The following is a 179055-nucleotide window of genomic DNA, read 5'->3' on the forward strand; positions in this document are numbered from 1 at the left end:
TGTCGAGGGTGCCGGCGTTCACGCGGGGCTGGTTGGCGACGATGCCGACCGAGCGGCCGTCGAGGCGGCCGAAGCCGACGACGATGTTCTTCGCGAAGTCCTCCTGGACGCCGAAGAACGAGCCCTCGTCGAGGACGCCGTCGAGCACGTCGTGGATGTCGTAGGGCTTGCGGGGTTGGTCGGGGACGACCTCGGCGAGGTCGTCGTCGACGCGTTCGGGGTCGTCCCACGGCTCGACGCGCGGGGGGTCTTCGACGTTGTTCTGCGGGAGGTACGAAAGCAGGTGGCGGATGTCGTCGAGCGCCTGTTCTTCGGTGTCGGTGGCGAAGTGGGCGACCCCGCTTGTCGAGGTGTGCGTCGTCGCGCCGCCGAGTTCGTCGAAGGTGACCTCCTCGCCCGTGACCGTCTTGATGACGTCCGGGCCGGTGATGAACATGTGGCTCGTGTCGCGGACCATGAACGTGAAGTCCGTCAGCGCGGGGGAGTACACCGCGCCGCCGGCGCAGGGGCCCATGATGGCCGAAATCTGCGGGATGACGCCGGACGCCTCGGTGTTGCGGCGGAAGATTTCGCCGAAGCCGCCGAGCGACTGGACGCCCTCCTGAATCCGCGCGCCGGCGGAGTCGTTGAGACCGACGACGGGTGCGCCGACCTCCATCGCCTTGTCCATCACCTTGCAGACCTTCTCGGCGAACACCTCGCCGAGCGAGCCGCCGAAGACGGTGAAGTCGTGGGCGAAGACGAAGACGGTCCGGCCGTCGACCTCGCCGTAGCCGGTGATGACGCCGTCGCCGGGCAGTTTCGTCTCCTCCATCCCGAACTTGTGGTTGCGGTGGGTCCGGAACTGGTCGAACTCGCGGAAGGTACCGTCGTCGAGGAAGTAGTCGATGCGCTCGCGGGCGGTCATCTTGCCCTTGTCGTGCTGGGAGGCGATTCGGTCCTCGCCGCCGCCCTTCAGGGCTTCCTCGCGCTTCTCGCGGAGTTCGTCGATCCGGTCTTCCATCGTCATGCCAGACCACCTTCGCTCATTGGAGCAACGGTCCGCAGTCCTCGGTCAAAGGAGTTCCGCAATCCGGCAACCCTTACTTCGACAGTTGTCGAAGAATAGGTGGAACAATCATCATAGTTAGCGACGCGAAGCACTCCCCACGTTCGCGTCGGTCGAAAACGGAGCAAAGGGAGCAGTCGGAGTCGAGTCAGCGCCCCGAACGCGGCCGGGAGAGCCCCACTCAGACGACCGAGTTGGGCTGTCGCAGGCCCAAGAAAGCGGCGGCGGACGCGACGACGGCGACGCCGACGGTCGGCCAGAAGCCGATGGTCGTGTCCACGCCGAAGTGCGTGAGGAGCGTGAAGACGAGGAACAGCGGGAGGACGACGCCGACGGCGAAGAGCCACGGCGTGCCGAGAGACTTCGAGAACTCGCCCGCGCCGGCGGCGAACTCCTCGAGCGCCTCGCGGCCCATGACCCAGCCGACGAACAGGAGGAACGCGGCGAGGCCGGCGGTCAGGAGGACGTTCACGAGCGGGCCGGCGACGAAGCCGAAGATGCCCGGGTTGAACGCGCAGACGGTTCCGGTGACGGCGACGAGCGCGGTCATCCCGGTGACGGCGCGTTTGCGAGAGACGCCGTACTCGTCGACGAGGAACGCGACGGGGATTTCGAGCATGCTGATGGAACTCGACAGCGCCGCGAGCGTCACGACGGCGAAGAACGCGGTGGCGATGAGCGTCCCCGCGGGGAGCTGCGAGAACGCCCCCGCGAGGCCGACGAACAGCGCGCCCGGTCCGGTCCCGGTCTCGGTCGGGTTGACGCCCTGCGAGAACAGGAGCGGGAAGACGACGAGACCCGTGATGACGCCGACGCTCGTGTTGAGGACGGCGATGGCGCTGCCGTCGAAGGGAAGCGAACGGTCCTCGTCGAGGTACGAGGAGTACGTTATCATCGTGCCCGCGCCGAGCGAGAGCGTAAACAGCGCCTGTCCGGCGGCGGGACCGAGGATAGCGAAGAAGTTCTCGGTGATGACCGAGGGGTCGAAGCGGAGGAAGAAGGCGTAACCGGCGGCCGCGTTAGGCTGGGTCGCGGCCCAGGCGGCGAGGCCGGCGAGCAGGACGAGCACGGCGGGCATCATGATTTTCGTGCCGAGTTCGATGCCCTTGCGGACGCCCGCGAAGACGATGAGCGCCGTCAGTCCGAGAAACAGGAGGTGGTAGAGCGCGGCGTCGACGCCGGCGGAGACGCCGCCGAAGTACTGGCCCGGATTCGTGAAGTACGCGGGGCTGCCGCCGACGACCGCGGCCCCGCTTTCGAGGAGATACCGGATGATCCACCCGCCGACGACGCTGTAGAACGAGAGCAGCGAGATGCCGGTGACGACCGAGAACGCGCCGACGACGCCCCACGTTTTCGACCCCGAGAGGTCCCGGAGCGCGCCGACCGGCGACTTCTTCGCCCGGCGACCGATGACGAACTCGCCGAGCAGACCGGGGACGCCGACGAGGAGGACGATACCGAGATACACGACGAGGAACGCGCTGCCGCCGTTTTCGGCGGTCTGCCACGGGAATCGCCAGATGTTCCCGAGGCCGACCGCGCTGCCGACGGCCGCGAGGATGAACCCGAGCCGTGTTGCCCATGTTTCTCGTGTCATTGACACCCATTGCCAGTCCACCGGTAAAAGGGCTTTCGAACCAACGATACGTCATCGGAGAAATTTAACGGTTTTGAGTGGTCTACGCGTGAAAATCACCGTCGAATAGCCGAGAAAAACGCACCGCTACCGACGATTCCTAGGCGCGATGAAAGCGGGACCGGTCGCCGCCTCAGAGGGGCGGAACGATGGCCGGGCTCTCGCCGAGGAACAGCGTCTGAAGCCCGAGGGCGAGCGTCGCCACGACGGCGACGATAACGAGCGTGCGGACCAGCCAGAGCCACGTCAGGCCGACGCCGTCACCGAGTCCGCTGCCCTTCATCAGCTCGTCGATGGCGGGCGCGCCGTAGACCCACGCCGCGAAGACGAGGATGCCGAGGACCGAAAGCGGGAGCAGCAGTTTGTAGGCGAGCGTGTCGAACCAGCCGAGCCACGCGGTGTCGATTGCCGACGGGACGCCGAGCAGGAAGATGACGCCGCCGAGACCGACGGCCATCTGCGGGCGGGAGACGTCGTAGTTGTCGATGGACCACGAGACGACGACTTCGAGGAGGCTGATCGCAGACGAGAGCGCCGCGATGAGCACGACCACGAAGAAGACGAGGCCGATTATCTGGCCGCCGGGGATGTCGGCGAACGCGCCGGCGACGCTGATGAACACCGCGCCCGCGCCGCTCGTGTTGGGGTCGATTCCCTGGGCGAACAGGAGCGGGAGGACGACGAGACCGGCGAGGATGCCGACGAAACTGTTCAGGAAGACGATGGTGATACCGTCGCCGAACAGGCTCTGGTCGCCGTCGATGTAGGAGGCGTAGGTTATCATCGCGCCCATGCCGAGCGACAGCGAGAAGAACGCCTGCCCGACCGCGAAGGGGACGATGTCGGCGAAGTTCTCCGTGAGCGCGTTGAAGTCGGGCGAGAGGAAGTACGCGTAGCCCGCGGACGCGCCGGGGAGCGTGAAGGCGAAGGCCGCGAGCACGCCGAGGATGACGACGATGCTCGGAACCATCAGTTTCGTCGCCTTCTCGATGCCGTCTTCGATGCCGGCGGCGACGATGCCGACGACGAGCGCCATGAACACGGCGTGGAGCGCGAGCGCGTCCATCCCGGCGGACACCTGACCGAAGTACTCTGCCGGGGCGGCGAAGTACGCGCCGGTCAGGCTGCCGCCGATGTACCGGAGGACCCAGCCGCCGACGACGCTGTAGTACGACAGAATCCAGAAGCCGGTGAACAGGCCGATAGCGCCGACGACGCGCCATTCCTTGTAGCCGAGCTTTTCGAAGGCGTTGATGGTGTTCAGGTTGGTCTTGCGTCCGATGACGAACTCGGCGAGGATGGCCGGGAGGCCGATGCCGAGCGCCGCGATGATGTAGACGATCAGGAAGGAGGCACCGCCGAACTGAGCGGTCTTGAACGGGAACTGCCAGATGTTCCCGAGGCCGACCGCGCTGCCGACGGCCGCGAGGATGAACCCTGCCCTGGTTGCCCACGTTTCACGTTCGGTCATGTCTATCACCCTGTTGCCGATGTGGGTGTGATAAATGACGCGGTATGCCGTCGCATATCGGAGCGAAAATCGACATAATTCTCCAACCAACTATAGGATGTGGCACGTTCGTCCGAATTCAGGCCTCGATTAGCCTCATTTTTCTAACGAGTGTCGTGTTCGTGAATCCCTTGCGTACCGCGTAAAAATTCGCGCGCACCACAACGAATGTCATACCCTATCGTGGCGAATGTTGCCACGAAACAGGGGCGTCAGGCCTCGCCGTACACCGGGACGGCCGCGCCGCTCGTCACGGGGGTCGCGTCCGAACAGAGCGCGAGGACGGTCCGGGCGATTTCCTCGGGTTTCACCCACTTCTCGAAGTCGGCGTCGGCCATCATCTCGCGGTTCATCGGCGTGTCGATGACGCTCGGCATGACCGCGTTCGCGCGCACGACGCCGCGGTTCTCCTCGGCGATGGTCTCCGTGAGCAGGCGGACGCCCGCCTTCGACGCCCGGTAGATTCCGTCGCCTTCGCCACCCTCCAGCGACGAGCGGGCCGAGACGCTCACGACGGATCCCTCGGTCTCCCGGAGGTGCGGAATCGCGTGTTTCGACGCGAGGAACATCGTCTTGAGGTTCACGTCGAACAGGAAGTCGAACGTGTCCGCCTCCGTCTCGTCGACGGGCGTCCCGCCGCGCCACGTCCCGGCGATGTTGGCGAGGTGGTCGAGGCGGCCGAAGTCGGAGGCGACCTCGCCGACGACGCGCGCCACGTCGTCCTCGTCGGTGAAATCACCCTCGTAGAATCTGACACCCTCGGACTCGAAAAAGCCGTCCTCGTCGTCGGGTTCGACCACGTCCGCGGCCGCGACCGACGCGCCCGCCTCGTGGAACGCGCGAGCGATTGCGCCGCCGAGCGCGCCGCTCGCGCCGGTCACGAGAGCCACGGTTCCGTCGAAATCGAATGTCACGTCCATGCGCGTGCAATTAGTGCGCACGGGACATAATTCGGTCGCGGCTGTGTGCCCGTCGGCGACCGGCCGCGTCGTCACCCTTCCGCGTCGGTGACCGCCTGCCCGGATTGCCGCGGGCACGACGAGGCGGTCCGGTCAGGGCGTGATGACCAGTTTTCCGAGGAAGCTGTCTTCCATGACCGCGCGGTGGGCCTCGGCGGCCTCGTCGAGGTCGTAGGTCCGCGCCACGTCGATTTCGAACTCGCCCGCGCCCATCTGGCCGGCGAGCTCGCGCAGGGGAGCCGACAGGTCGGGCGTGTTGAACATGCTCATCATCGTGAGCGAGAGGTCCTTACCGCGGGCCGACGACGACAGGTCGAAGCCGACTTCCGGGTCGTTCTCGCCGATGCCGACGACGCGACCGCCGTGGGCGGCCACGTCGGCGTCGAACTGGAGGTAGTCGTCGAGTCGGTGGTCGAGCGTCAGGTCTACTCCGTCGCCCGTCGCGGCGTCCACGACGGCGTCGGCGAGGTCGTCGCGGGCGTAGTCGAGAACCACGTCCGCGCCGAGTTCGGCCACGCGGTCGTGGTAGTCGGGCGCGGCGGTGGCGACGACGCGAGCGCCGGACGCGGCGGCGAGCTGGACTGCGGCGTGACCGACGCCGCCGGAGCCGCCGTGAATCAGGACGGTGTCGCCGAGTTGCATCCCGCCGTGGTCGACGAGGGCGCGCCACGCCGTGACGCCGGCGACGCCCGCGCCGCCGGCCGCGACGAGGTCCACGTCGTCCGAGAGGACCGCGAGCCGGTCGGTCGGGACGGCCGCGAACTCGGCGTAGCCGCCGTAGTGGTCCTTGCCGATGCCGGTGCCGACGACGTGGTCGCCCTCCGCGAAACCGGAGACACTGGACCCGACCGCCGCGACCGTTCCGGCCACGTCGACGCCGGGAATCATCGGCATCGCGAAGGGCTGGTACGAGCCCTCGCGGAAGTACGTGTCGACGGGGTTGACGCCCGCGGCCGCGACTTCGACGAGGACCTCGCCCGCCGCCGGGTCGGGCGTGTCGATGTCGTCTACCTGAAGCACGTCGCGTCCGCCGTGGTCGTGGAATCTGACAGCGCGCATGCCGAACGATGGGGTCGGACGGGTGATAAATTCGGACGACTCGGGGCGAATCGCGGCGACACCGACGGCGGCTTGCTCGGCGCGTTCGACCTCCGAGATTCGTACGTGCAGGCGTACGTCTGCGTATCCTGTAGACTTATCCGATTTTATTCCGGATAAATTATGAATTCCGAGGTTAATTCGGTCATGAGTGAGCCTCTCCGGCGATTTTCACCTGTCGGCTCTGAACGGAGATGAATGGGATTTAAGCGCGTGCCTTTCCCTCCCACGCATGGTAATGAAGCTTCACGAATACCAGGCGAAGGATATCTTCGCAGAGGCTGGGATTCCGGTGCCAGAGTCCCGTCTCGCGTCGTCGGTAGAGGAGGTCATGGAGGCGGTCGAGGAGATCGGATACCCCGCCGCCATCAAGGCGCAGGTACACGTCGGTGGGCGTGGCAAGGCCGGTGGCATCAAAATCGCCATGGACGAGGACGAAGCTCGACAGGCCGCGGAGGACATCCTCGGGATGGACCTCAAGGGCTACACGGTCGACCGGGTGCTCGTCGAGGCCGGCGTCGACTTCGAAAACGAACTGTACGTCGGTATCACGATGGACCGCAGCGAGGGCAAGCCCGTCGCGATGGTCTCGACGGAGGGCGGCGTCAACATCGAGGAAGTCGCGGAGGAGACCCCCGAAGCCATCGCCCGCGAGCACATCGACCCCGCGTTCGGCCTGCACCCCTACCAGGCCCGCAAGGTCGTCTTCGAGGCGGGCATCCCCCGCGACGTGGCCTTCGACGTGGCCTCGTTCCTCACGACGCTGTACGACCTCTACGAGTCGAACGACGCCTCGGACATCGAAATCAACCCCGTCATGATTACGTCCGACCGCGACATCGTCGCCGCGGACGCCGTCATGAACATCGACGACGACGCCCTGTTCCGTCACGACGACCTCGCGGCGATGGAAGAGGACGCCTACGAGAACGACCTCGAGGCCAAGGCCGGCGAGTACGGCTTCGACTACGTCCGTCTCTCGGGTAACGTCGGCATCATCGGCAACGGCGCCGGTCTCGTCATGACGACGCTCGACCTCGTGGACTACTTCGGCGGCGAGCCCGCCAACTTCCTCGACATCGGCGGCGGCGCGAAGGCCGAGCGCGTGGCGAACGCGCTGGACATGGTCTTCTCCGACGAGAACGTCGACTCCGTCGTGTTCAACATCTTCGGCGGCATCACCCGCGGCGACGAGGTCGCCAAGGGTATCAACGAGGCGCTGGAGAGCTTCGACGAGATTCCCAAGCCGGTCGTCGTCCGCCTCGCGGGCACGAACGCCGAGGAGGGCATGGAGATTCTGAACACGGACCTCGTACAGGTCGAGGGGACGCTGGAGGACGCCGTCCAGCGTGCCGTCAAGAACGCACAGGAGGTGTCCCAATGAGCATTTTCGTCGACGACGACACGCGAGTGGTTGTACAGGGTATCACGGGTGGCGAAGGCAAGTTCCACACCCGCCAGATGATTGAGTACGGCACGAACGTCGTCGCCGGGACCTCCCCCGGGAAGGGCGGTCAGGACGTCGACGGCATCCCCGTCTACGACACCGTCGAAGAGGCCGTCGACGAGGAAGACGCCAACGCCTCCGTCGTGTTCGTCCCGCCGGCGTTCGCCGGCGACGCCATCTTCGAGGCGCTCGACACGGACCTCGACCTCGTCGTCGCCATCACCGAGGGCGTCCCGACGCAGGACATGGCCAAGGTCAACAAGCGTCTGTCGGAGACCGACACGCGCCTCATCGGCCCCAACTGCCCGGGCATCATCACGCCCGGCGAGGCCAAACTCGGCATCCTCCCCGGCAACATCTTCGAGGAGGGTAACGTCGGTCTCGTCTCCCGCTCCGGTACGCTCACGTACCAGGTCGTCTCGAACCTGACCGAGCGCGGCATCGGCCAGACCACCGCCATCGGCATCGGCGGCGACCCCATCATCGGCACGTCGTTCGTCGACGCCCTCGAGGCGTTCGAGAACGACCCCGACACCCACGCCGTCGTCATGTGCGGCGAAATCGGCGGCGAGGACGAAGAGCAGGCCGCGAAGTACATCGCGGAGAACATGGACACGCCGGTCGCCGGCTTCATCGCGGGCCGCACGGCACCGCCGGGCAAGCGTATGGGTCACGCCGGCGCTATCGTCTCCGGTTCGGGCACGGGCACCGCGGAGTCCAAGATTTCCGCCCTCAACGACGCGGGCGTCCCCGTCGGCGACACGCCCAACGAGGTCGCCGACCACATCGAAGACTTCCTCTAAGCCCGCTCGAACGCGGTTTTCGACTCGCTTCGATTCTTTTTCCCACCTATCGCAACGTCGCGCCGCACAGCCCACAGCGTCCGCCGTCGGCCGCGTTCGGCACGCCGCACTCCCGGCAGACCGCCGTTCGCCGGCGCGATTTCTCCCGTGCGGACCGCAGGAACGTCGTCGGGTCGACCGCCGTCCCGGTCGGCCCGCCGCCCTCGTCGACTCTGTCGAGGACGCGCTCGACGAGGTCGTCCTCGCGCATGGCGTCGAGCAGTCTGACGAACCCGACGAACAGGAGCGACGGCGCGACGATACAGAAGCCCGCCACGAGCAGGCGGAACTCGGTTTCCATGTGGCTTGCTAGCGTTCGACAGACGTATGGTTGACGCTCGTGTCGCCCGCGGGAACTCGCGCGCGCGTCGGCGGTTCGTAGGCCGTCGCCGCCGACTATATTATCTAGATTGATACTCAGGTGCGCGGATTTATGCACCGCATTCCGGTCGGTACGGTAATGGCCGAGAATCTCGTTTTGGAGGCCGAATCACGGCTTCCTGATGCGATTACGGAGAGCTACACGCGGCGGCTGGTCGCCGCGATGCTGCTCGTTTCAGTCCTCGTCGCCGGCGTCGGAGTCGTCCAGTATCAACAGACGGCATCCACGATAGACGAGGACGCCCGCGCCGACCTCCTCACCGAGGCCGAACGCGAGGCCCTGCAGGTGAACACGTGGTTCGACGAGCGGACCCGCCTCGCGACCATCGTCGCCGACGACCCCTCCGCCGGGAGCACCCTCGACGGGCGGTCCTCGGCGACCCTGACGGCCGCCAAAGAGGACATGCCCGCCGACGTGGCCGCGCTCCACTTCGTCGACACCGAGACGACGACCGTCCTCGGCTCGTCCGAGGAGGGCGCGGTCGGGACGACGCTGTTCGAAAGCGGGTCGCTTCCGCTCCCCGCGAGCGCCGACCTCTCGGACGACGGCGTCGAGCGGACCACCGTCTACGTCGAAGACGGCGTCGCCTACATGGGCTTCGTCGCGCCGCTTCCGTCCATCGAGCCCCGCGCAATCGTCCTCGTCGCCGAGGCGTCCTCGCTCGGGGCCGCGCTCGACGGCAACCACATCGACGGCGGCTTCACCCAACTCGTCACGACCGACGGACGCGTCCTCTACGACGGCGGCGGCGGCCAGTCGAACGTCGCCTACCCCGCCGCCGAGGCGTCCGAACTCGACGCCGCCTTCGCCGGCGCGACGGGCGTCTCCCGCCTCGCACCCGTCGAGGGCTTCGTCTCCTCGCCGCACGTCGTCGCGCACGTCCCCGTCTCCGGCGGCGTGCTCCTCCTGCACGCGCCGGCCAGCAGCGTCTTCGCGCTCTCCCGGAGCGTCGGCCTCCAGATTGCGACGCTCCTCGCGCTTTCGATGCTCGGCTTCGTCGCCTTCGCGCTCATCGTCCGCGGGAACACCGCGCTCCCGCTCGTGGACCTCGCGTCGACCGTCTCCGCGCTCCGCGACGGCGACCTCGACGTGGAACTCGAAACCGACCGGCGAGACGAGTTCGGGCAGGTCGTCCGCGGCGTCGACAACCTCCGCGACGACCTCCGCGACCAGCGGGCCGACGCCCGCGCCTACAGCGAGGCGATGACCCGCGCGGCCGACGGCGACCTCCGCGTCCGCCTCCCGACCGACTCCGAGAGCCGCGATATGGCGACGGTCGCCGCCGCGTACAACGAGATGATGGACGACATCGAACAGACCGTCGGCACGGTCAAGACCTTCGGCGAGGACGTGGCGACGCTCGCCGACCGCGTGGCCGACCGCGCCGACGACGTGTCCGCCGCGAGCGAGGAGGTGTCCGCGTCGGTCCAGCAGATTTCCGAGGGAGCGAGCGAGCAGACCGACAGCCTCGTCGCCGCCGCCGACGAGATAAACGACCTCTCCGCGTCCATCCAGCAGATAGCGTCGTCGGCCGACGAACTCGTCCGGCTCACCGAGGAGGCCGAGGCGCGCTCGCTCGACGGCCAGACCGCCGCCACCGACGCCCTCGACGACATCGACGCCGTGCGCGCCGAGACGGAGGCGACCGTCGACGAGGTCCGCGAACTCGACGACCGCCTCGCCCGAATCGAGGACATCGTCGAGGTCATCACCGACATCGCGGAACAGACCGACATCCTCGCGCTCAACGCGAACATCGAGGCCGCCCGCGCGGGCGAGGCCGGCGAGGGCTTCGCCGTCGTCTCCAACGAGGTCAAACAGCTCGCACAGGAGACCAAGTCCTCGGCGGGCGACATCGAGTCGCTCGTCGCCGAAATCGAGACCCAGCGCGACGCCGTCGTCTCCCGCATCGAACGCATGCGGGCGCAGGTCGAAGAGAGCGCGACCTCGGTCGACGAGGCGCTTTCGTCTTTCGACGGTATCGTCGAGCGCGTCGAGGAGACGACCGCGAGCGTCCACGAGATTTCGGACGCGACGGGCAGTCAGGCCGACTCCTCCCAGGAGGTGCTGTCGATGACCGACGAAATCGCGGGCATCTCCGAGGAGACCGCCGCCGAGGCCGAGAACGTCTCCGCGACCGCGGAAGAACAGAGCGCCGCGCTCGTCGACGTCAACGGGGACGTGCGCGAGCTCTCGTCGCACGTGAGCCACCTCGACGACCTCCTCGACGCCTTCGAGGTCGACGACGGGGGCGAGGTCTCGGCGACCATCGACGACGTGCTCGGCGACGCGGCCGCCGGGTCCGGCGCGAGCACCGACCCGACCCAGTCGCGCGCTGAATCCACCCCCCAACCCGAGCGAGAACCCTCGCCCGCGGACGACTGACATGCGCGTCGACGACATCATGACCGAGGAGGTGGCGACCGTCGGACTGGGGTCGAGCGTCGCCGACTGCGCGCGAACCATGCTCCGCGAGGGCGCGGGAAGCGTCGTCGTGATGGCCGACGGCGGCCCCGCGGGCATCGTCACCGAGTCGGACGCGCTCCGCGCCGGCGTGGCGAGCGGCAAGCCCCTCGCCGCGGTCCCGGCCCGCGCGGTCATGTCGAACCCAATCAAGTGGGTTCGACCGGACTCGACCACGCGCGTGGCCGCCGAGAAGATGCGCGACCAACGGGTGAAGAAACTCGTCGTCGTCGACGGCGCGGAGATGGTCGGCATCGTGACCGCGACGGACATCGCCTTCCACCTCTCGGACGTGGCCCGCGGCGTCGGCCAGATGATAGAACTCAAGGACAAGTGGGAGTCGGACCGCCGGTTCCGCTGACCGCCGCCTCGACGCATCGACACGTCGACTGCTACCAGTTGACTGATTCTCGGCGAAGCGTTGATAACGACGTCTCGCTTCTAGTCTCGACGAGTGTACGACCGTCTCGCGTCGATTCGTCCCCGCGTCCGGTCCGGCCTCGAACGAGCGTTCGCGGCGGACCACACCCCTCACGAGGTCGCCGCCAGCTTCGCGTTCGGCGTCTTCTTCGTGGCCATGCCGACCGCAGGGACCGCCCTCGCGCTGTTCGCCCTCATCGCCTACTTCGTCGAGCGGGCGAGCCGACTCGCGCTCGTCGCCACGCTCGTCGTCTTCAACCCGCCCGTCAAGTGGGCGGTCTACGGCGCGAGCTTCTGGCTCGGTTCGCACCTGCTCGGCCCGGTTCCGGGGGCGTCCGTCGCCGACGTGTCGCTCAGCGCCGGTCTCGACATCCTCCTCCGACAGCTCCTCGGCAACACGATTCTCGCCGTCGCTCTCGCCGTCGTCGGCTACGCGGTGACGCTCCAACTGGCGCGCCTGCACCACCGACGACAGCGGTCGGAGACGCCGACGCGCGGCGCGGACGCCCGGAACGACGACGCCCGGTCCGACGTGTCGTCGTGACGCTACCGCTGTGACCGTTCTTCTCTGCCTTCTTCGAACGCCCGGAGCGACTGGATGAGTTTGTAGCCGAGGTAGACGACCGCAAGCGGGATGAGGAGCAACAGCGCCAAGATGACGAGTTCGGGACCGCCGGGGATTTGCAGGAGGGTCATGGGCGGGATTCGCGGGCGGAAGACATAGTGGTTGGGTGGTGCGGGAGACTGTCTGTTCGGTTGGGTGGAGCGAGAGACTGTATCAGGAGACACGCTCGCTTCGCTCGCGTGAACCTCACTCGCAACGCTTCGCGACTCACGGCTTCGCCGTTCGTCTTACTGCGACACTACGTGTCGCACGTTGCTCGCTGGTTCAAATCTGCCCGCGACACGATTGCACGCGACTCGCGGCACCGAGCACACGCTACGCGGTGCTCGGGAGGCAATTCGTCGCGAGAAAGTAGTGGGTTGGGGCAGATTTGAACTGCCGGCCTCCTCCATGTCAAGGAGGTGTCATAACCAGACTAGACCACCAACCCGGTTGTTGCGAACATCGCCGAACGCCGAAACGCGGGAAGAGGAGTGGGTTGGGGCAGATTTGAACTGCCGGCCTCCTCCATGTCAAGGAGGTGTCATAACCAGACTAGACCACCAACCCGGTTACGGTGCTTCCCGCGCCCGTTCGGACGCATCTCTCCGTTGTCCGGGGTTACAATTTAAGCTTTCGAATCGGACTACGTGCGGCGATTCGGGTCACAGCGCGTTCCCACCGTTCGAGGCGGGCGATTCGCTCCGAGCGCCGTCCGTCGGAGCCGGCGATTTTCGCCAGCCCGACACGCTTAAGCCGATGTACTGATTTGTACATCATAACCCGAAGAAGTACATCGGTGATTACCAATGCAGGATTATATCGAACGTGTGACCGGCGGTGCGGACCTGACTGTCGAGGAGGCGCGCGACGCCGCGCGGGCGGTCTTCGAGGACGCGACCGAGGCGCAAATCGGCGCGCTCCTCGCCGCGCTCCGGGCGAAAGGCGAGACCGAGGCCGAAATCGCGGGCTTCGCGCAGGGGATGCGCGACGCCGCGTTGACCATCGAGCCCGACCGCGGCCCGCTCGTCGACACCTGCGGCACCGGCGGCGACGACTACAACACCATCAACGTCTCGACCACGAGCGCGCTCGTCGCGGCCGGCGCGGGCGCGGCGGTGGCCAAGCACGGCAACTACTCCGTCTCTTCGTCTTCTGGGAGCGCCGACGTGCTGGAGGTCGCCGGCGTGAACGTCGAGGCCGAACCCGAGTCCGTCGAGGCGTGCATCGAGGACAACGGCGTCGGCTTCATGCTCGCGCCCGTGTTCCACCCCGCGATGAAGGCCGTCATCGGCCCGCGGAAGGAACTCGGCATGCGGACCATCTTCAACGTCCTCGGCCCGCTGACGAACCCCGCCGGGGCCGACGCGCAGGTCCTCGGCGTCTACGACTCCGACCTCGTCCCCGTCATCGCCGAGTCGCTGTCGCACATGCCCGTCGAGCGCGCCCTCGTCGTCCACGGCTCCGGCATGGACGAAATCGCCCTCCACGACGCGACGACGGTCGCCGAAATCGACGGCGATGAGATTACGGAGTACACGCTCACGCCCGCCGACCTCGGCCTCGAACAGGCCCCCATCGAGGCGGTCGCCGGCGGCACTCCGCAGGAGAACGCCGCCGACCTCGAAGGCATCCTCACCGGCGACGTGACCGGTCCCAAGCGCGACCTCATCCTCGCCAACGCCGGCGCGGCCGTCTACGTCGCCGACCTCGCGGACTCCCTGGAGGAGGGCGTCGAGGTCGCCCGCGACGCCATCGAGTCCGGCGCCGCGAAGGCCAAGCTCGACGCGCTCCGGGAGGCGTGAGATGACCCGCGTCAAAGTGTGCGGCGTCACCGACGAAGCCGACCTCGGAGCGGTCGACGCGGCCGGTGCCGACGCGGTCGGTGCCATCTGCGACGTGCCCGTGGACACGCCCCGCGAGATTCCCCGCGAGCGCGCCCGCGAGCTGTTCGCCGCCACGCCGCCGTTCCTCACGACCGTCCTCGTGACGATGCCCGACTCTATCGACCACGCCCGCGACCTCGCCCGCGAGGTCCAACCCGATGTACTCCAACTCCACGGCGACTTCGCGGCCGACGACCTCGACTCGCTCCGCGCGACGGGCGTCGGCGTCGTCCCCGTCGTCGACGCGACCGACCTCGACCGCGCACGCGCTCTCGCGCCCGTCGTTGACGCTATCCTCGTCGACACGCCCTCCGCGTCCGGCGCGGGCGGCACCGGCGAGACCCACGACTGGGACGCCTCGCGCGAACTCGTCGAGGCGGTCGACGTGCCCGTGGTTCTCGCGGGCGGCCTGACCCCCGACAACGTCGCCGAGGCGGTTCGGACGGTCGAGCCCTACGGCGTCGACGTCGCGAGCGGCGTCGAGGCCTCCGGCGGCGTCAAGGACCACGACGCGGTCCGCGCGTTCGTCGCCGCGGCGAAGGCGGCCCGCGGAGCGTCCGAAGGTCACGAGGAGGTCGTCGCGTGACGACTCCTGACACCGACCGCGACGAGTTCGTCGAGCTCGTCGGCGACGCGGACGAACCGGTCGTGACGCACCTCGTCGCCGACCTCGACGTGTCTGTGGACCCGCTGGCCGCGTACACGACGCTCGCCGACCGCAGCGACTACGGCTTCCTCCTGGAGAGCGCCGAGAAGGTCTCCTCCAGCAACCCGCAGGGCGCGTTCTCCGCGCCCGCGACGGTCGCCGATTCCCACGCGCGCTTCTCGTTCGTCGGCTACGACCCCGAGGCGGTCGTGACGGTCGGCCCCGACGGCGTCGACGTGACCGACCTCGGCGGTCCCGCCGCCGAGTTCGTCGGCGCGGGCGACGGCGACGTACTCGACTCCCTGCGCGGCGCGCTCCCCGACCTCCCGCGCGTCAACTTCCCCGAGACGGACCGCCAGACGCTCACCGGCGGTTTGGTCGGCTTCCTCGCCTACGAGGCCGTCTACGACCTCTGGCTCGACGAGGTCGGCCGCGAGCGCCCCGATACCGACGACCCGGACGCCGAGTTCGTCCTCACCACCCGGACGCTCTCGTTCGACCACCGCGAGGACGCCGTCCGCCTCGTCTGTACCCCCGTCGTCTCGCCCGACGACGACCCCGGCGACGTCTACGACGGCGTCGTCGCCGAGGCCGAACGCGTCGCCGAGAAGCTCCGGGCGGCTGACGACCCCTCACCCGGCGGCTTCGAGCGGACCGGCGAGGAGGCCGGTTCGCGCGAGGACTACGAGGCCGCGGTCAGGAAGACGAAAGAACACGTCCGCGACGGCGACATCTATCAGGGCGTCATCTCGCGCACCCGGAAGCTCCACGGACAGGTCGACCCGGTCGGCCTGTACGCCTCGCTGCGCGAGGTGAACCCCTCGCCGTACATGTACCTGCTCCGGCACGGCGACCGGCGCGTCGTCGGCGCGAGCCCCGAGACGCTCGTCTCGGTCAGGGGCGACCGCGTCGTCGTCAACCCCATCGCGGGGACGTGCCAGCGCGGCTCCGGGCCGGTCGAGGACCGCCGCCTCGCCGGCGAACTCCTCGCGGACGGAAAGGAGCGCGCAGAGCACACGATGCTCGTCGACCTCGGCCGCAACGACGTGCGCCGGGTCTCGACGCCCGGCAGCGTCCGCGTCGAGGACTTCATGAGCATCATCAAGTACAGCCACGTCCAGCACATCGAATCGACCGTCTCGGGGACGCTCGACCCCGACTCGGACGCCTTCGATGCCACGCGCGCGACGTTCCCGGCGGGAACGCTCACCGGCGCGCCGAAGGTCCGGGCGATGGAGATTATCGACGACCTCGAAGACGAGCCCCGCGGCGTCTACGGCGGCGGCGTCGGCTACTACTCGTGGACCGGCGACGCCGACATGGCTATCGTCATCCGGACCGCGACGGTCGAGTCCGACGGCTCGGAAGACACCATCACCGTCCGCGCGGGAGCCGGTATCGTCGCCGACTCCGACCCGACCGCGGAGTACGAGGAGACCGAACAGAAGATGGGCGGGGTGCTCGACGCCGTCCGCCGCATCGAGTACGGGACCGAGGAGGTGTCGCAATGATTCGACTCGTCGTCGTCGACAACTTCGATTCGTTCACGTACAACCTCGTGGAGTACTTCTCCGAGCAGACCGTCGAGGGCGAACCGCTCGACATCGAGGTACGCAAGAACACCGCGTCGCTCGACGAGATTCGCGACCTGAACCCCGACGCCATCGTCATCTCGCCGGGGCCGGGTCATCCGAAGAACGACCGCGACGTGGGCGTGACGAACGACGTGCTCACGGAGCTTTCGACCGAGATTCCGACCCTCGGCGTCTGTCTCGGCCTCGAAGCCGCGGTGTACGCCTACGGCGGGACCATCGGCCACGCGCCGGAGCCGATTCACGGCAAGGCGTTCCCGGTCGACCACGACGGCGAGGGCGTCTTCGCCGGCCTCGAAGACGGTTTCCCGGCCGGCCGCTACCACTCGCTCGTCGCCACCGAGGTTCCCGACTGCTTCGACGTCTCGGCGACGACCGACCACGACGGCGAGGCGCTCGTGATGGGCGTCCGCCACCGCGAGTTCCCCATCGAGTGCGTCCAGTTCCACCCGGAAAGCGTGCTCACGGGGTCGGGACACGGCGTCGTCAGAAACTTCCTCACGGCGGTCGCCGGCTTCGACGTGGCCTGAATCGGATCAGACACGCCGAGGCGCGGTCGCGGTTTTTGCCGTTCTCTTCGCCCGATGGCCGTGCAGCCACCTCAGAGGACGTTGATGCCGAAGAACGAGAGCAGCAGCAGCGCCCCGACGACGATGGCGGCGATGGTGACCAGTCGCCACGCGACTTTGAGGAACAGTCGCCCGACGAGGATGACGACGGCGACGGCCACGAGCACCACGAGCATCTGACCGAGCGGCCCGGAGAGCAGGCCGCCGAGCTGTAACGGTGTGAGCGCGAGGGGAGTCAGTACCATACCCCGATATGACACCCGTAGAGCGGATAAGCTTGTGGGCGGTCTCGTCTCGCGGTTCCGGTGCGATTCCGCCGTCGAAACGACCGATTTCGGCACCCCTGAGCGGTTGGGTGATTTGAACATACGAATTCTGATATTTATCTGAATGTCGACTGTCCGGCCTCCCTTTATATCCTCTCCGGTGATGCGGCACTGTTCACCATGTGACCGATTCAGACGGCTCGTCTCCCCCCTCACGTTCTACTGGATATCACCGTTACGTCTGTCGATTTTCTCCGCCGAGATTTCACTTCCGCTCCGCTCTAACTACGGTTATGTGGCTTCCGTCCGTTCTATGAATCCGTGCACTTCGGACCCGGTCGTCGGCCGCCGACGTAATTGCACTAATTATGATACGTTCGGCGGTCGAACCTCCGAGTTCGAAGCCCTTAACCAACCACGCAACACACACCAATATCGTCACCAATGAGCGGAATTTCCGGACACTATCGACGCGACCTCGCCCGAACGCGGCTCGGGCGGGAGGAACAGTAAGATGAGCGACGCGAACCTCTCGACGGACGAAATCGTGCTTCCGGTCAAGCGGACCGAAGGCGAGACCCTCGAAGAACGGATGACGGGCAACGCCTACAACAATATTCTCCCCGCCCGTTACCTCCGCAAGGACGCCGACGGCGACCTCGTCGAGACGCAGGAGGACCTGTTCCCCCGCGTCGCGAAGAACATCGCGCTCGCCGAGGCCGTCTTCGAGGCCGAACAGCGCGACATCGAAATCACGGTCACTCCCGACCTCATCAAGCCGGACCACCCGCGCCGCGACGAACTCGCCGAGGAGGTCTTCGGCAAGGGCGTCACGGCCGACGACGACGAGGCCGAGACGACGCTTTCGGTCTACAACGTCAACAAGTTCGCCTACGAAACCCTCGTCCCCGAACTTCCGGAGGGCGTCCGCGAGGTCGTCGTCGAGAAGCGCGAGACGTTCGAAGAGATGATGGGACAGCTCTCGTTCATGCCGAACTCGCCGACGCTGATGAACGCCGGCGACGAGCTTCAGCAGCTTTCGGCCTGTTTCGTCGACTCGCCCGGCGACGACATCACGGACATCCACCAGACGGCCAAGGAGGCCGCCGAGGTGTTCCAGTCCGGCGGCGGCATGGGCTACGCCTTCTGGAAGCTCCGCCCCTACGGCGACGCGGTCGGTTCGACCGGCGGCATCGCCTCCGGCCCCATCACGTTCATGCGGACGTTCGACCAGATGTGCGAGACCATCGCGCAGGGCGGCGCGCGCCGCGGCGCGCAGATGGGCGTCATGCGCGTCAGCCACCCCGACGTCATCCAGTTCCTCCACGCGAAGAACAAGGACGTCTCGCTCGCGCACACGCTCCGCCTGAACGACCCCGACGACTTCACCCACACCAAGTTCGTCGACGCGCTCGACGAGGCGCGCGAACTCATCGACGAGGACGGTCGCGTCCCCAAGCACCTCCGTAACGCCGTCGAAGGCCACCTCTCGAACTTCAATATCTCGGTCGGTATCACCGACGGCTTCATGGAGGCGCTGTACAACGACGAGGAGTTCGTCTTCACGAACCCCCGCACCGAAGAGCCGCACGTCGCCACGCCCCAGACGAAGGAAATCTACGACATGTTCGGTCTCGGCGAGCACGTCGAGGTCGGCGAGGTCCTCTCGGTCCCCGCGAAGAAACTCTGGAACCAGATTATCGAGGGCGCGTGGGAGAACGGCGAACCCGGTGTCGTCTACCTCGAGCGCGCAAACAAGCAGCACTCCTTCGACGTCGAGAAACATCCCGACCACCGCATCCTCGCGACCAACCCCTGCGGCGAACAGCCGCTCGAGGAGTACGAGGCGTGTAACCTCGGCCACATCAACCTCTCGACGCTCGTCGCGGAGGACTCGCCCGACTGGCGCGTCTGGTACGACGCCCACGGCGACGAGTACGACTCGCTTGAGGCCGCGACGGACGCCTTCCTGGAAGACGCCGTCGACTGGGAGGAGTTCGACCACCGCATCGACAACGGCACGCGCTTCCTCGAAAACGTCGTCACGATGTCGGACTTCCCGGTCGAGAAGATCGAGGAGAAGGTCCGCGAACTCCGTAAAATCGGGCTCGGCATCATGGGACTCGCCCAGATGTACATCCAGCTCGGCGTCCGCTACGGCTCCGACGAGGGCAACGAAATCGCCCAACAGCTCATGACCCACATCAACCACGGGTCCAAGCGGGCGTCCCACGAACTCGCCGAAGAACGCGGCCCGTTCGAGGCGTGGGAGGACTCGAAGTACGCGAACCCGACCGAGTACCGCGAGTGGTTCGAACACCACACCGGCGAGTCCGCCGACGACTGGGAAGACGGCTACCCCATCCGCAACCACAACACGACGACCATCGCCCCGACGGGTACCACGTCGATGGTGTCGAACACCACCGGCGGCTGTGAGCCCATCTACAACGTCGCCTACTACAAGAACGTCTCCGACGACGTGCAGGGCGACGAGATGCTCGTCGAGTTCGACGACTACTTCCTCCGCGTGCTGGAGGCCAACGACATCGACGTCGAGGCCGTCAAGCGCGAGGCCCAAGAGCAGATGGCCAACAACGAGTTCGACGGCGTCTCCTCGCTGTCGACCGTCCCGGACGCCATCTCCGAGCTGTTCGTCGTGACCTCCGACCTCGCGGGTATCGAGCACGCGGGCGTCCAGTGCGCCCTCCAGAGCGGCGTCGACTCCGCCATCTCGAAGACCTGTAACTTCCCGAACAGCGCGTCGAAGGAGGACATGGACGAGGTCTACCGCTACATCTACGACCACGGCGGCAAGGGCGTCACCGTCTACCGCGACGGCACCCGCTCGAAGCAGGTGCTCACCACGCGCGCGAAGAACACCGAGTTCTCCGACGACGAGGAGGCCGCAGAGGCCATCGTCTCGCAGATTCGCGACGTGTTCGGCGACGTGGAGGCGTTCCTCGAATCCGAGGAGGTCTCGGACCTCATCGGCAGCGAACTCGAACTCGCCTTCGCCGATTCGCCGAGCGACGTCGGCAAGAAGCGCCCCCGTCCGGACGTGCTGTACGGCGTCACCCAGCGCATCGACACCGGCTACGGGAAGCTCTACGTCAACATCAACGAGGACGAACACGGCGAGCCGTTCGAGCTGTTCGCCAACATCGGTAACTCCGGCGGCTTCACCGCGTCCTTCACCGAGGCGCTCGCCAAGACCGTCTCCACGTCGCTCCGCTCGGGCGTCGACCCCGAGGAGATCGCGAACGAACTGAAGGGTATCCGGAGCCCGAAGGTCGCCTGGGACAAAGGCGAGCAGATTAACTCCATCCCGGACGCCATCGGCACCGCGATGCGCCGGTATCTCGACGGCGACATCGACAAGGGTTACCCGCAACAGCAGAACCTGACCGAGGTCGAAGCCGAGGCCGCCGCGGCCGAGGACGCGGACACCGACGGCGGCGTCGCCGTCGACGACGGCCCCGGTGGCAGTTCCGACGCCGTTGCGGACCTGCTCGCGGCGGGCGAGAGCCCCGAGTGTCCCGAGTGCGGCGAGATGGACCTCTACTACTCCGAAGGCTGTAAGACCTGCCAGAACTGCGGCTGGTCCGAGTGCTGAACGCGAGACGGTAACTCCCGCCGTCGCCGTCTCGTCCGTCACTCGATTTCCGCTCTTTTCTTTTGCGCTCCTCGACCCCACGAGTCTGCACTGTCCAGTCTCGTTGGCGTGTTCGACGCGAAGGTGTCGTCGAGGCCGGCGGGAGAGACACGCCAATCGTGGACTCTATCGCTCGCACAGTACCCTCATCTCTCGGGGACAGCCATCGCTCCCTCCGGATGGACCGCCCGTCGACGGCGGGAGAGATGTGGTGAGATAGAGTGAGATAGAGTGCGACTGTGGAGCCCGCGCTCGTATCGCTCCGGTGACCCGACGCTGTTCGAGACGAGATGTATCGACCGACGAGACGAGAGACGCAGTCACTCGACCGTTCCCTCGACTGCGTAGTACGGCACGTCGTGAACTGCGAGCGCGTCGGCCCACGTAGTCGGTCACGACTGCCATCGGTCTCGGCTCACTCACGGCGGTCGACCGGCCGCCACCCGGTGCAATTCGTTCTCCGCACGTCGCCGACGGAACGCGAAGACTGGCCTTCGACGAACCCACAAACCACGCACAGCGACTGGGAAGGACAAGAACCACCTCGGTACGACCGTGCGTCTCGGTTCTGTACGTCGTCTGGTCGTCAAGCGGAGTCGTCGCCACTAGCTTTAGCTTTCTACCTTCGAGGGCTGCACGTCGCGACGTTACTCGCCGTTTGAGTGCGTGACGACTGTCGACGCGAGTGCTGCGGCTGTCGGGTCAGCGTCGAAAGAAAGGAAAAACGCCGGGAAGGGTCCCGGTGGTTAGCTATCGTTAGTTGTCGCGGCGGACCGCGAGGAGCGCAGCGGCGACGAGCGCGACGAGGGCGACAACGACACCGAAGCCGGGCGTCTGGGACGACGTGGTGGTCGTCTCGTCAGCCGTCGTGGTGGCGGCGGTGGTCGTCGTAGCCGCAGTCGTGGTCGTCGTGTCTGCGGTCGTCGTGGTGTCAGCCGTCGTCGTGGTGTCCTCAGCCGTCGTGGTGGAGGTTTCCACGGACTCGACGACGTTGCCGTCGACTTCCTCGTCGGACGCGACGCCACCGTCAGCCGTCACGGTGAACGTGTCGCCGACGCTCTGCTCGGAGAAGTCGAAGCTACCGGAGAACGAGCCGTCTGCCTGGACGTAGACCGTAGCGGTCTTCAGGAAGCGCGGCTGCGTGTCACCGTCGGACTCAACGCGGAGCGTGAGTTCCGTACCGGGCGCGACGTTCGAGGAGCCAGAGATCATCTGGTCCGCAGCGTTCGTCACGTTGACCGGGTCAGCGTCGAACGTGTGTTCGGCTTCGACGTGCTCGTAGGAGTCAGTCTGCGACGAGTTGTCGTCAACGAGCGCAAGGTTGGAGGAAGAGACCTCGTCTTCCTCGATCATCTTGAACTGGACGTTGAACGAGTCGTCGTCGTCGACGTCGACAGCGTTACCGGAGGTCTTCTCAGAGGACTGGAGAACACCGTCGTCGTTCTCGTCGCGGTACGCGTCAATTTCGTCCGAGTCGAACACGACGAAGTACGTGTCGTTGTCGCCGTCTGCGACAACAGAGGCGTTAGCGACGTCGAGGATCTTCGGGTCGCGGTTCGGGTCGGGGTTCGTCTGGTTGATCGTCAGACGGTAGGAGTCGTCGTAACCGTTGCCGGTCGCGAAGAAGTTAGGCGTCTCGTCGTCCTGGGCACCCGTCGTGCCCTCGAGACCGGAGGCCTCGATCTGGACGACAACCTGGTCTTCGAACGCGATCTGGCTGTCTTCAGTGATGTTGCCGTTCTCGAGCGCCTCGGAGACCTCGTCGAGGTCCGTCAGCGACTCGCCGGCCGGAGCGGTCCACGTGCGGACCGCGGAGACGCCGCCTTCCTCGAGGACGAGGGTCGCGACGTTCTCGCTGTCAGAGACTGCGCTGCCCGTGCGGACTTCGAGGTCGTAGTCGCCAGCGTCGATGAGGTTGCTGGTCGCGAGGCCGACTTCGGCCACGCCGTCGTTACCAGACAGGACGTCATCGTCGCCGTCTTCGACGTCGAAGACGCTGCTCGGGTTGTTGTTACCGGTGGCGGTGGACTTCGAGGAGTCCCAGAGGAGGATGACTTCGCCGTCGTCGTTACCGTCTTCGACGGTGACGTTAGCGGCGTAGCCCTGCTCCCAGCTACCGATGGAGACCGTTGCGGTGTCAGTGTTTTCGACGGTCACCGGGATGGAGACAACGTCGCCGCGCTGCTCGGTGATGACGGACTCGCCGAAGTCGGCGGAGCCCTCACCGGCGTCTTCCACGGTGATGGTGTCGGATTCGACGGAGACACCGGAGGCCGTGTCGGTCACTTCGACCGTGTAGTCGCCGGTGTCGAGGTCGAGTTCGCTCGCGTTGAACTCGAAGTCGTATTCACCCTGACCGTTGAGGTTGACAGTCATGCTCCCGTCGTCGACTTCGTCGCCGTCGTCGTCGAGGAGAGCGATCTTGACGTTCTCGCGGTCGGAGTTCGCGTTGACCGTACCTTCGATGAGGTCCTCGTCGGTGACGTTCAGGTCGTCGATGGAGACCTCGAGACCGAGGTCACGGACCTGAATCTTCTCGTCGAGGCCGGTACCGATGGTGATGTTGTAGCGCTGGAGTTCGCGGTTGGACGTGTCGAACGTGTAGACCGCGGAGGTCGAGCCGGTCGAACCGGAGCGGAAGAAGCTCTCGACGTCGTCCTGACTGTCGTCAGATTCGACTTCGACAGCCGTGCCGAGGTTACCGCTCGTCGCTGCAACGGTCTCGCCCTTGTAGGCGTCGGTGACGGAGACAGCGCCGTCGTCCGTGACCGTGACCGTCGCGACGGTGACCGTCGAGTTGTAGTCGTCGTCGAGACCCTCTTCGAGCTCGTTGCCCTCGGTGTCTTCGACACCTTCGAGGTTCACGACGATGTCACCGGTGTAGAGGTCGTTCGTCTGGATGACGAGCTGACCGGGGTTGTTCTGGGTCGGACCAGAGGAGACAACCGCGGAGGTGACCTCTTCGCCGTCCTGGTACACTTCGATGTTGCCAGCGTAGTTGTCAACTTCCTCGTTGAACGAGAGTTCGAGGAGGTCGTTGCTGCCGTCGTTGTAGTGGACGGCGGAGATGAGCTCAGGCTCGTCGTTGTTCGTGACTGTGACCGTGGAGCTCACGTCTTCGGACGTCGTGCCCGTGACGGGAGCGCCGGCGGTCTCAGCCGCGGCCAGCTCGTACTGACCGGGCGTCAGGTCAGAGACGTCGAGGCCACTGACGAGAACGTCCATGGCCGAGCCCGCGGTATAGGAGTCGTTAGTTGCGACCGGTTCGCCAGAGTCGAGTGTACCGTCGTCGTCAAGGTCGATCCAGACGGTGGTGTTGTTGTCACCAGCCGTGGCGTCAACCGTGACGTCGACAGTTGCGCTGCTTCCACTCACCGTCGTGGTGTTGATGGAAGTAGCGGCAGCAGCAGCACTACCCGTAAACGCGATGGACCCGGCGAAAACCGAGAAGACCATCAGCGCAGCGAGGAGTACCGCGCGGATTTGCTTATTTCGTGTCATTGTTGATGGTGTTGCAGTCGGGGACATCGTTTTCGTCGGCCCTCGGACGGAACCAAGCCGGGCAGAACCCGGGCCGAGGCGAGGTACTCACAGATGCCTCCGTGGGCAGGGGTACAGTTTGCTCTGTTGACCGTTCGCGGTAAATACTTTGTGTGATTGAATGGTTTCTGAAACGTTACCAATCGTGTCACACAGGCCTCGAAACCCGATTCTACCCCACAAAGCATATGTACGTCTGTTGAAAATATATCTAGCGCGTGCGCACGCCACCTTGGGTAGGAACGGCGTCCCCGGTTCGCCGGGGGCGTACTCGTTCTCGATAACTATTCGTCGAGCCTTGGCTGTCGAAGCCACTCGACGTCGGCACTTCTCACAGATTTGGATTGTCGACCGCGTCTGCGGACGTACGTCCCTCGCGTGTACTATGGGACTCCACGCGTACGTGCGAAAGACACATTTTTTGGTACGTTTATCGTCACCAGCCGACAGCCATACCGAGTAGTGGAGAAGAACGACCGGGAACGTGTCAGACATTCTTTAAACTGATTCGACGACGGAGTACCATCACCCTCTTAAACGACATATAAACACTATATTAATGCCCGAATTGTTTCGAGAAACCATCCATTAATCTGGCACGTACATTTAAGTTACCCCGGGGATACGAGTCGGTTGGACACACCGCGACGGGTGCCGGGCAGGGATGACGGTTGCGCAGCGATGAACGCGTGCGCACCGGCGTCTTCGGCGAGCGATACCGTCCCGGGTGTCGGACACAACGCATGCAACTCAAACATCTCTTCACGGAAGACCGTGCAGTCAGTCCCGTCATCGGGGTTATCCTGATGGTGGCAATTACAGTCATCCTCGCGGCCGTTATTGGTACCTTCGTCCTCGGTCTCGGCGACCAAGTGAGCGAGACGTCCCCGCAGGCGAGTTTTAGTTTCGATTACGACGGGTCTAGTGCGCTGACGATTACCCACGAGAGCGGTGAGCAGATTCCGGCGAATCAAGTCACTGTGACGGGTGACTTTGACAGCCCTGGTAATGCCTGGACTTCTTACGCAGGTTCTGATCCAATTACTGCTGGTGGCTCAGCAGTTGTAAACAAGAGTGGTGGTTTCAGCGACGGTGATACTGTCCGCGTCGTGTGGACCTCCGAGAGTGGGAGTACGTCGTCCACCCTTCAGAAATGGACCTACAACGGATAGATGAACTTCAAACAACTCCTCGCTGAGGACGACGCGGTATCACCGGTTATCGGTGTTATCCTCATGGTCGCGATTACCGTTATCCTCGCGGCCGTCATCGGCACGTTCGTCCTCGGTCTCGGCGACCAAGTCGGCGACACCGCCCCACAGGCGAGTTTCAGCTTCGACTATCAGGATGGGTCGTCGCTAGATAACCTCACCGTCACCCACGACAGCGGGACGGCAATTGACGCTGAAAACGTCAACCTGACCGCCGATACATCGTTCCAAACGGTTGCATCAGACGGGAGCCTCAGCACGGCCAACACTAGCAAGTCCTTCGCAGACATGGGCGTCTCTGACGACGTGACTGCGGGAACGTCCGTCCAAGTCGGAAACAGCACCTTCGACAGCGCAACGTTCCGCATCGTCTGGACCTCCGAGAGTGGCAGTAACTCCGCCACGCTCCAGAAGTGGTCCGGCCCCGACGCCTAAACGCGACACAACCTTCGCGGCAACGTTTTCTTCGGACCGCCTGACTGCGTAGCGTTGCGGCTGGCACGACCACGGAACGCGTCGCTACCACGGCTGCGGCGAACGAAACGTGCTCTCACGAGAAAAGACGGTTTTAGTCGGTACGACGGGCGAGTGCCGGACTCAGACCGGACGGCCGCCCTCGGACGTGCCGACCAGCCACGTCCCGAGCGTGAGCGCGCCGGCACCGACGGCGAGCGCGTAGGACATCACCTGTGCGGCGTTCGGCAGCATTCCCGGCAGCATCGCGAGCGTCCCGACGATCATCAGCGCCATCCCGATGACGGCTTGCTTCGAACTGAGCAGTCCCATGTCCGTCTCTCCGGAAGCGTCCGATATGGAACTTGCGCTTTTGCTTCGCCGGTTACTCGTAGTCTCGCTCCCCGGCGGGGACGACTACGTCGAGCCAGTTCTCCTCGGGGGGAAGCGGACACTCGAAGGTGTCGGTGAACGCGCAAAACGGGTTGTACGCGAGGTTGAAGTCCACGACGACTTCGTCCAACTCGTCGAGGGGCGCGTCGGGCGTGAGTTCCATGTAGCGACCGCCGTTGTAGGTCTGCTGACCCGTCGTCTTGTCGCGGAAGGGGACGAACAGCGTCGGCGAGTCGTCGTGTTCCTGACGATACGCGCCGAGGGTCAGTTCGGCGTCGCGGAGTTCGAAGTGGAACGTGGCGACGCGGAGATACCGGACCTCGCCGTCGGTCGAGGTGTCCATCGTCACCGGCTCGGGGTCGTCGTGCGTCTCGACCGACGCGGTCACCCGGTAGTCGGGGTCGGGGTCGAAGTAGTCGAGGCCGTCGAAGTCGTCCCGTTCTTCCGGCGGAATCGGCGACTGAGGATGCGACCCGAAGAAGTCGTCTTTCTCCTCGCGTTTCGCCCGGAGTTCGGAGACGTAGGCGTCGGCGTCGAACGCGTCGTCGGTCATACGCGACGGTACCCACCGGCGACACCTACACCTGACGGTTCGAAGGCGCGTTCGAACTCGTTACGCGGACAGGTGGCGCTTGGCGGTCGAGATGCGTTTGAACTGCTCGTTCGTGAGCTCGATGTCCGCGGCCACGACGTTCTCGCCGAGCTGGTCGACGGTTCGTGCCCCGATAATCGGCGCGGTGACCTGCGGGTGGTGCATGAGCCACGCGAGGCTGACCTGTGCGGGCGACGCGCCGACCGCCTCGGCGACCCCCTCGATAACCTCGAGCGCGTCGAAGTTCGACGGCGTGAGGTAGGAGTCGGCGAACCGCTGGTCGTTCGCCGCGCGAGAGTCCGCAGGCGGGCGCTCGTCGCGGGCGTACTTGCCCGTGAGAAAGCCGCCAGCCAGCGGCGACCACGGCACGACGCCGATGTCGTAGTCGGCGCACATGTCGAGGTAGTTCCCCTCTATCTCGCGGTTGACGGCGTTGTACCGCGGTTGGGCGATTTTAAACGGCTCGTAGCCGCGCTTGTCGGCGAGTTCGTTCGCCTTGACGACCTTCCAGGCGTTGGGTTCGAGCGTCGAGGTGCCGAGGTAGTTCACCTTCCCGTCGCGGACGAACCCGTCGAGCGTCCGCATGAACTCCTCGACCGGCGTCTCGTCGTCCCACCGGTGGATGTACAGCAGGTCGACGTAGTCGGTGCCGAGCCGGTCGAGGATGCGGTCCATCTGGCGGCGGAGGTGTTTCCGGTTGAGCCCGCGGCCGTTGGCGTCTTCCCGCGTGGGCCAGAAAACCTTGGACGCGACGACGAAGTCCTCGCGGTCGCGCGCTTCGAGCCACTCGCCGATGTACGTCTCGCTCGCGCCGTCGCCGTACATGTCGGCGGTGTCGATGAAGTTCCCGCCGGCGGCGGCGTAAGCGTCGAGCAACTCGTGGGCGCGGTCGCGGCCGACCTCGACCTCGCCGTCGTCGGCCTGTCGACCGAACCGCCACGTCCCGAACGCGAGTTCGGAGACCGTCGTTCCGGTCCGTCCTAGTGGAACCATCGCGAGCGACATACCGAATCCGAAGACCGGACCGCGGTAAAGCCACTCGATTCACGATGGTCGAAGATGAGAAACCTGAGGCCGTGGCAGGTCGGCGCATCGAGCGTCTGAGGAGCGGGCGAGAACCTCGATGGAGGCGCGTGGCGAGCGCTCGCGAGGTCGAGAAACGGAGAGCGGGAGGTGGAAAGCGAGAGGTGGAAAGCGAGAGGTGGAAAGTGAGAGGTGGAAAGCGGGAAGTGGAGGGAGAACACCGCGTCTGTTTGATTCGCCGTGTCAGGCAACGCACGCACGATTACGGACAGGCGTGTCGGCGCGACCGGGCGACTACGACCGGGCGTAGTTGTGCCCGAGCACGAGCGCGAGCGCGTTGAGCGCGAGAAGCGCTCCGAAGACGGTGAATTCGCTCGCTTCGAGGCCGCCGAAGAGCAGGGGCACATACAGGAACGGGAGGGCGACCGCGGCCCAGAAGCCGACGAACCGAAGCGGTGCGGCGACGAGTTCGAAGCCGAGGCGGAGCGGTTGTTCTTCCGTTACGACCTCACGGAGTTGGGAGAGGCGTTCGCGGGGGACCGTGGATGGGGAGTTCGACATTGGTTGGGGGGCACCTACGAGCACAACATGGAGTGGAGGGGTCATAATTACGTGCGAGAATTCCGTTCGTTTCATACTCGTTTACTTGAGACTATTCGGTAAACGTGAAATTTCACGGACCAACGAGCGGCGTTCTAATACTTCACAAACGCCGCTAACTCTTTTATTCACACAACAGTCAAGCGTTCTTGAACAGTCGTCGAATCCTGAATTTCCACGGTTCGACCGAGCGGACTCGGTCCTCGGTGCGCTCGGTGGCCCCCGTGTGGACCGTCGGGCGGGCGACGCTTCGACCGGCATCGTCCCGCAGGGAGCAGGGATTTAGCCCGCCGGCGCGACTGTCGATGCGATGCCAGACCTCAATCGCGTCGCAAAGCGCATGTACAACATCCACCCGAACGCCATGCACCTCACCGTCGGCGAGGAGATAGACGGCACGTTCACGCTGGAGAGCGCGGAGTTCTTCCAGACGGAGTTTCAGGCCGAGGGCCGACGCGACGGCGACGACGCGGTCTACCGGTTCGCGACGACCGAGGACAACGACGCTGTCGTCGTCGGTCAACAGCGACCCGGTGAAAACGGGTGGAGGATGGTCGGCGAAGTGGACTCGGTCGAGCGGGCGGACGCGTAGCCGCGCTTTTCAGTCGGTCGCGCGGACGCCGTCGCCGAACCGATAGCGGAGTTCGCGCCGAATCGCCCCGCGCTTCAGGAGGAGGAACCCGAGGAAGATGAGCGCGAACCCGCCGACCGTCGACGGGGTCGGAACTTCGCTCAGGAACGCCCACCCCGAAAGCGCCGCGAAGACGGGCGCGACGTACGAGACGAGGTTGATTTCGATGGGGCCGAGGCGGTCGAGCAGGTCGAAGTAGATGAGGAAGCCGAGCGCGCTCGCCGCGAGCGAGAGGTACCCGAGCGCGGCGACGGACTGGACGTTGAAGACGACCGAGCCGAGACGCTCGCCGAGTGCGACGGACGCGACGTGCATCAGTCCCGCCCCGAGGAGCATCGACCACGCCTCCATCGTCTCGATGGACAGCTCGGAGTCGACCCGGCGGGTCAGCACCGACCCGAGGGCGAAGGCGGCGGCCGCGCCGAAGATGAGGAGCTTCGCGACCGTGCCGCCGGCGAGGAGGTTGCTCGGGTCGAGCCCCGAGAGCACCGCGACGCCGACGAGGCCGAGGAGGAGGCCGACGACGCCGAGCGCGGTGAGCCGCTCGCTCGGGAGCAAGAGCCGCGCGAATCCAGTGGTGAGCACCGGGCTGAGACTCACGATGACCGCGGCGGCGGCGCTCGTCACGCCCGGGTCGGTCTCGCCGATGAACAAGAGCGCGTGGTAGGCGGCGATGAGGAAGACCGCGCCGATGGCGACTTCCGTCCACTCGGCCCTGCCGCGCGGAAGCGGCGAGTCGGTGGCGTACAGCGCGTAGGCGAGCATCACCACCCCCGCCACGTCGTACCGGAGAGCGGCGAAAAGCACCGGCGGAAAGAACTCGAGTCCGGCTTTGATAGCCATGAACGCGGACCCCCAGACGGCGGCGAGGACGACGAACAGACCGAGGTTTCGGTACCGTGTCACAGCGATGGTGCGCCCGGTGGGGGCCTGAACGTTTCGTTACGGGGTGGTTTCGCCGGTGCCGCGGGGCGAGAACCGCCCACCGGCCACCGCCAACACACCGGTCGTCCGTCGTCGCTCAGTCGTCGGCCTCGGCGGCCGCGCCGGCGTTCGTCTCGATGACGGTCACCTCGTCGGAGCCCTCGTAGAGGTGACACGCCGCGGGGTGCGGCGCCTCGCCGACGGCGGGGCGACGCGTCTCACAGGGGCTCTCGAAGCGTTCCCGAAGCGTCTCGCCGGCGCGGTCGGCCTCGCCCTCGGCGAGGTGGCCGAGCGCCGTGTCGACGACGCCCGCGACCTCGCCGCGGAGTTCGGCGTCGACGTGTCGCGCGCGGGCCTCCTCGATGAACGCTTCCGTGTCCGCTCGGTCGGGGTCGGCGGCGTCCCAGATGTGGTCCGGGTTGACGTCGCCGACCGCCAGGGCGTCGCGGAGGTCCATCACGGAGCGGTAGGTCCCCTGTTCGATGTCGAGGTCGTCAGGGGGGATGACCTGCGGGCACCGCGTCCGGAAGCGACAGCCCGACGGCGGGTTTCGCGGCGACGGCACGTCGCCCGACAGCGCCTCGACCCGCCGGCCGTGTTCGGCCGTGGAGGGTCGGGGAACGCTCTCCAACAGCGCCTTCGTGTAGGGGTGTTTCGGCGACTCGAACAGCTCGTCTGTCGGGCCGAGTTCGACCACGTTGCCGAGGTACATCACGGCGACGCGGTCGCAGATGTGGCGGACGACAGAAAGGTCGTGGGCGATAAAGAGGTACGTCAGCCCGAACTCCGATTGGAGGTCGTCGAGCAGGTTCAGCACCTGCGCCTGCACGGACACGTCGAGCGCCGACACCGGCTCGTCGAGCACGATGAAGTCCGGTTCGAGCGCGAGCGCGCGGGCGATACCGATACGCTGGCGCTGGCCGCCGGAGAACTCGTGGGGGTAGCGGTCGAGGTGGTTCGCCGAGAGGCCGACCCGCTCCAACAGGTCGGCGACCTTGTCGCGCCGCCACTCGCGTTTCGACTCGCCGTCGGCGGACTCGGGAATCCCGTGAATCTTCAGCGGTTCGGCGACGATGTCGCCGACGGTCATTCGCGGGTCGAGACTGGAAAACGGGTCTTGGAAGACGATTTGGGCGTCCCTGCGGAACGCCTTGAGTTCGTCGTCGTCCATCTCGAAGACGTTCGCCCCGTCGAAGGTGACCGCGCCGCCGGTCGCCTCGCGCAGTCGGAGCAGCGTCTCGCCGGTCGTGGACTTCCCGCACCCGGACTCGCCGACGAGGCCGAGCGTCTCGCCGCGTTCGACCTCGAAGGAGATGCCGTCGACGGCCTTCACGCTCGTCGGGTCGCGCCCGAGGAGGCTGTCGACGAACGAGTCCTGCTCGAAGTAGTACTTCTGGAGGTCCCGAACCGCGAGGAGCGGCTCAGTCATCGGCGTTCACCTCTCGGTCGACCGCATCGGCCGCGTCGGCCGAATCGACGGCGTCCGCGGGGTCGTACTCCTGTTCGGCGAGGACGCACCTGACGCTGTGTCGGCCGTCCAGTTCGTACTCGGGGATGCGGGTCAGACAGTCGGTCATGGCTTTGGGACACCGGTCGGCGAAGTAACACGCGTCGGGCATCTCCGAGTCGAGCAGGCTCGGCACGTTGCCCGAGATGGGTTCGAGGCGACCCGAGGGGTCGTCAACGTCCGGAATCGACCCCAACAGTCCCTGCGTGTACGGGTGGACGGGGTTGTCGAAGATGTCGGCGAGCGGGCCGCGCTCGACGACTTCCCCGGCGTACATGACGCCGACGCGGTCGCACATCCGGGCGATGACGCCCAAGTCGTGGGTAATCATCAGGATGCTCATCCCCTCCTGTTCCTGCAGGTCGCGAAGCAGGTTGAGAATCTGGGCTTGGATGGTCACGTCGAGCGCGGTGGTCGGCTCGTCGGCGATGAGGATGTCCGGTTCGCCGGCGAGCGCCTGGGCAATCATCGCCCGCTGGAGCATCCCGCCGGAGAACTGGTGAGGGTACTCCTCGGCGCGGTCCTCGGGGTCGGGGATGCCGACCTGGTCGAGCAGTTCGACCGCGCGGTCCATGCTCTCGTCGTCGACGTAGCTCTTCGAGGGGAGAAGCGAGTCCACGAGGAGCGAACCGAGACCGTAACCCTGCGTCCGCGAGCGCGTGCTTCGCGGGTTCGACCGGGCGCGGCGCTGGACCTCGACCGCCTCGGCTATCTGCTCGCCGACGGTTATCGAGGGGTTGAAACTGCTCATCGGGTCCTGAAACACCATGCTGAACGACGGGCCGCGGAGCGACCGCCGGACGCCCTTCGGGAGCCGCCGGATGTCCACGAGGTCGCCGTCGACGGCCTCGGGCTTCGACCCGCGGAACTCCTCGGCGAGGTCGGCGTTGCGGTACCATATCTCGCCTTGGGTCACGCGGCCGGGCGATTCGATGAGGTCGATGACCGAGAGCGCGGTCACGGACTTACCGGACCCGGACTCGCCGACGATGCCGAATATCTCGCCGTCTTCGACGTCGAACGAGACGCTCTCGACCGCGTTGACCTGCCCCTCCTCGGTGAAAAACCGAGTGGAGAGGTCGCGGACGCTGAGAATCGTGTCGGCCATCTCAGACGCCCCCCTCCCCTTCGATGCCGGGGTCGAGCGCGTCTCTGAGCCAGTCGCCGACGAGGTTCAGCCCGATGACCGTCACCACGATGGCGAGGCCGGGCATCGTCGAAATCCACCACGCGGTGGACTGGTACTGCCGGCCGAGGGCGATGTCGAAGCCCCACGACACGTCGGCGCCGGAGAAGCCGAGGAACGACAGCGCCGATTCGAGCAGGATGATGGCGGCCACCTGAATCGTCGCCAACACGAGGATGGGCGTGATGGCGTTGGGAAGGACGTGTCTGAGCATCGTCCGCCCGTCGCTCGCGCCGAGGGCCTTCGCGGCCTTCACGTACTCCTCCTCGCGGATGGAGAGCGCTTCGCCGCGGGCGACGCGGGCGAACCACACCCAGTTGACGAGCGCGACGACGACGATGACCGTCCCCGGGAGGACGACCGTCTCGGGCATTCCCGTCGGTAACCCGACCGCCGAGCGGAACGCCGGGGCGAGTCCGGTGGCGACGAAGGGGTCGGGGATGGGCGCTTGGGCCTGCCCCCAGACGCCGACGAGGGCGATCGCGAGCACGAGCGAGGGGAACGCGAGCATGATGTCCGCGCTCCGCATCAGGAGGTCGTCCACGCGACCGCGGTAGAACCCCGCTGACAGCCCGACGAGGACGCCGATGAGCGCCGCGAGCGACGTGCCGAACAACCCGACGAGGATGGACGTTCTCGCGCCGTAGATGATGCGCGAGAGGATGTCCCGCCCATTGCCGTCGGTGCCGAGCGGATGGGCGGCCGTCGCGTTCGTGTAGACGGTCTGCGTCTCGGTGACGACCTGACCGTCCTCGATGACGACGCTCCCGTCTTCCATCTTCGTCACCTCTTTCGTCTCTTTGGTGCTGAAGCCGAGCGGCGGCTGTCGGGAGTTATCGAGACTCTGTTGAGACGGGCTATACGGGGAGATAAACGGGGCGAAGACGGCCATCGCCACCATGAGGATGACGACGACGATGCCGAGCTTCGCGAGGAGACTCCGTCTGAGTTCCCGACGAAGGTTTCTGCGTGTGCGTTCCGATATCATAGAGCGTTAATCGTAGGCCACCTGCGGGTTGACGTAGGCGTACAGGGCGTCGACGAGGATGTTCACGAGGACGAACCCGACCGCGACGACGATGAGCGAGCCCTGTAAGACCGGCCAGTCGCGGGCGTTGATGCTGTTGATGATGAGCGTCCCGAGCCCCGGCCACGCGAAGACGGCCTCCGTGATGACGGCCCCGCCGATGAGCGTGCCGAGCTGGAGGCCGATGACGGTGATGACCGGAATGAGCGTGTTCCGAAGCGCGTGTTTGTAGCGGACCAGGGTCTCCGGAAGCCCCTTCGCCCGCGACGCGCGGACGTACGTCTGCCCGAGCTGGTCGAGCATCCCGCTGCGGGTGAGTCGCGTGATGAGCGCGGTGAAGTAGGTCCCGAGCGTGATTGCTGGCAGTGTGATGTGCCACAGCCACGTCACGAAGCCACGTATCGCCGCGCCCGCCTCACCGCCGACGAGAAGCATCGCGATGCCGTCGAGGCCGATGGGGCGCTGGCTCGTCGGGAACAGGTTCAACTGGACCGCGAGCACGAGGATGAGCATCACCCCGAGCCAGAAGTTGGGCGTGCTGATGCCGACCAGTGAGAACACGGTCGCGCCGTAGTCCGCGGGCTGGTGACGCCGCGTGGCCGACAGGACGCCGAGCGGAATCGCGATGACGACGGCGACGACGGTCGCCGCGATGGCGAGTTCCAGCGTCGCCGGGAGCTTCGCGACGACGCGCGCCGCGACCGGCGTTCGGGTCACGAGCGACAGGCCGAGGTCGCCGAACGGGATGCCCGAGACGAACTGCCAGTACTGCACGTACAGGGGCTCGTTCAGCCCGAGTTCGGCGATGACCTGCGCCCTTACCTCCGGGTCGACATCGGGCGGTAACAGCACGTTCGCCGGGTCCCCCGGCGAGATGAACCGGAGGCCGAAGACGACCGTAATGACCCCCCAGATGACGAACAGCCCCTGGAGCGAGCGTTTGATGAGGAACCTCGACAGCGACATCGACTACTGCTGGCTCATCGCGTACGCGTCGATGCGCTCGTCGGAGCGGGCCTCCCAGGCGATGGCGTCGTTGACGCCGTAGACGCTGTACTGCTGGTTCAGGAATATCCACGGGCACTGCTCGTGGGCCATCGCGTTCGCCTCCTGGAGGGTCGCCTCGCGCTCCTCGCCGGACTGGTTGCCGGCCTGTTCGAGCAGCGCGTCGAACTCCTCGTTTTGCCACGTCGTGAGCGTCCCGTCGGAGGCGAGAAGCGCCTCCATGACGAGGCCGCCGTCGAACGTCGCCTCGCCCCAGCCGATGAGGAACCACGGCGGGCGGGCCTCGATGCTGCCCGCGAGCAGTTCGTCCACGAGCGACCCGAAGTCGCGCTGGCGAACCGTCGCCGTGACGTTCGGTAGCTCGTCGATGTAGCCCGCGACCGCCTGCGCGATTTCGAGGTCCTTCAGGTAGCGGCCGACCGGCGTGTTGAGTTCGATCTCCGCGCCGGCGTAGCCGGACTCTTCGACCAACTGCTCCGCCTGGTCCGGGTCGTACGGGTACGGGTCGAGGTCGGGGTTGTGGCCGACGAACTCGGGGAGCGTCGGCTGGCCCGTCTGCGCGCCGAAGCCGCCGAGGACGTTCTGGACGATGCTCTCGAGGTCGATGGCGTAGTTCATCGCCTGCCGGAACTCGACCGAGTCGAACGGTTCGACGTCGTAGCGCATCCCGTTGTAGATGATGCGGGTCGACGGGGCCGCGGCGACGCGCGCGTTGTCGGAGTTGGTGACGCGCTGGACCTCCTGGGGCGGGACGTTGACGATGAGGTCGGTCTCGCCCTGCAGGAGTTGGTTGACGCGAGTGCTGGCCTCGGACGCCGCGCGGAAGGTGAGGGTGTCGACCGCCGCGGGCTCCTGCCAGTAGTCCTCGTACGCCGTGAGGACGACCTCCTCGTCTTCGGTGTACGAATCGAGTTGGAACGGTCCGGTACCGTTCATGTTCTGACCGATGTACGCCTTGTCGTTCTCCTCGACCCACGACTGCTGCATCACGTCGAGGTAGGTCGCGAACTCGGAGAACACGATGGGGTTGAGCGAGGAGTTGTTGACCTTGACGGCGTTCTCGCCCTCGATGACTTCCGCGCCGGCGACGCCGGCGAGTTGGTCGCTCTGCGGACTGGCGAAGCTCACCTCCTCGTCGACGACGCGGTTGATGCTGTACGCGACGTCCTCGGGGGTGAGTTCGTCGCCGTTGTGGAACGTGACGTCCTCGCGGAGGTCGAACCGGACCGCGTTCTCCCCGTCGATGCGCTCGTAGTTCGTCCCCAGTGCGGTCTGAATCGACCCCGCCGCGTCGCGGGTCAGGACGCCCTCGTACGCGTGGAGGACGACGATGTCGGTCGTCGTCTCGCGGTGGTCGTGCGGGTCGAGGCCGGAGGGCATCTGGCCCTGCGTGATGGTCACGTCGAACGAGCCGCTGTCCTCGGTCGTCGTCGTTTCGGTGGTCTCGGTCTCCTCGCCGCCGGTCGTCGTCGTTTCGGTGGTCTCGGTCTCCTCGCCGCCGCCGCCGGAACAGCCCGCGAGCGCCGCCGACGCCGCCGCGCCGCCTGCCAACTTAATGTACGACCGTCGACTAATGTGTGAATTGGTATCAGCCATCGAAGGTAGATTGCGTCGGTCGTTCTTATATCCATTGCCTGTGATTCGGCTCCCGCATAGCGTTCTGCCCATATATTGTGCGCAGTTATGCTCCCGAGTCATCACCCCCCGAACACGGGGTACGTTTATTAGGGACTATCGCCGAACGATTCGTATGGCCGTGACCGGCCGTCCCACACTTCGGGACTTGTTCGACGAGTCGCCGACGCCTCACATCGCACACCCGCCGCGCACGCACCAACGACACTTCTACGTCGCGACGGACGGGTCGTACCGCCCGAACGGCGGCGGACTCGGTGCGGTGATAGAGACCCGCGACGGCGAGCGAGTCGCCCGTATCGCGCTCCCAGACGTGCCGCCGAACAACAACGTCTCGGAGTATCGCGCGCTCCACCTCGGACTGGACGTGCTCGCCAATCGCGCGCCGCCGGGCGCTCGCGTCGGCGTCCTCGTCGACCACGACGACCTCGCCGCGAACGTCAACAACGCGGTGCTCGCCGGCGACCATCCCGACTGGAAGTCGCCGAAGCGCATCGTCGTTCCCGCCGGCAGCGAACACCACTGGCGGGGGATTCAGGCCCGCATCGCCGGGTTCAAAGAGCTTCGCGCCGCGCGAATCGACAGCCGCGAGAACCCCGCGCACCCGCTGGCGAACGCGCCGGGGGAGTACGAACACGTCAACCGGCGGCCCGACCGCTGCGTGCTCCCCGACCCACCGGAGTTCGACACGGACTCCGGCACGGACGTGAGCTATCTCCCGCCCTCGCGGTTCGAGGGACGCGCGAGCGACTGAGCGCGAGGCGTCGACGGCGACCGCGTTCGCCCCCGCCTCCGTCGGGTGGGCCGCCGAGCGCGAGCCGTCTCATCGGGCCGTCGCCTCGTCGACGGCCGGTCACTACTTCGTCAAAAAGTTGACAACGCGGAGCGACGACGCTATCGCATGGACTCCGCGGAGACCGTCGACACGTTCGACCCGCGGCGACGCGGACTCTCGCCGCTCGGCGCGGCCGCGAGACGCCACGCACGCCGACTCGTCGCCACCGGCCTCTCGACGGCCGGTTTCGTCTTCGCCGCCGTCCGCGACCCCGGAATCCTGTCACCGGCCGCCGGCGTCTCACCGACCGCCGGTGTTTCGACGGATGTCGTTACCGCCGGCGGCCCGGCCTTGCTCGTTCGCCTCGAACTGGGCGTGCTCGCCGGCCTCCTCGCCGCCGGCGCTTCGCTCGTGTTTCTCGCCCAGCGCGACCCCGCAGTCGATATCCGCGCCGCGTGGGGCTGGTTCGCGCTCGCCGCCGCGGGGTTCCTCGTCGGAACCGCCGCCGCGCGTCAGGTCGCGCCCGCGCTCTTCGACCTCCTGGTCGAGTGGGGCCGCGTTACGGCCGACTCCCGCCAGTCGGCGCTCGAACTCGAACTGTTCTTCCCGGCCGCGGTCGGCGGCGGCGCGGCCGTCGCTCCGCTCTTGCTCGGATTACGCCGCGCCGGCGCGCTCTCTCGTCGACTCGCCGGCGGGACGAGAGGGCTGTCGCTCCTCTGTCTCGTCGCCTTCGCCGCGTGTTTCTCGCCGCCGGACTCGACGACGTTCGCGCTCTACGCGGCCCCGCCCGCGGTCGGACTGGGCGTCGCCGTCGCGTGGGTCGAGTTCGGGTGAGCGACTCGCCGAAAAATCCGAAGACCGACTGCGCGTTACGTTACTCTTCTTCCTGCGCGTCCACGACCGCCGTCGCCGCCAGCTCGAACGACCAGCTTTTTTCGGTTCGGGTTCGCTCCGCTCACCCTCCCCGGAAAAAGCTGGACCAAAAAATCCCTCGCTTCGCTCGGGTCCGTTACTCTTCCTGCGCGTCCACGACCGCCGTCGCCGCCAGATTGACGATGTCTTTGACTTCGTCGCCGCGCTGGAGGACGTGGACCGGCTTGTCCATGCCGACGAGCATCGGACCGATGGCCTCCGCGCCGCCGAGGCGCTGGAGGAGCTTGTAACCGATGTTACCCGCTTCGAGGTTCGGGAAGACGAGCAGGTTCGCGGGGTCGTCGAGCTCCGCGAAGTCGTAGGTGCCTTCGAGGATGTCCTCGACGAGGGCGGTGTCGGCCTGCATCTCGCCGTCGACCGGGAAGTCAACGGCGGGGTCGTCCTGCAGGAGCGCCGCGGCGTCGCGGGGCTTGCGCGTCCCCTCGTTCGTGACGCTCCCGAAGTTGGAGTACGAGAGCAGCGCCGCGCGGGGTTCGACGTTGAACTGGCGGGCCAGCTCCGCCGTGTGCTTCGTAATCTCCGCGAGAATCTCCTCGTCGGGGTCGAGGTTGACCGTCGTGTCGGCGCAGAAGACGACGCGGTTCTTGAACGTCATCATGTAGACGCCGGCCGCGTAGTTGGCGTCGTCGGCCGTGCCGATAATCTGCAGCGGCGGGCGGAGCGCCGAGGGGTAGTGGTGAGTCAGCCCCGTCAGCATCGCGTCCGCGTCGCCGACCTCGACCATGACGCTGGCGAAGTAGTTCGAGTCGCGGCGGACGAGTTCCTCCGCTTCGGACTTCGTGATTCCCTTGCGCTGGCGAAGCTCGTAGAGGCGGTCGACGTAGTGGTCCCACTCGCCGTCGCGGGGATTGGCGATGGTCGGGTCGAAGTCGAGGCCCAACTCCTCCGCCTTGCGCAGAATCGTCGTCGTCTTCCCGACGAGGATGGGCTCGGCGATTCCCTCCTCCTGCATCTGGTAGGCGGCGCGAATCATCTTCTCGTTGGAGCCCTCGGCGAGGGCGACCCGCTTGGGGTTCGACTTCGCCTTGTTGAGGACGACGCGCATCATCTCGCGGGACTTCCCGAGCCGGGCTTCGAGGCGCTCGCGGTACGCGTTCATGTCGAGGCGCTTGCGAGCCGCGCCGGAGGTCATCGCCGCCTGCGCGACCGCGGGTGCGACTTCGAACAGCACGCGGGGGTCGAGCGGCTTGGGAATGACGTAGTCGGCACCGAACTGGAGCGGGTGGTCGCCGTAGGCCTTCACGACCGCGTCTGGCACGTCCTGTCGGGCGAGTTCGGCGAGCGCCTCGGCGGCCGCGCGCTTCATCGCCTCGTTAATCTCGGTCGCGCGCACGTCGAGCGCGCCGCGGAAGATGAAGGGGAACCCGAGGACGTTGTTGACTTGGTTCGGGTAGTCGGAGCGCCCGGTCGCCATGATGACGGTGTCCTCGCGGGCCTCTTTCGCGTCCTCGTAGGTGATTTCGGGGTCCGGGTTGGCCATCGCGAAGATGACGGGGTTGTCGGCCATCGACCGCACCATCTCCTGGCTGACGACGCCGCCGACCGAGAGCCCCGCGAGAACGTCCGCACCCTCCATGGCGTCGGAGAGCGAGCCCTCGTCGACCGGCTTGGCGAACTCGGCTTTGTACTTGTTGACGTCGCCCGCTTCGACGCGCGACTCGGTGATGATTCCCGAGGAGTCGCACATCGTGATGTTCTCCTTTTTCGCGCCGAGGGAGACGTAGAACCGCGCCGTCGCGAGCGCGGACGCGCCCGCGCCGGAGAAGACGATGTCGAGGTCGTCGAGGTCCTTGTCCACGATGTCGGCGGCGTTCAGAAGCGCCGCGCCGGAGATGATGGCCGTGCCGTGCTGGTCGTCGTGGAACACGGGGATGTCCATCTGTTCACGGAGCTGTCGTTCGATTTCGAAGCACTCCGGGGCCTTGATGTCCTCCAGATTGATGCCGCCGAACGTCGGCTCCATGGCCTTCGTCGCCGCCACGAAGTCGTCCACGTCGGCGATGTCGAGTTCGACGTCGAACACGTCGATGTCGGCGAAGCGCTTGAACAGCACGCCCTTGCCCTCCATCACCGGCTTCGACGCCTGCGCCCCGATGTCCCCCAGCCCGAGGACGGCGGAGCCGTTCGAGACGACGCCGACGAGGTTGCCCTTCGCCGTGTACTCGTAGGCGGCGTCTTCGTCCTCCGCGATGTCGAGACACGGCGCGGCCACGCCCGGCGAGTACGCCAGGCTCAGGTCGCGCTGCGTATTCGTCGGCTTCGTCGTCGCAATCTCGATTTTTCCGGGCGGGTCTTGTCTGTGATATTCCCGTGAGTCGTCGTCCAGTCCCATGACCCACACGTCCTCACGCAGGGGGCAAAAAGCTATTCAACAACGTCGAATTTTGACTTCGACAATAGTCGAATCCTCACCGGACGGCGGCGAGGTCGGGACGGCGAATCGACGCCGCTCCGCTCGAAAAATTACTCCGTTTCGATGTGAAGAATTTCCGGGCGTTCGAGTTCGACGGTCCCCTCGGCGTCGGTCACGGTCCGGGTCGGCCAGCGACCGGTCGCGGTCAGCACTTCGACGCCCTCGTCGGTGACGAGCGCCGTGTCCTCGCTTTTCGCCCCCTGAATGGTCGGGTTGTAGGCGTAACCCATCGGCGCGCGGACCTCGTCGTCGGCGTCGGGCGTGGCGAACCACTCGCGGCCGGCGAACCCGGCCGCGCCGCCCTGGTGGTGGTTCAGCCACTCCTCGGACTCGCCGACCGAGTCGTAGGCGTCGCGAATGGCGTCGAACACGTCGCCGGCGGTGCCGCCTTCCACGGCGGCCTTTCGGGTCGCGGCCAGCGCCTCCGTCTCGACCCGCATCGCCCCCTCGTGCCGGGTTTCGAGCCACTCGGGCGCGTCGAACGCGACGGTGCGCGTGCAACTCGCGTAGAGGCCGCCGCGCTGGGCCGTCACGGAGACGAGCGCGTAGTCGCCGAGTTCCTCCTGTTTGGGCGTGTAGTGGCGGTACTTCTGGACCCGCCGCCCGCTGCCGACGAGCACGACCGGCGCTTCGATACCCATCGCGCTGAGCGTGACTTTCAGACCGGAGGCGACCTCGTGTTCCGTGTCGCCCGGTTCGAGTTCGCGACAGACCCGCTCGACGGCGCTCGCCGCGTCGCGGCCGAGTTCGCGGTAGGCCTCGATGTCGGCGTCGGAAAGCGGCTGGCGGACGGCCGCGGCGTCCACGTCCTCGAAGCCGGGCACGTCGAAGTCGGCGGCGGCGGGGGTCGGCGAGACCGCCTCGACGCCGGACGCCAGCGAGCCCTCGTACCACTGGAAGCGGTGGACGCGAACGTCCTCGTGGGGCACTTCCTCGTGGAGCAGCCGGGTCGCTTCGATGTTGTCCGTCACGACGTGGAACTCGTCGCCGTCGTAGCCGGCGGCGGCGACGCCCAAAGGCGAGTCGCGGTCGACGACGTTGTCGCCGCCGAGGAGCCACGCGAAGGAGTTCGGTCGGGCGAACCAGACCGCTTCGAGGCCGTTGTCGTCGAGGTAGCCATCGAGTCGGTCCGCTCGGGATTCGAGTCGCTCGTCCATGTTCGCGCGTCCAACCGAACCGACTTGAATGGGACGGCTCGGACAAGTGGGACGAAGCCCGTCGGGGCGTCCGGAGCCGACCGGTTCCGACCGGTGCCAGCCACGGGGCGGCGCTCCGGAGCGACGCCTTCGAGGACCATACCGACGAGATATAAGTTCGCGCGGTCCCGACCCACGCGTATGACACCTCGGCTTCGCCGCCTCCTCGCGGGGGCCGCCGCGATGACCGGCGTCCTGATGGTCCTCGGCGTGTACACCGCCGCCTCGGGGGCCGGCCTCACCTGCGCCGGGCGCTGGCCGTTCTGCGACGGCTTCCTCGGCCTGTTCCCGGCCAACTGGGGCAGCTTCATCGAGTGGTTCCATCGCCTCGTCGCCATGCTCACCGGCTTCCTCATCCTCGGGACGACCGTGCAGGCGTGGCGCGAGGGCGTCGCGAAAGGCGTCCGCTACGCGCTCGTCGTCGCCACGGTCATCCTCCCGTTCCAAATCGTCCTCGGGGCGCTCACCGTCACCGAGTACGAGTGGGTCATCCTCACCGCCCACTACGTGGTCGCGACCTCCATCTTCACCGCCGTCGTCGCCGCCGCGGCGTGGGGGCTCGTCGACCGCGGCATCCCCCGCATCGCCGACGCGGTGAGACTGGCGCTCGTCGGCGCGCCCGTCATGCTCGTCCTCGCGCCCCACGCGTTCGTCTCCTTCGGCCCGACGACGCAAGCGGTCTACTACGTCGTCGGCCTCGCCACCTACGCCGCGCTCCTCGCGGTCACTCTCTGGGCGAACGCCGCCCACGGCCCGCGGGCGGACGCCTACGGCCGGCTCAGATTCGTCACCGCGCCCGCGAGCGTCGTGGTCGTCGCGCTCCTCATCGCCGGCCGGCAGGTGTACGGCCCGGCGCTCGAACTCGCCCACCTCGGCGGGACGGTCCTCGCGCTCGTCCTCGTCGTCGGCGCGGCGGTGCTCGTCCGCGGCGGGCTTCCGGTACCGCAGGCCGGCGCGACGAACGACGCGGACTGACGAGCGGACCGCAACCAGATTTGTCGTGCGCTCGCCCGGGTGTCGGAGATGCCTTCAATACTCGTACTAATCGAGGCAATATTTACAACAGTATTGCCAGAAGTTGTACGACAATCCGAGACCAACGAAGGGGTGACGACGTTTCGCGGTTGGAGATATATCCCACCCATCTACACAATTCCCGGATATTTTTCGTCAATATCGGAACGAATTGACGAACGGACCGAAGAAGTGTTATACGGGGCTGTGCTACCTGAGGGCTGTTATGGAACGTCGCACCTTTCTGAAGGGCTCCGCCGGGGCCGCGGCCGCGTTCACGCTGGCCGGCTGTCTCGGCGGCGGCGGCAGCGGTAGCGAGACGATTACCATCGGCTCGGACATCCCGTACCGGCCGTTCGAGTACGAGACGACCGAGGGCGAACTCGTCGGCTTCGACGTCGACATCGCGCAGGCCGTCTTCACCGACGAACTCGGCTACGAACACGAGTTCCAGAAGACGAGCTTCGACAGCATCATTCCCTCGCTCAACAACGGGAACTTCCGCGTCATCATGTCCGCGATGACCATCACCGAGGACCGCGCCGAGCAGATCGACTTCTCGGACCCGTACTTCACGGCGTACCAGACGGTCATCGTCCTCAACCAGAGCGACATCTCCTCGAAGGAGGACCTCCGGGGCGTCACCGTCGGCGTCCAGAAGGGGACGACCGGCGAGAGCGCCGCGACCAGCCTCAAAGAGGAGTTCGGCGGCGACCTGACGATTCAGAGCTACGACCAGGTGACCGGCGCGTTCGACGCGCTCCGGAACAACCAGGTCAGCGCGGTCGTCAACGACAACACCGTCAACGCCGCGTTCGTCGAGCAGAGCGACAACGTCCGGTTCCTCGAGGGAGCCGGTGCCGCCGAAGAACAGGGCAAGGAGAACGCCCCGCCGTACCTCACCCTCACCGTCGAGGAGTACGGCATCGGCTTCCGGCAGGACGACGACGACCTCCGCGAGGAGGTCAACGGCGCGCTCCAGACCATCCGCGACAACGGGACGTACGACGAGATTTACTCGGAGTACTTCTCCGGGTAACCCGAACCAGGACGCGTTTTTTATCCCACTACCGTGAGAAACACTACCAATGGCTGAATCTTACTCCGAGGGGCGAACCGGCGACGGTGAGTACCAAGAGCAGTTTTTGAACGACAAAACGCTCAGACGACTGGGCGCGGCCATCGCGGGGCTATTCACGCTCGGAGTCGGCGGATTCATCGCGGCGATTATCTTCACCCAGGTCGATTTCGAACTCTTCGTGGAGATCATCCACCCGCAGTTCGTCAACGCGTTCCTGCGAGTGCTCGCCATCATCCTCGTCGGGAGTCTGTTGTCCGTTACCGCGGGCATCTTCGTCGGACTCGGTCGGGTGTCGAACACGGGGTTCACGAACGCCGTCGCGACCGCCTACGTCGAGTTCTTCCGCGGGACGCCGCTTCTGTTCCAGTTGCTCGTCATCTACGTCGGGATTCCGGCGTTCTGGCCGCCGGGGCAGTTCCCTATCTCCAACTGGCAGTACCCTACAGCCATCATTGGGCTGACGCTCAACCACGCCGCCTACGTCGGCGAGGCCGTCCGCGGCGGCATCGACGCCGTCCCGGAGGGACAGATGGAGGCCGCCCGCTCGCTCGGGATGTCCTACGTGCAGGGCATGCGCGAGGTCGTCCTGCCGCAGGCGTGGCGCAACGCGCTCGCCGCCATCGGCAACGACCAGGTCATCCTCGTGAAGGACACCTCGCTCCTGACGGTCATCGCCGTTCCGGAACTCATCAGCGCGTTTCGCAACGTCAACTCGACCACGTTCGACCCGTGGACGCCGATTATCCTCGTCGCCATCGCCTATCTCATGATTACGGTTCCGCTCGGCAAAATCGTCAGCTACCTCGAAGCCCGCTCGGACTGGGGGGGTGACCGCCGATGAGTCTCCTCGAATTCGACGAGGTTGACAAGTACTTCGGCGAGACGCACGTCCTGAAAGACGTCGACCTCGACGTCGAAGAGGGCGAAGTGTGCGTCATCATCGGCCCCTCGGGGTCCGGGAAATCGACGCTCCTCCGCTGTGCGAACCGCCTCGAAGAGATTCAGGACGGCGAGATTCGACTTGAAGGCCAGTCCATCTCCGCGGAGGACGCGGACATCAACCGCCTGCGCCAGCGCATCGGCATGGTGTTCCAGAGCTTCAACCTCTTTCCGCACAAGACGGCGCGGGAGAACGTGACGCTCGCCCCGACGAAGGTCAAGGGTCTCAAGAAAGGCGACGCCGAGCGTCGCGCCGACGAACTGCTCGACCGCGTCGGCCTCCGCGCGCAGTCGAACTCCTACCCGAACCAGCTCTCGGGCGGCCAGCAACAGCGCGTCGCCATCGCCCGCGCGCTCGCGATGGACCCGCACGTGATGCTGTTCGACGAGGTCACGAGCGCGCTCGACCCCGAACTCGTCGGGGAGGTGCTCGACGTGATGCACGACCTCGCCGAGGAGGGCATGACGATGCTCGTCGTCACCCACGAGATGGGCTTCGCCCGCGAGGTCGGCGACCGCATCGTCCTCATGGCCGACGGCAAAGTCGTCGAGGACTCGCCGCCCGAGGTGTTCTTCGAGAACCCGAAGACCGACCGCGGCAAGCAGTTCCTCTCGAAACTGCTCTGAGCCGGGGTAGCCGGGCACACACCCGGATTCTTCCAACAAGCTTATCCCCCGAAACGCCGCTTGCTGCGGCATGAACTACGCTCCCCGCGAATTCAGTCACGAACCGCCCGATTGCGAACACACCAAGGCCGTTCTCTTCTGTCAGACCTGCGGTCGCGCCGCCGGTATCGACGAGTGGCCCGAACAGACGCACGACGGCCGGACGGTCCGACTCGACTGCCCGGACTGCGGCGAGGTCGTCTGGCGCGGACTGGACGACGAGGCGACCGAAGAACGTCGAGCGCCGACGCCGACGCCCTGAGCCGGCACCGAGCGTCCGAACCGACGACAGCCCTGTTTTACGGAACCATCACTTCGACGCCGACGGTGTCGTAGTCGGTCATCGCGGCCAGCCGCTCGGGAACCTCGTCGAGCGAGACGGTCTTCGTCACGAGCGACCCGGGGTCGACCGCGTCCGACGCGAGCAGCGAGAGCAGGTCGTCCGCACTCGTCGGCGGCATCCCGCGCGCGCCGAGGAACGACACCTCGTGTCTCGTCATCCAGTCGGTCGGCAGCGACACGTTCCCCTTTTCGGCCTCGGTCGTCAGGCCGACCTGCACGTGCGAGCCCCGCGGCCGGACCGACCGGACCGAGTTCCGACAGGTCTCCGCGACGCCGAGCGCGTCGAGCGAGACGTGCGCCCCGCCGTCGGTCAGCCCCCGGATGGCCTCGACCGGGTCCTCCGTGGAGCCGTTGACGACGGCGTCCGCACCGAGGTCGGCGGCCGCATCCAGCGCGGAGTCGCGCACGTCGACGGCGACGACGCGCGCGCCGAGGACGTTCGCCACCTGAATCGCAGAGAGGCCGACGCCGCCACAACCGTGGACGGCGACCCACTGCCCCGCGCGGAGACCGGCGCGGGCGTCGAGGGCGTTGTAGGCGGTCATGAACCGGCAGCCGAGCGCGGCCACGTCGGTCGGCGAGACGCCCTCGGGGAGCCGAATCGCGTTGTAATCGGCGGAGGGGAGATGCACCAAGTCGGCGAACGCGCCCTGCGCGGAGAGTTCGAAGCCGAGGGCGTTGGGGTGGTCGCCCGTGCAGACGTTGCCGTGGCCGGTCCGACAGTAGCCGCACGAACCGCACGCGAGGTTGAACGGCAAGGCGACGCGGTCGCCCTCCGCAATTGTCTCGACGCGCTCGCCGACTTCGACGACGCGGCCCGCGGGCTCGTGACCGAGAATCTGTCCGGACGGAACCGCGTCGTTTGCCCACTCGCCGTGGCCCATCCACGAGTGCCAGTCGCTCCGGCAGATGCCGCAGGCCTCGACCTCGACGACGACGCCGTCGGGGTCGCACGTCGGGTCGGGGACTTCGGTCACGTCGAGCGGTTCACCGTGTTCGCGGAGGACTGCGGCTCTCATACGCGCGGTTCGTCGGGCGGCCCCAAAAAGCTCCGCGTGGCGTCAATCTCGGGCGGCGGGAAGCGGTGGAAACGCGGCGGAATCGCGCGGGGACGCAGCGAACAGTCCCTCAGAAGAAGTCGTCGAGGCCGGACTGCCCGTCGTCGGTCGAGGCGTCGGACTCGTCGCTCTCGGTCGACTCGTCGGCGTCGGCGTCCCGGTCGAGCACGTCGTCGGAGCCGCCACCATCGCCGTCGGCGGCCGCGGCGTCGCCCTCGATGGCCACATCCTCCATCCCGGCGAACGCGCCGCCGGCGTGTGCCTCGACCAGTTCCTCGCGGAGTTCGCCGGCGTCCTCGACGATGGACTGGACCTTGTTCGTCGTCTCGCCGCTCCCGGTGACGAAAGAGACGTGGGACTCGTCGAACTCGTAGTAGGCGGCCATGGCGACGGTCAGCTCGCGGGGCTTGCAGTGGTGGGTGATAGCCGAGAGGTACGGGAGGACCTCGCGGCGGGCGGTCGCCATGCTGAAGCCGCCCTGTTCCGCGATTTTTCGGACGACCGTGTCGCGGGTCTTGTCGCGGGTCGAGCGGTAGGGCGCGCCGCCGTAACGCGTCCACCCGCCGCGGGTCCGGTCGCGGGAGGCCGCGACGCCGGCGGCGAGGTTGTCGGTCGCGTAGCGCCAGTAGGAGTAGTTCTGCGTGGCGCGCACGCGGCCGAGCCAGCGGTCGGCGTTGGCGAGGAAGTCGTAGGCGCGGGCGAGTTCGTCGGGTTCGTAGACGAGCGAGACCTTGTCCTCGACCCACTTCGTGAGGTCGTCGGGCGTCTCGTCCACGTCGTAGGCGGTGTAGAGCGCCTCCTGTGCGGACTTTTCTTTGAGGACGGCGTCGAGGAACTCGAACAGGCCGACGGAGCGGTCGCGGTCGCCCATGACCACGTCCTCCTCGGTGATTTCCTCGCGGCCCTCGGCGATGGCCTGCAGGTCGTTGACGGCCGACCGCAGGTCGCCGCTGTTCATCTCGGCGATGCGGTCGAGGGCGTCGGACTCGAACGCCAGCCCCTCCTTGCGGCAGATGTCGCGGAGGACGGGGACGATAGAGCGGGCGGACACGTCGCGGAACTCGATTTCCTGACAGGCGTTCCGAAGCCCGCGGCTCATGTCGTAGAACTCGTTTGCGATGAGGACGATGGGCTGGCTCGACGACTTGACGAGCCGGGTGACGGCGCTGGCCCCGCCGCGGTCGTAGTTGCCGTGGATGTTGTCGGCCTCGTCGAGGATGACCAACTGCCGGGTGGACGTGCCCGCGGAGGAACCGGCGAGCGTCGCGTTCTTGGCGGCGCGGCCGGCGAAGCGTTCGATGACGTCGCCGGTCCGCTGGTCCGACGCGTTCAGCTCGACCGTCTCCCAGCCCATGTCGGCGGCGAGCGCGTGGGCCGCGGAGGTCTTTCCGATGCCCGGGCTCCCGTGGACGACGACGGCCTCCCGGTGGTCGTCCCACGTCTTGGCCCACTCCGCGAGGGCGTCGCGGGCCTTGTTGTTGCCGCGGACCTCGGAGAGCGTCGATGGGCGGTACTTCTCCGTCCAGTCTACCATTACCGGAAGGAGGACCGAGGCGCGTTTAGTGGTTGCGGAGCGCCGCGCACTGGGCGGACGCGGACTCACCACGCCGCCCGCCGCGCCCGGTTCCGGGCGTCGACGAGCGACCACCCGAGCGCCGCGAGCGTGGTGAGACAGACGACGAACAGCGCCACGACGACGCCGACTCGTCCGACACCGGCGTAGTAGCCGGCGCTGTCGATGACGCCGGCGAACAGCAGACCGAAGGCGACGAGGCTGAGCGGCCGCGCCCACAGCTGGCTCCGAACGAGTCCGACGCCCGTCGCCAGAAGCGACACGCCGGTCAGGCCGCCCAACACGAGCGACGCGAACAGCGCGAACGGGTCGGTCCGCGGCTCCATGACGGGTCCGCGCTCGACGGTCAACACCCAGATAGCGAGCGTCACGGCTCCCATGACGAGCGCGTAGCCGCCGACCGTTCGCTCCCAGTCCATAGCGACTCCCTTCTGTCAGACGCGCTCCGGCCACAAATACGCATCTCCGCGTTCTCGCGCGGGAGAACGTGTGTGCGACCGGAACGTGTTCGAATCCGACTGCTCTGTCGGCCGCGGCCGCTCGCCGGACACTGTCCCGTGCCGACACGTGTCAATGTTCAGAAAACTTATTAGCGCCCTCCGAGTGGACTCCGTTCCATGTTTCCCGACGAAATCGTGACCCCGCGGCTCAGGCTCCGCGCCCTGTCGCGGGAGGTCGTCGACCCGTTGGACGCGTACGAACACTTCGCCGCCTCGCGGTCGGACACCATCGAAGAGGAGACCGAGTTCGTCACGTGGGGCCCCCACGAGACGCCCAAGGAGACGCTGGACTTCCTCGAACAGGCCGGAGAGGGCCACGAGTCCGCCGAAAACGCTATCTACGCCGTCTTCCCGCGCGACGGCGAGGACGGCGCGGGCGAGTTCGCGGGCACCGCCGGCTTCAACCCCGAGTGGGACAAGCGCCGGGCCGTCTTCGGCATGTGGCTCCGAAAGGAGTTCTGGGGCCGCGGCTACTCGGGCGAGCGCGCGGCCGCGTTCTTCGCCGCCGTCTTCGACGTGCTCGACCTCGAGGTCGCGCTCGCGTACGCCATGCCCGAAAACGAGGCGTCGTGTCGAGCCATCGAGAGGTACACCGACCGTTTCGGCGGGCAGGAAGACGGGCTGTTCCCCAACGAAACCGTCGACGCCGACGGGACGCCGCGCGACGTTCGCGGCTGGTCCGTGACCCGCGAACAGTGGGAAGACGCGACGGGCGGCGACTACGACGCCGAGTTCCGCTGGGAGGGTCGCGAGTGAGCGAGCTCTTTCCCGAAGTCGTCGAGACGCCGCGGCTCCGACTGGTCGCCCGCCGCCCGAAGCACGTCGGCGTCCACGAGGCCTACGACCTGTGTTCGGCCCCCGAGATGGACGACGTGACCCGGTACATGCCGTGGTCGCGCCACGAGACGCCGAAGGTGACGAAGGACTTTCTCGACCGCGGGGAGTCGAGTTGGACCGACGCGGAGAGCGCCGACTACGCGATTATCCCGCGCGAGGGCGAGGAAGGTGCGGGCGAGATTGCGGGGTTCGGCGGCCTCCACACCGAGTGGGACCGCCGCGTGGGCGAACTCGGCCTGTGGCTCCGGCCGCGTCACTGGGGCCGCGGTTACTCGGGCGAGCGCGCCGCGGCGCTGGCGGCGCTCGCGTTCGACGCCTTCGACCTCGACGTCGTCTCGGTGTCGCACGTCGCGGACAACGAAAAGTCCCAGCGCGCCATCGAGAAGTACACGGCGGCGCTCGGCGGCGGCCTCGACGGCCGCGAGCGAAACAGCATCGTCATCGACGGCGACCCGGCCGACGAACTCCGCTACAGCGTCTCCCGCGAGGACTGGCTCGACGCGACGGGCGGCGACTACGACGCCGAGTTCCGCTGGGACGTCGACCCCGACGACGTTCGCTGACCCCGACTTATTCTCCGCCGGCGACCGCGCCGGCGACGACGCGGCCGCCCTTCAGGACCGCCGCCGGATCGTTCAGCACCGTCAGGTCCGACAGCGGGTCGTCGTCGAAGACGAGCAGGTCGGCGTACGCGCCGGGTTCGACGACGCCGCAGTCGTCCAGCCCGACCGCGTCGGCGGCCGTCTCGGTCATCGCCCGGATGGCGTCCAGCGGCTCCATCGCGTGTTGCGCCATGAACTGGACCTCGGAGGCGTTGCCGCCGTGGAAGTTGAACGGCGTGCCCGCGTCGGTGCCGCCCGCGATGCGGACGCCGGCCTCGGCGGCCAGTTTGAACGACTCGATGTGACGCTCGTAGACGGTCTCAGTCTTCGCCACGTCCTCCTTCGTCGCCGCCTCGGTGTTGCGGACGATGTGGTACGGCGCGGAGAGCGTCGGCACGAGCGTCGCGTCGCGCTCCAAGAACAGGTCGATGGCCTCGTCGTCGAGGAACGTCCCGTGTTCGACCGTGTCGACGCCGGCCCGGATGGCCGCTTTCACGCCCTCCCCGCCGTGGGCGTGGGTCGCGGTGTGGACACCCCGCCGGTGGGCCTCGTCCACGAGCGCGTGGAGCTCCTCCTCGGTGAACGCCACCGCGCCGGGGTCGCTGCCGGGCGTCGTCACCCCGCCAGTCGTCATGAACTTGATGAAGTCGGCACCCAGTTTCACCTGCTCTCTGACGGCCTTTCGCGCCTCAGTCGCCCCGTCTATCTCGCGGCCCATGTGGTGGCCGTGGCCGCCGGTAATCGTTATCGACCGGCAGTTGGCGACCGTCCGCGGACCGGGCACGTCCCCGGCGTCGATGGCGCGTTTCAGCGCCACGTCGATGTCTCGCGCGCCCATCACGCGAGCGCCCGTGACGCCCGCTTCGAGCGTCTTCCGAGCGTTTCGCGCCTCGACCAGCGTGAGTTCGGCGTCGGACATGCCGACCACGTCCTCGACGCTCCGCTCGCCCGACAAGGAGAAGTGGACGTGCGCGTCCACCAGTCCGGGGGTGACCGTCTTCCCGGCGAGGTCGACGACTCGCTCGTCCCCGCGGGGGTCGAGGTCGCCGACGGCCTCGATTCGCCCCGTCTCGGCGTCGGTTCGAACGTCCGCCTCGTCGATGACGCGGTCGCCGCGAATCACCCGTGGGCCCCGAAGTAACATGCCCGTCGCTATCGCACGGCGAGACTTGAACGTGACCCTCCGGTATTCGATGGCCGTCGGGCGGTCGCTGGACGCGTCGCCGCCATCACGTATCGGCATCGCGTACCGCGAGAGGCCCTCTCACGGCGGCCACGAGACATTTACGGGAGAACGACAATCGCTTCCGACACGATGTCAACGACACCTGAATCGACCCGCGGTTCCACACCATCGACGCTTCGGTCGGTCGGCAGCGGCGGCGTCGCCGGTCTCGGGGCGGCCCTCTTCGGCTACCTCGTGACCTACCTCCTCACCTCCTCGACCATCGAGAACTCGACGGCCAGCCAGGTGCTCGAAGCCCTCGGCTCCGACATCTCGACGTGGAAGGTCGTCGGCTGGGTGTTCATGAGCGCCCACGGCGTGACCACGACGTTCCCCGGGCTGTTCGGGACGACCTCCTCCGCGAACCTCATCGAGAGCGTCGAGGCGTTCTCGCCGGTGCTCTACGTCGCGCCCGTGGTCGCGCTCCTCGCGGCGGGCGCGCTCGCGGCCGTCGTCAGCGGCGCGTCCTCGACGCGGGCGGGCGCGCTGGCCGGCGCGGGAACCACCGTCGGCTACCTCGTCTTCGCGCTCGCGGGCATCGCGCTTTTCACCGTCACCGTCGGCGACGCGGCCGTCAGCCCCGACCCGGTCACGTCCGCGCTCCTCGCGGGCGTCGCGTACCCCGCGGTTCTCGGCACCGTCGGCGGCCTCGCGGCCACGGCGCTCCGGTAGTCGCGCCTGTCCGAGCGCTCGAATCTCCGTTCTCCGCTCCTCGCGTTCTTCGACTCAGAGGTCGCGAGCGACGAGTTCGCCCCAGTGGTCGAAGCCGTAGCGGTCGTAGAACGCCCGCGCCCGGTCGTTCGCCTCGTCCACGTCGAGGACGATTCGGTCCAACGGGAGGTCCTGCGAGCGCGCGTGGTCCAGTACGGCCTCCATGAGTTCGTCGGCGACGCCCGTGCCGCGGTAGTCGGCGTCGAGGAACAGCTCGTTGAGGACGGCGGCGTCCCAGATGAACGTCATCTCCTCGGGGAGCGCGAAGGCGTAGCCCACGAGAGTCGCGTCGTCGCCGCGGTCGTCGTCGCCGTCATCGCCGTCGCTCTCGACGCCGCCATCACCGTCCCCACCACCCGACACCGCCTCCGCGACGACGACGCACCCGGGGTCGTCGCTCGCGCAGCGCTCGACCCACGAGAGGTAGCGCTCGCGGTAGTCGTCGGTGAGCTTCGCCTCGTAGGTGGTGAGCTTGTCGTCGCCGCCGGTTCCCTCGCCGATGCCGAGTTCGAACCCGCGTTTCAGTTCCCAGAACGCGGCCGCGTCGCCCGGTTCGTAGGGTCGCACCTCGACGCCGTCGGGTGTCTCGCTCATGGACGCGGATGCGTCGCCATCGGTTATGAACGCTCGGAGTCGCGAGCCGCGGCCGCTCCCCCGTCCCGTTCCGACGACTCACTCCGTCCGCCCGCGCAGGCGCTCCGAGAGGAGCCGACCGCCGACCACGCCCGCACCGAGGACGATGAGCATCAACTCCGTCCCCGACGAGGCCAGCGGAGCGACCCGCTCGACGTTCTCGGGTTCCGCGCCCGGCGAGGGGTCGACGACGGTGCTGTAGTGGAGCGTCTCCGTCGTCGGCGGTGGCGACGCCGACGCCGGCCGTAGCTCGACGAACGTCTGGACGAACCCGCGCGTGCTCGACCACTCGGCGCGCCCGCTAATCGAGTAGAACGCGTCGTGCAGCGGGTAGAAGGCGTTGACGCCGTTTGTGAACAGGTCGGGGAAGATACCCCCACAGAGGAGCGCGGCGATGCCGACCCACGAGACCACGACGCCGCGAGCGCCCCACCGACCGCGAATCGCGGAGCGCTCGGGGTCACGAACCCGCGTGTCGTAGGCCACGACGGCGGCGAGGGCGAGCGGAAACAAGAGCGTGTGAAACAGCGCGCGGTGGCTGCCGGGCAGGAGCGTGCTGGTGAACGAGTCGAGGTCGGGGACCGCGGCGGCGGCGAGCGCGACGCCGACCGAGCGGGCGTCGAACCAGCGACCGAGGAGGGCGGCACCGACGAGTCCGCCGACCGCGACGTGGACGAGGGTCGATGGCATACCGCGTAGTGGTCGGGCGACGACCTTCAGGGTTCCCACGGGGTTCGTCAGGCGACGACTACCACTTTCGACACCCTTTTGCGGGACACTCACGCACGTTGTCCCATGACTCACTCCTCGGTCGGACCGAGGTGTTCGCGATGACCGCGGCACCGCGCGACGACCTCGCCCGCCGCATCGCGGGCGAGATTACCCTCTCGGACGACCCCGGCGCGACGCTCCGGAAGTGGCGGACCGACTTCGACATCTCCCAGACGGCGCTCGCCGAGCAGTTGGACGTGTCGTCGTCGGTCGTCTCCGACTACGAGAGCGGTCGCCGCGAGAGCCCCGGCATCGGCGTCATCCGCCGGATGGTCGAGGCGCTTCTCGACATCGACGAGGCCCGCGGCGGCAGTCGCATCCGGCAGTACGCCCGCGTCCTCTCGGCCGGCTTCGAGAGCGACATCGTCCAGGACCTCCGGGAGTACCCCACGTCGATTCCGCTGGACAGCTTCTACGACGCCATCGGCGCGACGCCCATCGTCGACGGCGACCAAGACCGCATCAGCGGCCACACCGTCATCAACAGCATCCAGGCCATCACGCGGCTCTCCTCGGAGGAGTTCTACCGGCTCTACGGCCAGTCGACGAGTCGGGCGCTCGTCTTCACCGGCGTCACCCGCGGCGAGTCGCCGCTCGTCGCCATGCGCGTCGTCACGCCGACGCCGAACGCCGTCGTCCTCCACGGCCTCTCGGAGGACGAACTCTGGGAGCACGCACCCGCGCTCGCCACTATCGACGGCTTCGCGCTCGCCGTGACCGACCGCGACCTAGACGAGATGCTCGAAGACCTGCGGAAGCTTCCCTGAGTCCGCCGTCGCAACTCGATTTTCCCGTTCTCTCCGATTCGATTCGAATTTCCAGAGTGTCCGTCCGAGGGCGAAAAAAGCCGAAGGGCGGCCGCGACGATGTCACTCCATGGATATTCGCGACCTCCAATCGCACCTCGAAACGGCGTTCGAATACCCCGTTGCGACCGACCGCGTACTCGAACGCGTCGGCGACATCGAAGTGACTGCGCCGAACGTCGACGACGCGGAGACCGTCGAGGCCATCCTCGACCCCCTCGGAGCCGAGACCTACGAATCGGCCGCCGACCTGTACAACACGATACTCGGAAGCGTGAGCGACGACTACATCGGCAGAAAGTTCTACGACGACCGGGGCGCGGACCCCGCTGACTCGTGGTCGATACTCCCCGAACAGGCGCGGTCGTTCTAACGGCCGGCGCTTCGTCTCCGCTACTCCACGTATTCGTAGCGGCGCTCGTTCATCCGACCCCAGCCCGTGAAGACGAACTCGGCTTCGGGTTGGGTGAACTCCTCGACCTCGATCTCCTTTTCGTGGTTGTGCACGTCGTGGATGAGCTCGTAGTCGTCGAAGGAGATCTCGGTTCGGGCCGCGAGCTGGTCGTCCACGTCCACGGCCTCGATTTCGTCGAGCCACGTCTCTTGGACCGTCTCGGCGTGAATCTCGGCCTGCGCGCCGGAGCCGTACGACCCGACGAGAAGCTGCTTGCCGGTCATGTCTTTCCCCTCGTCGGCGGCGGCGATGAGCGCCGACAGTCGGGCGATGTGGACCGAGCCGGTGTACCAGTTGCCGACGCGGCTGGAGATGTCGAGCGTCGGCTCGATGACGCGGCCGTACCAGTCGCGGTACTGTTCGGTCGTCTTCAGTTCGTCCATGTAGCCGCGGATGGCCTCCTCGTAGTCGTCCCACGTCTCGAAGTCCTCCTCGCGGGGCTGGCGGCCGATTTCGGCTTCGAGGTCGTCTTCGATGTCGGTGTCGCGGGTCATGTGACGGAACCCGAGGAGGGCCGCCTTCCGAACCATGCCGGGGAACGGCGTGTGGAACGGGATGTACTCGAAGAGGTCCGGGTGCGTGCGGCCCGCGACGCTCTCGTAGTCTTCGAGCGCCTCGCGCATGCGGGCGAGGTACACCTGCATGGAGCGCTTGCCGTCCACCGAGGGGAACTGCTGATTCGGCTTGAGGAAGTCGGTCTCGTCCATGCTGCCGTAGCCCTGCTCGGTCGAGAGTTCGACGAGGTCCGGGTCCTCGTCGATGAGCATCGCCACCGCGCCCGCGCCCTGCGTCGCCTCGCCGGGGTCGCCGCGCTCGTAGAGGGCGGTGTCGGTGGCGATGACGAGCGCCGCGCGCCCGCGGTTGCGTCCCGCCTTAATCCAGTTGTAGGCGTCGTCGAGGCTCTGGGTGCCGGCGATACAGGCGAACTTGCGCTCGCCCTTGTTCGCGTGGCGGAAGTCGCCGTCGTACACCTGTTCGAGACAGCCGGCGATGTACGTCGACACCGGCTTGGAGTTGTCGAACGCCGACTCGGTCGCCACGTCGATGCGGCCGATATCCGCGGGCGTGAGCCCCTTTCGGTCCATCAGTTGCTTGGCGGCGTTCGCACCCATCGTGACGATGTCCTCGTACACGTCCGGGAACGACGACGTGTGGAGACCGAGGCCCTTCGTGTACTTCTCCGGGTCTTCGCCCTTCACCGGCGCGAAGGTGTTGGGGAGGTCTAACACGAGTTTGCCCGTCCAAATCTCCATGGCGTCGATGCCGACGGAAGTCATGGTCGATGCTACAGAACCGAGGGATAAGGTTTTGTCGATGGTGAGTTACGTCGGTTGTCGAAGAATAGGCGACGAGCGGTCAGGCGTTCTTGTCGCCCGCGATATCCGAGAGGACGTATCGGTCGACCACGATACCGTCGTCGTCCACGACGCGGACCTCGATGTCGTAGGTGTTCCCGGTCCCGTAGGTTTCGGTGTATTCGAGGTTGTTCTCGCTCGTCGCGGCACTTCGGACGACTCCGCTGGCCTGCGGTTGCTGGCGGTTGCGGAAGTACACCTCAACTTCGGCGAACTCGCTCGTCCCGATAACGTCGTAGTCGACCCGGTAGCGAACTCGATTCCGGTTAGTCTGCGACTGATCCGACACAGACACCGAGTCGAGCGCGGGGCTTCCCGCGCGGGAGAGGCCGTCGTTTCCGGACGGGTCGGTCCAGTCCGCGTCGTCGGTCACGATGCGCTCGTCGACGACGACGCCGTCGGCGTCGAGCAACTGAAGCCGGATATGGTAGGTCATTCCAAAAGTCCCGCCGTTGTCCTCGGCGGCGAAGTCGTCGATGGTGTGCCGCGGGTCCGCGCTCTCGTAGATTCCCTCGGCGTACGACGCGTCCACGTTCGAAACCCACAGCCTGACGCCGCCGAACTCCGCCCGGTCGGTGACGTTGTACGAGGCCTCGTAGTCGGCCTGCGTCATGCTCAGGTCGTCGATGATGGTCCCCGCGAACGACGGGCTGGACGCCCGCGTCAGGTCGTCGTTGCCGGCGGGGTCGACGCCGTCGGCCACGTCCGAGATGACCCGGCGGTCGACGAGTACGCCGTCCTCGTCGAAGACGCGGATGACTGCCTCGTAGTCGTCGCCTTCGGTCCCGTCGTACGCCGAGTAGCCCGCGATGGTCCCGCGGGATGCGGTCCCGCTGAGTTCCGCGGTCGCCGAGGGCGCGTCGAGGTTGTCGAACTCGACGCGAATCTCCGAGAGGTTCGAGGCGTTCGTGACGTTGTAGTTCAGTTCGTACGCCGCACCCTCCTGCGTCAGGTCGATGAGCGCGGCACCGCGAATCTTCGGGTCGTTCGACTCGGGGAGTCCCGTGTTCGCGTCGGGGTTGTCGCCGTCGGCAACGTCCGAGATGGTCCGCGAGTCGAGCACGTTGCCGCCCGCGTCCAGCGCCGCCACCGTGATTCGGTAGCGGTCGCCGACGCCCGCGCCGATATCGTAGGTCGCGAAGCCGCGGGCGTTCGTCTCGGTGACCGTCTGGGTCGCCCACGACGAATCGAGGTTCTCGAAGGTCACGCGGACGCGGTCGAAGTCCGGACCCGCGGCCACGTCGTAGTCCACGCGGTAGCCGGCACCGCCGGAGTCGGTCGTCCGGTCTTCCACGTGCACCCCGTTGATAGCGGTCGATTCCGGGGGTGTCGAAGTGGTCGTGGCCGTGGTCGTCGTTGCGGTCGTCGAAGTTGTCGTCGCCGTGGACGTGGTGGTCGCTGGCGGACTCGTCGTCGTCGTCGGTCGCGGCGTCGGCGCGGGACCCGGGGTCTCCGTGACCGCGCCGAGCGTCCGCTCCGCGCGGTGGATGACGGTGTTACTCGGTTCGTGGACGACCAACACGAGGTACGGGTCGCTCCCGTCGAACCCGACAGGGGCGGCCGGCCGCCAGCTGTCTCCGGGGCCGAACAGCGACTCCGTCGTCGCCGCTCGCCCGTTGATGTCACCGTCAGTCCCGAGCGAGTACCGGGTCGTCGTGTCCTCGCTTCGGGTGATGACGGCCACGTCGCCGGCACGGAGGGTGTCGCCGGCGCGGTGCGCGAGCGTCAGGTTCGACTCGTCGACGGTCACGTCGAGTTCCACTAACGGAGCGTCGTCTCGGTAATCGTCGACAGCGGCGAGCGCGGCGACGCCCCCGACCGTGACGACCACCACGACGAGTCCTAACAGGAGGACCACCCCGACCGTCTCGCTCTGTGCGCGCGAAGCGACCTGCACGACTGAACGCAGGCGGGTGCGACATAAAAACGTACGCGGCAACAGACCTTTATCAGTCCGACCAGTTGACCACCCCAATGGAACTCCTCGACAGCGAACGGGGGCAGGCGGTTCAGGTCGGCGCTATTCTCCTGTTCGGCTTCCTCGTCATCGGCCTGTCGCTCTACCAGGCGACGGTCGTTCCCCAGCAGACGAAAGCGACGGAGTTCGGGGCCTATCTGGACGCCTCGGACGACCTCGTGTCGCTCCACAACGACGTGCTCGCGACCGCGACGAGGGGAGTGCAGTCGGGGGTCACGGTTCAAACGGGCGTCCAGTACCGCCCGCGCGTCGTCTTCATCAACCCCGGCCCGCCGACGGGGAGCCTCGCGCTCACGGACTCGCGGGACGTCACTATCGCCGGTGTCGACGCCGTCGACGGCGAGCCCGAGGCCGTCCGGACGCTCTGGGACGGCGGGGCCCGCACCTACGAGAGCAAGGTCCTACGCTACTCACCGAGCTACAACGAGTTCGATGGCACGCCAATTACCGTCTCCGGCGCGTCGGTCCAGCGCGAGGCCGGTGCGAACGTGGTCCCGCTCGGCGGACAGACGCTCGTCTCGGGGAACCGAATCACCGTCGTCTCCGTCGACGGACGAATCGGCCAGACGGCGGCCCGAACCCCGCTGACCGTCGCGCCCATCTCGTCGGCCGCGCGGACGGTGACCGTGACGAACGAGTCCGACGAGGACATCAGTCTAACTGTCCCGGTGGGGTCGAACGCGACGGCGTGGAGTCGGTCTCCGACCGCCGACCGGTTGCTGGAGAACGTCCGGGTGAAAGCCGTCTCCGACCTCGGCGACGGCGCGGACCCGACGAACAGCCTCGTCCGCGTCACCCTGAACGGCTCGTACACCTACGAACTCCGGCTCGCAAAGGTCGAGCTGTCGTCCTCGTCGGCCGCGTCGACGGTCGCCAGTCCCGACGGACAGTACCTCGTCCCGGTCACGACGGGAGCCTCCGCCGCGCCCGGCGAGTCGACCGGAGTCGTCGTCGAGGCTCGCGACGGCTACAACAACCCTGTCGAGGGCGAGCGTATCGACTTCACCGTTACCGAAGGCGACGCGTCACCGACGAGTCGGACCATCACAACGACCGACGATGGCCGCGCTGGGTTCGCGTTCGCGCCCGCCGGCGACGCGGATGGACCGATAACCGTCCGGGCGTCGGGCGACCTCGACGGCGACGGGACGGTCGAGGCGATCGAGCAGACGACCTACACCGTCCCGCTGGTCAACGGGAGCGGCGGTGGCGGCGGCACGGGCGCGGGAGACGACGGGTCGACGAGCGAAATTAACCCGCCGCAGGAGGACCAAGACGTCATCCTAACGGGGACGACCGCCACGAACGGAAACGACGCCGCTCGCATCTCCCTCAACAACACCGGAACGGAGCGCGTCGTGACGAGCTTCCGCGTCTCGTTTTACTACCCCGACCAGGGCGGTAACGGCGCCGAGACCGCGTCGTTCAACGGTTCGCCAGCTCAGAACGTGGGAGCTGATCAGTACACGCTTGGCCCGGACCGGGTCACACTCCCGTCGGACGCAACGACGGACATCACCATCGACTTCGCGGCGAACAAGAACCTCGACACACGTGGCGACTTCTTCATCCTCACCGTCCAGTTCGACGACGGCGAGTTCGCGACGTACTTCGTCGCGGTCCCGTAGCCGGGGCTCGCCGTCGGAAAACGGTCGGAGCGGGTCCGGGAGATTCCGGCGCTCTCAGCGGACGAAAAGCGAGACGAAAAGCAGCGCGAGAGAGGCCGAGTTCAGTCTTCTTCTTCGACGACCTCGGGCTCCGAGAGGCCGCTCTGGAGGCTGTCGAGGCCGTTGACCCACTCGGTGACGAGTCCGAATTCGAGTTCGTCGAGAACCTCGATGTCGAGGTCGTCGCCGTCGATGACGCGGGTGCCGACCTGGACGATGTAGCCGAGCGCGCTGTCGAGGTCGTCGGCGGCCTCGGCGTCCGCGGCGGCGCGGATGTAGGCGTCCATGTCGTCTTCGAGTTCCGCGGGGCCGGCGACGATGAACTCCTCGGCGGCGAAGAAGGCACACGAGAGGCTCGTCTGGACGCTCCCGATGAGGATTTCGGCCTCCTCGTTCTCCGACTCGAACTCGGGTTCGGCCATGACGATGTCGTGGACGGTCGAGAGCTCGTCGAGCGCCTCTTCTTCGCCCAGCGTGTCGTCGTCGTAGGCGGTCAGAATCTTGGCGATGGCGATGGCCGCGTCGTTCTGGATGTTCATCAGAAGACGGCCGGTCTCCTCGCTTTCGAGGTCCAGGTCCTCTTCTTCGACGCGCGTCAACCAGTTCTGCCAGCGTTCCGGCGAGTAGTATCGTTCCTCGGCCTCGGTCATACCTACAACCTCCCGTGCCGGACTCAAATGCCTTTCTTATCCTGCTTGTGACCGTGCGAGGGCTCGACGTGGGAGAAGACGGCGCAATTCGACTCGTGCGCCGGTCTCGGCGACCGTTCCGCGCTCCGCCCGACAGTCCCTATCGGTCGAGCGTCGCTTCGGTGTCGACGCCGTAGACCAGCGCGGGCGTCTCGACGTGAGCGTTCCTGACGGCGTCCTCGCGCCCCTCGTCGAGAAGCCAACCGACGCGCCGGGGGACGGTCTTCGGCCCCATCACCGCGCCGGGGCGGTCGGGGTCGTCGATGAAGTCGGTCTCCATGAGGAACGGGTCGCCCCGCTCGGCGGCGTCTTCGAGGCGGTCCTTGTCGCTCATGACGCTCGGCGTGCCGCCGGTCAGGTGGCCCTGCGCGTAGTGTTTGACCACGCGCTCTCCGGGGACGCCGCGCTCGTCGGCCCACTCGGCTACGTCCGAGAGGTCGGTCGTCGACTCCGTGTGGAGTTGGAGCGCGCAGTCGCAGTCCGCGGCGAGGTCGAGGCCGTGTCTGAGGACGGCGTTCGAGGCCTCCCAGACGGCGTCGGTGACCTCGTAGTGCGGGCGGCCGGACTTGAGCGCGAGCGCGTCGCCCTCGCGGACGAACTCGGCGGCGGTGTCGAGGCCGGCGCACATCAGGTCGCGGGCGGCCTCGGGGTCGTAGCCGCGGTCGTCGACGAGCTTCGAGACGAGACCGGGGTGGACGCCGAGGACGGGCCACGCGCGTCCGGGAAGTAGCTCGGAGGCCTCGCGGACGACTTCGACCGTCGTCTCGAAGACCGGGCGGAAGTCCTCGCCCGTCTCGACCTCGTGGCCGAGGAGCCACGAGGGCTTGTTGACGACGAGGAGGTGCGTGCCGCCGCTCCGGGCGAAATCCTTCACCGCCTCCAGCCCGCGACCGTGGTCCGGGTCGAGGTGGAGGTGGTTGTCCACGACCGGCGTGTCGAACTCCTGCATGGACGACTGGTCGGTCGGGGGAGGAAAAAGCGAACCGTTCGCGGTCGGTCGTGTCGAATTGAGTCAGGCGCAGTCGGATCGTATCGGGGTCGACCGGGTCGTCGCCCGACTCAGTCGCCGTCCTCTGCGAGTTCGTCGAGCGTCATCGCGTGGGTCGCCGCGTTCTGGAGCGCGTCCGAGCGGCCGTAGCTCCCGGGCGCGATGGCGACCGTCCGCAGGCCGTAGGCGTTGGCCGTCTCCAAGGCGGGCTTGAAGTCGGTGTCCCGCGAGGCGACCGCGATGACGTCGGCGCGGTCCTCGACGGCGTACCGGGTGAGGTCGACCGCGAGCTTCACGTCCACGTCGCCGCTCGTGACGACGACCTCGAAGCCGCGCGCCTCGGCCGCCTGAATCAGCCCCGGCGTGGCGTGTTCGTCGAGGTAGAGCCGCGCCGCGCTCACCTGTCCGCCGAGGGAGCGAGCCGCCGCCCGGATGTCGTCTAAGTCCACGTCGAACTCGTCGCGGAGGACGTTCGGCCCGTCCACGAAGAGCGCCACTCGGCCCGACGGGAGCCCGTCGGGACCGACCAACCGCCGCAGGAGGTCCATACACCACCTCGCCCGGTTTCGGGTTTATAAATTTCGAGGGAGGGTCGACCGAAGCAGGAACGACGATTCGGGAATCTGTCGAGGATTTATTTTGGTTTACGGATTCGTTCCGAATCCCCTTTGAAGAACAGGCTGAAATTGAAATTTCAGTCAAGCTAACAAATATTGCCACGGTCTCCCGAGTCATGTGTGCCCATGGCAGGCACACCGAACTTCGACAGACGAACCTTCCTGAAGCTCGCCGCGGCCGCCGGGTTGACCGGCGCGGCAGGCGTGACCACCGCGACGCCCGGTCGGTCCCCCGGGCCGAAGAAAGAAGAGATTCTCGTCGGCGTCTCGAAGACGGCCGACAGTCCGCGCAAGGCCGTGGAAAAGCACGTCCCCGGCAACGCGACGGTCGTCCACGAGAACAAGACCCTCAGTTACGTGGCGGTCAAGTTCCCGTCGGTCGCCGCCGACCGCGCCCGCGAGAACTTCATCTCGGCGGTCACGAAGCGCGACGAGGTGAAGTACGCGGAGAAGAACGTCACCCACCAGGCGCTCTACACGACGAACGACCCGCAGTACGGCAGTCAGTACGCGCCCCAGCAGGTGAACGCCGACACCGCGTGGGACACCACGCTCGGCAGCGCCGACGTGACCGTCGCCGTGGTCGACCAGGGAGTCAAGTACGACCACCCCGACCTCTCGGCGCAGTTCGGCTCCGACAAGGGCCAGGACTTCGTCGACGCCGACGGCGACCCGTATCCGGACGTGCTCGCCGACGAGTACCACGGAACCCACGTCGCCGGCATCGCCGCCGGCACCACCGACAACAGCGAGGGCATCGGCGGTATCAGCGACTCCTCGCTCCTCTCGGGGCGGGCGCTCTCCGAGTCCGGCAGCGGCTCGACGAGCGACATCGCCGACGCCATCGAGTGGGCCGCGGACCAGGGCGCGGACGTCATCAACCTCTCGCTCGGCGGGGGCGGTTACACGTCCACGATGAAGAACGCCGTGTCGTACGCGACCCAGCAGGGGAGCCTCGTCGTCGCCGCCGCCGGCAACGACGGGAGCGGGAGCGTGTCGTACCCCGCCGCCTACAGCGAGTGCGTCGCCGTCTCCGCGCTCGACCCCGACGAGACGCTGGCGTCGTACTCGAACTACGGCACCGACATCGACCTCGCCGCGCCGGGGACGAACGTCCTCTCGTGTTGGACGACCGACACCGAGTACAAGGAGATCTCCGGCACGTCGATGGCGACGCCGGTGGTCTCGGGGGTCGCCGGGCTCACGCTCGCCGTCTACGACCTCTCGCCGGCCGACCTGCGGAGCCAGCTCAAGAACACCGCGGTCGACGTCGGCCTCTCCGAGAACGAACAGGGAGCGGGCCGCGTCGACGCCGCGAACGCCGTCACGACCGAGCCGGGAAGCGGCGGCGGCGGTGGCGGCGGTGGCGGCGACTCGACCACCTCGACCATCGACGACTCGCTGTCGTCGTCGGCCGACTCCGACTGCTGGAGCTACGCGTGGGAGTACGGCTCGCCGTCGCAGGTCGTCGTCGACCTCAGCGGGCCGTCGAGCGCCGACTTCGACCTCTACGTCAACGAGGGCTCGGGGACGTGCCCCACGACCGGGTCGTACGACTACCGCTCGTGGACCACGGACAGCGAAGAGCAGATCGTCATCGACGACCCCGACACGTCGGCCGACCTCTCGGTGCTGGTCGACAGCTACTCCGGCGGCGGCAGCTACACCGTGACCGTCACGGAAAAGGAGTAACCGCGACCGCCGACTCGGTGGCGGGACCGAACCGATAGCCGACTTCATGAGCAGGTGACCGCCGCGCCCGCGACGCGTCGCGCGGCGTCACATTCCGGTTCTGCGGAACCTCGCGATGCGCTGATGCGACCGGAACGCGTAGTCTCACCTATGGGTGGGGACGAACCGACGGTCACCGTGGGGATTCTGGGATTCCACGACAGCAGGGAGACGAAAGCCATCAGCAACGCGGTCAGGGCGCTCGGCCACGAGGCCGTCTGGTTGCACGAGGAGGCGGTCGGCATCGACGTGTCGCCGTCGGGCGTCGCGCTCGACCCCGACGTCGACGTGGTGGTCAACCGGCTCCTGCTGTCGAAGTCGACGAGCCCGCTCGAAGACCTCTCTATCGCCAGTTGCTACGCCGCCGTTCGACCCGTGCTCAACGACCCGCGGAGCGTCCTCTTCGCCGTCCACAAACACGCGACGGGGAGCAGGCTGGCCGCCGCGGGCGTCCCGGTGCCGCACACGTACATGGCCACCGCGGACGCCAGGCTGAACGCCGCGCGAGAGGGGTTCGGGACGCCGGTCGTCTACAAGACTGCCGTCGGGACCAACGGCGGGGGGACGTGGCTGGTCGACCACGACCGGGCCGTCTCGGCGACCGTCGACGGCCGGCGAGCGTTCATTCAGGAGTACGTCGACGCGAGCGAACGCCACCGCGACCTCCGAATCTATATCGTCGACGACGAGGTCGTCGGCGCGATGTACCGCTACGCCCCGGCGGGCGACTGGCGCACGAACGTCGCGCTCGGCGGCGACGTCGAGGACGCGACGGAGGAACTCCCGCCGGAGGCCGCGGGAACGGCGCTCCGGGCGGCGAGGGCGCTCGGTCTCGACTACGCCGGCGTCGACCTCATCGAGAGCGACGACGGCTGGGTCGTCCTCGAAGTCAACCCGACGGCGGGGTTCCGCGGGCTCTTCCGCGCCACCGGTCGGTCGCCCGCGGCGGCCATCGCCCGCCTCGCAATCGAGCGCGCCGGCGGGCGCGTCGACCCGGCGCTCGTCGAACGGGTCGAGCGCTCTCTCGACGGGACGCGACCGGCAGACGCCCCTTCGGGAATCCGCGACGAGCGGGTCCCCGTCGTCGGCCACGCGGAGCGCGTGACCGTCACCGGCGTCAGCGGGTCGAAAGCGGTACTCGCGCGCATCGACACCGCCGCGTCGACGACGCGAATCGACCCCCGGTTGGCGGCCGACCTCGGTACCGAGCCGCCGGACGTGGTTGACGACGGCGCGCCCCCGCGGGTGGATATCGTGGTCGAACTCGCGGGGGAACGGCGGACCGTGACCGCGGTGCTCGACGAGGACGTGGGTCCGGAGACGCCGCTTCGAATCGGCCGGGACCTGCTCCGCGACTACTACGTCGACGTGCGCCGGGGCGTCCGCGGCGACGCGGGTGACTAATCAAACCGGATATATCAAGCCATTCCGTTAATTGGCTCCACTTCCTATGACGACTGCGCCCCGTCCCCGATTCGAGAAGCCGTACTCACGCGACACGATTCGTTTCGACGACCCACCCGCGCTCGATAGCGTGGCCGTGTCGCGTCACGTCCCACGCCGGTCGCAACCCAACAGCCGGCGCACGGCGCGTCGAATCGACCACCGGACGCGGGCCATTCTCCGAAAACCGACCGACGGCGAGCGAACGGTTTCCCGTGGGAAACAATCACGATGTAGTTTATAATGATTTACTAAACGCGTCGCCGGGTTTTATGTATCTCATTAACATATAATGGAGTATGTCCGAGACAGCGTCCAGAAATAATTCGAATACGTTCACAATCGTAAACGAGGTAAACGACCACGGTGCGGCGACCCTCCGCGGCGACAACGGCTCGACGTACCACGTCACCTCCTACGAGAACAGCACCTTCCGCGACTACCTCGCGAACCACCACGCCGGCGACCGCGTGCGGATGGACATCGAGCGGGCCGGCGTTCGCGCGAACGTCTGGCAGGTGTCGGCGCTCTACCCCGGCGCTAACGAGTGACGCCGCGGGCCGCGGACGCTCACACGCGGTTTGTGACCAATCGGTCGGCCGACCTCCGCGCAGACGGCCCGACCGCTGTCGCGGCGGTGGGACGAAAAACGGTGGTCGAAACCGGGCGCTACTCGTAGACTTCGAGGACTTTGCCGGCCGCGATGGTCTGTCCCATGTCGCGGATGGCGAAGCTCCCGAGTTCGGCGATTTCTGACGACGGTTCGATGCTGAGCGGCTTCTGGGGACGCAGCGTGACGACGGCGGCGTCGCCGGCCTTGATGAAGTCCGGCTCTTCCTCTGCGACCTCGCCCGACGCGGGGTCGAGCTTCTGGTCGAGCGACTCGAACGTACAGGCGACCTGCGCCGTGTGCGCGTGGATGACCGGCGTGTAGCCCGCGGTGATGACCGACGGGTGTTGCATGACCACGATTTGCGCCTTGAACGTCTTGGCGACCGACGGCGGGTCGTCGGCCGGGCCGCAGACGTCGCCGCGGCGGATGTCGTCCTTGCCGACGCCGCGGACGTTGAAGCCGACGTTGTCGCCGGGGCCCGCCTCCGGGACCTCCTCGTGGTGCATCTCGATGGTCTTCACCTCGCCACCCGCGTCAGAGGGCATGAACCGGACGTTGTCGCCGGTCTTGAGAATCCCCGTCTCGACGCGGCCGACCGGGACTGTCCCGATGCCGGAGATGGTGTACACGTCCTGAATCGGGACGCGAAGCGGCGCGTCCGTCGGCGGCGACGGCTCTGGGAGGTTGTTGAGTGACTCCAGTACGGTCGGCCCGTCGAACCACGGCATGTTCTCCGAGGGCTCGGAGATGTTGTCGCCCTCGAACGCCGAGATGGGGATGAAACCGGCGTCGTCGGAGTTGAACCGTACCTGGTTCAGGAGCTGTTGGACCTCCTCTTTGACCTGCTTGTAGGAGTCCTCGCTGTAGTCGACGACGTCCATCTTGTTGACCGCGATGATGAGTTCCTCGATGCCGAGCGTTCGAGCGAGGAAGACGTGCTCGCGGGTCTGCGGCGCGACGCCGTCGTCGGCGGCGACGACGAGAATCGCGTGGTCGGCCTGCGACGCGCCCGTAATCATGTTCTTCACGAAGTCGCGGTGGCCGGGCGTGTCCACGATGGTGAAGTAGTACTTGTCCGTGTCGAAGCGCTGGTGGGCGATGTCGATGGTGACGCCGCGTTCGCGCTCCTCGGCGAGGTTGTCCATCACGTAGGCGAACTCGAAGCCCGACTTCCCCTTGGACGCCGCCTCCTCGCGGTGCTGTTCGATGATGTGTTCCGGGACGCTGCCTGTCTCGAACAGGAGCCGGCCGACGAGCGTGGATTTCCCGTGGTCGACGTGTCCGATGATGGCTAGGTTCTGGTGTGGTTTGTCTGCCATGGGTATCAGGGCGGTGTCGCCCAGTTTGGTAGAATATGACACCCAAAGGTAAATCCGTTTTCCCGGCTCGAAGCGCGTCTCGCGCCGGTTCGGACGAGTCGAGGAAACGGGTTATCAGGGGACGCGAAAACTCAGGAAATCAGTCATGTCGCGGCGCAGTCGGGCGAACCGAGAGGAGAACCGAACCCCGACGAACCACTCAGAACCCGCGCATCGCGGCGGCCATGTCGGCGAAGGTGGCCGTGCGGCGAACGGACTGCTCGTGAGCGTCGGACACGTCGGTGTTATCTTTTACAACAATCATAGTAACTAATTGTATCGGATGGGTAATAAATCTACCCCCGGAGACGACGGACGTCGGGTACCGCGCGGACCACCGTCCGAACAATATCAAAGGATAAAGTGCTCTCCACCCCGAGGTAGTGGCATGGCTGGCGAGGATATCGACGACGTGGACAAGGCGATTCTGTACGCGCTCCAAGAGGACGCGCGAAACATGTCGTCCGGCGACATCGCGAAGCGAACGGGAACCTCGGACAGCACCGTCCGCAAGCGCATCCAGCGGCTCGAATCCGACGGCGTCGTCAAGGGCTACAGCGCGAGCGTCGACTATGGGAAGTCGGGCTATCCCCTCCGAATGCTGCTCTACTGCACCGCCTCGATTCCCAAGCGGGGCGAACTCGTCCCCGAGATTCTGGAGATGGACGGGGTCGTGGCCGTCCAAGAGCTGGTCACCGGCGAACAGAACCTCCTCGTCACCGCCGTCGGCGAGACGGACGGCGACATCACGTCTATCGCGCAGGAACTCCTCGATATGGGACTCACCGTCGCCGACGAGGTGCTCGTCCGCACGCACGAGACGACGCCGTTCGGGAAGTTCGACGCCGAGAGACACGCCGAAAACGACTCCTGAGCGGGCGCGCGCACGATATCCTCGCGACGAACGAGTCGTTCACGAATCGAACGGAGCGTTCACGAATCGGTCACCGAGCCCGACGAGCGACCGCAGTCGCGGGTCGTCGCGGAACGTCGCCCCTGTAAATCGTCGCCGACACTCGGTCGTCGAACGGGCGGATAGTACGATACGAGGGTCCAAAAGAGCGTTCTAAGCCGATTTTGCCTCTCCAGGGCCGGCTGTTCGAGTCGTCCCGTACTCGCAAAACCATAATGTTCTATAATGGCTAATTTGCGAACGATTTGTGAATGTAGGTAGATTTAATAGACAATCTGTTCTCGGATGGGTGTAAGGACGACCAGTATCGGACGCCGAACGCGTTCCGGTGACCGTTCTGGTCAACGACGAATCGAACGATGTCAGGACACAGCTCGAAACCGACGGTCGGAGCACTCCCGGACGCGGTGGCGGACTCGCCACTCGCGCCCGTCGCACTAACGAAGCTCGTGTGGGCACTGTTCGCCGCGAGCGTCGCCGTGCTCTTCGCCCGAGTCCGACTCGGCGGCGCGTGGGAGGTTCCCGGCGTCGTCGCCGTCGACGGCCTGACCGTGCTGCTGTGGGTGGTCGTGACGTTCTTCAGCGGCATCGTCCACAGCTACTCGCGCCGCTACATGGCCGGCAGTCGCCACGAGACGAGCTTCTTCGCCACCGTGTTCGGCTTCACGGTCGCCGTGATGGGACTCGTCGCGGCCGACCACGTCGCGCTGTTCTGGCTGCTCTGGTTGACGATGGGACTGGCAATGGCGAAACTCATCGGCATCATCGACGGCTGGAATCAAGCGCAGGCCGCCGCGAGCGTCGCTCGCAGGTACTTCCTCGCCAGTAGCGCGTTCCTCGGCGTCGCGCTCGCGGCCCTCTGGTGGGCGACCGGCGCGACGACGGTCTCCGGCATCGCCGCGAGCGCCGACGGGCTCGGCGGGCCGGTGTGGCTTCTCGCCTGTGTCGCGCTCGTCCTCGCGGCGATGATTCAGTCCGCGCTCGTCCCGTTCCACGGCTGGCTCCTCTCGTCGATGACCGCCCCGACGCCCGCCTCCGCGCTGATGCACGCCGGGTTCGTCAACGCGGGCGGCATCCTGCTGCTTCGGTTCGCCCCGGTCGTGACTCTCGACGCCACGCTCATGCTCGGCATCGTGGCCGTCGGCGCGACGAGCGCCCTCCTCGGAAAGCTGCTCAAGAACGTCCAGTCGGACGTCAAGAGCGAACTCGGCTGTTCGACCATCGGACAGATGGGCTTCATGATTATGCAGGCCGGCCTCGGCTTCTTCGGAGCCGCCATCACCCACCTCATCCTGCACGGCTTCTACAAGGCGTACCACTTCCTCAGCGCGGGCGCGGCGGTCGAACACACCGCCCCGACGGACCACGGCGCCCACGAGACCGGTGTCGCGGGCGCGGTCGTCGTCCTGGCGACCGGGCTGGCCGGCGGCGCGCTGTTCGCGGCGCTCACCGGGAAGGGAACGCACCTCGACAGCGGGCTCCTGCTCGTGACGTTCGTCGTGCTCACCACGCTGCACGCGGCCCGCAACGTCGTCGCGCACGCCTCGCTTCCGACGACAGTCCGCTACGGCGCGGTCCCGCTCGTCTTCTTGCCGGCAATCACCGTCTACGCGCTCGCCTACGAGGCGGTTTCGAGCCTCCTGTCCGGCCTGCCGGTCGTCGAGGCACCGGCCGAACTGACCGCGCTCCACGCGCTCGTCGCCGGCGTCTTCCTCGTCGTCTACGCCGCGATAGAACTCGGCGTCCACGAGCGCAGCCACCGCCTCTACGTCGCGCTGTTGAACGCGAGCCAACCCGCCTCCAGCACCGTGCTGACCGCCACGGAGGACTACAATGAGTACTGAACACACCATCGAAGACAGCATCGACAAAGCGGCGACGACCGTCGGTTCGGTCTGGCCGATTCACTCGTTCGTGACGGCCAACCCGCTTTCGGGGTTCGAAGACATGCCGTTCCACGAGGCCGTCACCCAGGCCGCTGACCTCGTCGGCGGTCGCGGCTACCCGACCCCCGAGACGTTCCGGGCGGCCCTCGACGACGGGCAAATCGACCCCGACGCGCTCGCCTCGGAACTGGCCGAGCGCGGCTACGACGACGACCCCGAAACGCTGCTGGAGCGCATGGACGCCGGCGTCGAGTCGGAGCCCTCGGACGCCGAGACTGACGCCGACACCGCGCGGGTCGACCGCGTGCTGACGAAGTGGCTGTCGGCGTTCCTCGACGAGGGACAGGCCCACTGGCCGATGCCGAACCGCGAAGACGGGTTCTACAGCGCCTTCCGGTCGATGGCCGCGTACGACGGGCAGATTCCCGACGACGGAATCGTCGCCGACCTACCCGAGTCGCCGGTCGAAACCGTCGAGGCCGCGCTGGAGTCGTATCCCCAGAGCCAGTGGGTCCCGATATTCGAGGAGCAACTCGCCGCGCTCCCCGGCTGGACCGGCTTCATCAAGCAACGCGCCGCCGACGGCGGCGAGTGGCAGTCCACGCACCCGATTACGCTCGAAGGCTACCTCGCGGCACGTCTCGCGCTCCTCGACGCGTTCGGCGTCGATGTCGAGCCGTCGACCGGTCCCGAACGCGGCGAGGCCGATGCGACCGACGAACTCGCCGACGCGTTCCTGAGCGCGTGGGAGGCGAGTTACCGCGGCGAGGTCGTCGACCGCGTCGCCGCCGAGAGCGAGGCCCTCGACGACAGCGGCTCCGCCGGTCGCCCGGACGCGCAGTTGGTCTTCTGTATCGACACGCGCTCCGAGGTCATCCGCCGCCACATCGAGGACACGGGCGACTACGAGACCCACGGCTACGCCGGCTTCTTCGGCATCCCGATGGAGTACCAGGGCTACGACGCCGAGGTGGCGGTCGACGCCTGTCCCCCGATTCTCGACCCGCAGCACCACGTCTCCGAGGTCCCGACCGACACGGAGACGAAGGCGAGCCACGACCGCTGGTCGCGCTTCCGCGAGACCGCGGGCGAAGTCATCGAGTCGCTGAAGACCAACCCCGCTACCGCCTTCGGCTTCGTCGAGAGCGCCGGAAGCGGGTACGGACTGGCCCTCGCGGCCCGCACGCTCGTCCCCGGGCGCGTCTCCGACCTGCTGGGAACCGCCGACGACGCGGTCCCCGACAACCACGAGTTCTGCGACCAGGCCGTCCACCGGCAGCACTCCTACGTCGGCGACCTCCCGGTGGGGCTGACCGACGAGGAGAAAGTCGAGTACGCCGCGAACGCCTTCGGACTGATGGGCTGGGAGGAGTTCGGTCGCCTCGTCGTGTTCACCGGCCACGCCAGCGAGACGGCGAACAACCCGTTCGATTCGAGTCTGGACTGCGGTGCCTGCGCCGGCAACCCCGGCGGACCGAACGCCCGCGTCCTCGCGGCAATCTGCAACGACGAGACCGTCAAAGCCGAACTCCGCGACCGCGGGTTCGACATCCCCGAGGACACGGTGTTCGTCGCCGGCGAACACAACACGACGACCGACGAAATCGACCTGTTCGACGGCGACGTGCCCGAGAGCCACGCCGACGGCCTCGACCAGCTGCGCGCGGACCTCGCGGTCGCCCGGGAGAACGCGACCGCCGAGCGCGCCGAGTCGATGGGAGCCGACGGCTCCGCGGGCGTCAGGGAGACCGAGCGCCGCGCCGCCGACTGGGCCGAGACGCGTCCCGAGTGGGGACTGGCCGGCAACGCCGGCTTCGTCATCGGCCCCCGCGAACTGACGAGCGACCTCGACCTCGACGGCCGCGCGTTCCTCCACTCGTACAACCACTCGACGGACCCCGACGGCGACGCGCTCGAAGCGATTCTGACGGGCCCGATGGTCGTCACGCAGTGGATTAACGCCCAGTACTACTTCTCGACGGTCGACAACGCCGTCTACGGGAGCGGGTCGAAGGTGACCCAGAACCCCGTCGGCAACGTCGGCGTCTACCAGGGCAACGGCGGCGACCTGATGACCGGACTCCCGCTCCAGTCGCTGATGGCCGCTGACGACAGGCCGTACCACCAGCCGCTCCGCCTCTCGACGATTATCCACGCGCCGGTCGACCGCGTCTCTGACGTGCTGGCCGACCACGCGGAACTGACCGAACTGCTCGACAACGACTGGCTCTCGCTGACGGTCGTCGACCCGACGCAGGACCACCGCGCCTTCCACTACGAGGAGGAACTGACGTGGACGCCGGCGTCCGAACAGGTCGAAGCGCGCCCGGAACCAGAGACGCCGACCACGGCCGCCGTCGCGGACGACTGACCGTCCTCGCGGACAGGCGGCAGCGACCCCGGTGGCCTCCGCTTTTCTGACTCTCTGTCACCGCCCAGTACGACGCGGATAGCGACCTCGCGGCGCGTCGCAACTCCGTTTCGGAGTTCTGTATCGTAGTAGTCGGTTTATCGCTCCGAGCGCCGTCCAGGCCGCGACCGCTCCCGGACGGCAGATTTCGCCACCTGGTTGCGGGTTCGTGGTGTTTACCCCCGCAACTCGACCCCGATTAATGCAAGATAATGAACAGACCGAGCGAACAGATACCAAAGCATTACTTATCGCAGTTCGCAGGGGCCTGTATGGGCCTTCGCAAGCCGCCGTTGTACGACGTCCACGCGGACGCCGGGGCGACGTTTACCGAGTTCGGCGGATGGGACATGCCTGTGGAGTACGACTCCATCAAGGCCGAACACGTGGCCGTCCGAGAATCGGTCGGCATCTTCGACGTTTCGCACATGAGCGAACTCGAGGTGTCCGGCCCGGACGCGACCGCGCTGATGCAGCGCCTGACGACGAACGACGTGACGGCCCTCGAACCGGGTGATTCGCAGTACTCGGCCATCGTGAACGACGAGGGCGTCATCATCGACGACACCGTCGTCTACCGACTCCCCGACCGCGACGAGCGGGTCTACCTCTTCATCCCGAACGCCGGCCACGACGAGGAGATGTACGACCGCTGGACCTCGTTCCGCGACGACTGGGACCTCGACGCCACCGTCGAAGACGTGACCGAGGACTGGGCGATGTTCGCGGTACAGGGCCCGGACGCTCTCGATTCGGCCACCGACGCCGCGCCCGACGCCGCCCTCGGCGACCTCTCGAAGTTCCAAGCGACGTTCGCCGACGTGGCGGGCGTCGAGTGCTGGGTTGCCCGGACGGGCTACACCGGCGAAGACGGCTTCGAGGTCCTCTGTCCGTGGGACGACGCCGAGACCGTCTGGTCGGCGCTCGACGCGACCCCCTGCGGGCTCGGCTCCCGCGACACGCTCCGACTGGAGATGGGCTACCTGCTCTCGGGACAGGACTTCGACCCCGAGACTGAGCCCCGGACCCCCTACGAGGCCGGCATCGGCTTCGTCGTCAAGCTCGACACCGAGTTCGTGGGCCGCGACGCCCTCGAACAGCAGTCCGAGGCCGGCGTCGACGAGACGTTCGTCGGCTTCGCCCTCCTCGACCGCGGCGTTCCCCGACACGGCTACGACATCGCCGACGCGGACGGCGAGGTCATCGGCGTCGTGACGAGCGGGACGATGAGCCCGACGCTGTCGGAGCCCATCGGCCTCGGCTACGTCCCCGTCGAGTACGCCGACGACGAGACCGAGATTTCGGTGCTCGTCCGCGGCCGCGAGAAGCGCGCAGTAATCGTGACACCTCCCTTCATCAACTGACAATGTTCGAAATCCCTGACGACCGGAAGTACCTGGAATCGCACGAATGGACCACCACCGAGGGCGACGCCGTCAAAATCGGCATCTCCGACTTCGCGCAGGACGAACTGGGCGACGTCGTCTTCGTCGAACTCCCCGCCGAGGGCGACGAACTCGCCGCCGGCGAGGAGTTCGGCGTGGTCGAGAGCATCAAGGCCGTCTCGGACCTCTACGCCCCCATCTCGGGCACGGTCACGGCCGTCAACGAGGAGCTGTTCGACGCCCCGGAACTCCTCAACGACGACCCCTACGGCGACGGCTGGATGCTCGAAGTCGAACCGGCCGACGCGAGCGAGTTCGACGACCTCCTCTCTCCCGAGGAGTACCGCGAGCAGACGGAGTGAGATGACGGCTGGAAACGGACGGCGGGTCGGAAGCCCGTACGCCCCACACACCGACGCCGACGAGGAAGCGATGCTGAACGCCGTCGGCGTCGACAGCGCGGAAGCCCTCTTCGACATTCCCGATGAGGTCCGCTTCGACGGCGAGTTCGGCGTCCCCGGCACCGACGAACAGGAACTCAGGAACGCCATGGCCGACCTGTTCTCGCGCAACGAGGAGCTGACGGAGTTCCTCGGCCGCGGCCACCACGCTCACTACGTGCCGGCGCTGGTCGACGACCTCTCGCGGCGCTCCGAGTTCCTCACCTCGTACACGCAGTACCAGCCCGAAATCGCGCAGGGCTTCCTGCAGGTGCTGTTCGAGTACCAGTCGATGCTGGTCGAACTGACCGGGCTCCCGGTCGCCAACTGCTCGATGTACGACGCCGCGACGGCGCTCGCCGAGGCCGCGCTCCTCGCGAACCGCCTCCGCCGCGGCGCGAGCGGCCACCGCGTGCTCGTCCCCGAACACCTCCACGAGGGCCGTCTCGGCGTCTTGGAGAACTACCTCGACGGCGCGGAGATGGAAATCGGCGAGTACCCGATGGACGACGGCGCGGTCGACGTCGAGGCCCTCGCGGACCTCGTCGACGACGAGACCGTGATGGTCTACGCCGAGACCCCGACGGTCCGCGGCGTCATCGAGGAGCGACTCGCCGACATCGGCGACCTCGCCCACGACAACGACGCGCTGTTCTGTCTCGGAAGCGACCTCGTTGCGCTCGCCCTGCTCGAAGAGCCCGCGAGCGTCGGTGCCGACGTGGTCGTCGGCGAGGCCGGCGCGCTCGGCCTCGGAACGTCCTACGGCATGGGCCTCGGTATCTTCGCCACCCGCGAGGAGTACCTCCGGCAGGTCCCCGGCCGGCTCGTCGGCGTCTCCGAGGACAGCGCGGATATGCGGGCGTTCACGCTGACGCTCCAGACCCGCGAACAGCACATCCGCAAGGAGCGTGCGACCTCGAACATCTGTACGAATCAGGCGTGGGTCGCGCTCCGCACCGCCATGCACATGGCGTGGCTCGGCCCCGACCGCCTCGTCGACCTCGCCGAGCGGGCCGTCACCGACGCCCGCGACCTCGCGGCCCGGTTGGACGAGCTTTCGGGCGTCAAGGCCCCGCTCTACGACCGCCACCACTTCCGCGAGTTCGTCGTCCGGACGGACCAGCCCGCGCCCGCCATCACGAACGACCTCGCGGGCCGCGGCTTCGCGGTCCACGCCCTCGACGACCACCGCCTGCAGGTCTGTATCACCGACGCGAACGCCGACGCCGCGGACGGACTGGTCGCGGCCTTCGAGGAGGTCATCTGATGAACTTCGACCAAGCCCGATTCAGCCGCGACGACGAGTACGAACCGCTCCTGTCCGAGAAGGACAGCACGACCGTCGAGGTCGATTCCGAGGGCGTCCTCCCCGACGACCTGACCCGCGACGAACTGACGCTGCCGGCGCTGTCTGAGCCGCAACTGGCGCGCCACTACACGCGCCTGTCGCAGATGAACTACAGCGTCGAACTCGGACCGTACCCGCTGGGGTCGTGTACGATGAAGTACAACCCCTCGTTCACGGAGGACGTGGCCGCGGACCCCAACGCCGGGGTGCACCCCGACCGCTCCGACCGGACGATTCAGGGGACGCTCGGCCTCCTGCACGGCCTGCAGGAGTACCTCGCTGACATCGGCGGCATGGACGCCGTGACGCTCCAGCCCCCGGCGGGCGCAGCGGGCGAGTTCACGGGCATCCTCGTCGCCAAGGCCTACCACGAGTCGCGCGACGACGACCGCTCGGAGATTATCATCCCCTCGTCGGCCCACGGGACGAACTTCGCGTCGGCCGCGATGGCCGGCTACGACGTGGTCGAACTCCCGTCCGACGACGACGGCCGCGTCGACATGGAGGCGCTCGACGCCGCCATCTCCGAGGAGACGGCCGCGCTCATGCTCACGAACCCCAACACGCTCGGGCTGTTCGAGCGCGACATCGTCGACATCGCCGAGATGGTCCACGACGCGGGCGGCCTGCTGTACTACGACGGCGCGAACCTCAACGCGCTGCTCGGCCGCGCCCGCCCCGGCGACATGGGCTTCGACATCATGCACTACAACGTCCACAAGACGTTCGCCACGCCCCACGGCGGCGGCGGCCCCGGTGCGGGCCCGGTCGGCGTGGTCGAAGAGCTCGCGGAGTTCCTCCCGAGTCCGATGGTCCGCGAGACGGCCGCCGGCTACGAGCAGTACGAACCCGAGTCGTCTATCGGCAAGGTCCACGGCTTCGCCGGCAACTGGCTCGTCCTCGTGAAGGCGTACGCCTACATCGCCCGCCTCGGCGACGCCGGCCTCGCGGACGCCAGCGCCAAGGCCGTCCTCAACGCGAACTACCTCGCCTCGCAGATAGACCTCGAAGTCCCGTACGGGCCGTTCCACCACGAGTTCGCGGCGACCTCGGGCGACCGCGACGCCGCCGACGTGGCGAAGCGCATGCTCGACTACGGCGTCCACCCGCCGACGACGAAGTGGCCCGAACTCGTCTCGCAGGCGATGCTCACGGAGCCGACGGAAGTCGAGGACAAGGCGTCGCTCGACGACCTCGCACACGCCTTCAACGCGGCGTACGCCGACTCCGACGAGGCGCTCGAAACCGCGCCCACGAAGACCAGCGCCCGCCGCATCGACCAGGTGTCCGCCGCGCGGAACCCGCGACTCTCGTGGCAGGCGCTCGGCGACGACGAATAACGAGAAAACCTCTTTTTCGCGGCTTACGCTTCCGCTTTCGCGTACGTCTCGATGTCGTCCGTGATGTGGATGTAGCCGTAGTCGCACTCCGTGCAGTGCCACTTCGTCTTCGTGCCGAGGTGAATCTCCATGCTGGCGGCGAGGTAGAACGTGTCGTTGCCGCAAGCCGGGCATTCGCGCTGGATTTCGAGGTCGCTCATGGGGTCGAATCCGTGGTAGTCGTTGTTGAAGATATTGGTTCGCGGGCGGGAGCGAACCACGATAAACCAATTACGACGATATGAAATCCGTCTCGGCGGCCGAATGCCCGCAATGGCGAGCGCCGGCTCCAGCCTCCGCTGAAACCGTCCCGCCGACGGTAACTATCTGATATGATAATTTGGTACACAGAGCTTTACCCGGTCAGTCGCAGGTCGAGTACAGATGAGTCGGACAATTCTGTGCGTCGATAACGCCGACCGAGTCTCCTCGGTCGCCGCCGCAATCGATGCCGAAGAGACGTTCGAGGCAGTCGAAGCGACGACCGTCGAAGCCGCCCGCACGGCGCTCGACGAGCGCGCTGTCGTCTGCGTCGTGACCGGATACGAACTCGACGACGGGAGCGGGCTCGAAATCGCCCGCGCAATCCGTGAAACCGCGCCGCAAACGCCCTGCGTGTTGTTCACCGACGTGTCGCCCGGAGCGATAGACACCGCCTCCTTCGAGGAGGTGCTCTTGGAGTACATCAACCGCGACCTGCCGGACGCGCGCGACCGACTGACGTACGTCGTCGACGACGTTATCAATCACAGCGCACAGGTGGGCTTCCTCAAGCCCGACGACGAAGAAGAGCGCCTCGACGCGCTCGCGTCCTACGACATCGACGAACTGCCCATCCAAGAGAGCTTCGACAGACTCACCGACCTGATAGCGAGCCACTTCGGGACGGCCATCGCGTTCATCGGCCTCGTCGAGGCGGAGGCGGAGGACATCGTCGCGTGCCACGGCGGCGACTGGGACCGACTGACCCGCGAAGACACCATCTGTACCCACAGCATGCTCCAGGAGGACGTGATGGTCGTCGAAGACATCCGCGAGGACAAGCGGTTCAGCGAGAATCCCCATCTCTCGAACCTCGGTATCCGCTCGTACGCCGGCGCGAACATGACCACGCCGGACGGGCACGTCATCGGCCAAGTGTGTCTCATCGACGACGTCGTCCGGACCTACGACGCCGAGGAGCGCCGCGAACTCCAGCAGTTCGCCGAGACCGCGATGGAAGTTCTCGAACTGCGGCAGTCCGTTCTCGAATCCCGCGCCGCGCCGGCGGAGGTCGGCCAGTGAGCCTCTCGACCGCGGAGCCGTTCAGCGCCGGCGACATCGCACCGGACGGAATCGACAGCGGGACGAGCATCCTCCTCGTCGGGGACGACTCGGACGCGCTCGAATCGGTGTTCTATCGACTGGTCGCCGCGGAAGAAGACGAGCGAAGCGTCGTCTTGGCGACCGACGACGGCGGGCGTTCGGTTCGCCGCGCGCTCGACCGACAAGTGCGGGGTGCCCGTTCGCGCTCGTCTGTTCTCGCCGCCACCGGAGCGACCGGCGAGGGCGTCGAACCGATAAGTGACCTCGCCGACCTCACGAAACTCGGGATGAGCTACTCGATGCTCCTCTCGGAGTCCCAACAGGAGACCGCCCGGTTCCGGTCGGGAATCTTCCTCTGTTCGTCCATCTGCGAGGCCGTCGACGACGTGCGCTCGGTCTACCGGCTGTTGAACTCGAACTTCCTGTCCGAACTCCGCCGCGGCGAGGGCATCGGCGTCTGCGCGCTCGATACGAGCAGCGACATCGGCGCGAGCGTCCAGAGCGTCGTCGCCGGGATGAAGACCTCGTTCGGCGTCTGCATCGAGGTCGAAGCGACCGGCCGACGGGAGGCGACGCTCACCGTCTCGGGACTCGCCGGCGTCGACGAGACGCTCACCGTCTCGATATAGGCGGCCGACGAGCGAGTGCGACGGGGACCCTGTCGGCCTCGCGCACCTATCCGTGAAGTGTTATTTCCTTCCGGACACAAGCGACCGACGTGTCCATCACCGCTATCGAGCGACCCCGCGTACTGCTGTTTTCCCTCCTCGCCGTCGTCTTAGGCGGCCTGACCGTTCGGGCCACCGTCGGCGGTCACGACCCCGTGCAAGCGCTGCTCCTCGCCTCGCTGACGGGGTACGCGGTGACGGGGCTGTTGTTCCACCGGGTTCCGAACGTCGAGCGCCTCGCCGCGGTCCCGCTCGGCGTCATCGGCGTCGCCGCCTACGCGGTCGGCGCGCCGACGGACCTCCCGGTGCTGTTGGTTCTTCTCGGCGTCGGGGGAGCGGTCGACCTCCTGTGGGACCCGACCGGGAACGTCCAGGGGAGCCAGTCGGACTGAGCGCGGGCGAGGAGACAGGTTGAATATCGTGACACTCGGTGAACATGATGTGCCGCTAGCAATCGAGACCGAGTCGCTCCGGAAGGAGTACGGCGACACCGTCGCAGTCACAGGGCTGTCTCTCCGAGTGGAGTCGGGGAGCGTCTACGGATTCCTCGGTCCGAACGGTGCGGGGAAGACGACGACGATGCGCATGCTCACGACGCTGACGGCGCCGACGAGCGGTCGCGCGCGCGTCGCCGGGGCGTCCATCGAGGACAGGGCGTCGGTGACGAGTCGAATCGGGTTTCTGCCGGACGTTCCGCCGCTGTACGACGAACTCACCGCGCGCGAGCAGTTGCGGTACGCGGGCGGCATCCGCGACCTGCCCGCCGAGACGATTCGCGAACGGGTTTCGGCGCTTCTCGACCGATTCGACCTGTCCGACGACGCCGACCGCCGCCTCGGAGAGTACTCCCGCGGGATGCGAAAGCGCGTCGGACTCATTCAGATACTCTTGCACGACCCCGACGTCGTGTTTCTCGACGAGCCGACGTCCGGACTGGACCCGCGGTCGGCGCGGACGATGCGCCGCGTCATCGAAGACCTGGCCGACGACGAGACCACCGTGTTCCTCTCGTCGCACCTGCTCACCGTCGTCGAGGCGCTCGCGGACCGAGTCGGCGTCATTCAGGACGGACGACTCGTCACCGAGGGACCGCTGGACGCGGTGAAACGCGAAGCGCAGCGCGACGGGGAATCGGAAGGGCTCGAAGCCGCCTTCTTGGAGATGACCGAGGGCCGGAGCGAGTGACCGATGGAGACGATGGTTCGGCAGGTCGGACACGTCGTTCGCGTCCGCGCCCTCCGCGGGGTCCGACGAGCGCGCGACCGCCCGATGGTGTCTGTGCTCTATCTCGCCGCCGTCTCGTTCGCACTCCTCGCGGTCGTCGGTCGACTCCCGGTCTCCGGCTACGAGGCGGTCTGGAGCGACTCGGGTGCGTACGCCGCCGGCGTCGCCGTTGCGGATGGGAGGGGTGTCGGCGCGCTCGGCACCGCGCGCGGGCTGTCGGGACTGTTAGCAGTCGCGACCTGCTACGGTGTGCTCGTGAGAACGGCCCAACGAGAGGACGACGAACGGACTGACCACCGGCGTCTCGCGCTCTCCCCGACGGCGTTTTTCACCGCGGAGCTCCTCGACCAGCTCGCGTTCGCCGGCCGGCTCGTCGGCGTCGTGGGCGTCGCCGGTGGCGTCGCGTTCGCCGCCGGGGCGGCGTCACCGACGACGGCCGTGACTACGCTCGTAGCCGTCGCGGCGCTGGTCGCGACGGCCGTCGCGGTGACGTTCCCGGTCGCGCTGGGAGTCCGATTGGCGTTCCGTCACTATCCGCGAGTGCGACGGCACCGGCTCCTCCTCGGCGCGCTCTTGGTCTCGGTCGTGGGCTTCGCGTTCGTTCGAACCCGGTCGTCCTTCGCGCTCCTGAGCGGGCTCCCGGTCGGTTGGTACGCCGACCTCGCGCTCGTCGGCGCGGGCGTCGGTGCCTCGGGCGGCCGCGCCGTCGCCGCCCTCGTCGGGACGCCGGTCGCGTGGTGGCTCGGAATCGCCACGGCGCGCCGGATAACTGACTATCAACGGGCGGACGCTGGAAAGGCAGGGGAAACGCGGGGAGACCCGGCAATCGTAACCCGGCTTCGGGTCGCCGGCGGCCGCCTCGTCTCCCGCGTCGCCTCGCGGCCGACGGCCGCCGTCGCCCGCGTCGTGTGGCTCCGACTGTGGCGCGAACCGCGCGCACTACTGTTCAGCGGACTCGTCGTCGGTGCCACCGCGGGGGTGGGTCTCGTGGTCGTCGAGACGCTCCCGACCGCACTTCCGGCCGTCGTCGCGACGTACGTCGCGGTCGCGACGGGCGCGGGAGTGACGCTCGACCCGCTCGGCACCGAAGGCACCGCGCTCCCGCTCACGCTCACGGCACCCCACGGGCGCGAACGAGTCGTGACGGGCTACGCGCTGTCGGCGGCCGTTCCGGGGACCGCGCTGTCGGCGGCGGCCGGACTCGGAACCGCGCTCGCGATTGGCGCTTCCCCGGCGGCCTGCGTCGGCGCGGCGCTCGTCGGCTCGATACTGGGTGCGATGGCGCCCGTCGTGTCGCTCGCGGCCGGTCTTCGGCTTTCGCCGACGGACGCGGCGACCGGCTCGCGGGGCGTCGGACTCCCCCCGCTCGGCGCGCTCTCGGCGTTCTCCGCGGTCGTCGCGCTCATCGGGATGCCGGCTATCGCCGCGACCGCCGCCATCGAGAGCGGTTCGATGTCTCTCTCGACGGCCATGACGGTCGCCGTCGCCGCGACGGCGCTTCTCGGACTCGGCGCGGGCTGGTACGCGTTCCGAGACGCGGTCGGGCGACTCGACCGGTACGAACCATGAGCAGCCTCGAAACCGCCGAGCCGACGGACGGAGCGAAAAACGCGAGCGACGTTACAGGTCGGAGGACTCGATACTCCCCAGTTCGGGCGTCGCGTCCTCTCCGGCGCGCGCCTGCAACTTACCGACGGCGACGGAGACGACGTAGATGCCGACCGCGAAGAGGACGATGACGCCCCCTGCGGTGGCCTCGCCGTAGTAGGACGCGCCGATGCCGAGGAGCACGGCGAGTTCGGCGAGAACGACGGAGACCAGAAGCGACTCGGAGAAGCTACGGGAGACCTGCGCCGCGCCCGCGACGGGGACGACGAGCATGGCGGCGACGAGGATGACGCCCATAATCTGCATCGCGCCGACGACGACCAGCGCGGTCAGCATGACCATCACGCGGTTGTACCACGTCACCGAGATGCCCGAGACGGCGGCGGCCGTCTCGTCGAACGTCACGTAGAGCAGTTGGTTGCGCGTGAGCGCGACGGTGCCGACGATGACGGCGAACAGCACGAGCAGGATGGCGGCGTTCTCCGCCGAGACGGTCGAGAGGTTGCCGAAGAGGTACTGGTTGATGCCGACCGCGAGGCCGCCCGCGTTGAGGCTGATGAGGACCGTGCCCAGCGCGAACCCGGTCGAGAGCACGATCGCCATCGACACGTCGTTGTAGGCGTCGGTCGCCTCGGAGATGAGTTCGATGAGGAGCGCCGCGATGACGGCGACGACGACGGCGGTCAGGTACGGCGAGACGCCGAGGCTGAACACGCCGTTGAGAAAGAGCCCGATGGCGACCCCGGCGAAGGCGGTGTGGGCGAGCGCGTCGCCGATGAGCGCGAGTTGGCGGTGGACGAGGAACGTCCCGATGAGCGGAGCCATCACGCCGATACAGAGGCCGACGAGGATGGCGCGGTGCATGAACGCGTAGTCGAGGAAGCTGAGGCCGGTCGCGTCGCCGACGGCGAAAAGCAGGTCGGACCACAGCGCGAGGACCCAGTAGAGTGGCGCGAGGACGGCGTCCAACGGCCCCGCCTGCAACGCGGCGAACAGTTCGACGGGTATCACGCGCGACCACCGCCCGAACCGCCCGCGAACGAGGCCGCCGTCCCGAACGCCCGCGCGAGCGCGTCGCTCTCGACGAACTCGTCGGTCGGACCGTCGAAGTAGACCTCGCGGTTGAGACAGACGACGCGCCGGGCGTGGTCGGTGACCGCGCCGAGGTCGTGTTCGATGAGGAGAATCGTGATGCCCTCCTCGTTGAGCGCTTCGAGCAGGTCGTAGAAGGCGTCGACCGACTCGGCGTCGACGCCGACGGTCGGTTCGTCCAAGACGAGCAGGTCCGCCTCGCCGGCGAGCGCGCGGGCGATGAAGGCGCGCTGGCGCTGGCCGCCGGAGAGCTTCGTCACCCGACGGTTCGCGAAGTCGGACATCCCGACCGTGGCGAGCGCCTCGTCGACGATGCGGTGGTCCTCCGCGGAGAGTCGACCGAAGCCGACGTGGGGGAACCGCCCCATCTTCACGACCTCGCGGACCGTGATGGGCATCTCCTTGGAGGCGCTGGCGTGCTGGGCGACGTAGCCGATTCGCGCGCCGTCGTCGAAGGCGTGCGAGGGCTCACCGAACAGCCGCGCGGTCCCCTCGTCGGGCCGGAGCAGGCCCAGGATGAGCTTCATCAGCGTCGATTTCCCGGAGCCGTTCGGCCCGACGATGGCGACGTACTCGCCGGGGTCGATGCGGAGCGAGATGTCCTCCACGACGGGCGTCGCGGTGTACCCGAACTCGACGTCCGCGAGTTCGACGAGCGGGCCGGACGAGCCGCGGCCGTCGTCGGTGGCGTCGTCGGCGACGCCGGTGTCGGCGGACTCAGCGGTTTCCGCGGACTCGCCGTTCCGGAGGGCGCTCATTCGAAGTTCCTCCACGCGTCGGCCCAGCCGTCGGGGCCGACCTCTTCGGGCGACTTGTTGCCGAGGACGACCTCGAACGTGGGCATGTTGATGTTGTACGCGATTTCCTCGTATCCCCAGTCGTTTTCGACCCAGTCCTCGCGGACGCCCGCGTAGGGGGTGACGGGGAAGTACGCCTCGACGGGCGTCTCGGCGATGAGCTGTTTCGCGGGGCGGCGCGTCTCGAAGACGCCCGCGCCGATGTACTTGATGTCGTTTTCCTCGATGACGCGCTTCGCCTCGGTGATGTCCGAGGGCTTCACGTCGCCGCTGGCGGCGAGGTTGACGACGAGCGGGCGCATCTCGACGCCGTAGCGGACGCCGATGTACTGGAAGGCGTTGTGGGCCGCCAACTGGACGACCTTGCGCGACGCCCGGTCGAAGATGTCCTGGTAGTCGCGGTCGATGCGGTCGAGCACGTCGGCCTTGTACGCGTCGGCGTTGTCGCGGAAGGTCTCTTCGTACTCGGGGGCGAGTTCGACCAGCCCCTCGGTGATGTTGTCGACGGCGGTCTTGGCGCGCCGCGGGTCGAGCCAGAAGTGGGGGTCCTTCCCGCGGCCCTCGCCGACGCCCTCCTCGTCGCGGTCGAGGCTCGCGGCGAGTTCCACGAGTTCGACGCCCTCGCGGACGTTGATGAGCTGAGTGTCCACGTCGTCGTCCTTCAGCGTCTGGATGGCGCGGTCGGCCCACGGCTGGAAGTCTTCCCCGACGTGGACGAACGCGTCGGCCTCGATGATGTCGCGCGTGACGCTCGCGTCCGGCTCCCAGCCGTGACCGTGGAGGCCGGTCGGAATGAGGTTCTTGAGCGTCACCGGCGTGTCGGCCGCGACCTTGCGCGCGAAGTCGTAGAAACTGAAGAACGACGCGACGACGACGAATTCGTCTTCCGACTCGGACCCGCCGGAGGCGTCGTTCGAGCCGGTGTTCGAGCCATCGCTTCCGCTTCCCGCTCCGCCACCGCCGAGACAGCCGGCGAGGCCGGCCGTCAGCAGACCGGAACCGGCCGCGACGACCGACCGCCGAGAGAGTTTGGGGTCGGCCGAATCTGCGTTAGTGTTCATCACTATGTGAGATAGATACAGGCCACCATATAGATTTGTTGCTCTAAGGTTGAATTTTGACGTGTCTAATTCATCGCGTGGCGAACCGCAACGGCTCGCGGGACACCGACGACGCGACGGCCGAGACGCGGCGGTCGGGCCCATCGGCGTGCAAATCTCTTTGAGTCGGCGCGCCCAACGGCGGGGCATGGGAATTGAACTCTACGCGCTCGACGGCTGTCCGTACTGCGAGAAGGTCCACGACGCGCTGTCCGAGGCGGGCGTCGACTACGAGACGCAGTGGGTCGACGCGCTCCACTCGGACCGAAACGAGGTCAAGCGCGTGAGCGGCCAGCGCGGCGTCCCCGTTCTCGTTGACGGCGACCGCGGCGTGACGATGTCCGAGAGCGAGAACATCCTCCGGTTCGTCGACCAGACGCTGGCATGAAGATATACACCGGCCGCGGCGACGAGGGGATGACCGACCTGCGGGACATGACCCGCGTGTCGAAGACGAGCCACCGCATCGAGGCCTACGGGACGGTCGACGAGGTGAACGCCCTCGTCGGGACCGTCCGCCCGACCGGCCACGACGACGTGGACGACGTGTTAGAGGCCGTGCAGAACCACCTCCACATCGTGCAGGCCGACCTCGCGAACCCCGACCCCGACGAGGACGACCCGCAGATAGCCGCCGACCACGTCGACGAACTCGAAGCGTGGATAGACGAGGCCGACGAGGAACTCGACCCGCTCACGTCGTTTATCCTCCCCGGCGGGAGCGAGACGGGAGCCAAGCTTCACCACGCCCGCGCGGTGTCGCGGCGGGCCGAGCGCCGCGTCGTCTCGCTCGCGGCCGAAGAACCGGTCAACGAGGAAGTCGTCGCGTACCTCAACCGCCTCTCCGACGCGCTGTTCGTCTTCGCGCGACTGGTCAACAAGCGCGACGGCGTGCCCGAGGAGTCGCCGACGTACTGAGTCCGAGCGCCCGCTTCACCCGCCGGAGTCGGCGCGGTCGCTCACGAGGATAATGGGACCAGGACGGACGAATCGTGCCCACGGTATCGCCGTCCCGGAAAGGGGCCAGACGCTAACTGGAACCGACCACGAAGCGTGGCCTGCGTTCCCAGTTTTAGGTATGCCTAAGAATCACTAAAGTGTATCGCTCTTTCCCAGACAAATGACTCTCGGTAACACGTGACATAATCGTTTTCTCGTCGCCGTGGCTATCCAGAGGTATGAACCGACACTTCACCGACGCGCGGTACTACTTCCGACGGGGATTCGAGCACCTGTACGCCGGTCTGGACGAGGAGACGGCACCGCTCCGTCGCCGCCTCATGGCGGCGCTCGGGCGCGAGGTTGAGGACGAGGAGGAGTCCGAGCCGCAGACGCGACGGGAGCGCGTCGAGTACGGCGCGCGCCGGGCGGCGACGCGGAGTCGACGGGCCGCCGGGCGGGTTCGCCGTCGCGTGCAGCGACCCGAGTAGGCTCGTTCGTGCCCCGAATCGGGGCACAACGTAAGTCTTAATTGGCGGCGCGGAAAATCGAAATCGTAGTCGGGTTGGTGGTCTAGCCAGGTTATGACGGCTCCTTCACACGGAGCAGGCCGGCGGTTCGAATCCGCCCCAACCCATTTTCTGATTCCTCGCAACGACGAGCGACAGCGAGGAGTCCGTGGAATCGAAAATTGTCACGGCGGATTCGAAGCAGGGAGCGAACGAAGTGAGCGACCGAGGTTCGAATCCGCTCCAATCCATACCACACAACAACGAGCGACAGCGAGGGGTCCGCGGTGCTAAATCGGACACTAGCAGTCAAACACCGAAAACAGAAACGCCGCCCGCCGAGCGCCTACGCGATGTCGTCGAGCGAGACGGCGCTTCCGCGGTCGACCGTTATCCACGAGGTCGTCAGCTCATCCGACTTCGGGGAAAAAACCGTCAGTTCGGTCGGGTTCTCCGGGTCGTCGTAGATGCATTCGAGGTCGAACACCGGCGCGTCAGCCAACTCGTCGGAACTGTGTGGTGCGGCCGTGCTCATCAGATGGATACGTCCGTCTTGCAACTCGCACACAGCGCGTCGGCGACCGCCTCCTTCGGGACGGACGTCCCGCATCGAGGGCACCGCGAACGGGTGCGCGAGTACTCCGTGTACGGTGCAATCCGCGAATTCTCGTTGGATTCGCTCATACACGACCAAATAGGACACGAGTACAAGAAGTTTTGGATATTACGAGTATAATTACCCAAATTCGAACTCGTATGTAACGACAATTCTGATTGTATTGCCCACTCCTCAACGTCGAGAGGAAAATCGGTACCCGGGTGGGAAGTCGGGTGTGGCTACTCGAACGACACGCGGAACAGCCAGCGATTCGACACCGTTCCGTTTTCGAAACGCTCAGCCGACCCCGTCTCTCAAACTGTCAAGAACTTCGAATAAACGAGAAGCTACCACGTTAGCTTCGGCGACCGACTCGCTTTTCTGACAGTTAAATCGTAGCGTCTCGCGTGAAACATCGTGTTTCGCGAACTGTTGCAGAAAAACTAGTCAACAAGCCCCCAGTATCGAAATCAGAGACAGACTAACCGCCTATACCATCAGGTAAGTTGACAGCCGTCACGCGAAACTATTGAAACTATCTCGTCAGCTTTTGCCCGCGGCGTCGGTAGATTGTCATCGCAGACACATGAGCACACGAACACGTATCGCCGGCGTTCTCGTCGTCGTCGCCCTCGTCGCGGCGGCGGCGACGGGGACCGGTTTGGCGGCGTCCGACGGCGTACAGTCGGTCGCCCAGCCGAACGCGCCGGCGGTCGACACACGGCAGGCACAGGTACAGCAACAGACACAGACGCAGATGCAGGCGGAGTACTGCACGTATCCGAACAACGCGACCTACGACTCGTTCGCGGTGAGCAACCTCTCCGCGCCGTCCGGCGTCGAAGCCGGTGAGCCGGTGACGGTGTCGGCGGACATCACCAACCCGAACGACGTGCCGATGATTCAGTGCGTCGAGTTCCGGCTCGAGGGCGACGTGGTCGTCCGAACCGGCTGGGCGCTGAACCCGAACGAGACGGAGACCATCGCGTTCGAGGTCAACACGACGGGCCTCGAAGACGGGACGTACATCCACGGCATCGAGACGCGCGACTTCGGCGAACTGACGACGCTCACCGTGGGCGAACAACCTGAGCCCGAACCCGAGGAGCCGACCGCGTCGCTCCAGTTCGACGACCAGGAGTCCGACGGGAGTAGCGTGACCGTCGCGAGCGCGAACCTCTCTGACGGCGGCTACATCGCTATCCTCGACGAGAACGGCTCGGTCGTCGGTGCGACCGACTACCTCGAACCCGGCGAGCAGGAGAACGTCTCCGTGCCGCTCCTCGAATCGCTCAACGAGAGTGCCACGCTGACTGCACAGGCGCACCTCGATACCAACGACAACCAGACGCTCGACTTCCTCACGTCCAACGGGACCGAGGACGGCCCGTACACGGTCAACGGGACGCCCGTCACCGACGACGCTGACGTGACCGTCGGCGAGGAGCCGACCACCGAAGAACCGACGACCGAAGAGCCAACGACTGAGGAACCGACCACCGAAGAGCCAACTACGGAAGAGCCAACGACTGAGGAACCGACCACCGACGAACCGACCGAAGAACCGACAGCGACCGTCGAGTTCGAAGACCAGAACTCCGACGGGGCCACCGTGACCGTCGCGAGCGCGACCCTCTCTGAGGGCGGCTTCGTCGTGATTCACAACGAGAGCGGCGACGTCGTCGGGATATCGAACTACATCGAAGAGAGCGACAGTAACATCCGAATCTTCCTCACCGAGTCGCTGAGCGAGAGCGCCACCCTGACCGCCATGGCGCATCTGGATACGAACAACAACCAACAGCTCGATTTCCTCTCGTCCGACGGCGCTGAGGACGGCCCGTACACGATGGACGGGTCGCCCATCACCGACGACGCGGAGATAACCGTCGGTGGCGAGCCGACGACTGAGGAACCAACGACCGAGGAGCCAACTACGGAAGAACCGACGACTGAGGAACCAACGACCGAAGAACCAACGACTGAAGAACCAACGACTGAGGAACCGACGACAGAGGAGCCAACGACTGAAGAACCGACCAACGAGACGGAGACTCCGCCGCCGACCGAGACGCCCATCGACAACGGAACGGAGAACTGAGACGACGACCGCCGGCCGACCCGGTCCCACCGCCGAGTCGGCTCGAACTATTTTTCACGACGACCGCCGACCGACCGGCCGCAGTCACCGACCGAGCGCCGCGAGCAGACCGTCGGGAACGGTGAGGAAGCCGAACCAGACCAACAGGACCACGAGCGCAGTGTAACCGATAGAGATGGCGAAGTCCTTGGCGAATCGTCGGGTCGTGTACGGATGCGATTCGGCGGACACCGCGTCGACAGCGCCCTTGTGGAGCAGGACGAAGCCGACCACGTTCGTCAGCCAGTAGCCGGCGACGACGCCCGGGAGGAACCAGCTTCTGGAGACGAGGCTCACCGCGACGCCGAACGCGTAGGCCAGCGGGAGGTTGACCACGAGGTCGTTCCACCACGAAAGCGGGGACAGAACGAACCCGATAGCCGCCAAGATTCCGCCTTTCACGCGCCGGCGTTCCATCCAACTAGATGAACGGCCAGCGACAATAGTATTGTGAGCATCCGGCGCGCAGTTCCCGCGAGCGGGTGCGAGCCGCGGGGTCAGTCCGCCGTCCCGCTTTCGTCGCCGACGAGCGTGTCGACGAGCGCCGTGAGGTCGGAGACAGAGAGGTCGGGCTCCGGTCCGAACGGTTCCCACGGCGAGTCCTTCCGGTCGACCCAGACGCCCTGCATCCCGGCGTGTTGGGCCCCCATCACGTCGAACCAGCCGGCGGTCGCGTGGGCGATTTCGTCGATTGGCGTCCCGGTGCGGGCGGCCGCGTGGCGGTAGAGTTCCGCGTCGGGTTTGAACACCCCGACCTCGTCGGCGCTGACGACCCCGTCGAGGAGGTCGCGGATGTCGGCGTGGTCGACCATCGAGTCGAGCATCTCCGGGTTCCCGTTCGAGACGACGTAGCAGTCGTAGCCGGCGTCGCGGAGGCGGCCGACCGCGTCGCGCACGTCGTCGAACACGTCGAGTTCGTGGTAGACCGAGAGAATCTCGTCGCGCTCGGTCGCCGAGACCGACGCGCCGTGGGCCTCCAGCGCGTACTGGAGCGCCGCGCGGTTGACCTCGTAGAAGGGCTCGTACTCGTCGATGTGGTTGCCGACGAAGGTGTATTCGAGCGACCGCGACCGCCAGAGCTTCGAGACGGGTTCGGGGTCGTCGACGCGCTCGGCGAGCGCCTTCTCGGCGGCGTCGACGTCCACGAGGGTGCTGTACGAGTCGAACGTGACCGTCGAGACGCGGTCCGGGTCGAACGACATGCGCGACCCTACGTCGACGCGGGTGTTAACGATGCGGCGGTCGTGCGAACCCGGCGGGAAAAAAGACCGAAGAATGGGGTTGGCGCTCCTGACGAGCGCGGCGGGAGGGAAGCGGCCTACTCAGTCGTCCTCCCAGAGGGTCACGAGGACGACCACGTCCTGCATGTCGAAGGCGTTGCTCCGCGTGTTCGTCGTGCCGAGTTCGAACAGGAAGATGGCCTGGTTGCTGTCGAGCGCCATCGTCTCCCCGTCGTCGCTGATGTAGGGGGCGACGAACTCGGCGGCGTCGTCCTGTCCGTTGTAGCCCTTTATCTCCGGGACCGGGTCGCCGTCGCGGAGGACCGCGACCTGTCGGTGGTCGACAGACGAGTCGGCCGTGACGTAGCCGTCGGCGGCGGCGACGATGGAGAGGGCGTCGCCGGCGTCGCCCGCCACGCTGAACGAGTGCGACACGCCGTCGTTCACGTTGTCCCAGTCGGCCGGGTTGTGCGACGCGCCGTCGACGACGAAGGTGACGGAGACGGGCACGTCGTACCACCCGTTCTTGATGGCGCTGCCGAGCAGTTCGAACTCGCCAGTGAAGTCGTCGGAGGGGACGACCTCGCCGTCGTCGATGGTGAAGTCATCCTCGGGCTCCGGCGTCGGGGTCGGCGTGGGTGTTGGCGTTGGTGACGGCGTCGGCGTTGGAGTTGGCGTCGGGGTCGGGGTCGGCGTCGAGGTGACGACGTTTCTGACCTCGTAGGTCTCGCCCATCCCGCGGACTTCCAGCGGGAAGGTGACGGTCGCGCCGGGGCCGGACGCCCCGTCGAGGGTGACGGTGACCGTGTCGTGTTCGATTTCGGTCACGCCGTCGGGCGCGGTGTACGTGAAGCTCGCGCGGCCCGACTCGTCGGTGACGGCGGTCGCCCCGTCGGTGGGGGCGACGGTGCCGCCGAGCGAGGTCGGCGATGCGACGGTCAGCGTCGCGCCCGCGGCGGGCGCGCCGTACCGGTCGAACGCGCGGACGACGAGCGTCTCGCGGCCGCCGGAGGGGACCGCGGCGTCCTCGCCTTCGACCGCGATGGCGTAGGCGGCGGGGTCGGGTTCGACGGCCTCGCCGACGCCGAGGCGAGCGACGCGGAAGTCGTAGCGGACGCCCGCGTCGAGTTCGATAGTGACGACCGCGTGGTCGCCGCTGGAGACGTAGGAGACGACCCGCGCGTGGGGCTCCTCGGCCATGAGGTCGACCCACGCGTCCTCGGAGAGGTAGGTCGGCACCGAGATGTGAACCGGGTCGGTGGCGCTGTAGACCGGCAGCGACTCGGTTCGGACGGAGACGGGCGCGAGCGCCACGGTGTCGCCCGCGGTCGTGTGGCCGTCGAGGTCGCCTTCGAAGAAGACGAGCGTGACGGTCGTGCCGCGGACGAGCGACTGGCGGTGGACGACGGGGGTGCCGTCGGTTTCGAGGTACGAGACGCCGCTTTCGAGCACCATCCGGGCCTCGTCGCGCTCGGCGTAGTCGGGTTCGTAGACGATGGCCCCGGTCGCGTAGGTGTGCGTCGAGCCGTTCCAGAAGACCCGCTCGGGGCCGACCGCGGAGACGCCCGTGACGGTCACGGCGTCCGCGCCGGCGACCCGGAACGTCCCGACGCTGTCGGGCGGTGAGACCACGAGGTAGCGCTCGGGGTACGACACGTCGGAGTCGACCGCGACGCGGCTGCCGGCGTCGACGCCGGAGGCGCGGAACACCTGCGAGTCGAGCGACGCGAGGTCGGTCGAGACGCTGGCGCTGTGGTCGGCTTCGTCGCCGGCGGTCCAGACGGGCGTGCCCGCGAGTTGGACCATGGCGATGACCGACACGACGAGGCCGAACGCGAAGACGAGCCCGAGGATTTCGGACACGCCGCGGGAGTCGAGAGAGAGGCGAGACACGGCTCAGACCTCCACGTCGGGCGCGTTCAGTTCGGGCGAGTCCTCGTCCTCGATGGCGGAGTCGGGCAGGTAGATGCGGGTCGCCGCGGTGATGACCACGTCGTCTTCGGCGGAGATGGCGGCCTCGCGGCCGCTGACCATGCCGCTGTCGGAGGTTATCTCCACGTCCGTCTTCGCCGAGGCGATGTTCGCGCCGACGACGAAGATGTTGCCCTCGGCGTCGACGAGGATGTCGCCGTCGCCGAGCATGACCACGCCGTTGAGGTTGACGCCGCCGCGGGCGGAGTCGATTTCGAGGTCGGCGTTGTCCTTGACGCCCGAGAGGCCGGCCCCGGCGAGGTCGACGCCGTCCGCGCCGTCGATGCGGACGTCGCCCTTGCCGCTGATGTCGGCGCTCCGGGCGCTGACGAAGCCGTTCGTCGAGGTGACCGAGAGGAGGTTGCGGTCCTGCGTGAGCGTCACCCCGGCGTTGTCGAGGTCGATGTCGCCGCCGGCCTCGATGGTGAGGTCGGCGTTGCTGCCCTGCGTGACCGACGCGCCGGAGAGGTCGATTTCGTCTCCCGCGGTCACGTCGATGTTCTTGCCCGAGACCGAGGTGACGCTCACGCCGACCGCGGCCAGAGAGCCGCTTCCGGCGTCGATGTCGATTCGGCTGTTCGAGCCGGTCGCGACGACGTCGACGTGGAGCGAGACCCCGTCGCCCGCGAGGGTGATGTCCTCGTCGGAGACGATGGTTCGGACGCTCGGCGGGACGACGAGCCGGTCGGAGCCGGCGTCGTAGACGATGTCGCCGCCCGTGCCGGTGTTGTTGACGCGGTAGTCCGCGCCGTCGAACTCGCCGTTGCCGTCCACGTCAGCGTAGACGAAGCCGGGGTCGCCGATGGCGGCCACGAGCCCGCGGAGCGGGTCGGTGACGCCGCCCTCGCGGAGCTGCACGTCGAAGGTCACGCGGTCGACGTTCGCGCCCGCGGAGTCCTCGACGACCACGTCGAACTCGTCGGAGACGACGCCGTCGACGCTGCTCGTCGCGGTGTAGACGAACGTCGCGCGGCCGTCGCCGTCGGTGACGGTCGAGATGGTGCCGGTGTCGCGCGCGACGATGCGCCCGCTCTCGGCGGTCAGGCCGGGGCTGGCCTTGACGACCGCGTTGGGGACGGGGTTGTTCTGCGCGTCGCGGACCTCGACGACGGCCCGGTGGGTCGCACCGGGCGGGACGACGGCGTTGTCGCCCGCGACGTCGACGATGTAGGCGGGTTCTTGGAGCGCGCCGGGGGTGTCGATGCCGACCCGCGAGAGCCGCAGGTCGTACGTCTTGCCGGGCGCGAGTTCGACCGTCAGGGTGTTGTAGTCGGCTCCGGTCGCGTAGGCGATAGAGCGGACGTTGGGTTCGTCGGCCAGCAGGTCGCGCCACGCGTCTTCGGAGAGCCGAGTGGGGACCGAGATGGTGATGGGCGTGCCCGCGTCGGTGACCGTGATGTAGTCGGTGCCGGCGCTCAGGGGGACGACGCTGAAGGTCGCCGCCTCGCCCGTCGCGGTGTCGATGTCGCCTTCGAGGAAGACGAGAGACACCTTGGTCCCGTCGACGAGCGACTGGGTCGCGCCGACCTCGCCGCCGCCGTAGGCGGTGTACTGCGCGGTCCCCTCGTGGACGAGCGAGGGTTCGCTCTGGAGGTACCGGTAGTCGGGTCGGTAGACGAACTGCTGGGTGTCGAACGCGTGTTCGGAGCCGTCCCAGTAGGTGCCGGTCTCGCCGGTCGCGACCGCGCCGGAGATGCGGGCCGTCGCGGGGTCGGTCGTCCGGAGGCTGCCGGAGCCGGCGGCGGGCGAGACGAACAGCGCGCGGGTCGGGTAGTCGACGCCGGCGTCGAGGGTCGCGCGGGTCTGCCGGCCGTCGACGGCCTTGGCGACGCTCTCGTCGAACGCGGCGAAGTCGGTCTCGGCCGCGGTGAGGTGTTCGAATTCGGTCTGTTGGTTCCACGCGGGGACCGCCGAAACCTGCACCATCGCGACGAGCGAGACGACGAGCGCGAACGCGAGCATCGTGCCGAGGATGGCCGAGGCTCCGCGGCGGTCACCGCGGAGGTGCGAGCCGCGGCGGGCCTCGCCCGCGACGAACCCGCGCAGTACGTGCCTGAGGGGCGATTGCGTGTGTTGGTTGGGAGTGTTGTGAGTCATGGCCTTACACCAGTGCGAAGGCGACGAGCGCCAGCGCGGACAGTCCGAGGGCGTACTTCAGCCCGCTGAGGGCGCTGTTGTCTGCCAGTTTTCCGGCGAGGAGTCCGCTTCCGACCGCCTGAATCAGCGCGGAGTGGAAGAACACCACGTGGAAGTTCGCCAGCGGCACCGACGAGATGCCGATGGGGAGCGACTGTCCGTCCATCGACGCGGACGCCGACGGCCCGGTCATCTCGGCGAGGGGGCCGAGGTAGCTCGCACCGAGCATCAGGATGACGAACAGGTAGACGAAGTACCCGATGACGACGATGGCGATGTAGGAACCCATCGCGCGACGGCGGGACTTTTCGAGCTTGTACCGGTTGCGGGTGTCCTCCGCGGCGACGCTGAGGACGCGCGAGAGGTCGCCGCTGGTGCGGCCGCCGCTGGCGATGAGCCGGATGACCCGCGAGAGCTGCGGGACGTTGAGCCGGCTGGCGAACGCCATGAGCGCCGAGTGGGCGTCGTGGTTCCAGCGGATGTCGTTGCGGAGCGCGCGGAGTTCGTCCGCGAGCGCGCCGTTCGACCACCGGGAGACGAGCGCGAGCGCCTCGACCAGCGAGATACCCATCTGGTTGGCGCTCGACAGCAGGTTCAGCGTGTCGGGGAAGCGCCGTTCGAGCGTGCGCTCGCGGCGGGTCCGAAGCTCGTGGAAGACCGTCAGGGGGACCGCGACGATGGCGAACGGGAGGACGACGAACCAGACCGTCGTGTTGTACGGGTTCGCGAGCATGGCGTCGAGCGTCGGCGTCGCGAGGCCGAGCACGAAGACGCCGACGACCGACAGGACCGCGAGGGGCACCGTGACGACCGCCGAGAGGTACGGCTGGCGGCGCATGATGTCGAGCGGGTCGCCGACGAGCGTCCGAAGCTCGTACACCGCGTTTTCCCGGCGGTAGTCGTCGAGTCGTTCGTCGACGAAGCCGCCGTCGGAGGCGACCTTGCCGCCGCCCCAGCGGGCCTCGCGGGCGCGCTGGACTTCGCGGCGCATCGCGCCGAGGAAGTTGGCCACGACCGTCCGAATCTCTTCGAGGACGGTCACGTCGTGTTTCGTCCGGACCGTGTCCTGCGTGTACGGCGAGGAGAGCACGTCCACGAGGAGCAGGAACAACGCCATCCCCAGCGGGAAGATGAGGTAGTTCAGGGCGTACAGCTGGACGAGCGTGTCGCCGCCGAGGAAGCTGATGACCATCAGGGTGACGATGAGCAGCAGCGGCGCGGCGACGAACGCGGCGACGAACACCTCGGAGAGCATCGACAGCGTCTCGATGAAGTCCTCCTGCTCGTCGCGGGCCTCTTCGAGGTACGTCGCGGACTCGCGGTCGAGGAAGGCGGTCACATCGCCGCCGGAGTCGAGGACCGAAAGGAGGTCGTCGAGGAACTGCTCGAAGTTAATCGAGGGCGTCAGGTTCCGGGAGTTGCGGAGCGCCGTGAACAGGTCGTTGCCGAACAGGTCCATGTCGCGGGCGATCATCTCGAACTCGCGGGACACCTCGCCGTAGTCGGGCGCGTCGGCGACGGAGCGGATGACTTCGAGGAAGCTCATCCCGCCGTGGCTGAGCGCGTACATGTAGACGATGGCGTGCGGGAGCAGGATGTCGATGCTCCGGCCGCGCATCTCGGCGCGGCTCTTGGGGAGGTAGTACCGGGCGTAGTAGGTCCCGGCGGCCGCCAATCCGCCGACGAGGCCGACGAGGGCCGCGCCGAGGATGGGCACCTTGTAGGGGAGCAGGGGAACGACGTACTGCGCCGCGATGCCGAAGCTCACGGGGCTCGACGCGTTCGCCAGCACGCCCGCGCGGGCGAGGACGAAGGTGAGCGCGAGCCCGACGAGCGAGCCGAACACCGCGGTGACGAACGCCAGTTTGAGCGACTGCGTGAGGTACAGGTCGTAGGTCGTACCCACGCGGGTCTGGTTCAGCCAGCGCTGGAGGTCGCGGTGGCCCGCCGGGTTACGCTTGAAGTACGTGCGGACGTACCCGTAGCGCTGGCGGAGCCGCTTGACCTCCTCGGGCGACTCGTCGAAGTGTTCGCGCGGGAAGTACTGCTCGACCTCGTAGTCGGGCAGGGGAACCGAGGACGACGAGTCAGCGGGCATCGTCGGCCTCCCGGTCGTCGTCGTCGCTCACGGCTTCGTCCGCGTCCGAGGCGTCATCGGCCGGCGCGGGGCCAGCCTCCGCGATATCGTCGAACTCGGTGGCGTCGTCGCTGTCGACGACTTCGGAGTCGTCAGCGTCCGAGGCGTCGTCAGCGACGGCATCGGCATCGTCATCGCCGACGACTTCCCAGCCATCGGCGGCAGCGTCAGCGTCAGCGTCAGCGTCGCCGTCGCCGTCCGCGCCGTCGTCCAACTCGATGTCGAACAGGTCAGCGAGCAGGCGCTCGGTCTCGGGCGAGACCTCGATTTCGTCGTCGTCGAGGTCGTCCCCCGCGGCGTCGTCCTCGTCACCCTCGTCGACGGAGACCAGCGAGGTCTCGGCGTAGACGTGCGCGAGGAGGCCTTCGCGGTCGCGCTCGAAGCGGCGAATCATCGCGGAGACCGTCAGGTAGTCGTCGACGCCCGAGGCGGCGATGTACCGGAGCACGTCGGCGCGAACGTCGAGTTCGTACTGCAGGTCTGCCTTGGTCCAGCCGCGCTCGGCGGCGATTTCGTCGAGGACGACCGAGTCGCCGACGCGCTCGTGGGCGTCGTTCTCGGGGTTGCGCTTGAACACGTCGCGGAGTTCGACCTCGCCGTCGTCGTCGACGCCGGCGATTTCGGTGACGGCGATGTTCCGGCGGGTCCGGTCGCCGTCGAGGTGAATCTGCTTTTGCACCGAGATGATGTCGAGGTCCGAGAGCATCTGGGCGGGCACGCCGAGGGGCTCGTTGCGCATGCGGTGGACCACGCCCTCCGAGGAGTCGGCGTGGAACGTCGTGTACGCGGTGTGGCCCGTGGCGATGGAGTGGAAGAACGTCAGTGCGACGCGTTCTTCCGTGCGAATCTCACCGACCAGCAGGTACTCGGGGCGCTGTCGGAGCGCGGCCTGCAGGAGCGCGTACATCGACACCTCGCCGCGGCCGTCGGCCGTGAACGTGTCGCGGGTGACGGACTGAATCCAGTTGTCGTGCGGGAGGGTGATTTCGCGCGTGTCCTCGATGGAGACGACCTTCGCGTGGCCGGGGACGAAGAAGGACACCGCGTTCATCGAGGTGGTCTTCCCGGAGCCCGTGCCGCCCGCGAAGATGAGCGAGCGGTTGTTCTCGATGGCGAGCCAGAAGTACGCCATCTGCTCGACGCTGAAGGTGTTCCAGCGCACGAGGTCGACCGGCGACAGCGGCACGTCCGAGAACTTCCGGATGGTGAAGTTCGACCCGCGGGTGGCGACGTCGGAGCCGAGAGTCAACTGGACGCGGGAGCCGTCCGGGAGGCTCGCGTCGACGAGCGGGTCGGAGACGGTCACCTGCTTGCCCGCGCGTTGCGCGAGGCGGATGGTGAACGACGAGAGGTCGCCGTCGTCGAAGACGACGTTCGTCGGCACGTCCCGGTAGACGCTGTGGAAGACGTAGACCGGCACGTCGTCGCCGTCACAGGAGATGTCTTCGATACCCGGGTCCCGCATCACGGGGTCGATGCGGCCGAAGTGGATGAAGTCGCGGAGCAGGAAGTAAAACAGCTTCCAGAGCGACCCCTCTTCGACCGTCGCCGCGTGTTCGGTGATTATCTCGCGGGCCTCGTCGTCGAACACGTCCTCGCGGTCGCCGTCGGCGTCGAGGTCGCGGTACAGGAGGCTGTTGCGCAGAATCTTCGTCAGGTCGTCGCGCACGAAGTCCTCGAAGTCGTCGAGGCGCGGTTCGCTCACGTGGTACCGGTGTTCGCGCTTCTCGTGGTCGTACAGGATGGAGACGAACGCGAAGGGCTTGTTCACCCAGTAGTGTTCGACGGCCTCGACGCCCTCGAGGAACGAGAAGTCGAAGAACTGGTCTTCGATGAACGCCTCCGAGGGCGTCGGCGCGAACGCCGTCTCGTCGTCGATTTCGGCGAAGAACGCCTTCACCTCGCGGAGGACGGCCTCCCGGAGCGTTTCCGGGCGGTCTTCGTCCGCCGCTTCGTCGTCGGTGGGGTCTTCGACGGGGCCGTATTCGATGCGGTCCGACGCGGGGACCGGTAGTTCACTCGCGCGGGCGGCCATCGCCTCCGGACCGGTCGTGGGGACCAGTTCGGCGGTGCCGGCACCGTCTGCTCGGAACGATTCTTCGCCATCGAGGCGGTCAGTCTGGGAGTTCTTGTCAGGAGACGCCATTCTCTGGAAATACTGAACGGTAGGAACGGCTGTAAGTATGGTGCGACTAGATGAGCGAATTCGGCCGGTTAGGCCCGAACTACCGGCGTATTCCGGAATTCATCTGGTCCGTTCTCGACGGGGAATCGAGGTGGGGTGGTCACCAACCCCGCCCGCGAGAGAGTGGCAATTGAGTTACAGTATTCGGCCGCGCGCACCGTTCACGGCCGACGCGTCGGCGAGAAACGACGATATTCAGCGTAAGAACAGTGTTACCAATAGGCACAGGCCGTCTGTCGTCGGAATTCCATCCTTCAGCCCCGTCGTGGCCTTGCGATTTCGGTCCTTCCTAGCGGGTGGAAACGGGACGAACCTTCAAGAGAAGCGGCGTTGTATGTAAGGATGTATTATGGATATTGCTGATATCGCCACTCCTGATTTCATCGAGGTCGACGTTGACGAGCGATTAGGCAAAGTCCGCTCCATCTTCGAGCGGGAAAACCCTAAGGGCATCATCGTCCAGGACGACGGCGAGTACGCGGGCGTCATCGGTGAGAAGCAGCTCATCAACTCGCACGTCGAAGACAACACCAAAGCGGCCGCGCTGACGAAGGCCGTCCCCAAGATAGACCGTCACGAGAACGTGCGCGAGGTCGCGCGCATGCTCGTCGAGGGCAACACGAAGGTCGCGCCGGTCTACGAGGGCGAAAAACAGTACGGCATCATCACGCAGGACGCCATCCTCGAGGCCGTCCTCGACAACCTCGACGCGCTGACCGTCGAGCAGATTTACACCGACGACGTGGTCACCATCGGCGAGCGCGACCACCTCGGACAGGCCATCAACCGCCTCCGCGAACACGGCGTCTCGCGGCTGCCGGTCGTCGACCGGGACGGCCGCCTCGCGGGCATCCTGACCACGTACGACCTCGTCGAGTTCATGGTGCGCGACGAGGGTCGGCAGGGCAAACAGGACCGCCGCGGCGACACCGACCGCATGCTCGACCTCCCGGTCTACGACCTGATGAGCAGCCCGGCGCGCACGGCGACGCCCGAAGAGAGCGTCCGCGACGCGGTCGCGCGCATGCTGGAACACGACATCGCCGGGCTCGTCGTCACGCCCGCCGACGACGACGGCGAGGTCCTCGGTGTGGTGACCAAGACCGACGTGCTCCGCGCGCTCACCTACACCGAAGAAGAGCAGATGGACGTGCAGGTCACGAACATCGGCCTCCTCGAGACGCTGAGCCGCGCCGACATCAACTCGGCCATCACCGAGGTCGCGGACAAGTACCAGCGGATGAGCGTGCTCCACGCCCACGTCCGCTTCCACGAGCACAAGGAGAAGCTCCGCGGCACGCCGCTCATCCAGTGCCAGATTCGGCTCCGCACGAGCCACGGCCAACTGGCCGGCAGCGGCGAGGGCTACGGCGCGGAACACGCGTTCCACGTCGCGCTCGACAAGCTCGAACGCAACGTGCTCGAAGTCAAGGGCTTCGAGGCCGACGAGCGCTACCGCGGTCAGCTCCTCCGGAAGCTGAACGAGCTGTAACGCCGACGCACCGGTCACACCGGTACGCCCGAAATCGAAACGCGAACGGAACACAGGAGCAGGATCGGGCCGGGTCGTCCGCCCGGTCGCGTCGACCTTTTTCTACACGTCAGTCGCCGAGAGCCCGCGGTCCGTTATCTTGAACGTCGCCGTCTCCCCGGCGGGTTTCGCGCGGTGCTTTTCGAGCGTCGCCCGGCGGTTGCCGCCGCGGAAGCGGTCGAGGCGGACGACGGTGCCGGTCCAGTGTTCGAGGGTGTGGCCGCCGAGCGCCCGCGTCCGGTCGGTGTCGGGGTCGGAGTACACCTGATTCGTCAGGACGACCGCGAGGTCGTGTTTGCGCGCGAGCGACAGCAGGTGCGTGACCTGCCGGGCGACCCGACGGAGCGCCTCGCCGCCGTCGCCCTCGGCGGTCCGTTCGAGCCGGTAGAAGCCGGTCGCGGAGTCGAGGACGATGAGGTCGGCGTTGGGGGCGAACTCCTCGGCGTCGCGGACGGCCTGTTCCTGGTCCTCGAAGTCGTACGCCTCGCTTATCATCAGCCGCGAGGTCACAGACTCCACGTCCTCGGGGGCGACCGCCTCCGCGAGCTGTTGGAAACGGTCGACCGACAGTCCCTCGGTGTCGATGTAGACGACGGTGCCGCCCGCCGCGGCGACCCGGACCGCCGCCGAGAGCGCGACGTTGGTCTTGCCGGCCGCGGAGGGGCCGTACACCTGCGTGACGGTGCCGCGTTCGAACCCGCCGTCGAGGAGGTCGTCGAGCGCCGTGCACCCGGTGGAGACTGACTCTGTCACGTCAGGTGGTGGGTGCCACCGGCCGAAAAAGACCCCGGTCGCCCGCCGCGGTACGGGCCGCCGCTTCGGCGCCAGTCCGCGACCGTCGAGGGCGACCCGCGCACGACGGTTTATTCGTCGCCGTCGCCAAGGGAGGGACGTGATAGTCGTCGCCACCGCGGACTTCGACCTCTACCACGAGGCCGTGTCCGAACTCCGGAGCCGAGGAGTCGCCTTTACCACCGTCGAGCCGGGCGACCCGCTTCCCGAGCGGGCGCGGGTCCTCCTTACCGGCCCGGACGACGACCTCGACGGCGTCGATACCGGCGGCGACGTGACCCGCGTGACCGCGACCGGCGACGACGCGCGCCGCGCCGTCGACGAGGCGCTCGCGAGCCTCCGCGGCGGCGACGGACGGACCGTCGTCGGGGTGGACCCCGGAACCAGACCCGGCGTCGCCGTCCTCTCGGGCGAGACGGTCGTCGCCGCGTTCCACGTCCCGCTTTCGGACGCCGTCGAGGTCATCCGCCGCGAGACCGAGGACGCGGTCGACCCCGTGGTCCGCATCGGCGACGGCGCGCGCCTGCAGGGCGCGAAGCTCATCAACGACCTCGACGACGTCGCGGTCGAACTCGTCGACGAGACCGGAACGACGCCGTACCTCGGGACCGGCGCGCGCGGCATGGGCGACGTGCTCGCCGCGGTGAACATCGCCCGCCGGGACGGCGAGCGCATCGAATCCCGCGAGATAGAACCGACCGAGGGCGAACTCACGCGCATCAAGGCGCGCTCGCGCGAGGCGTCCGAGGACAACCGCACCATCGACGACGCGCTCGCGCGCCGCGTCGCCGGCGGGGAACTGAGCATCGACGAAGCGCTGGACGAACACCGCTCGCGCGAGGAGTGAGCGTCGCGGCGGCGGTTTCGACGCCGTTAACGGCCGCCTAACGGTGCTCTACGCGACCGGTCGAGTGGGCCGTGATTCGAGCGGTCGACGGGGAAAGAACGCTATTAACGTGACTCTCGGTTTATGAGACGCACCCTCCCCGATTCATACCTACGTTCTCCCGACGCGTATCTCGTGTCGCATGAGCACATCACGCACCCCCGAAGTCGGGCGACGGACGTACCTGAAGGCACTCGGCGTCGGCGCGCTCTCGCTCGGCGCGTTCGCCTCGCCCGCGGCGGCGCACCGCGGGGCGCTCCAGCGCGAACTCGCGTCGGTTCGGGCGGCCACGTCGAAGTACGCCGACGTTCGGAAGGCCATCGCGGACGGCTACGTCCTCGGCAGTCCGTTCGTGCCGGGCATGGGCTACCACTACGTGAACCACCACTACATCATCGAGAACTACGACGACGAGGTCGATATCACGAAGCCCGCCGCGCTCGTCTACGGGAAAAACGAGGGCAACGGCAAGGAGGAACTCGTGCTCGGCGCGGCCGAGTACCTGTTCGACGAAGTGCAAGAATACGAGGGGCCGTTCCCGGACCCGTTCCACGGCGACAGCGACGACGGCATGTGGGGCTTCGCCGGTGGCCACTGGGGCCTCCACGCGTGGGTCCACGTGAACAACCCCGCGGGGACGTTCGCGCCGTTCAACTCCCGGCCGCAGTTCAACGAGAAGTGACCTGACGGGTCGGCCGCGGCCGCTTTTTTCGGCGAATCGTTCCGGACGGTGAGCCTCGCGAATCGCTTATTCGCCGTCGTTAGACGCCACCGCGTCCACGGCGCAGCGCATGACCTCGCGGACGGGAAGTCCCGTCTCGGTCGCCACGGCGAGCGCGTCGTCGTACTCTGCGCTTCGGTCGTAGACGACGCCGTCGGCGTCGCTTCCGACCTTGACGCTCACCTCGTACTCGTCGCCGTCGACAGCGAGCGTCGCCGTCTCGAACTCGCGGCGGGCGGTCCAGCGGTGCCCCGCCCCGTGTTCGCGGATTCCGAGCGTGCCGGTCTCGACCGCGAGGCGATAGGCGACGCGCTCGGCGTCCTCGGGCTTGACGACGACCTTGACGAGGTGGCCGGGGCGGGACTTCTTCATCGTCGTCGGAATGATGGTCACGTCGCGCGCGCCGGCGTCCTTCAGGGTCTCCTGTAGCCCGCCGAGGACTTCGGGCGTCGCGTCGTCGAGGTTCGTCTCGAGGACGGAAATCTCGTCGCGGACGAGCCGGGAGCCGCCGTCGCCGACGACCGCGCGGAGGACGTTCGGCCGGTCCGGGAAGTCCCAGCCGCCGGCCCCGTAGCCGGACGACTCGACCGACATCGACGGGAGCGTCTCGACGCCCTCGGCGAGGTGCGCGAGGATGGCCGCGCCCGTGGGGGTGAGCAGTTCGGCCTCGACGGGGCCGCCGCGGACCGACCAGTCGGCCGCCGCGGTGATGTTGAGCACGGCGGGCGCGGGGACCGGGTAGGACCCGTGGCTCATCTCGGCCTCGCCGCCGCCGACGGCGACCGGGCCGGTGACGACGCGGTCGACGCCGAGGTCGTCGAGGAGGAGACAGACCCCGACCACGTCGGCGATGGCGTCGTCCGCGCCGACCTCGTGGAAGTGGGTCTCGTCGAGGTCCGTGCCGTGGACCTCGGCTTCTGCCTCGCCGAGCACGCGGAAGATGGCCGTCGCGTCCTCGACCACGCCCGCCGGGAGGCCCATCGACTCGACGAGTTCGACGACCTCGGGGTAGGTCCGGTGCGGGCCGTGACCTTCGGCGTGGGTGTGGCCGTCGTGAGAGTGCGAGTGACCGTGGTCGTGCGAATGCTCGTGGTCGTCGTGGGAGTGCGAGTGACCGTGGTCGTGCGAGTGCTCGTGGCCGTCGTCGTGGTGGTGAGTGTGCTCCTCGTCGTGAGCGTGGTCGTGGTGGCGGTACTGATGTTGGTGGCTGTGCTCGTCTTCGCCGTCGCCGTCGGCGTCGTTGTCGGAGTCGCCCCCGTCGTCGCCGTCGGCGCGCAGGCGTCGGTGGTCGTCGCCGTGGCCCTCGCCGCGGGGGTCGCCGCCGTCGGTCTCCGCGAGGAGCACGTCCACCTTGGTCGCGAGGATGCCGTTTTTGTCGACCTCGTGGACGCGGTAGGTCACGTCGAGGGCGTCTTCGACGGGCGAGAGGACGGACGGGTCGGCACCGGCGGCGACGAGCGCGCCGAGGAGCATGTCGCCGCTGGCACCCATCCGGCCGTCGAACGCGAGGAGTCGCATGCGTGAACCGTCGTGTTCGAGAGTAAAAACGCCAGCCATCGACGCGCCGAGGCCTGTCCAGTCGGTAGGGATTAGTAGCCGCCCGCCCTACGGTGTGCTAGGCTGTAACCACGGGAGGACGGTGCCTCGGGCCGACCGGGGAAGGACTTATCCGATGGCCTCTCACAGGTATCAGCATCCCCGCGAGGTAATCATGAACGAAGTCCAACTCGAAGTGGCGAAAGCGTACCCGAACGACTCGGGGCGCGGTATCGCCCGTCTTGATCCGGACACCTTGCTCCATCTCAAGCTCTCGCCGGGAGACATCATCGAGATAGAGGGAGGAAAAACGACCGCCGCGAAGGTGTGGCGGGCAGACCGGCAGGACTGGAACACGGATACGGTCCGCATCGACGGGTTCACTCGGCAGAACGCCGACGTGGGCATCGGAGAGCGGGTCACCATCCGCAAGGCAGAGGCAACGAAGGCCGACAAACTCGTGTTGGCGCCGCCCGAAGAGGCGAGCGTCCAGTTCGGGTCCGACGCGGCCGGCATGGTCAAACGGCAGATTCTCAAGCGGCCCGTGGTCGAACGCGACATCGTCCCGGTGATGTCGAGTACGAACCACCCGTTCATGCGGTCGCCCGGACAGGCGATTCCGCTCATCGCCGTCGAGACGAAGCCCGACGGCGTCGTCCTCGTCACCGAGGACACCGACGTCGAACTCCGCGAGGAGCCCATCTCGGGCTTCGAGAAGGCCGGCGGCGGCATCACCTACGAAGACATCGGCGGGCTGACCAACGAGATTCAGCGCGTCCGCGAGATGGTCGAACTGCCGATGAAGCACCCCCAGATATTCAAGAAGCTGGGCATCGAGCCCCCGCAGGGGGTGTTGCTCCACGGCCCGCCGGGCACCGGGAAGACGCTTCTCGCCCGCGCGGTCGCCAACGAGACTTCGGCGAGTTTCTTCTCTATCGCAGGGCCGGAGATCATCTCGAAGTACTACGGCGAGTCAGAACAGCAGCTCCGCGAGATATTCGAGGACGCCAAAGAGGAGTCGCCGAGCATCATCTTCATCGACGAGCTCGACTCCATCGCGCCCAAGCGCGAGGACGTGACCGGCGAGGTCGAACGCCGGGTCGTCGCCCAGCTGCTGACGATGATGGACGGGCTCGAAGCCCGCGGACAGGTCATCGTCATCGCGGCGACGAACCGCGTCGACTCGGTCGACCCCGCGCTCCGCCGCCCCGGTCGCTTCGACCGCGAAATCGAAATCGGCGTGCCGGACGAGGAGGGCCGCAAGGAAATCCTCCAGATTCACACCCGCGGCATGCCGCTTTCGGACGACGTCGACCTCGACGACCTCGCCGACGACACCCACGGCTTCGTCGGTGCCGACATCGAGGCGCTGACGAAGGAAGCCGCGATGAAGGCGCTTCGGCGCTACCTCCCCGAAATCGACCTCGACAGGGAGGACATCCCGCCGAGCCTCATCGACCGCATGGTCGTCAAGAACGACGACTTCGGCGGCGCGCTCGGCGAGGTCGAGCCCTCGGCGATGCGCGAGGTGCTCGTCGAGATTCCGAAGGTGACGTGGGAGGACGTCGGCGGTCTCGAAGGGCCCAAACAGAAGGTCCAAGAGAGCGTCGAGTGGCCGCTGACGACGCCCGAGAAGTTCGAGCGGATGGGCATCGAGGCCCCGAAGGGCGTGCTCCTCTACGGGCCGCCCGGCACGGGGAAGACCCTGATAGCGAAGGCCGTCGCCAACGAGACGAACGCGAACTTCATCTCGGTGCGCGGTCCGCAGCTGCTCTCGAAGTGGGTCGGCGAGTCGGAGAAGGCGATTCGGCAGACGTTCCGCAAGGCGCGGCAGGTCTCGCCGACCATCATCTTCTTCGACGAGCTGGACGCGCTCGCCCCCGCCCGCGGCAACGACATGGGCAACAACGTCTCCGAGCGCGTCGTCAACCAGCTCCTGACGGAGTTAGACGGCCTCGAAGACGCGGGTAACGTCATGGTCATCGCGGCGACGAACCGCCCGGACATGATCGACCCCGCGCTCATCCGCTCGGGTCGGTTCGACCGCCTCGTGCTCATCGGCCAGCCCGCAGAGGAGGGCCGCGAGCAGATTCTCGACATCCACACGCAGCGGAGCCCGCTCGCGCCCGACGTGAGCCTCCGCGAAATCGCGGAGATAACCGACGGCTACGTCGGCTCCGACCTCGAATCCATCTGCCGCGAGGCGGCCATCGAGGCGCTCCGCGAGGACTCCGACGCCGAGGAAATCGAGATGCGCCACTTCCGGAAGGCGATGGAGTCGGTCCGGCCGACCATCACCGAGGAACTGATGCGCTACTACGAGGACATCCAAGACCAGTTCAAGGGCGGTTCCCGCGAGGGCCTGTCGCCCGACACCCGCGACGGCGGCCGTATCGGCTTCCAGTAAGCCGGACGGTCGGCGGTCGCTTGTCTGGTTTTTCTTCTTATCTCCCGAAAAAGAAGCGACGCGTCGGTGTGTGGCGCGCGCTCAGAACAGCAGCGAGTCGTCGTTGTCTATCATGTAGAGCGTCCGCGCCGCCACGTTGACGGCGTGGTCGCCGATGCGTTCGAGGTCGCGCACCGTAAGCAGGAGGCGGCGCACGTCGACGAGGGCGGTCTCGGGTTCGAGGTCGCCGTCGCCCTCGAAGTCGTCGCCGCTCATGAGGTCGCGGACGATGCTCTGCGACGCGTTGTCACACATCGTGTCGAGGCTGTCGTCGCGCTCCGCCACGGACCGACAGAGGTCGGTGTCTTCGGTCTCGTAGGCGTCCATCGCCTGGTCGACCATGTCGAGCGCGGCGTCGCCGATGCGGCGGATGTCGACTTCCGTGTACACGTCGTTTTCGGCGTCGATGGCGTACTGCGCGAGGTTGGTCGCGAGGTCGCCGATGCGTTCGAGGTCGGTGATGATCTTGAACGACGCCGCGATGAATCGCAGGTCGCCCGCGACGGGCTGTTGGAGCGCGAGCAGGTCGATGCAGTCCTGCTCCAAGTCGAGGTAGATGCGGTTGATCTCGTGGTCGCCCTCGATGACCTCCTGGGCCTTCCGCTCGTCTTTGTCTTCGAGCGCGTCGAGGGCGTACCGAACTCGCTCCGAGACGAGTTCGCTGAGATACAACACGTCCTCTTCGAGCTGATTGAGGCGAGATTGGTACGTGTTTCTGGCCATACGTGACGTTCCGGCAGGCGAAGTGAAATTCCTTGTGATGGTTTCGGTGACTGAGCCGCCGATACGTCCCGAACGACCGTGTCCGATACGCGACGCCGAAACGCGGGCGTCCGGTCGGCGATGCGGACCGAGCGTGGCACAAAACGAGCCGCGAACCGCGCGAGCGAGAGCGGGTTATCCGAACTTGCCGGTGATGTAGTCTTCGACGCGCTGGCTCTCGGGGTTCTCGAAGATCTTCTGGGTGTCGTTGAACTCGACGAGTTCGCCGCCGGTGAGGAAGACGGCGGTCTTGTCGGAGATACGCGCCGCCTGTTGCATGTTGTGGGTGACGATGACGACGGTGTAGTCCTCGGCGAGTTCCTCGACGAGGTCTTCGATTTGCGAGGTCGCCACGGGGTCGAGCGCCGAGGCGGGCTCGTCCATGAGCAGCACCTCGGGGTCGGTGGCGATGGCGCGGGCGATACAGAGGCGCTGTTGTTGACCGCCAGAGAGGTCGAGACCGGACTCGTGGAGGCGGTCTTTCACCTCGTCCCAGAGGGCGGCGCGCTTGAGCGACTCCTCGACGACCTCGTCGTAGTCGGCGTCGATGCCCTGAATCTTCAGGCCGTAGACGACGTTCTCGTAGATGCTCTTCGGGAACGGGTTCGGCTTCTGGAACACCATACCGACGCGGCGGCGGAGCGCGACGGGGTCGACGTCGTCGTCGTAGACGTTCTTGCCGCGGAGCGTGAGTCCCCCCTCGACGCGGGCGACGTCGATGAGGTCGTTCATGCGGTTGATACAGCGGAGGAACGTGGACTTCCCGCAGCCGGAGGGACCGATCATGGCGGTCACGCTGTTTTCGGGGATGTCCATCGAGATGTCGGTGAGCGCGTGGTCGTCGCCGTACCAGACGTTGATGTTATCCGAGCTGATGACGGTCTCGGCGTCCCGCCCCACCGAACTCTCCGACGCAGAGAGCCCGTCGCTCACGTCGGTTTCGACGAGCATCTCGTCGTTCGTCGGGTCCTCTGTTCCGTTCATGGCTTGCTGTTCTCCCTCGGGTGCTTTGTCTCTTTGGCTCATTGGTGGTGTTCAGTTTTCACTTTCGAACTTGTTGCGCAGGACGATGGCGATGGAGTTCATGGCGAGGAGGACCGCCAGGAGGACGACGACGCCCGCCGGGACGGCCTTCGTGTAGAAGTCCTCGCTGGCGAACAGGCTGGACCACGCGTACACCTGCAGGGGCATGGCGCTCACCTTCGAAGTGAGCTCCGTCGGCAGGCTGAAAAGCACGTTCGGCGCGCCGATCATGATGAGCGGCGCGGTCTCGCCGATAGCCCGGCCGAGCGCGAGGATGGTCCCGGTCAGGATGCCGGGGAACGCCTCCGGGAGGACGACGTTCTTCACCGTCTGCCAGCGCGTCGCGCCCATGCCGTAGGACGCCTGCCGCATGTCGCTGGGAACCGCCCGAATCGCCTCGCGCGAGGAGATGATGACGATGGGCAGGATGAGGAGCGCGAGCGTCGCGCCGCCGATGAGGACCGTCCCCGTCGGCTGGCCGAGGTAGGTGACGAACACGCCGAGTCCGAGCAGGCCGTAGACGACCGAGGGGACGCCGGCGAGGTTCGAGATGTTCACGTCGATGAATCGGGTGAAGGCGTTGTCCGGGGCGTACTCCTCGAGGTACACCGCCGCGCCGACGCCGAGCGGGAACGAGAGGGCGGCGACCGTCGCCATCAGCAGGATGGAGCCGCCGATGGCCGGGTAGAGGCCGGCGTTCTCCGCGGTCCCGCTGTGGGCGCTCGTGAGGAACTGCCAGTCGACCCACGACTGCGGGCCGGCGAAGCCGAGCGCGTCGACCGCGACCGCGCCGACGAGCGACCCGCCGATGACGACCGCGGCCAACAGGAGGCCGATTCGCTCCTGTTCGCGGGTGACCGCCGCGCCGCCGGCGTAGGCCAGCGTCGGGACGAACGCGACCGACGTGACGACGGCGGCGGCGTTGGCGTCGACGCCGAGCGTCGGACCGACGACGGCCGCGAGACCGGTCAGGACGAGCGCGGACGCGCCCGCGGCGAGGCCCGCGGTGGTGTCCTCACGGATGCGGGCGACGTACTGACCGACGACGACCGCGGCCACGCCGCCAAGGACGAGCGTCAGAATCATCCAGTCGGCGGGGACCACGGGGAGTTGACGGACGATTTCGGGGATGCTGTGGAAGTACCCCGGCACGCCGACGAGCGAGAGAATAAACGCGGCACCGGTCGCGGCGACGCGGAGGGTAAAGGGAATCTGCTGTTCGTACTTGGTCAGGACGACCGTGAGCGCCGCCGGAACGAGGAGGCCGACGACGTACGACAGGCCGGTCAGCGGCGGGACGATGTCGACGAAGACGATGGCGACGCCGCCACTGAACAGCAGGAACACCCCGAGCATCCCGATGACCATCCCTCCGAGCTTGAGCGCCGGGACGTTCCGGCGGGCGAGATAGCCGCCGACGACCGCCGTGGGGACGACGAGCGTCAGGAAGAAGGTGAGATGCCAGCCGAGGTCGGCGGTGAGCGGGCGAATCGCGTCGTTGGCGACGTAGACGAGGAGGACGGCGAGCGTGACGATGCCGAACATCGTCGCGCCCAAAAGCAGGTACCGGAAGACGGTTCCGGCGGTCCGACTGACCTGTCCGAACCCGTCTGCGTAACTCGATTCGGTGTCGGTCGACATCTCAGTACGCCTCCCGGTAGCGTCGCGAGACGTAGTCGCTGATGACGTTCATGATGAGTGTGATGACGAAGAGCACGAGGCCGATGGCGAACAGGCTGCGGTAGGCCAGGCCACCGCCGGTGATGTCACCGGTGAGAAGCTGGACCATCGCGGCGGTCATGGGCAGCGCGCCTTCGAGGTACGACGCGGGGTTGAGCGGGTTGAGGAACTTCGCCTGCGCGCCCGCGGCGACGGTGACGGCCATCGTCTCGCCGATGGCGCGCGAGAGCGCGAGGATGAACGAAGAGAAGATACCGGAGAGCGCGGCGGGGACGACGATGCCGGTCGAGACGTCGAACTTCGTCGCGCCCATGCCGTAGCCCGCCTGTCGGAGTTCGTCGGGGACGGCGGACATCGCGTCCTCGCTGATGGAGGCGACCATCGGGATGATCATGATGCCGACGACGATGCTCGCAGAGAGCATGTTGAACGTCCCGATGCCGGGGAAGACGACTTCCAGCGCCGGCGTGATGTAGATAAGCGCGAAGAAGCCGTAGACGACGGTCGGGACGCCGGCGAGGATCTCCAGCGCGGGTTTGAGAATCGAGCGCGCCTGTGCGCTCGCGTACTCGCTGAGGTAGATGGCGGTGGCGACGCCGAGCGGGAGCGCGATGACGGCCGACCCGATGGTGACCATCAGGGTCGCCGACACGAGCGCCAGCACGCCGAACTCTTGGCTGTGTATCTGCCAGGTGGTTCCGGTGAGGAAGTCGACGATAGACGCCGTCTCTCCCGCTACTCCCATCAGCGGGGCTGTCAGCGTGAAGAACTTGGACGCCTCCGTGATGAGGAGCCCGACGATACTGAGGGTCGTCACGACGGACAACGCCGCGCACAGGAAGAAGAACGACCGCGTCAGTAGCTCACGCGGAGAATTCTCCGTGTTCCGCGTGAGGTCGGTTTCGAGGTCATCTGTGCTCATTGGTTGGATTGAATCGTGGTATATGAAAAAGCGCTTCGTTAGCTGATTCTGTCGGGGAAGCGGCTAGTTGGCTTCCTCGATGGCCGCGTTGAGCGTGTCGAGCATCTCCTGTTGCTCGTCGTCGCCGAGCGGGACGTAGCCGACCTCGTCGGCGACGATTTCGCGGCTGGTGGAGTTCTCCATCCAGTAGCGGGCGAACTCCGCGACGTGTTCCTCCGCGAGCGACTCGCGGGCGGGGTAGGTGAACAGCGGGCGGGAAAGCGGGTTGTACTCGCCGGACAGCGCCGTGTCGAGCGACGGCTCGACGAACTCGCCGGCGTCGTTCTCGATGGGGACGGCCTGCACGGCGTCGGTGCTCTCGCTGTAGTACGCGAAGCCCATGTAGCCGATGGCGTACTCGGAGCCCTGGACGCCCTGGATGATGGTGCGGTCCTGTTCGGTTGCCGAGTAGTCCTGGCGGTGCCCCGGCCCTTCCTCGCCGATGATGGCCTCGATGAAGTAGTCGTACGTGCCGGAGGCGTCGGTGGGGCCGTAGATCTGAATCTCCTCGTCGGGCCACTCGGAGTTGACGTCCGACCACGTCGTCGGAGTCGACTCGGCCGAGAAGATGGTCTGGAGTTGCTCGACGGTGAGGCCCTCGCCGATGAAGTCGTTGTCGTTGTTGACGATGACCGTCAGCGCGTCGGTGGCGACTTTGAGTTCGACGGGGGTCACGTCGTTGTCCTCACACTGCGTCTCTTCTTCGCCCTTGATGGGGCGCGAGGCGTTGTTGAAGTCGGTCTGACCCGTACAGAAGTAGTTCGCGAAGCCGCCACCGGAGCCGGTGGACTGGAGGTTGATATTGACCTCGGAGTGCTCGGTCTGGAAGCGCTCGCCCATCGCGGTCGCGAGCGGGAACACCGTCGAGGAGCCGGCGATGTCGATGGTTCCCGAGAGCTCGTTGCTCCCGTCGCCTGACGAGTCCCCACCCTCGGAGTCGCCGCCGGAGCCGCCCTCACCGTCGGTGTTGTTCTCCGTACACCCGGCGAGTCCAGCGAGACCGGCCGCGCCCGAGGCAATCAGGAACTTACGCCGCGAAAGACCACTGTCCGAGTTACGCGTCATCGATTTTGACGAGCCGATTTTGGCGTAAATACCCTGCTATGACAACTATATAGAGATATGTTCCGGTATATCCACAACGGTTGATAACGTGTGACAAGAACGGGGCGAAATCGGCGAAAGCAGCCGATTGTTCCATTCGCGACCGTCTCGTGCGCGAACTTTCGCCGACGTGTCAGAAAACGCGGGGGCACGGGCCGACAGGCGCGGCGCAAAACAACTACTGAGTGGGCAGTGTTTCGAGCCCGAATCGGCACGAATCACGTTCGGTAGCGCTCATCACATAAAATACGACTTCGATATATAGAGATAGACAGTTTTATTGTGTATTGAGAACCACCCACGGACATGGTCGAAACCCGAAAGGTGCAGGTGACGGGCGGTTCCACCTACACCGTCTCGATTCCCAAAGATTGGGCGACGGACAACGGCGTCTCGGCGGGGAGCGAAGTCGAGTTCTACCCGGAGGGGGACTCGCTGTTCTTGACTCCTCGCTCGGAGGAAGAACGCACCGAGGGCACCCTCGACATCGCGACCCTCGAAGGGGACGAACTCACCCGCGCCGTCATGACGATGTACGTGAGCGGGTTCGACATCATCGCGCTGGAGAGTTCGCGCATCACGACCGACCAGCGCCGGACCATCCGCGAGGCGACCCAGAGCCTCGTCGGCCTCGAAGTGCTCGAAGAGACGCGCGACCGGGTCGTCATCCGCGACCTGCTCGACTCCTCCGAGCTCTCCATCCACAACGCGGTCACCCGGATGCGGCTCATCTCGCTTTCGATGCTCGAAGACGCCATCGCGGCCATCGCCGAGCAGGACGACGACATGGCCCGCGACGTCATCCAGCGCGACGACGACGTCGACCGCCTCTGGATGGTCGTCTCCCGAATCTTCCGGGCGACGCTCCGGACTCCGAAGGCCGCGGAAGAACTCGGCCTGCCCCGCGAAATCTGCTTCGACTACCAGTCCGCCGCCCGGCAACTGGAGCGCATCGGCGACCACGCGACCAAAATCGCCCACCTCTCTTTGAACTTCGAAGAGCCCGTCGACGGCGAAATCGTCGAGGCGATTCAGGAGCTGTTCGAGGAGGCGAAGGCCGTCGTCAACGGCGGTATGGACGCGCTGTTCGCCGAGGAGAGTGACGAGGCGAGCCGCCTCGCCAACGAGTCCCGCGAGGCCGTCCAGGCCATCGACGCGAGCGCCCGCGGCATCGACGAACACCTCCGCGGCCTCGACCCGGCCCGGGCGCAACTGCTCGGTCTCATCGTCGACTCCGTCTCCCGGAGCGCCGACTACGGCGGCAACATCGCCGAGACGGCGCTCCAGAAGGCCGCGCCGACGCCCTGACCGACCACGAGCGACCAGCCGCGACGCCGCTTTTGTCGCTCACTTCTTGTTCCGGATTCGACTTCGACCGAACCACGCCCGCGAGCGACGGCCGGGGGGCTCACGGGGTAAAACAGTCGAGCCGCGCCGAAACGACGACGCGGGGAGAGAGACTTACTCTTCGTCGACGACGACGGCGTTGACCTGCCCGTCCTGACCGGGGCGGGAGGTGACGCGGGCGCGGCCGGCGCTCGTGTCGATGATGGAGCCCTTCGTGATGATGTTCCGGCGGGCGTAGTTGACGTTCGACGGGTTGTCGATGACGCCTTCGATGTCTGCCTGCGTCACGTCGGAGCCGTCGGCGACCTGCGCGACGTTCGTCGAGAGGGCGCGGACCTTCTCGTTGTTACCGCGGGAGTCGATGATCTGGAACCGGGGCTCGCCGACCGTCGTGGCGGCGGGTTCGCGGCCCAGCTGGTAGCGCTTCTTGTTTCGGGACGGCTTGCGCCGACCGCCGGTCCGCTTCCGCTTGGAGCGTCCTTGGTCCTTCATACGGGGTAAAAACCTCGGTGACTACTTGAATCGCTCGAATCGGTGCTCGGCGGAGACGGGTGACACCACGTCTCTCGGGCGCGATGGCAACGCAAACCGTTTAGTTCGCCCGCGCCCGCCGTCGAACCGATGAGTCTCGACGTCACCGTCGCCGTCCCCTTCCGGCAACACGGCTCGACCCGCCTCGGCGAGGGCGAGTTCGTCGTCGCCCTGTCGCTCGACCGCGACTGGTTCTCCCCGGACCAGGCGAAGCGCCTCATCGACCTCGCCGCGGGCCGCGGCCTCGTCGAGCGCGACGACGGCGAGGTCGTCGCGACGTTCGACCCCGCCGAGGTACGGATACCCGAGGAGTTCGAACCCGACGCCTCCGTCCTCCGCGAGCAGTCGGCGTTCGAGCAGATTCTCGACGCCTGCGTCGCCGCCGGCATCGAAAAACAGGCCGCCGTCGCCGGCATCAACGAGCGACAGTCCCGCCTCGGCGTCACCGCCGAGGCCGCCGCGGTCCTCTTCGCACGCGCGAACGAGGTGAACGTGGACGACGCGGCCGAGAAAGCAAAGCGGTCGCTGGCCGAGTAGGCCGTTCGCACGCCGGCTCGCGCCCGCCAGCGAAGCGACACCCCGAAACCGTCCGGGCGCGAACGCCCGGCATGGTCGTCGATTCGCTCTCCGACGGGACACGCATCGCTCAACTGCTCGCCTCGGAGGTAACGGGCCACGAAGACGCCTTTTCCGTTCTCTCCGTCGTCGACGCCGACCCCGACGTGGAACCGACCGACGACGGCGCGCTCGCCTACGCGGTCGCCGCCGGCGACGAGCGCGTCGCCGAGGTGTACGTCCAGCCCGACCGCGCCCGCGTCGAGTTCCTCGCCCACCCCGACGTGACCGCCGAGGCCGCCTCCGAGGAGGGGCTTCGCGTCCGCCCGAAGGCGGTCCGACCGCCGCGGACGCTCGTGTTCGTCGAGGACGGCGCGCAGGTGAAGTGGACGCTCCCGGCGTTCCGCGCGCTGGTCGCGGCGCTCGAAGCCGAGGACCGAGACGAGTAAAACCCGCCCGCCGCGCGACCGACTCAGAGGTCCGCGACGAGTTCCGGAAGCGCCGTCGGCAGGTCGTCGTGGTGGATGTGCGCGACCGCCCGCGGGTCGGGGTCGTCACAGCCTTCGCCGAGCACCTGCACCGGGAGCAGTCCGGCGTCGTGCGCGCCGGCGATGTCGTGGTGGACGCTGTCGCCGACGTAGACGGTCTCTTCGGGCTCGGTTCCGAGCTCGTCGAGCAGGGCATCGAACGCCCGCCGGTCCGGCTTTCCGGCGGGGAGCGCGCCCGTCACGAGCGCCGTGTCGAAGTGGTCGCGCCAGCCGAGTTTATCGATTTTCGCCTCTTGGGCCACGACCGGCCCGTTGGTGAGGAGGCCGACGCGGTAGGTCGTCCGCAGGCCGGCGAGCATCGCCTCGACGCCCTCGACGGGGACGACCGCGTCGGTGATTCGTTCTCTGTACGCCGTCGCGACGTGCTCCGGGTCGACGGTGGAGTCGTGCTCGTCGAGGAGGGTCTCGAAGATGGGCGCGCGGGTCTCGCGCGTGAGGTTCTCTTGATGTGCCCGGAGATACGCCTCTCGGGTCAGCGGGGGCGCGCCCGCCGCCGCCGCCGCCTCCGAGAGAATCGTCTCGCGGTCCCGCGTCGGGACCGCGAGTGTGTAGTCGAGGTCGAACCCGACCGCGCTGACAGACATTCTCGGCGAAGCGTTGGCAACGGAGCGATATGAGCGTGCCGGGACCTGTCGAGGGGGCGACCCGTCGCGCGGCGGCTCGCGGCGGGCCAGTCCGAACGACCCCTCACCGGCGACGACAACCACTATACCCGTCGGCGACGACGCCGAGATATGACCCTCGACCCCGTCCACGTGGACGACATCGCGTCCATGGCGAGTTCCATCGCCGACTCGGTCGACGACGCCGACTACGACGACCTCGCGCGGACGGTCTGGGAATCGTGGCTCGACCCCCTCGAATCGCCCGACGGGGGACTTCCCATCGTCGAACCGCTCGGGGAACAGCGCCTCCACGCCGCCGCCATCGACGACGTGGCGCTCACCGAGTCGCCGTTTCCGACCGTCCACGGCCTCGACTCGGGGACCATCAACCCGACGACGTTCAAAAACGGGCTCGTCCTCGACGTGGCCCACGCCGCGATGGCCGCCGAGCCGTCGGACCTCGACCTCCACCGACACCGCTCTATCGTCATGGCGGCCCACACCCACGACCCGGTCCAGTTTTTCGACACCGACGAGTGGCTCCGGTCCGACGAGGGCTACGGCCGCCGGCGCGTCCTGAGCGTCCCGCGGGTCAACCGCTACGCCGAGGGCGTCGTCCACGCGCTCGCGCTCTACCTCGCCGAGAGCGCCCACGCGCTCGAACACGCCGACGCCGTCTCCGACCTGCTCATCCTCGACGGGCCGGTGTACCCGAAGGAACTCCTGAACTGGCGCGACCGCGACGCCGAGCTGAAGGACCTCGCGCGCGACGCGAAGCCGAAGGCGGTCGTCGAGAACTACATCCGACTCGTCGAGCGCTTCGTCGAGCGGGACGTGCCGCTCGCCGGCTTCGTGAAGAACCCCGGCGCGAAACACGTCGTCCGCACGGTCAGAAAACAGCTCGACGGGAACGACGCCGGCAGGCGACCGTGGGTCGACGACGCCGCCTTCTTCGTCAACCTGCTCGAACGCCGGGAGGGCCCCGACGGCGACGAGCGCCGCACCGAGGAGCTCACGTTCACGAGCTGGTTCGTCTCGCGCGGCGGGTCGGACCGACAACTGAGCGCCGAGGGCGAGGCGTTCGGCATCGAGCGGAAGCTCGACCCCGAGGCGTACACGGTGACGTTCTTCGTGCTGTACGACCCCCGAACCGACGTGTGCTACCGGGTCGAAGCGCCCTACGCGTTCACGAAGGACTCCGAGCGCCGCGCCGACCTGATGCACCACGTCGTCCGCGACGTGGCCGCCACGCGCGGGCCGCCGCTGGCGGTCGAGAAGGCCGACGAACTCGCGCGGGTGAGCGTCGGCGAGAAGGCCGCGCTCAGACGAAAGCTCTCGGAGAAACTCGACTCGGACCAGATGAAGAGCTACGACAACATCCGCTGGGTCGACGCCGACGAGTGAGAGTGGCGCGCCCGAAGCGCGCGCCCCGGCGACCGACCGCCCTCAGAGCGACGCGTCGCCCTCGGGAGAGCCTTCGTCGGCGGAGCGGTCCGCCGCGTCCGGCTGTTCGTCCTCCGGGGTTCCCTCCTCTTCGGGCCGGACGACCTCCACTCGCACGTCGGCGGCGGAGACGCCGACCCGCGCGAACTGCGTCCTGACGTGTTCTTTCGCCGCCGACAGCGCCTGCTCGCGGGTGTCGAAGCCGCGGGGAAGCGGCGTGTCGAAGGCGACCCGAATCGTCCGGCCGTCGATTTCGGTCTCCGACCCGCCGCTTTCGACCTCGTAGAACTCGTCGCAGACCCAGACGTAGGGCGCGTCCTCGTCCGGCGCGCCGCGGTAGGTCGGCGCTTGCTCCCCCCGTTCGAATATCGTACCGGTGAGTGCCGTGCCGCCGCCGTGACCGCGGACCAATAACATAGCCGGGCTAGGTGCGCGACACGGAAAAGTCGTACGCGACGCCCCGAGAGCGCGTCATTCGGGACCGTTCGACAGGGGAACCGCGCGCCGTCGCCGACGCGTGGCTTTTTACTCGCCGCCCGCAAGCGTTGGAACATGACCGATTTGGGGGATTTCAGCGACTTCGCCGGCGACGACCCCGACGACTCGTCCGACGCGGACCGAGACGGGCCGGCCGCTGACGCCGCCGGAAACGGGCGCTCGGAGCGTTCCGAGGCCGCCGCGGGAGCCGAAACTGCGGCCGCCGCGAGCGCCGCCGACGGCGATGGCGTCGAAACCGACTCCGGCGAGCGCGACGACGCCGGTTCGACTGACACGGGCGGCGTGACCGACGAGGCGGACGACCTGCAGTTCGACGACTACGACGCCGACCCCGTCGGCGACGAGCGTGGCGTCGGCGCGATTGCGGTCTCGCAGGGCCTGCGCGTGTCGGAGGACCCCGAGCGGACGGCGCTCCGGGCGTTCGTGACCGCGGGCAACCGCGAGCGCGTTCGCCTCGGAAAGTACCTCGTCGTCCCCTATCCCGACGACGAACTGCTGTTCTGTCGCATCGTCGGCTTGGAGTACGCCCAGGAGTTCCAGGCCGACGACGCGACCGAGATTCACGCCCGCCGGGCGATGCGCCGCCCCGCCGACGAGTTCGAGGAGCGCGATTTCAAGTTCATGGCGGAACTCGAACCCATCGCCGTCCTCTTTTCCGACCGCGGCGACCTCAAACGGCGGATGGTCGACCGCGTGCCGAAACCGCAGGCGACGGTCGGTGAGGCCACCGACGCGACGCAGATCAAGACCGGCCTGAAGATTCCCGAGGAGGGCGTCTTCCTCGGCCACCTCTCGGTCGGCGGCGAGAAGGTCCGAACCGCGGCCCGACCGCCGACCATCGACTACCGCCTGAACGACGACTACACCGACGGCGACCCGCTCGTGTTCCGCCACACGCTCGTCGCCGGCGGCACCGGGTCGGGGAAGACCCACGCCTCGAAGAACATCCTGCGGCAGTACCTCTCGGCGGAACGGAGCTACGAGATGGACGACGGCCGCGAGGTCCAGACCGCGGTCGTCCAGTTCGACCCGCAGGACGAGTACGCCCAGATGCACGACGACAACCCCGACATGGACGACGAGACGGCCCGGCGCTACGAGCGCGAGGGCGTCGCCCACGGCGGCCACGACGACACCGTCGCGCTCGTCCCCAAGATGGCCGGGTCGTCGTACCCCGGCGCGAACCACCGCGCCGAGCAGTTGGAGTTCACCATCCCCTTCTCGATGGCGCGGGACCTCCCGTGGCTCGTCGCCGGCAGCAGCCTCAACGACAACCAGTACCCGGCGCTCACCGAACTCCTGAACCGCTTCTTCCGGAACTACGGCGATTCGGGGACGTATCAGGAGTTCCTGACGTTCCTCGACGACCCGGCGCTGAAAGAGGAACTCCACGAGTCGGGCCGGGTCCACGAGGCGACCTTCGACGCGGTGAAGCGCCGAGTTCGCGGCGTGCCGAGCGGCGTCTTCGACCAAGATGCCCGGCCGATAACCGAACTCGACCACCAGCTCGTCCGGCCCGGCGGGCTGACGGTCGTGCCGACCTACCACCTCTCGTCGAGTCGGGCGAAGGAGCTGTTCGTCCTCGCGGTCTCGGCGCTGCTCATCGACGACAAGCTCTCGAACGACCCGTCGAGCGACCGCATCAAGGAGACGCCGGTCGTCCTCGGGATGGACGAGGCGCACAACTTCCTCACCGACGCCGACACCGTACAGGCGCGGAAGGTCATCCAGAAGTTCACCGAGGCGGCCAAGCAGGGCCGAAAGGAGCGACTCGGCCTGTTCCTCATCACGCAGGACCCGCAGGACATCGCCGACCCGGTGTTCAAGCAGGTGAACACGAAGGTCGTGCTCAACCTCGGCGACGAAGACGCCATCAAGAGCGTCAACATCCCGCCGAACCTCGAAGACAAGGTGCCGTACATGGAGAAAGGGCAGATGGTCGTCTACTCGCCCGACAACTCCGAGCCCGTCGAGCTGACGGGGCTTTCGACCTGCGTGACGCGACACGGCGACTGAGCACCCGGAACGCGCCGCCCGTCGCAGGCGACCGGGTCGCGGCTGTCCCGGCCCGCGCCCGCCGGGCGGATTTTTAGCCCGCGACCGAGTAGGCCGCGACATGGCCGAACACGTGCTCGTTCCGACCGACGGGTCGCCGCAGTCAGTCGCCGCGGTCCGCTTCGCCGCCACGGAGTGGCCCGACGCGGAACTCACGCTTTTGAACGTCATCAACCCCGCCGACGCCGACTATCGAGAGCGGGCGCTCAGCGGCTCCGAAGAGTGGTTTCAAGCGGAGAAACGAAAGTCGAGAGAGACGTTCGCCGAGGTGAAAGCCGAGGTGGGGCTCGTCGACACCGACAGGTCGGTCACCGACCGCATCGAGGTCGGCAGCCCGCAGAAAGTCATCGTCGAGGTGCTGGACGGCGACGGTGACGACGACGCCGGCTACGACCACGTCGTGATGGGGAGCCACGGCCGAACCGGCGTCTCGCGCATCCTGCTCGGAAGCGTCGCCGAGGAGGTCCTCCGGCGGTCGCCGGTGCCGGTGACGATCGTCAGGTGAGTCGCGGCGAGCGGACGCCGCCACAGAACCGTGTCTCCGACCTCGCGGTGACACGGTCGTCACCCAGTAGCGTGATGATACGAGTACTGCGAGCACACCGGAATCGGCCGGTTCGACCGGATTGCAACGCCCTATTTCGGTGCCGCCCTTGGCGGGCATCAATGGAATTCACAGAGGTCGTAACGACTCGCCGCTCGGTTCACGACTACGCCGACGAGTCGCTCGACGACGAGACCCTCCGAACGATATTCGAGAACGCGGTGCAGGCACCGTCGAGCTACAACCTCCAGCCGTGGGAGTTCGTCGTGCTGCGCGAAGACGAGACACAGCAGGCGCTCCGCGAGGCGGCGTACGACCAAGAACACGTCACCGGTGCCGCCGCGTCGGTCATCGTGCTCGGTAACAAGGACCCCGAGGCCCACGCCGAGACCGTCACCGACGACATGCTGGAGAAGGGCTACCTGCCGAGCGAGGAGGTCCGCGAGGGCATCCTCGAAAACATCGCCGGCATGGCGGACCTCCCCGAACAGGAGCGCCGCGTCTGGACCGTCCGCTCGACGTCGCTGGTCGCCATGTCGCTCATGTACGCCGCGTGGGACGAGGGCGTGGCCTCCTGCCCCATCGGCGGATTCGACGCCGACGCCGTCCTCGACGCGTTCGACATCGACGGCGAGCGGTACGAGCCCGTGATGCTCCTGACGATGGGCATCCCCGCCGACGACGCCGACGAGTTGCAGGCGGAGCGCAAGTACCGCCGCCCCGTCGACGAGGTCGTCCACTTCGAGGAGTTCGCGCCGGAGCGAGAGGTCGCCGCGACGCCCGCCGACGACTGACTCGAACGCTCCACCACACCCCCGAAATCCCCCGATTTTCCCGCCGTTCACGCCCCGACGAGGCGTCCCTCACGAGCGCCGATTCTCGGTCCGTGAGGAACGACAACCTCGGCTATTTCGGTTCCCCTCGTACCTGTCTCTGGTGACTTGGTGATGAGAACCCGCATTCGACGCTGGCAGGTCGTCGCGACGAGTGGCGTCGGCGTCCTGTCGGTCGTCGCGTCCCTCCTCGGACTGTTCCGGCCCGGACACTATCTCGACGCCCCGGCGTTCCGCCCACAGCTGTTCGCACAGGACGTGACGATGCTCGTGGTCGGTGTCCCCGCCTTGGCAATCGGCCTCTGGTTTACCGTTCAGGGGTCGCACCGCGGCCGGTTCGTCTGGCTCGGTGCGCTCGCCTACATGACCTACATGTGGGCGTCGATAGGCCTGCAAGTCGCGTTCAACCAGTTCTTCCTCGGGTACGTCGCCCTGTTTTGTCTCTCGGTTTTCACTTTCGTCGGCGGCGTCGTGACGACGGACGCCGACGAGGTGGCCGAAACGCTCGTCGGCGACCTCCCGAAACGACTCTACGCCGGGTTCTTGCTGTTCGTCGCAGCGGGACTGGCGTTCCTGTGGCTCTCCGAACTCGTCCCGGCGACCCTCGCGGGGACGACGCCGCGTCTCGTCGAGGAGGTCGGCCCACAGGCCATGGCGTCTCACTTCATCGACCTCAGCATCGTCGTTCCCGCCCTCGGACTGTCCAGCCTCTGGCTCTGGCAGGGTCGTCCGTGGGGGTACGTCCTCGCCGGCGTCGGCGTCGTGTTCGGTGCGGTCCTCGCACCGACGCTCACGCTCGGGACGTTCCTCCTCGCCACCGGCGGTGCTGTCACCGTTTCGTTCGTCTCTCTCGCGTTCACCGTGGTTCCCGCGCTCGTCGCCGCGGCGCTCGCTGTCACGTACGTGACCGCGCTCCCCAGTAACTCGGGGAGCGAGGGCGTCGGAGAGGTCGGAGGAAGAGCCTGAATGCGTTCCCCGCGAGCAGGCTCGCGGAAAGCCAGTTGGTGAGCGGGGACACGGCTCGAAACGAGGCTCGCTGGGCGACCTCAACGAGGCGGGTTCTAGAAAATATTCGCCTGCTGGTAGACGCTGATACCCTCGTTCGTGAGTTCGTAGGGCTTGGTCTCGCGGGAGTGGTTGGCGTCGCGTATCTTCTGAATTTCGATTGCGAGCCGCGTCTCGCGGAAGTCGTCGTTTCGGACGTACTGGAGAACGAACACGGCGTCAGAGAGGTACTCGACGATACCGTGTCTGGAGACGTAGGGGTTGGACTGGTCCGCCTCGGAGGTGAGCATCGTCGTCACGCCCGCGTCCTTCAGCGACCGCGTGAAGTTGAACACCTCGCTGCGGCGCTTCGAGGGGTGGTCGTACATCATCTCCAAAAGCGAGACGGAGTCGAGGACGAGCCGGTCGGCACCGAACTCCTCGACCAGCCGCGGGAGGTCGTTTCGGATGCTCGACAGGCTGTTCGCCATCTCCACGGGGTCGAGGTCCACGACGGCCAGTCGACCCTCGGACTCGTGTTTCGAAAAGTCCCACCCCTTCTCGTCGGCGGTGTCGAGGATGCGCTCGCGGCTCTCTTCGAGCGTGATGTAGACGCCGCTGTCGCCGTCTTCGAGCGCCTTCCGGAGGAACTGTAGGCCGAACGTCGTCTTGCCGGTCCCGGCGCTCCCGATTGTGACCATGAGCGACCGCTCCGGGACGCCGCCGAGAATCATGTCGTCGAGGCCCTCGATGCCGATGTCGATGCGGTCGATGTCGGAATCGAGCTCCTCGTCGTCGAACGACGGCGGCTCCGACTCCCCCGGACCGGGGCCGAATCCGAACTCGTCGCCGGACTGCTCGCCGCCGAGGCCGCCGCCCGCGTCGGGCATCGGCGCGTTCTCGAACGCCGTGGCGAAGTCGGTCGAAAACGGGTCGTCGTCACCGTCGAAGGGGGCGTCATCGCCGTCAAGTGGGTCGCCGTCCTCGAACGACAGAGGCTCTCCGACGCCGCCGGTCCCGTTCTCGGGGGTGTCTTCCGACGGCTCGTCCGCGGGGTTCGCGACCGCATCGCTCCCGGGAGACCCGTCGGTCTCGCCGTCGTCGCGCTGCTCGCTTTCGTCCGGGTCCGCGTCGTCTGCGTCGGTCTCGCCGTCGTCGCGCTCGCGGAGTGCCCGCTCGAACCAGTCGTCGTCACTCACGGGAGCCACCACCGAACGACAGCGCGGCCGGCGTCCGTGCCTGCCATCACCTCAAGGTAGGCAGGCGTCGTGATGAACGTTTCCCGTGCGCGGAGCTACCGCGCGGCGTCGAGCAGGAGACGGGGGCGGGCGACGTGACGGTGGGCTTTTGCCCGGGGACGCCAAACCGCGGGGCATGAAGGTCGGCATCGTCGCACAGAAGGGCAACAGCCGGGCCGCGTACCTCGCCGCGGACGCGAGCGAGGCGCTCGCCGAGGTCGACGCCGAGGCGGTCGTCGACGCGGCGACCGCCGAGGAGTTGGGCGTCGAGGGCGTCCCCGTCGAGTCGCTCGACGACTGCGACCTCGTGGTGAGCATCGGCGGCGACGGAACGTTTCTCTACGCCGCCCGCGGTGCCGACGGCGTCCCCATCCTCGGCGTCAACCTCGGCGAGGTCGGCTTCCTGAACGCGGTCTCGCCCGACGACGCCATCGACGAGGTGTTGGCCGAGGTCGCCGCGTTCCGCGAGGGGAGCCAGTCGATTCGGGAGGTCCCCCGCATCGTCGCCAGCGGCGACGGCTGGGAGATGGACCCGTCGATGAACGAGGTCGTCGTCCACGGGCCGCGCCGGGGTCACGGCGGCGGCGCGGACTTGGAAGTCCGCGTGAACGGCTCCGTGTACTCCGGCGGCCACGCCGACGGCGTGCTCGTCACGACGCCCGCGGGGAGCTCCGCCTACAACCTCAGCGAGGGCGGCCCGCTCGTCCACCCCGGCGTCGAGGGACTCGTCGTCACCGAGATGGCCGCCGCCGAGGGGATGCCGCCGCTCGTCGTCCCGCTCGATGCGGCCGTGACCGTCAGCGTCACCGACGCGGCGTCGGCGGTCGTCGTCGGCGACGGGCGGACCCGGCGGACGGTGTCGCCGCCGACGGAGATACGTATCGAGCGGTCCGACTCGCCGGTTCGACTCGCCGGTCCGACCTCAGACTTCTTCGAAGCGCTCGGAAAACTCGACTGAGCGCGCCGCCGCGGTCGGCTACTCCGCGAGTTCTCGTTCGCCCTCGTCGCCCGACGCCTCGGCGCGGGGGAGCGGCGTCCAGTCGATGTCGACCACGTTGTCCGGCCGGCCGCGGAGTCCGGGTCGGGAGACGACCTCGAACGTCCGGTTTTCGGTCTCGCGGGTGAAAAGCGAGTGCGCGAGGACGTTCGCCACGTCAGCGCGCGGGACGCTCCCGCAGACCGAGTCGCCGCCCTCGCCGACGACCACGTCGGCGGTCGCGGGGGCGTCGGTGAGCGCGCCGGGCCTGATAATCGTGTGGTCGAGCGGCGCGTCTCGAAGCCGCGTCTCGCTTCGTTCCTTCGCCGAGAGGACGCCCGACGCGGTGAGAATCGCGCGGAGCGACAGCGGGAGTCCGCCCTTCGAGTCGCCGACGCCGATAGAAGACATGAGAACGAACCGCTGCGCGCCGGAGGCGGTCGCGGCGTCCACGAGGTTCTCGACGCCCGCGCCGTCGACGAGGTCGCCGCGGATTGCGTCGAATCCCGCCGAGACGCCGACCGCGGAGACGACGGCGTCGGCGTCGAGGACCGCCCGCCGGGCGTCGTCGGGGTCGAGGAGGTCGCCGACGGCGACCTCGTCCGCACCGCGCGCTCGGAGGTCGGATTCGGCGTCGGCGTCGCGGGTCAGCGCCCTGACGACGAGAGGCGTGTCCGCCAACGCGTCGAGGACGTGTCGGCCCGTCCGACCCGTCGCACCGGCGAGGAGGACGCGACCGCGATTGCGTGCCATACCCGCGCATGGGTGCGGGGCTCAATAACCTTCGGGAACGCGTCAAAAGTCCGGGGCGGCGGCGGTCGCCGGCCGGGAGAACAGACGAGGCGAGTCGGTGAGAAATCGAGGAATCGAGTCGGGGGTTCGCGTGCGTTATCGGCTCGTTACTGACCCCAGTTGGCGACGACGCGCGGGCGCTCGCCGACCGGGAGCACGTCGATGTCCTCGTCGGCCGCGCCGCGCGCTTCGAGGGCCGCCTTCGCGGAGGCGTACGTCGAGAAGTAGCTGACCTCCTCTTCGACGCAGTCGATGAGCGTCTCGCGGTCGCGGGAGACGACGAAGTCGAAGTTGTCCTCGCGGAGCATCGTGAGGAAGTCGTCGACGTCCTCGGGCGTGAGCACCTCGTAGTACTCGCCGAAGGCGTCGAGCAGTTCCTGTCCGGCCTCGCTGTCGGCGTCGGGGAACTCGGGGTCCGCGAGGTCCACGTAGATGGTGCCGTCGGCCGGAATCGGGTCGTTAGCGGCCGACTGGGCCTTCTCGTAGGCCTTCCCGAACGAGGTCGCGGTTCCCATGACCTCGCCCGTGGACTTCATCTCCGGGCCGAGACGCGGGTCCGAACCCGGCAGGCGGTCGAACGGGAGGACGACCTCCTTGACCGACACCTGCTCGGGAATCTGCTCGCTCACGTCGAGGTCGGCAAGCGAGTTGCCGGCCATGACCTTCGCCGCGAGCTTGGCGATCGGGACGCCCGTCGCCTTCGAGACGAACGGGACGGTGCGCGAGGAACGCGGGTTGGCTTCGAGGACGTACACGTCGTTCGCACCCTCGTCGTTCTGCTTGACCGCGAGCTGGACGTTCATCAGGCCGACCGTGTCGAGGGCGCTGGCGATGTCCTCCGTGACCTCGCGGACGCGGGCCATCGTCTCGTCGTCGAGCGAGCGCGGCGGAATCATACAGGCGGAGTCGCCGGAGTGGACGCCGGCGGCCTCGACGTGTTCCATCACGCCGCCGATGAGGACGTTCTCGCCGTCGGAGACGGCGTCGACGTCGAGTTCGACGCCGTCGGCGAGGAACTCGTCGATGAGGATGGGCTTGTCGGGGGAGACGCGAACTGCCTCCTCGATGTACTCCTTGAGCTCCGCGTCGGAGTGGACGATTTCCATCGCGCGGCCGCCGAGGACGTACGACGGGCGGACCAACACGGGGTAACCGAGGTCGTTGGCGAGGTCGAGCGCCTCTGTTTCGCTGGTCGCGGAGCCGCCTTCGGGCTGGAGGATACCGAGGTCGTCCATCAGCCGGTTGAAGCGGTCGCGGTCCTCGGCGAGGTCCATCGCGTCGATGGTCGTGCCGAGAATCTCGCAGTCGACGCCGCGGCGGTCGAGTTCGGATTCGAGCGGGTGGCCGATGTTGACCGAGGTCTGCCCGCCGAACTGGAGCATGACGCCGTCGGCGTCGATGGCCTCGATGACGTCGGCGACCTCTTCTGCCGTGATGGGCTCGAAGAAGAGGCCGTCGGAGGTGTCGTAGTCCGTCGACACCGTCTCGGGGTTGTTGTTGACGACGTGCGCGTCGATGCCCATGTCGCGGAGCGCCTGCACCGCGTGGACCGAGCAGTAGTCGAACTCGACTCCCTGCCCGATGCGGATGGGACCGCCGCCGACGACGACGACGCTCTCCATGTCGCGGTCGACGCGGAGTTCGTTACCGGCCGAGTCGCCCTCGAAGGGGCCGCGGAAGAACTCCGGTTTGCGCGCGGAGTAGTAGTACGGCGTCTGCGCGGCGAACTCGCCGGCGCAGGTGTCTACCTGCTTGTAGGTGCGGCCGGGGACGTTCTGTTCGACCTCGCCGACGCTCGTGCCGGTCGCCGCGGCGATGCTGGCGTTGGTGTGGCCGGCGGAGGCGGCGGCGGCGAAGTCGCCCTCGGAGGCGGCCTCGACCGCCTCGACGACGCGGCCGAAGCGCTCGACGTACCACTCGTGGATGTCGGTCAGTTCGACCACGTCCTCCGTGGTGTAGCCGCGTTCGAACGCCTCGAAGATGGCGTACGGGCGGTCGGGGGTCGGCGTTTCGAGGTACTCGGCTTCGAGTTCCTCGTCGGACACCTCGTCCCAGTCGGCGGCGGGGTCGTACTCGGACGAGCGGAGCGCCTTCAGAAGCGACTCCTCGAAGGTGCGCCCGATGGACATCGCCTCGCCGGTGGACTTCATGGCCGTCGAGAGCTCGAAGTCCACGTCGGTGAACTTGTCCTTGGGCCACCGCGGGACCTTCGTGACCACGTAGTCGATTGCGGGCTCGAAGGCGGCGGTGGTCTCGCCGGTGATTTCGTTGGTAATCTCGTGGAGGCGCTTGCCGAGGGCGACCTTCGCCGTGACGCGGGCGATGGGGTAGCCGGTCGCCTTCGAGGCGAGCGCGGAGGAGCGCGAGACGCGCGGGTTCACCTCGACGACGCGGTACTCGCCGCCGGGGGTGCCGTCGTCGTGCCACGCGAACTGGATGTTACAGCCGCCCTGGATACCGAGTTCGCGGATGACGCCGAGCGCGGCGTCGCGCATCTCCTGGTGACCCTCGTCGGGGATGACCTGCGAGGGCGTGACGACCGTGGACTCGCCGGTGTGAATCCCCATCGGGTCGATGTTCTCCATGTTGCAGATGATGATACACGAGTCGTCGGCGTCGCGCATCACCTCGTATTCGAGTTCGACCCACCCGGAGATGGACTCCGTGATGAGCACCTCGCTGTTGCGCGAGAGGCGAAGTCCCTTGCGGACGCGGGAGACGAGTTCGTCCATCTCGTGGACGACGCCGGAGCCGGAGCCGCCGAGCGTGTAGGTCGTCCGCGAGATGACCGGCAGGCCGCCGACGGCGTCGACGGAGGCTTCCACGCGCTCTTCGAGGGCCTCCTCGGTGATGTTCTCGACCGCCTCGTCTTCCTCCAGCGAGATGGTCGTCGACTTCGGGACGGGCTGACCGATTTTCTCCATGCGCTGGCGGAAGAGGTCGCGGTCCTCCGTCGCGTAGATGGTGTCGAGCGGCGTGCCCATGATGTCCACGTCGAACTCCTCTAAGACGCCTTCCTCTGCGAGTTCGGCCGTGACGTTGAGTCCGGTCTGACCGCCCAGTCCGGCGATGACGCCGTCGGGGCGCTCGCGTTCGATAATCTCGGAGATGGCCTCGGTCGTGATGGGTTCGATGTAGACCTTGTCGGCCATCTCGGGGTCGGTCATGATGGTCGCGGGGTTCGAGTTGACGAGGACAACTCGCGCGCCTTCCTCTCGGAGCGCGCGGCAGGCCTGCGCGCCGGAGTAGTCGAATTCCGCCGCCTGTCCAATCTGGATTGGGCCGCTTCCGATGAGCAAAATCGTCCGGTCCTCTGTACCTTGCTGAGGTCCGGTCGAGGTGTCCTCGTCAGTCATCGTCGGAATCCAATCCGCACATCGTAATAAGTCCGGCGAAAAATTACGAGGTCCGAAACTCGATTGCGAATTTCGAAAATGTTGCCGAACGCCGCTGTCGCGGCCGGGGAAGGCTTTTGACGGGTATCCGAGTACCGGCTACGCATGCCCGCGGTATTCACGACGCCGCCGCCGCTCGACTCCGGGAGCCGGGTCGCGGTCGTCGCGCCGTCGCGCCCCATCGACGAACCGCACTTGGACCGCGCGTGCGCGCGTCTCCGCGACGTGTTCTCGCTCGACCCCGTCGTCTTCGAGTCCGCCCGCCGCGACTGGGAGTGGCTCCGGGACAACCCGGCGGCGCGCGCGGAGGACGTGATGGAGGCCTTCGAGGACCCGTCGATACGCGGCGTCATCGCCGTCACCGGCGGCGACGACCAGCTTCGAATCCTCCCGCACCTCGACCCTGCGCGGCTGACCGCGTCGCCGACGCGCTTCTTCGGCTTCAGCGACAACGACAACCTCCGGCTGTTCCTCTGGACCCACGGCGTCGTGAGCTACGGCGCGACGCTCCACCCGACGCTCACCGTCGACCCCGAGCTACACCCGTACGTCGAGAGATACCTCCGCCGGGCGTTCTTCGAGCGCTCCATCGGCGTCGTCGAACCCGCCCCGGAGTGGACCGACGACTGGTTCGACTTCGACACCGAAGAACCGAGAGAGTGGCACGACAATCCGGGTCGGACGTGGCGTGGCGACGAACGCGTGACCGGGCGACTCTGGGGCGGCAGCTTCAGCATCTTGAAGTGGCACCTCCAGACCGACCGCTACCTCCCAGACCCCGAGGAACTCGACGGGGCGGTGCTCGCGCTCGAAACCTCGGAGGACGTGCCGCTCCCACGGGAGGTCCGGTACACCCTGCGGTCGATGGGCGAACGCGGGCTGTTAGCGCGGTTCGACGGGCTCGTGGTGGGTCGCCCGCGGACGTACTCGCCCGGACTGGAGTGGGAGCCGCCGGCAGACTACGGCGCGCAGCTCCGCGCGGAGGTGCTGTCGGTCCTCGACGCGTACAACCCCGACGCGACGGCGGTGTTCGACGTGGAGTTCGGCCACGCCGACCCGACGGTTCCGCTTCCGCTCGGCGCGAAGGCGACCCTCGACCCGACGGTGGAGCGGCTTCGAATCGATTGAAAAGCGGGCGCTCGGCCCGCGCGCTACATGTACGGTTCGGGGTCGAGGTCGCGCTGGGCGCGGTACTGGTCGACGAACTCGCTCACGTCGAACTGGAGCATCTTCGACTCGAACTCCGAGACGACCTCGTCGTCGTCGGCGTGGCTGACGGCGTGTTCCATCAGTTCCACGACGAGTTCGACGATTATCTCGTGGAGTCTTCGAGAGTCGAAGTCGGTCACCCAGACGATGCCCGCGCCGAGTTCGCCGTCCTCGGAGACGTCCTCGGAGACGACGGCCTCGGGGAACTCCTCGAGGACGATGCCCATGAGGTGGGCCGTCCCGAACTCGGGCATGTCGTCGCTCGTGGTCTCGATGGTCTCCTGGAGGATTTCGACGAGGAACTCCGGGAGAAATCGGTCGGGCGGGTGGACGTCCATGACGACGGCGTGGCTGTCCCCGCACGGACAGTCGAACTCCCGTTTGCCCAAGTCGAGTTCCCGGACGCGCTTCGTCTCGCCGCAGGGGAGGTCCAAGACGGCCCCGCGGCCGCCGGGAACGCTCGGTTCAGACATACCCGTGGGTTGCGGTTCTCTCCGTTTAAACGTCGCGTTCTTCGGAATCGTCGCGAGAGAAAAACGAGACGCCGACCGTCGGTTGCGGTCGGTCAGTCCGTCGTACTGTCGCAAAAAGCGGCGGTGACCCGGGCCGAAACGCCCGGCGGCGTCCCCTCAGCGGCGGCCCGAGACGTAGACGATGGGGCCGACAATGAGGAGCGCAATCCCGAGGAACAGGTAGTGAGCCTTGCCCAGCGACACCGGGGTCAGAAGGAAGATGAGCCCGAACACCGTGGTGTTGATACCGAGGACGTGCCGGGACTTCAGCGGCAGCGTTCCAACCGTCGACAGGATGAACACGAGCAACAGCGCCTGCCCGATGTTGTAGTCGAGCAGGAAGGTGTCTACGAGCTGAAGGGGAAGCATTCTTGTTTTCTCGGTCGGTTCGAATCGACTATCAAAGTTCCGTTATTCTCGTTGGAAACCGGCGGTCGGTCCCCCCGATATTGGGGCGACCGGGCTGTCGGGGCGGTTCCCCCTGGGTCTGCACCGCTGTCGGCGCGGAGCGGCGTCCGGTGGTCGGCGCGCGCTACTGGGACGGGCCGGTGATGTCGAGCGGCCGAATCCACCCGTACCAGACGACGAAGACCATGCCCGCGTAGCCGAGGACGAACACGACCATTCCGAGGTCGGTGTAGCCAGCCTCGCCGAGGAAGCGGCGTGCCACGCCCGGGATGACGATGCCGAGCGTCACGACGGCCGCGAGGAGGAGGTTCCCCCGCGATACCAACGACTGCTTCGTCTCGCTCATGTGCAGGGCTCGGGACCGAGACGACGTGAATCGCACGGTTCGAAGAGCGGCCCGCGAAGGGCGTTCTCGTCGCGCCGTCGGCCTCCGCCGTCGGTCTCGTCGCGTCGTAATCGCCCGCCTGCGAGCCCGCGGCACCGAAAACATATACCGTCCCCCGACGCACCGCGGGTATGCACCTGCGTTCCCTCCCCGAGGAGCACCGCGAGACCTACCGCGAGTTCCTCAACTACGCCTTCCGCCCCGAGAACGGCCCCGATTGGTCGGACGAGCGACTGCCGGACCCGGAGAGCTACCGTCCGCGAGGGTTCTACGACGCCCCGCCCGACGCGCCCGTCGAGGACCTCGACGCGGCCGACCTGCGGACGGTGTGTGCCTTCTACGACTTCACGGCTCGCGTCCGCGGCGAGTGGCACCCGCTGCCCGGTATCTCGGCGGTCGCGTCGCCGCCGGAGGCGCGCCGACGGGGCCACGTCGGCGCGATGCTCGACGACCTCCTCGCGGAGTTCCGCGACACCGGCCGGTATCTCTCGGCGCTCTGGCCGTTCGAGTACGACTTCTACCGCCGGTTCGGCTGGGCGACGGCGAACAACTACGCGAAGACGACGGTGCCGCCCGACGAACTCGGGGCGGTCGCCGCAGACCCGGCCGGGGAGTTCGTCCGCCTCGACGCCGACGACTGGGCCCGGGTCAAGGACGTGTACGCGACCGCGGCGACGGAAGACCTCGCGGTGGACCGAAGCGAGGGCTGGATTCGCCACCGGCTGTTCCGCGGCTGGGACGGCGACCCGTTCGTCTACGGCTGGGAACGGGACGGCGACCTCCGCGGCTACGTCGTCTACGACGTGAGCGGCGACTGGGAGTCGCGGACGCTGTCCGTGAACGAACTCGTCGCCGTCGACGCCGAGGCTCGCGCACAGCTGTTTCGGTTCCTGCGGGACCACGACTCGCAGGTCGACGAGGTCGTTCTCTCGTCGGAACGCGAATCGACCCGGCTCATCGACGGCCTGACCGACCCGCGGGCGGCGACGGTCGAAATCAAGCCCGGGCCGATGGTCCGCATCGTGGACGTGCCGGCCGCCCTCGAAGCCGTCTCGTTCCCCGGCGACGCCGCCTGCGACCTCGTCCTCGCGGTCGCCGACGACCGATGTGACTGGAACGACGAGTCGTTCCGGGTCGTCGTCGGTGACGGCGAGGCGCGCGTCGAACCGGACGGTGACGACGCCGACCCGGACGCGACCGTCGAAATCGGGGCGCTCTCGCAACTCCTCGTCGGCGCGCGCTCCGTCGAGTCGCTCGCCCGCACCGACCGCCTCTCGGTCGCCCGGGAGGAGGCGGCCGACGCCCTCGCGTCGGTGTTCTCCGCGCGGGACCCGTACCTGCGCGAGGGGTTCTGAGCGGACGGGTCGGGCCGAAATCGGCCGACGCGGCCAGTCGGGTCGGTTTTTTCCCACCGGCCGCCGAAGTGCGGGCGTGGCATCAGTTCCGGTTCTCGTCGCGTTCACGGCCGCCGGCGCGATTCTCGCGTGGAAGGGCGGCGACATGCTCGTGCAGGCCTCCGACCGCTTGGGCGCGTACTACGGGCTCCCCGCCATCGTGCAGGGAGCCATCATCGCCGCCGTGGGGTCGAGTTTTCCCGAGCTATCGAGCATCGTCATCGCCACGGTCCGGTACCAGTCGTTCGACATCGGCGTCGGCGCGGTCGTCGGGTCGGCCGTCTACAACATCCTCATCATCCCGTCCGTGTCGGCGATGGTCGGCGAGGGCGGACGGCTCGCCTCGAACCGCGACCTCGTCTACAAGGAGGCGCAGTTCTACCTGCTTTCTATCGCCGTCCTCGTGCTCACCTTCTCGCTCGCGGTCATCTACCGACCCGCCACCGACACCGCGAGCCTCGACGGGTTCGTGAGCCCCGCGCTCGCGCTCATCCCGCTGGCGCTGTACGGCCTGTACCTGTTCATGCAGTACCACGACACGCTGGAGCACCGCGCCGGACTCACCGCCGTCGTCAACGACGTGGACCCGAGACGCGAATGGGTGGCGCTGGTGGCGTCGCTCGCGGTCATCCTCGTCGGAGCCGAACTGCTCGTCCGCGCGGCGGTCGGCCTCGGCGACGCCTTCGGCACGTCGCCGTTCCTCTGGGGGCTGACGGTCGTCGCCGCCGGCACGAGCCTCCCCGACACGTTCGTCAGCGTCGCGGCCGCCCGGCAGGGCAACGCGCCGATGAGCCTCGCCAACGTCTTCGGGAGCAACGTGTTCGCGCTCCTCGTCGCCCTCCCGGTCGGCATCCTCGTCGCCGGGGGCGCGGTCATCGCCTTCGAGGAAGTCGTCCCGATGATGAGCTTCCTCACGGGCGCGTCGGTCGTCTTCTTCGCCGTCCTCCGGACCGAGATGGCGCTGACGCGTGCCGAGTCGTACCTCCTCCTCGGGACCTACGCGCTGTTCATCGCGTGGCTGGTCGCAGAAAGCCTCGGCGTGACGAGGTTCCTCGCCTGAGAGGTCGCCCGGCCGCGAGCGGGGTCGCCGCGGCCGCCTCGCTCAGTCCGGCGGTTCGACCCAGACCGGGCCCACCCACGCGGTCCCGGGGAACTCGCAGTCCCGCGGGACCTGGGTGACCCGGAGGTAGTACGCGTCGGCCGCCGAGCGCCGGTCGTCGTCCCAGACCGTCCCCTCGACCGGGTCGCCGTCGGTCCACGAGACAGACGTCGTGTACGCCGAAAGCGGCGCGTCGGGGTCCGAGGTAATCGCCTGCGACCGCCACGTCTCGCCGTTTTTGACGATTTCGACGCGTTCGAGCGGGGCGGTCCCCGCGACCTCGACGTCGACCTCGCGGGGTTCGTCGCGGGCGTCGAGGCGGAGCAAACTGTCGTTCTCGCCGGGTTCGACGCCGCCGACTGAGAGGGACGCGAGGATGCGGTGCGGCTGGGTCGTCCCGTAGACGCGGCGGCTCCGGAGGCTCTCGAACACCGCCTCGCGGGTGAGTTCGGGCGCTCGGAACGCCGAGAGACCGCCGGGATAGCTCCGCTCGTTCCAGACGCGCCAGATGCTCGACCAGCCGACGCCGTCTTCGACCCACTCGCGAACGGAGGGGAGGTGCGGGTCGGCGTGGATGAGCGAGTGGCCGGGGTGCGGGCCGTGGTAGTCCGCGCCCGCGACGAGGCCGACCCGGTGGCCCATCGACAGCGCGTCGCGGACGAAGTGACCCGGTTCGTCGGTCTCGCCGCGACCCATCGCCAGTGGAAACGGGTTCCCCTCGTCGCCCGGCAGTTCGCCGGACCCCCACTGCGAGTACACCTCGACGAGCGGCGCGAGCTCGTCGTCGTACTCGACAGCCGAGAAGTCGAAGGGGTACATGCGCTCTGTCGGGTGGTGCGGAATCGTCACGACCCGCGAGTCGCGGGTCGACTCGAACTCGCGGAGGCGGCTCCAGAGCTTCTCGTAGGTGTCCGTCGTCCCGCCGCGGGAGTCGAGAAGGACGGCGTCGTCGGCGTCCTCGAAGTAGACGTTGACGTGGCCGCCGCAGTTGGGTTGTTTCGTCCACTCGTAGCCGACGAGCGTCACGAACTCGTCGGGGTCGTAGAACCGGTCGGCGACGCGGCGCGACCGCTCGAAGTACCATCCGTGCATGAGGGCGCGCTGGAGCGACGGCGGGATGAAAAACCCCATCGTGTCGTGGTCGGTGTAGGCGACGACGTCGAGGGCCATCGCGTCGCGGCCGAACCGATACCCCTTCTGCAGGCTCCCCGTCCCGTCCGAGAGCCGCGAGTGCAGGTGGATATCGCCCCAGTAGACGCGCTCGTCGGGGGCGTCGGCGGAGACGGAAACGGGGTTCGAGACGTACCGCTCGTCGAACCCGGGGCGCGAGAAGGTCAGGTAGTGGACGCCGGGCGTCTCGAAGGAGACGGCGTCGGCGAGCCTGACGTACCCCTCGTCGTCGCCGGCGAGGGAGACGCGGTCCGGATACGTCGCAGCATCGTCGGTCGCAGACACCCGCAGGTCGCCGTCGTACGCGCCGTGAAGCCGTTCGTACTCGTCCCACACCTGTACCGTGAGGTCGAGGGACTCGCCGACCGCGACGGTCGACGGCAGGACCGCGTGGACGCGGTCGAGCGACCCGGTTCGACTGCGCAACAGGTCGCGGACTGACGGCCGCCGCTCGGCGAAGACGCGCATCGTCTCCGCGAACTTCCCGAGGGTTCCGGTGGGTTCGGCGTCGAACACGCGAGGGGCTACGGACGCGTCGCTAAAGAAGGACGAGGCCGACCGGGCGCGACGGCGAACCCGCTCGCGGGTACTGTCGCTCAGAAAACGGAAAACGGACTCGCCGCAAACAGGGCAAGTTGCGGCGAGCGGGGTTGATGATGACCGCACGCGCGGTCAGGGGTCGAGGGTGGTCCGAATCCTGTCAGTCGCCGGGCGTGTTACCGCGCTGGTAGCGTCCGACCATCTTCCACATCGCCGCGTCGAGGTCCTCGCCGTCGGCGGCGGACTCAATCTGGCGGTACAGGTGTTCGGAGACGTCGATGGTTGGCATCACCAACACGTATGGCGTGTACGGGTTTAATACTACTGGGATACAGAACTGAGTAAATTTGTTCGGATGGGTCGGCCGTCGAACCGCGAAATCGAGAGACGGCGAAGCCCCTCGAACGAACGAGACGGTGATAGTCGAGAGAAACTCGGATTCGAAGACCTGACGGAAGTTCGAGTAGTTTGCTACTGCCGCGCCTGGCGGAGCGACGCGCCGTCGAAGCGCTTCAACGCGAGTTCGCCCGCCTCCAGCGGGTCGACGGGCGTGTCGTGTTCGTCGTCCATGTGTTCCATCACGAGAACGCCGACGCCCTCGCGGGAGTCGGCCGTGGAGGTGTGGCCGCACCCGTACAGACAGGTGAGTTCGTATTCCATGTTATTCGGTACCACAATCTATTGCGTGATATAGCTTTCTCCGAATTCGTCCGTTCGTCCGGCTATGTGGTGATAGATGCGGACAAATCTGTGTGAATTGGTGCAGTTTTGTGAGATATAATCGAGTATTTGGGTCAGACATTAGTAGTTCTCTGTGTCGGGACAGTCGTGTTCGGTCGGGGCGGTCGAGTGTTCGCCGCTGATTCGTCCCGACGACACGAACGATAGACCGAGCGTTCTCTCGGTCGGTAGTATCCGCAGAAGTTGGGTGGCCGGGGAGTTTGAGCCCCTAACTCGCATCGGCAACAAATCGTTGCCAACGGGAGTGGGCCAACGCGGATTTGAACCGCGGGCCTCCCGGTTATCAGCCGAGCGCTCAACCTGACTGAGCTATTGGCCCAGGTAAGCGCATTCACTCGTTGTGCGCTGTTGATTTTAAGACTTTCTTTTCGGAGGCGCGTTGGTGCGTGTTAGTGAATGTCGGCGTCGTCGGCCGATTACGCCGCTTCAGACGCCGGGCGTGAAGTCAATATCGGACGGATTCGCGCGGCTACGCGCCGGAAAACCGAACAAGAGAGACGACGCGGGACCGGAGAGACGCGCTACTTGGAGTCGTTGCCGTCGCCGTCGAACCGGTAGGAGTCGGGGTCGGCGTCGTAGACGCCGTCACCGCCGCTACTGTTGCCGCTTCCGCCGGAGTTGCTCCCGCCGCTCGGACCGGGCGACCCGCCGGGACCGCCGGGTCCGAAGTCGCCCTGCGGGAAGCCGGTGGTCCAGACGTTGCCGGTGACGAAGCCGTCGGCGCGCTTGTCGAGGTAGGGCTTGACGACGAAGCGCTTGAGCACCTCGCGGATGGGGTACCGGGTCACCGGGATGGCGAGCAGGAAGCCGATGGTGTCGGTGACGAGCCCCGGCGTGAGGAGGAACGCGCCCGCGGCGATGAGGAGGCCGCCGTCCATGACTTCGTTCGTCGGGAGGTCGCCCCCGGCGAACTTCGACTGGAGGCTTCTGAGGGTGTGTCTCCCCTCGGCGCGGACGATGAGCATCCCGACGAGTCCGGTCAGGACGACGAGCGCGACGGTCGGCACGAGGTCGATGTACTGCGCGACGACCACGAGTAGCAACGCGTCGGAGAGGGGGATGAGGAGCAAGAGCGCCATCAGCGTGCGCGTTCGCATGGGCGACACTACCGGGTCGCGGCCCATAGCCCTTTTGTCCCGCCCGCGGCGCGCCGGTCTCCCGAACCCGTCCGCAGCGACCGTCGAGGATGCGCGCGACCCGCCGGCTGCGACCGGCCGTGCCACGAGGGCTCGAAGCGCTTACCCGCGTCCACCGCGGATGGGTGGACATGACCGACGAGACGCGCGTCGAATGGCGAGAGTGGGGCCCCGACGCGTTCGCCGAGGCGCGAGCGGCGGACAAGCCCGTCCTGCTTTCGCTGTCGGCGACGTGGTGCGAGGACTGTCACGAGATGGACGCCGAGACGTACGCGGAGCCGCGCATCGCCGCGAACCTCAACGACGGCTTCGTCCCGATTCGGGTGAACGTGGACCGCCAGCCGCGCATCCGCGAGCGGTACAACATGGGCGGCTTCCCCTCGACCGTCTTCCTCGCGCCCGACGGCCACCCCATCACGGGCGCGACGTTCATCGGCCCAGACGGCATGCGGCAGGTCGTCGACCGCGTGCGCGAAGTGTGGGAGAAGAAGGGCGCGGACGCCGGACGGCTCCCGCGGGCGCTCAGAGGCGACCTCCCGCCCGCGGGCGAGGTCTCGCCCCGAATCGAGTCGCACCTCGCCGGCCAGTTGGAAGTCGCCTTCGACGAGGCCCACGGCGGGTGGGGCGACGCCGCGAAGTTCCCGCTCCCGCGGACCGTCGAGTTCGCGCTGAAGCGCGACCGAAGCCGGGCGCTCCGGTCGCTCGACGCGATTCGCGACGGCCTGTTCGACCCCGTCGAAGGCGGCTTCTTCCGCTACGCCGACGACGCCGCGTGGTCGAAGCCGAACCGCGAGAAGACGCTCGAATCGAACGCCGCGCTCCTGCGGGCGTTCGCCAACGGCTACCGCTACACCGGCGAGGACGCCTACCTCGACCCGGCCGCGGGGACCGCCGAGTTCCTCGTCGACTCGCTGTGGACGGGAACCGGCTTCGCGGGGAGCATGGGCCCCGCCGCGGGGACGGACTACTACCTCCTCGGAAAGGAGGGCCGCGACAACGCGCCCGGCCCGCGGACCGACCTCACCGTCTACGCCGGCGGCAACGCCCTCGCCGCGGACGCGCTGTTGGTGCTTGCGGGCCTCACCGACGACGAGCGGGCCCGCGAGTACGGCTCCCGCGCGCTCGACCGAATCGCCGAAGACCTCGTCGACGACGGCGTCGTGACCCACTTCCGGTCCGGCGGCGACGCGGGCGAGAAGCTCCTGCTCGAAGACCAGGCGCGCGTGGTCGCCGCGGCCTGCCGCGCCCGACAGGTGCTCGGCGACGAGTCGGTCGCGGGCGACCCGCTCCTCGCGTTCGCCGCCGATGCCGCCGACGCCGCCATCGACGAACTGTTCGACGAGGGCTCGTTCCTCGACGGTCCCGCGAGCGGCGAGGCGCTCCTGTCGTCGCCGCTGCGCCCGCTCGACGGGAACGTGGAGATGGCGAACGCGCTGCTCGACCTCGCGGCGCTCACGGGCGACGAGCGCTACCGCGAGGTGGCACAGGAGACCATCGGCTCGTTCGCGGGCGCGTGGGACCGCATCGGCGTGCAAATCGCCGCCTACGGGACCGCGGCGGCGCGTCTGCTCCGCGACCCGCTCGTCGTGGAACTCAACGACGGCGTCGGCTCCGACCTCCACCGGGCGGCGCTCCGCGTCGCGGACCACGAGGCGCTCGTCGTTCCCGAGGCCGACGCCGACGACCTCGCGGACGGAACCGCGCGCGTCAGCGCCGGCGAGACGACGGTGGAGGCAACCACTCCCGAGGAGTTGATGCAGGCGGTGTCCTCAGTCACGCCCGACGCCTGACCGCGACCGGCGGCAACCGAACACGGGTGTAAACATCCGGTTTGTTTATCAGGGAGAAACGAGACGGACGGTGCATGACCAGTCTGCGAGACCTCGGGTTGTCCGAGTACGAGGCCCGAGCCTACCGCGCGCTCCTGCGGACGGGCGCGACGACGGCCAAGGAGTTATCGCGCGCCAGCGACGTCCCCATGGGCCGCGTCTACGACGTGCTGAACAGCCTCGAACAGTACCACCTCATCCGGAGTCAGGCGGCCAGCCGGCCGAAGAAGTACGTCGCCGTCGAGCCCGACACGGCGCTCGACCGCCTGCTCGAATCGAAGCGCCAGGAGCTGGCCGAGAAGGCCGAGCAGTACGAGAACGTCGTCGCCGAGCTGACCGACGAACTCGACGCCGCGGAGCCCGTCCACGACCAGTTCTGGACGGCCGCGGTCGGCGCGGACGAGACCATCGACCTGCTCGTCGAGCGACTCGCGGCGGCCGACGACTCGCTCGTGATGGTCGCCGGGACGCCCTCGCCGCAGTTCGACCTCGACGCCGTCGGCGACCTCGTCGTCGACGAACTGGAGGCCGCGCTCGACCGCGGCGTGGAGGTCTCGATGCTCATGTCGCCGGACCTCGTCGACAGCCTGCCCGAGAGCGTCGGACAGAGCTACATGAACCGGCTGTCGAGCGCGCAGAACTTCCACGTGCGAACTGCCGAGAACGTCACGGGCGTGTTCAATCTCATCGACGACGTGGAGGTCTGCATCGAGGTCCCGAACCCCCTCGACCCCGGACAGGCGTTCGCCATGATTGACCTGAAAGACCCCGAGTTCGCCGCCGACCTCCGGGAGACGTTCGACCCGCGCTGGGAGGAAGCGGCACCGCTCCCGCTGTAGGGATTCGGAGAGAGAAAACGGTAAACGGTCGTCTCCGGGTGTGGAGACCGTTCAGGCGTCGAGTTCGTCGCGGAGCTGTCCCAGTGTCACCTCGCGCTCGGCGTGCGCGTTGTGCTGGTGAATCGACTCGTCGTTCGACTGTTTCATGTGGACCACCGCGTCGTCGCCGAGGTGGTCGAGTGCGTCGATGGACATCTCGGCCATCGAGCGGACGCAGTCCTCGACGAACTTCGCGTTCGCGTGGGCGTGGTAGGTCATGTGGTCCTCGTCGGGGCGCTTGGCGAGGTTGTAGATGCGCGCCGACATCGAGTCGCGGGCGATGTCGATGAGGTCCATGAGGTCGACCTCGGGCGAGCCCTGCGTCTCGACGGTGAGCGTGGCGTGGCCGCGCTGGGAGTGGCCCGGCTGGGGGACCTTGTCGAGGAACTCCTCGATGGTGTCGTCGTCGACCGAGAGGTCCTGCAACACGTCGCGGGCGCGGGAGGCGGACATGCCCTGCGAGCAGGGACAGACGGTCATGCCGACCACTTCCGCGCCGATTTCCTCGCGGGTTCCCTCGTCGGTCGCGGTGGCGCTGGCGATGATCTGTGCGGTGCTCTGGGTGGAGAGTCCGCTGGCGGGGGTGTCCTCGCGGACGACGAGTTCGGCGGTCATGCTGACCTCGGCGGTCGTCGTGTACTCGTGCTTCGCGAGGAGGCGCTCGGCGGCGTCGCCGCACATGTCCTCGACGCGGTAGGCCGGCTCGGAGACGGCGGCTTCGAGGACCTCGTCGATGACCTGCATATTTCGGCTCATGTCGATGCCCTTGCGGCCGCCGGGGAGGTCGACGAAGACCTCGAACTCAGCCATCAAGACGAGGGGTCGCTTCCCGTCGCGGGCGATCTTGACGAGCTTCTCGACGCCTGTGACGCCGACCTGGCTCAGCCCGACGGTCACGTCCGGCTGGGAGGCCTGTACGTCAGGCAACTGGTGACTCATCGAAGAATAAAAAGTGCCGTTGCTGATTAGTGCTTTCGATAGGGGAACAGAATCGCGGGCGAACGCCCCGCTGTGCTCCGACTACGGCCAGTCGTCGCGCCCCTCGTCCTCGAAGGGGTCCGCGGGGGCGTCGTCGTCGCCGGCGAGCACCCACTCGGCGGCCTCGGCGGCGTCCTCGACGGGGAGGTACTCCCAGCCGGTCTCCTCGGCCACCGCGCGGTCCTCGTCGGACGTGCCGACGAAGACGTGCCGGTCGGTGTCGAACTGGCGCATCACGTTTTCGAGGCTCTCTTTGACGCCGCGCGGTCCGGAGAAGAAGTCCTGCCGGATGCGCTCTTTCCGGGTGAAGTTCGTCACGACGTACGTCGGCTTCTCGCTCACCACGCCGATGTACTTCGTCCACGTCCGGGCGTCCGAAAACGCCGCGTTCGGGTCGCCGAGCTGCTTGAGCGCGGAGAGTTCGAACGCGAGCGTCATCGTTCCTTGGCCGCCACCTGTTGCCATACCCGGCGATAGGCGGCGACGCGTGGAAAACGACTTCGGTCCCGGTCGTCCGCGAGCGGGAGGCCGTCGGCTCGGGGGCGACCGGGTCGGGCGGAGAACGCGAGCGACGGGACGGGCGCAGCGAGATTACTGAACGCGGACGTAGTCGGTGAACACCACGATGTCGCCCCGCGAGAGCCGCGAGGTGGTCGTGTCGATGTCGAGCCGGCCGGCGGGACTGGCGGTCGCGAGCGCGTGCTGGGTCCGCTCGCTCAACTCGTCGAAGTGGTGGACCCGAGCGCCCGGCGGCACGTCGGTAACGGGTGCGACGGTCGGCGGCGCGGTGACTGCTGGGGAAGACGGCGACTGTCCGTCTTTTGATGACATGTGGTAACACACACCATGAATGGAGATAAATGTTTGGCCGGCGGGACGACTGGCGAGCGCGTAACGACGGGCGAAAGAGAGCCAAGAACGAGGGGTCGAACCGCGAACGCGGGCGAGCGCTCGGCGAGCCGAGGCCGGGCCGGGCGGCCGCGCGCAGACGCGGCTGGCCGGGTGAAAACAGCGGGAGCGGGTCCCGAGTTACTGTTCGGCCGCCGCGCCTTCGAGGTCGTCGAGCTGGAAGTCCTGCTTCACGAGGATTTCCTTCTGCCCGCTGACGTCGACCTGCTCGCGCATGAGCTTCTTGTACTTCGTCTGCGGCGAGAGGTCGCCGATGAGGACGCCGCCGACGATTTTGCCGTCCTTGATGGCGAGACGCCGCCACTCGGTGTCGGAGTACTTGGCCTCGACGTGGTCGTCGCCGAGCGTCGGGTGGCCGAACGAGAGGAACGGGAAGTCGAAGTGGGTGATGGAGTACGACGAGACCCAGCGGAACTCCTCGGAGCCGTAGTCGACCATGTTCTTGGCCGCGATGGTGCCCTGCTCTTTGGCGGAGCCCCACGCGCCGTTCTGGGCGCGGTCGCCGAGGATGAGGTCGTGGAACTCGGTGATGTCACCGGCCGCGAAGATGTCGTCGTGGTTCGTCCGCATGAACTCGTCCGTGTAGATGCCGTTGTCGTACTCGATGTCGGTGCCACCGAGAATCTCCGTGTTGAAGTTCAGGCCGATGGCGATGCCGACGAAGTCGGCGTCGTAGCGGTCGCCGTTGGGGTCGACGGCGGTCGTGACGCGGTCGTCGTCGTCGACCTCGAAATGGTCGACGCCGGAGTCGAAGACGGGTTCGACGTTGCGCTCGCGGAGCGCCTCGTGGATGATCTCCGCGCCTTCCTCGGAGAGCGCGTAGCGCCACCACGCCTTGCCGCGCATGAGGTACTTGCCCTCGACCTCCTGGGCGGCCGTGATGGCCGCGAGGTCGATGCCGAGCAGGCCCGCGCCGATGACGACGGAGTTGTCCGCGCCCTCGATGTGCTCTTTGATGTCGCGGGCGTCCTGGAACGTCCAGAAGTGGTGGATGCCCTCGGCGTCGGAGTTCTCGACGGGGAGCTGGGTCGGCGTGCCGCCGATGGCCAGAAGCAGTTTGTCGTAGTCGTACTCGGTGCCGTCGTGGGCGGTGATGGTGTGACCCTCGGGGTCGATGTCCGTGACGAGCGTGTTGAGTTCGAGGTCCACGTCGCGGTCGTCGTACCACGACTCGTCGTGGATTGAGATGGGTGCCTCGGGCAGTTTGCCCTTGGCGAATTCCTTGATGAGAATGCGGTTGTACAGCGGTTCGCCCTCGTCCGTGATGATGGTGATGTCGGCGTCGGGTTCCTCTTCGCGGAGTGTCTCAGCCGCTGAGGCCCCGGCGATACCGTCGCCGACGATCACGTACGATTGGCTCATGACCCGACGTTTGTATTCGGGGTTAATGTGGATTGCTATCTCCCTCATGATTGTTTTGCAGCCGGAAATCGGGGCGAGATAAGGAGACGGGAGCCGAATCGCGGCTGTTACTGCGTCTCACCGAACCGCTCGGCGAAGCCGCCGTCGGAGGCGACCGGGCACTCCGAGGGTGCCGACTCCGCGTCGTCGTCGCCGCGAGCGAACGCGGCGTGGGCAAAGCCGCGGACGCGACCGGGAACGCTACTGGTGGCGGCGATGCGGACGGCTCCGCGAACGCCGGCCACGCCGGCGGCGAAACCGAGCGGCCAGCCCAAGAACAGCGCCACGAGACCGAGACCGGGCGCGAGCGGGGCGACGAGCGTCGCGACCGCGGTGGCCGCGACGACGCCGAGGACCGCCGCGACCGCGACGAGCGCCGTCTCTGAGAGCGTTCTGAACCGGCTCGGGACCGTCTCTCGTACGTCGCCGCGGCCGAAGTGGATATCGTCGAACATGGTCGTTCTCCTCGTTTGGAGAGACGACCGCCGACACCAAAAGGGTAATCTGAATTACATTTCTGTAAGCGGGCTTACCGTAGCGCGCTTATGCAACCTTCTCGACAGCTTCGACCGCGGAGTCGACGACCGAGAGTTCGTCGTCGAGGTCGACGACGAGCGCCTCGTCTCCGTGTTCGATGCGGACGCGGACACGCCACGGGTCCTCCGAGACGACGGTGAGCGCGTCGTCGTCGACGACCCACGGGAAGCGCCAGAAGGGAGTTCCGCACACGTCCTGTCCCCGCGAGGAGAGGAAGCCGAGGACGGTCGACTCGTCGAGCAGGACCAGTCCAACGGGCGAGACGGCCTCGTAGCCGCACTGGGCGCAGCGGTGGGTCACGACCACGTCGAGGTCGAACGGGTCGGCGTCGCGGGACAGCGAGGTGCTCGTCGTCCCGCCGCACTCGGGGCAGACGCCGTCGGCGGCGAGGCAGTGGAGGTGTCGCACGCGCTGGTCGAACGCGGACAGGAGCGCCTCCGTGGTGCGCCCTTCGAGGCCGCCGGGCGGGAACTCCTCGTGGGCGTGGGTCCGCGCGCAGTCGGCGCAGGAGATTGTGAGTTTCTCGTCGCCGTAATCGGCTTCGAGGGAGCCGCCGCAGGCGACACAGGAGCCGGGTGCCGAAAAGGCGGGGAGGACGGGGTCCTCGTTGAACGTCCCCGCGAGCACGGCGCGGACGACCTTCTCGCCGGCGTGGCGGAAGTCGTAGCCGTCGTCGGTCTTGCGGACGAACTGGCCGCGGAGCTTTCCGAGGTGGTAGTTGAATCGCGCGCTGTCGTCGACGCCGACCCGTCGGCGGAGTTCGGAGAAGGGAACGGGTCGGTCGGGTGACTCCCAGAGCGCTTCGAGGATGGTGAGTCGGGTCTCGTCGGCGACGATGCCGAACGCTTCGGCCGGCGAGATGCAGTCGTCGCACTCGAGGACCGAGTCCTCGCGGACGGATGCGGAGTCGCTCATACCCCTCACATGCGGGCGAACCGCATTAAATCACCTCGTAAAATTTCGTTCGGGAACTCGCGGGTCGCGTCGCCCGCGTGAATCAGGCGGGGTTGCGTCCGTCTCGTGCGGGACGCCCGCGAAGCGCCCCCGGAGACGTGGTCTTTACGTGTATCCGACCCGAAGCGGACGACGGAATGAAGATTCGCCAGAACATCCGCCACTTCGCGACGAAGAAGGCCCTCACCATGCCGGTCATCGGCGACATCGCCACCGAGAAGATGGTCGACCTCCACGTCCGTATCTTCGGCGAGCGCGCGGACTCCGACCGCAGAGCGGAGCGAGAGGCCCACATGGCGGCGTTCTTCGAGTGCACCTTCGACACCTATCTCGCGGCGCTCGACGCCGGCTTCCCCGAGGCCGAGGCCCGCGAGATAACCCACGTCCAGGCCAACTTCGACTTCTACAACCACGGCTGGACGGAGATGATGGAGATTCCGGTCGACGAAATCGAGGCCCACTACGAGCGGTACGAGGGGTTCTTCGAGCGCCACGGCATCGACATCGCGAACCCCCTCGGCGACTTCCGCACCATCGACATCCCGGACGCGCCCGCGACGCTCGACAAGCTCGACGACCCGGACCACCCCCACGCGGAGGGCGGCTTCGCCGACGACGTGTACGTCGAGGACGACTCGGGCGAGGTCGAAGCCGGCGGAGCCGACGAGCCCGAGGACGTGGACGTGTCGGCCGCGCCGGGGATGCAGGACGTCGACGGCACCGACGAGAAGACCGCGTAAGAGAAGTCGCGCGAAGTCGGGCCGGTTCTAATCGTCGGACGGCACGCGGGGGCCGACGTCGACGACGCTGTTTTTCCACGTCCCGCGGGTGAACCACGCGAACGCGAGCAGCGCCACCCCGACGTTCGAGAAGGCGATGCCGTACCAGATGCCGGTCGGACCCATGGAGAAGAACTCCACGAGCACGAACGACGCCGGGATGCGCAGCACCCACAGCGAGATGAGCGAGAACACCATCGCCGTCCGGGTGGACCCGCTCCCGCGGAACCCGCCGTTGACGACGTTGAACGCCCCGAGGAACAGGAACGTCGGACCGATGATGCGCAGGTAGTCCACGCCGATGGCGATGACTTCCTCCTCGCCGGGGATGAACACCGCGACGATGGGTTCGGCGAACAGGTAGGCGATGGCGGAGACGAACACCAGCGCGGTGACGATGATGCCGACGCCCCAGAACACCGCGCGCTCGGCGCGCTCGGCCTGGTCAGCGCCGAGGTTCTGGCCGACGACCGTCGAGGTCCCCTGCGCGAGGCCGATGGCCGGCAGGAAGACGAGCGAGTTGAGGCGGTTGCCGATACCGAACGCGGCGACCGCGGTCTCGGTGCTGGCCCCGCCGGCGTTGACGGCGGCGTAGGCGACGAGCGCCGTGAGGGCGGTCACGCCGAGCGCGCGGGTCGACTGCTCGATGCTCGACGGCGCGCCGATGCGGACGATGCGCTCGACCATCTCGCGCTCCGGAATCAGGTCGCGCGGCGAGAGGCTGATGCCGACCCGGCCCGAAAGCAGGAGCCAGAAGCCGACGAGCGCGCCGACGCCGCGGGAGAACACCGTGGCGATGGCCGCGCCCTGCACGCCGAAGCCGGTGAAGCCGGTCGCGGCGAACAGCGACTGTCCGAGGCCTTCGAGACCGACGAGGCCGAATATCGGGTTCGCGTTGAACCCGAGGATGAGGAACGGGTCGAGGAAGACGTTGATGACGACGCCGAGACCCATCAGGTACATCGGCGTCTTGGTGTCGCCCCACCCGCGGAGCAGCGCCTGGAAGATGAAGAAGCCGAACATGAACGCGACGCCGAGGAAGATGGTGCGCGTGTAGTCGACCGCCAACTGGTGGACCTCGGTGCCGGGCGTCGTCCCGATGAGCGGGAGCAGTATCGGCGTCAGCAGATAGCCGATGAGCGCGAACCCGGCCGAAAGCAGGATGACGAACCCGAGGGTCTGGCCGGCGGCGTGGTCGACTTCGTCGTGGTTACCCGCGCCCTTGTTCTGGGCGACGAGGACCGTCCCGGCGACGGTGAACCCGCCGCCGAACGAAATCATGAGGAAGACGAGCGGCCACGAAAAGGACAGCGCCGAGACGGCCTCGGAGCCGACGCGGCCGACCCAGAAGGTGTCGGCGAGGTTGTACGCCACCTGCATGATCTGCGAGAAGACGAGCGGCAGCGACAGCACCAACATCGGCTTGACGAGGTCGCCGTCGACGAGGTTGACGTCCTTCGCCTTCGCGCTCATTCGTCGCCCTCCTCGCGCACGAGGTTCTCGACGACGAACTCGTCGAGCGCGGCGCGGACCTCGGTGGGCGCGTCGAAGGCGGACTGGCTCGCCGTCTCGGTTCCCGAGGGGTCGGTCACGGCGACGCGTTGGAGGCGCGCGCCGTCGAGCGCCGCGAAGAGGAGCGACGCGGTTCGGTCCGCGTCGACCTCGCGGAAGTGACCTTCCTCGACGCCCTCGCGGATGATGTCGGCGAGGCGGCGGCGGATAATCGCCTCGTTCCGGGCGACCTGCTCGCGGTAGGCCTCGACGTAGGGGGCCTGCGTCCGCAGTTCGTTGAGGGCGAGCCCGAAGCGGTCGTAGTCGCCGTCGTCGTCGCCGTCGGGGACCATCTTGTCGAGGAGAACCCGGAGGCGGGTCTCGGGGGCGTCGCCCTCGGTCGCGGCGACCCGCTCCTCGAACCGGTCGAACAGGTAGCCGAGGAACGCGACGAGCAGCTCCTGTTTCGTCCCGTAGTGGTAGTGGAGGAGGGACTTGCTCTTTCCGGCCTCGTCGGCGATTCGTTGCATCGTCAGGTCCGCGTAGCCGTGGGCGCACAGCGCCCGGTAGGTCGCGGCCATCAGTTCTTCGTGGACCTCGTCGGGGACCGACTGGTCCGGCGTTTCGTCTGCACTCACTAACTGACTAGTCAGTCAGCTACTTAAAAAGAAGTTGCGAACGAGAAACAAGTTGCCGGTAAGTGTGCGACGGCGCGCCACGAGAGAAATCGGCACGCTGTGGGACGGCCTCCCGCGAGAAGGTCGGAACAGTCCGAGAGCGTCGGCGTTACGGTCGCGCTACAGGCTGCGGTCGATGCGGTCGGCGACCTCGTAGCCGGCGACGATGCCACCGTTGAGCGACCGTTCGGGGTACTGCGCTTCCGACGCCATCCCCGCGTAGTAGACCCCCTCGGCCACGTCGTCCCCGAGGTCGTACGGCACCACGAGGTCGAGGTAGCCCCGCTCGTACACCGGTCCCGCCCGCGGGTTGCGAGCGATTTCGAACTCCTCGACCGCCGACCGGTCGAACTCGGGGAACATGTCCGCTATCTCGTCGAACCACGCGTCTTCGACCTCCTCGTCGCTCATCTGCCAGAGGTCCTCGTGCGGCCCCTGCACGTAGCTCGCGACGTACAAGAGGTGGTCGCCGCCGTAGCGTTCCTTCGGCACGAAGTTCGTGTGCTCGATGAGCGACCCGAACGGCGCGTCGTGGGCGATGTTGAGCCAGTAGGTGTCCATCAGCGACTCCGACATGGTCGCCAGCCCGCAGACCGCCCCCTGGAAGTCGATGTCGCAGGGGAACCCCGTGAGGTCTTCGAGCACGTTCGGCATCGTCGCCACGACGACCGACTCAACCTCGTGGGTCTCGGTCCCGTCGTCGGTGTCGACGGTCAGCGTCGAGACCGCCTCGCCGTCGGTGTCGAGTTCCGTCACGCGCGCGCCGGTCTCGATGTGCTCGCGGCCGACCGCCTCGACGAGCGCGTCGATGAAGGGCGCGAAGCCGCCGTCGAAGTAGCCGAGTTTCTCCCCGCGCAGCAGGTCGCGCTCGCCGCGGAAGCGGACGCGCCCGAGGAACCACGACGCCGACACGTCGTGCTTGCGCTCGCCGAACTTCCCGTCGAGGAGCGGGTCGACGAAGTTGTCGTAGACGCCGCGGGTGGTGTGCTCGACGACGAACTCCTCGATGGGCGTGTGTTCGTACTCGGCGAGTTCCTCGTAGGCGTCGAAGTCGGGGACGCCACCGCGGACGTCGACGCCGAGGGTGAGCATGCCGAGGCGGAACTTGTCGTAGAGGCTCATGTGGGGGTAGGCGGCGATTTGCCAGGCGGTGTCCAGCGGGTGGACGACGCCGTCGACGTAGTAGGCGTTCTTGCCGATTCGCCACTCCAAATCGTCTTCGAGGCCGAGTTCGGCGGCGAGTTCGACGATAGTCTCTTCGGACTTCGAGAGGTGGTGGTAGAACTTCTCGATGTCGTCGCCTTTCGTGTCGTAGGTTGCGGCGAGGCCGCCGAGAGAGTCGGCCGCCTCGAAGACTCGAACGTCGTGACCCCGGTTCTGGAGTCGGTACGCCGCGGCGAGGCCCGCGATGCCGCCGCCGACGATGCCTATCATGCCCCGACGTTCGGCGTCGGGTGGAAAGTCCTTTCTGATTGGCCGGTTCCGCCGCCGACGGTGGGAGTTTTAACCCCTGTCGACAGAAAGCGGGGCATGCACGGCGCTCCGTACTGGCAGGCGACGCCGTACACGATTCCAATCGGAGTCGGTGCGGTCCTCTTCGTCGTTCTCGCCGTCTACCTCTTTCGCCACCGGACGGCGCGCCGCCTCGTTCCCGGTTCGACCCTCGGCGCGCTCCTGTTGTTCGCGTCCGGGTTCTGGATGGGGGCGTACGCGCTCGAACTGGCCGTGACGGACTTCTCGACGAAGGTGCTCTTGAACCAACTCGGCTACTTCGGCATCGCGCCGCTCCCGCTCCTGTGGTTCGCCTACGTGATTCGCCACGCGGGCGTGAAACTGGAGTCGCGAGTCGCGTGGGCGGCGCTCGGGTCCGTGCCGGTCGCCGTCGTCGCGCTCGTGCTGACGAACCCGTGGCACGGTCTCATCTGGACCGACCTCTGGCTCAACGCCGACCACGGCTTCGTCATCCTCGTGAACGAACACGGGGCCGCGTTCGCCGGCTTCATCGTCTACGCCTACGTGCTCATCCTGCTCGGCTGTGGTGCGCTCGTCCAGACGAGCGTTCGGTCCGACGGCGTATACCGGAAACAGACGCTCGGCCTCCTCGGCGGCGGCCTGATCCCCGCGGCCGGTGGCCTGGTGTACGTCACCGGGTTGAGTCCGACCCCGGGACTCAACATCCCCGTGCTGGCCTTCTCGGTCGCCTCGGGGGCGGTCGCCTGGAGCGTCTTCCGACACCGGCTGTTCACGCTCGTCCCCGTCGCGTGGGAGTCGGCCGTCGAGTCGATGCACGACGCCGCGCTCGTCCTCGACGGCGACGGGCGCGTCATCGACGTCAACCCCGCGGGCGAGCAGTTCCTCTCGCTTCCCCTCTCGGACGCCTACGGACAGTCCGTCGTGCGCGTTCTCCCCGCGGAACTCGTCAACGCGCTCGACGGCGTTCCGAAGTCCGACGCGGAGGTGGAGACGACGGTCCCGACGGACGACGGCGAGCGCGCCCTCCTCGTGGAGACGACGCCGCTGGGCGACGAGGCGAACATGACGGGGACGCTCGTCCTCGTCCGCGACGTGACCGAACGGGTCGAACGCGAGCGACGGCTCGAACGCCAAAACGAGCGGCTCGACGAGTTCGCGTCGGTCGTCTCCCACGACCTGCGGAATCCGCTCACCGTCGCCCGCGGCTACCTCGAACTCGCGGCCGAGACCGGCGACGAGGAGTACTTCGAGCGAATCGAGGACGCCCACGACCGGATGGAGAACATCATCGAGGACCTGCTCACGCTGGCCCGGGAGGGCGAGACGCTCACCGACGTGACGCCGGTCGCGCTGCGAACGGTCGCACAGGAGGCGTGGGACGGCACGGTCGTCGGCGACGCGACCCTCGACGTTCGGGCCGACCGGACTATCGCCGCCGACCGAGGTCGGCTCCGACAGCTGTTCGAGAACCTGTTTCGGAACGCCGTCGAGCATGGCTCGACGGGCAACCAGACTACGTCTGGTGACGCTGTGGAACACGGTTCCACAGGCAACCGGACTGNGTTTCGGAACGCCGTCGAGCATGGCTCGACGGGCAACCAGACTACGTCTGGTGACGCTGTGGAACACGGTTCCACAGGCAACCGGACTGTGTCCGACGACGCCGTCGAGCACGGGAGCGAAGACGACGACGCGCTCACCGTCGCCGTCGGCGCGCTCGACGGCGGCTTCTACGTCGAAGACGACGGGCCGGGCATTCCGGAGTCCGAGCGAGCGGACGTGTTCGAGCGGGGGTACACGACCCACGAGAACGGGACCGGATTCGGCCTGCCCATCGTCAAGACGATTGCGGACGCCCACGGTTGGTCCGTCAGCCTCGGCGAGTCGGACGCTGGCGGGGCGCGGTTCGAGTTCACCGGCGTCGAGACCGACCCCGAGCCCGCGAACGCGGAGCAGTCGACGAGCGACTGAGCGCGCGACGAGGAGTCGGTTGCGACGTTCGCCACATTTTTATCTGCGATAAGGCAACAGCGGGGCATGGTTACGGTCCGCGCACCCGCCACGAGCGCCAACCTCGGAAGTGGGTTCGATGTCTTCGGCGTGGCTCTCGACCGCCCCGCCGACATCGTTCACGTCGAACGGGCGGACCGGACGACAATCGAAGTGACCGGCGTCGGCAGCCAGTACATCCCGACCGACCCCGACCGGAACGTCGTCGGGGCGGTCGCGGAGGCGCTCGACGCCCCCGCGCACATCCGCATCGACAAGGGCGTCCGCCCGTCGTCCGGACTCGGCTCGTCGGCGGCGAGCTCGGCCGCCGCCGCGGTCGCGCTGAACGAGCTGTACGACCGCGGGCTCTCCCGCGAGGAACTCGTCCCCGTCGCCGCCGAGGGCGAGGCGGTCGTCTCCGGCGAGGCCCACGCCGACAACGTCGCGCCCGCGCTCCTCGGCGGTTTCACCGTCGCGACCGACGAGGGCGTCACGACCGTCGACGCCGACATCCCGCTCGTCGCCTGCCTCCCCGAAATCGCCGTCTCGACCCGCGACGCCCGACGAGTCGTCCCGAGCGACGCCAGCATCGAGGACATGGTCCACACGGTCGGCCGGGCGGCGACCCTCGCGGTCGGGATGTGCCGCCGCGACCCCGACCTCGTCGGCGCGGGGATGCACGACCGCGTCGTCACGCCCGCGCGGGCTGAACTCATCAACGGCTACCACGCGGTCCGCGAGGCCGCCCTCGACGCGGGCGCGTCCGGCGTCACCGTCTCCGGTGCCGGTCCCTCGGTCCTCGGCGTCTGCCAAGCGGCCGACCGCACCCGCGTCGCCGGGGCGATGCTCGAAGCCTTCGACGAAGCGGACGTGGCCGCCCGCGCCTACAAGACGCGAGTCGGCCGCGGCGCTGAAGTATTCGAACTCTGAGTGGTACAGAGAGAACCACTCGCACGCTCGATTTTCGTATTTTCTCGCGTCTGAGCTACTGCAACGCGTTGACGCGGTCGTTGGTAACACGATTCCGAGAAGACTTTTCTCACTATCACGATATATTCGAATCATGGAACGAGCACTCGTCGTCGTCTCCCCCGAAGAACGGTCGCACCGAATCCTCCGCGAGGCCGGCGAACTGGCCGCCGGCAGCGGCGCGGAGCTCATCGTCCTCACGGTTCTCCCGGACGAGGAGTTCGAACGGACCCGCTCGGCGCTCGCCAGCGTCGGCTCCTCGGACGTCGTCTACGGCATCGACCAGGCCATCGAGTCGGCCACCCGTCGCGCCAAGCGCGTCGCCCGCGAGGCGTTCGAGGGACTGGACCTCGATTACCGCATCGTCGCCGACATCGGCCCCGAGGCCGACACCATCCTCGAAACGGCCCGCTGGGAGGGCTGCGACCACCTCTTCATCTCCGGTCGCCGCCGCTCGCCCGCCGGCAAGCTCATCTCCCGGGACCTGACGCAGTCGGTCATGCTCAACTTCGACGGCCCGGTCACCGTCCTCCTCGGCGAGGAGTCGTCGGACGACGCGAAGGGGAAGGGGAAGGGGAAGTCGGGACTCCTCGCCTGAAGCGGGCGGCGCGCCGAGTCGGAAGAAAAATCGAATCGAAAACCGAGACGGCCGGTCGGCGGCGAGCGTCGCCGCGTTAGACGCCGCGGTCCTGCAGCTTGTCCTCGTCGGCCATGCCGACGTTCGCCTCGCCTTTCATGCCCTTGCCGATGCCGGAGGCGATGTCGGCGAGCGTGTCGGGGTCGTCCCAGTTGTTGACGGCCTCGACGATGGCCTCGCCCATCTGTTCCGGGTCCTCCGCGCCGAAGATGCCGGAGCCGACGAAGATGCCGTCGCACTCGTGGTACATCATGAGCGCGGCGTCCGCGGGCGTGGCGATGCCGCCGGCCGCGAAGTTGACGACGGGCAGGCGACCCATCTCGGCCGTCTCGTGGACGAGTTCGGCGGGCGCTTCGTGCTCGCGGGCCCACTTCTCGCGCTCGTCGAAGTTGAGGCCGGTCAGCGACCGAATCTGGTGTTTGATGGTGCGCTGGTGCGTGACCGCCTGGTTCACGTCGCCGGTGCCGGCCTCGCCCTTGGTTCGAATCATCGCCGCGCCCTCGTTGATGCGGCGGAGCGCCTCGGGGAGGTTGCGCGCGCCGCAGACGAACGGCGAGGTGAACTCGCGCTTGTCGATGTGGTAGTCGTTGTCCGCCGGGGTGAGTACCTCGCTCTCGTCTATCATGTCGACGCCGATGGACTCGAGAATCTGCGCCTCGGTGTAGTGGCCGATGCGGGCCTTGCCCATCACCGGGATGGAGACGGCGTCGATGATCTCCGTGACCGTCTCGGGGTCGGCCATCCGGGAGACCCCGCCGCGCTTGCGGATGTCCGCCGGGACGGCTTCGAGCGCCATGACGGCGACCGCGCCGGCCTCTTCCGCGATTTTCGCTTGCTCTGCGTTTACGACGTCCATGATGACGCCGCCCTTCTGCATCTGGGCGAACCCGCGCTTGACGAGTTCGGTCCCGCGCCGAAGCTCCTCCAGGTCGGTCTCCTCTGGCATATCCGTCGCTTGCGACTGGGTTTACTTAAGCGGTCGCTTCCATCCGTCAACCGTTCGCATTCCGCACAGGTCGTGTTTCGCGCTCGGGTCGAGTTGTGGTGATTCTGTTGAACTGCTCGGTTTTTTGACATATGTCGCGTGCAACACTCAGAGGGTGAGTTCAGCACGAGCCAACTCAATGTCTCTCAAGATTTCCCAAAAAGTCGATAAGGATACAGTCACCCTTAGTGATATGGTTCCGCCCTCCACAACACCCGACTTCATACTCGCCGGAATCGCGCTTACCGGTTCGTCATTTTGGCTGTTGTGGACTCGGAAGAACTCACTGAACAAGACGCTCCAGACCCTCGTTACTGTGTTCGCATTAGCCGGCGTAGTCGCGTTGTTGTTCATGACGCTTCATCGATTTGGCTACTTTGATGCAGTCTTGTATCCGAGGTCTGGTTTCTCTGAACCAACTCCACTGTGGCGCGTTCTCCCGGCTATCGGGGCAGAAATAGCGAGTATTCTCGCTCTTTTGTTCGTCATCACCCGGCGCAAGTTAGGTCAGAATTACAGGAATGCAACATCAAACTGAGCCTTCTGTCTCGTGCAACATACGCGCGCTGTATTCAGCACGCCCTCAGTAAACTATCGGCGGCTGAGGACTTCAACAGCGCCGCCAGCGTGATCTCCCAACCGCCGACACCGGCCGCAGTCACCGAGACCGGCATCACTTTTGCATCCCCCCGCTTCGGCGTGGGTATGGACGCGGCGACCCGACTGCGCCGACTGCTCGACGACGACGACCTGCCGGCGGGGACCGACCTCCCGCGGTGGCTCGCACCCCTGCCGGAGTGGCTGGAGAACTTCGGTCTCAACATCGCGTGGCTCGTGGTCGTCATCAACCTCGTCGGGACCGCCTTCGGCTTCTGGTACTACGGCTACCAGTTCAGCATCGAACCGGTCGTGATGTGGCCGCTCGTCCCCGACAGCCCCGTCGCCACGCTGTTCATCGCGCTGTCGCTCGCGCTCTGGAAACTCGGGCGGTCCAACGAGTACGTCAACGCCCTCGCCTTCTTCGGCTGTCTCAAACTCGGGCTGTGGACGCCGTACGTCCTCCTCGTGTTCAAAAGCGACTTCTCGTACCTCCACTGGGCGATGTACAACTTCCTCTTTTGGAGCCACCTCGCCATGGTCGTCGAGGCCTTCCTCATCCAGCGGTACGCCGAGTTCCCGTCGCTCGCCGTCCTCGTCGCGGTCGGCTGGTACGGCCTCAACGACCTCGTGGACTACTTCGTTCCCATCGTGGGCACGCCCCACCACACGCTCATCCCGGCCGAGCCAATCGTCGACGGCGTCGTTCAGCACGTCTCGCCCGCCCACGAGTACGCCGCGGCGGGCGCGGTCCTCCTGACGGTCGCGGCGACGTTCCTCGCGCTCGCGACGCGGGTCGCGAAGCTCGAACGGGGCGGCATCGACTGACCGAGAACCGACGACGCGTCGGCCGACTCGGACGTAGCCTTTTGTCCCGCCGACCCTAACCGACGGGCCATGCGCCTCTTCGACCGCGTGGCCGACCTGCCGCTGACCGTCGAGTCCGTCTCCCGCGACCGCTTCGAGAGCGACACGTCGAGCGGCTTCCTACGCAAGACGACGGTGTTCTCGCTCGCCGGCGACGGCGCGGTCGGCCGCGGCGAGGACGTGACCTACGACACGGAGGACCACGACGCCCTCGCGGACGCCCCCGAGGACGCCTTCGACCTCGCCGGCAGCTACGACTCGTTCGCCGACTTCTCCGCGGCGCTCGACGGGGTCGACCTGTTTCCGACGAAGGTGCCCGAGCGCGAGACGGCCGAACACTACCGGCGCTGGGCGCTCGAATCCGCCGGGCTCGACCTCGCGCTCCGACAGGCCGGCACGGACCTCGCGTCCGCCGTCGACCGCGAGCGTGACCCGCTTCGGTTCGTCGTGAGCACCCGCCTCGGCGACCCGCCGTCGGCCGACCGCGTCGAGATGCTCCTCGACCGCGACCCCGACTGCGAGTTCAAACTCGACCCGACAACTGACTGGCACGATGAGCTTGTGTCGTCGCTCGCCGCCCACGACCGCGTCCGCATCCTCGACCTCAAGGGTCAGTACGAGGGGACCGACGTGGACCAAGCACCCGACCCGGAACTCTACGAGCGCATCCTGTCGGGCTTCCCCGACGCCGTCGTCGAGGACCCGGCGTTCACCGACGAGACGCGCCCGCTGTTCGACGGACACGAGGGCCGCGTCTCGTGGGACGCCCCGATTACCGGCGTCGAATCCGTCGAGAGCCTGCCGTTCGAGCCGTCGTGGCTGAATATCAAGCCCTCGCGGTTCGGCACGGTCGAGTCGCTGTTCGACACCATCGAGTACGCCGACGAACGCGGGATGTCGCTGTACGGCGGCGGCCAGTTCGAACTCGACGTGGGCCGGGACCACATCCAACTGCTCGCGTCGGTGTTCTACCCCGACGGTCCGAACGACGTGGCTCCCGGCGAGTACAACCTTCCCGAGCCGCCGGCGGGACTGCCGACGAGCCCGCTCGAACCGGGCGACGACCCGTCGGGGCTGGAGTTCTAAGAACCGAAACCCGGCCGCTCCAAAGAGACGCGTCGAGGGGTGCGCTGGCCGCGTTACTCGCCTTGCTGTACTTCGAATATCTCGTCGGCGACGAGGCCGTGGGCCTCTTCGTGGACTTTCGCCCCGGCCTCCTTGTTCGGTGCCTCGAAGAGACAGAAGACCGCGCCGTCCTTCTCGTCGACCCAGTAGTGCTTGTAGTTCACTCCGTACTTGCCCTGCGTCTCGAGGTCGGCGCGGTGGGCCTCCGCGACGTCTTTCGCACTTCCCTCTACGTTCCGGTGTACGTCCATGTATAGCGGCATGGTTGCTAGTGTATAGCACGCCAGCGCGGATAATCGTTCTTTATTATTTACCAGAACATCCTGATACAAGTGTCAGACGCCAGCTTAGTCGAGTATTCCCCGGCTCGAACCACACGAGATATATTCAGATGGTCGCCAGATTCGCGACATCGTGACGAACGCCGCATCCGTGCGGTCCGGGGTGAATCGGTTCTCTCCCGTAGCCCGCTTCACCGACGGCTCACTCGTCGCTGTCGGCGTGGGCGCGGACCCACAGCTGGCCGATTCGGGAGAGGCGCGTCCGGTAGGACTTCCCGCGTTCTTCCTGTTCGATGTAGCCCTTGCCGCCGGGGCCGAGGCGGTCGACGTTGTAGATGACCTTCGACCGGAAGGAGTCGGTGTACTCCTCGTTCATCTCGCGGGCGAGCGCCTCCGCGAGTTCGGAGACCGAGCCGAACTCGCCGTGCTCGCCGAGTTTGAACAGGATGACCTCCTCGAACGGTTTGACGTTGGAGAAGGAGGCCACCGGGAGTTCGACGATGTGGCGGCCGTCAATCTGCTTCGCGCCGATGGTCGTCCCGCGCTCGTCGAACTCCGACAGCAGGTCGGAGGTGGCGTCGAGGCGCTCGCGGATGCGGTCGGCGTCGATTTCGCCCGATTCGAGGAGGTCCGAAAGGAGCGCGCGCTCGGTCCGCAACTCCTCGGCGAGTTCGGTTTCGAGGTACTTCTCGGGGGCCGTGTAGTAGGTGTGGATGCGCTCGCGGTCGGCCTGTCGCTCGACCATGATGGAGTGGGCGGCGGTCGCGAACGCGAAGGAGACCGGGCGGGGCATCGCGCTCACGTTGACCCACACCTCGCCGGGTTCGTCGTCGTCGCCGCGGAGTTCGTCGTCGGCGTCGAGTTCGGCGTTGATGAGGTCGTACGCCTGCTCGAACGCCGCGTCGTAGTCGTACACGTCGTCGACGATGACGCGTTCGGTCTCCGCGCCGAGGAGGTTCTCGAAGTCCTTGCCGAGCTTGCCCGAGAGGTTCCGCGAGTACTCGACGTTCGCCTCGCTCCCGACGGCCCCTTCGAGGAGGATGACGCGGTCCACGTCCAACTGATCGCGGATGAGCGGCGCGATGAGTCGGTCGTAGTCGAAGCCGACGGGAACGATGTGCGTCTGCATACGCTATACTCCGTGGGGACGTTTATTAATCTCTTCAAGTGATGTATGTCCACTCGCGCGCCCTGATGATGCCATGCTTCAAATAAGCAGTACTGAGGGAATTTATCATCTGTCGTGAATTTCTATACGATAATGGTCGAGAATATCTTCGTATCAATGTCGATTGTTTTTCTGATAGTCATTGAGTTGAGTGGAATGGCAAAGAGTACAGATATACAGGCCATAGCCAACAATAATCAAGAACAGCTATTATCAGTCATCCCGAATCTTGGGAGATTCACCATAATACATTGTTTGAATGTGTTGTTTTTGGTGATGGGTTATTTACTCGTCTTCCCCGAGTTTTTATCTACAGACTCGCAAGCACTCTCTCTGCTATTAATTCTCACAATTGCACTCCTTCTCGTGCTTCCAATCTTAGAAATCGAGGATTATGACAGGTTCTTCCGTGAACCACAGGTTGCCGATTCACTCGCCATCCACGCCATAATGTCTGTGTCATTAACAATTCTCATTCCAATTTTGCTAGTATTTACCGTAGGATTGACCGAGATTGGAATAGTCTCTATGGGATCCAATATAATATCAATTCTTTTTCAGCTACTATTGGTTGCAACTGTTGTCTTCGGGACTCTCAAATTTTTAAGCGATCTACGATCAGAGTTGAGAGAATCAGAGAAACAGGATCAACCACAGATTGCCTCGTAATGTAGTCAGAAACCACCAGTATCACTCATATCTATTTGTCCGTTCCCACGCCAGCCACGCCACCACGCCGCCGACGAACGCGACGCCGAGATTCACCGCGACGCCGACGAGGCCGATAGCGACCACGAGGGGGTAGCCGTCCGCGCGGGTCAGGCTGGTCAGGCTCGTCCGCGCCAGTTGCAGGCCGATAATCGCCAGGATGACGCCGAGCATGGCGACCGGGTAGGCGGCGACCACGTCCACGGCGAACAGGGCGACGAGGACGTAGCCGACGCCGAGAATCACGTTCGCGCCGGCGGTCCGCGCGCCGAAGGCGTACTTGCCGGCGACGCCGCCGCTGCCGTGGCACATCGGAAAGCCGCCGAGGGGGACCGCGAGGAGGTTCATCGCGCCCATGCTGGTGGCGAGTTCGTCGGCGGAGACGTCGCGGTCGAAGTAGTCCGCGAGCAGGACCGACGTGGCGAGCGCGGCGTTGCCGACGGTCATCGCCAACTGGGCGACTGCGGCCTCCGCGACGGAGAACGAGAGGTTGTCGAGCGAGAGCAGTCGGGCGTCGCCGACCGACGGGACCGCGAGCGACAGGTGTCCAACGTCGGCGACGGCGACCGCGCCGCCGACCGCGAGGACGGCGAGGGCGCTCAGGTTCGAGCGCTTGGTGAGCAGGGCGACGGCGGCGACAGCGACCGCGAGGCCGGCGAGCGGGAGGTCGCCCGCGCCGAGTTCGAGGCCGGTCGAGAGGAGGACGAGCGCGACGCCGAACTGGACGCCGCGGACGACCGGCGCGCCGATGTAGCGGCTCACGCGGTCGAGCGAGCGCGTTCGGCCGATAGCGAGGAGGACGACGCCGAGGCCGAACCCGGCGAGGAGCGCCTCGCCGGTCGTGACCGTCTCGGCGAGGACGAGCGCCGCCAGCGCCTTCATCGGTTCGACCGACAGCGGGACCGCGTAGTACAGCCCCCAGACGACCTGAAACACGCCGAACCAGACGAGCACGACGGCCAGCGAGAGGTCGGTCAGGCGGGCGACGGCGACGACGATGGGGAGGACCGTAACCGAATCTCCCACCGCGCCGGTGAACTCGTGCCACGAGAAGTCCACCGCGAGTTCGTCGCCGTACGGGAACGAGACACCCATCGGATGGTGGTTCCGCCCCGACGGGGAAATGTATTTGCGTAATCGAGAGACGCGACAGTCGGCGACGAGAGAAACCGAAATCAATTACGCAGTCGCCTGCGGGCGTCGAAGCCGCCGTCACTCGAACGTCGAGAGGTCGAAGTGGACGCCGCCGCGGAGGTAATCGATGCCCATGAACAGCATCAGGGGGGCGAGCAGGAGCGCGGACAGCCCGCCGAAGTAGGGGTCGCCGCGGGCGTCGAGGACGGACGAGAGGCCGTTGGCGAGCACGGCCAACCCGAAGCAGACGTAGCCCGCGCCTGCGACGACGTGCCACCGGAGCGTCGTCGACCCGAGAGCGACCGATTCGCGGATGCCGGCGACGACCAACAGCACGCCGGCGGCGGTGAACAGCGCGAACCGGGCGAACGAAAGCGGGTGAGCGGGCGCGCCGAGAAGCACGAGGCCGACGGCGATGAGCAGGTCGAACACCCCGACGACGGCGAGGAATCGGCGGTCCATGTGCGCCCGTCTCGGCGGGGATATGAAAATCTGACTACAGCTTCGTGGACGGCCGGCGGCGAACGCGACGACCGCTCACTGCGTCGCCGACAGGTCGGCCGAGTCGACGACGGTTGCGAACTCCCGGTTCAGGTGCGCCAGCGCGGTGCGGTGCATCTCGTCGGCCGAGAAGCGCTCGCCGTCGTGACCCTCGCGGTCGAACGTCGCGGCCGCGTCCGCGGGGAGGTACACGTCGAAGCCGAGGTTCTCGGCCATCCGCGCCGTCGTCGAGACGCAGTGGTCGGTCGTGAGGCCGCAGACGACGAGCGTCGAGTAGTCGCGCTCGCGGAGCCACGCTTCGAGGTCGGTGCCGATGAAGCCGCTGTTGACGCGCTTCGTGAACACCGGTTCGCCGTCGACGGGTTCGGCCTCGGGTTTCCACGCGAAGCCCTCGCCGTCGCGCCGGAGCGGCGAGTCGGGTTCGGTGGAGTCGTGGCGGACGTGGACGACCGGGCGGTCGGTCGCGCGCCACGCCGCGAGCAGGTCGGCGACGCGCGCTTCCATCTCGGGGTTGTTGCGGTCGCCCCACGCCGGGTCGTCGAAGCCGACCTGCATGTCGACGCAGACGAGGACGGCGTCGGCCGGGAGGTCGGCGGCGGTCATCGGCCGGCCCTCGAATTGGCGGCCGTCATCAGTCGTCCGCCGGGGCCATCGGCACCTTCGGGTGCTCGCGCGTGATGCGAATCGGGCACTCGTCGGGCGCTTGCGACTCGTCCGACGAGAACATGTACTGCGGCCACTCGCGGTCGCCCTCGACGCCCCAGTCGCCGAGGTCGGCGTGGGGGCAGACCCCGTCGTACTCCTCGATGCGGCCCTGAATGACCTCGCGGGCCTTCTGGCCGGCCTCGGTGTCGGCGGTGATGCCGTCGAACAGCGCGCGCGGCTGGAACGTGATTTCGAGGCCCCACGGGCAGTAGCGGCTGACACGCTCGTCGTAGAACGGCGCGCGGGTCGTCGGGAACATCGGTTCGCCGCCGAAGGAGAACTCCCACGTCGGGTCGTCGGGGTCGGTCGGGATGTCCGCCGGCCACGGCTCGGGGTCGTTGACGTGGAGGAACTGGAGGACGTGCCAGAGGTGTTCGTGGTAGTCGGCCTCGGTGAGGTCTTCCGCCGGCGGCTTGAAGAACGCGACGAGCGAGCACGCCTCGGAGTAGTCCGGGTACACGTCGAGGTATTCGAGGAGGGTGTCGCGGAGCGCCAACAGCGCGTCTTTGTCGGTCATCGAATCCACGAAGGTGTAGAGGGCGTCGCCGTTGCGCTCGGACTCGATGCCGAAGTAACACGGGAACGGCGCGCCGTCGCGGTCGCCGAGCATCGTCTCGCGGAACGTCTCGTAGTGCTGTCTCGCCCAGTCGGGGAGGTCGCCGTCGTCGAGGCGGCGGCGGAGCACGTCCTGCTCCATGAGCACTTGGTGGCCCGACTCGTTCATGCGCGTCAATTGGATTCAGCGGCTTTGAGGGTTCGGGTTCGGGGGGCGAACACGACCCTCGAAACGACGGGTGACGGCCCTCGTCGCCATCCGCGAAGCCGCCGTCGTCCCCGGCCTCAGAGCGGGCGGTCGAGTTTCAGGTACCGCGTCTCGTACCCCATCGACTCGTAACACGACCGGGCGGCGTCGTTGTCGGCGTGGACGCTCAGCGCGGCCCGCTCGCACCCGCGGTCGCGGCCCCACTCGTGGGCCCGTTCGAGGAGTTCCGTGCCGACGCCCTCGCCCCGCGCTTCGGGTGCGACGTAGAGCTCTTTCACCTTGGCGACCGACCCGCGGGCGAACACCGGCGGGGAGTCGGCGTCGGCGACCGTGACGTAGCCCCGGAGCGACCGCTCGGCGGAGTCCGATTCCGCGCCCGCGGCCGCGACGGCGACGAACATTCGAGTGTTCTCGGCTTCCGCCTGCTCAGTCCGGTAGTCGAGCGCCTCGGCCCGCACGTCCGCGTCCTCGGCCAGCGCGTCGTGGTCGTCGATGTCACCCATCTCCTCGGCGAACGGGAGCCACAGGTCGTCAACCAGCGCGTCCACCTCGTCGGCCCGGAGCGGTCGAATCTGCATGAGTCACCGACGACTCGTGGGAATGTCAAAAGAGTAACTGTGTTGGGCGTTCGGGGCGATTCGCCGCGCCGGCCACGCTCGAATCGGGGCACGACCGGCGCGTCCGTCTCACTCGATTTCGAGGCCGCCGGCGTCGGCTCCGTCGTCCGCGCCCTCGTCCCACTCCAGTTCGAACTCGATGCTCAGTTCGTAGGGGCCGCCCGCGGGGCCCTCGCGCTCGGCTTTCACCTCGAACGTCGGCGACGCGGGCGGCTCCATCGTGACGGTCTGGTCGCCGGACTTCAGCGTAATCGGCTCGCCCGCGTCGAGCTTGTCGGCGACGGTTCGGAGATACGACGCGATTTCCGCTCGCGCCTGTCGGTTCTCGGATTTGAAGAGCACTTCTTCGGGCATGGACCGTAGGTTACACCCGCAGGGGGTTAAGCTTCGTTGCGGTGACGAAACCGACGGGAGAGACAGCGCCGACGGGTCAGTCGGCCCGGAGGCCGTCGGTGAAGCGGGACTGGTTCTCCTCGGGCGCGGCGGCGGTCATCGCGGAGACGCCGACGGTCAGGACCGCGGACAGCGCCATCCCCCAGAGGGCGTAGTCCCACGTGAGGTAGGTCGCGCCGAACAGCGTCATCGACCCGACCTCTATCGCGGGGACGAACACGTGGGCGAGGTAGAACGCCTGCGAGCCGAGGACGCCGGCGAACATGCCCGTTCGGGTCGTCCTCGCCCAGTAGAGCGCGACGATGACCGGCAGGGCCATCTGGGCGAACCCGCCGAAGGCGGTGTCGCCGACCGAGACGAGCGTGCCGGGCCGGAACAGGCTGGCGACGAAGGTGAGCGTGGCGAACAGGGCGACGCCGATGCGGGCGAGCCACGCCTCGCGGGCCTCGCTCGCGTCGGGGTTGACGAAGGGGCGGTAGAGGTCGCGGGTGAAGTACGACGACCCGGAGAGGAGCATCGAGTCGGACGACGACATCATCGCGGCCATCGCGCCGGCGATGACGAGCGCGGCGAACCACACCGGCGTGTACTCGTTGAGGAGCACGGGGAGGACGTTCGCGCCCTCGGGCACGGAGATGCCGAGGCCGGCGGCCCACGTGCCGAGGATGAACGCGGGCACGAACAGCAGAACGACGAGGACGGGCCACAGGGCGAACGAGCGCTTGAGGACGGCGCTCGACTTGGCGACGAAGAAGCGCTGGTTTATCTGCGGGAACATCGCCACGCCGAAGGCGATGGTGACGGCCGACGAGATGATGAACTGCGGCGAGTAGACGCCGCCGCCGAGCGAGAGGAACTCGGGGTTGTTCGTCGCGAGGGCGTTCGAGAGCGCCGTGGGGCCGCCGGCCGCGGTGGCGACCCAGCCGACCGCGAGCCAGACGACGCCGAGCATGAACAGCCCCTGGAGGGTGTCGGTCCACGCGACGCCGCGGAGCCCCGCGATGACGACGTAGGCGATCATGAACACCGTGATACCGGCCGCGCCGGCCCAGTACGGGACCATCCCGTTCGTCAGGCCGACGATGGCCTCGCCCGCGCCCATCTGCTGGAGCATCACGTACGGGAACAGCCAAAACAGGCTGATACCGGCGACGACGGCGCGCAGGCGGGTCGAGCCGAAGCGGTCGCCGAGCATCTCGCCGAGGGTGACGTAGCCGTGGGCGCGGCCGACGAGCCACTGTTTGTAGCCGACGACGTACCAGAGGATGGCGAACAGCACGCCGTCCATGACGCCCATCACGAGAATCCACTCGGGGCCGGCGCGGTAGGCGAGGTCGGGGCCGCCGAAGAACGTAAACGCCGACAGGAGCGTCGCGAACGTCGTAAACAGGAGGACGACGGTCCCGATGGAGCGACCGGCGAGGTAGTAGTCCTCGGCGTCGCGGCTGGTCAGGCGGTAGGCGAGTAAACCGACCGCGAGCGCGACCACGAGGTACGCGCCCACGACGCCGAGTTGGATACCGAGCGCCGAGACCATCAGCGACCCTCCCCGACGATGCCGCGGTCCCACGCCGTCCGGGCGAACAGGTGGAAGACGACTGCGGTCAGCCCCATCCAGCCGATGTGCCACCAGAGCCACAGCGGCAGGCCGGCGAAGACCCTGCTGTCGCCCCAGAGGAACCACGGAACGGCGAACGTCACGAGGATTGCGAAGACGGCAACCCAGCGGTAGTCGATGCGCACTCGCGTCATTCGTAGGAACGATAATCGACAACGAGGCGTAAATCTTACTCTATCGACCTACGTTGCCCCTCATTGAAGAACTATTTTCTTCAACAGAGGCGGTCGAACGACGGGAACCACCCACGGACGCGCACGCGACAGAGGCGACGCGGAGGGCGGGGTCGTCCGCGGGCGAATCGGCCGCCGGAACAGTTTCCAGCGGCGCGTGCGACCGGAGACACATGGACTTCGGTATTCAGCTGTACTCGCTTCGCGAGCTCGACGAACCGACGTCGGCGCTCGTCCGACGCGCCGCGGACGCCGGCTTCGACGGCGTGGAGTTCGCGGGCGTCGACGACGCGGCGGCGGTCCGCGCGGCCCTCGACGGGACCGGACTGGGCGTCCCCGCGGCCCACGTCCCCATCGAGGACCTCGAAGCCGACCTCGACGCGGTCTGCGAGCGGTACGGCGCGCTCGGCGTCGAGACGCTCGTGGTTCCGTATCTCCCGCCGGAGGCGTTCGCCGACGCCGACGCGGTGGACGAGACCGCACACCGGCTGGACGACCTGACCGCGAAGTGCGACGAGCGGGGCGTCAGACTGCTCTACCACAACCACGACCACGAACTCGCCGCGGTCGAGGGCGAACCCGCGCTCGACCGATTGGCCGAGGAGTCCGGCGTCGGTTTCGAACTCGACCTCGCGTGGATTCTCGCCGCCGGCTACGACCCCGTCGCGTACCTCGACCGCTACGCCGACCGGACCCCGGTCGTCCACCTGAAGGACGTCGTCCGCGAGGCCGACGCGGAGCGCGGCGGCCGACCCGTCTCGCTCGGCGAGGGAGAACTCGACATCGACCGCTGTCTCGCGGCCGCGCGCGAGGGGTTCGTCGAGTGGGCCGTCGCCGAACACGACTTCCCCGAGGACCCGTCGGCGTTCTGCCGGGACGCGGGCGAGTTCGTCGCGGCGCACCGAACCGACGAGGAAGCGTGACAAATTACGTGGTCGGGCGAAACGGCGGGAGAGCGACGATTCGCCGGCGTTTCGCGGGGCACGGAGTCGGAGTCGAACGGCCCGCGAGCGTTCGAATCGTCGGCCACGATAGATATTTCCCTCGGGCGCAACTTATATAATGACGTTCGTGGGTCCGGCCCATGACATCATCACAATCATCACATCACCACCCCCAACGGGGTGACTTCACCAATGGACGACACTGCAAAATATCTCATTCACGCTTCCATCTCCGCCGACGGAGTCGTCGAACGGAGCGACGTCGTCGGGGCCGTCTTCGGCCAGACCGAGGGCCTCCTCGGCGACGAACTCGACCTCCGCGACCTCCAACAGTCCTCCAAGGTCGGTCGGATAGACGTACAGATAGACTCGGAAAACGGCCACTCGTTCGGCCAGATGACCATCGCCAGCAGCCTCGACAAGGTCGAGACGGCCATCCTCGCGGCCTCGCTGGAGACGCTGACCCGCGTCGGTCCCTGTCAGGCCGTCATCGAGGTCACGAACATCGAGGACGTGCGCGAGGCCAAGCGACGGATGGTCGTCGAGCGCGCCAAGGAGCTCCTCTCGGAGTCGTTCGACGACACCGTGATGAGCTCGACCGAAATCCTCGAAGCGGTCAAAGAGAGCGTCCGCGTCGAGGACATCACCGAGTACAAGGGCCTCCCGGCCGGCCCCCGCGTCGCCGACTCGGACGCCATCATCGTCGTCGAGGGTCGCGCCGACGTGCTCACGCTCCTCCGCTACGGCATCAAAAACGCCGTCGCCGTCGAGGGGACGAACGTCCCCGACGCGGTCGCGGGACTGACCCAAGAGCGGACCGTCACGGCGTTCCTCGACGGCGACCGCGGCGGCGAACTCATCCTGCGCGAACTCTCGCAGGTCGGCGACGTGGACTACGTCGCCTTCGCGCCCGACGGCCGGTCGGTCGAGGACCTCGACCGCGCGTCGGTCGTCCGCGCGCTCAGGAACAAGGTCCCGCTCTCGTCGCTTCCGGAGGACGGCGACGGTGACTTCCGGGCCGCCGTCGCCGCCGCCAACGGGTCGGGAGACGTTCCGACGGACCCTCGCACGGAGTCGCCGACGACTGACGCGTCGTCGACTCCACCCGCGGACGGCCACGCGAACGGACCCGCCGACGCGGTCAGCGAGGCACCCGCCGAGGCCGGCACCGGCGGTACCGTCACGGTCGGAAAGCCCACCGAAACCGCGAGCACCGACGCCGACGCCGACGCAAACGGCGGAGTGCTCACCGAGTCCGAGGTCGAAGCCGTCGCCGAGGCGGTCGAATCGACCGACCAGCGGCCCTCGCTCGCCGACCACGTGCGCGAGGTCATCGCCGACGAGAGCGGCATGGCCCGGCTCCTGGACGACGACCTCGGCATCGACGACGAGGTCGCGGTCGAGAAGGTGTACGACGCCGTCGAGTACGCCGACCCCGCCCCGGCGCTCGTCGTCGTCGACGGCGAGGCGAGCCAGAAACTCGTCGACATCGCGGCCCAGCGCGGCGTCGGACACGTCGTGGCGCGCTCGGCCGGCGAGTACGTCAAAAAGCCCGTCAGCGTCCGCGTCAGAACCGCGGACCAGCTCCTCGACTGAGGACGGAACGCGGCCCGATACCGGCCGAGACGCCGGCCGAGACGCCGACGGTCAATCGAGGACGAGCCGTAGCCCGTCGTCGCCGTCGAACGCGTCCGGAACGCGGGCGTCCCGGCGGAATCCGAGCGCCTCGTAACAGGCACGCGCGCCGTCGTTCTCCGGATGGACCAGCAACGTGAGCGGCGCGTCTGACGCCGGACGGGAGTCTTGGTACGCTTCGACGAGCGCGGTGGCGCGCCTCTCCCGGCGGTGGTCGGGAGAAACCGCGAGTTCGGCCAGGTGCGCGCCGACGGCGAGCAGGTAGCCGACCGGCCGGTCGTCGGCGTCGACGGCGACGAGAAGCGTCCCGACGGCGGGCCACGCGTCCAAGAGGTCGGGCGAGGGGTGCGAGACGAGTCGTTGGAGCGATTCGACGGCCGGCACGTCGGTGTCTCGGGCGGGGCGAACGCCCGTCACGACCGCGTCACCCCCGTCACAGCGGAATCCAGACGAGGACCGCGCCCAGCGCGCCGGCGAACGTGGCGAGGAAGTTGACCGCCTGGTTTCCGAGGCCGGCTCCCTCGACCGTCGCACCGAGCAGACTGTCGACCGTCATTCCGACGAGCCCGCCGGCGAGAACGGCGATGGCGGCCGTCTGCGCCGGCAGGGGAAGCACCAGCACGCTCACGCCGGCCACGAAGGCCGCGCCCAGCGCGCCGGCGACTTCGCCTTGCCACGTGACCGCGCCGTCGGTCCCGGCGGGAACGGGCTTGAGCGAGGTGATGAGCCGCGGCTGGTCGAACAGCCCGCCGATTTCGCTGGAGAGCGTGTCGCTCATCGCGGCGGCGGCCGACCCGGCGAACGCGAGGACGAGCAGGTCGCTGACGAACGGGTAGCCGAGCGTTTGCGCCGCGGCGTAGCCGACGACGGCGACGAGCGAGACGCCCGAGTTGCCGAGGACGTTGCCGGTGCCGCGAGCGCCGTCGTTGTCCTCGGCGACGCCGCGTTCGGCCTTGCTGTCGTACCGGAACTTAGTGGCGAGCGCACCGACGCCGAAGAAGGAGACGAGCACGAGCGCCCAGCCGAAACCGCCGAAGACGACCGCGAAGAGGAGCAGGAGGACGCCGGTAATCATGCCAGCGACGGAGGCCGTCCCGAGGGCGTAGGCCGCGTAGCCGAGCGCGACCGTGAGGGCGAGCGCCACGCCGGTCTGCGTCGGCGACACCGGCCCCGCGAGCACCTCGACGCCCCAGAGGACGAGGCCGATAGAGAGCATGACGAGCGGGTCGTCGCGCTCGTAGAGGGCCGTCCGGAGCACCGCGCCGACGAGGCCGCCGACGGCCGCGAGCAGGGTGAATCGGGCGAGCAGCATCGCATCGCCGGTCAGCGACGCGATTGCCGCCTGTCCCGCGGTGCCGGCGAGGACCGCGGCCGCGACGAAGCCCGCCGCGCGAAGCGACTCGTCGGACGTTCTCGAATCCACCAGTCGCGCGCCGAGGTTGCCGTAGGCGAGTGTCAACACCGCGGCGGCGAACACCGAAAGCGGCATCGTGACGCGCGGGACCGTCGCCAAGAGGGCGAGGCCGGTCGCGGCCAGTGCGAACCCGGCGAGCCCGTTGAGCCGGCCGTCCTGCCGGTCGCCGGGCCGCGCGAACAGCTCGAAGAGGGGGCCGTCGTCGACGACGAAGGCCGCCAGGAGCGCGACTGCGGCGAAGGGCGCGAACGCGGCCGCGCCGAGACTCGGGGCCGCGAGGGCCAACGTCCCGACGACCGCGAATCCGCCCGCTCGCCGTACCGTGGAAGTCACACCATTCGGTATCCCCGACGCGCACTTAACCCTCCCGACATCACCGACGACCGCACCACCGCGAGTCCGCGGTCGATGCCAACCTCCCGGGGCGAGCGGACCGACGCCGAACCCGAAGGGTTAGGAGAATCGCCGCGAGAACGACTCCCGTGGGACTGTACGACTCCTACCTCGCCCTCCGATTCCGCCTCGACGACGCCGACGCCCCCGAGCACGTGGCGCTCGTCATCACCGAGCGCGACCTGCTGGAACAGGGCGCGTACGAGACGCTCGAAGCGTTCGTCGGCTGGGCGTTCGAGTTCGGAAGCGACCGCGTCACCATCTCCGTGAGCGTCCTCGACGAGGCGGTCGTCCCGACGCTCGCCCGCGAGCTCCGCGACCTCGACGTTCCCCAGCGAGTGGAGGTCCGCGAACCCGGCGACACCGAGCGCGCCGACGCCCCCGTGCAGGTCAGCATCGGCCTCGGCGGGAAACGAGAGTTCGCATCGGTGGTCCAGTCGCTGGCCGAGGAGGTCGACGAGGGCGCGCTCGACCCCGACGACATCGACGCCGCGGACATCGAACAGCGCCTCGTGTTCCCCGACGAGCCGGACTTCGTGGTCAAGACGGGCGCTGAGCGCCTGTCGGACTTCATGATTTGGCAGTCCGTGTACGCGGAACTCTACTTCACCGACGTGAACTGGCGGGACTTCAGGAAGCGCGATTACCTGCGGGCGTTGCGGGACTACCAGGACCGTCAGCGGAGATTCGGCCGGTAGGGCGAATCCCGTGGCGGCGTTGCCGACACGGTGGTTTGGCCGATGAGCGTCAACGAATCGGCCAAACGCTGTCGTGCTCGAAGAGTGCGACAGAAGTTCGGCCGGTAGGGCGAATCCCGCCGGTCCGCTTTCTCGGAGAGCGAACGCCGTTAGTCCCACGACCGGCGCCCGGTAGTTCGTTCCCGAGAGATTCGCTGTGCGCCTCGAATCAACAGCGCGACGCCGAACCAGAACCCGAGCGTGTAGGCGACGACCGTACCGACGTACAGCGTGAGTTCGGTCGTGAACCGGAGGTTGACGATTTCCGCGCCAGTGATGAGGAAGACGCCCCCGAATAGTATCGGCGTCGGGGACCGCTCTTTCGTGCTCCAGAACTTGGTCGACATGCCGATGACGGTCACGATGACCGTGACGACCGTCCAGTAGAGGCGAACCGACTCGCCAACGCCGAGTTCGATGGGACCCCATACGACCGCCGCGACGAGGGCCCACCCGGAAAGTACGACCAGGAAGAACGCGAGGAGTCCACCGAAGAGCTTCCGTCTGAACGACCCGCCAGACGGGGCTGAACGCCGCAGAACCAGGTCGACGAGCTTCTTGTATATACTAATCGCCGCCAGCCCCTCAAGGAAGCCCGTCAGCAGGACGACGACGACGGCAATCGGAGCGAAGACAGAGATCGAACGCGTTCCCCAAACCGTGACGCCGACACCGATACCTAACAGTATCACACCGAGGACGTCCTGTCCGGTTTCGACGCTCAACTCGTCGTCGGCGTCGACGAACGGGAGACCCCACGTCACGAACGTCGAACCGACAGCCAGCAGCGCTATCGACAGCCACTCGGGGACGTACTCGAAGAGGAACGATATCTGCATCATGTCTTCCCCAGATACCGGTCGGCGAACGCGACCGTGAAGAGGTAGAACGCGAGGCCCATGAACAAAAGCGGGAACGCCACCGTCGACTCCCGCAACGAGTAGCCGAACGCGAAGTCGCTCGTCACGTCGATTCGGTCGACGTACCAGACGAGGACGCCGGGATAGACCAGCGTAGTGAACATCCACAGGCCGAGAAAGTCGTCCACGTCGTCGCTCAGAATGAGAAACATTCCCGTATAGCTGAAGAAGGTTCCGAGCAGGACGAGTGGCGGGTACACATCGAGCGTCTTCGCGACCCCGTCGGGGAGTGAGGGTGCGGCGACGAGGAGCAAATCCATCGCTTGCCACCAAGAAGACTACCGATAGTAAAGTTTGATACCTCAACATGTTTTGATACCCGTGAGAACTGCCGCTCTCGCGGCGTTACTACGGTCCACAAGCGCAGTCGAGGAGCACGTTCCCGACTCTCAGTTGCCGAACAGATGCCCTCCAACTCACCCAACAGAACAGACCTCCTCCCGCCGCCACCGCCGGCCAGCGAGTGGCTCGAAGACGGGCACGTCCTCCTCGCGCTCTCGCTGTTACTCGTTCTCTGGCTCAATCAGCCCGCCCCGCCGGACTGGCCGTGGGCGCTCGTCGGCGTCGCCGTCGTCCCGCCGTGGCTGTTCCTCGAATCGCGCTACGAGGGCTGGCGCTCGTGGGTTCCGACCGTCGCCTACGGCGGGGCAGTGCTGCTGTTAGGGCCTCGGTACGAAGCCGAGTTCGTCGCCGTCGTGCTCGGACAGAGCGCCGCGTTTCTGGGATGGTTCTGCTGGCGGACGTACCGGCGGCGGGTTCGCCCGGCGAGGTGACGCACCCTCGTCTCTCAAGCCGCCGTTTGTGCTTACAGAAGACATATTGTTAGACCGCTGAACGTTCCGACATGAACCGCCGCGAGATGCTGGCGTTGTCGGGGGCGCTCGCCGCCGCGACGATTGCCGGCTGTACGGGCGACGGTCAGTCGTCCGCGGAGACCGAGACCGCAAGCGAGACGACGGACACCGCGACCGCGACGACAGACACGCCGACGGAGGGGCCGAGCGACGAACCGCCGACCGGCGAACCGAGCGTGGACGACGAGCGGCTCGCCGCGCTCGCGGCCGGCAACGCCGAGTTCGCCCTCGACCTGCACAGACAGGTCGCGTCCGAACAGGGCGGCAACCAGTTCCTCTCGCCGTACAGCATCTCCGTCGCGCTGGCGATGACCTACGCGGGCGCTCGCGGGGCGACCCGCGAACAGATGGAAGCGACGCTCCACTACACGCTCGGGGAGGACGTTCACCCGGCGTTCGCGGACCTACGGGCGGCGCTCGAAGAGCGGGAGACGACTCGGAACCCGGTCGACGGCGGCGAAGCCGACGCCTTCCGACTGGCCGTGGCGAACGCGCTGTGGGGCCGCGAGGGGTACGCGTTCTCGGCGGACTACCTCGACCGACTCGACTCGAACTACGGGGCCGGACTCCGACGGGCCGACTTCGCCGGCGACCCGGACGGCGAGCGGGAGCGAATCAACGAGTGGGTCGCCGACCGGACGGAGGGCCGAATCGAGAACCTGCTTCCCGCAGGCTCCGTCACGTCCGACACGGCGCTCGTCCTCACCAACGCTATCTACTTCATGGCGCAGTGGGCGCGCACGTTCGACCCCGAGGACACCGAAGACGGGACGTTCACCGCGCTGGACGGGGGCGAATCGACCGTGCCGCTCATGCGGCAGGAACTCAAGGCGAACTACGCCGACCTCCCGAGCGCGCAGGCCGTCGAACTCCCGTACCTCGGTCGGGAGGTGTCGATGGTGCTACTGCTTCCCGACGAAGGCGAATTCGAGTCGTACGAGCGGAATCTGAACGCGAGTCGACTGTTCGGCGTCTTCGAGGAGATGCGAGAGCGAATCGGTGACGTCGTGCTCCCGCGGTTCGAGTTCGAGACGGAGGTCCAACTCTCCGAGGCGCTGTCGAATCTCGGGATGCCCGCTGCGTTCGGCTCGGATGCCGACTTCGGTGGAATGGCCGAGGGCGACGGGGCGACCCTCGCCATCGACGAGGTGTTCCACAAATCGTTCGTCTCCGTGGACGAGGAGGGGACGGAGGCCGCGGCGGCGACGGGCGTGGTTGTCGAAAGTTCATTGCCGCCGAGCTGGGGCGAACTCCGGTTCGACCGGCCGTTCCTGTTCTGCATCCGCGACCGGCCGACGGACGCGATTCTGTTCTACGGTCGCGTCGTCGACGCCGGGGCTGCGCAGGGCGGCGAATAACCGCAAAACAGCAGGAGTCGTCCTCAGTCGGCCGTCTCGTCGGTCCGCTTCGCCAACTCGGCGGACACCTCGTCGGCCCCCGACGAGGGGAGTTGCTCGCGGAGGCGACCGGCGACGGTGCGGGCGTCCTCTAACTCCACTTCCGCGACCGCCCGGACGAGCGTGACGGCGCGCTCGGTCCGGGTGCGCTGCCACGACTGCTCTCTGGACTCGTAGGTTCGGATGCCGCGCAGGAAGTCGACTTTCGAGAACTCAGGCCAGTAGGGCGCACAGAAGTAGACGGCGGCCTCGTTGCCGTTCGCGTGCCACGGCAGGAAGTTCGAGGTGCGCTCGTCGCCGCCGGGACGGATGATGAGGTCCACGTCGCGGACGGGCTTTCTGGACAGGCGGCGGTCGACCGCCGGCACGTCCACCTCGTCGGGCGAGAGGTCGCCGCGGTCGACCGCGCGACAGACGTCGCGGGCGGCCCCGAGGAGTTCGGCTCGGCCGCCGTACGCGAGGGCGATGTTGAGCGTGAACCCGTCGTAGTCGGCGGTCCGAGTCTCCGCGTACTCGACGGCGTCGCGGACGCGACCGGGGAGCATCTCGACCTCGCCGATGGCGCGCACGGCGACCTCGCGCTCGTGGACGCGGTCGGCGTCGGCGAACTCGTAGAGCTTGTCCTCGATGAGGTCGAAGAGCGGCTGGCGCTCGTGTTCCGGGCGGTCGAAGTTCTCGGTCGAGAACGTGTAGAGCGTCAGTTCCTCGATTCCGAGTTCCTCGCACCACGTCAGCACGTCCTCGGTCGTCTGCGCGCCCGCTCTGTGGCCGTCGGGGGCGTCGTCGCCGTTCTTCCGGGCGTACCGGCGGTTGCCGTCCTGGATGATGGCGACGTGGGTCGGCCCGTCGTCTATCTCCCGGTCGAGCACCCGCTCGTAGGCGCGCCGAAAGCCGCGTTGGACCCACCCGAACATGTACCGTCGGTTGCATTCCGAGGCTATGTGTCTTGTGGGTTACACCGTCGCACGGTGTCCCGAGGTCGGGAGGTCGCCACAGAATGACGGGTCGTCACGACGGGCGACGAATCGCCATCCGTTTGTACCTCCCCGAGAAGACTCGGATATGAGCGAGACCATCGACGAGGACCTCTACCAGCGGACCCTCGCGCTGCTCGAACCCGGCGATATCGAACTCGTCGGGGCCATCGTCCACACCGACCTCACCAGCCGCGAGGACCTGGAGATGCAGGAGCTGACCGTCGAAATCAACGAGATAATCGCCGAGCACGCGGGGAAGGGCGACGCGTGGATTTACGCCGGCAACGACGACACCGACTTCTCGTCCAACCAGTTCCAGGGGCTCTCCGTCGAGGACGACGAGTTCGTCTGGGAGTGCCAACAGCTCGTCCGCGACGGGACGTTCGACCTCGTGTTCTACTACGAGGCCATCGCCGACCACGACGCCATCGTCGAGGGCCTCGAAGCGCTCGACGACGTCGACCGCGTCACGCCGGTCCCCTGAGCGCGGCGGCGACCCGACGACGAGACGCCTCTTTTACTTCGTGAGCGAGGGCGCTCGCTCCGCCCGCGTCGGCCGTTCACCGGCGGCTCGCCGGGCGTTCGCTTCGGTTCATCGCAGTGAGAACAAGCGAGGCGTTTATCCGCCTCGCATCCCGAGTGACGCGCATGATACAGGCGGACGCGGACCTCTCTCGTCTCGACCGCGCCATCGTCAACGCCTTCCAAGGCGGCTTCCCCGTCGTCGAACGTCCCTTCGAGCCCGCGGCGGCCGCGCTGCGCGAGCGCGGCGTGGACGTGACGGCGACCGACCTCTGCGAGCGGGTGCGGACGCTCGACGAGGAAGGCGTCCTCTCGCGGTTCGGCGCGCTCGTCAACGCCGAGGAAATCGGCGGCACGGCGACGCTCGTCGCCATGCACGCGCCGCCGGAGCGGTTCGACGAGGTGGCCGAGCAGGTGAACGCCCACCGCGAGGTCGCGCACAACTACGAGCGCGAGCACCCCCACCTCAACATGTGGTTCGTCGTCTCGGTCGCCGAGGCGTCGCGGGTGGACGAGGTGCTCGGCGACATCGAGGACGAGACGGGCCAAGCGACGTACAACATGCCCAAGCGCCACGAGTTCCACGTGGGCGCGAAGTTCCTCCTCGACGGCCCCGTCTCAGACGGCGACCTCGACCTCTCGCACCTCGGTCCCGACGTGGAGCCGACGGACGCGCGCACCCTGACGCCCGACGAGCGCGACCTCGTCATGGAGATTCAGGGCGGCCTGCCGATTACCGAGACGCCCTACGCCGACGTGGCCGAGGCCGTCGGGCAGGAGCCGTCGTGGGTGGTCGAGACGATCAAGCGGTTCAATCTCGAGGGGAAGGTCCGCCGCGTCGGCGTCATCCCGAACCACTACGCGCTCGGCTACTCGGAAAACGGGATGACCGTCTGGAACGTCCCCGACGACCTCGTGGCGGAGGTCGGCCCCGAAATCGCCTCGCTGGACTTCGTCACCCACTGTTACCGCCGGCCGCGACACGAGGGCGTCTGGCCGTACAACTTCTTCGCGATGACCCACGGCCGCTCCGAGGCGGAGAGCGAGGCCCGCATCGAACAGGTGCGCGAGGTCATGAGCGACTACTGGGACGTGGGCGACGACGACTGGGACACCCTGTTCTCGACGCGCATCCTGAAGAAGACGGGAATCAGGCTGGACGAACGAGCCGAGGCGAACACGGAGTGAGATGATTCCGCTTGTCCACGACCTCTCCGACGAGACGGTCGTCGTCTTCGGCGGGGGACCCGTCGGCGCGCGGAAGGCCCGTCGGTTCGCCCGCGAGGCGCGGACCGTCGTCGTCAGTCCCGAGTTCGCCGACCGCGACTTCGGCGACGCGGAGCGCGTTCGGGCGGCCCCCGCGCCCGACGAGGTTCCCGACTGGGTCGAGCGGTTCGCCCCGGCGCTCGTCGTCGCGGCGACCAACGACGACGCGGTGAACGACGCCGTCGTCGCGGCGGCCCGAGACGCCGGCGCACTGGTCAATCGAGCCGACCGGAGCGGCGAGCGCGACGCGGGGAGCGTGGTCGTCCCGGCGACCGTCGAGGACGGCGACGTGTCGGTCGCCATCACGACCGGCGGCGCGAGCCCCGCCCTCTCGAAGCACCTCCGAGAGCGCGTCGAAGCCGAGTTGGAGGGAGCGGGCGAGATGGCCGCGCTGACCGCGGAACTCCGCGCGGAACTCAAGGCGTCCGACCGGTCGCCGGCCGAGCGCCGTGATGCGATTCGAGCGGTCGTGCGAGACCCGTCGGTTTGGAAGGCTTTACGTACCGGCGATGCAAACCCCCGCCAAGAGGCAGCGCGCGTGATACGAGACACACAGCGAGGTGATTCATGAGAGATTCGGGCGTCATCTCCGGTGTGAGCGTCGCCCACGACCGGGCCAGCGTTCGCGAGATAGAAGCCGCTTCGAGCGACGACGTTCAGACGGTCGTCGAGCGACTCCTCGCCCGCGACGGCGTCTCAGAGGCCTTTTCGCTTCAGACGTGTAACCGCGCCGAGGCGTACGTCGTCACGGACGACGCGACCGACGGCCGCCGCGCGCTCGACGACTTCGCTCCCGACGTCCGAGACGGGAGCGTCCGCTACATGGACCACGAAGAGACCCTGCGCCACCTCATGCGGGTGGCGTCGGGGCTCGAATCCCTCGTCCTCGGCGAGGACCAGATTCTCGGACAGGTCAAAGCCGGTATCGAGGCCGCCCGCGAGCAGGACGCCATCGGCCCGATGCTGGAAGACGCGCTCATGAAGGCCGTCCACGTCGGCGAACGCGCCCGCGAGGAGACGGCCATCAACGAGGGTGCCGTCTCGCTCGGGAGCGCCGCCGTCAGGCTCGCCCGGGCCGAACTCGACGCCCCCATCGGCGAGGTCGACGCCCTCGTCGTCGGGGCCGGCGAGATGGGGACGCTCGCGACGAAGGCGCTCGCGTCGGTCGACGTGGGCGACCTCGTCGTCGCGAACCGGACGGTCGCGAACGCCCGCCACCTCGCCCGCGAGGTCCCGGGCGTCTCGAAGGCCGCCGGACTGGGCGACCTCCGCGGTCGCCTCCGCGACGCCGACCTCGTCATCACGGCCACGAGCAGCCCCGAGTACGTCGTCACGCCGGCGGAGCTGGCGGACGGCTCCGAGACGATGCTCATCGACATCGCCCAGCCGCGGGACGTCGACCCCGCCGCCGCCGACCTCGACGGCGTTCGCGTCCGCGACATCGACGATTTGGAGACGGTGACCGACCGGACCGCGGAGCGCCGCGAGCGCGCCGCCCGCGAGGTCGAGGCGATGATAGACGACGAGTTCGACCGCCTGCTCGCCGCCTACAAGCGGAAACGCGCCGACGAGGCCATCAGTTCGATGTACGAGGCCGCAGAGCACGTCAAGCGCCGCGAGGTGTCGACGGCGCTGTCGAAGCTCGAAGCGCAGGGCGACCTCACCGACGAGCAGCGCGAGACGGTCGAGTCGCTCGCGGACGCGCTCATCGGCCAAATCCTCGCCGCGCCGACCAAGAGCCTCCGCGACGCCGCCGGCGACGACGACTGGACGACCATCCAGACGGCCATGCGGCTGTTCGACCCCGGCTTCGACGACCTCGGAGGGTCAGACCCCTCCGAGCCGTCCGGGCCGTCCATCGAGTTCTCCGGCGAGCCGCCGGAGGACCTCGACCGCGAGGCGCTCGAAGGCGAGGTGCCCCGGCGCGTCCTCGAACAGCTCTCGGACGACTGACGGGCCGCCGACGCGGCCGACCGGCGAACTTTCTTATCCGAACGCGGAGCCACTCCGCGACGATGTCACCGCCCAGACCGTCAGCGACGGGCTTCGTGCGCCGTTCCCGTACCGACGCCGCCACCCGAGAAGCCGCCGGCCGCGCGCCCACGGCGCTCGGCCACCGCCTCGTGAACCGCCTCCGAGCGCGAGCGCGTCGCCGCCTCGTCGATGCGACCCCGAAACGGCGGATTCGCGACCTCGACGGTGTCGCTCGGGCGACCGTCGTCGGGACAGTCGCGGGAATCGCGGGCGACGGGCCGGCCGTGGAGCGGTGGGTTGACCGCGAGAACACAGACGGCGACCGGCGAGGCGGGGGCGGGCGCACGGTCGTCGGCCGCGCGACGCGCCCGTTCGTCCTCCGGGACGCCACCGGCGAGATTCGGGTCCGCGTCCCGCCGGACGGGCACGTGGTGTTCGGCGGCGACGGCGAGTGCGGCGTCGTCGCCCGCGGCGACGAGGTCGCGGTCACGGGGCGCGTCGCTCGCGACCGCGGCGGGCGGCGGCTCCTGACCGGGCCGCGGTTCGTCGTCCGCGCGGACGCGACCTGACAATCCGGCAGAATCCTTATCGGGATGCCACCCGACGGGTTCGGCATGGCAGAGCTGCTCTCGGACGACGAAATCGACGCACAGCTCGGGTCGGACTGGGAACGCGACGGCGACGAAATCGTCCGCGTCTACGAGTTCGACGACTACCTCGACGGCGTGGCGTTCGCCGCCAGCGTGGGCGAGGTCGCAGAAGAGGAGTTCCACCACCCCGAGATAATGATTCGGTACCAAGAGGTCGAAGTCCGCCTCACGAGCCACGAGGAGGGCGGCATCACCGACAAGGACCTCCGGCTCGCCGACCTGTTCGACGACGAGCTGTGAGCGACGAGGGGACCGCGACGCTCACCTACGTCTTCCGGGTCCGCTTCCGCCTCGATTCGGCCGGGGGCGTCGAGACCGACCCGCGGGAGTTCGAGACCACGGTCCGCGTCACGCCCCCGCCGCCCGGCGAGGAGGGCTGGCTGCTGTTCCGCGACGCGCTCTGGCGGGGAGCGGTGAACGACGAGCGCCACGCCCGCGACCTCGCGTCGTCGTGGCTCGACGTGCCCGTCGTCTCGTGTTCGTTCTCCGAATTCCGGGCCGACGAGGCGTCGCTGGACGCGTTCCGCGAGGCCGTCGCCGCGGACCTCGGCGCGTTCAACGCCGAGTCGGTCCGCGAGGTGCTCCACAAGTACTTCGGGAGCGCGATTCGCGTCGAATCCGACGATTCGTGACGCGGGGCAAGACATTTATCCACGCCTGACGTACTCTGTTGTCCGAATGGTCGCCGATGACTACGATTTCTGGCTGTTCGACCTCGATGGGACCTGTCTCTTATACACATCTC

The 179055-nt window shown here is 67.3% G+C and carries 173 protein-coding genes and 4 tRNA genes (1 of these 177 only partly in view); 84 read left to right on the forward strand and 93 right to left on the reverse strand.

Features of this window, described 5'->3' with window-relative positions; translation table 11 throughout:
* The 5 genes from C454_RS09935 to C454_RS09955 form a co-directional block, all read right to left on the reverse strand.
* On the reverse strand, positions 1–1003 hold the 5' portion of the coding sequence (locus C454_RS09935) for an acyl-CoA carboxylase subunit beta (RefSeq protein ID WP_004975110.1). It extends 542 nt beyond the left edge of the window; only the first 1003 of its 1545 coding nucleotides appear in the window; it begins with the start codon at positions 1001–1003; the stop codon falls past the left edge of the window.
* A gap of 226 nt (positions 1004–1229) precedes the next feature.
* Positions 1230–2648: a sodium-dependent transporter gene (locus C454_RS09940; protein WP_004975112.1), complete on the reverse strand. Its 1419-nt coding sequence runs from the start codon at positions 2646–2648 to the stop codon at positions 1230–1232.
* 172 nt (positions 2649–2820) lie between these two features.
* On the reverse strand, positions 2821–4158 hold the full coding sequence (locus tag C454_RS09945; RefSeq protein ID WP_004975113.1) for a sodium-dependent transporter: 1338 nt from the start codon (positions 4156–4158) through the stop codon (positions 2821–2823).
* 251 nt (positions 4159–4409) lie between these two features.
* On the reverse strand, positions 4410–5117 hold the full coding sequence (locus tag C454_RS09950) for an SDR family oxidoreductase (RefSeq protein WP_004975115.1): 708 nt from the start codon (positions 5115–5117) through the stop codon (positions 4410–4412).
* Positions 5118–5249: 132 nt separating this feature from the next.
* On the reverse strand, positions 5250–6215 hold the full coding sequence (locus C454_RS09955; RefSeq protein WP_004975117.1) for an NADPH:quinone reductase: 966 nt from the start codon (positions 6213–6215) through the stop codon (positions 5250–5252).
* Between the two features lie 277 nt (positions 6216–6492).
* Here C454_RS09955 and sucC point away from each other — a divergent pair, with 277 nt between their 5' ends.
* Together sucC and sucD are read left to right on the forward strand one after the other, a co-directional pair.
* Positions 6493–7638, forward strand: a complete 1146-nt coding sequence (gene sucC / locus C454_RS09960) for an ADP-forming succinate--CoA ligase subunit beta (protein WP_004975119.1) — start codon at positions 6493–6495, stop codon at positions 7636–7638.
* Positions 7635–8504 (forward strand): succinate--CoA ligase subunit alpha, encoded by an 870-nt coding sequence (sucD, locus tag C454_RS09965; protein ID WP_004975121.1) that lies wholly within the window; start codon positions 7635–7637, stop codon positions 8502–8504. Before sucC ends, sucD begins: the two co-directional genes overlap by 4 nt.
* A gap of 46 nt (positions 8505–8550) precedes the next feature.
* On the opposite strand, the gene C454_RS09970 is transcribed toward sucD, so the two are convergent.
* The gene (locus C454_RS09970) at positions 8551–8844 is read right to left on the reverse strand and encodes a hypothetical protein (protein ID WP_004975123.1); all 294 of its coding nucleotides are present in this window, start codon (positions 8842–8844) and stop codon (positions 8551–8553) included.
* A gap of 159 nt (positions 8845–9003) precedes the next feature.
* On the opposite strand from C454_RS09970, the gene C454_RS09975 reads away from it, so the two are divergent.
* The 3 genes from C454_RS09975 (at position 9004) to C454_RS09985 (ending at position 12352) form a co-directional block, all read left to right on the forward strand.
* The gene (locus tag C454_RS09975) at positions 9004–11310 is read left to right on the forward strand and encodes a methyl-accepting chemotaxis protein (protein ID WP_049905077.1); all 2307 of its coding nucleotides are present in this window, start codon (positions 9004–9006) and stop codon (positions 11308–11310) included.
* Between the two features lies 1 nt (position 11311).
* On the forward strand, positions 11312–11749 hold the full coding sequence (locus tag C454_RS09980; RefSeq protein ID WP_004975127.1) for a CBS domain-containing protein: 438 nt from the start codon (positions 11312–11314) through the stop codon (positions 11747–11749).
* A 93-nt stretch (positions 11750–11842) separates the two neighbouring features.
* A complete protein-coding gene (locus C454_RS09985; protein ID WP_004975128.1) occupies positions 11843–12352 on the forward strand; it encodes a DUF2062 domain-containing protein in 510 nt (169 codons plus the stop codon).
* Positions 12353–12354: 2 nt separating this feature from the next.
* Here C454_RS09985 and C454_RS20730 read toward each other — a convergent pair whose 3' ends face one another.
* The 3 genes from C454_RS20730 to C454_RS09995 all read right to left on the reverse strand — a co-directional run bounded on the left by C454_RS20730 (position 12355) and on the right by C454_RS09995 (position 12982).
* A complete protein-coding gene (locus tag C454_RS20730) occupies positions 12355–12504 on the reverse strand; it encodes a hypothetical protein (protein ID WP_004975129.1) in 150 nt (49 codons plus the stop codon).
* Between the two features lie 284 nt (positions 12505–12788).
* A tRNA-Val gene (locus C454_RS09990) sits at positions 12789–12863 on the reverse strand.
* A 44-nt stretch (positions 12864–12907) separates the two neighbouring features.
* Positions 12908–12982, reverse strand: a tRNA-Val gene (locus C454_RS09995).
* 239 nt (positions 12983–13221) lie between these two features.
* On the opposite strand from C454_RS09995, the gene trpD reads away from it, so the two are divergent.
* The 4 genes from trpD to trpG are packed head-to-tail and all read left to right on the forward strand — an operon-like array spanning position 13222 to position 17066.
* Complete coding sequence (gene trpD / locus C454_RS10000) at positions 13222–14217, forward strand: anthranilate phosphoribosyltransferase (protein WP_049905078.1); 996 nt, start codon at positions 13222–13224, stop codon at positions 14215–14217.
* Position 14218: 1 nt separating this feature from the next.
* The gene (gene trpF / locus C454_RS10005) at positions 14219–14884 is read left to right on the forward strand and encodes a phosphoribosylanthranilate isomerase (protein ID WP_004975132.1); all 666 of its coding nucleotides are present in this window, start codon (positions 14219–14221) and stop codon (positions 14882–14884) included.
* Positions 14881–16455: an anthranilate synthase component I gene (trpE, locus tag C454_RS10010; protein WP_004975137.1), complete on the forward strand. Its 1575-nt coding sequence runs from the start codon at positions 14881–14883 to the stop codon at positions 16453–16455. The genes trpF and trpE overlap by 4 nt, the downstream gene beginning before the upstream one ends.
* Positions 16452–17066 (forward strand): anthranilate synthase component II, encoded by a 615-nt coding sequence (trpG, locus tag C454_RS10015; protein ID WP_004975138.1) that lies wholly within the window; start codon positions 16452–16454, stop codon positions 17064–17066. Before trpE ends, trpG begins: the two co-directional genes overlap by 4 nt.
* A 71-nt stretch (positions 17067–17137) precedes the next feature.
* Here the strand turns inward: trpG and C454_RS10020 are convergent, their stop codons facing one another.
* On the reverse strand, positions 17138–17350 hold the full coding sequence (locus C454_RS10020) for a hypothetical protein (RefSeq protein ID WP_004975139.1): 213 nt from the start codon (positions 17348–17350) through the stop codon (positions 17138–17140).
* A 535-nt stretch (positions 17351–17885) separates the two neighbouring features.
* Here C454_RS10020 and C454_RS10025 point away from each other — a divergent pair.
* Positions 17886–20987, forward strand: a complete 3102-nt coding sequence (locus C454_RS10025) for an adenosylcobalamin-dependent ribonucleoside-diphosphate reductase (RefSeq protein ID WP_004975147.1) — start codon at positions 17886–17888, stop codon at positions 20985–20987.
* A 795-nt stretch (positions 20988–21782) separates the two neighbouring features.
* Here C454_RS10025 and C454_RS10030 read toward each other — a convergent pair.
* Positions 21783–24527 (reverse strand): BGTF surface domain-containing protein, encoded by a 2745-nt coding sequence (locus C454_RS10030; protein WP_049905079.1) that lies wholly within the window; start codon positions 24525–24527, stop codon positions 21783–21785.
* Between the two features lie 782 nt (positions 24528–25309).
* Between C454_RS10030 and C454_RS10035 the strand changes: the two genes are divergently transcribed.
* Together C454_RS10035 and C454_RS10040 are read left to right on the forward strand one after the other, a co-directional pair.
* Complete coding sequence (locus C454_RS10035) at positions 25310–25738, forward strand: type IV pilin (RefSeq protein WP_004975154.1); 429 nt, start codon at positions 25310–25312, stop codon at positions 25736–25738.
* Positions 25739–26212, forward strand: coding sequence for a type IV pilin (locus C454_RS10040; protein ID WP_004975157.1), 474 nt, complete (start codon positions 25739–25741; stop codon positions 26210–26212). It begins immediately after the preceding gene.
* A 162-nt stretch (positions 26213–26374) separates the two neighbouring features.
* On the opposite strand, the gene C454_RS10045 is transcribed toward C454_RS10040, so the two are convergent.
* The 4 genes from C454_RS10045 to C454_RS10060 all read right to left on the reverse strand — a co-directional run bounded on the left by C454_RS10045 (position 26375) and on the right by C454_RS10060 (position 28799).
* Positions 26375–26563 (reverse strand): hypothetical protein, encoded by a 189-nt coding sequence (locus tag C454_RS10045; protein WP_004975161.1) that lies wholly within the window; start codon positions 26561–26563, stop codon positions 26375–26377.
* 52 nt (positions 26564–26615) lie between these two features.
* Positions 26616–27176, reverse strand: a complete 561-nt coding sequence (locus C454_RS10050) for a DUF1684 domain-containing protein (protein WP_004975163.1) — start codon at positions 27174–27176, stop codon at positions 26616–26618.
* 60 nt (positions 27177–27236) lie between these two features.
* Positions 27237–28220: an aldo/keto reductase gene (locus tag C454_RS10055; protein WP_004975166.1), complete on the reverse strand. Its 984-nt coding sequence runs from the start codon at positions 28218–28220 to the stop codon at positions 27237–27239.
* Between the two features lie 312 nt (positions 28221–28532).
* A complete protein-coding gene (locus tag C454_RS10060) occupies positions 28533–28799 on the reverse strand; it encodes a hypothetical protein (RefSeq protein ID WP_004975169.1) in 267 nt (88 codons plus the stop codon).
* 349 nt (positions 28800–29148) lie between these two features.
* Here C454_RS10060 and C454_RS10065 point away from each other — a divergent pair, with 349 nt between their 5' ends.
* Positions 29149–29430 carry a hypothetical protein gene (locus tag C454_RS10065; RefSeq protein ID WP_004975172.1) on the forward strand — a complete coding sequence of 94 codons (282 nt, stop codon included), beginning with the start codon at positions 29149–29151 and terminating at the stop codon, positions 29428–29430.
* Positions 29431–29439: 9 nt separating this feature from the next.
* Here the strand turns inward: C454_RS10065 and C454_RS10070 are convergent, their stop codons facing one another.
* The 6 genes from C454_RS10070 to C454_RS10095 all read right to left on the reverse strand — a co-directional run bounded on the left by C454_RS10070 (position 29440) and on the right by C454_RS10095 (position 36669).
* Positions 29440–30375, reverse strand: coding sequence for a DMT family transporter (locus tag C454_RS10070; RefSeq protein WP_004975175.1), 936 nt, complete (start codon positions 30373–30375; stop codon positions 29440–29442).
* Between the two features lie 115 nt (positions 30376–30490).
* Entirely contained in the window at positions 30491–31822 is a 1332-nt protein-coding gene (locus tag C454_RS10075; RefSeq protein WP_004975177.1) for an ABC transporter ATP-binding protein, read from the reverse strand.
* Entirely contained in the window at positions 31815–33008 is a 1194-nt protein-coding gene (locus tag C454_RS10080; RefSeq protein WP_004975181.1) for an ABC transporter ATP-binding protein, read from the reverse strand. Before C454_RS10080 ends, C454_RS10075 begins: the two co-directional genes overlap by 8 nt.
* A gap of 1 nt (position 33009) precedes the next feature.
* A complete protein-coding gene (locus C454_RS10085) occupies positions 33010–34074 on the reverse strand; it encodes an ABC transporter permease (RefSeq protein ID WP_004975183.1) in 1065 nt (354 codons plus the stop codon).
* Between the two features lie 6 nt (positions 34075–34080).
* Positions 34081–35079: an ABC transporter permease gene (locus C454_RS10090; RefSeq protein WP_004975185.1), complete on the reverse strand. Its 999-nt coding sequence runs from the start codon at positions 35077–35079 to the stop codon at positions 34081–34083.
* Positions 35080–35082: 3 nt separating this feature from the next.
* Positions 35083–36669 (reverse strand): ABC transporter substrate-binding protein, encoded by a 1587-nt coding sequence (locus C454_RS10095; protein WP_004975189.1) that lies wholly within the window; start codon positions 36667–36669, stop codon positions 35083–35085.
* Positions 36670–36868: 199 nt separating this feature from the next.
* On the opposite strand from C454_RS10095, the gene C454_RS10100 reads away from it, so the two are divergent.
* On the forward strand, positions 36869–37507 hold the full coding sequence (locus C454_RS10100) for a ribonuclease H family protein (RefSeq protein WP_004975191.1): 639 nt from the start codon (positions 36869–36871) through the stop codon (positions 37505–37507).
* A 147-nt stretch (positions 37508–37654) separates the two neighbouring features.
* Positions 37655–38362 (forward strand): twin-arginine translocase subunit TatC, encoded by a 708-nt coding sequence (locus C454_RS10105; protein ID WP_004975195.1) that lies wholly within the window; start codon positions 37655–37657, stop codon positions 38360–38362.
* A gap of 175 nt (positions 38363–38537) precedes the next feature.
* Here the strand turns inward: C454_RS10105 and C454_RS10110 are convergent, their stop codons facing one another.
* Together C454_RS10110 and C454_RS10115 are read right to left on the reverse strand one after the other, a co-directional pair.
* Positions 38538–40793 carry an NADP-dependent malic enzyme gene (locus C454_RS10110; protein ID WP_004975197.1) on the reverse strand — a complete coding sequence of 752 codons (2256 nt, stop codon included), beginning with the start codon at positions 40791–40793 and terminating at the stop codon, positions 38538–38540.
* A 131-nt stretch (positions 40794–40924) separates the two neighbouring features.
* Positions 40925–42031 (reverse strand): M24 family metallopeptidase, encoded by a 1107-nt coding sequence (locus tag C454_RS10115; RefSeq protein ID WP_004975200.1) that lies wholly within the window; start codon positions 42029–42031, stop codon positions 40925–40927.
* Positions 42032–42253: 222 nt separating this feature from the next.
* Between C454_RS10115 and C454_RS10120 the strand changes: the two genes are divergently transcribed.
* The 5 genes from C454_RS10120 to C454_RS10140 all read left to right on the forward strand — a co-directional run bounded on the left by C454_RS10120 (position 42254) and on the right by C454_RS10140 (position 46032).
* Positions 42254–43045, forward strand: coding sequence for a COX15/CtaA family protein (locus tag C454_RS10120; protein ID WP_193363460.1), 792 nt, complete (start codon positions 42254–42256; stop codon positions 43043–43045).
* Between the two features lie 265 nt (positions 43046–43310).
* Positions 43311–44123: a basic amino acid ABC transporter substrate-binding protein gene (locus C454_RS10125; protein ID WP_004975205.1), complete on the forward strand. Its 813-nt coding sequence runs from the start codon at positions 43311–43313 to the stop codon at positions 44121–44123.
* A 49-nt stretch (positions 44124–44172) separates the two neighbouring features.
* Complete coding sequence (locus tag C454_RS10130; protein WP_004975207.1) at positions 44173–45006, forward strand: amino acid ABC transporter permease; 834 nt, start codon at positions 44173–44175, stop codon at positions 45004–45006.
* Complete coding sequence (locus tag C454_RS10135; protein ID WP_004975208.1) at positions 45003–45731, forward strand: amino acid ABC transporter ATP-binding protein; 729 nt, start codon at positions 45003–45005, stop codon at positions 45729–45731. The genes C454_RS10130 and C454_RS10135 overlap by 4 nt, the downstream gene beginning before the upstream one ends.
* A gap of 70 nt (positions 45732–45801) precedes the next feature.
* Positions 45802–46032 (forward strand): hypothetical protein, encoded by a 231-nt coding sequence (locus tag C454_RS10140; RefSeq protein WP_004975210.1) that lies wholly within the window; start codon positions 45802–45804, stop codon positions 46030–46032.
* A 37-nt stretch (positions 46033–46069) separates the two neighbouring features.
* On the opposite strand, the gene C454_RS10145 is transcribed toward C454_RS10140, so the two are convergent.
* From C454_RS10145 to C454_RS10155, 3 genes are all read right to left on the reverse strand, one after another.
* On the reverse strand, positions 46070–47131 hold the full coding sequence (locus C454_RS10145) for a zinc-binding dehydrogenase (RefSeq protein WP_004975212.1): 1062 nt from the start codon (positions 47129–47131) through the stop codon (positions 46070–46072).
* A 109-nt stretch (positions 47132–47240) separates the two neighbouring features.
* A complete protein-coding gene (locus tag C454_RS10150) occupies positions 47241–48704 on the reverse strand; it encodes a replication factor C large subunit (RefSeq protein WP_004975215.1) in 1464 nt (487 codons plus the stop codon).
* A gap of 65 nt (positions 48705–48769) precedes the next feature.
* On the reverse strand, positions 48770–49162 hold the full coding sequence (locus tag C454_RS10155; protein WP_004975218.1) for a hypothetical protein: 393 nt from the start codon (positions 49160–49162) through the stop codon (positions 48770–48772).
* 198 nt (positions 49163–49360) lie between these two features.
* Here C454_RS10155 and C454_RS10160 point away from each other — a divergent pair, with 198 nt between their 5' ends.
* Together C454_RS10160 and C454_RS10165 are read left to right on the forward strand one after the other, a co-directional pair.
* Positions 49361–49999: a GNAT family N-acetyltransferase gene (locus C454_RS10160; RefSeq protein WP_004975219.1), complete on the forward strand. Its 639-nt coding sequence runs from the start codon at positions 49361–49363 to the stop codon at positions 49997–49999.
* Positions 49996–50643, forward strand: coding sequence for a GNAT family N-acetyltransferase (locus C454_RS10165; RefSeq protein WP_004975221.1), 648 nt, complete (start codon positions 49996–49998; stop codon positions 50641–50643). Before C454_RS10160 ends, C454_RS10165 begins: the two co-directional genes overlap by 4 nt.
* Before the next feature lie 7 nt (positions 50644–50650).
* On the opposite strand, the gene C454_RS10170 is transcribed toward C454_RS10165, so the two are convergent.
* Positions 50651–51826 carry a metal-dependent hydrolase family protein gene (locus C454_RS10170; protein WP_049905081.1) on the reverse strand — a complete coding sequence of 392 codons (1176 nt, stop codon included), beginning with the start codon at positions 51824–51826 and terminating at the stop codon, positions 50651–50653.
* Between the two features lie 171 nt (positions 51827–51997).
* On the opposite strand from C454_RS10170, the gene C454_RS10175 reads away from it, so the two are divergent.
* A complete protein-coding gene (locus C454_RS10175; protein ID WP_004975225.1) occupies positions 51998–52579 on the forward strand; it encodes a hypothetical protein in 582 nt (193 codons plus the stop codon).
* A 54-nt stretch (positions 52580–52633) separates the two neighbouring features.
* Here C454_RS10175 and C454_RS10180 read toward each other — a convergent pair whose 3' ends face one another.
* Positions 52634–53212, reverse strand: a complete 579-nt coding sequence (locus C454_RS10180; RefSeq protein ID WP_004975227.1) for a GNAT family N-acetyltransferase — start codon at positions 53210–53212, stop codon at positions 52634–52636.
* A gap of 78 nt (positions 53213–53290) precedes the next feature.
* A complete protein-coding gene (locus tag C454_RS10185) occupies positions 53291–53941 on the reverse strand; it encodes a metal-dependent hydrolase (RefSeq protein WP_004975228.1) in 651 nt (216 codons plus the stop codon).
* A gap of 140 nt (positions 53942–54081) precedes the next feature.
* On the opposite strand from C454_RS10185, the gene C454_RS10190 reads away from it, so the two are divergent.
* Both C454_RS10190 and C454_RS10195 read left to right on the forward strand, forming a co-directional pair.
* A complete protein-coding gene (locus tag C454_RS10190) occupies positions 54082–54789 on the forward strand; it encodes a helix-turn-helix domain-containing protein (RefSeq protein ID WP_004975230.1) in 708 nt (235 codons plus the stop codon).
* Positions 54790–54898: 109 nt separating this feature from the next.
* Positions 54899–55201: a DUF5789 family protein gene (locus tag C454_RS10195; RefSeq protein ID WP_004975234.1), complete on the forward strand. Its 303-nt coding sequence runs from the start codon at positions 54899–54901 to the stop codon at positions 55199–55201.
* A 20-nt stretch (positions 55202–55221) separates the two neighbouring features.
* On the opposite strand, the gene hmgB is transcribed toward C454_RS10195, so the two are convergent.
* Positions 55222–56559 (reverse strand): hydroxymethylglutaryl-CoA synthase, encoded by a 1338-nt coding sequence (hmgB, locus tag C454_RS10200; protein ID WP_004975237.1) that lies wholly within the window; start codon positions 56557–56559, stop codon positions 55222–55224.
* A 79-nt stretch (positions 56560–56638) separates the two neighbouring features.
* On the reverse strand, positions 56639–58534 hold the full coding sequence (locus tag C454_RS10205; RefSeq protein ID WP_004975240.1) for a type IV pilin: 1896 nt from the start codon (positions 58532–58534) through the stop codon (positions 56639–56641).
* A gap of 77 nt (positions 58535–58611) precedes the next feature.
* Here C454_RS10205 and C454_RS10210 point away from each other — a divergent pair, with 77 nt between their 5' ends.
* Complete coding sequence (locus tag C454_RS10210) at positions 58612–60243, forward strand: hypothetical protein (protein WP_004975251.1); 1632 nt, start codon at positions 58612–58614, stop codon at positions 60241–60243.
* Positions 60244–60344: 101 nt separating this feature from the next.
* On the opposite strand, the gene C454_RS10215 is transcribed toward C454_RS10210, so the two are convergent.
* The 3 genes from C454_RS10215 to C454_RS10225 all read right to left on the reverse strand — a co-directional run bounded on the left by C454_RS10215 (position 60345) and on the right by C454_RS10225 (position 62507).
* A complete protein-coding gene (locus tag C454_RS10215; RefSeq protein ID WP_004975254.1) occupies positions 60345–60932 on the reverse strand; it encodes a DUF2150 family protein in 588 nt (195 codons plus the stop codon).
* Between the two features lie 139 nt (positions 60933–61071).
* A complete protein-coding gene (locus C454_RS10220) occupies positions 61072–61920 on the reverse strand; it encodes a TatD family hydrolase (protein WP_004975256.1) in 849 nt (282 codons plus the stop codon).
* 110 nt (positions 61921–62030) lie between these two features.
* Positions 62031–62507 (reverse strand): NYN domain-containing protein, encoded by a 477-nt coding sequence (locus C454_RS10225; RefSeq protein ID WP_004975259.1) that lies wholly within the window; start codon positions 62505–62507, stop codon positions 62031–62033.
* 195 nt (positions 62508–62702) lie between these two features.
* Here C454_RS10225 and C454_RS10230 point away from each other — a divergent pair, with 195 nt between their 5' ends.
* From C454_RS10230 to C454_RS10240, 3 genes are all read left to right on the forward strand, one after another.
* Positions 62703–64268, forward strand: a complete 1566-nt coding sequence (locus C454_RS10230) for a S8 family peptidase (protein WP_004975265.1) — start codon at positions 62703–62705, stop codon at positions 64266–64268.
* 150 nt (positions 64269–64418) lie between these two features.
* Positions 64419–65711, forward strand: a complete 1293-nt coding sequence (locus tag C454_RS10235; protein WP_004975267.1) for an ATP-grasp domain-containing protein — start codon at positions 64419–64421, stop codon at positions 65709–65711.
* A gap of 338 nt (positions 65712–66049) precedes the next feature.
* Complete coding sequence (locus tag C454_RS10240; protein ID WP_004975269.1) at positions 66050–66301, forward strand: hypothetical protein; 252 nt, start codon at positions 66050–66052, stop codon at positions 66299–66301.
* A 118-nt stretch (positions 66302–66419) separates the two neighbouring features.
* Here the strand turns inward: C454_RS10240 and tuf are convergent, their stop codons facing one another.
* Positions 66420–67682 (reverse strand): translation elongation factor EF-1 subunit alpha, encoded by a 1263-nt coding sequence (tuf, locus tag C454_RS10245; RefSeq protein ID WP_004975270.1) that lies wholly within the window; start codon positions 67680–67682, stop codon positions 66420–66422.
* Positions 67683–68109: 427 nt separating this feature from the next.
* Here tuf and C454_RS10250 point away from each other — a divergent pair, with 427 nt between their 5' ends.
* The 7 genes from C454_RS10250 (at position 68110) to gcvPB (ending at position 77443) form a co-directional block, all read left to right on the forward strand.
* Complete coding sequence (locus tag C454_RS10250; protein WP_004975272.1) at positions 68110–68595, forward strand: Lrp/AsnC family transcriptional regulator; 486 nt, start codon at positions 68110–68112, stop codon at positions 68593–68595.
* A 398-nt stretch (positions 68596–68993) separates the two neighbouring features.
* Positions 68994–70478: a proton-conducting transporter transmembrane domain-containing protein gene (locus C454_RS10255; protein ID WP_004975273.1), complete on the forward strand. Its 1485-nt coding sequence runs from the start codon at positions 68994–68996 to the stop codon at positions 70476–70478.
* Entirely contained in the window at positions 70468–72891 is a 2424-nt protein-coding gene (locus C454_RS10260; RefSeq protein ID WP_004975274.1) for a DUF2309 domain-containing protein, read from the forward strand. Before C454_RS10255 ends, C454_RS10260 begins: the two co-directional genes overlap by 11 nt.
* A gap of 311 nt (positions 72892–73202) precedes the next feature.
* Positions 73203–74294 (forward strand): glycine cleavage system aminomethyltransferase GcvT, encoded by a 1092-nt coding sequence (gcvT, locus tag C454_RS10265; RefSeq protein ID WP_004975276.1) that lies wholly within the window; start codon positions 73203–73205, stop codon positions 74292–74294.
* Positions 74295–74296: 2 nt separating this feature from the next.
* Entirely contained in the window at positions 74297–74677 is a 381-nt protein-coding gene (gene gcvH / locus C454_RS10270; protein WP_004975279.1) for a glycine cleavage system protein GcvH, read from the forward strand.
* A gap of 1 nt (position 74678) precedes the next feature.
* Positions 74679–76022 carry an aminomethyl-transferring glycine dehydrogenase subunit GcvPA gene (gene gcvPA / locus C454_RS10275; RefSeq protein WP_049905084.1) on the forward strand — a complete coding sequence of 448 codons (1344 nt, stop codon included), beginning with the start codon at positions 74679–74681 and terminating at the stop codon, positions 76020–76022.
* Positions 76022–77443 (forward strand): aminomethyl-transferring glycine dehydrogenase subunit GcvPB, encoded by a 1422-nt coding sequence (gene gcvPB, locus C454_RS10280; RefSeq protein WP_004975284.1) that lies wholly within the window; start codon positions 76022–76024, stop codon positions 77441–77443. Before gcvPA ends, gcvPB begins: the two co-directional genes overlap by 1 nt.
* Positions 77444–77466: 23 nt before the next feature.
* Here the strand turns inward: gcvPB and C454_RS20735 are convergent, their stop codons facing one another.
* Positions 77467–77643 (reverse strand): DUF7838 family putative zinc beta-ribbon protein, encoded by a 177-nt coding sequence (locus C454_RS20735; protein ID WP_004969725.1) that lies wholly within the window; start codon positions 77641–77643, stop codon positions 77467–77469.
* A gap of 223 nt (positions 77644–77866) precedes the next feature.
* Between C454_RS20735 and C454_RS10290 the strand changes: the two genes are divergently transcribed.
* From C454_RS10290 to C454_RS10310, 5 genes are all read left to right on the forward strand, one after another.
* On the forward strand, positions 77867–78766 hold the full coding sequence (locus C454_RS10290; RefSeq protein ID WP_004975290.1) for a GAF domain-containing protein: 900 nt from the start codon (positions 77867–77869) through the stop codon (positions 78764–78766).
* Positions 78763–79416: a DUF7504 family protein gene (locus tag C454_RS10295; protein WP_004975293.1), complete on the forward strand. Its 654-nt coding sequence runs from the start codon at positions 78763–78765 to the stop codon at positions 79414–79416. Before C454_RS10290 ends, C454_RS10295 begins: the two co-directional genes overlap by 4 nt.
* A gap of 89 nt (positions 79417–79505) precedes the next feature.
* Positions 79506–79847 carry a hypothetical protein gene (locus tag C454_RS10300; RefSeq protein WP_004975295.1) on the forward strand — a complete coding sequence of 114 codons (342 nt, stop codon included), beginning with the start codon at positions 79506–79508 and terminating at the stop codon, positions 79845–79847.
* Between the two features lie 49 nt (positions 79848–79896).
* Positions 79897–80640: an ABC transporter ATP-binding protein gene (locus C454_RS10305; RefSeq protein WP_004975297.1), complete on the forward strand. Its 744-nt coding sequence runs from the start codon at positions 79897–79899 to the stop codon at positions 80638–80640.
* A 3-nt stretch (positions 80641–80643) separates the two neighbouring features.
* On the forward strand, positions 80644–82248 hold the full coding sequence (locus C454_RS10310; protein ID WP_004975300.1) for a hypothetical protein: 1605 nt from the start codon (positions 80644–80646) through the stop codon (positions 82246–82248).
* Between the two features lie 51 nt (positions 82249–82299).
* Here the strand turns inward: C454_RS10310 and C454_RS10315 are convergent, their stop codons facing one another.
* Genes C454_RS10315 through C454_RS10325 form a run of 3 tightly spaced genes read right to left on the reverse strand, consistent with a single transcriptional unit; the run spans position 82300 to position 85237 of the window.
* Positions 82300–83298 carry a metal ABC transporter permease gene (locus C454_RS10315; RefSeq protein ID WP_004975302.1) on the reverse strand — a complete coding sequence of 333 codons (999 nt, stop codon included), beginning with the start codon at positions 83296–83298 and terminating at the stop codon, positions 82300–82302.
* Complete coding sequence (locus C454_RS10320) at positions 83295–84137, reverse strand: metal ABC transporter ATP-binding protein (protein ID WP_004975303.1); 843 nt, start codon at positions 84135–84137, stop codon at positions 83295–83297. The genes C454_RS10315 and C454_RS10320 overlap by 4 nt, the downstream gene beginning before the upstream one ends.
* Complete coding sequence (locus tag C454_RS10325; RefSeq protein ID WP_004975306.1) at positions 84134–85237, reverse strand: metal ABC transporter substrate-binding protein; 1104 nt, start codon at positions 85235–85237, stop codon at positions 84134–84136. The genes C454_RS10320 and C454_RS10325 overlap by 4 nt, the downstream gene beginning before the upstream one ends.
* A gap of 187 nt (positions 85238–85424) precedes the next feature.
* On the opposite strand from C454_RS10325, the gene C454_RS10330 reads away from it, so the two are divergent.
* The 4 genes from C454_RS10330 to C454_RS10345 all read left to right on the forward strand — a co-directional run bounded on the left by C454_RS10330 (position 85425) and on the right by C454_RS10345 (position 86852).
* Positions 85425–85664, forward strand: coding sequence for a glutaredoxin family protein (locus C454_RS10330; RefSeq protein WP_004975309.1), 240 nt, complete (start codon positions 85425–85427; stop codon positions 85662–85664).
* On the forward strand, positions 85661–86194 hold the full coding sequence (locus C454_RS10335) for a cob(I)yrinic acid a,c-diamide adenosyltransferase (protein WP_004969720.1): 534 nt from the start codon (positions 85661–85663) through the stop codon (positions 86192–86194). The genes C454_RS10330 and C454_RS10335 overlap by 4 nt, the downstream gene beginning before the upstream one ends.
* A 260-nt stretch (positions 86195–86454) precedes the next feature.
* Entirely contained in the window at positions 86455–86706 is a 252-nt protein-coding gene (locus C454_RS10340; RefSeq protein WP_004975312.1) for a hypothetical protein, read from the forward strand.
* A gap of 71 nt (positions 86707–86777) precedes the next feature.
* Positions 86778–86852 (forward strand) — tRNA-Val (locus tag C454_RS10345).
* A 218-nt stretch (positions 86853–87070) separates the two neighbouring features.
* Here the strand turns inward: C454_RS10345 and C454_RS10350 are convergent.
* Both C454_RS10350 and C454_RS20920 read right to left on the reverse strand, forming a co-directional pair.
* Positions 87071–87259, reverse strand: coding sequence for a DUF7511 domain-containing protein (locus tag C454_RS10350; RefSeq protein WP_004975315.1), 189 nt, complete (start codon positions 87257–87259; stop codon positions 87071–87073).
* On the reverse strand, positions 87259–87408 hold the full coding sequence (locus C454_RS20920; protein ID WP_172795796.1) for a hypothetical protein: 150 nt from the start codon (positions 87406–87408) through the stop codon (positions 87259–87261). The genes C454_RS10350 and C454_RS20920 overlap by 1 nt, the downstream gene beginning before the upstream one ends.
* A gap of 500 nt (positions 87409–87908) precedes the next feature.
* Here C454_RS20920 and C454_RS21360 point away from each other — a divergent pair, with 500 nt between their 5' ends.
* A complete protein-coding gene (locus C454_RS21360; RefSeq protein ID WP_004975318.1) occupies positions 87909–89423 on the forward strand; it encodes a DUF7282 domain-containing protein in 1515 nt (504 codons plus the stop codon).
* Positions 89424–89507: 84 nt separating this feature from the next.
* Here C454_RS21360 and C454_RS10365 read toward each other — a convergent pair whose 3' ends face one another.
* The 6 genes from C454_RS10365 to C454_RS10390 all read right to left on the reverse strand — a co-directional run bounded on the left by C454_RS10365 (position 89508) and on the right by C454_RS10390 (position 99072).
* Positions 89508–89879, reverse strand: coding sequence for a hypothetical protein (locus C454_RS10365; protein ID WP_004975320.1), 372 nt, complete (start codon positions 89877–89879; stop codon positions 89508–89510).
* Positions 89880–89959: 80 nt separating this feature from the next.
* Entirely contained in the window at positions 89960–90664 is a 705-nt protein-coding gene (locus C454_RS10370; RefSeq protein WP_004975322.1) for a haloacid dehalogenase type II, read from the reverse strand.
* Between the two features lie 120 nt (positions 90665–90784).
* Positions 90785–92575, reverse strand: a complete 1791-nt coding sequence (locus C454_RS10375) for an Ig-like domain-containing protein (protein WP_004975324.1) — start codon at positions 92573–92575, stop codon at positions 90785–90787.
* A gap of 3 nt (positions 92576–92578) precedes the next feature.
* Complete coding sequence (locus tag C454_RS10380; RefSeq protein WP_004975330.1) at positions 92579–94750, reverse strand: hypothetical protein; 2172 nt, start codon at positions 94748–94750, stop codon at positions 92579–92581.
* Positions 94751–94754: 4 nt separating this feature from the next.
* Complete coding sequence (locus tag C454_RS10385) at positions 94755–96887, reverse strand: type II secretion system F family protein (RefSeq protein ID WP_004975331.1); 2133 nt, start codon at positions 96885–96887, stop codon at positions 94755–94757.
* Positions 96877–99072, reverse strand: a complete 2196-nt coding sequence (locus C454_RS10390; RefSeq protein WP_004975338.1) for a type II/IV secretion system ATPase subunit — start codon at positions 99070–99072, stop codon at positions 96877–96879. Before C454_RS10390 ends, C454_RS10385 begins: the two co-directional genes overlap by 11 nt.
* A 388-nt stretch (positions 99073–99460) precedes the next feature.
* Between C454_RS10390 and C454_RS10395 the strand changes: the two genes are divergently transcribed.
* Entirely contained in the window at positions 99461–100603 is a 1143-nt protein-coding gene (locus C454_RS10395; RefSeq protein ID WP_004975340.1) for a CBS domain-containing protein, read from the forward strand.
* A gap of 102 nt (positions 100604–100705) precedes the next feature.
* Here the strand turns inward: C454_RS10395 and radB are convergent, their stop codons facing one another.
* Positions 100706–101395 (reverse strand): DNA repair and recombination protein RadB, encoded by a 690-nt coding sequence (radB, locus tag C454_RS10400; RefSeq protein WP_004975343.1) that lies wholly within the window; start codon positions 101393–101395, stop codon positions 100706–100708.
* Positions 101396–101534: 139 nt separating this feature from the next.
* Here radB and C454_RS10405 point away from each other — a divergent pair, with 139 nt between their 5' ends.
* Together C454_RS10405 and C454_RS10410 are read left to right on the forward strand one after the other, a co-directional pair.
* Complete coding sequence (locus C454_RS10405) at positions 101535–102281, forward strand: RuvC family protein (protein ID WP_004975344.1); 747 nt, start codon at positions 101535–101537, stop codon at positions 102279–102281.
* A 181-nt stretch (positions 102282–102462) separates the two neighbouring features.
* Positions 102463–103002, forward strand: a complete 540-nt coding sequence (locus tag C454_RS10410; protein WP_004975347.1) for a hypothetical protein — start codon at positions 102463–102465, stop codon at positions 103000–103002.
* A gap of 66 nt (positions 103003–103068) precedes the next feature.
* On the opposite strand, the gene larC is transcribed toward C454_RS10410, so the two are convergent.
* Positions 103069–104559, reverse strand: coding sequence for a nickel pincer cofactor biosynthesis protein LarC (larC, locus tag C454_RS10415; protein ID WP_004975351.1), 1491 nt, complete (start codon positions 104557–104559; stop codon positions 103069–103071).
* Positions 104560–104752: 193 nt separating this feature from the next.
* Here larC and C454_RS10420 point away from each other — a divergent pair, with 193 nt between their 5' ends.
* Positions 104753–106984, forward strand: coding sequence for a CDC48 family AAA ATPase (locus tag C454_RS10420; RefSeq protein ID WP_004975353.1), 2232 nt, complete (start codon positions 104753–104755; stop codon positions 106982–106984).
* A gap of 81 nt (positions 106985–107065) precedes the next feature.
* Here C454_RS10420 and phoU read toward each other — a convergent pair whose 3' ends face one another.
* The 5 genes from phoU to C454_RS10445 form a co-directional block, all read right to left on the reverse strand.
* Positions 107066–107746, reverse strand: coding sequence for a phosphate signaling complex protein PhoU (gene phoU, locus C454_RS10425; protein WP_004975354.1), 681 nt, complete (start codon positions 107744–107746; stop codon positions 107066–107068).
* A 174-nt stretch (positions 107747–107920) separates the two neighbouring features.
* Positions 107921–108769, reverse strand: a complete 849-nt coding sequence (gene pstB / locus C454_RS10430) for a phosphate ABC transporter ATP-binding protein PstB (protein ID WP_004975356.1) — start codon at positions 108767–108769, stop codon at positions 107921–107923.
* 51 nt (positions 108770–108820) lie between these two features.
* The gene (gene pstA / locus C454_RS10435) at positions 108821–110449 is read right to left on the reverse strand and encodes a phosphate ABC transporter permease PstA (protein WP_004975359.1); all 1629 of its coding nucleotides are present in this window, start codon (positions 110447–110449) and stop codon (positions 108821–108823) included.
* A 1-nt stretch (position 110450) separates the two neighbouring features.
* A complete protein-coding gene (gene pstC / locus C454_RS10440; RefSeq protein WP_004975360.1) occupies positions 110451–111410 on the reverse strand; it encodes a phosphate ABC transporter permease subunit PstC in 960 nt (319 codons plus the stop codon).
* A 63-nt stretch (positions 111411–111473) separates the two neighbouring features.
* Positions 111474–112514: a PstS family phosphate ABC transporter substrate-binding protein gene (locus tag C454_RS10445; RefSeq protein ID WP_004975361.1), complete on the reverse strand. Its 1041-nt coding sequence runs from the start codon at positions 112512–112514 to the stop codon at positions 111474–111476.
* A gap of 345 nt (positions 112515–112859) precedes the next feature.
* Here C454_RS10445 and C454_RS10450 point away from each other — a divergent pair, with 345 nt between their 5' ends.
* Positions 112860–113861, forward strand: a complete 1002-nt coding sequence (locus tag C454_RS10450; protein ID WP_004975363.1) for a phosphate uptake regulator PhoU — start codon at positions 112860–112862, stop codon at positions 113859–113861.
* A 153-nt stretch (positions 113862–114014) separates the two neighbouring features.
* On the opposite strand, the gene C454_RS10455 is transcribed toward C454_RS10450, so the two are convergent.
* Complete coding sequence (locus tag C454_RS10455) at positions 114015–114392, reverse strand: 30S ribosomal protein S8e (protein ID WP_004975364.1); 378 nt, start codon at positions 114390–114392, stop codon at positions 114015–114017.
* Positions 114393–114521: 129 nt separating this feature from the next.
* Here C454_RS10455 and C454_RS10460 point away from each other — a divergent pair, with 129 nt between their 5' ends.
* Entirely contained in the window at positions 114522–114968 is a 447-nt protein-coding gene (locus C454_RS10460) for a DUF2240 family protein (protein ID WP_004975365.1), read from the forward strand.
* Positions 114969–115039: 71 nt separating this feature from the next.
* Complete coding sequence (locus C454_RS10465; RefSeq protein WP_004975366.1) at positions 115040–115435, forward strand: hypothetical protein; 396 nt, start codon at positions 115040–115042, stop codon at positions 115433–115435.
* A 23-nt stretch (positions 115436–115458) separates the two neighbouring features.
* Here C454_RS10465 and C454_RS10470 read toward each other — a convergent pair whose 3' ends face one another.
* On the reverse strand, positions 115459–116118 hold the full coding sequence (locus C454_RS10470) for an HAD family hydrolase (protein ID WP_004975368.1): 660 nt from the start codon (positions 116116–116118) through the stop codon (positions 115459–115461).
* Positions 116119–116268: 150 nt separating this feature from the next.
* Here C454_RS10470 and C454_RS10475 point away from each other — a divergent pair, with 150 nt between their 5' ends.
* Positions 116269–117543 (forward strand): DNA double-strand break repair nuclease NurA, encoded by a 1275-nt coding sequence (locus C454_RS10475; protein WP_004975370.1) that lies wholly within the window; start codon positions 116269–116271, stop codon positions 117541–117543.
* A gap of 42 nt (positions 117544–117585) precedes the next feature.
* Here C454_RS10475 and C454_RS10480 read toward each other — a convergent pair whose 3' ends face one another.
* A complete protein-coding gene (locus C454_RS10480) occupies positions 117586–117999 on the reverse strand; it encodes a DUF7113 family protein (protein WP_049905088.1) in 414 nt (137 codons plus the stop codon).
* A 135-nt stretch (positions 118000–118134) separates the two neighbouring features.
* On the opposite strand from C454_RS10480, the gene C454_RS10485 reads away from it, so the two are divergent.
* The 4 genes from C454_RS10485 to C454_RS10500 all read left to right on the forward strand — a co-directional run bounded on the left by C454_RS10485 (position 118135) and on the right by C454_RS10500 (position 122478).
* A complete protein-coding gene (locus C454_RS10485; RefSeq protein WP_004975374.1) occupies positions 118135–120096 on the forward strand; it encodes an ATP-binding protein in 1962 nt (653 codons plus the stop codon).
* Between the two features lie 100 nt (positions 120097–120196).
* Positions 120197–120640, forward strand: coding sequence for a universal stress protein (locus C454_RS10490; protein WP_004975376.1), 444 nt, complete (start codon positions 120197–120199; stop codon positions 120638–120640).
* Between the two features lie 161 nt (positions 120641–120801).
* The gene (locus C454_RS10495) at positions 120802–121473 is read left to right on the forward strand and encodes a nitroreductase family protein (protein WP_004975377.1); all 672 of its coding nucleotides are present in this window, start codon (positions 120802–120804) and stop codon (positions 121471–121473) included.
* A 153-nt stretch (positions 121474–121626) separates the two neighbouring features.
* Positions 121627–122478, forward strand: coding sequence for a hypothetical protein (locus C454_RS10500; RefSeq protein ID WP_004975379.1), 852 nt, complete (start codon positions 121627–121629; stop codon positions 122476–122478).
* Between the two features lie 95 nt (positions 122479–122573).
* Here the strand turns inward: C454_RS10500 and C454_RS10505 are convergent, their stop codons facing one another.
* Positions 122574–123695 carry a KaiC domain-containing protein gene (locus C454_RS10505; RefSeq protein ID WP_004975380.1) on the reverse strand — a complete coding sequence of 374 codons (1122 nt, stop codon included), beginning with the start codon at positions 123693–123695 and terminating at the stop codon, positions 122574–122576.
* A gap of 175 nt (positions 123696–123870) precedes the next feature.
* Between C454_RS10505 and C454_RS10510 the strand changes: the two genes are divergently transcribed.
* Positions 123871–124692, forward strand: a complete 822-nt coding sequence (locus tag C454_RS10510) for an NAD(+)/NADH kinase (RefSeq protein ID WP_004975382.1) — start codon at positions 123871–123873, stop codon at positions 124690–124692.
* Positions 124693–124710: 18 nt separating this feature from the next.
* Here the strand turns inward: C454_RS10510 and C454_RS10515 are convergent, their stop codons facing one another.
* Both C454_RS10515 and carB read right to left on the reverse strand, forming a co-directional pair.
* Positions 124711–125463, reverse strand: coding sequence for an SDR family oxidoreductase (locus C454_RS10515; protein WP_004975384.1), 753 nt, complete (start codon positions 125461–125463; stop codon positions 124711–124713).
* A gap of 146 nt (positions 125464–125609) precedes the next feature.
* Positions 125610–128858 (reverse strand): carbamoyl-phosphate synthase large subunit, encoded by a 3249-nt coding sequence (gene carB / locus C454_RS10520; RefSeq protein ID WP_004975385.1) that lies wholly within the window; start codon positions 128856–128858, stop codon positions 125610–125612.
* A 144-nt stretch (positions 128859–129002) separates the two neighbouring features.
* Between carB and C454_RS10525 the strand changes: the two genes are divergently transcribed.
* A complete protein-coding gene (locus C454_RS10525; RefSeq protein WP_004975386.1) occupies positions 129003–130025 on the forward strand; it encodes a S66 family peptidase in 1023 nt (340 codons plus the stop codon).
* Between the two features lie 23 nt (positions 130026–130048).
* Here C454_RS10525 and C454_RS10530 read toward each other — a convergent pair whose 3' ends face one another.
* The 3 genes from C454_RS10530 to C454_RS10540 form a co-directional block, all read right to left on the reverse strand.
* On the reverse strand, positions 130049–130579 hold the full coding sequence (locus tag C454_RS10530) for a DUF5815 family protein (protein WP_008095664.1): 531 nt from the start codon (positions 130577–130579) through the stop codon (positions 130049–130051).
* A gap of 156 nt (positions 130580–130735) precedes the next feature.
* The gene (locus tag C454_RS10535) at positions 130736–130987 is read right to left on the reverse strand and encodes a hypothetical protein (protein ID WP_004975390.1); all 252 of its coding nucleotides are present in this window, start codon (positions 130985–130987) and stop codon (positions 130736–130738) included.
* Between the two features lie 163 nt (positions 130988–131150).
* Complete coding sequence (locus C454_RS10540) at positions 131151–131372, reverse strand: hypothetical protein (RefSeq protein WP_004975392.1); 222 nt, start codon at positions 131370–131372, stop codon at positions 131151–131153.
* 170 nt (positions 131373–131542) lie between these two features.
* Between C454_RS10540 and C454_RS10545 the strand changes: the two genes are divergently transcribed.
* On the forward strand, positions 131543–132766 hold the full coding sequence (locus C454_RS10545; protein ID WP_004975395.1) for a GNAT family N-acetyltransferase: 1224 nt from the start codon (positions 131543–131545) through the stop codon (positions 132764–132766).
* A gap of 76 nt (positions 132767–132842) precedes the next feature.
* A complete protein-coding gene (locus C454_RS10550; RefSeq protein ID WP_004975397.1) occupies positions 132843–133865 on the forward strand; it encodes a sodium:calcium antiporter in 1023 nt (340 codons plus the stop codon).
* A gap of 42 nt (positions 133866–133907) precedes the next feature.
* Here the strand turns inward: C454_RS10550 and C454_RS10555 are convergent, their stop codons facing one another.
* From C454_RS10555 to C454_RS10570, 5 genes are all read right to left on the reverse strand, one after another.
* On the reverse strand, positions 133908–135590 hold the full coding sequence (locus C454_RS10555; protein ID WP_004975399.1) for a DUF3604 domain-containing protein: 1683 nt from the start codon (positions 135588–135590) through the stop codon (positions 133908–133910).
* A 184-nt stretch (positions 135591–135774) separates the two neighbouring features.
* Entirely contained in the window at positions 135775–135903 is a 129-nt protein-coding gene (locus C454_RS21115; RefSeq protein WP_004042243.1) for a hypothetical protein, read from the reverse strand.
* A gap of 182 nt (positions 135904–136085) precedes the next feature.
* The gene (locus tag C454_RS10560; RefSeq protein WP_004975400.1) at positions 136086–136274 is read right to left on the reverse strand and encodes a hypothetical protein; all 189 of its coding nucleotides are present in this window, start codon (positions 136272–136274) and stop codon (positions 136086–136088) included.
* Between the two features lie 326 nt (positions 136275–136600).
* A tRNA-Ile gene (locus C454_RS10565) sits at positions 136601–136674 on the reverse strand.
* Positions 136675–136876: 202 nt separating this feature from the next.
* Entirely contained in the window at positions 136877–137452 is a 576-nt protein-coding gene (locus tag C454_RS10570; RefSeq protein WP_004975403.1) for an FxsA family protein, read from the reverse strand.
* 170 nt (positions 137453–137622) lie between these two features.
* On the opposite strand from C454_RS10570, the gene C454_RS10575 reads away from it, so the two are divergent.
* Positions 137623–139281 carry a DUF255 domain-containing protein gene (locus tag C454_RS10575; RefSeq protein WP_004975404.1) on the forward strand — a complete coding sequence of 553 codons (1659 nt, stop codon included), beginning with the start codon at positions 137623–137625 and terminating at the stop codon, positions 139279–139281.
* A 74-nt stretch (positions 139282–139355) separates the two neighbouring features.
* Positions 139356–140159: a TrmB family transcriptional regulator gene (locus tag C454_RS10580; RefSeq protein WP_004975406.1), complete on the forward strand. Its 804-nt coding sequence runs from the start codon at positions 139356–139358 to the stop codon at positions 140157–140159.
* 51 nt (positions 140160–140210) lie between these two features.
* Here C454_RS10580 and mptA read toward each other — a convergent pair whose 3' ends face one another.
* From mptA to C454_RS10605, 6 genes are all read right to left on the reverse strand, one after another.
* Positions 140211–141137 carry a GTP cyclohydrolase MptA gene (gene mptA, locus C454_RS10585; RefSeq protein WP_004975407.1) on the reverse strand — a complete coding sequence of 309 codons (927 nt, stop codon included), beginning with the start codon at positions 141135–141137 and terminating at the stop codon, positions 140211–140213.
* An 81-nt stretch (positions 141138–141218) separates the two neighbouring features.
* Positions 141219–141614 (reverse strand): DUF7124 domain-containing protein, encoded by a 396-nt coding sequence (locus C454_RS10590; RefSeq protein WP_004975410.1) that lies wholly within the window; start codon positions 141612–141614, stop codon positions 141219–141221.
* Between the two features lie 153 nt (positions 141615–141767).
* Complete coding sequence (locus tag C454_RS20320; protein WP_115820776.1) at positions 141768–142007, reverse strand: hypothetical protein; 240 nt, start codon at positions 142005–142007, stop codon at positions 141768–141770.
* Positions 142008–142205: 198 nt separating this feature from the next.
* On the reverse strand, positions 142206–143447 hold the full coding sequence (locus C454_RS10595) for an NAD(P)/FAD-dependent oxidoreductase (RefSeq protein ID WP_004975414.1): 1242 nt from the start codon (positions 143445–143447) through the stop codon (positions 142206–142208).
* Positions 143448–143554: 107 nt separating this feature from the next.
* On the reverse strand, positions 143555–143941 hold the full coding sequence (locus C454_RS10600) for a hypothetical protein (protein ID WP_004975415.1): 387 nt from the start codon (positions 143939–143941) through the stop codon (positions 143555–143557).
* An 88-nt stretch (positions 143942–144029) separates the two neighbouring features.
* The gene (locus tag C454_RS10605; RefSeq protein ID WP_004975417.1) at positions 144030–144938 is read right to left on the reverse strand and encodes a winged helix-turn-helix domain-containing protein; all 909 of its coding nucleotides are present in this window, start codon (positions 144936–144938) and stop codon (positions 144030–144032) included.
* A 137-nt stretch (positions 144939–145075) separates the two neighbouring features.
* On the opposite strand from C454_RS10605, the gene C454_RS10610 reads away from it, so the two are divergent.
* The gene (locus C454_RS10610) at positions 145076–145717 is read left to right on the forward strand and encodes a DUF6149 family protein (RefSeq protein WP_004975419.1); all 642 of its coding nucleotides are present in this window, start codon (positions 145076–145078) and stop codon (positions 145715–145717) included.
* Positions 145718–145744: 27 nt separating this feature from the next.
* Here the strand turns inward: C454_RS10610 and C454_RS10615 are convergent, their stop codons facing one another.
* The 3 genes from C454_RS10615 to C454_RS10625 form a co-directional block, all read right to left on the reverse strand.
* Complete coding sequence (locus C454_RS10615; RefSeq protein ID WP_004975421.1) at positions 145745–147229, reverse strand: MATE family efflux transporter; 1485 nt, start codon at positions 147227–147229, stop codon at positions 145745–145747.
* Complete coding sequence (locus tag C454_RS10620; protein ID WP_004975423.1) at positions 147226–147885, reverse strand: TetR/AcrR family transcriptional regulator; 660 nt, start codon at positions 147883–147885, stop codon at positions 147226–147228. Before C454_RS10620 ends, C454_RS10615 begins: the two co-directional genes overlap by 4 nt.
* Before the next feature lie 159 nt (positions 147886–148044).
* Entirely contained in the window at positions 148045–149358 is a 1314-nt protein-coding gene (locus C454_RS10625; RefSeq protein ID WP_004975424.1) for an NAD(P)/FAD-dependent oxidoreductase, read from the reverse strand.
* Between the two features lie 96 nt (positions 149359–149454).
* Here C454_RS10625 and C454_RS10630 point away from each other — a divergent pair, with 96 nt between their 5' ends.
* From C454_RS10630 to C454_RS10640, 3 genes are all read left to right on the forward strand, one after another.
* The gene (locus C454_RS10630) at positions 149455–151368 is read left to right on the forward strand and encodes a histidine kinase N-terminal 7TM domain-containing protein (protein WP_004975425.1); all 1914 of its coding nucleotides are present in this window, start codon (positions 149455–149457) and stop codon (positions 151366–151368) included.
* Positions 151369–151434: 66 nt separating this feature from the next.
* Positions 151435–152316 (forward strand): homoserine kinase, encoded by an 882-nt coding sequence (locus C454_RS10635; RefSeq protein WP_004975427.1) that lies wholly within the window; start codon positions 151435–151437, stop codon positions 152314–152316.
* 133 nt (positions 152317–152449) lie between these two features.
* Positions 152450–152953, forward strand: coding sequence for a universal stress protein (locus C454_RS10640; protein WP_004975429.1), 504 nt, complete (start codon positions 152450–152452; stop codon positions 152951–152953).
* Between the two features lie 76 nt (positions 152954–153029).
* Here the strand turns inward: C454_RS10640 and pdxS are convergent, their stop codons facing one another.
* Positions 153030–153938 carry a pyridoxal 5'-phosphate synthase lyase subunit PdxS gene (gene pdxS, locus C454_RS10645; RefSeq protein ID WP_004975431.1) on the reverse strand — a complete coding sequence of 303 codons (909 nt, stop codon included), beginning with the start codon at positions 153936–153938 and terminating at the stop codon, positions 153030–153032.
* 178 nt (positions 153939–154116) lie between these two features.
* On the opposite strand from pdxS, the gene C454_RS19815 reads away from it, so the two are divergent.
* The 3 genes from C454_RS19815 (at position 154117) to C454_RS10655 (ending at position 156527) form a co-directional block, all read left to right on the forward strand.
* The gene (locus tag C454_RS19815) at positions 154117–154515 is read left to right on the forward strand and encodes a hypothetical protein (protein ID WP_081605208.1); all 399 of its coding nucleotides are present in this window, start codon (positions 154117–154119) and stop codon (positions 154513–154515) included.
* A gap of 167 nt (positions 154516–154682) precedes the next feature.
* Positions 154683–155402 carry a DUF1405 domain-containing protein gene (locus C454_RS10650; protein WP_004975433.1) on the forward strand — a complete coding sequence of 240 codons (720 nt, stop codon included), beginning with the start codon at positions 154683–154685 and terminating at the stop codon, positions 155400–155402.
* Between the two features lie 69 nt (positions 155403–155471).
* A complete protein-coding gene (locus C454_RS10655; RefSeq protein WP_004975435.1) occupies positions 155472–156527 on the forward strand; it encodes a hypothetical protein in 1056 nt (351 codons plus the stop codon).
* Positions 156528–156580: 53 nt separating this feature from the next.
* Here the strand turns inward: C454_RS10655 and C454_RS10660 are convergent, their stop codons facing one another.
* Positions 156581–156829, reverse strand: a complete 249-nt coding sequence (locus C454_RS10660) for a DUF4242 domain-containing protein (RefSeq protein WP_147299488.1) — start codon at positions 156827–156829, stop codon at positions 156581–156583.
* 220 nt (positions 156830–157049) lie between these two features.
* Positions 157050–157976: an HFX_2341 family transcriptional regulator gene (locus tag C454_RS10665; RefSeq protein ID WP_004975440.1), complete on the reverse strand. Its 927-nt coding sequence runs from the start codon at positions 157974–157976 to the stop codon at positions 157050–157052.
* Between the two features lie 132 nt (positions 157977–158108).
* On the opposite strand from C454_RS10665, the gene C454_RS10670 reads away from it, so the two are divergent.
* Positions 158109–158684 (forward strand): hypothetical protein, encoded by a 576-nt coding sequence (locus C454_RS10670; protein ID WP_004975442.1) that lies wholly within the window; start codon positions 158109–158111, stop codon positions 158682–158684.
* A 21-nt stretch (positions 158685–158705) separates the two neighbouring features.
* Here C454_RS10670 and C454_RS10675 read toward each other — a convergent pair whose 3' ends face one another.
* From C454_RS10675 to C454_RS10710, 8 genes are all read right to left on the reverse strand, one after another.
* A complete protein-coding gene (locus C454_RS10675; RefSeq protein ID WP_004975443.1) occupies positions 158706–159818 on the reverse strand; it encodes a putative sulfate/molybdate transporter in 1113 nt (370 codons plus the stop codon).
* 117 nt (positions 159819–159935) lie between these two features.
* On the reverse strand, positions 159936–160319 hold the full coding sequence (locus C454_RS10680; RefSeq protein WP_004975446.1) for a hypothetical protein: 384 nt from the start codon (positions 160317–160319) through the stop codon (positions 159936–159938).
* Positions 160320–160394: 75 nt separating this feature from the next.
* A complete protein-coding gene (locus C454_RS10685) occupies positions 160395–160961 on the reverse strand; it encodes a cysteine hydrolase family protein (protein ID WP_004975448.1) in 567 nt (188 codons plus the stop codon).
* Between the two features lie 28 nt (positions 160962–160989).
* On the reverse strand, positions 160990–161787 hold the full coding sequence (locus C454_RS10690) for a YqcI/YcgG family protein (protein ID WP_004975452.1): 798 nt from the start codon (positions 161785–161787) through the stop codon (positions 160990–160992).
* 116 nt (positions 161788–161903) lie between these two features.
* Positions 161904–162404, reverse strand: coding sequence for a GNAT family N-acetyltransferase (locus C454_RS10695; protein WP_004975454.1), 501 nt, complete (start codon positions 162402–162404; stop codon positions 161904–161906).
* A gap of 108 nt (positions 162405–162512) precedes the next feature.
* Positions 162513–162797, reverse strand: coding sequence for an amphi-Trp domain-containing protein (locus C454_RS10700; protein WP_004975456.1), 285 nt, complete (start codon positions 162795–162797; stop codon positions 162513–162515).
* A 76-nt stretch (positions 162798–162873) separates the two neighbouring features.
* Positions 162874–164373: a sodium:solute symporter family protein gene (locus C454_RS10705; RefSeq protein ID WP_004975458.1), complete on the reverse strand. Its 1500-nt coding sequence runs from the start codon at positions 164371–164373 to the stop codon at positions 162874–162876.
* Positions 164373–164588: a DUF3311 domain-containing protein gene (locus tag C454_RS10710; RefSeq protein ID WP_004975459.1), complete on the reverse strand. Its 216-nt coding sequence runs from the start codon at positions 164586–164588 to the stop codon at positions 164373–164375. Before C454_RS10710 ends, C454_RS10705 begins: the two co-directional genes overlap by 1 nt.
* A 212-nt stretch (positions 164589–164800) precedes the next feature.
* Here C454_RS10710 and C454_RS10715 point away from each other — a divergent pair, with 212 nt between their 5' ends.
* Both C454_RS10715 and dnaG read left to right on the forward strand, forming a co-directional pair.
* Positions 164801–165550 (forward strand): sugar phosphate isomerase/epimerase family protein, encoded by a 750-nt coding sequence (locus C454_RS10715; RefSeq protein ID WP_004975462.1) that lies wholly within the window; start codon positions 164801–164803, stop codon positions 165548–165550.
* A 213-nt stretch (positions 165551–165763) separates the two neighbouring features.
* Positions 165764–167167: a DNA primase DnaG gene (gene dnaG / locus C454_RS10720; protein WP_004975464.1), complete on the forward strand. Its 1404-nt coding sequence runs from the start codon at positions 165764–165766 to the stop codon at positions 167165–167167.
* A 51-nt stretch (positions 167168–167218) separates the two neighbouring features.
* Here the strand turns inward: dnaG and C454_RS10725 are convergent, their stop codons facing one another.
* Together C454_RS10725 and C454_RS10730 are read right to left on the reverse strand one after the other, a co-directional pair.
* Positions 167219–167623, reverse strand: coding sequence for a GNAT family N-acetyltransferase (locus C454_RS10725; protein WP_004975465.1), 405 nt, complete (start codon positions 167621–167623; stop codon positions 167219–167221).
* A 16-nt stretch (positions 167624–167639) separates the two neighbouring features.
* Complete coding sequence (locus tag C454_RS10730) at positions 167640–168953, reverse strand: DUF92 domain-containing protein (RefSeq protein ID WP_049905092.1); 1314 nt, start codon at positions 168951–168953, stop codon at positions 167640–167642.
* Between the two features lie 149 nt (positions 168954–169102).
* On the opposite strand from C454_RS10730, the gene C454_RS10735 reads away from it, so the two are divergent.
* Complete coding sequence (locus C454_RS10735) at positions 169103–169711, forward strand: undecaprenyl diphosphate synthase family protein (protein WP_004975468.1); 609 nt, start codon at positions 169103–169105, stop codon at positions 169709–169711.
* A gap of 149 nt (positions 169712–169860) precedes the next feature.
* Here C454_RS10735 and C454_RS10740 read toward each other — a convergent pair whose 3' ends face one another.
* Together C454_RS10740 and C454_RS10745 are read right to left on the reverse strand one after the other, a co-directional pair.
* Positions 169861–170592: a hypothetical protein gene (locus C454_RS10740; RefSeq protein WP_231608285.1), complete on the reverse strand. Its 732-nt coding sequence runs from the start codon at positions 170590–170592 to the stop codon at positions 169861–169863.
* On the reverse strand, positions 170589–170930 hold the full coding sequence (locus C454_RS10745) for a hypothetical protein (protein WP_004975472.1): 342 nt from the start codon (positions 170928–170930) through the stop codon (positions 170589–170591). Before C454_RS10745 ends, C454_RS10740 begins: the two co-directional genes overlap by 4 nt.
* Before the next feature lie 144 nt (positions 170931–171074).
* Between C454_RS10745 and C454_RS10750 the strand changes: the two genes are divergently transcribed.
* Positions 171075–171443, forward strand: a complete 369-nt coding sequence (locus C454_RS10750) for a hypothetical protein (RefSeq protein WP_004975474.1) — start codon at positions 171075–171077, stop codon at positions 171441–171443.
* Between the two features lie 71 nt (positions 171444–171514).
* Complete coding sequence (locus C454_RS10755) at positions 171515–172882, forward strand: serpin family protein (RefSeq protein WP_004975476.1); 1368 nt, start codon at positions 171515–171517, stop codon at positions 172880–172882.
* Between the two features lie 23 nt (positions 172883–172905).
* On the opposite strand, the gene uppS is transcribed toward C454_RS10755, so the two are convergent.
* Positions 172906–173835, reverse strand: coding sequence for a polyprenyl diphosphate synthase (uppS, locus tag C454_RS10760; RefSeq protein ID WP_004975477.1), 930 nt, complete (start codon positions 173833–173835; stop codon positions 172906–172908).
* Between the two features lie 148 nt (positions 173836–173983).
* Here uppS and C454_RS10765 point away from each other — a divergent pair, with 148 nt between their 5' ends.
* The 7 genes from C454_RS10765 to lwrS all read left to right on the forward strand — a co-directional run bounded on the left by C454_RS10765 (position 173984) and on the right by lwrS (position 178942).
* Positions 173984–174382, forward strand: a complete 399-nt coding sequence (locus C454_RS10765; RefSeq protein WP_004975483.1) for a DUF5778 family protein — start codon at positions 173984–173986, stop codon at positions 174380–174382.
* Positions 174383–174546: 164 nt separating this feature from the next.
* The gene (gene ahbB / locus C454_RS10770; protein ID WP_004975485.1) at positions 174547–175608 is read left to right on the forward strand and encodes a siroheme decarboxylase subunit beta; all 1062 of its coding nucleotides are present in this window, start codon (positions 174547–174549) and stop codon (positions 175606–175608) included.
* A 1-nt stretch (position 175609) separates the two neighbouring features.
* On the forward strand, positions 175610–176257 hold the full coding sequence (locus C454_RS10775; RefSeq protein ID WP_004975488.1) for a precorrin-2 dehydrogenase/sirohydrochlorin ferrochelatase family protein: 648 nt from the start codon (positions 175610–175612) through the stop codon (positions 176255–176257).
* A complete protein-coding gene (gene hemA, locus C454_RS10780) occupies positions 176254–177639 on the forward strand; it encodes a glutamyl-tRNA reductase (protein WP_004975490.1) in 1386 nt (461 codons plus the stop codon). Before C454_RS10775 ends, hemA begins: the two co-directional genes overlap by 4 nt.
* Positions 177640–177701: 62 nt before the next feature.
* The gene (locus C454_RS10785; RefSeq protein ID WP_231608284.1) at positions 177702–178229 is read left to right on the forward strand and encodes an OB-fold nucleic acid binding domain-containing protein; all 528 of its coding nucleotides are present in this window, start codon (positions 177702–177704) and stop codon (positions 178227–178229) included.
* A 45-nt stretch (positions 178230–178274) separates the two neighbouring features.
* Positions 178275–178550: a 4a-hydroxytetrahydrobiopterin dehydratase gene (locus C454_RS10790; RefSeq protein WP_004975495.1), complete on the forward strand. Its 276-nt coding sequence runs from the start codon at positions 178275–178277 to the stop codon at positions 178548–178550.
* Positions 178547–178942, forward strand: coding sequence for an LWR-salt protein (lwrS, locus tag C454_RS10795; protein WP_004975497.1), 396 nt, complete (start codon positions 178547–178549; stop codon positions 178940–178942). The genes C454_RS10790 and lwrS overlap by 4 nt, the downstream gene beginning before the upstream one ends.
* Positions 178943–179055: the final 113 nt, after the last annotated feature.

Source organism: Haloferax gibbonsii ATCC 33959, from assembly GCF_000336775.1.
In the GTDB taxonomy this organism is placed as follows: domain Archaea; phylum Halobacteriota; class Halobacteria; order Halobacteriales; family Haloferacaceae; genus Haloferax; species Haloferax gibbonsii.

Coding starts and splice junctions, on each gene's coding strand:
- C454_RS10530 (WP_008095664.1), bottom strand. CDS start 130,579: ATGTCTGAACCGAGCGTTCCCGGCGGCCGCGGGGCCGTCTTGGACCTC.
- C454_RS10740 (WP_231608285.1), bottom strand. CDS start 170,592: ATGATGCAGATATCGTTCCTCTTCGAGTACGTCCCCGAGTGGCTGTCG.
- C454_RS10150 (WP_004975215.1), bottom strand. CDS start 48,704: ATGGTAGACTGGACGGAGAAGTACCGCCCATCGACGCTCTCCGAGGTC.
- C454_RS10420 (WP_004975353.1), top strand. CDS start 104,753: ATGAACGAAGTCCAACTCGAAGTGGCGAAAGCGTACCCGAACGACTCG.
- C454_RS10515 (WP_004975384.1), bottom strand. CDS start 125,463: ATGGCACGCAATCGCGGTCGCGTCCTCCTCGCCGGTGCGACGGGTCGG.
- C454_RS09975 (WP_049905077.1), top strand. CDS start 9,004: ATGGCCGAGAATCTCGTTTTGGAGGCCGAATCACGGCTTCCTGATGCG.
- uppS (WP_004975477.1), bottom strand. CDS start 173,835: ATGTTCGGGTGGGTCCAACGCGGCTTTCGGCGCGCCTACGAGCGGGTG.
- C454_RS10615 (WP_004975421.1), bottom strand. CDS start 147,229: ATGAGCGCGAAGGCGAAGGACGTCAACCTCGTCGACGGCGACCTCGTC.
- C454_RS10680 (WP_004975446.1), bottom strand. CDS start 160,319: ATGGACCGCCGATTCCTCGCCGTCGTCGGGGTGTTCGACCTGCTCATC.
- C454_RS09950 (WP_004975115.1), bottom strand. CDS start 5,117: ATGGACGTGACATTCGATTTCGACGGAACCGTGGCTCTCGTGACCGGC.
- C454_RS10545 (WP_004975395.1), top strand. CDS start 131,543: ATGCACCTGCGTTCCCTCCCCGAGGAGCACCGCGAGACCTACCGCGAG.
- pstA (WP_004975359.1), bottom strand. CDS start 110,449: ATGTCGACCGACACCGAATCGAGTTACGCAGACGGGTTCGGACAGGTC.
- C454_RS10185 (WP_004975228.1), bottom strand. CDS start 53,941: ATGCCATCGACCCTCGTCCACGTCGCGGTCGGCGGACTCGTCGGTGCC.
- C454_RS10535 (WP_004975390.1), bottom strand. CDS start 130,987: ATGCTTCCCCTTCAGCTCGTAGACACCTTCCTGCTCGACTACAACATC.
- C454_RS10640 (WP_004975429.1), top strand. CDS start 152,450: ATGGAACGAGCACTCGTCGTCGTCTCCCCCGAAGAACGGTCGCACCGA.
- C454_RS10475 (WP_004975370.1), top strand. CDS start 116,269: ATGACCCTCGACCCCGTCCACGTGGACGACATCGCGTCCATGGCGAGT.
- C454_RS20735 (WP_004969725.1), bottom strand. CDS start 77,643: ATGAGCGACCTCGAAATCCAGCGCGAATGCCCGGCTTGCGGCAACGAC.
- C454_RS10080 (WP_004975181.1), bottom strand. CDS start 33,008: ATGGCCGACACGATTCTCAGCGTCCGCGACCTCTCCACTCGGTTTTTC.
- C454_RS10695 (WP_004975454.1), bottom strand. CDS start 162,404: ATGCAGATTCGACCGCTCCGGGCCGACGAGGTGGACGCGCTGGTTGAC.
- C454_RS10485 (WP_004975374.1), top strand. CDS start 118,135: ATGACCGATTTGGGGGATTTCAGCGACTTCGCCGGCGACGACCCCGAC.
- C454_RS10570 (WP_004975403.1), bottom strand. CDS start 137,452: ATGCGAACGCGCACGCTGATGGCGCTCTTGCTCCTCATCCCCCTCTCC.
- C454_RS19815 (WP_081605208.1), top strand. CDS start 154,117: ATGTCTCTCAAGATTTCCCAAAAAGTCGATAAGGATACAGTCACCCTT.
- C454_RS10595 (WP_004975414.1), bottom strand. CDS start 143,447: ATGAGCCAATCGTACGTGATCGTCGGCGACGGTATCGCCGGGGCCTCA.
- C454_RS10575 (WP_004975404.1), top strand. CDS start 137,623: ATGACCGACGAGACGCGCGTCGAATGGCGAGAGTGGGGCCCCGACGCG.
- C454_RS10365 (WP_004975320.1), bottom strand. CDS start 89,879: ATGGAACGCCGGCGCGTGAAAGGCGGAATCTTGGCGGCTATCGGGTTC.
- C454_RS10060 (WP_004975169.1), bottom strand. CDS start 28,799: ATGTCGAACTCCCCATCCACGGTCCCCCGCGAACGCCTCTCCCAACTC.
- C454_RS10625 (WP_004975424.1), bottom strand. CDS start 149,358: ATGATAGGCATCGTCGGCGGCGGCATCGCGGGCCTCGCCGCGGCGTAC.
- C454_RS10250 (WP_004975272.1), top strand. CDS start 68,110: ATGGCTGGCGAGGATATCGACGACGTGGACAAGGCGATTCTGTACGCG.
- C454_RS10500 (WP_004975379.1), top strand. CDS start 121,627: ATGAGAACCCGCATTCGACGCTGGCAGGTCGTCGCGACGAGTGGCGTC.
- C454_RS21115 (WP_004042243.1), bottom strand. CDS start 135,903: ATGCCAACCATCGACGTCTCCGAACACCTGTACCGCCAGATTGAGTCC.
- C454_RS09970 (WP_004975123.1), bottom strand. CDS start 8,844: ATGGAAACCGAGTTCCGCCTGCTCGTGGCGGGCTTCTGTATCGTCGCG.
- C454_RS10255 (WP_004975273.1), top strand. CDS start 68,994: ATGTCAGGACACAGCTCGAAACCGACGGTCGGAGCACTCCCGGACGCG.
- C454_RS10310 (WP_004975300.1), top strand. CDS start 80,644: ATGGAGACGATGGTTCGGCAGGTCGGACACGTCGTTCGCGTCCGCGCC.
- pstB (WP_004975356.1), bottom strand. CDS start 108,769: ATGAACGGAACAGAGGACCCGACGAACGACGAGATGCTCGTCGAAACC.
- gcvT (WP_004975276.1), top strand. CDS start 73,203: ATGGGCCTTCGCAAGCCGCCGTTGTACGACGTCCACGCGGACGCCGGG.
- C454_RS10115 (WP_004975200.1), bottom strand. CDS start 42,031: ATGGACGAGCGACTCGAATCCCGAGCGGACCGACTCGATGGCTACCTC.
- C454_RS10145 (WP_004975212.1), bottom strand. CDS start 47,131: ATGAGAGCCGCAGTCCTCCGCGAACACGGTGAACCGCTCGACGTGACC.
- C454_RS10785 (WP_231608284.1), top strand. CDS start 177,702: ATGTCACCGCCCAGACCGTCAGCGACGGGCTTCGTGCGCCGTTCCCGT.
- C454_RS10665 (WP_004975440.1), bottom strand. CDS start 157,976: ATGCAGACGCACATCGTTCCCGTCGGCTTCGACTACGACCGACTCATC.
- trpD (WP_049905078.1), top strand. CDS start 13,222: ATGCAGGATTATATCGAACGTGTGACCGGCGGTGCGGACCTGACTGTC.
- C454_RS10470 (WP_004975368.1), bottom strand. CDS start 116,118: ATGTCTGTCAGCGCGGTCGGGTTCGACCTCGACTACACACTCGCGGTC.
- C454_RS10100 (WP_004975191.1), top strand. CDS start 36,869: ATGGCCGTGACCGGCCGTCCCACACTTCGGGACTTGTTCGACGAGTCG.
- C454_RS10670 (WP_004975442.1), top strand. CDS start 158,109: ATGGTCGAGAATATCTTCGTATCAATGTCGATTGTTTTTCTGATAGTC.
- C454_RS10600 (WP_004975415.1), bottom strand. CDS start 143,941: ATGTTCGACGATATCCACTTCGGCCGCGGCGACGTACGAGAGACGGTC.
- sucC (WP_004975119.1), top strand. CDS start 6,493: ATGAAGCTTCACGAATACCAGGCGAAGGATATCTTCGCAGAGGCTGGG.
- C454_RS09955 (WP_004975117.1), bottom strand. CDS start 6,215: ATGCGCGCTGTCAGATTCCACGACCACGGCGGACGCGACGTGCTTCAG.
- C454_RS10035 (WP_004975154.1), top strand. CDS start 25,310: ATGCAACTCAAACATCTCTTCACGGAAGACCGTGCAGTCAGTCCCGTC.
- C454_RS10775 (WP_004975488.1), top strand. CDS start 175,610: ATGATTCCGCTTGTCCACGACCTCTCCGACGAGACGGTCGTCGTCTTC.
- C454_RS10090 (WP_004975185.1), bottom strand. CDS start 35,079: ATGTCGCTGTCGAGGTTCCTCATCAAACGCTCGCTCCAGGGGCTGTTC.
- C454_RS10170 (WP_049905081.1), bottom strand. CDS start 51,826: ATGTTACTTCGGGGCCCACGGGTGATTCGCGGCGACCGCGTCATCGAC.
- gcvH (WP_004975279.1), top strand. CDS start 74,297: ATGTTCGAAATCCCTGACGACCGGAAGTACCTGGAATCGCACGAATGG.
- C454_RS10410 (WP_004975347.1), top strand. CDS start 102,463: ATGAGCACATCACGCACCCCCGAAGTCGGGCGACGGACGTACCTGAAG.
- C454_RS10175 (WP_004975225.1), top strand. CDS start 51,998: ATGTCAACGACACCTGAATCGACCCGCGGTTCCACACCATCGACGCTT.
- C454_RS10495 (WP_004975377.1), top strand. CDS start 120,802: ATGGAATTCACAGAGGTCGTAACGACTCGCCGCTCGGTTCACGACTAC.
- C454_RS10085 (WP_004975183.1), bottom strand. CDS start 34,074: ATGATATCGGAACGCACACGCAGAAACCTTCGTCGGGAACTCAGACGG.
- C454_RS10230 (WP_004975265.1), top strand. CDS start 62,703: ATGGCAGGCACACCGAACTTCGACAGACGAACCTTCCTGAAGCTCGCC.
- C454_RS09945 (WP_004975113.1), bottom strand. CDS start 4,158: ATGACCGAACGTGAAACGTGGGCAACCAGGGCAGGGTTCATCCTCGCG.
- C454_RS10320 (WP_004975303.1), bottom strand. CDS start 84,137: ATGAGCGCCCTCCGGAACGGCGAGTCCGCGGAAACCGCTGAGTCCGCC.
- C454_RS09940 (WP_004975112.1), bottom strand. CDS start 2,648: ATGACACGAGAAACATGGGCAACACGGCTCGGGTTCATCCTCGCGGCC.
- C454_RS10540 (WP_004975392.1), bottom strand. CDS start 131,372: ATGAGCGAGACGAAGCAGTCGTTGGTATCGCGGGGGAACCTCCTCCTC.
- C454_RS10755 (WP_004975476.1), top strand. CDS start 171,515: ATGAACCGCCGCGAGATGCTGGCGTTGTCGGGGGCGCTCGCCGCCGCG.
- C454_RS10710 (WP_004975459.1), bottom strand. CDS start 164,588: ATGACGCGAGTGCGCATCGACTACCGCTGGGTTGCCGTCTTCGCAATC.
- C454_RS10210 (WP_004975251.1), top strand. CDS start 58,612: ATGGAACTCCTCGACAGCGAACGGGGGCAGGCGGTTCAGGTCGGCGCT.
- C454_RS10605 (WP_004975417.1), bottom strand. CDS start 144,938: ATGAGCGACTCCGCATCCGTCCGCGAGGACTCGGTCCTCGAGTGCGAC.
- C454_RS10525 (WP_004975386.1), top strand. CDS start 129,003: ATGCCCGCGGTATTCACGACGCCGCCGCCGCTCGACTCCGGGAGCCGG.
- C454_RS10385 (WP_004975331.1), bottom strand. CDS start 96,887: ATGCCCGCTGACTCGTCGTCCTCGGTTCCCCTGCCCGACTACGAGGTC.
- C454_RS10215 (WP_004975254.1), bottom strand. CDS start 60,932: ATGACCGAGGCCGAGGAACGATACTACTCGCCGGAACGCTGGCAGAAC.
- C454_RS10765 (WP_004975483.1), top strand. CDS start 173,984: ATGAGCGAGACCATCGACGAGGACCTCTACCAGCGGACCCTCGCGCTG.
- C454_RS10750 (WP_004975474.1), top strand. CDS start 171,075: ATGCCCTCCAACTCACCCAACAGAACAGACCTCCTCCCGCCGCCACCG.
- trpF (WP_004975132.1), top strand. CDS start 14,219: ATGACCCGCGTCAAAGTGTGCGGCGTCACCGACGAAGCCGACCTCGGA.
- C454_RS10125 (WP_004975205.1), top strand. CDS start 43,311: ATGGAACGTCGCACCTTTCTGAAGGGCTCCGCCGGGGCCGCGGCCGCG.
- C454_RS10490 (WP_004975376.1), top strand. CDS start 120,197: ATGGCCGAACACGTGCTCGTTCCGACCGACGGGTCGCCGCAGTCAGTC.
- gcvPA (WP_049905084.1), top strand. CDS start 74,679: ATGACGGCTGGAAACGGACGGCGGGTCGGAAGCCCGTACGCCCCACAC.
- C454_RS10685 (WP_004975448.1), bottom strand. CDS start 160,961: ATGACCGCCGCCGACCTCCCGGCCGACGCCGTCCTCGTCTGCGTCGAC.
- C454_RS10225 (WP_004975259.1), bottom strand. CDS start 62,507: ATGGACCTCCTGCGGCGGTTGGTCGGTCCCGACGGGCTCCCGTCGGGC.
- larC (WP_004975351.1), bottom strand. CDS start 104,559: ATGCGACTCCTCGCGTTCGACGGCCGGATGGGTGCCAGCGGCGACATG.
- C454_RS10590 (WP_004975410.1), bottom strand. CDS start 141,614: ATGACGCTCGCGTTCGAACTCTCCGCGCTCAAGCAGCTCGGCGACCCG.
- C454_RS10040 (WP_004975157.1), top strand. CDS start 25,739: ATGAACTTCAAACAACTCCTCGCTGAGGACGACGCGGTATCACCGGTT.
- C454_RS10020 (WP_004975139.1), bottom strand. CDS start 17,350: ATGGTACTGACTCCCCTCGCGCTCACACCGTTACAGCTCGGCGGCCTG.
- hmgB (WP_004975237.1), bottom strand. CDS start 56,559: ATGACTTCCGTCGGCATCGACGCCATGGAGATTTGGACGGGCAAACTC.
- C454_RS10105 (WP_004975195.1), top strand. CDS start 37,655: ATGGACTCCGCGGAGACCGTCGACACGTTCGACCCGCGGCGACGCGGA.
- pdxS (WP_004975431.1), bottom strand. CDS start 153,938: ATGCCAGAGGAGACCGACCTGGAGGAGCTTCGGCGCGGGACCGAACTC.
- C454_RS10135 (WP_004975208.1), top strand. CDS start 45,003: ATGAGTCTCCTCGAATTCGACGAGGTTGACAAGTACTTCGGCGAGACG.
- C454_RS10055 (WP_004975166.1), bottom strand. CDS start 28,220: ATGTCGCTCGCGATGGTTCCACTAGGACGGACCGGAACGACGGTCTCC.
- ahbB (WP_004975485.1), top strand. CDS start 174,547: ATGATACAGGCGGACGCGGACCTCTCTCGTCTCGACCGCGCCATCGTC.
- C454_RS10340 (WP_004975312.1), top strand. CDS start 86,455: ATGAACCGACACTTCACCGACGCGCGGTACTACTTCCGACGGGGATTC.
- C454_RS10560 (WP_004975400.1), bottom strand. CDS start 136,274: ATGGAATACGAACTCACCTGTCTGTACGGGTGCGGCCACACCTCCACG.
- C454_RS10480 (WP_049905088.1), bottom strand. CDS start 117,999: ATGTTATTGGTCCGCGGTCACGGCGGCGGCACGGCACTCACCGGTACG.
- phoU (WP_004975354.1), bottom strand. CDS start 107,746: ATGGCCAGAAACACGTACCAATCTCGCCTCAATCAGCTCGAAGAGGAC.
- C454_RS10155 (WP_004975218.1), bottom strand. CDS start 49,162: ATGGACTGGGAGCGAACGGTCGGCGGCTACGCGCTCGTCATGGGAGCC.
- sucD (WP_004975121.1), top strand. CDS start 7,635: ATGAGCATTTTCGTCGACGACGACACGCGAGTGGTTGTACAGGGTATC.
- C454_RS10065 (WP_004975172.1), top strand. CDS start 29,149: ATGCCAGACCTCAATCGCGTCGCAAAGCGCATGTACAACATCCACCCG.
- C454_RS10450 (WP_004975363.1), top strand. CDS start 112,860: ATGGTCGAAACCCGAAAGGTGCAGGTGACGGGCGGTTCCACCTACACC.
- C454_RS09980 (WP_004975127.1), top strand. CDS start 11,312: ATGCGCGTCGACGACATCATGACCGAGGAGGTGGCGACCGTCGGACTG.
- C454_RS10195 (WP_004975234.1), top strand. CDS start 54,899: ATGGATATTCGCGACCTCCAATCGCACCTCGAAACGGCGTTCGAATAC.
- C454_RS20320 (WP_115820776.1), bottom strand. CDS start 142,007: ATGTCATCAAAAGACGGACAGTCGCCGTCTTCCCCAGCAGTCACCGCG.
- C454_RS10395 (WP_004975340.1), top strand. CDS start 99,461: ATGGATATTGCTGATATCGCCACTCCTGATTTCATCGAGGTCGACGTT.
- C454_RS10790 (WP_004975495.1), top strand. CDS start 178,275: ATGGCAGAGCTGCTCTCGGACGACGAAATCGACGCACAGCTCGGGTCG.
- C454_RS10335 (WP_004969720.1), top strand. CDS start 85,661: ATGAAGATATACACCGGCCGCGGCGACGAGGGGATGACCGACCTGCGG.
- C454_RS10690 (WP_004975452.1), bottom strand. CDS start 161,787: ATGAACGAGTCGGGCCACCAAGTGCTCATGGAGCAGGACGTGCTCCGC.
- C454_RS10030 (WP_049905079.1), bottom strand. CDS start 24,527: ATGACACGAAATAAGCAAATCCGCGCGGTACTCCTCGCTGCGCTGATG.
- C454_RS10370 (WP_004975322.1), bottom strand. CDS start 90,664: ATGTCGTTCGACCCGGACCGCGTCTCGACGGTCACGTTCGACTCGTAC.
- C454_RS10715 (WP_004975462.1), top strand. CDS start 164,801: ATGGACTTCGGTATTCAGCTGTACTCGCTTCGCGAGCTCGACGAACCG.
- C454_RS10655 (WP_004975435.1), top strand. CDS start 155,472: ATGCGCCTCTTCGACCGCGTGGCCGACCTGCCGCTGACCGTCGAGTCC.
- C454_RS10635 (WP_004975427.1), top strand. CDS start 151,435: ATGGTTACGGTCCGCGCACCCGCCACGAGCGCCAACCTCGGAAGTGGG.
- C454_RS10455 (WP_004975364.1), bottom strand. CDS start 114,392: ATGAAGGACCAAGGACGCTCCAAGCGGAAGCGGACCGGCGGTCGGCGC.
- C454_RS10120 (WP_193363460.1), top strand. CDS start 42,254: ATGACCGGCGTCCTGATGGTCCTCGGCGTGTACACCGCCGCCTCGGGG.
- mptA (WP_004975407.1), bottom strand. CDS start 141,137: ATGAGTCACCAGTTGCCTGACGTACAGGCCTCCCAGCCGGACGTGACC.
- C454_RS10220 (WP_004975256.1), bottom strand. CDS start 61,920: ATGCAGGAGTTCGACACGCCGGTCGTGGACAACCACCTCCACCTCGAC.
- C454_RS10190 (WP_004975230.1), top strand. CDS start 54,082: ATGACCGCGGCACCGCGCGACGACCTCGCCCGCCGCATCGCGGGCGAG.
- C454_RS10260 (WP_004975274.1), top strand. CDS start 70,468: ATGAGTACTGAACACACCATCGAAGACAGCATCGACAAAGCGGCGACG.
- C454_RS10050 (WP_004975163.1), bottom strand. CDS start 27,176: ATGACCGACGACGCGTTCGACGCCGACGCCTACGTCTCCGAACTCCGG.
- C454_RS10445 (WP_004975361.1), bottom strand. CDS start 112,514: ATGACGCGTAACTCGGACAGTGGTCTTTCGCGGCGTAAGTTCCTGATT.
- C454_RS10290 (WP_004975290.1), top strand. CDS start 77,867: ATGAGTCGGACAATTCTGTGCGTCGATAACGCCGACCGAGTCTCCTCG.
- C454_RS10180 (WP_004975227.1), bottom strand. CDS start 53,212: ATGAGCGAGACACCCGACGGCGTCGAGGTGCGACCCTACGAACCGGGC.
- C454_RS10580 (WP_004975406.1), top strand. CDS start 139,356: ATGACCAGTCTGCGAGACCTCGGGTTGTCCGAGTACGAGGCCCGAGCC.
- C454_RS10380 (WP_004975330.1), bottom strand. CDS start 94,750: ATGACTCACAACACTCCCAACCAACACACGCAATCGCCCCTCAGGCAC.
- C454_RS10025 (WP_004975147.1), top strand. CDS start 17,886: ATGAGCGACGCGAACCTCTCGACGGACGAAATCGTGCTTCCGGTCAAG.
- C454_RS10745 (WP_004975472.1), bottom strand. CDS start 170,930: ATGGATTTGCTCCTCGTCGCCGCACCCTCACTCCCCGACGGGGTCGCG.
- C454_RS21360 (WP_004975318.1), top strand. CDS start 87,909: ATGAGCACACGAACACGTATCGCCGGCGTTCTCGTCGTCGTCGCCCTC.
- C454_RS10130 (WP_004975207.1), top strand. CDS start 44,173: ATGGCTGAATCTTACTCCGAGGGGCGAACCGGCGACGGTGAGTACCAA.
- C454_RS10390 (WP_004975338.1), bottom strand. CDS start 99,072: ATGGCGTCTCCTGACAAGAACTCCCAGACTGACCGCCTCGATGGCGAA.
- C454_RS10650 (WP_004975433.1), top strand. CDS start 154,683: ATGGACGCGGCGACCCGACTGCGCCGACTGCTCGACGACGACGACCTG.
- C454_RS10330 (WP_004975309.1), top strand. CDS start 85,425: ATGGGAATTGAACTCTACGCGCTCGACGGCTGTCCGTACTGCGAGAAG.
- C454_RS10465 (WP_004975366.1), top strand. CDS start 115,040: ATGGTCGTCGATTCGCTCTCCGACGGGACACGCATCGCTCAACTGCTC.
- C454_RS20920 (WP_172795796.1), bottom strand. CDS start 87,408: ATGAGCGAATCCAACGAGAATTCGCGGATTGCACCGTACACGGAGTAC.
- C454_RS10660 (WP_147299488.1), bottom strand. CDS start 156,829: ATGCCGCTATACATGGACGTACACCGGAACGTAGAGGGAAGTGCGAAA.
- C454_RS10325 (WP_004975306.1), bottom strand. CDS start 85,237: ATGAACACTAACGCAGATTCGGCCGACCCCAAACTCTCTCGGCGGTCG.
- C454_RS10235 (WP_004975267.1), top strand. CDS start 64,419: ATGGGTGGGGACGAACCGACGGTCACCGTGGGGATTCTGGGATTCCAC.
- C454_RS10075 (WP_004975177.1), bottom strand. CDS start 31,822: ATGACTGAGCCGCTCCTCGCGGTTCGGGACCTCCAGAAGTACTACTTC.
- C454_RS10160 (WP_004975219.1), top strand. CDS start 49,361: ATGTTTCCCGACGAAATCGTGACCCCGCGGCTCAGGCTCCGCGCCCTG.
- C454_RS10140 (WP_004975210.1), top strand. CDS start 45,802: ATGAACTACGCTCCCCGCGAATTCAGTCACGAACCGCCCGATTGCGAA.
- C454_RS10045 (WP_004975161.1), bottom strand. CDS start 26,563: ATGGGACTGCTCAGTTCGAAGCAAGCCGTCATCGGGATGGCGCTGATG.
- tuf (WP_004975270.1), bottom strand. CDS start 67,682: ATGGCAGACAAACCACACCAGAACCTAGCCATCATCGGACACGTCGAC.
- C454_RS10350 (WP_004975315.1), bottom strand. CDS start 87,259: ATGAGCACGGCCGCACCACACAGTTCCGACGAGTTGGCTGACGCGCCG.
- C454_RS10510 (WP_004975382.1), top strand. CDS start 123,871: ATGAAGGTCGGCATCGTCGCACAGAAGGGCAACAGCCGGGCCGCGTAC.
- trpG (WP_004975138.1), top strand. CDS start 16,452: ATGATTCGACTCGTCGTCGTCGACAACTTCGATTCGTTCACGTACAAC.
- C454_RS10110 (WP_004975197.1), bottom strand. CDS start 40,793: ATGGGACTGGACGACGACTCACGGGAATATCACAGACAAGACCCGCCC.
- hemA (WP_004975490.1), top strand. CDS start 176,254: ATGAGAGATTCGGGCGTCATCTCCGGTGTGAGCGTCGCCCACGACCGG.
- carB (WP_004975385.1), bottom strand. CDS start 128,858: ATGACTGACGAGGACACCTCGACCGGACCTCAGCAAGGTACAGAGGAC.
- dnaG (WP_004975464.1), top strand. CDS start 165,764: ATGGACGACACTGCAAAATATCTCATTCACGCTTCCATCTCCGCCGAC.
- C454_RS10240 (WP_004975269.1), top strand. CDS start 66,050: ATGTCCGAGACAGCGTCCAGAAATAATTCGAATACGTTCACAATCGTA.
- C454_RS10675 (WP_004975443.1), bottom strand. CDS start 159,818: ATGGGTGTCTCGTTCCCGTACGGCGACGAACTCGCGGTGGACTTCTCG.
- C454_RS10705 (WP_004975458.1), bottom strand. CDS start 164,373: ATGGTCTCGGCGCTCGGTATCCAACTCGGCGTCGTGGGCGCGTACCTC.
- pstC (WP_004975360.1), bottom strand. CDS start 111,410: ATGAGCACAGATGACCTCGAAACCGACCTCACGCGGAACACGGAGAAT.
- C454_RS20730 (WP_004975129.1), bottom strand. CDS start 12,504: ATGACCCTCCTGCAAATCCCCGGCGGTCCCGAACTCGTCATCTTGGCG.
- C454_RS10460 (WP_004975365.1), top strand. CDS start 114,522: ATGAGTCTCGACGTCACCGTCGCCGTCCCCTTCCGGCAACACGGCTCG.
- C454_RS10700 (WP_004975456.1), bottom strand. CDS start 162,797: ATGCCCGAAGAAGTGCTCTTCAAATCCGAGAACCGACAGGCGCGAGCG.
- gcvPB (WP_004975284.1), top strand. CDS start 76,022: ATGAACTTCGACCAAGCCCGATTCAGCCGCGACGACGAGTACGAACCG.